The 229,691-nt window shown below is 59.1% G+C and carries 237 protein-coding genes, 1 pseudogene and 2 riboswitches (2 of these 240 running past the window's edge); of the genes and pseudogenes, 121 read left to right on the top strand and 117 right to left on the bottom strand.

Annotated features, from left to right (window positions below; translation table 11 throughout):
* The 7 genes from PP263_RS17550 to PP263_RS17520 form a co-directional block, all read right to left on the bottom strand.
* Positions 1-184, bottom strand: partial view of an MAPEG family protein gene (locus tag PP263_RS17550; protein ID WP_308365116.1) — the beginning only. It extends 203 nt beyond the left edge of the window; only the first 184 of its 387 coding nucleotides appear in the window; its start codon is at positions 182-184; its stop codon lies off the left edge, out of view.
* A 144-nt stretch (positions 185-328) separates the two neighbouring features.
* The gene (locus PP263_RS17545) at positions 329-514 is read right to left on the bottom strand and encodes a VOC family protein (RefSeq protein WP_308365115.1); all 186 of its coding nucleotides are present in this window, start codon (positions 512-514) and stop codon (positions 329-331) included.
* A gap of 51 nt (positions 515-565) precedes the next feature.
* Entirely contained in the window at positions 566-733 is a 168-nt protein-coding gene (locus PP263_RS17540; RefSeq protein ID WP_308365113.1) for a hypothetical protein, read from the bottom strand.
* 71 nt (positions 734-804) lie between these two features.
* On the bottom strand, positions 805-1,341 hold the full coding sequence (locus PP263_RS17535; protein ID WP_308365111.1) for an AAA family ATPase: 537 nt from the start codon (positions 1,339-1,341) through the stop codon (positions 805-807).
* Between the two features lie 211 nt (positions 1,342-1,552).
* The gene (locus PP263_RS17530; RefSeq protein WP_308365110.1) at positions 1,553-2,089 is read right to left on the bottom strand and encodes a hypothetical protein; all 537 of its coding nucleotides are present in this window, start codon (positions 2,087-2,089) and stop codon (positions 1,553-1,555) included.
* Positions 2,073-2,369 carry a hypothetical protein gene (locus PP263_RS17525; RefSeq protein WP_308365109.1) on the bottom strand — a complete coding sequence of 99 codons (297 nt, stop codon included), beginning with the start codon at positions 2,367-2,369 and terminating at the stop codon, positions 2,073-2,075. The genes PP263_RS17530 and PP263_RS17525 overlap by 17 nt, the downstream gene beginning before the upstream one ends.
* A 128-nt stretch (positions 2,370-2,497) precedes the next feature.
* The gene (locus tag PP263_RS17520) at positions 2,498-2,743 is read right to left on the bottom strand and encodes a hypothetical protein (RefSeq protein ID WP_308368557.1); all 246 of its coding nucleotides are present in this window, start codon (positions 2,741-2,743) and stop codon (positions 2,498-2,500) included.
* Here PP263_RS17520 and PP263_RS17515 point away from each other — a divergent pair.
* Entirely contained in the window at positions 2,642-2,968 is a 327-nt protein-coding gene (locus tag PP263_RS17515; protein ID WP_308368669.1) for a hypothetical protein, read from the top strand. The genes PP263_RS17520 and PP263_RS17515 overlap by 102 nt on opposite strands.
* Before the next feature lie 138 nt (positions 2,969-3,106).
* On the opposite strand, the gene ltrA (PP263_RS17510) is transcribed toward PP263_RS17515, so the two are convergent.
* The 10 genes from ltrA (PP263_RS17510) to PP263_RS17465 all read right to left on the bottom strand — a co-directional run bounded on the left by ltrA (PP263_RS17510) (position 3,107) and on the right by PP263_RS17465 (position 13,289).
* Complete coding sequence (ltrA, locus tag PP263_RS17510) at positions 3,107-4,312, bottom strand: group II intron reverse transcriptase/maturase (protein WP_308364412.1); 1,206 nt, start codon at positions 4,310-4,312, stop codon at positions 3,107-3,109.
* A 35-nt stretch (positions 4,313-4,347) separates the two neighbouring features.
* Positions 4,348-5,655, bottom strand: coding sequence for a reverse transcriptase domain-containing protein (locus PP263_RS17505; protein WP_308364414.1), 1,308 nt, complete (start codon positions 5,653-5,655; stop codon positions 4,348-4,350).
* A 1,079-nt stretch (positions 5,656-6,734) separates the two neighbouring features.
* Positions 6,735-7,226 carry a hypothetical protein gene (locus tag PP263_RS17500; RefSeq protein WP_308365108.1) on the bottom strand — a complete coding sequence of 164 codons (492 nt, stop codon included), beginning with the start codon at positions 7,224-7,226 and terminating at the stop codon, positions 6,735-6,737.
* Positions 7,227-7,318: 92 nt separating this feature from the next.
* The gene (locus tag PP263_RS17495; RefSeq protein ID WP_308365100.1) at positions 7,319-7,594 is read right to left on the bottom strand and encodes an NTF2 fold immunity protein; all 276 of its coding nucleotides are present in this window, start codon (positions 7,592-7,594) and stop codon (positions 7,319-7,321) included.
* Between the two features lie 142 nt (positions 7,595-7,736).
* Positions 7,737-8,483, bottom strand: a complete 747-nt coding sequence (locus tag PP263_RS17490) for a group II intron maturase-specific domain-containing protein (RefSeq protein WP_308364420.1) — start codon at positions 8,481-8,483, stop codon at positions 7,737-7,739.
* Positions 8,484-8,493: 10 nt separating this feature from the next.
* The gene (gene ltrA / locus PP263_RS17485) at positions 8,494-9,699 is read right to left on the bottom strand and encodes a group II intron reverse transcriptase/maturase (RefSeq protein WP_308364412.1); all 1,206 of its coding nucleotides are present in this window, start codon (positions 9,697-9,699) and stop codon (positions 8,494-8,496) included.
* Between the two features lie 35 nt (positions 9,700-9,734).
* On the bottom strand, positions 9,735-11,102 hold the full coding sequence (locus PP263_RS17480) for a reverse transcriptase domain-containing protein (protein ID WP_308365107.1): 1,368 nt from the start codon (positions 11,100-11,102) through the stop codon (positions 9,735-9,737).
* Positions 11,103-11,834: 732 nt separating this feature from the next.
* Complete coding sequence (locus tag PP263_RS17475; RefSeq protein ID WP_308365106.1) at positions 11,835-12,260, bottom strand: hypothetical protein; 426 nt, start codon at positions 12,258-12,260, stop codon at positions 11,835-11,837.
* Between the two features lie 131 nt (positions 12,261-12,391).
* Entirely contained in the window at positions 12,392-12,772 is a 381-nt protein-coding gene (locus PP263_RS17470) for a hypothetical protein (RefSeq protein ID WP_308365105.1), read from the bottom strand.
* 148 nt (positions 12,773-12,920) lie between these two features.
* A complete protein-coding gene (locus tag PP263_RS17465; RefSeq protein ID WP_308365104.1) occupies positions 12,921-13,289 on the bottom strand; it encodes a hypothetical protein in 369 nt (122 codons plus the stop codon).
* 91 nt (positions 13,290-13,380) lie between these two features.
* On the opposite strand from PP263_RS17465, the gene PP263_RS17460 reads away from it, so the two are divergent.
* Positions 13,381-14,331, top strand: a complete 951-nt coding sequence (locus tag PP263_RS17460; protein WP_308365102.1) for an IS5 family transposase — start codon at positions 13,381-13,383, stop codon at positions 14,329-14,331.
* A gap of 237 nt (positions 14,332-14,568) precedes the next feature.
* Here PP263_RS17460 and PP263_RS17455 read toward each other — a convergent pair whose 3' ends face one another.
* Positions 14,569-14,844 (bottom strand): NTF2 fold immunity protein, encoded by a 276-nt coding sequence (locus tag PP263_RS17455; protein ID WP_308365100.1) that lies wholly within the window; start codon positions 14,842-14,844, stop codon positions 14,569-14,571.
* Between the two features lie 1,701 nt (positions 14,845-16,545).
* Here PP263_RS17455 and PP263_RS17450 point away from each other — a divergent pair.
* The gene (locus PP263_RS17450; protein ID WP_308365099.1) at positions 16,546-17,166 is read left to right on the top strand and encodes an outer membrane beta-barrel protein; all 621 of its coding nucleotides are present in this window, start codon (positions 16,546-16,548) and stop codon (positions 17,164-17,166) included.
* 7 nt (positions 17,167-17,173) lie between these two features.
* Here PP263_RS17450 and PP263_RS17445 read toward each other — a convergent pair whose 3' ends face one another.
* The gene (locus PP263_RS17445) at positions 17,174-17,605 is read right to left on the bottom strand and encodes a hypothetical protein (protein ID WP_308365097.1); all 432 of its coding nucleotides are present in this window, start codon (positions 17,603-17,605) and stop codon (positions 17,174-17,176) included.
* 182 nt (positions 17,606-17,787) lie between these two features.
* Between PP263_RS17445 and PP263_RS17440 the strand changes: the two genes are divergently transcribed.
* Complete coding sequence (locus PP263_RS17440) at positions 17,788-18,063, top strand: helix-turn-helix transcriptional regulator (RefSeq protein ID WP_308365096.1); 276 nt, start codon at positions 17,788-17,790, stop codon at positions 18,061-18,063.
* A 407-nt stretch (positions 18,064-18,470) separates the two neighbouring features.
* On the opposite strand, the gene PP263_RS17435 is transcribed toward PP263_RS17440, so the two are convergent.
* The 11 genes from PP263_RS17435 to PP263_RS17385 all read right to left on the bottom strand — a co-directional run bounded on the left by PP263_RS17435 (position 18,471) and on the right by PP263_RS17385 (position 30,455).
* Positions 18,471-18,956 (bottom strand): VOC family protein, encoded by a 486-nt coding sequence (locus tag PP263_RS17435; protein WP_308365095.1) that lies wholly within the window; start codon positions 18,954-18,956, stop codon positions 18,471-18,473.
* A 49-nt stretch (positions 18,957-19,005) separates the two neighbouring features.
* On the bottom strand, positions 19,006-19,470 hold the full coding sequence (locus PP263_RS17430; RefSeq protein ID WP_308365094.1) for a DUF3224 domain-containing protein: 465 nt from the start codon (positions 19,468-19,470) through the stop codon (positions 19,006-19,008).
* A gap of 160 nt (positions 19,471-19,630) precedes the next feature.
* Positions 19,631-20,203 (bottom strand): hypothetical protein, encoded by a 573-nt coding sequence (locus PP263_RS17425; RefSeq protein WP_308365093.1) that lies wholly within the window; start codon positions 20,201-20,203, stop codon positions 19,631-19,633.
* A 114-nt stretch (positions 20,204-20,317) separates the two neighbouring features.
* Positions 20,318-20,689, bottom strand: a complete 372-nt coding sequence (locus tag PP263_RS17420) for a VOC family protein (protein WP_308365091.1) — start codon at positions 20,687-20,689, stop codon at positions 20,318-20,320.
* Positions 20,690-21,606: 917 nt separating this feature from the next.
* Positions 21,607-22,008 (bottom strand): hypothetical protein, encoded by a 402-nt coding sequence (locus tag PP263_RS17415; RefSeq protein WP_308365090.1) that lies wholly within the window; start codon positions 22,006-22,008, stop codon positions 21,607-21,609.
* Positions 22,009-22,591: 583 nt separating this feature from the next.
* Positions 22,592-24,148, bottom strand: coding sequence for an IS1182 family transposase (locus PP263_RS17410; RefSeq protein WP_308365088.1), 1,557 nt, complete (start codon positions 24,146-24,148; stop codon positions 22,592-22,594).
* Between the two features lie 143 nt (positions 24,149-24,291).
* On the bottom strand, positions 24,292-24,543 hold the full coding sequence (locus tag PP263_RS17405; RefSeq protein WP_308365087.1) for a hypothetical protein: 252 nt from the start codon (positions 24,541-24,543) through the stop codon (positions 24,292-24,294).
* Positions 24,544-25,553: 1,010 nt separating this feature from the next.
* Complete coding sequence (locus PP263_RS17400; RefSeq protein ID WP_308365086.1) at positions 25,554-26,384, bottom strand: iron-containing redox enzyme family protein; 831 nt, start codon at positions 26,382-26,384, stop codon at positions 25,554-25,556.
* A gap of 17 nt (positions 26,385-26,401) precedes the next feature.
* Positions 26,402-27,787 (bottom strand): cytochrome P450, encoded by a 1,386-nt coding sequence (locus tag PP263_RS17395; RefSeq protein WP_308365084.1) that lies wholly within the window; start codon positions 27,785-27,787, stop codon positions 26,402-26,404.
* A gap of 5 nt (positions 27,788-27,792) precedes the next feature.
* On the bottom strand, positions 27,793-28,857 hold the full coding sequence (locus tag PP263_RS17390; protein ID WP_308365083.1) for an alpha-hydroxy acid oxidase: 1,065 nt from the start codon (positions 28,855-28,857) through the stop codon (positions 27,793-27,795).
* Between the two features lie 14 nt (positions 28,858-28,871).
* A complete protein-coding gene (locus tag PP263_RS17385; RefSeq protein ID WP_308365082.1) occupies positions 28,872-30,455 on the bottom strand; it encodes an NAD(P)-binding domain-containing protein in 1,584 nt (527 codons plus the stop codon).
* Between the two features lie 654 nt (positions 30,456-31,109).
* On the opposite strand from PP263_RS17385, the gene PP263_RS17380 reads away from it, so the two are divergent.
* Positions 31,110-31,880: a DUF4336 domain-containing protein gene (locus PP263_RS17380; protein WP_308365081.1), complete on the top strand. Its 771-nt coding sequence runs from the start codon at positions 31,110-31,112 to the stop codon at positions 31,878-31,880.
* Between the two features lie 237 nt (positions 31,881-32,117).
* Here the strand turns inward: PP263_RS17380 and PP263_RS17375 are convergent, their stop codons facing one another.
* From PP263_RS17375 to PP263_RS17345, 7 genes are all read right to left on the bottom strand, one after another.
* The gene (locus PP263_RS17375; RefSeq protein WP_308365080.1) at positions 32,118-32,678 is read right to left on the bottom strand and encodes a DJ-1 family glyoxalase III; all 561 of its coding nucleotides are present in this window, start codon (positions 32,676-32,678) and stop codon (positions 32,118-32,120) included.
* A 214-nt stretch (positions 32,679-32,892) separates the two neighbouring features.
* The gene (locus PP263_RS17370) at positions 32,893-34,011 is read right to left on the bottom strand and encodes a DUF3570 domain-containing protein (protein WP_308365079.1); all 1,119 of its coding nucleotides are present in this window, start codon (positions 34,009-34,011) and stop codon (positions 32,893-32,895) included.
* A 187-nt stretch (positions 34,012-34,198) separates the two neighbouring features.
* A complete protein-coding gene (locus PP263_RS17365) occupies positions 34,199-34,426 on the bottom strand; it encodes a DUF4266 domain-containing protein (RefSeq protein WP_308365077.1) in 228 nt (75 codons plus the stop codon).
* Between the two features lie 4 nt (positions 34,427-34,430).
* Positions 34,431-34,907 (bottom strand): TlpA disulfide reductase family protein, encoded by a 477-nt coding sequence (locus tag PP263_RS17360; protein WP_308365075.1) that lies wholly within the window; start codon positions 34,905-34,907, stop codon positions 34,431-34,433.
* Between the two features lie 18 nt (positions 34,908-34,925).
* Entirely contained in the window at positions 34,926-35,573 is a 648-nt protein-coding gene (locus PP263_RS17355) for an outer membrane beta-barrel domain-containing protein (RefSeq protein ID WP_308365073.1), read from the bottom strand.
* Entirely contained in the window at positions 35,543-36,295 is a 753-nt protein-coding gene (locus PP263_RS17350) for an SH3 domain-containing protein (protein WP_308365072.1), read from the bottom strand. The genes PP263_RS17355 and PP263_RS17350 overlap by 31 nt, the downstream gene beginning before the upstream one ends.
* 168 nt (positions 36,296-36,463) lie before the next feature.
* Complete coding sequence (locus tag PP263_RS17345; protein ID WP_308365071.1) at positions 36,464-39,136, bottom strand: hypothetical protein; 2,673 nt, start codon at positions 39,134-39,136, stop codon at positions 36,464-36,466.
* Between the two features lie 194 nt (positions 39,137-39,330).
* Here PP263_RS17345 and PP263_RS17340 point away from each other — a divergent pair, with 194 nt between their 5' ends.
* From PP263_RS17340 to PP263_RS17280, 13 genes are all read left to right on the top strand, one after another.
* Entirely contained in the window at positions 39,331-40,551 is a 1,221-nt protein-coding gene (locus PP263_RS17340; protein WP_308365070.1) for a hypothetical protein, read from the top strand.
* A gap of 5 nt (positions 40,552-40,556) precedes the next feature.
* The gene (locus PP263_RS17335; RefSeq protein WP_308365068.1) at positions 40,557-43,199 is read left to right on the top strand and encodes a LamG domain-containing protein; all 2,643 of its coding nucleotides are present in this window, start codon (positions 40,557-40,559) and stop codon (positions 43,197-43,199) included.
* 192 nt (positions 43,200-43,391) lie between these two features.
* The gene (locus tag PP263_RS17330; RefSeq protein ID WP_308365065.1) at positions 43,392-44,966 is read left to right on the top strand and encodes a hypothetical protein; all 1,575 of its coding nucleotides are present in this window, start codon (positions 43,392-43,394) and stop codon (positions 44,964-44,966) included.
* On the top strand, positions 44,966-46,087 hold the full coding sequence (locus tag PP263_RS17325; RefSeq protein ID WP_374693674.1) for an FAD:protein FMN transferase: 1,122 nt from the start codon (positions 44,966-44,968) through the stop codon (positions 46,085-46,087). Before PP263_RS17330 ends, PP263_RS17325 begins: the two co-directional genes overlap by 1 nt.
* Positions 46,088-46,252: 165 nt before the next feature.
* On the top strand, positions 46,253-46,762 hold the full coding sequence (locus tag PP263_RS17320; RefSeq protein WP_308365064.1) for an AraC family transcriptional regulator: 510 nt from the start codon (positions 46,253-46,255) through the stop codon (positions 46,760-46,762).
* A 6-nt stretch (positions 46,763-46,768) separates the two neighbouring features.
* Entirely contained in the window at positions 46,769-48,661 is a 1,893-nt protein-coding gene (locus PP263_RS17315; protein ID WP_308365062.1) for a hypothetical protein, read from the top strand.
* Positions 48,654-51,467: a tetratricopeptide repeat protein gene (locus tag PP263_RS17310; protein ID WP_308365061.1), complete on the top strand. Its 2,814-nt coding sequence runs from the start codon at positions 48,654-48,656 to the stop codon at positions 51,465-51,467. Before PP263_RS17315 ends, PP263_RS17310 begins: the two co-directional genes overlap by 8 nt.
* Entirely contained in the window at positions 51,454-52,209 is a 756-nt protein-coding gene (locus tag PP263_RS17305; protein WP_308365059.1) for a tetratricopeptide repeat protein, read from the top strand. The genes PP263_RS17310 and PP263_RS17305 overlap by 14 nt, the downstream gene beginning before the upstream one ends.
* Positions 52,210-52,488: a hypothetical protein gene (locus tag PP263_RS17300; protein ID WP_308365058.1), complete on the top strand. Its 279-nt coding sequence runs from the start codon at positions 52,210-52,212 to the stop codon at positions 52,486-52,488. It begins immediately after the preceding gene.
* 201 nt (positions 52,489-52,689) lie between these two features.
* Positions 52,690-53,355 carry a MotA/TolQ/ExbB proton channel family protein gene (locus PP263_RS17295; protein ID WP_308365057.1) on the top strand — a complete coding sequence of 222 codons (666 nt, stop codon included), beginning with the start codon at positions 52,690-52,692 and terminating at the stop codon, positions 53,353-53,355.
* A gap of 12 nt (positions 53,356-53,367) precedes the next feature.
* Entirely contained in the window at positions 53,368-53,904 is a 537-nt protein-coding gene (locus PP263_RS17290) for a biopolymer transporter ExbD (RefSeq protein ID WP_308365055.1), read from the top strand.
* A 1-nt stretch (position 53,905) separates the two neighbouring features.
* Entirely contained in the window at positions 53,906-54,430 is a 525-nt protein-coding gene (locus PP263_RS17285) for a biopolymer transporter ExbD (RefSeq protein ID WP_308365053.1), read from the top strand.
* A 1-nt stretch (position 54,431) separates the two neighbouring features.
* Positions 54,432-55,406 (top strand): AgmX/PglI C-terminal domain-containing protein, encoded by a 975-nt coding sequence (locus PP263_RS17280; RefSeq protein ID WP_308365051.1) that lies wholly within the window; start codon positions 54,432-54,434, stop codon positions 55,404-55,406.
* Between the two features lie 176 nt (positions 55,407-55,582).
* Here PP263_RS17280 and PP263_RS17275 read toward each other — a convergent pair whose 3' ends face one another.
* Both PP263_RS17275 and PP263_RS17270 read right to left on the bottom strand, forming a co-directional pair.
* Positions 55,583-55,960, bottom strand: coding sequence for a DUF2237 domain-containing protein (locus PP263_RS17275; protein ID WP_308365049.1), 378 nt, complete (start codon positions 55,958-55,960; stop codon positions 55,583-55,585).
* Between the two features lies 1 nt (position 55,961).
* Positions 55,962-56,546, bottom strand: coding sequence for a DUF2939 domain-containing protein (locus PP263_RS17270; RefSeq protein ID WP_308365047.1), 585 nt, complete (start codon positions 56,544-56,546; stop codon positions 55,962-55,964).
* Between the two features lie 159 nt (positions 56,547-56,705).
* Here PP263_RS17270 and PP263_RS17265 point away from each other — a divergent pair, with 159 nt between their 5' ends.
* The 9 genes from PP263_RS17265 (at position 56,706) to PP263_RS17225 (ending at position 66,040) form a co-directional block, all read left to right on the top strand.
* On the top strand, positions 56,706-57,455 hold the full coding sequence (locus PP263_RS17265) for a hypothetical protein (RefSeq protein WP_308365046.1): 750 nt from the start codon (positions 56,706-56,708) through the stop codon (positions 57,453-57,455).
* Between the two features lie 18 nt (positions 57,456-57,473).
* Positions 57,474-58,154 (top strand): RDD family protein, encoded by a 681-nt coding sequence (locus tag PP263_RS17260; protein ID WP_308365044.1) that lies wholly within the window; start codon positions 57,474-57,476, stop codon positions 58,152-58,154.
* A complete protein-coding gene (locus PP263_RS17255) occupies positions 58,155-59,114 on the top strand; it encodes a stage II sporulation protein M (protein ID WP_308365043.1) in 960 nt (319 codons plus the stop codon).
* On the top strand, positions 59,104-60,657 hold the full coding sequence (locus tag PP263_RS17250; protein ID WP_308365041.1) for a DUF4129 domain-containing protein: 1,554 nt from the start codon (positions 59,104-59,106) through the stop codon (positions 60,655-60,657). Before PP263_RS17255 ends, PP263_RS17250 begins: the two co-directional genes overlap by 11 nt.
* Positions 60,650-61,939 (top strand): DUF4350 domain-containing protein, encoded by a 1,290-nt coding sequence (locus tag PP263_RS17245; RefSeq protein ID WP_308365039.1) that lies wholly within the window; start codon positions 60,650-60,652, stop codon positions 61,937-61,939. The genes PP263_RS17250 and PP263_RS17245 overlap by 8 nt, the downstream gene beginning before the upstream one ends.
* Positions 61,936-62,934 carry a MoxR family ATPase gene (locus tag PP263_RS17240; protein ID WP_308365037.1) on the top strand — a complete coding sequence of 333 codons (999 nt, stop codon included), beginning with the start codon at positions 61,936-61,938 and terminating at the stop codon, positions 62,932-62,934. The genes PP263_RS17245 and PP263_RS17240 overlap by 4 nt, the downstream gene beginning before the upstream one ends.
* Entirely contained in the window at positions 62,931-64,265 is a 1,335-nt protein-coding gene (locus tag PP263_RS17235; RefSeq protein ID WP_308365035.1) for a DUF58 domain-containing protein, read from the top strand. Before PP263_RS17240 ends, PP263_RS17235 begins: the two co-directional genes overlap by 4 nt.
* Before the next feature lie 124 nt (positions 64,266-64,389).
* A complete protein-coding gene (locus tag PP263_RS17230) occupies positions 64,390-64,815 on the top strand; it encodes a hypothetical protein (protein ID WP_308365034.1) in 426 nt (141 codons plus the stop codon).
* Between the two features lie 184 nt (positions 64,816-64,999).
* On the top strand, positions 65,000-66,040 hold the full coding sequence (locus PP263_RS17225; protein ID WP_308365032.1) for a hypothetical protein: 1,041 nt from the start codon (positions 65,000-65,002) through the stop codon (positions 66,038-66,040).
* Between the two features lie 69 nt (positions 66,041-66,109).
* Here PP263_RS17225 and PP263_RS17220 read toward each other — a convergent pair whose 3' ends face one another.
* The 5 genes from PP263_RS17220 to cysK form a co-directional block, all read right to left on the bottom strand.
* Entirely contained in the window at positions 66,110-66,670 is a 561-nt protein-coding gene (locus PP263_RS17220; protein ID WP_308365030.1) for an outer membrane beta-barrel protein, read from the bottom strand.
* Between the two features lie 39 nt (positions 66,671-66,709).
* Complete coding sequence (locus PP263_RS17215) at positions 66,710-66,991, bottom strand: type II toxin-antitoxin system HicB family antitoxin (protein ID WP_183458067.1); 282 nt, start codon at positions 66,989-66,991, stop codon at positions 66,710-66,712.
* Positions 66,992-67,139: 148 nt separating this feature from the next.
* On the bottom strand, positions 67,140-67,346 hold the full coding sequence (locus tag PP263_RS17210; RefSeq protein WP_183458065.1) for a hypothetical protein: 207 nt from the start codon (positions 67,344-67,346) through the stop codon (positions 67,140-67,142).
* 83 nt (positions 67,347-67,429) lie between these two features.
* Positions 67,430-68,269: a 3'(2'),5'-bisphosphate nucleotidase CysQ gene (cysQ, locus tag PP263_RS17205; RefSeq protein ID WP_308365029.1), complete on the bottom strand. Its 840-nt coding sequence runs from the start codon at positions 68,267-68,269 to the stop codon at positions 67,430-67,432.
* Positions 68,270-68,417: 148 nt separating this feature from the next.
* Positions 68,418-69,335, bottom strand: coding sequence for a cysteine synthase A (gene cysK, locus PP263_RS17200; protein ID WP_308365028.1), 918 nt, complete (start codon positions 69,333-69,335; stop codon positions 68,418-68,420).
* An 83-nt stretch (positions 69,336-69,418) separates the two neighbouring features.
* On the opposite strand from cysK, the gene PP263_RS17195 reads away from it, so the two are divergent.
* The 27 genes from PP263_RS17195 to PP263_RS17065 all read left to right on the top strand — a co-directional run bounded on the left by PP263_RS17195 (position 69,419) and on the right by PP263_RS17065 (position 96,964).
* A complete protein-coding gene (locus PP263_RS17195) occupies positions 69,419-70,093 on the top strand; it encodes a lysoplasmalogenase (RefSeq protein ID WP_308365025.1) in 675 nt (224 codons plus the stop codon).
* Positions 70,094-70,170: 77 nt separating this feature from the next.
* Positions 70,171-70,824 carry a GMP/IMP nucleotidase gene (gene yrfG / locus PP263_RS17190; protein ID WP_308365023.1) on the top strand — a complete coding sequence of 218 codons (654 nt, stop codon included), beginning with the start codon at positions 70,171-70,173 and terminating at the stop codon, positions 70,822-70,824.
* 152 nt (positions 70,825-70,976) lie between these two features.
* On the top strand, positions 70,977-71,354 hold the full coding sequence (locus PP263_RS17185; RefSeq protein ID WP_183458055.1) for an RNA-binding S4 domain-containing protein: 378 nt from the start codon (positions 70,977-70,979) through the stop codon (positions 71,352-71,354).
* 84 nt (positions 71,355-71,438) lie between these two features.
* On the top strand, positions 71,439-72,944 hold the full coding sequence (locus PP263_RS17180) for a serine protease (RefSeq protein WP_308365022.1): 1,506 nt from the start codon (positions 71,439-71,441) through the stop codon (positions 72,942-72,944).
* 31 nt (positions 72,945-72,975) lie between these two features.
* Positions 72,976-73,407, top strand: coding sequence for a DUF4124 domain-containing protein (locus tag PP263_RS17175; protein ID WP_308365019.1), 432 nt, complete (start codon positions 72,976-72,978; stop codon positions 73,405-73,407).
* Positions 73,408-73,456: 49 nt separating this feature from the next.
* Complete coding sequence (gene hslO, locus PP263_RS17170; protein WP_308365018.1) at positions 73,457-74,335, top strand: Hsp33 family molecular chaperone HslO; 879 nt, start codon at positions 73,457-73,459, stop codon at positions 74,333-74,335.
* A 235-nt stretch (positions 74,336-74,570) separates the two neighbouring features.
* On the top strand, positions 74,571-76,133 hold the full coding sequence (locus tag PP263_RS17165) for a phosphoenolpyruvate carboxykinase (RefSeq protein WP_308365017.1): 1,563 nt from the start codon (positions 74,571-74,573) through the stop codon (positions 76,131-76,133).
* 172 nt (positions 76,134-76,305) lie between these two features.
* Positions 76,306-77,013: an alpha/beta hydrolase gene (locus tag PP263_RS17160; protein WP_308365014.1), complete on the top strand. Its 708-nt coding sequence runs from the start codon at positions 76,306-76,308 to the stop codon at positions 77,011-77,013.
* A 152-nt stretch (positions 77,014-77,165) separates the two neighbouring features.
* On the top strand, positions 77,166-77,849 hold the full coding sequence (locus tag PP263_RS17155; RefSeq protein WP_308365013.1) for a D-Ala-D-Ala carboxypeptidase family metallohydrolase: 684 nt from the start codon (positions 77,166-77,168) through the stop codon (positions 77,847-77,849).
* A 16-nt stretch (positions 77,850-77,865) separates the two neighbouring features.
* Positions 77,866-78,567 carry a D-Ala-D-Ala carboxypeptidase family metallohydrolase gene (locus tag PP263_RS17150; RefSeq protein WP_308365012.1) on the top strand — a complete coding sequence of 234 codons (702 nt, stop codon included), beginning with the start codon at positions 77,866-77,868 and terminating at the stop codon, positions 78,565-78,567.
* Between the two features lie 104 nt (positions 78,568-78,671).
* A complete protein-coding gene (locus PP263_RS17145; RefSeq protein WP_308365009.1) occupies positions 78,672-79,769 on the top strand; it encodes an AI-2E family transporter in 1,098 nt (365 codons plus the stop codon).
* Positions 79,770-79,952: 183 nt separating this feature from the next.
* Positions 79,953-81,170, top strand: coding sequence for an alpha/beta fold hydrolase (locus PP263_RS17140; RefSeq protein ID WP_308365007.1), 1,218 nt, complete (start codon positions 79,953-79,955; stop codon positions 81,168-81,170).
* 149 nt (positions 81,171-81,319) lie between these two features.
* A riboswitch (cobalamin riboswitch) is annotated at positions 81,320-81,466 on the top strand.
* Positions 81,467-81,574: 108 nt separating this feature from the next.
* Entirely contained in the window at positions 81,575-83,428 is a 1,854-nt protein-coding gene (locus PP263_RS17135) for a TonB-dependent receptor domain-containing protein (RefSeq protein WP_308365005.1), read from the top strand.
* A 21-nt stretch (positions 83,429-83,449) separates the two neighbouring features.
* Positions 83,450-84,088 carry a cob(I)yrinic acid a,c-diamide adenosyltransferase gene (gene cobO, locus PP263_RS17130; protein ID WP_308365003.1) on the top strand — a complete coding sequence of 213 codons (639 nt, stop codon included), beginning with the start codon at positions 83,450-83,452 and terminating at the stop codon, positions 84,086-84,088.
* Between the two features lie 15 nt (positions 84,089-84,103).
* Positions 84,104-85,576: a cobyric acid synthase gene (locus PP263_RS17125; protein WP_308365002.1), complete on the top strand. Its 1,473-nt coding sequence runs from the start codon at positions 84,104-84,106 to the stop codon at positions 85,574-85,576.
* Positions 85,573-86,586: an iron ABC transporter permease gene (locus PP263_RS17120; RefSeq protein WP_308365001.1), complete on the top strand. Its 1,014-nt coding sequence runs from the start codon at positions 85,573-85,575 to the stop codon at positions 86,584-86,586. Before PP263_RS17125 ends, PP263_RS17120 begins: the two co-directional genes overlap by 4 nt.
* Complete coding sequence (locus PP263_RS17115; RefSeq protein ID WP_308365000.1) at positions 86,583-87,383, top strand: heme ABC transporter ATP-binding protein; 801 nt, start codon at positions 86,583-86,585, stop codon at positions 87,381-87,383. The genes PP263_RS17120 and PP263_RS17115 overlap by 4 nt, the downstream gene beginning before the upstream one ends.
* Position 87,384: 1 nt before the next feature.
* Positions 87,385-87,918 (top strand): bifunctional adenosylcobinamide kinase/adenosylcobinamide-phosphate guanylyltransferase, encoded by a 534-nt coding sequence (cobU, locus tag PP263_RS17110; RefSeq protein ID WP_308364998.1) that lies wholly within the window; start codon positions 87,385-87,387, stop codon positions 87,916-87,918.
* Between the two features lie 201 nt (positions 87,919-88,119).
* Positions 88,120-89,157, top strand: a complete 1,038-nt coding sequence (cobT, locus tag PP263_RS17105; protein WP_308364997.1) for a nicotinate-nucleotide--dimethylbenzimidazole phosphoribosyltransferase — start codon at positions 88,120-88,122, stop codon at positions 89,155-89,157.
* Complete coding sequence (locus PP263_RS17100) at positions 89,147-89,746, top strand: histidine phosphatase family protein (RefSeq protein ID WP_308364996.1); 600 nt, start codon at positions 89,147-89,149, stop codon at positions 89,744-89,746. Before cobT ends, PP263_RS17100 begins: the two co-directional genes overlap by 11 nt.
* Positions 89,730-90,554 (top strand): adenosylcobinamide-GDP ribazoletransferase, encoded by an 825-nt coding sequence (gene cobS, locus PP263_RS17095; RefSeq protein ID WP_308364995.1) that lies wholly within the window; start codon positions 89,730-89,732, stop codon positions 90,552-90,554. Before PP263_RS17100 ends, cobS begins: the two co-directional genes overlap by 17 nt.
* The gene (gene cbiB, locus PP263_RS17090) at positions 90,548-91,483 is read left to right on the top strand and encodes an adenosylcobinamide-phosphate synthase CbiB (RefSeq protein WP_308364994.1); all 936 of its coding nucleotides are present in this window, start codon (positions 90,548-90,550) and stop codon (positions 91,481-91,483) included. The genes cobS and cbiB overlap by 7 nt, the downstream gene beginning before the upstream one ends.
* Positions 91,476-92,507 carry a pyridoxal phosphate-dependent class II aminotransferase gene (locus tag PP263_RS17085; RefSeq protein WP_308364993.1) on the top strand — a complete coding sequence of 344 codons (1,032 nt, stop codon included), beginning with the start codon at positions 91,476-91,478 and terminating at the stop codon, positions 92,505-92,507. Before cbiB ends, PP263_RS17085 begins: the two co-directional genes overlap by 8 nt.
* A gap of 75 nt (positions 92,508-92,582) precedes the next feature.
* Positions 92,583-93,389: a cobalamin-binding protein gene (locus PP263_RS17080; protein ID WP_308364992.1), complete on the top strand. Its 807-nt coding sequence runs from the start codon at positions 92,583-92,585 to the stop codon at positions 93,387-93,389.
* 701 nt (positions 93,390-94,090) lie between these two features.
* Positions 94,091-94,525, top strand: a complete 435-nt coding sequence (locus PP263_RS17075; RefSeq protein ID WP_308364991.1) for a GFA family protein — start codon at positions 94,091-94,093, stop codon at positions 94,523-94,525.
* A gap of 2 nt (positions 94,526-94,527) precedes the next feature.
* Positions 94,528-94,830, top strand: a complete 303-nt coding sequence (locus tag PP263_RS17070) for a GNAT family protein (RefSeq protein WP_308368628.1) — start codon at positions 94,528-94,530, stop codon at positions 94,828-94,830.
* 91 nt (positions 94,831-94,921) lie between these two features.
* Positions 94,922-96,964 (top strand): hypothetical protein, encoded by a 2,043-nt coding sequence (locus PP263_RS17065; protein ID WP_308364989.1) that lies wholly within the window; start codon positions 94,922-94,924, stop codon positions 96,962-96,964.
* Positions 96,965-97,541: 577 nt separating this feature from the next.
* Here the strand turns inward: PP263_RS17065 and PP263_RS17060 are convergent.
* The 6 genes from PP263_RS17060 to PP263_RS17035 form a co-directional block, all read right to left on the bottom strand.
* Positions 97,542-99,107 (bottom strand): S8 family serine peptidase, encoded by a 1,566-nt coding sequence (locus tag PP263_RS17060; RefSeq protein WP_308364987.1) that lies wholly within the window; start codon positions 99,105-99,107, stop codon positions 97,542-97,544.
* Between the two features lie 71 nt (positions 99,108-99,178).
* Positions 99,179-99,775, bottom strand: coding sequence for a hypothetical protein (locus PP263_RS17055; RefSeq protein WP_308364986.1), 597 nt, complete (start codon positions 99,773-99,775; stop codon positions 99,179-99,181).
* Entirely contained in the window at positions 99,772-100,335 is a 564-nt protein-coding gene (locus PP263_RS17050; RefSeq protein ID WP_308364985.1) for a sigma-70 family RNA polymerase sigma factor, read from the bottom strand. The genes PP263_RS17055 and PP263_RS17050 overlap by 4 nt, the downstream gene beginning before the upstream one ends.
* Before the next feature lie 13 nt (positions 100,336-100,348).
* Complete coding sequence (locus PP263_RS17045) at positions 100,349-101,566, bottom strand: hypothetical protein (protein ID WP_308364983.1); 1,218 nt, start codon at positions 101,564-101,566, stop codon at positions 100,349-100,351.
* On the bottom strand, positions 101,563-103,623 hold the full coding sequence (locus PP263_RS17040; RefSeq protein ID WP_308364981.1) for a hypothetical protein: 2,061 nt from the start codon (positions 103,621-103,623) through the stop codon (positions 101,563-101,565). Before PP263_RS17040 ends, PP263_RS17045 begins: the two co-directional genes overlap by 4 nt.
* A 250-nt stretch (positions 103,624-103,873) precedes the next feature.
* Positions 103,874-104,080, bottom strand: coding sequence for a hypothetical protein (locus PP263_RS17035; protein ID WP_308364978.1), 207 nt, complete (start codon positions 104,078-104,080; stop codon positions 103,874-103,876).
* A 258-nt stretch (positions 104,081-104,338) separates the two neighbouring features.
* Between PP263_RS17035 and PP263_RS17030 the strand changes: the two genes are divergently transcribed.
* Positions 104,339-105,496: an ATP-binding protein gene (locus tag PP263_RS17030; RefSeq protein ID WP_308364977.1), complete on the top strand. Its 1,158-nt coding sequence runs from the start codon at positions 104,339-104,341 to the stop codon at positions 105,494-105,496.
* A 21-nt stretch (positions 105,497-105,517) separates the two neighbouring features.
* Here the strand turns inward: PP263_RS17030 and PP263_RS17025 are convergent.
* The 7 genes and pseudogenes from PP263_RS17025 to glnA form a co-directional block, all read right to left on the bottom strand.
* A pseudogene (locus PP263_RS17025) lies at positions 105,518-105,694 on the bottom strand (helix-turn-helix domain-containing protein); the annotation flags it as partial.
* Positions 105,695-105,706: 12 nt separating this feature from the next.
* Positions 105,707-105,949, bottom strand: a complete 243-nt coding sequence (locus PP263_RS22750) for a spore coat protein U domain-containing protein (RefSeq protein ID WP_374693673.1) — start codon at positions 105,947-105,949, stop codon at positions 105,707-105,709.
* A gap of 200 nt (positions 105,950-106,149) precedes the next feature.
* Positions 106,150-106,626, bottom strand: a complete 477-nt coding sequence (locus PP263_RS17020; RefSeq protein ID WP_308364976.1) for a spore coat U domain-containing protein — start codon at positions 106,624-106,626, stop codon at positions 106,150-106,152.
* Positions 106,627-106,798: 172 nt separating this feature from the next.
* Positions 106,799-108,223, bottom strand: coding sequence for a nitrogen regulation protein NR(I) (gene glnG / locus PP263_RS17015; RefSeq protein ID WP_308364974.1), 1,425 nt, complete (start codon positions 108,221-108,223; stop codon positions 106,799-106,801).
* A 30-nt stretch (positions 108,224-108,253) separates the two neighbouring features.
* Positions 108,254-109,318 (bottom strand): nitrogen regulation protein NR(II), encoded by a 1,065-nt coding sequence (gene glnL, locus PP263_RS17010; protein ID WP_308364972.1) that lies wholly within the window; start codon positions 109,316-109,318, stop codon positions 108,254-108,256.
* A 292-nt stretch (positions 109,319-109,610) separates the two neighbouring features.
* Positions 109,611-110,261: a DUF4124 domain-containing protein gene (locus tag PP263_RS17005; protein WP_308364971.1), complete on the bottom strand. Its 651-nt coding sequence runs from the start codon at positions 110,259-110,261 to the stop codon at positions 109,611-109,613.
* A 120-nt stretch (positions 110,262-110,381) separates the two neighbouring features.
* Positions 110,382-111,788, bottom strand: coding sequence for a glutamate--ammonia ligase (gene glnA, locus PP263_RS17000; protein ID WP_308364970.1), 1,407 nt, complete (start codon positions 111,786-111,788; stop codon positions 110,382-110,384).
* 300 nt (positions 111,789-112,088) lie between these two features.
* Between glnA and thiI the strand changes: the two genes are divergently transcribed.
* The 4 genes from thiI (at position 112,089) to PP263_RS16980 (ending at position 117,798) form a co-directional block, all read left to right on the top strand.
* The gene (thiI, locus tag PP263_RS16995; protein ID WP_308368627.1) at positions 112,089-113,561 is read left to right on the top strand and encodes a tRNA uracil 4-sulfurtransferase ThiI; all 1,473 of its coding nucleotides are present in this window, start codon (positions 112,089-112,091) and stop codon (positions 113,559-113,561) included.
* Positions 113,562-113,652: 91 nt separating this feature from the next.
* A complete protein-coding gene (locus PP263_RS16990; RefSeq protein WP_308364969.1) occupies positions 113,653-116,088 on the top strand; it encodes an Hsp70 family protein in 2,436 nt (811 codons plus the stop codon).
* Positions 116,069-116,407, top strand: a complete 339-nt coding sequence (locus PP263_RS16985) for a hypothetical protein (RefSeq protein ID WP_308364968.1) — start codon at positions 116,069-116,071, stop codon at positions 116,405-116,407. Before PP263_RS16990 ends, PP263_RS16985 begins: the two co-directional genes overlap by 20 nt.
* Positions 116,407-117,798: a hypothetical protein gene (locus PP263_RS16980; RefSeq protein ID WP_308364965.1), complete on the top strand. Its 1,392-nt coding sequence runs from the start codon at positions 116,407-116,409 to the stop codon at positions 117,796-117,798. Before PP263_RS16985 ends, PP263_RS16980 begins: the two co-directional genes overlap by 1 nt.
* Before the next feature lie 75 nt (positions 117,799-117,873).
* Here PP263_RS16980 and PP263_RS16975 read toward each other — a convergent pair whose 3' ends face one another.
* Both PP263_RS16975 and PP263_RS16970 read right to left on the bottom strand, forming a co-directional pair.
* Positions 117,874-118,572 (bottom strand): RES family NAD+ phosphorylase, encoded by a 699-nt coding sequence (locus PP263_RS16975; protein ID WP_308364964.1) that lies wholly within the window; start codon positions 118,570-118,572, stop codon positions 117,874-117,876.
* Positions 118,573-118,575: 3 nt separating this feature from the next.
* Positions 118,576-118,962: an MbcA/ParS/Xre antitoxin family protein gene (locus tag PP263_RS16970; RefSeq protein ID WP_308364962.1), complete on the bottom strand. Its 387-nt coding sequence runs from the start codon at positions 118,960-118,962 to the stop codon at positions 118,576-118,578.
* A 223-nt stretch (positions 118,963-119,185) separates the two neighbouring features.
* Here PP263_RS16970 and typA point away from each other — a divergent pair, with 223 nt between their 5' ends.
* Positions 119,186-120,994, top strand: a complete 1,809-nt coding sequence (gene typA / locus PP263_RS16965; RefSeq protein WP_308364961.1) for a translational GTPase TypA — start codon at positions 119,186-119,188, stop codon at positions 120,992-120,994.
* 108 nt (positions 120,995-121,102) lie between these two features.
* On the opposite strand, the gene PP263_RS16960 is transcribed toward typA, so the two are convergent.
* Complete coding sequence (locus tag PP263_RS16960) at positions 121,103-121,948, bottom strand: DUF72 domain-containing protein (protein ID WP_308364960.1); 846 nt, start codon at positions 121,946-121,948, stop codon at positions 121,103-121,105.
* A gap of 80 nt (positions 121,949-122,028) precedes the next feature.
* Positions 122,029-122,499, bottom strand: coding sequence for a hypothetical protein (locus PP263_RS16955; protein WP_308364959.1), 471 nt, complete (start codon positions 122,497-122,499; stop codon positions 122,029-122,031).
* A 204-nt stretch (positions 122,500-122,703) separates the two neighbouring features.
* On the opposite strand from PP263_RS16955, the gene PP263_RS16950 reads away from it, so the two are divergent.
* Together PP263_RS16950 and PP263_RS16945 are read left to right on the top strand one after the other, a co-directional pair.
* Entirely contained in the window at positions 122,704-123,498 is a 795-nt protein-coding gene (locus tag PP263_RS16950) for a hypothetical protein (RefSeq protein ID WP_308364958.1), read from the top strand.
* Between the two features lie 92 nt (positions 123,499-123,590).
* The gene (locus PP263_RS16945) at positions 123,591-124,502 is read left to right on the top strand and encodes a hypothetical protein (RefSeq protein WP_308364956.1); all 912 of its coding nucleotides are present in this window, start codon (positions 123,591-123,593) and stop codon (positions 124,500-124,502) included.
* Between the two features lie 210 nt (positions 124,503-124,712).
* On the opposite strand, the gene PP263_RS16940 is transcribed toward PP263_RS16945, so the two are convergent.
* Positions 124,713-126,200, bottom strand: coding sequence for a S8 family serine peptidase (locus PP263_RS16940; RefSeq protein WP_308364955.1), 1,488 nt, complete (start codon positions 126,198-126,200; stop codon positions 124,713-124,715).
* A gap of 140 nt (positions 126,201-126,340) precedes the next feature.
* Between PP263_RS16940 and PP263_RS16935 the strand changes: the two genes are divergently transcribed.
* From PP263_RS16935 to PP263_RS16915, 5 genes are all read left to right on the top strand, one after another.
* A complete protein-coding gene (locus tag PP263_RS16935; protein WP_308364954.1) occupies positions 126,341-126,829 on the top strand; it encodes an RNA polymerase sigma factor in 489 nt (162 codons plus the stop codon).
* Positions 126,826-127,590 carry a hypothetical protein gene (locus tag PP263_RS16930; protein WP_308364952.1) on the top strand — a complete coding sequence of 255 codons (765 nt, stop codon included), beginning with the start codon at positions 126,826-126,828 and terminating at the stop codon, positions 127,588-127,590. Before PP263_RS16935 ends, PP263_RS16930 begins: the two co-directional genes overlap by 4 nt.
* Before the next feature lie 37 nt (positions 127,591-127,627).
* Positions 127,628-128,140, top strand: coding sequence for a hypothetical protein (locus PP263_RS16925; RefSeq protein ID WP_308364950.1), 513 nt, complete (start codon positions 127,628-127,630; stop codon positions 128,138-128,140).
* Between the two features lie 210 nt (positions 128,141-128,350).
* Positions 128,351-128,731: a DUF1428 domain-containing protein gene (locus PP263_RS16920; protein ID WP_308364949.1), complete on the top strand. Its 381-nt coding sequence runs from the start codon at positions 128,351-128,353 to the stop codon at positions 128,729-128,731.
* Positions 128,732-128,740: 9 nt separating this feature from the next.
* Positions 128,741-129,514: a VOC family protein gene (locus tag PP263_RS16915; RefSeq protein WP_308364948.1), complete on the top strand. Its 774-nt coding sequence runs from the start codon at positions 128,741-128,743 to the stop codon at positions 129,512-129,514.
* Between the two features lie 9 nt (positions 129,515-129,523).
* On the opposite strand, the gene PP263_RS16910 is transcribed toward PP263_RS16915, so the two are convergent.
* Entirely contained in the window at positions 129,524-129,943 is a 420-nt protein-coding gene (locus PP263_RS16910) for a DUF2784 domain-containing protein (RefSeq protein WP_308364946.1), read from the bottom strand.
* Positions 129,944-130,083: 140 nt separating this feature from the next.
* On the opposite strand from PP263_RS16910, the gene PP263_RS16905 reads away from it, so the two are divergent.
* The 13 genes from PP263_RS16905 (at position 130,084) to PP263_RS16845 (ending at position 144,535) form a co-directional block, all read left to right on the top strand.
* Positions 130,084-130,728 (top strand): cytochrome c3 family protein, encoded by a 645-nt coding sequence (locus PP263_RS16905; protein ID WP_308364945.1) that lies wholly within the window; start codon positions 130,084-130,086, stop codon positions 130,726-130,728.
* Positions 130,716-133,646 carry a 4Fe-4S dicluster domain-containing protein gene (locus tag PP263_RS16900; protein ID WP_308364944.1) on the top strand — a complete coding sequence of 977 codons (2,931 nt, stop codon included), beginning with the start codon at positions 130,716-130,718 and terminating at the stop codon, positions 133,644-133,646. The genes PP263_RS16905 and PP263_RS16900 overlap by 13 nt, the downstream gene beginning before the upstream one ends.
* 131 nt (positions 133,647-133,777) lie before the next feature.
* On the top strand, positions 133,778-135,142 hold the full coding sequence (nrfD, locus tag PP263_RS16895; RefSeq protein ID WP_308364943.1) for an NrfD/PsrC family molybdoenzyme membrane anchor subunit: 1,365 nt from the start codon (positions 133,778-133,780) through the stop codon (positions 135,140-135,142).
* On the top strand, positions 135,135-135,674 hold the full coding sequence (locus PP263_RS16890; RefSeq protein ID WP_308364941.1) for a DUF3341 domain-containing protein: 540 nt from the start codon (positions 135,135-135,137) through the stop codon (positions 135,672-135,674). The genes nrfD and PP263_RS16890 overlap by 8 nt, the downstream gene beginning before the upstream one ends.
* Before the next feature lie 227 nt (positions 135,675-135,901).
* Positions 135,902-136,441: a cytochrome c gene (locus PP263_RS16885; protein WP_308364940.1), complete on the top strand. Its 540-nt coding sequence runs from the start codon at positions 135,902-135,904 to the stop codon at positions 136,439-136,441.
* Positions 136,438-137,475: a hypothetical protein gene (locus PP263_RS16880; RefSeq protein WP_308364938.1), complete on the top strand. Its 1,038-nt coding sequence runs from the start codon at positions 136,438-136,440 to the stop codon at positions 137,473-137,475. The genes PP263_RS16885 and PP263_RS16880 overlap by 4 nt, the downstream gene beginning before the upstream one ends.
* Positions 137,468-137,815, top strand: a complete 348-nt coding sequence (locus PP263_RS16875) for a hypothetical protein (RefSeq protein WP_308364936.1) — start codon at positions 137,468-137,470, stop codon at positions 137,813-137,815. The genes PP263_RS16880 and PP263_RS16875 overlap by 8 nt, the downstream gene beginning before the upstream one ends.
* Positions 137,812-138,597, top strand: a complete 786-nt coding sequence (locus tag PP263_RS16870; RefSeq protein WP_308364934.1) for an SCO family protein — start codon at positions 137,812-137,814, stop codon at positions 138,595-138,597. Before PP263_RS16875 ends, PP263_RS16870 begins: the two co-directional genes overlap by 4 nt.
* A complete protein-coding gene (coxB, locus tag PP263_RS16865) occupies positions 138,594-139,568 on the top strand; it encodes a cytochrome c oxidase subunit II (protein WP_308364933.1) in 975 nt (324 codons plus the stop codon). The genes PP263_RS16870 and coxB overlap by 4 nt, the downstream gene beginning before the upstream one ends.
* The gene (locus tag PP263_RS16860; RefSeq protein WP_308364932.1) at positions 139,561-141,177 is read left to right on the top strand and encodes a cbb3-type cytochrome c oxidase subunit I; all 1,617 of its coding nucleotides are present in this window, start codon (positions 139,561-139,563) and stop codon (positions 141,175-141,177) included. Before coxB ends, PP263_RS16860 begins: the two co-directional genes overlap by 8 nt.
* Entirely contained in the window at positions 141,164-141,841 is a 678-nt protein-coding gene (locus tag PP263_RS16855) for a cytochrome c oxidase subunit 3 (RefSeq protein ID WP_308364930.1), read from the top strand. Before PP263_RS16860 ends, PP263_RS16855 begins: the two co-directional genes overlap by 14 nt.
* A gap of 1 nt (position 141,842) precedes the next feature.
* Positions 141,843-142,103, top strand: a complete 261-nt coding sequence (locus PP263_RS16850; protein WP_308364929.1) for a hypothetical protein — start codon at positions 141,843-141,845, stop codon at positions 142,101-142,103.
* Between the two features lie 248 nt (positions 142,104-142,351).
* Entirely contained in the window at positions 142,352-144,535 is a 2,184-nt protein-coding gene (locus tag PP263_RS16845; protein ID WP_308364928.1) for a LamG-like jellyroll fold domain-containing protein, read from the top strand.
* A gap of 227 nt (positions 144,536-144,762) precedes the next feature.
* On the opposite strand, the gene PP263_RS16840 is transcribed toward PP263_RS16845, so the two are convergent.
* A complete protein-coding gene (locus PP263_RS16840; protein WP_308364927.1) occupies positions 144,763-145,143 on the bottom strand; it encodes a VOC family protein in 381 nt (126 codons plus the stop codon).
* Between the two features lie 337 nt (positions 145,144-145,480).
* On the bottom strand, positions 145,481-146,008 hold the full coding sequence (locus PP263_RS16835; RefSeq protein ID WP_308364925.1) for a macro domain-containing protein: 528 nt from the start codon (positions 146,006-146,008) through the stop codon (positions 145,481-145,483).
* A gap of 254 nt (positions 146,009-146,262) precedes the next feature.
* Between PP263_RS16835 and PP263_RS16830 the strand changes: the two genes are divergently transcribed.
* The 4 genes from PP263_RS16830 to PP263_RS16815 all read left to right on the top strand — a co-directional run bounded on the left by PP263_RS16830 (position 146,263) and on the right by PP263_RS16815 (position 150,782).
* Positions 146,263-147,336 (top strand): GGDEF domain-containing protein, encoded by a 1,074-nt coding sequence (locus PP263_RS16830; RefSeq protein ID WP_308364924.1) that lies wholly within the window; start codon positions 146,263-146,265, stop codon positions 147,334-147,336.
* 137 nt (positions 147,337-147,473) lie between these two features.
* Positions 147,474-149,405 (top strand): NPCBM/NEW2 domain-containing protein, encoded by a 1,932-nt coding sequence (locus PP263_RS16825; RefSeq protein WP_308364922.1) that lies wholly within the window; start codon positions 147,474-147,476, stop codon positions 149,403-149,405.
* A complete protein-coding gene (locus PP263_RS16820; protein ID WP_308364920.1) occupies positions 149,398-149,766 on the top strand; it encodes a GtrA family protein in 369 nt (122 codons plus the stop codon). Before PP263_RS16825 ends, PP263_RS16820 begins: the two co-directional genes overlap by 8 nt.
* The gene (locus PP263_RS16815) at positions 149,766-150,782 is read left to right on the top strand and encodes a glycosyltransferase family 2 protein (protein ID WP_308364918.1); all 1,017 of its coding nucleotides are present in this window, start codon (positions 149,766-149,768) and stop codon (positions 150,780-150,782) included. The genes PP263_RS16820 and PP263_RS16815 overlap by 1 nt, the downstream gene beginning before the upstream one ends.
* A 98-nt stretch (positions 150,783-150,880) precedes the next feature.
* Here PP263_RS16815 and PP263_RS16810 read toward each other — a convergent pair whose 3' ends face one another.
* The 16 genes from PP263_RS16810 to PP263_RS16735 form a co-directional block, all read right to left on the bottom strand.
* Positions 150,881-151,534 carry a phytanoyl-CoA dioxygenase family protein gene (locus tag PP263_RS16810; RefSeq protein ID WP_308364917.1) on the bottom strand — a complete coding sequence of 218 codons (654 nt, stop codon included), beginning with the start codon at positions 151,532-151,534 and terminating at the stop codon, positions 150,881-150,883.
* A 624-nt stretch (positions 151,535-152,158) separates the two neighbouring features.
* Positions 152,159-152,911, bottom strand: coding sequence for an NUDIX domain-containing protein (locus tag PP263_RS16805; protein ID WP_308364916.1), 753 nt, complete (start codon positions 152,909-152,911; stop codon positions 152,159-152,161).
* Between the two features lie 10 nt (positions 152,912-152,921).
* On the bottom strand, positions 152,922-153,692 hold the full coding sequence (locus PP263_RS16800) for a hypothetical protein (RefSeq protein WP_308364915.1): 771 nt from the start codon (positions 153,690-153,692) through the stop codon (positions 152,922-152,924).
* Positions 153,693-153,764: 72 nt separating this feature from the next.
* A complete protein-coding gene (locus PP263_RS16795; RefSeq protein ID WP_308364914.1) occupies positions 153,765-154,568 on the bottom strand; it encodes a phytanoyl-CoA dioxygenase family protein in 804 nt (267 codons plus the stop codon).
* A gap of 151 nt (positions 154,569-154,719) precedes the next feature.
* Entirely contained in the window at positions 154,720-155,541 is an 822-nt protein-coding gene (locus PP263_RS16790; RefSeq protein WP_308364913.1) for a dienelactone hydrolase family protein, read from the bottom strand.
* Between the two features lie 4 nt (positions 155,542-155,545).
* The gene (locus PP263_RS16785) at positions 155,546-156,268 is read right to left on the bottom strand and encodes a GNAT family N-acetyltransferase (protein ID WP_308364912.1); all 723 of its coding nucleotides are present in this window, start codon (positions 156,266-156,268) and stop codon (positions 155,546-155,548) included.
* 4 nt (positions 156,269-156,272) lie between these two features.
* Complete coding sequence (locus tag PP263_RS16780; RefSeq protein ID WP_308364911.1) at positions 156,273-156,713, bottom strand: DMT family transporter; 441 nt, start codon at positions 156,711-156,713, stop codon at positions 156,273-156,275.
* Positions 156,713-157,339, bottom strand: coding sequence for an NAD(P)H-dependent oxidoreductase (locus tag PP263_RS16775; protein ID WP_308364910.1), 627 nt, complete (start codon positions 157,337-157,339; stop codon positions 156,713-156,715). Before PP263_RS16775 ends, PP263_RS16780 begins: the two co-directional genes overlap by 1 nt.
* Positions 157,340-157,429: 90 nt before the next feature.
* Positions 157,430-158,020, bottom strand: a complete 591-nt coding sequence (locus PP263_RS16770; protein ID WP_308364908.1) for a Crp/Fnr family transcriptional regulator — start codon at positions 158,018-158,020, stop codon at positions 157,430-157,432.
* Positions 158,021-158,070: 50 nt separating this feature from the next.
* Positions 158,071-158,577: an arsinothricin resistance N-acetyltransferase ArsN1 family B gene (locus PP263_RS16765; RefSeq protein WP_308364907.1), complete on the bottom strand. Its 507-nt coding sequence runs from the start codon at positions 158,575-158,577 to the stop codon at positions 158,071-158,073.
* Positions 158,578-158,640: 63 nt separating this feature from the next.
* Positions 158,641-159,201, bottom strand: a complete 561-nt coding sequence (locus PP263_RS16760; protein ID WP_308364906.1) for a zf-TFIIB domain-containing protein — start codon at positions 159,199-159,201, stop codon at positions 158,641-158,643.
* 371 nt (positions 159,202-159,572) lie between these two features.
* Complete coding sequence (locus PP263_RS16755) at positions 159,573-161,465, bottom strand: DUF885 domain-containing protein (RefSeq protein WP_308364905.1); 1,893 nt, start codon at positions 161,463-161,465, stop codon at positions 159,573-159,575.
* A 126-nt stretch (positions 161,466-161,591) separates the two neighbouring features.
* Positions 161,592-162,413 (bottom strand): mechanosensitive ion channel family protein, encoded by an 822-nt coding sequence (locus tag PP263_RS16750; protein ID WP_308364904.1) that lies wholly within the window; start codon positions 162,411-162,413, stop codon positions 161,592-161,594.
* Positions 162,414-162,441: 28 nt separating this feature from the next.
* Entirely contained in the window at positions 162,442-163,035 is a 594-nt protein-coding gene (locus PP263_RS16745) for a DNA-3-methyladenine glycosylase I (protein ID WP_308364902.1), read from the bottom strand.
* A 182-nt stretch (positions 163,036-163,217) separates the two neighbouring features.
* Positions 163,218-164,306 (bottom strand): SDR family oxidoreductase, encoded by a 1,089-nt coding sequence (locus tag PP263_RS16740; protein WP_308364900.1) that lies wholly within the window; start codon positions 164,304-164,306, stop codon positions 163,218-163,220.
* A gap of 88 nt (positions 164,307-164,394) precedes the next feature.
* A complete protein-coding gene (locus tag PP263_RS16735) occupies positions 164,395-166,500 on the bottom strand; it encodes a prolyl oligopeptidase family serine peptidase (protein WP_308364899.1) in 2,106 nt (701 codons plus the stop codon).
* Between the two features lie 87 nt (positions 166,501-166,587).
* Here PP263_RS16735 and dtd point away from each other — a divergent pair, with 87 nt between their 5' ends.
* Positions 166,588-167,025: a D-aminoacyl-tRNA deacylase gene (gene dtd / locus PP263_RS16730; RefSeq protein ID WP_183457871.1), complete on the top strand. Its 438-nt coding sequence runs from the start codon at positions 166,588-166,590 to the stop codon at positions 167,023-167,025.
* On the opposite strand, the gene PP263_RS16725 is transcribed toward dtd, so the two are convergent.
* Complete coding sequence (locus tag PP263_RS16725) at positions 166,932-168,098, bottom strand: aminopeptidase (RefSeq protein ID WP_308364898.1); 1,167 nt, start codon at positions 168,096-168,098, stop codon at positions 166,932-166,934. The two genes, dtd and PP263_RS16725, sit on opposite strands and share 94 nt — an antisense overlap.
* A 40-nt stretch (positions 168,099-168,138) precedes the next feature.
* Here PP263_RS16725 and PP263_RS16720 point away from each other — a divergent pair, with 40 nt between their 5' ends.
* A complete protein-coding gene (locus tag PP263_RS16720) occupies positions 168,139-168,369 on the top strand; it encodes a hypothetical protein (protein ID WP_308364897.1) in 231 nt (76 codons plus the stop codon).
* Positions 168,370-168,638: 269 nt separating this feature from the next.
* The gene (locus PP263_RS16715) at positions 168,639-168,896 is read left to right on the top strand and encodes a DUF3149 domain-containing protein (protein ID WP_308364896.1); all 258 of its coding nucleotides are present in this window, start codon (positions 168,639-168,641) and stop codon (positions 168,894-168,896) included.
* Here PP263_RS16715 and PP263_RS16710 read toward each other — a convergent pair.
* The 12 genes from PP263_RS16710 to PP263_RS16655 all read right to left on the bottom strand — a co-directional run bounded on the left by PP263_RS16710 (position 168,815) and on the right by PP263_RS16655 (position 177,632).
* Positions 168,815-169,753 (bottom strand): tetratricopeptide repeat protein, encoded by a 939-nt coding sequence (locus tag PP263_RS16710; protein WP_308364895.1) that lies wholly within the window; start codon positions 169,751-169,753, stop codon positions 168,815-168,817. The two genes, PP263_RS16715 and PP263_RS16710, sit on opposite strands and share 82 nt — an antisense overlap.
* Positions 169,741-170,211: a hypothetical protein gene (locus PP263_RS16705; protein ID WP_308364894.1), complete on the bottom strand. Its 471-nt coding sequence runs from the start codon at positions 170,209-170,211 to the stop codon at positions 169,741-169,743. Before PP263_RS16705 ends, PP263_RS16710 begins: the two co-directional genes overlap by 13 nt.
* A 2-nt stretch (positions 170,212-170,213) precedes the next feature.
* Positions 170,214-171,545: an AAA family ATPase gene (locus PP263_RS16700; RefSeq protein WP_308364892.1), complete on the bottom strand. Its 1,332-nt coding sequence runs from the start codon at positions 171,543-171,545 to the stop codon at positions 170,214-170,216.
* A 162-nt stretch (positions 171,546-171,707) separates the two neighbouring features.
* Entirely contained in the window at positions 171,708-172,442 is a 735-nt protein-coding gene (gene tatC, locus PP263_RS16695; protein ID WP_308364891.1) for a twin-arginine translocase subunit TatC, read from the bottom strand.
* Complete coding sequence (gene tatB, locus PP263_RS16690; RefSeq protein ID WP_183457855.1) at positions 172,439-172,903, bottom strand: Sec-independent protein translocase protein TatB; 465 nt, start codon at positions 172,901-172,903, stop codon at positions 172,439-172,441. The genes tatC and tatB overlap by 4 nt, the downstream gene beginning before the upstream one ends.
* A 15-nt stretch (positions 172,904-172,918) precedes the next feature.
* Positions 172,919-173,179, bottom strand: coding sequence for a Sec-independent protein translocase subunit TatA (gene tatA / locus PP263_RS16685; RefSeq protein WP_183458276.1), 261 nt, complete (start codon positions 173,177-173,179; stop codon positions 172,919-172,921).
* A gap of 46 nt (positions 173,180-173,225) precedes the next feature.
* Positions 173,226-173,561 (bottom strand): phosphoribosyl-ATP diphosphatase, encoded by a 336-nt coding sequence (locus tag PP263_RS16680; protein WP_308364888.1) that lies wholly within the window; start codon positions 173,559-173,561, stop codon positions 173,226-173,228.
* On the bottom strand, positions 173,554-173,943 hold the full coding sequence (gene hisI, locus PP263_RS16675; protein WP_308364887.1) for a phosphoribosyl-AMP cyclohydrolase: 390 nt from the start codon (positions 173,941-173,943) through the stop codon (positions 173,554-173,556). The genes PP263_RS16680 and hisI overlap by 8 nt, the downstream gene beginning before the upstream one ends.
* Before the next feature lie 150 nt (positions 173,944-174,093).
* Positions 174,094-175,704: a ubiquinone biosynthesis regulatory protein kinase UbiB gene (gene ubiB, locus PP263_RS16670; protein WP_308364886.1), complete on the bottom strand. Its 1,611-nt coding sequence runs from the start codon at positions 175,702-175,704 to the stop codon at positions 174,094-174,096.
* 2 nt (positions 175,705-175,706) lie between these two features.
* Entirely contained in the window at positions 175,707-176,333 is a 627-nt protein-coding gene (locus PP263_RS16665; RefSeq protein WP_308364885.1) for an SCP2 sterol-binding domain-containing protein, read from the bottom strand.
* Positions 176,333-177,082, bottom strand: a complete 750-nt coding sequence (gene ubiE, locus PP263_RS16660; RefSeq protein ID WP_308364884.1) for a bifunctional demethylmenaquinone methyltransferase/2-methoxy-6-polyprenyl-1,4-benzoquinol methylase UbiE — start codon at positions 177,080-177,082, stop codon at positions 176,333-176,335. Before ubiE ends, PP263_RS16665 begins: the two co-directional genes overlap by 1 nt.
* A 130-nt stretch (positions 177,083-177,212) precedes the next feature.
* Positions 177,213-177,632, bottom strand: a complete 420-nt coding sequence (locus tag PP263_RS16655; RefSeq protein WP_308364883.1) for a hypothetical protein — start codon at positions 177,630-177,632, stop codon at positions 177,213-177,215.
* A gap of 495 nt (positions 177,633-178,127) precedes the next feature.
* Between PP263_RS16655 and PP263_RS16650 the strand changes: the two genes are divergently transcribed.
* The 11 genes from PP263_RS16650 (at position 178,128) to PP263_RS16600 (ending at position 187,925) form a co-directional block, all read left to right on the top strand.
* Positions 178,128-178,625, top strand: a complete 498-nt coding sequence (locus tag PP263_RS16650; protein ID WP_308364882.1) for an NfeD family protein — start codon at positions 178,128-178,130, stop codon at positions 178,623-178,625.
* A 242-nt stretch (positions 178,626-178,867) separates the two neighbouring features.
* Positions 178,868-179,713 carry an SPFH domain-containing protein gene (locus tag PP263_RS16645; protein ID WP_308364881.1) on the top strand — a complete coding sequence of 282 codons (846 nt, stop codon included), beginning with the start codon at positions 178,868-178,870 and terminating at the stop codon, positions 179,711-179,713.
* A gap of 377 nt (positions 179,714-180,090) precedes the next feature.
* Positions 180,091-180,561, top strand: coding sequence for a hypothetical protein (locus PP263_RS16640; protein ID WP_308364879.1), 471 nt, complete (start codon positions 180,091-180,093; stop codon positions 180,559-180,561).
* Positions 180,562-180,664: 103 nt separating this feature from the next.
* A complete protein-coding gene (locus tag PP263_RS16635) occupies positions 180,665-180,958 on the top strand; it encodes a hypothetical protein (protein WP_308364878.1) in 294 nt (97 codons plus the stop codon).
* A 90-nt stretch (positions 180,959-181,048) separates the two neighbouring features.
* Entirely contained in the window at positions 181,049-181,996 is a 948-nt protein-coding gene (locus PP263_RS16630) for a DUF2167 domain-containing protein (protein WP_308364876.1), read from the top strand.
* 93 nt (positions 181,997-182,089) lie between these two features.
* Positions 182,090-182,506: a GFA family protein gene (locus tag PP263_RS16625; protein WP_183464081.1), complete on the top strand. Its 417-nt coding sequence runs from the start codon at positions 182,090-182,092 to the stop codon at positions 182,504-182,506.
* A 513-nt stretch (positions 182,507-183,019) separates the two neighbouring features.
* Positions 183,020-183,622: a class I SAM-dependent methyltransferase gene (locus tag PP263_RS16620; protein WP_308364874.1), complete on the top strand. Its 603-nt coding sequence runs from the start codon at positions 183,020-183,022 to the stop codon at positions 183,620-183,622.
* A gap of 129 nt (positions 183,623-183,751) precedes the next feature.
* Positions 183,752-185,308 (top strand): IS1182 family transposase, encoded by a 1,557-nt coding sequence (locus PP263_RS16615; protein ID WP_308364873.1) that lies wholly within the window; start codon positions 183,752-183,754, stop codon positions 185,306-185,308.
* 162 nt (positions 185,309-185,470) lie between these two features.
* Entirely contained in the window at positions 185,471-185,809 is a 339-nt protein-coding gene (locus PP263_RS16610) for a hypothetical protein (RefSeq protein WP_308364871.1), read from the top strand.
* A 15-nt stretch (positions 185,810-185,824) separates the two neighbouring features.
* A complete protein-coding gene (locus PP263_RS16605; RefSeq protein ID WP_308364868.1) occupies positions 185,825-186,349 on the top strand; it encodes a hypothetical protein in 525 nt (174 codons plus the stop codon).
* A 370-nt stretch (positions 186,350-186,719) separates the two neighbouring features.
* Complete coding sequence (locus PP263_RS16600; RefSeq protein ID WP_308364866.1) at positions 186,720-187,925, top strand: IS256 family transposase; 1,206 nt, start codon at positions 186,720-186,722, stop codon at positions 187,923-187,925.
* A 153-nt stretch (positions 187,926-188,078) separates the two neighbouring features.
* Here the strand turns inward: PP263_RS16600 and PP263_RS16595 are convergent, their stop codons facing one another.
* From PP263_RS16595 to PP263_RS16575, 5 genes are all read right to left on the bottom strand, one after another.
* Positions 188,079-188,258, bottom strand: coding sequence for a hypothetical protein (locus PP263_RS16595; RefSeq protein ID WP_308364865.1), 180 nt, complete (start codon positions 188,256-188,258; stop codon positions 188,079-188,081).
* Positions 188,259-188,260: 2 nt separating this feature from the next.
* On the bottom strand, positions 188,261-188,413 hold the full coding sequence (locus PP263_RS16590) for a hypothetical protein (RefSeq protein WP_308364863.1): 153 nt from the start codon (positions 188,411-188,413) through the stop codon (positions 188,261-188,263).
* A 10-nt stretch (positions 188,414-188,423) separates the two neighbouring features.
* The gene (locus PP263_RS16585) at positions 188,424-188,963 is read right to left on the bottom strand and encodes a hypothetical protein (RefSeq protein WP_308364861.1); all 540 of its coding nucleotides are present in this window, start codon (positions 188,961-188,963) and stop codon (positions 188,424-188,426) included.
* A gap of 211 nt (positions 188,964-189,174) precedes the next feature.
* Positions 189,175-189,456 (bottom strand): hypothetical protein, encoded by a 282-nt coding sequence (locus PP263_RS16580; protein WP_308364859.1) that lies wholly within the window; start codon positions 189,454-189,456, stop codon positions 189,175-189,177.
* 107 nt (positions 189,457-189,563) lie between these two features.
* Positions 189,564-189,860, bottom strand: a complete 297-nt coding sequence (locus PP263_RS16575) for a hypothetical protein (RefSeq protein WP_308364857.1) — start codon at positions 189,858-189,860, stop codon at positions 189,564-189,566.
* A 489-nt stretch (positions 189,861-190,349) separates the two neighbouring features.
* Here PP263_RS16575 and PP263_RS16570 point away from each other — a divergent pair, with 489 nt between their 5' ends.
* The 3 genes from PP263_RS16570 (at position 190,350) to PP263_RS16565 (ending at position 192,801) form a co-directional block, all read left to right on the top strand.
* The gene (locus tag PP263_RS16570) at positions 190,350-190,589 is read left to right on the top strand and encodes a helix-turn-helix domain-containing protein (protein ID WP_374693672.1); all 240 of its coding nucleotides are present in this window, start codon (positions 190,350-190,352) and stop codon (positions 190,587-190,589) included.
* 431 nt (positions 190,590-191,020) lie between these two features.
* Positions 191,021-191,356 (top strand): helix-turn-helix domain-containing protein, encoded by a 336-nt coding sequence (locus PP263_RS22745; RefSeq protein WP_374693671.1) that lies wholly within the window; start codon positions 191,021-191,023, stop codon positions 191,354-191,356.
* Positions 191,357-191,388: 32 nt separating this feature from the next.
* Positions 191,389-192,801: a TonB family protein gene (locus PP263_RS16565; protein ID WP_308364855.1), complete on the top strand. Its 1,413-nt coding sequence runs from the start codon at positions 191,389-191,391 to the stop codon at positions 192,799-192,801.
* Positions 192,802-192,926: 125 nt separating this feature from the next.
* Here PP263_RS16565 and PP263_RS16560 read toward each other — a convergent pair whose 3' ends face one another.
* Entirely contained in the window at positions 192,927-193,097 is a 171-nt protein-coding gene (locus PP263_RS16560; RefSeq protein WP_308364853.1) for a hypothetical protein, read from the bottom strand.
* 214 nt (positions 193,098-193,311) lie between these two features.
* Here PP263_RS16560 and PP263_RS16555 point away from each other — a divergent pair, with 214 nt between their 5' ends.
* Positions 193,312-193,557: a helix-turn-helix transcriptional regulator gene (locus tag PP263_RS16555; RefSeq protein ID WP_308364852.1), complete on the top strand. Its 246-nt coding sequence runs from the start codon at positions 193,312-193,314 to the stop codon at positions 193,555-193,557.
* 25 nt (positions 193,558-193,582) lie between these two features.
* Complete coding sequence (locus PP263_RS22740) at positions 193,583-193,789, top strand: helix-turn-helix domain-containing protein (protein ID WP_374693670.1); 207 nt, start codon at positions 193,583-193,585, stop codon at positions 193,787-193,789.
* Between the two features lie 263 nt (positions 193,790-194,052).
* Here PP263_RS22740 and PP263_RS16550 read toward each other — a convergent pair whose 3' ends face one another.
* Entirely contained in the window at positions 194,053-194,436 is a 384-nt protein-coding gene (locus tag PP263_RS16550) for a RidA family protein (RefSeq protein ID WP_308364851.1), read from the bottom strand.
* A 128-nt stretch (positions 194,437-194,564) separates the two neighbouring features.
* Here PP263_RS16550 and dbpA point away from each other — a divergent pair, with 128 nt between their 5' ends.
* The 3 genes from dbpA to PP263_RS16535 all read left to right on the top strand — a co-directional run bounded on the left by dbpA (position 194,565) and on the right by PP263_RS16535 (position 199,629).
* Positions 194,565-195,968: an ATP-dependent RNA helicase DbpA gene (gene dbpA / locus PP263_RS16545; protein WP_308364848.1), complete on the top strand. Its 1,404-nt coding sequence runs from the start codon at positions 194,565-194,567 to the stop codon at positions 195,966-195,968.
* Between the two features lie 283 nt (positions 195,969-196,251).
* Complete coding sequence (locus PP263_RS16540) at positions 196,252-196,968, top strand: C80 family cysteine peptidase (RefSeq protein ID WP_308364847.1); 717 nt, start codon at positions 196,252-196,254, stop codon at positions 196,966-196,968.
* 732 nt (positions 196,969-197,700) lie between these two features.
* On the top strand, positions 197,701-199,629 hold the full coding sequence (locus PP263_RS16535) for a family 43 glycosylhydrolase (protein ID WP_308364846.1): 1,929 nt from the start codon (positions 197,701-197,703) through the stop codon (positions 199,627-199,629).
* A gap of 121 nt (positions 199,630-199,750) precedes the next feature.
* On the opposite strand, the gene PP263_RS16530 is transcribed toward PP263_RS16535, so the two are convergent.
* Both PP263_RS16530 and PP263_RS16525 read right to left on the bottom strand, forming a co-directional pair.
* Positions 199,751-200,137: a phosphotransferase gene (locus tag PP263_RS16530; RefSeq protein ID WP_308364844.1), complete on the bottom strand. Its 387-nt coding sequence runs from the start codon at positions 200,135-200,137 to the stop codon at positions 199,751-199,753.
* A gap of 87 nt (positions 200,138-200,224) precedes the next feature.
* Positions 200,225-200,650 carry a reverse transcriptase domain-containing protein gene (locus PP263_RS16525; protein ID WP_308364843.1) on the bottom strand — a complete coding sequence of 142 codons (426 nt, stop codon included), beginning with the start codon at positions 200,648-200,650 and terminating at the stop codon, positions 200,225-200,227.
* An 865-nt stretch (positions 200,651-201,515) separates the two neighbouring features.
* Here PP263_RS16525 and PP263_RS16520 point away from each other — a divergent pair.
* Entirely contained in the window at positions 201,516-202,406 is an 891-nt protein-coding gene (locus PP263_RS16520; RefSeq protein ID WP_308364840.1) for a M15 family metallopeptidase, read from the top strand.
* Positions 202,407-202,433: 27 nt separating this feature from the next.
* Positions 202,434-202,994 carry a hypothetical protein gene (locus PP263_RS16515; protein ID WP_308364838.1) on the top strand — a complete coding sequence of 187 codons (561 nt, stop codon included), beginning with the start codon at positions 202,434-202,436 and terminating at the stop codon, positions 202,992-202,994.
* On the opposite strand, the gene PP263_RS16510 is transcribed toward PP263_RS16515, so the two are convergent.
* From PP263_RS16510 to PP263_RS16495, 4 genes are all read right to left on the bottom strand, one after another.
* Positions 202,972-203,871 carry a choline kinase family protein gene (locus tag PP263_RS16510; protein ID WP_308364836.1) on the bottom strand — a complete coding sequence of 300 codons (900 nt, stop codon included), beginning with the start codon at positions 203,869-203,871 and terminating at the stop codon, positions 202,972-202,974. The two genes, PP263_RS16515 and PP263_RS16510, sit on opposite strands and share 23 nt — an antisense overlap.
* A gap of 10 nt (positions 203,872-203,881) precedes the next feature.
* Positions 203,882-204,544 (bottom strand): nicotinamide riboside transporter PnuC, encoded by a 663-nt coding sequence (pnuC, locus tag PP263_RS16505; protein ID WP_308364835.1) that lies wholly within the window; start codon positions 204,542-204,544, stop codon positions 203,882-203,884.
* A complete protein-coding gene (locus tag PP263_RS16500) occupies positions 204,537-204,800 on the bottom strand; it encodes a YkoF family thiamine/hydroxymethylpyrimidine-binding protein (RefSeq protein WP_308364833.1) in 264 nt (87 codons plus the stop codon). Before PP263_RS16500 ends, pnuC begins: the two co-directional genes overlap by 8 nt.
* Before the next feature lie 183 nt (positions 204,801-204,983).
* On the bottom strand, positions 204,984-207,128 hold the full coding sequence (locus tag PP263_RS16495) for a TonB-dependent receptor domain-containing protein (RefSeq protein WP_308364832.1): 2,145 nt from the start codon (positions 207,126-207,128) through the stop codon (positions 204,984-204,986).
* A gap of 59 nt (positions 207,129-207,187) precedes the next feature.
* A riboswitch (TPP riboswitch) is annotated at positions 207,188-207,285 on the bottom strand.
* 967 nt (positions 207,286-208,252) lie between these two features.
* Between PP263_RS16495 and PP263_RS16490 the strand changes: the two genes are divergently transcribed.
* The 5 genes from PP263_RS16490 to PP263_RS16475 all read left to right on the top strand — a co-directional run bounded on the left by PP263_RS16490 (position 208,253) and on the right by PP263_RS16475 (position 213,318).
* The gene (locus PP263_RS16490) at positions 208,253-209,113 is read left to right on the top strand and encodes a MipA/OmpV family protein (protein ID WP_308364831.1); all 861 of its coding nucleotides are present in this window, start codon (positions 208,253-208,255) and stop codon (positions 209,111-209,113) included.
* A gap of 12 nt (positions 209,114-209,125) precedes the next feature.
* Positions 209,126-209,563: a DUF3019 domain-containing protein gene (locus PP263_RS22735; RefSeq protein ID WP_374693669.1), complete on the top strand. Its 438-nt coding sequence runs from the start codon at positions 209,126-209,128 to the stop codon at positions 209,561-209,563.
* Complete coding sequence (locus PP263_RS16485; RefSeq protein WP_308364830.1) at positions 209,564-210,259, top strand: response regulator transcription factor; 696 nt, start codon at positions 209,564-209,566, stop codon at positions 210,257-210,259.
* Positions 210,260-210,266: 7 nt separating this feature from the next.
* Positions 210,267-211,550: an ATP-binding protein gene (locus tag PP263_RS16480; protein ID WP_308364829.1), complete on the top strand. Its 1,284-nt coding sequence runs from the start codon at positions 210,267-210,269 to the stop codon at positions 211,548-211,550.
* 316 nt (positions 211,551-211,866) lie between these two features.
* Positions 211,867-213,318, top strand: a complete 1,452-nt coding sequence (locus tag PP263_RS16475) for a S41 family peptidase (protein ID WP_308364826.1) — start codon at positions 211,867-211,869, stop codon at positions 213,316-213,318.
* Between the two features lie 294 nt (positions 213,319-213,612).
* On the opposite strand, the gene PP263_RS16470 is transcribed toward PP263_RS16475, so the two are convergent.
* The 5 genes from PP263_RS16470 to hslV form a co-directional block, all read right to left on the bottom strand.
* Positions 213,613-215,223 carry an alkaline phosphatase gene (locus tag PP263_RS16470; protein WP_308364825.1) on the bottom strand — a complete coding sequence of 537 codons (1,611 nt, stop codon included), beginning with the start codon at positions 215,221-215,223 and terminating at the stop codon, positions 213,613-213,615.
* A gap of 16 nt (positions 215,224-215,239) precedes the next feature.
* Positions 215,240-216,772, bottom strand: coding sequence for an alkaline phosphatase (locus PP263_RS16465; RefSeq protein WP_308364823.1), 1,533 nt, complete (start codon positions 216,770-216,772; stop codon positions 215,240-215,242).
* Between the two features lie 74 nt (positions 216,773-216,846).
* Complete coding sequence (locus PP263_RS16460) at positions 216,847-217,224, bottom strand: DUF971 domain-containing protein (protein WP_308364822.1); 378 nt, start codon at positions 217,222-217,224, stop codon at positions 216,847-216,849.
* Positions 217,225-217,300: 76 nt separating this feature from the next.
* Positions 217,301-218,617, bottom strand: a complete 1,317-nt coding sequence (gene hslU, locus PP263_RS16455) for an ATP-dependent protease ATPase subunit HslU (RefSeq protein WP_308364820.1) — start codon at positions 218,615-218,617, stop codon at positions 217,301-217,303.
* A 159-nt stretch (positions 218,618-218,776) separates the two neighbouring features.
* Entirely contained in the window at positions 218,777-219,316 is a 540-nt protein-coding gene (gene hslV, locus PP263_RS16450; RefSeq protein WP_183460294.1) for an ATP-dependent protease subunit HslV, read from the bottom strand.
* Positions 219,317-219,532: 216 nt separating this feature from the next.
* Here hslV and PP263_RS16445 point away from each other — a divergent pair, with 216 nt between their 5' ends.
* Positions 219,533-219,772, top strand: coding sequence for a DUF2798 domain-containing protein (locus PP263_RS16445; protein WP_308364818.1), 240 nt, complete (start codon positions 219,533-219,535; stop codon positions 219,770-219,772).
* Here PP263_RS16445 and PP263_RS16440 read toward each other — a convergent pair.
* From PP263_RS16440 to PP263_RS16425, 4 genes are all read right to left on the bottom strand, one after another.
* Complete coding sequence (locus tag PP263_RS16440; RefSeq protein WP_308364816.1) at positions 219,753-220,334, bottom strand: SPOR domain-containing protein; 582 nt, start codon at positions 220,332-220,334, stop codon at positions 219,753-219,755. The genes PP263_RS16445 and PP263_RS16440 overlap by 20 nt on opposite strands.
* Before the next feature lie 26 nt (positions 220,335-220,360).
* Positions 220,361-220,618: a type II toxin-antitoxin system RelE/ParE family toxin gene (locus PP263_RS16435; RefSeq protein WP_308364815.1), complete on the bottom strand. Its 258-nt coding sequence runs from the start codon at positions 220,616-220,618 to the stop codon at positions 220,361-220,363.
* Positions 220,605-220,838 carry a CopG family transcriptional regulator gene (locus tag PP263_RS16430; RefSeq protein WP_308364813.1) on the bottom strand — a complete coding sequence of 78 codons (234 nt, stop codon included), beginning with the start codon at positions 220,836-220,838 and terminating at the stop codon, positions 220,605-220,607. Before PP263_RS16430 ends, PP263_RS16435 begins: the two co-directional genes overlap by 14 nt.
* Positions 220,839-220,908: 70 nt before the next feature.
* The gene (locus PP263_RS16425) at positions 220,909-223,149 is read right to left on the bottom strand and encodes a primosomal protein N' (RefSeq protein WP_308364812.1); all 2,241 of its coding nucleotides are present in this window, start codon (positions 223,147-223,149) and stop codon (positions 220,909-220,911) included.
* A gap of 331 nt (positions 223,150-223,480) precedes the next feature.
* On the opposite strand from PP263_RS16425, the gene rpmE reads away from it, so the two are divergent.
* From rpmE to PP263_RS16390, 7 genes are all read left to right on the top strand, one after another.
* Positions 223,481-223,693 carry a 50S ribosomal protein L31 gene (gene rpmE / locus PP263_RS16420; protein ID WP_308364810.1) on the top strand — a complete coding sequence of 71 codons (213 nt, stop codon included), beginning with the start codon at positions 223,481-223,483 and terminating at the stop codon, positions 223,691-223,693.
* An 11-nt stretch (positions 223,694-223,704) separates the two neighbouring features.
* On the top strand, positions 223,705-224,544 hold the full coding sequence (locus PP263_RS16415; protein ID WP_308364809.1) for a thermonuclease family protein: 840 nt from the start codon (positions 223,705-223,707) through the stop codon (positions 224,542-224,544).
* Between the two features lie 119 nt (positions 224,545-224,663).
* Positions 224,664-225,917, top strand: a complete 1,254-nt coding sequence (locus PP263_RS16410; protein WP_308364808.1) for a malic enzyme-like NAD(P)-binding protein — start codon at positions 224,664-224,666, stop codon at positions 225,915-225,917.
* Positions 225,918-226,169: 252 nt separating this feature from the next.
* Positions 226,170-226,604 (top strand): hypothetical protein, encoded by a 435-nt coding sequence (locus PP263_RS16405; protein WP_308364806.1) that lies wholly within the window; start codon positions 226,170-226,172, stop codon positions 226,602-226,604.
* A 221-nt stretch (positions 226,605-226,825) separates the two neighbouring features.
* Positions 226,826-228,409 carry a glutamate--cysteine ligase gene (gene gshA, locus PP263_RS16400; protein WP_308364805.1) on the top strand — a complete coding sequence of 528 codons (1,584 nt, stop codon included), beginning with the start codon at positions 226,826-226,828 and terminating at the stop codon, positions 228,407-228,409.
* 15 nt (positions 228,410-228,424) lie between these two features.
* Positions 228,425-229,039 carry an ACP phosphodiesterase gene (locus PP263_RS16395; RefSeq protein ID WP_308364804.1) on the top strand — a complete coding sequence of 205 codons (615 nt, stop codon included), beginning with the start codon at positions 228,425-228,427 and terminating at the stop codon, positions 229,037-229,039.
* Positions 229,036-229,527, top strand: coding sequence for a disulfide bond formation protein B (locus tag PP263_RS16390; protein ID WP_308364803.1), 492 nt, complete (start codon positions 229,036-229,038; stop codon positions 229,525-229,527). The genes PP263_RS16395 and PP263_RS16390 overlap by 4 nt, the downstream gene beginning before the upstream one ends.
* Positions 229,528-229,605: 78 nt before the next feature.
* On the opposite strand, the gene PP263_RS16385 is transcribed toward PP263_RS16390, so the two are convergent.
* Positions 229,606-229,691: the 3' portion of an FMN-binding negative transcriptional regulator gene (locus PP263_RS16385; protein WP_308364802.1), read on the bottom strand. It continues 553 nt past the right edge of the window; only the last 86 of its 639 coding nucleotides appear in the window; its start codon lies off the right edge, out of view; the stop codon is at positions 229,606-229,608.

Here is a 229,691-nt window from a genome sequence, read left to right as displayed (position 1 = left end):
CGGGAAGAAAACCGATTAGTTGCTCTAGCGTATTCATTTGTACGCGAAAAGCACGCTCAAAGTGGACGTTGCCGGAAGTGTCAGGAGCCTTAATTCCATACGCTGCCCTGGCGCGTCCAACCAGAATACCGAACAGAAAGAACTGAAGGACTGCTAGCACTGCAACGATGTGTACGTAGTTCATTGAAACTCCTTTGTGGGTAACTTGGAGACATAATGCCTGAGCGGCTGCCTACACTGCCTATGCGCGAAGCGCATAGCGTAGGGTCCGGCGCAGGCGTCAGTTGGGCATACTAGAGCGATTTTTTAGGCAGCGTGGGCAAGGACTTCAGGCACCTTTGTTCTTGTCGTCCCAGAGCATCGGTTCCCAAAGCTCAATCTTGTTTCCATCCGGGTCCATGACCCATGCGAACTTGCCGTTCTCGTGTGACTCTGGGCCACCAATGACTGCCACACCGGCCGCATCCAGTTGTGCAAGCATTTCATCGAGGTTGTCGACGCGGTAGTTGATCATGAAGGAAGAGTCGCTCGGACTGAACCATTGGCTGTCTTTATCCGCGAGATGTCACACAGTGAGGCCTCGGTCTTCAGCCTTGTCGTCCGGCCATTTGAGTATGGCGCCGCCAAAGTCTTCCAGTTGCATGCCCAAGTGCGTCTGATACCACGCTGCCAGCGTGGCGCTATCGTCCTTGGATTTTAAGAAGACTCCACCGATTCCAGTAATCTTTGCCATCGTAGCCTCCTATTCGTTGCGCCGCCTAATGTCTAAGTTAAGCCGGGCCGCGAAGCGAGTTGAATGAATTATTAGGCGACCGCTTCTACTTGAGCAAGAACGAATGCTACTCGCTCTTGTACAGATACCTTGGGGATAACGCAAGTCCTATACCCCGCATCGACATAAGCTGACACCGTTGGTTCATAAGATCGGGCTGCTCGTTCGAAGCTCGCGTGACGCTCGCGATCGCAGACGTAAATTTCTTGCCAAGGTTCCGCCAAAAGCACGGTATCGGCATAGCGACAATGAGCTGCCGCCATATGGCGGGGCGTTGCGTCCTGGCCCAATAACCGTAACCATTCCGGAATGCCGCGGTCAAAGAATACGGGCGGTTTCAAGAATTGAGCCGCTTCAAAGTCCTGGACGCTGCGAGCTAGGACTTCTTTCATGAACTTTGTTCGATCAACCGAAGGAAGGATGCTGCCGTTGCATTCCAATTGCTCCCGCATGACTGCGCGGGCTACTTCCGGGACGGTTGAATATCCAATCTCACTCAGAGCCGCTAAGAGAGTTGACTTGCCAGCTCCCGAAGCACCAGTGATGACATAGAAGTGGTGGCTTCTCAAGATGTATCCTTCCTCCGGCGCCTAATGTTCGCAATCAGACTGGGCTTACATTGTGCGCATTGCATTATAAGATCGCGGCTTCGCGCGATCTATCCTTGTCCGTTAGAGCTCTTGGGCTCTACGGTCTTTAGTCATTTCTCTCGATTTCTCGATGCGATATCTTATATTGGCCTGGGGTTCTGACTTAACCTGCGATTATCATGAGCAGTCTTCATTCCTGTGCCAAACTCTTAACTGACTGTATCGAAAGCGATTTCTTACATCCGGGCGAAAACCCGCTAGAACAGCAATACTGCAAAGTAACCGCCATGTCATAACCCAAGGTGGGCATGTGAAATAATATGCTGGGTTTAGAACTCCCTACTTGGTAATCCATAGATGAGGCTGAGATTTCATTTCCGCCACTTATCAGTGCAGTTTGAACGCGACCCGCTGAACATTCTTCAAGCTGGTCTGAAAATTCAAGTCGATATAGATAGGTATCCGAGCTTCCAGAATCCATCTTTGTCAGTTTGATAGAGAGCATCTCAGCATTTTCAGGAGTCACTTCAGTGTTCTTTGGAAGCCCAACTGCTAGAGCGCAGCTGCCAGACCCTAATAACGCAAAGCTTAGAAGGCACTTAATCATGATGCTTGTTAGCTCATAATGCCGTTCATAACCGGTACCAGTGGTGAAGCCACGTCCCTGGCTGTCCGGCGCCGCAGACACGTAGTTGATACTTCGGTTATATCTATAGATTGATTTCAAAGTACGGGCTTCCTTCAGAATCAACGATGCAGGCATAGAACTCTGTTGTAAATCGCTTCAGCTCTACTTCATCATCTTGATTGCTGAGAAAGTTACGCCATTTACTGATTTCCATACATCCTTTAATCTGAGACTTAACAGCAGCAGCACATTCTTGATCGTCTTCACACAATTTTACAAGGTCACACTCCAGAGTTTTCCTGAAGGTGAATTCCCCCACTTGCCCTTCGCTACAGGCTAAAAGGGAAAGTGAAAATAATAGAAAAACTAGGCTTCTCATAAGGTTCCTATACAGATAGTCGTGGTAGAACGCCCCGTCACCGGGACGCCCCCACACAGATCCGGACGTGCGGAATTACCGCATCCGGCTCCTCAATAGAATCATTGCCCGTGTAAAGCACAGGCCCCTCAGTACCAATCCGCCGGGACAGCGCGCTTACGCACTGTTAACGGCTGGATTCGGTAATATCTCAACATTTCCTTCAGGCCTACCCAGTTGAAACTCCGCTTTTGACTGCGTCGATTCAACCACTTATACAGGCTATGCAAAACATGCCCGTAGATACGGGATACGCTCAGACTGTTGTCCGGCAGGGCGAAGTAATTCCCGATTCCGTCAAGCTTCCTCTTCAGCATGGGCATCAGGCGATTCAGCCGTTTGTGGCGATTCTCCTTGATCCATGTGTAGAGCGCTTGCAGCAGAGATTTGTGTTTCTTCGGGGCGGTCTTCCGCCGCAGACGAGGTCCGCCACCGAAGTCAACATCCCAATAGAACCTGAAACCCAGAAATTCAAAGCTCCGCTCCTGGCCCGGATGAAAGCGGCTGAAGCGTTTGAGCGATGTTTTACCGGCCGCGACATCAAGGTTAAATTGCTTTAATCTCGATGGCAACGCTCGGTAGAAGGCGTTGGCCTCGTCGCGGTACTGAAACGCTACAACAAGTCGAGTCGCCCCGGGGACCCTCCCCCGAGGCGCTCACAGAACCGGACGTGAACGTCTCCGCTCATCCGGCTCCTCCTACCCAGCCTGTCCATGTAATAAACGCCAATGGGCAAACAACCCCGGCTGTCTGCGCGCAATACGCTCCAACCAGTGGGTTGCTCGCCTCCTGTGGCCCCGCAGTCTTTTGAACTTGCGAGTTGCCCAAATTACGAGCCTACGGTCAATCCGCCGGAGGGTTGTATACAGCGCTGACTTGTAAAATGCGCTGTAGTAATTGATCCAGCCGCGGATCACCGCGTTGAACATCCTTGCCAAGTCTTCCAGTGACTTGTCGCTGCGCAGATGCAGTTTCCAGCTGCGTACTTCCTGCCGGATTGCTTTCGCCGCTTTGTTGCTGATCGCCGGACTGAAGTTGATGAAGAACTTTCCCTTCCGATTTTTCGATCTTCTCGGGCGAAAGGTGTAACCCAGAAAATCGAAACTGGTGGCGGGATAGTCCAGACGTCGATCGTCGTCTTTGCAGTAGACAATCTTGGTCTTCTCCGGATGAAGTTCCAGTCCACAATCTGCAAAGCGCTGTTCCAGCGCATTTTTCAGATGTTCGGCCTGCTTCCGTGTGCGGCAGTGACAAACACTATCATCGGCGTACCGCTCGAAGGGAATGCTCGGATAGTGCCTTTGCATCCACGCATCGAAGGTATGGTGCAAGAACAGGTTCGCCAGCAGAGGACTGACCACACCCCCTTGCGGGGTGCCCTTGGTCCTCTCCTGTAATGCCCCACCATTCAGTTGCACCGGGGCTGTCAGCCATCGCTCGATGTAGAGCAGCACCCATTTGTCTTGGGTGTGGTGGCGCACCGCTCGCATCAAGAGTTCATGATCGATGTTATCGAAGAAACCCCTGATATCCAGATCAACGACCCAGTCGTTGCGCCAGCAGCGCTTGCGCGCCTGTCCAATCGCCTGACGGGCTGACTTGCCCGGCCGATAGCCGTAGGAGTCCGGATGAAAATGACGTTCCAGGTCCGGCTCCAGGGCTTGTTTGACTACCATTTGGGCAACCCGGTCCGCAACCGTTGGAATTCCCAGTGGACGAACACCACCGTCCGCCTTGGGAATCTCCACGCGTTTGACCGGTGGGGGTATGTAGCTACCAGACGCCAGTCGATTCCAGAGTTTATAGAGATTGCCTTCCAGCTTCTCTTCAAACATCTCCAGGGTCTGACCGTCTACGCCTTCCCCGCCCTTATTGGCCTTGACTCGTTTGTAGGCTTCCCACACCTGACGTTTAGTGATAGGAAATGACTTCGCCTGATTCAAGAGTGTCCTCCCATTGCTGGTTGCACTCTTGTCTCAGGCTGGATAGGGCAACCCCTTCGCTCCAGCTCCATTACAGAGCCTTCCTCACTACTACAGGTTGCTCCGCCCCTGTACCCCGCATTGGTACTCAGATACTCGTGGGGCTTCCACTTGCATCGCTCCCTTAGCATCGGGGTGACAGGTTCCCACGTTCCACACAAGAGCCTGAGCCGTGTTCTCGCCGCCTTTATGCCGGACGCCGCCTGGGCAGTAGACAGGTTTCTCCCAGACTTATCCCGGGTTAACGACTTCCCCCCGGTTTTGACGTCGTCCCTACGCTTTCGACACGTCATCAGCGGTTCACTTGCGTTCGACTTCACGGCCCTTACCTGACCGGTTCTTGACCGGCCTTTTCCATACTCGCTCACTACCACACCTTTTAAGTGCAGCAGCAGTAGGTGGTTTGAAGCCTCCGCCTGCACGGCGGCTCCGAGGGGCCCGCCCTCATCTCTTGTGCAGCACGGCTGCACGGAGGATTCACATCCTCCAGTGCGCCTTCGTGGCGCACAGTCGTCCGCGTAACGGATGAGCATGGCGCGCCCCCTGAGTCCGGGCTTGACCCTTTTCTCGAACCACAGGTCGAGCACGTAGTGCAAGTAGATATTGGCCAGCACCGGGCTGATCACGCCCCCTTGCGGGGTTCCGCTAAGCGGCTTGTGATAACGGCCGTCCGGCTCGATGATGCGCGCCTTCAACCATTGATTGATCAGGTTGAGTAGACGTTTGTCGTCGATGCGCTGTTCCAGCATCCGCAGCAGCCACCCGTGGTCCATGTTATCGAAGAAGCCTTTAATATCCGCTTCGACGATGTACCCGTAGCCCTTGAACTGAAGATTGAGCTGTAAGCTGTGTACGGCTTGATGCGCGCTTTTGTGCGGGCGGTAGCCGTAGCTATTGCGCAAAAAGTCTTGCTCCCAGATGCTCTGGAGTAACTCCGCAACACTTTGCTGCACCAGCTTGTCTTCTATCGTGGGCAGTCCGAGGGGACGCTCTGCGCCGTTTGCCTTGGGGATGTATACCCGCTTTACATCATTTACCCGAAAGCGGTTTGCCTTGAGATTCTGATGGATGCGGTGGATATTTTCCGGCAATCGCGCCCCGAAGTCTTCGGCTTCTACGCCGTCCACACCGGGAGCAGATCGCTTGTTGAGGTTAGCCCAGCCCCGCGTCAGCAAACCGGGATTCAGTTCTCCATATAAATTCTGAAACCGGTGCCGGGGATGGGTACGTGCTTTAAATGCTATGGCGTTTAAGGCGGTTGTCATAGTGGTTTCCAGCCCTACCCTGTCCGGACTATGTTTCTGTTAAACGCCACGATTCCATTGTCGGCCCCTTCGCCATGCAAGCGGCTTTCCCGCTTTCGGACTACTATGAACCGATCCGACTTCCAAGGGGCCTTCGTTCGCCTCGCGTTTTACTCGGCAGCCCTACCCACTTCCTGCGGGAACCTCCTTGGATCTCACAAGTTCCTGTCGCATCTCTTTACACATGCCACGGTTTGATAACTCCGCTGGCTCGCCACAACCTCGCCCTTGGCGGCTGTTTTGCATGGACTTCGACGGCGTTACAAGCCTCGTCAACCAGGATTCGCTATTTTCGGAGCGATACCAACACTTCAGGCGCACGGCACGCCCTATGGCCTATGTAATTCTCTGTCTACGCTTCACGCTGCTTGTTCGCCTTGTGCTTCCTGCCACACAAATATTCCTAATTTCCGGGTTCCGCACAGCGCGCAAGACTCGATACGGGTGGCTGGCTAGGCCTTACCCGACAGGGACTTTCACCCTGCAAGATGCGACAAGCTTTGCTTGTCGCACTAACGCCCTTGTTCAGCGGCGGCCTTGGAAGCGCGAAGCGCTGTAAAGGCTGTCCGATGGAGGCACCGAAGGTGCCGGAATGTACTGGAACAGTTTGTTAAGCATTAGCCTGGCCATGTATTTAGAACACGTTTTGCGCAAAATACTTCATGCTCATGTTGGCTGCTTTTTACTTTGTCCAAAAGGAATTCCATCGATTCTATTCCCTGCTCGTGGAGCTTCAACGCTAGCTCGTAAAATTCACGCTCGAAAGCCTGGCTATTCTGTGGGTCATAAAAATCAATTGACGACGGCCGGAAGTCAGGATGTTCTGAGCAGATCAGAAGCATACGTTCATATGCGGATTCGATCTCAACCGAATTTGCGGATACTGAGAATGCATAAGCTAAAAGTAGAAGTATTACTCGCTTCATAGTGTTCCCGCTTAACGCCCTGGTAACTCGACGGAACGGAGTAGCTTGTTTTGTGCTACTAAAGCACAAAACAAGCTGCGCAGTGGAGGTCGAGTTGACCAGTTTGTTAGCACTTTACTGTCTAGCCTCTTGCTCAAAAAATACAGTTAAATCGGATAATTTGGAATTTAGTACTCCAATTTTACCCTCAAAATACAATTTAAATGCCTGTTCTACCCATTCGGCTTGTTCAAAGACGTAGGCGCTCACCCAAAGTACTTCCTTTTCTTTTCCGAAGCCTAATAAGGTTTTTACCTTTTTAGGCTGAACTATGCCAACTAAATAGGCGTATTCATCCGAACTTCCAATGACTGAGACCCATAGATCTATGTTCGATTGTTGATTCTTTACTGAAATAGTTGGTTCGGAGCCACCATTGCTTTTCCCAACTTGGTCTTTCCATGGAAATTCACGGAATTCTTTTACAAAAATTTCGTAATTGGCATTTCCTTTTAAATCATATTGATCAAAATCGTAACCTGCATATTGGATATCATAGGTAAAGGGACTCGCCATAATTGAACTACATAAAGTTACGAGAATTAATAAAAGTGGTAGATTTTTCATATGATTGCTAACGTTGCCATCTGTGGTGGCCGGAACGTATTTAGCGCGAAGCGCGTTGTGTAGGCCGTCCGCAGCATGGCCTGGTTATTTGCTTACTTGGCAAGGGACACTCGGACTACCCTGCAAGATTTTTTCTCAATGACGGCCTCCGGTGCACCACCGCCACGTGAATATTTCCCCACTACCGCCGGGACTACAAACCAGAACTGCTTGTCTGCAGCTACCGCAAAAGGCTTGTGCTCTTTATGCTCATTCGGAAACTTACTCTTAATGGCTTTTATGCCCACCTCTTTAGCTAATTCTCGGTTACACTCGGAAGCAAACGATGGCGCCGAAACTAACAGAAGAAGTGCAATTGTTGTCGTCATGGCTCTTCGCAAACCTGGTAGCTAAGGGCCTTGCGGCCCTTCGCCCCATAAGAACTGTACGTGATAGTTTCCCATCATACAGCTCAAGCCCTTTGAAGGCCGCACAAGCGACCCACCTATTCATATCCAATATGGCCTCCATTTAGGCGGCCAGTTTCTCATACGACGAGCTGTTCAGGAACCTTCGATCCCGTCGTGCATTCACCCGCTGCTTCTTGGCTCTCGCTTCAAAGTAATCGCTGTCCTCCAGATCATATGGATTGGCATCACTGCGTATCTTGCTGTGATACCGAATCGGCAGGTCACTGGCCTTGAACAACCGTATGAGTTTTGGACCCGACGTTGTCGGATAGTAGCACCCGTACTCAATACGACCTTTGAAGCGCTCACGGTAGCGTTTTCTGATCCATGCCCACGTCTTAGATCGGTGTTCCCTTTGAAGCCACTTTTTCACCAGTGGATAGATCTTGTCGTCGACGTAACTCAGGCGTTCTTTTGCTACCACGTGTCGATACGCATAGGCCCAGCCTCTGATCACAGCGTTGAGTTTTGCCAGTAGGGCGTGAAACGGAATGCCGCGATATTGCTTCAGCACGCCTCGCACCTTCATAAGCAACTCTCGGGTTTTACCGTCTTGAGGCTGGATCAGCAAGGTTTTTCGGTACTTTTTAAAATGAAAGCCCAGAAAGTTGAAGCCTTGCTCAATATGACTGATGCGCGTTTTCTCTTCTGAGAGCTGTAATCCGCGCTCTGCCAGGAAACGTTCAACCTTTGGCCGAACCTCTTCCTCCAGAGCAGCTGGACTCTTCCCTGTAATAATGAGTCGAGTCGCCCCGGGGACCCTCCCCCCGAGGCGCTCACAGAACCGGACGTGAACGTCTCCGCTCATCCGGCTCCTCCTACCCAGCCTGTCCATGTAATAAACGCCAATGGGCAAACAACCCCGGCTGTCTGCGCGCAATACGCTCCAACCAGTGGGTTGCTCGCCTCCTGTGGCCCCGCAGTCTTTTGAACTTGCGAGTTGCCCAAATTACGAGCCTACGGTCAATCCGCCGGAGGGTTGTATACAGCGCTGACTTGTAAAATGCGCTGTAGTAATTGATCCAGCCGCGGATCACCGCGTTGAACATCCTTGCCAAGTCTTCCAGTGACTTGTCGCTGCGCAGATGCAGTTTCCAGCTGCGTACTTCCTGCCGGATTGCTTTCGCCGCTTTGTTGCTGATCGCCGGACTGAAGTTGATGAAGAACTTTCCCTTCCGATTTTTCGATCTTCTCGGGCGAAAGGTGTAACCCAGAAAATCGAAACTGGTGGCGGGATAGTCCAGACGTCGATCGTCGTCTTTGCAGTAGACAATCTTGGTCTTCTCCGGATGAAGTTCCAGTCCACAATCTGCAAAGCGCTGTTCCAGCGCATTTTTCAGATGTTCGGCCTGCTTCCGTGTGCGGCAGTGACAAACACTATCATCGGCGTACCGCTCGAAGGGAATGCTCGGATAGTGCCTTTGCATCCACGCATCGAAGGTATGGTGCAAGAACAGGTTCGCCAGCAGAGGACTGACCACACCCCCTTGCGGGGTGCCCTTGGTCCTCTCCTGTAATGCCCCACCATTCAGTTGCACCGGGGCTGTCAGCCATCGCTCGATGTAGAGCAGCACCCATTTGTCTTGGGTGTGGTGGCGCACCGCTCGCATCAAGAGTTCATGATCGATGTTATCGAAGAAACCCCTGATATCCAGATCAACGACCCAGTCGTTGCGCCAGCAGCGCTTGCGCGCCTGTCCAATCGCCTGACGGGCTGACTTGCCCGGCCGATAGCCGTAGGAGTCCGGATGAAAATGACGTTCCAGGTCCGGCTCCAGGGCTTGTTTGACTACCATTTGGGCAACCCGGTCCGCAACCGTTGGAATTCCCAGTGGACGAACACCACCGTCCGCCTTGGGAATCTCCACGCGTTTGACCGGTGGGGGTATGTAGCTACCAGACGCCAGTCGATTCCAGAGTTTATAGAGATTGCCTTCCAGCTTCTCTTCAAACATCTCCAGGGTCTGACCGTCTACGCCTTCCCCGCCCTTATTGGCCTTGACTCGTTTGTAGGCTTCCCACACCTGACGTTTAGTGATAGGAAATGACTTCGCCTGATTCAAGAGTGTCCTCCCATTGCTGGTTGCACTCTTGTCTCAGGCTGGATAGGGCAACCCCTTCGCTCCAGCTCCATTACAGAGCCTTCCTCACTACTACAGGTTGCTCCGCCCCTGTACCCCGCATTGGTACTCAGATACTCGTGGGGCTTCCACTTGCATCGCTCCCTTAGCATCGGGGTGACAGGTTCCCACGTTCCACACAAGAGCCTGAGCCGTGTTCTCGCCGCCTTTATGCCGGACGCCGCCTGGGCAGTAGACAGGTTTCTCCCAGACTTATCCCGGGTTAACGACTTCCCCCCGGTTTTGACGTCGTCCCTACGCTTTCGACACGTCATCAGCGGTTCACTTGCGTTCGACTTCACGGCCCTTACCTGACCGGTTCTTGACCGGCCTTTTCCATACTCGCTCACTACCACACCTTTTAAGTGCAGCAGCAGTAGGTGGTTTGAAGCCTCCGCCTGCACGGCGGCTCCGAGGGGCCCGCCCTCATCTCTTGTGCAGCACGGCTGCACGGAGGATTCACATCCTCCAGTGCGCCTTCGTGGCGCACAGTCGTCTGCATATCGAATGACGTGCAGTTTACTGCGCCCGCGACTGCGCGAGGCAGGAACGACCAACTCTTCCAAACCGTCTAGTGCCATATTGCACAGGATCGGCGATATAATGCCACCTTGCGGGGTGCCGTCTTCCGTTTCGTAGCGTGCTTCCTTGTCCATATACCCCGCTTTAAGCCATTGCCTTAACACCCGCTTGGGCAGCGGGATATGCGTCAACAACCATTCATGACTGATGCGATCAAAGCAGGCTTTGATATCAGCTTCCAGAACCCATTGTGCTGCGGTCCTTTGGGCCAGAACAATAAAACCTTGCTTGCAGGCATCGTGCAGGCTGCGCTTCTCTCGAAATCCGTAGGAATGTTTATCTCCCGTGGTTTCCGCAATCGGCTTAAGCCCCAGCGCATAGAGCGCTTGCATTGCCCGGTCGTGAAGGGTAGGTATTCCTAAAGGGCGGCGTTTGCCGTTCTTTTTCGGAATATAGATCCTGCGCAGCGGTTGCGCTCGATAACCGGCTGTCCTTAGTTTTTGCGCCGCACGCCAGTATTGACCCGGTGACGTCCAGAGCACCCCGTCAACACCCGCTGTGCGGCTTCCTTTATTGGATATGACCCGTTTAACAGCCAATACTTTCGCTGCAAACGAGCGCGATAACAGGTGTTGCAGAGCGCGAGCTCTACCCCACCGCTGTTCGCGTATAGATTTTGCGATACGCACTTGCAGTCGATAAACGTGCTTTTCCACTTCCGGCCAGTCAATCGCCAGCCATCGTTGGGCATCGCTTGAAGGTGCACCAGCTTTTTCAGCCATCATTTGCCTTCCTTCATAAAATCCATTCTGCAAATTCTCTCGCAACAAAGCACCGAGGGGACGTCTGCTCACTTTCGTGCCGGACAAATCTTGAATCCGTATATTCTCCATTACAGAAAATCATTCGCTTTTTCCCCCATCTCATGGACGCAGAGTCTCCGGCTCCATCACTGGCTACCTTCTTCCTCCGTGAAGGCTCTACGACATTGCCATGTTCTGCATAAATACCTTAACGAGCGAGTTAGATGGAATCTGTATCCCGGCAATGCGGTGTCTACGCGCAACCCACGTTATCAAGGTTACGACCGAGATTGCTTACCGTTTTGGTGACTGCCTATCAGTGTCTTTGGCAGATCTGGCGTCTCACGGGACGTCAACGATTCTTCACATATGTTCATCATGTCACTCCATCCTAGCCCCCGACCGCCTGACACTGGCAGTTCCGATTCCCCTCACGGTTCCTCTTAACAGGGTTCATTGTCCCCAGCGCTTCATACCAAATCCGTTTCGCATGGTGGGTAGGATACTGGTGGTAGAACACCAGGTTGCGCTTTCGAAAACTTTTCTGTTGAATTCGCCAGTAGTGCACGAACTCGTCAACTGCGAAAAACCTCGAATTACAACATATATTTATGCAACTTCATGTCGCAAATAACGCCGCCAGCATGCGCGGCTTTGTAGTGGAGGCGAAGCCGCAACGAAAAAGGCGTCGCCGTGCCTGGCCTTGTTAAAGGATCAACTGCCGGGCCTGTTGGCGTTGTGCTCTGTTGGAATGTTCGAAAGAAGGTAGCTCTCCAGTGCATAAGAGAGATACCCAAAACCTTGCTCAAAACCCAACGTGATCACGTAATCCGCATTCTCAAGCTTCCAGTCGTTTGGGCGGTATTCGCCGGGGCCTGATACTCGAACATACTGGCCGAGCCTTGCACCAAGGCCATGCCCCTCATATCCTTTTTTACCTTTGCTGGCGCCTGTACCAATATAAGTAACATGGTCTCCCCGAACAAAAGCGTAGACGCCCTGTCGGTTATGGTTGGGAGCTGCGCCTTTCAAGTGCCAAGGTTCTGACCAGTTTGGAGTGGAACCAAGTTCTTCTGAATTCCAATGACGCTTAAAAAAGTCGGTCGTGAGTTTTTTGAGCCTATCTACTGAGACTGCCATTTGCTAATCCTTTAACGTTGCGCTCTGGGGCAGCCTGCTATATGCGGCTTTTTGTGTGAAAATGCGAGCGCAGCGAGCCACACAAAAAGGTGCATATAGTAGGCTGTCCCTAGCAGCGCCTGGTTATGCACCTACCCTAGTAGCCGCTGAATGGATCTAACACAAGTTCCGGATTCATAGTGTGCCACCACTTCAAAGTTTTTGACTGCTTCCCGATATGCTGGAAACTGAAAAATTGCTTTATCTTCGACCTTTTTAAAGGACACTGGTATCCAAAAACTGGCTACCTCCCCCTCAGTTAGCAGCATTGATACTAAAGGTACTCCTGATACGGAAATAGGTACCTCTACTTTGACTAGGTCCATTGCATCATGATCGCCAGCGGAGTTTGACTTCTCTTTCTCAAAGAGAATTTTCATCTCAATTTCAGCTTCTTCTTGCTCAACTGAACAACTTGCAAAAGCTAAATTGCTCAACATTAAGGCAAAAAACGTGGAGATGATCTTATTCATATGAAATTTCTTATGTGGGTGACTCGGGAGCATAACGTTGCGCTCAGACGCGGCCAGGTTTGTGCATGTTTTGTGCGATAATGGGAGCGTAGCGACCGCGCAAAACATGCATAAAGTTGGCCGTCGGCTGCAGCGCCTAGTTAGATTTTTAAACCAGGACTCTACCCAGTAAGGGTATTGAGGCCGCCGCTGCACCTAAGGCGAATACTATAATAAGCATGCTAAAAGTAAATTTTTTCCATCCTGGTAAACCTTCCCATTTAGTTGAAAGCAATGTGATTTTGTCGGATACCAAAATTTCAATAAAACCAACAATGACATATGCACTCAGCAGAAGAGCCAGTCCTCTGGTGAGACCAGAAAATAAACCTATACTCGATAGTATGTAGCAGATTACCGCACCGGGAATACCAACAAACAGCTTCTTCTTTCCCGAAGATTGAGATAGTGGCTTTCTTTCAACTTCAACAGATTCATCGGGTTGAACCGTAGGCGCTTCATATGGATTTTTACTCATATATTTCTCATTTCCAAATCTAGGGAACCTCTGAATAAGTCCCAGCCAGATGGGGTAAAATAGCATTGAGCCAACGAAAATAGCACAAGCCATGCACCAAGTCAGCTTTGCCGAAGCCGAATACCGCAACAAGCGCCGCAAGACCCGCCGCGAGAAGTTCCTAGAGCAGATGGAATCTCTGGTTCCCTGGGAGCGCCTGGAAGCGAAGATCGAGCCCTTTTATCCGAAGGCCGGGCGCGGTCGCCAACCGTACCCGCTACAGGTCATGCTGAGAATCCATTGTATGCAGCTGTCCTACAACCTCAGTGATCCCGCGATGGAGGACTCACTTTACGAGATTGAGTCCATGCGCCATTTTAGCGGATTGACACTGACAGACCGAATTCCGGATGAAACCACTATCCTTAACTTCCGCCATCTACTTGAACAGCATCAACTTGGTCGCCAGCTATTTGAGGAGATCAATAGCCATCTCAAGAGTCATGGCATGCTGTTGAGAGAAGGCAGTATCGTGGATGCCACTATTATCGCTGCGCCGAGCTCAACCAAGAACCGGGAGAAGGCTCGAGATCCAGAGATGCACCAGACCAAGAAAGGCAACCAGTGGCATTTTGGTATGAAGATGCATATTGGCGTCGATGACGTGTTGGGAATCATTCATAGCGTGGACACAACCGCCGCAAATACGCATGACATTACCGCGACTGAGCAGGTTCTCCACGGAGAAGAAAAAAGAGTTTGGGGTGATTCTGGCTACACCGGCGCAGAGAACCGGGAAGAGCTCAAATATCGGGAAGTCGAATGGCATATAGCGATTAAACCGAGCAAGCAGAAAACCCTTCCCGGACAAGACGCCGTTCGGAAAATGGAAAAGATCAAAGCTCAAATTCGGGCGAAGGTGGAGCACCCCTTCCGTTATATCAAGCGCGTGTTTGGCTACGATAAGGTACGCTATCGTGGGCTGGAGAAGAATACCGAACGCCTGTGTCTGTTGGCAGGCTTCACCAACCTGTTAATCGGGAGAAAATACCTGCCCGCCTAGGGGCAGTGCGCCTGAAATCCGCGGATAGCGGGCTTCAGGCAAGGAAAACTGGGAGAATTACGTGAAAACATCGGAAATTTGACTATAAAGCGATCGACTTTTTGACCCTCCCGGTTAATTCCCGAGGGAATGGCGAGTTGATCAGAGGTTCCCTAACGTTGCCATCTGTGGTGGCCGGAACGTATTTAGCGCGAAGCGCGTTGTGTAGGCCGTCCGCAGCATGGCCTGGTTATTTGCTTACTTGGCAAGGGACACTCGGACTACCCTGCAAGATTTTTTCTCAATGACGGCCTCCGGTGCACCACCGCCACGTGAATATTTCCCCACTACCGCCGGGACTACAAACCAGAACTGCTTGTCTGCAGCTACCGCAAAAGGCTTGTGCTCTTTATGCTCATTCGGAAACTTACTCTTAATGGCTTTTATGCCCACCTCTTTAGCTAATTCTCGGTTACACTCGGAAGCAAACGATGGCGCCGAAACTAACAGAAGAAGTGCAATTGTTGTCGTCATGGCTCTTCGCAAATAACGCCGCCAGCAGGGGCGACTTACTTTGTGCGCTTTTTGCGCAAAAATGGGAGCGAAGCGACCGCGCAAAAAGTGCACAAAGTAAGGCGTCCCGCGGAGGGCCGAAGGCCCGGAGCTTTACTGCCTGGCCTGGTTATGGCTGACGCGCTCTGAACCTCCTAAGCCACGGCTTGGCTGGCCACTGCCCGAAAACTACGAGGAAAGAATACCGCACTTTCCCCAACCGATTTTTATCTTACTGGCACTCCACGATATTACTGCGGAGTTGCTTTATTCTACCGAACCAGAGCGAACACTCTAGGAACGAAACTGCTTGAATGTGCCGTGACAAAAAGCCAAATTCTGGATGCCAAAACTGTGCGCAAGACTTGCAGCGAAAAAAATATTAATTTTTACTGACCGGCACCATAACGTTGCCAGCTGGGGTGGCCTTCGCTGCTTATGCGCGCAGCGCATAGCGTAGGCCGTCCCGCGGAGGCGCGTAGCGCCGGAGCGTACAGCCTGGCCTTGTTAGGTGAAACTACTGGCACGACGTTTCGGACTTGCTCGGGTGACTGTGCATTTTCAGAGCACCTCTTGGGTAAGTGAAGAAGGAGGCGCGTTTTTTTGTATGCAAAATAAAGTAACCCTGCTTGTCCGTATTGGCCGCTCCTAAATTTTCTGGTAAATAGAATGGGAGATAAATGTTTTTCCACGCCCCAACCTCCATGTTCTTTACGGGATTCCCTGCACAATCAAAGACATGCCCTTCATACCTCTGCGGAGAGCTACAGGCAGAGATAATAAAACTCATTAAAACTAAAGATACATTCTTAACTCTGGTGCTCATATTCACCTAACGCCTGAGCTAAGCGGCGGCCCACGCTGTTTTTGCGCGAAGCGCATAGCGTGGGCCGTCCGGCCCAGGCGCCAGCCTGGGCGTACTTAAGCGACTGGTTAGTGGCGGCGCCGCACTGAACCTGCTGCGGGCACTTTGCCCGGAGCGCAGCGGAGGGCCACCGCCGGTTTTTACGGGGAAGAATATCATGCTTGCCCCACCGATAATTTTTCTTACTGGCAACCCGCAATAATGGATTGCCATTTCCGTTACCTGCAAGCCTGAACGACGGCACCAGGAACGAAACTACTGTACTGAAATTTTGGCGCAGGCTTTGATGCTGGATTGCCTGCTACTTGCACAAAACTTTGGGTTACCAACTTTCTTTGTTTCTTGATGAACAAGCCGCACTAACATTTATATAGTGGCCTCCAAGGCCACTTTGCCCCAGGCCGATATCTCTTGGTGAAATTTCGCACAGAATGCCCGCAAAGCTCCATCAGGTCAAGGTTGTAGAACATTCTTATATGGCTCCCAACTTTGGCAAAGTGATCACCGTGCCTCCTATCCCATTTCCAGGCGAAAGCTGTAACCGTTTGTTTCTATTGTGATTTCTGGTGATTTTGGATTTTGCGCCGAGATATCGGCCTCGGTGATCATTTTTCCGTTGGCACTCGCGTTGCTAATGCTGCATATATAGACAGTATGCCCGTCATGCCCGCCGTTCTTCTCTGTCGTTCGCCGTGTAACGGCGCCTGATCGACACCGGTTGACGGAGAGGGTATTCTTCGTCGCGCCGCCTCTGGAACATTGGCAGTACTCCTCCCGCGGCGAGATATCCGATCGATCAAATAGTGCAGGAGAGCATAATGAAAAAATCGATCTTGGCTGCAGCTACCGTACTGGCTGCCAGCTCCAATGCCTTTGCAATTGAGGATACCTGGTATGCCAGGGCCAGTTACGGCGTGACGGACCTGGATACCGACCGGGCGGAAAGGGAATTGTGCAGCATCGATCTCTGTTACGAGTTCGACGACGGTAAGGGCTTCAGCCTGAATATCGGCTATCGGCTGAACCGCTATGTTGCTTTCGAGACGGGCTATACCGACCTTGGGGATACCAGCGATTCGGACAGCGTGGACCTGATCTTCGTAAGTCCGATTGACGCCCCTAGTTTCAGCCGAGTGGACGTAAAGGCCAAACTTTCCTCCAATACCAAAACTATGGCAGCACTGTTCAGCACTGACGCCGGCAAGAGCCTGTCCGCTGGGGCCAGACTGGGCTATCACTTCTGGGAATCGGAAGTCAAGACTACCGGTACCTCTGGAGCCTTCAGCTCCAGCGTCGATGAAGACGGCACCGATATTTTCTACGGCGTCTTCGCCAACTGGCGTACCGGGCGGTGGACCCTGGGCCTCGAGCACACCCTGTTCGAGAGCGAAGGGAACGACCCGACGCTGAGTGCGCTATCCCTGAGCCTGGATTTCTGATACCACTTCACGGCCGCCGACATCGGCGGCCATACGTTTTCACTAAACCGTCATAGGCTCCGCTACTTCCCGCGAGCTTTCCCTTGTAATACACAAGGTATTTTTCCAAAATCATATTGATCGAGAGCGTCAATGCTCTGGCTTCCAATCTTTGCCAGTCTGTTAGTATGCCCAGCTCCTGAGGGGCAAATTTTTGTTTCGCCTTTGCCCATGTTTCAGCTCGTCTTCGTTCAATCAGCAGCTCCGCCGCCTGTTCACTGATATACGGCTGACCGCAACTGCTCGGAAGCGGGTTCATCACCACTTCCAGCCAGTCACTCACAACTTCGCCTAAGGGAAGCGATTCTGCCCTGATAAAATTGGTCAACTCCGTAGAAATGGCTCCCGCCAGCTGGATCAGGGAGCGCATACTTTTCAACAGTTTCTCTACTTCTTCCATGGAAGGCCTCACACAGATGCCGATTTTCCTAGGGCAACGCTTAAAGACGGAAGTTGCGCCAAAGCAAGATCTGCGCAAATGTCCTTATGTTATCGCCCATCACATATATTTATTACTAAGTAATACTTAGTAAACGAACAAGCAAAATCTAAGACTATTTTAGCCTTCACTTTGGAGGCTAAATGTCTGTTATCGGAAAAAGACTAAAGGAGGCCAGGTTGCGTGCTGGGCTTGCTCAAGAACGCCTCGGCATTCTGGCCGGTATAGACGAGATGTCGGCTAGTGCGCGGATAAGCCAGTATGAGCGTGGTGTCCATACCCCAGGATATCCGCTGGCAGAGCGATTCGCCGATGTGCTGGATGTGCCGGTAGAGTACCTATATGCTAAGAATGACAGCATTGCAGAACTGCTACTACAGCTCCACAGGTTGCCGACAGAAGTAAAGCGTGAGCTATAGAAATAACGAACAATATGGGCCTTGAAAGATAAACGCTTTTGGTTACCTGAAAAGGAACCTCATGTGACTACTCCGCTGCATGTGCCAGTTAGTCGTCGCACGGGCCTTCCACAGTTGCGGTTAATCCTCTATGAATACCCGAGAAACGCCCGGGTAAATACAGAACTCAGCACCTCTGCCCGGTCAAGTGGGTTGTCCCACCAGATATCCTCACTGTTCGCCAAGAGGATAAAGCTGAGGTTCAGGGCTGGAATCTTGAGATACAGCACGGAGTAAGCGTCCTCTCACCACTCAGAGTCCCCGCGAGTATGACCTTCGTATTCCTGCGCGTACCAGCCCAAACTCGTAAGGAAGTGCCTCCCCGAGCCCTCTTGAACTTCCGAAACGCGCGCATCGAAGGTGCAATATCAACCGCGGTACGCCACCTCGATTGCAGCGATGTCGATCTTCTTCATTTGCATCATTGCATCGAAAGCGCGCTTGGCAGCAACGCGATCGGGATCGGTGACCGCCTTCGTCAGGGCGATCGGCGTAATCTGCCAGGACAATCCCCATTTGTCCTTGCACCAGCCGCACGCACTCTCTTCGCCGCCGTTGTCGATGATCGCATTCCAGTAACGATCCGTTTCGGCCTGGTCGACGGTTGCGACCTGAAATGAGAACGCCTCGCTGTGCTTGAACGCAGGTCCGCCGTTCAGCCCGAGGCAGGGAATGCCCAATACGGTAAACTCGACCGTCAACACATCCCCTTGTTTCCCGGACAGAAAATCTCCCGGTGCGCGGTGTACCGCTTGAACGGATGAATCGGGGAAGGTCTTGGCGTAAAAACGCGCCGCCTCCTCGGCGTCGCCATTGTACCAAAGGCAAATCGTGTTCTTTGCTGGCTTAGCCATACGTCACTCCTCCATGCGTAGCGCGAATATAGTTTGATTGCTACTTGCTTTACAGCTCATAGGTAAGCACATATTTATGTTTACCCTCATCTTGAATTATTTGGAATGAGCCAGATATATCTTCCAGTTCTCCCTTACCCGATCCTTCAAGAATTTTTACTTCTAGCGACTGTACCCCTGTAGACATATATCCATTGTGGACAAGAGTGAAAGAGCCAGTTTTTCCGGCTAAGGAGCCTTTGAATTCCTCGATCGCTGAGTACGCGGAAGCCCCATTCTCCGTCCGTTTACTTAACATCTGACCAATGCCAATTCCTTCAAGATCACCACTATACTTCTTATGTATGATCATTCTCCCCGCAGGAGCATCTTCATCTCTCTGTGGCTCAAGGTTTATTTCGAAGGTTCCTGACGCGGATACAATTTTACCCAATTTATTTGTTTCTACAGCTATTGAAAAACCGCTTATTGCAATCATTAAGGCCAAAAATATTTTTGAGATGACTAATTTCATGGCTATTCTCCTAAATCATGTAATACCCACAGGGGCGATCAAAACTATGCATATTTTTGCTAAATTGGGAGTACAGCGCCCAGCGCGAAATGTGTATGGCGTTGGGTGTCCCGCAGAGCCCAGAAGGGCTGAGCAAACGGCTTGCTCTTGCAATATTTCTCTACCTGCGAGAAAGCGCAGATGCTTGATCATTAATTTCAATGCTCCCCGAAGCATCAACGGAATACTGGTACGGACCAGCTACGTCGCCGCCTTCTGCAACTACCATCGCACGAATTTTCTGTTTCCTCCCCTCGGCTACACAATAGTTAAACGCCAATAGCCCCTCAGCGTTCTCGTACATAATGGGTTGAGACCTAACCGGCGGACTATTAAGAATCATTCTATGTAATTGAAGCTGTACCGGAGTTTTAGACCTTAAAAACTCACGAACGCACAACATTCCAGGAGGACAGGTATGACCTGGATCAGACCGAGACAACTCATATCGCTCAAATTCGACTGCAAGCTGTGAAGCTTGTCGCTGTGGGCCGAACTTTAGAACTCCAGAAAAGTAGCCAACGCCAACTAATGCAATCTCGACGATTATAATGGTGAAGAGCTTTTTCTGCTGGTCCGAGTTTGCGAGTTTTACCCAGCCTGCTAGTGAAAGACACGTAATTACCACCGTAAAAACAAAAGCACCAACACAAGTGTAGCCAATGATTATCTGGATAAGCTCTTGATGACCCATGGATAAGCTCTTGATGACCCATGGGTAACCTCTAAAAAAAGACGCCCGCAGCACGCGCGGCTTTGTAATGAAGGCGCAGCCGCAATGGAAAAGCCGTCGCTGTGCCTGCGTTTGTTATGCATTTTTGTCGGCGATGTGCCAAAGCGGCCCATTAGGATCGGAGATGTAAAGAACGCGAAGACCCCAAGGTTGCATCGTAGGTGGTTTAAGCATGATCCCCGGATACTTTTCTTTGAGCTTGATGCGTTCAAAATGCGCCCACCACGGATCAGCATCCTCGACCATTAGATGCATCATAAAATTCTCAGCATGCTCTTTTACATAAAAGCGCTGAACGATAAAACGAAAAGAGCCAACTTCAAATTCCGCGATTTCATCATTAGCCCAATTGAGTGTGAATCCGATATCTGAATAGAAGCGCTTGCTGAGTTCCAAATTTTTGGAAGGTACAAACGCTTTGAGGTCAAGAACTGGACTCGAGTCCATCGATTTCTCCTTATGCATAACGAAGCTGTAGAAAAACTCCGCCTTTCGTTCTGGTTATATTCCACCCAAAAAATCGCGCTCCTACGTGAATTCCGGACCTGTTTTGTATGGCGAAAAGTATTTCAGAGCACTCTCCGCACGAAAAATTTGCCACTTCAAGAAGTGCTTGAGTTTTTCTACAGCCTGAACGTTGAGTTCAGGGGGTGGCTACTATACATGCCTTTTTTGTGCAAACATGGGAGCGCAGCGACCGCACAAAAAGGCGCGTATAGTAGGCTGTCCCCTGGAACGACTCGTTAGGTTTGGGGCTCGCAGTAGGCCGGAACATGGCGCACACCCGCCACAGTTTCTATTTCTACATGCCGCTTGCCATCTATAGTCACAAATTTTGTTTCGCTGCCATCTTTGAGCCAAAGTTCATGTGATACTGTTTTTTCCAGGTTATTTCCAACGTTGAAAAATGAACCATTTTTTATAATTACACAATTCTCTGTGTATATTTTGACTGCAGATAATTGGCTCGATACCAGTATTCTACATACACAAAGACTTTACCGTCATCTGAAAGCAGCCCTTCAGAGTAACCGTTGCTTTCATATTCTCGCGACCAAGCCGGCTTTTTATCTGGTCTTGGAAAGGGATAATGAACACCTCGGTAGATCGCAACGCTCCACTCATCATCCCATGGATTCTCAGTCTTGTATTCTCGGCTGATGTGAGCGGTCCATTCTCTATTCTTTGAATAAATAGTATACGGCTGTCAGTCTGGAGGCTGATCACAATGGGCAACCAATGAGAATAGTAGTCCAAATATTAGAATCGTATATTTCATGGGTAACTTGGAAACCTAACGCCGTTCATAACCGGCGACTCCGAAGGAGGCGTCCGGCGCCGTAGGCGCGAAGTTGATGACTTGGTTATGCCACACCTTGCTGATGAATTGCAGCACTTACGCTTACCATAGGATAAGTACCCTGCATGTTTTTCCGGATTAGAGCCAGCTCCAGCGAAACTTGTTCAGCGGGGACATGTTGGTAATCGAGCTTATCACAAAGCTCAAGTAGAGATATTCGATACGAATAGTGCCATGCAGATCGTGGGCCATAGCCAAAAGCTTTATCAACAAGCAGCACCGTCCCTGGGATAGCGGCGATAATCGCTGTCATCACGACTGGAGATTTTGCGGTGGCAGCAAGAACTGAGGCGAAGCTGGCTCCAATTGCAATCCAAGCAAATATCTGTGTCATTAGAAAATACCGTTTTGCTCTGACATGATGATGCTGAATATCCTTCTCAATTACATTTCGAAGTTCAGTCATAATATGTACCCTTGAGTTGAAGAGGTGGCATAACGTCGCAATCAGCTGCGGCGAAGTTTGTGCGCTTTTTGCGCGATCATGGGAGCGCAGCGACCGCGTAAAAAATGCACAAACTTAGCTGTCGGATGCATTGCCTGGTTAAAGGGATGCCTCGCAGTGACGACAAACCTTTGGTTCTGTAAATACACCAAAACCTATTTGCTGAATAGGGGATAGTATCCGCTCATGACAGTACGGACACGTAGTTTTTTGAATTTTACGATTCGTCATAATTAGCGCGGCCACCAAGATTATTGCAACTGGCATTGTGATTAAACCTATCCCACCAGGCGGCAAGACAATAGTTGCTCCTACAACCCACAAAATAAATGCAGAGAAAATTAATCTGATACGTCTTTTGAGCTTATAAAAATCATTCTGCATCGATCGCTCCCTTTAACGAGGCTGTAGAAAAACTATTTCGGAGAATCAGCTCTTCCAGCCATATTTTGATTGATCATTGAGCCCGATTTAAACACAGTCCTTCCATATAGTCATCCAATCTGCGCAGTCAATCGAGAGGCTTCGTCAAGAGCCTTCTGGCTCAGTGAATCGCTCCATAATTCATCAGCTTTTCAATGTTATGCACCAAGCAGAACATCCTCCATTGCCCCTGGACCTTGTCCAGGCCGCGTAACGTGAATCGATTTAGGCCCTTGTTGGTGCCTGTATTGCCAAATACCGGCTCCACCACGGACATTCGGTGCCCGTAGATCACCTTTCCTTCCTGGCTGTCGACGCGTCGCTTCATCCAGTCTGTCGCAGTGTGGCCATTGGTCACTGTAATCGATACCTGGCGACCGTGCCCCTCCCTTGTGTCGGCGGCACTTGGATTGCGCATACACTGGTCTTTCAGTTGGCAGCTGCGACAGTCGGTCAGGTTACCTTCAAAGACCAGTTTTCTTTTACCTTTGACAGGTCGAGATTCACCAACGAACCAAAGAGACTTTCCGGCCGGACAGATACAGATCTTGTTCTTGGCATCGATTTGAAATTCGCTGGCCGGGATGATCTTCTTCTGGCCTTTGGCATTGTACTGATTCCGCTTACCATACTTCTTTTTCTGCTTAGAGAAAGCTTTGTCTCTGGATCGGAACTTATTGTCAGGGATGTAGGCGTTGATGTTCTCTTTGCGGAGATAATCATTATTCTCCTCACTGGAGAACCCGGTATCTGCGGTTATGATTACCTGACTTTTGAGGATATCGTCATGGATTCCGGTATCACGATACCGCTTTCTGATACCGTCCAGAATCGACTTCAACGTATGCTGTTCCTGGCCGGAGCCAAAGGCCTGGGCTTCGACAATGATCTGGTGTTCCTTATCGACGGCGGCGATACCGTTGTAGCCCTGTATTGTGCCTTTGCTGGTGGTCATTTTGGCGGATTCGTTATCGGTGATGTTGCTCTTTACTTCTTTCTGGTTCTTTCCTTGCCCCTTCCTTGGGGTTGCCGTCTTTAGGAACTGATCAATCTTGTCGAAGTGCTTTTGGAGGGTTTCAGTGGCCTGGGCGAGCTGCTTCTTTCGGTCTCGCTCTTTGGGCTTTCGCCCGTCGAGCCGTTTGTGCTCTTCGATGCAATGCCGGATCTTCTTCTGGATTTTGTCTCGCTTCTGTTCCAGTTCTTTGAAAGTGCCGGAATGCTCTTTGGAGGCGTCTGAGGGCATCTTGCAGCCGCCAATGGCAAAGAGTTCATTGCCCAGTAGGCCCTGCTGGTCGCAGACAAGCAGTACCTGCTCGAAGACAGACTCAATGGCGTCGGGGTAGCCGCTGACAAAGCTCGCGATACTGGTGAAGTGGGGGACGGCGTCGCAGGAGAGGGCTTTGAAGATGATGTTGTTTTCACATTGCCACTGGATCTCGCGGCTGGAGGTGATGCCTTTGGCGTAGGCAAACAGGATGATCTTGAGCAGAATCGCTGGATCGTAAGCGGCTCTGCCGCCCTGATCATTGCTGTATTTGTCGTAGAAGGGGGAGAGGTCGATACGCCCGTCGATCAAACGGTGGAGAGTGAACTCGAAAGTGCCAGGCTGGAGTTGGTCTTCGAAGTTAATGACGACCATGGCGTCCTGGCTGTAGCTGTATTTTCTGAAATTTGGCATATCCCCTCCCTTTGAGGGTCAAATTTTACCAAAAAACGCTGGGTTTTAAGAGTTTTTCTACAGCCTGAACGTTGCCAACTGCGGCAGCCCGAGCGTATTTTGCGCGAAGCGCTTTGCGTTGGCTGTCCGTCAGCTTGGCCTGGTTAAGAACCATCGCCACCACCGCTGGTGCTCCGCATTTCTGGTGTGTCCTTGCAGATTGCGCAATGTTGACCACGACGCGCCTGAAAGAACCGGGAAAAAATGAAGACGATGGCAGAAAGCGGCCCCCAAATTGCTGCTTGTACTAGTGAGTAGCTCAAGTCATAACCTTTGAGCATTTGTACGCCGAAAATAATAACAAATGCTCCGGCGAGAACAGTGAAAAAGCGCCTCACCCAGAATGCAGTACCCACAAATTTCTCCCTGTGTTCTTAACAGTTAATTCAAAAGACGCTGCTTTACATCTATGTGCTCACTATCTAATTAAGTACCATAGTCCCAAATACAGGCATTCGCTTTAAAAATCAATTAGTTAGAAGATTCTCCAGGCCTACCACCCCAGAAATAGATAATAGCTGCTCTATATCTCCCCAACGACTACAGCTATTGATCATATCGGTATCCCCATACAAACACTTGCGTAACCCTTCAGGTAGATAGAAGCAAGCGCTGCTGATCTCGGTAGAATTAGACGCCAGCAAAACAAACCCTGCGTTGAGACGGGTAGTCAGTAGCCACAAGGTAAAAATTGTAATGCAGCACGGCTCCGCGGGTTACAGTAGGGGTGGCGCGCTGAATGCTTATATCTGGTGGCCGTCCAACTTCTATCTTGCTACTTTGGCTGGTGATTGAACGTTATTGGCTTCGGGAGCGGTTCTTGGCTGGGACCGGCTTCGCTCATTCGCCTGCAAGCAGGCTCCTTACATCCAGGAGCCAAGCGATACCGGCTAGATGCCGATCGCGGCCAGCGGCCGCTCCTACAGGGAGGGAGTAGTTATCTCAAGGTTTAATAATGATAGCGGCAACAGGCTGGCTCCATGCATTGCGAACCAAACAATATCTACCCTCCAAATGTGTGGATCATCGACGGGCGGTGATCCGCTTCGGCATGCCTTGGCCGGAGATGCCGTTTTCTGACGCGTATGGCGATCGTCAGCCTCACGGGTGGCTTTTTTCTCCAATCACCGGCACCGCTGCCCGCGGAGCTGAAGGCAGCAGAAGCCGGACACCCACGAAATAAAAGGTATTCAGCGCTATCCTATTGCAACCCACAGAAGCGCCCAGACCGCAGATCCCAGTGATGGTTGTACGGCGCCGCCGGATGGCCGCCATTGCCTCACGCTGTTCCAACAGCCGGCGGGCTCGCTTTTAATGCTGGATGGATTCAGACTTCAGTCGATACCGTTAGTACTTGGGGAATCCACTATCCGGCAATCCTTAGCTGAGCGCGTTCATGCACATAGTCCAGATAGAGCGCCGATGTATCCAAACATTCGGCTATACCGGCTGCAATCCTATTCAATAACTCTGGCCGGGCTTCGATGCTTGGAACAATCACTCTCTGCAGCCAATCGTCTGCGTGGTGTTCATCGCACTCGGAGTGGACCGTGGTAAATTCGAGCTCGTCAGCGCTGAGCCCCATACGTTCCAGGCCCTTTTTCATGCAGATAACCCGATGCGTGCCCATTTGCTCCGTGGCAAACAGGGAGCCGACCAAGTGCCAGGGTTCAAGATAGTAGCCATAATAGAAAATAAGTGTACGGTCGTTCAGTGCGGGGTAGTCGTCGAGCCTGATTGGGTCAGCGGCCCTTTTTTTAACAGCCATCATCATTTTGCGCATCAGGTTGGCGTGTGGTTCTGGTTCAAATTCATCGTCTATATTCTCCTGAACGGCGCTTGCTGCATCGTCAGTGAACTGAACATCCAGAATTTTTTCCAGAAGCGCGATAAACTCCGGATAATACTTGTTCTCCAGCAGAAAACTGGCCATGTTGTCGATGTCGATAGTGCTGCTGATAAAATCATACCAGGGATGGGAGTGCGCCCGGTGAGCCGCAATACATTTATCCCAATGGATCGGTTTCGTAGCAAGCAATTCCTTTAGAAAAGGAGAGGGAGCCGTGAACGTTTGTTGGTGCCAATGTGACAGCATTCCTTCAAATTCTGACGGCAGTGAAGATCCCAATTGCTCGGCACAGGTTTTTAGAAGTTCAGTGGATTGCGTTATATCAATGGGAAGGTTAATGGTTTTCATTTTTGGCCTCAGGAATACTATGAACTTGGTTGAATTGAGCTGAACGCCCGTTTTTCCAACTTCTCAAAATAGCGATCACACAACCTCAGCTTTTTAGCATGGAGAATCATTGCGGTTCCAAAAAACAACTGCATGATGCTGCGGAACAGGTCTTCCCACCGATCCCTGATTTTCATCAACGGGCATACAATACATTCAACCAAGCGCCGATTTTCGGTATTTTGATTGCTGAAGACCAGACAGGGGCCGCGATTAGGGAGGGATCGGGTATGGACGATCGGACTGGAAAAACGATAATTTCGGAATAGGTGTTTAGTCAATTGCCGCATTGAAACCATCGCCAGGCCCTGCGCCGGGCAGGAGCGATTGGCCGTGACGCCAAAGGGAATAAAATTCGACTCCTTGATGGGGCATTTTCCCCACCTTTCCGGATCAAAGCGGGTCGGCTGGTCATAACCCAGCTTGTGATATTCAGGGTAGTTAAAGCAAACAACCGTATGTTTGGGTATGGTTTTACCTTTAAATTCGACGGTTTCGGTCGCAATTCGGTGAGCGATACCAAACAAGGGGTGCAGTCTCAGGCTTTCGTTGATCACGTCATCGAGATAATGATTATCCGGATTATCGCACAAACGCTCCTGACAATCCGGGTGTTGGGCGACCACAAGTGTCAGGTGGGCCATCGCCTCGGACATTTGCACAATTGCGGTATTAAAAAAAGTCCCTTGCAGATAGTGGGCTTGTTCAAGATGCGTCAGGCCATCTGGGAAAGTGTGGGGGAATTCACCCAGTGACAGCTTTTCCAGTAGAAAATTCGTCAACTGTTTGCGTCTGGACATGTTTCGTAGTTTTACGCATTTGAGCGCATTGACGACGTCCCTGGCGTGATTGACGATAAGCTTTCTTGTCTTATCATCACACTTTTCTTTAAATACGACCTGGTAAAAGAAGTCCGCCCAGAGAGACATAAATGCATCTCTCAAACGTATATGTGTCCACTTGTTTTTAGGGCCAAGACCTAGCTTTAGTGGGTCATTCCGGTACTGGTCGATCAGACTTTCAATGTCTTTCCGCGATATGGCCATGATCTTATGGCTGAAGCCCGCAAGCTGTCGGTAGCGTTCGCTCTGCTCAAGATGTTCTGGGTGCATTTCCGGTCCGGGGGACAACCAGTACCAGAAAAGATCGGACAATGCCGCACCTTTACTTCTTCCCTTCATGGCGGGATGTGCATAAAGGGCTTTGAAGTCTTCGGCGTCGAAGCCGTTACCCGGTAACTGGATGGCTTCTTCACCATTGATCCGGGTGAAAATATTCATCCTAAGTCGTATCACTAATGGCGGCAGCCAATAAGGTAGTGATAATAAGACTGCGAAGACTGCAATCAATAAGAAACTATCCATACTGTTTAGCCTCTTGGTTGTTGGGGGGTAAAGATCAGACCTGAATTGATGTCGTCACGATTTCTACAGCCACATAATCTGATGGAGGACAGCAGCTGTTTGTGTAAATGCTGAAAGACAGTCTGTACGCCTTGTTCTCCATCTACCGCCAGACCCCAGATCACAGGGCGGCCAATGGCAACGGCATTCGCGCCCAGTGCCAGTGCTTTTAGCACGTCCGAACCGGAGCGAATGCCGCCATCGACAAGTAATGGAATGCGACCATCCGCTGCCTGTGCCAGGAGGGGCAGGACGTGAATGGTGGCTGGTACGCCATCGAGTTGGCGGCCTCCATGGTTGGAAATCATGACAGACTGTAGATTGTGCTGAATCGCTAGCCTGATATCTTCAGGATGCAAAATGCCTTTCAGGATGATGGGGAGCTGCGTGTTGTCCCGGAGCCAGACAATGTCATCCCAGTTCAGCCCGGAATCGAAAGCGATGTCACGAAAGATGCCGTCTTGGTCCTTCATATTCGCACAGTACAAGCCCTCGGGAAGCTCGCTAAAGTTGTTGCGAATATCGCGCTCTCGGACGCCAAAAACTGGAGAATCCACGGTAACAACCAAACCTTTACAGTCGGATTTTTCCGCTCTACGTATCAGTCTACGGGTAAAGTCCCTGTCGGGTTGTATATAGATCTGCAACCAGATTCCGGCCCTTGGGTTAATCTCGTAAGCGGCTTCGGTGATCGTTTCAATGGCAGTATTGGAAGCCATGCTGACGATCATGAGGCTATTGCATCGTGCGATAGCTCTTGCCGTTGCCAATTCACCTTCGGGGTGTGCCAGTTTATGGAAAGCGGTAGGGGCGGCCAGTATCGGGTAATCGAGCTGGCTCCCTAGCAGGTCAATATTCAGATCTCCTTCAAAGTTGCCCCGCAACACGCGAGGCCAGAGTTGAAGGCCGTCGAACGATTGCAGGTTTGCGTTGGCGGTCACCTCCCTTTCGGAGCCACCGATGAAGTAATCGGCATGGGCTTTAGGAAGAAGCGCAAGAGCCTGTTTTTCCAGATCACTCAGGGAAATCATCGTGATACTCCCATTCAGGCTTCCGCTACTGCGGCCTGCATCGCTTCGTTGACTGCCAGGAACGTCAGGCACTGAGCCAGGTAATCCCGCAATGGAACGATATGCGATTCATAACGGTTCCATTCATTTTCCAGGTTTTCGGCCATGTGGTGGGTCGAGACATGTTCCCCACCCTGGAAGAAACGAATAACGGGATGCAGATATTGCGCATTTAATGCATTTTCGTGGTCGTCCTGGGCAACCCGGGCGATATCGATATTGAATGGATCAAATTTGTCGTGATCAGGGCCATACTCCAGCGTGATATTAAAGTAGGTGGGCATTTGCCGGGATAAAGTGTCGTGGGTATAGGCAACGGGCAGTTCTTCTATGTAGTAGCCCTGTTCCTGGTCAACGACTAACGTGTCACACAGAAAGTCAAACTGTTGCCATAGTGCCGATGTTCGGTTGACCCGATAGGCAATGTAATTGGCCAGCGCATCGGCATCCAGTGGTAGCTTATGTGTCGGTAAAGGGATGTGCTTGTTGCTAGCGCGCAGGATATGGAATAAGGATCGAACCGCATAGCGGAAACCATGCACAAAGCCGCAGGTGGATTTTTTAAAGTCGCGCTGCTGCATGATCGTACCGGCAAAATACAAGTTGGGCACATTAACCGACTCCCAACTACTGGTCATTTTCGGGAAGCGGTCATTGATGGCCAGCGCAGGGCGGCAGGATGCGTCAAATATAGTGGCGTCGAAGCGGAATCCGGTACATAGGATAACCCGGTCATAGCAGAGAAGTTTTTTGACTTCATTGGAACGGGAGAAACTAAAGGTAACCTTGTATTCATTGTCGACTTTTTCAATGTTGACCACATCTCCATCGAGCACCGCGTTTTGGGACTTAAGCTGGTAGGTATCCAGGAGGTTGTTATTCACTGCCCGCAAGTGACCCACGTAATGGGTTTGCCAGGCCAGGCGAATAGAGCTGCGGCCAGCGACGTGAATATACGCGGTTGTCTCTACCAGGTTATCGGCCGTCTCAAATGCCGAGTTGCCTTTCCCCAAAATCAGTACCCTTTGGTTAACAAAATCCATCGGGTCAATATTGGTGGTGGAATAGGGATCGCATAGCTCTATACCCGGAACGTCCGGCACGTTTTCCTTAGAAACCCCGGTAGCCACAATCAAGTGGCGACAGTGAAAGATTTCGCCGCCAATGGTGTGAATGGTAAATGTATCGTTCTTCTCGATTTTACTGACTTTTGTGTTAAAGCGAACGTTGATTTGATGTTCTTGATAATAATCTTCCAGGTAGTTAACAAAAGTGTCGGCGCTGGGGAAAAATTTATCCGAGTATTTAGTAAACAGGAGATCATCGTTACCAGACAAAAGGGAGTTCCAGTCCATTCTGAGATTGCGCTCTGAATCCGTGTCTCCCGTGTATTTTTTGTTAATGGAAATCAACTGGCGGTGGCGAGGGTATTGCTTGAAAAAGCTTCCGACACCTGATCCACCTTCAAGTATCAGATAATCTTCTTTATGTTCCTGCATGAGATGGCCTAACTGCAGCCCGGCAGGGCCGGCGCCAATGATGATATAGTCTTTAATCATTTCATACTCCAGAATCTATGATTGTACTTTCTTCCTCATGGGAGGTTGTGAAGGCCAATACCGATGCGAGCAATCCCCGGCACGGATTGGCATTGGTCATGGTGCAACGTCCCTTTCGCCACCACAGAGTGTTGGGCCGGGTGCTAAGGTGAGGTTGTGGTTGTCGATAACGCTTTTATTCTTATTGGTATTCCATTGAGAAGCCCTCCCTTTTGATGGTTACTTACCAATGGGGATACGTGACAGGCTTTTAGAAAGTTGCACCTTTCGAGAAAAAATTTATCTTTCATCATAAATACCTATTCGCTATAAAATTCGCAATTGATATTAAGTTTTGTACTAATAGCAAGTTTATCTCTAAGATCATAAAGACATTTTTTTTCAGTCTTTGATCTGATACTTCATCAGCGTCGCCGATGAGAAACTGGATAACGAGAAGCTGGACACCTTGATAATGAGAAGTTGAACACCCATCCAATAAATGACATTCAGCGCTATCCCTATTGCAGCCCGCGCAGTCGTCCTGCGTTACAATTTTTTAATTTGTGACATTGGCTGGTGATTGAACTGGGCCCGGCTTCGCTTCGTAGTGGGGGCTGATCGCGGCCATGGGCCGCTCCTACAGGGAGGGAGTAGTTATCTCAGAGTTTAATAATGGCAGCGGCCCCCGAGCAGGCTGGCTCTATGCATAGCGAATCGAGTAATACTTATCCTCCGCTCCACACGCTAAAGCGAGTCGCGGAGGATGTTTGGATTATCGACGGACCGGCGATCCGCTTTGGTATGCCGTGGCCGAAGATGCCGTTTTCGACGCGCATGACGGTGGTCAGGCTTGCGGACGGCCTTTTTCTCCATTCGCCGACACCGCTGACCGCCGAGCTGAAGGCTGAGATCGCAGCGATCGGGCCGCCCCGTTGGATTGTCGGGCCAAATCGCATCCATTATTGGTGGATTCCGGATTGGCACGCCGCTTTTCCCGAGGCTGAGGTTTACCTGGCTCCGCGCATCAGGGAACAGGCGGCCGGGCGCATCGATTTCGATGGCCGGCCGCTCGATACTAACGGCGGCTATCCGTGGGATGGGGAGATGGCGACGCTGGCGATCGCCGGGCGCTATATGACCGAGGTGGTCTTTTTCCATCGCCCGAGCCGCACACTTATCCTCACCGACCTTATCGAGAATTTCGAGCCGCACAAACTTGGGGGCCGCTTTGTGCGCTGGCTTACCCGGTGGGCTGGGGCCCTCGATCCCGACGGAGGCATGCCGCGCGATATGCGAATGACCTATTCGAAGGAGACGCTCCGGTCTGCGGTGGAGACGATGATCGGTTGGAATCCGGAGCGTATCATCCTGGCGCACGGTCGCTGGTATGAGAGGAATGGGGCTACGGAGCTCAGGCGGGCTTTTCGCTGGATGTTGCGGTAGGTCTGCCAAGGCCATTCGGCTTTGATGTGTATCGAATGCCGATCGCGCGACCAGGGGCCGCTCCTACATGGGAATCCGGAAATGATTTTACGGAGTTGGGGCCGCCGTCGGGCGGGGGGGTGTGGGGTGCGCCGTGCGCACCATCCAGGGCTGGTATGGGTCCGGTAGCCTTTGAGGTTTTTTTCGGGTGCCGATCGCGGCCAACGGCCGCTCCTACAAGGAAGGGGAATCCGGCGGTTAGAGACTGACTGCCATCGGCTCTGCCACTTCCCGCGCTTTTTCCTCTCCAAAGAGACTCGATACCAGTTGCAACGCAAACCCCATCGCTGTTCCGGGGGCCTGGCTGGTAATCAGGTTGCGGTCGCAGACCACTGGTTCGTCGCTCACGAATTTGGCCTGCTTCTGCAATTCCTCGCGGAAGCCGCTGTGGCAGGTGGCCCGGTAGTTCTTCAGCAAGCCGTGGCGGCCCAGGGCTATGGCGGGGGACGCGCAGATGGCGCCCAACAAACGGCTGCTGTTCAGTTGTTCCGCCACCAGTAGTATCAGCGCTTCACAGTCGTGGAAATGCTCCGCGCCCGGTGCGCCGCCGGGCAGGGCGATCAGGTCCCAGTCGGCTTCCGGGAGGTCGCGGAACAGGCGGTCCGCCTCGATGTGCACGCCGCGGGAAGCGCGGATGCGTTTTTCCGGCATCACCGAGGCCACGGTGACCTCGGCGCCGGCGCGGCGCAGCACGTCGATGATGGTGACGGCTTCGATTTCCTCGGAGCCCTCGGCGATGGGAACCAGTACTTTGGCCATGGTAAATTTCTCCAGATCATCAGGATTTCTTTGAAGATCGCGATTCTTTTGTAGGAGCGGGCCATGCCCGCGACAAATTTGTCGGGAACAAATTTGGACGCCGAAGGCGCCCGGAGGGTGAGCGCCAGGGATGGCGCGAATCAGCGGCCCGGCTTCGTAGAAAAGCAGATCGCGGGCATGGCCCGCTCCTACAGGGGATCGGCGTTGCCGATCATCAGATCCAGATAGACCAGAATAGCCGAATTACATTGGCGCCGAAGCTGTAAGTGGGTTCCTCTCCCGGTGTTATGTCACTGTCGCCGCCGTGTACCGTCACATCGCGGAAATTGTCGTAGTCGAACAGCATATAGTCCCAATAGAGGTTGACGGTGTTCTTGCGCTCCAGCAGCGACCAGCGGTCCGGCAGTACATAGGAGACGCCGATACCCACGGAGGTATTGCTAAAGTCGCTCAGTTCCTTGTCGCGGGCGCGGAAACTGGTGGCGTTGATATAGGGAAAGAGGTCGCTGTAAAAATCCGCTCCGGACTGTTTGTAGAAGCGCAGCTTGCCCTCCAGTATCCATTGGTCCTTTTCTTCCAGCGGATGGGTGTAGCGGAATTCAATATTGTCGGCGCGGATGCCCCAGCTGTCGACGTAGTAGCGGTACTCGCCCTTGATCGCCGCGCGGTAGGGCAGGCGGTATTTGCCGCGCAGGGCAACCGCGTCGCTGTTGCGGGTGGTGGGATAGAGTTCCGGCTGGTAGCTGAAGCCGGTGCCGGATTCCGGGTCCTGGTAGCGCACGCTGCGGTAGGGATTGTTGAGGAAGCCCTCGTCGGAGACGGTTTCCACACTCAGTTCGGCAATCAGCTTTTGGGTGAGTATCTGGTTCCAGTTCAGGGAGTAGCGCCGGTGTTCCGCCTGTGCGGCGAAATTGTCGTCGCCGTTGCGGAAGACGTCGTCGCTGCCATAGCTGACCCGCAGGCCCAGGGTACTGAGGTCACCGAAGAAACCCTGGCTGATGCCGAAGGATACCGTCTCCGCCTGGTAGTCGTTTTCCGAGCTGTTGGTGTAACCCAGGCTCAGGGTGGTTTTGTCCACCAGGTAATCTGCGCCCAGGGAGTATTCGTCCCGCTGTTCGGAGTAGCGGCTGGCGGTGGCCTCCACGTCGATGGAGGCACCGGAAATCATATCCACATAGTAATTGGCGGAGAGGGAGAGGGAATTGCCGACGTTCTTGCGCACCAGCACTGAAGGGCCGTCGATGGTTACCCCGCCGCCGCTGTAGGAGTGGTACATGGTGTCGGCGCGCTCTTCCGGCAGTACTGCGGCGCCGGCGGCGAGGGGGAAGAACACCCAGGCCCACAGTAACCATGTAGGAGCGGGCCATGCCCGCGACAAATTTGTCGGGAACAAATTTGGACGCCGAAGGCGCCCGAAGGGTGAGCGCCAGGGATGGCGCGAATCAGCGGCCCGGCTTCGTAGAAAAGCTGATCGCGGGCATGGCCCGCTCCTACAAGGGAGGAAGTTCCATCGAAATTGATCAGTTACAGCCACAACCGCCTCCACTGCCACCCTCGGCGCCGCGGGCCGCCTCGCGGGCCTCGTACACATGGTTCATATAGCCGGCGGCCACCGGGTCCCGCTCGAAGCCCATGATCGGGTCGGCCAGGTAGTGCCGTTCGTAGGGTTGCACCCAGGGCGTCACGGTGCAGCCCTGCAGGAACAGCAGGCCGGCGGCGACGGATAGCAGCAGTAGTGGACGGGACATGGCTCTACTCCCGGATCAGTTCCTTGATAACTTTCTTGTAGGCGGCCTCGTCGCCGTCGCGGAATCCGCGGTGCACATGGCGGATCTTGCCGTCGCGGTCGATAAATACCGAGCTGGGCATGGCGTCCACGCCGAACAGCTTACTCACCTCACCTTTGCTATCGAACAGAACCGGAAAGTCCACCGGAATCTTGCCCAGCATCTGCTCTGCGTCTGCGCGCTTGGAATCCACGTTCACGCCCCAGACCTGGAAACCGGCGGCTTCGTAGCGCGCGTTCAGTTCGTCCAGCAGCGGCATTTCCTGGCGGCAGGGGCCGCACCAGGAGGCCCAGAAATTCAGCATGATCACTTTTCCGCGCTGTTCCGCCAGGCGCAGGTTATCGCCCTTGTTGGAGGCCAGGGTGAAATCCGGGGAGGGCTCGGCGGCTGCGGCCAGTTGTGTGGAAAGCGCCAGAAAAATGGTGGTCAATAAACGGATCATGGAAAAAAATCCCTCTCATTAAAAGTAAATGGAAATGCCGAGTTGGGCGGACAGATTGTTGGTGCTCTGCGCCTCGCCGAAAATCTCGTGCTCGAAAATATGGTCGCGGACATCCAGGCGCAACGCCAGCCAGTCTTTGGTCAACACCCGCACGCCGGCACCGATGTTGTAAGTAAAGTGCTCTTCGTCGGCAAAGGAAGTGCTGCCGATACCGCCGATCAGGTACAGGCTGCTGTTCAGCGCCCAGCGGTCGAACAGGAAGTATTCACCGGGAAACAGATTCCAGGCCAGCGACAGGTCGTAATAACTGAGTTCCCGCTGCTCGTCGGTGAGCAGCGGCGCCGAGCCGCTGAGGCGCTCGAAACTGGATTCCCCCAGCTCCGTCTGCCCGTAAGCGGCCTCCATAAAAACGTCCTCGTTGATATGGTAGGCAAGGGCGGCGCCGTACAGCGGGTTGGAGCCGAAATCCTCCACATTCATGACACCGCCGGCATAGACGGTGATCTCGAAATTCTCGCTGTCGATCTGCGCCTCGCGGATTTCCCGCCGCTCCAGATCCGGGGAGATAATTTCGCCGAGGATATCGTCATCCTCCTGCGCCCAGGCGGCGGAAGCCAGCAGGGACGCGGCAATGATTACAGATAAACGTCGAAACCCAGTTTCCACTCCACTATCTCCTGATTATTTTCCCGCGAAGTGAGCAGGTAGTGATTGGCCAGCTCGGCGCGCAGTGCAAAGCGCCGGGAAAGATGCGTTTTTATTCCCACCCCGGTGAGCATCGCCGTGTCCCGCCGGTCCTCGGTGGCCACGATGGTGGCGTTAGGGGAGGTGATATTGATCCCGGTGCCCAGCATAAAGTAGGGCGACAGCCGCCAATCGGGGAACGGCTGGTGCACCACCGCCACTTGGTAGGTCTGGCTATCGGAAAACTCGCCCACCGCCTGGGTCGCGCGCAGTTCCGCGGAGATATTCGCGGTAAAGCGGTAGCCGAGAGTCATCCCCAGGGAACTGGCGCCGTCGAAGTCGCCGTAGCTGAATCCCAGGTGGAAATCCTGGGTGCGGTAGTCGCGGTAATCCGGTACCGGCAGCACCACCTGCTCGTCGTCCGCGCCGTAGATTTCCCCCAGGTCCGCGATGCGCACCCAACCGGTGATTCCCCTGCGGGTCGACACCTTGACCCAGTCAGTGCGCCGCTTGAGCAACCAGAGGGTTTCGCCGTATTCCAGTGCGTGAAAAATCGGGTAGCCGCGACCGGGGCCGGTGTACATATTCACGTAGGGTGAGCCCACGGTGACTTTCTCGGCGTCGTCCGGCGGGGATTGTGCCGCGGCGGCACCGCACAAGAGCAGCGCCATGCAGAAAAAATAAAAATGGATGCGGGCACTCAACTGCTTACTCCACCGGACTCTATTCAGGCACAAAACAGTTCCCTCTCCCCCTGGGGAGAGGGTTAGGGAGAGGGGGCGACAGCCGAAGCCCTCTCCCCCAGCCCCTCTCCCGCAAGCGGGAGAGGGGAGTAGTTCGGGGCCGCGACCGGATTGAGCAGTTATCACGGATCAGTTTACCGGTGCAGCAAAAGGGTTGTTGTAATACTGTGCACCGATATCCAGCCATTCGGAAATCAGTCTCAGTTCCGCCGGCTCCAGGTAATCGCCGTGGCCGGCACCCGGCTCGAACATCTCGAAAAAGCGGCTGCCGTTGGCGGAATCGCCCATCACACCTTCGATATCGACGGTCACCATAACAGGAATCGGATTGCCGTCGCCATCCAGTATCAGTTCACCGTCCTCATCCGTCTCGAACAGCGGATTGCCGTTGTCGTCGGTGTCCTGCACCAGAATATTTTGCAGCGCGCCGTCCACCAGTTGCTGGGTGGGGTTGTCGAACAGCAGCTCTACATAAGAGGTGGCCCAGTCCGCGTTGGCGGGGGAGGGATCGGCCACCAGGTTGAGTTGCGCCGCCGGCACGCGCACCATGCCGTCGGCATCCCGCGCGGAGTGGCAGGCGGTACAGGTGTGATCCTCGAGGACAGTGCCGGCGCCGTCGGTAATTTCCCGCGTGCGCTCCCACAGCGGCTGGATATGTTCCGGGTAGTGAATAACGATGCGGCAGCTGCTGTCCCAGTTGTCCTGGCAGGCCAGCGACATCGGCTGTGGCGTGGCCAGTTCGCCGTAGGGAATAACGCTGCTGGGGTCCTTGGCGCGCACCGCCGGATCGGTCCACAGGTCCGCGTAGGCGATATCCCCTTCCAGCTCTGCCTCGCCGGCGATGCGCGCGAGCAACTGGGCCATGGTCTCGCCCATTTCCGCCACCAGCGCCGGCTCGGTATTGGGGAAGGGAATGCCGGAGGTAGCGGCGCCGCTCCAGGCGGGCTCGGGCTGTTTGTCGGCACGGCCGTGGGCGACTTCGCTGTCCGCGGTGTGGCAGCCGTTGCACTGGCGCACTTCGCCAGCGCGCAGTTGCAACCAACTGCGGTGACGGCCGACGATGCGCCGCCCGTCGGCGTCCACTACGGAAATCGCCAGCGGGGTATCCGCCGGCAGCACAACCCTCACCGAGCCGTCCGGCTGGATCGGCGTGTAGCCGAGGATTTCCCGCATACCGTGGGCACCGTTACGGCCAAATGCCGAGCGATCGAAATCCAGCACGTCGTCGTCGGGAATGCCCACTCCTTTGACGATGCGCAGGTAGCGCGCCGGGCGGACTTCCGCGCTGGTGATCTCCGGGTCAGCCAGCTCGGCGATGCCGGCCCCGTCTTCTCCCGCAAGAATGTCCACCCCATCGAAATCGTACACACTGCGGATATCCAGAATGCCCGCGCCCGCCTGCACCAGTTCCCGGTCCAGGTCAACGCCGGGCACCGGCTCCGGCAGAAATTCGGGCTCGATGCGCGGCTCCAGGGTGACGCCTTCGGAAATCATTTCCCCCTCTTCCGCCACCACGATCGGCCGCTGGGTGCCCTCACGATAGTCGTAGATCCACAGGCCGTAGATGGGGTCCGCCGGCACCGGTTCTTCTGTGTCCAGCCACTCGTCGGTACAGGGGCGCGGCAGCAGGGTTTCCTCATCCTCATCACCATCATCCTCCACCAGCACTCGGCACTCGCTCCAGGACACCAGCAGGCGGCTGGTGCCGTCGTGGAAAGGCCAGGCGGAGGCGAAGAGTCCGTGGGGGGAGAGGCTGCCGTCGGTGATCACCTGTTCCACGGCGATGGACGCCTGGCCCTGCAGTTCCCCCTCGCCCTCGGGCTGGCTGTAGGCCTCGGTGTAGTTGGCGCTGTCGATGGCCACCAGGTCGCCGCCGTAATTCAGCCCTTCCGGCGCGCGCAGGGTTACCAGCAGGCGGCCGTCGGGCATTTCCCGCGGCCTGACGAAGGCGGCGTCGGTCTGGTTGGTGCCGGTCTGCTGGCTGTGGTAGCCGTAGTGGAAGGAGAGGTCGGTGCCGTCCGGGCGCAGGGTGTAGAGACTGAGATTGTCCACCCCGCCCATATTGTCCCAGCGGTTGAACAGGATGCGGCCGTCGTTCAGCACCGTGGGGTGCAGGTCGTGGCTCTGGTTGTAGGAGATCTGACGGATATCGGTGCCGTCCGGTTCCATCACGTGGAGCACGAAGGCCTCGTTCTGCAGTTCCTCGGTCAGGGAGGAGAACTGCGGCTTGTCGTCATCCAGCAGCAGCGCGCGGGAGCGGCGCTGGCGGGTGGAGGTGAAGACGATGCGGCCGTCGGGGAGGAAGGCCGGGGAAATGTCCTGGCCTTCCTCGGCGATCAGGTCGGACTGGATCACCCGCCGTAAATCATTCTCTTCCAGGTCGTAGAGCCAGATATTCCAGGTGGGCTGTTCATCGTCGTCCGCGTCCTCGATTTCCGGGGCGCGCATGGCGAATACCAGGCGGTTGCCGTCGGCGGAGGTGTTCAGGTCCTTTACGTCATAGCCGCCCACGAAAGAGTCGTCTTCGAACAGGCCTTCGGTGAGCACCCGCTCCGGCGCGCTGGGTGTGGCACGGTCTTTCAGCACCAGTTGGGCACCGGGGTTGAAGGCGGCCGGGGAGTAGACGTCGTCCGGGCTCAGGCCACCGTCATCCTCGAGCGACAGGCTGCGGCGCACGAAGGCGAGCGGGTAGTCCACCACCACCGGGTCTTCCGCCTGGTCCCCGCCGCCGGAACCACCGCTCCCGCCGCCGCTGCAGGCAGCCAGCAGAAACAGCGCAGACAGCGCTCCAAAATGTTTCATTTTTGTTTTCACTATTTCCGCCGGCTCCGCGAAATCAAAGATTGTCGCAGGTCAAATTTTCACTGTTGATTCGTCGACACTTAAGATAAACCACTCTGAAACTGCCGACTGGGACACACTTCCCAGATTCCACACTGGTCAAATCACTTTTACGCCTTAGTATCGGGGGCTTACAGTTACCGCTACCACCTCCGATGAAAAATCAATCGCCCCGACAGTCTGTTGTTCAGCACCTGGCCCTGGTGGGCACCTGCCTGTGGGCCGGGTGCGTCTCCGCCGGTCCCGAGGAGCAGGCACTGCAGATTCACAGCCGCCTCACCGGAGTAAAACCCGCAGAGAGCGTATTGGTGGATATGGCCGAGGATATCGCCAACGGCGACGCCACCGCCGCCGCCTACACGGCGATGGAAAACGACGCTTTCTACAATGTCACCCTGAAAAACATCGCCACCCCCTGGACCAATCGCGACAGCAACGTATTTGCGCCGCTGAACGATTACACCGCGAGTGTAATCGGCACTGTGCGCGATGATATGGATTTCCGGGAAATTCTCTACGGCAACTTTCTCTACCTGGGGGACAGCGGCCTCGGCCTGCCCGCTTACCGCAACAGCGACAACGATCACTACGAGGCGCTGGAAGCCGGCGGTTACTCACTGAAGGACAACCTGGTGCGCAGCAGCCAGTCGTCCCTGACCGGCCTGCCGGCGGATGCCACCGCCGGGGTGATGACCAGCCGCGCCGGTGCGCGGGCTTTCCTGATCGCCGGCACCAACCGCGCGATGTTCCGCTTCACTCTGCTCAACCACCTGTGCCGGGATATGGAGCAGGTACACGATACCAGCCGCCCGCCGGACCGCATCCGCCAGGACGTGAGCCGCAGCCCCGGCGGCGACAGCCGGGTGTTCCAGAATAACTGCGTCGGCTGTCACAGCGGCATGGACCCCATGGCCCAGGCGTTCGCCTATTACGATTTCGTCTACGACGCGGACAACGACCCGGAGGGGGAGAACGGCAGCCTGGACTACAACAGCGCCGGAGACACCGATCCGCAAACCGGCACCCGGGTAAAGGCGAAAAATCATATTAACAGCGCCAACTTCCCCTACGGCTTTGTGGTACCGGACGACCGCTGGGATAACTACTGGCGGCAGGGCCCGAACATGTACCTGGGATGGAGTGAGTCCCTGCCCGGCAGCGGCAACGGCGCCAAGTCACTGGGCCGGGAACTGGCCAACAGCCGCGCCTTCGCCCAGTGCCAGGTCACCAAGGTGTTCGAGCAGGTCTGCCTGCGCGCACCGGAGGACGCCGCGGACCGCACGCGGATAGACACCATTGCCGACAGCTTTTCTGCCGGCGGTTACCGCCTCAAGCAGGTGTACGCCGACACCGCTGTTTATTGCGCGGGGGATTGATTGACATGAAAATTAAAAATACCCCGGCTGTAAAAAACCGTGAACTCAATGCTAAGGCCCTGATGCCGGAAGTTGTTTGCGAGACTGTTGGCGAGAGGGACCTCGCCAACAAGCCTACAGGGAGGTATTCACGGCGTGTCTCGCAAACAACTTCCGGCAGCAGGGCCGCCACTACGGTCCATTCAACGCCATTTGCCTGGGGCCTTTTTCTGGCTGCGACAATCCTGACGGGCTGCAGCGGCGGCAGCGGCCAGGACACAGAAGAACAACCCGATACCAATCCCGGCGGTGGCGGCACCAGCTATTCCGGCCCACCTCCGGAAACCGACGACGTACAACAGTACAAGCGCTATATCTGGGACAACCTGGCGGCGCAGAACCGCTGCGGCAGCTGCCATGTCGAGGGCAACCAGAGCCCGCATTTCGTGCGCGGCGACGATATCAACGCGGCCTACGGCGACGGGCGCGGCCTGGTGGACCTGTCCCGTCCGGCGGAATCCCGCCTGGTGACCAAGGTCGGCGGTGGCCATAACTGCTGGCTGTCCAGCGCCGATGCCTGTGCGGAAATCATCACCAACTATATCGAGGACTGGGCCAGGGAGAGCGGCAGCTTGGTGAACAGCATCACCCTCACCCCACCGGTTGAGCGCACCGTGGGTGCCAGCAAAAGCTTCCCCGCCTCCAGTTCCGGCTTTTCCAATACCGTCTACCCGCTGCTGCGCACCTACTGCGCGGGCTGTCACAGCGAGGACGCCGGCACCGCGCAGCAGCCGTATTTTGCCAGCGCCGACGTGGACAAGGCCTACGAGGCCGCGAAAAGCAAAATGAACCTGGACAACCCGGCGGACTCGCGCTTCTCCGTGCGCCTGGGTAGCGAGTTCCACAACTGCTGGGACGACTGCGCGGACAACGAAGCGGAGATGACCGCGGCCATCCAGGCCTTCGCCGACGGCATCTCCCTCGCCGAGGTGAACCCCGACTGGGTGATCAGCAAGGCGCTGCTGCTCACCGACGGCATCGTGGCCAGCAGCGGCGGGCGAGTGGAGAGCAACGCGATCGCGCTCTACGAGTTCAAAACCGGTTCCGGCACCACCGCTTTCGATACCTCCGGGGTCAACCCGGCCATCGACCTGAACCTGTCCGGCGATGTGGAGTGGCTCGGCTCCTGGGGCATCCAGCTGAAGGGCGGCAAGGCCCAGGGGGCCACCGCCACCAGCCGCAAGCTGTACGACACTTTGATAGCAACCGGCGAATACACCATCGAGGCCTGGGTGGCCCCGGCCAATGTCACCCAGGAGGGGCCGGCGCGCATCGTTACCTACTCCGGCGGCAACGATATCCGCAACTTCACCCTCGGCCAGGCCATGTACAACTACGTGTTCCAGAACCGCAGCGAGAGCACCGACGCCGACGGTATGCCGGCGCTGGTGACCGACGACATGGCCGAGCGCGTCCAGGCCACACTGCAGCATGTGGTAGCCACCTACGATTCGGTCGAGGGGCGCAAGCTGTACGTCAACGGCGAATTTACCGGCGACGTCGATCCGGCCGAGGTGGACACCCTCAGTACCTGGGACGACACCTTCGCCCTGGCCCTGGGAAGCGAAGTGTCCAACGACAACGTCTGGCAGGGCGCGGTGCGCTTGCTGGCGATTCACTCCCGCGCGCTGTCCGCGGAGGATATCGCCACCAACTACGAAGTGGGCGTGGGGCAGAAATTCCTGCTGCTGTTCAAGATAGAAGAACACACCGGCATTCCCGACAGCTACGTGATGTTCGAGGTGCAGCAGTTCGACAACTACGGCTATCTGTTCAACCGGCCGACATTTATCAGCCTGGATGACAGCGCCGACCCGGACGGCATCGCCCTCGAAGGTATGCGCATCGGCATCAACGGCCGCGAGGCGGAAACCGGCCAGGCCTGGGCCAACCTCTCCCTCACCCTGAACTCGGGCAGCTATACCCCGGCAGAGGGCCAGTTGCTCTCGCCGCTGGGCACGATTATCTCGCTGGAGAAAGGGCCGGAGTTCGACGAATTCTTCCTCACCTTCGAGCGTCTGGGCAGCGAGACCTTTGCGCGCGTAGAGCCCACCCCCGCGCCCCCGGCGGCGCCCGCGGATCTGCCGCCGCAACCGAGAATCGGCCTGCGCCGCTTCGAGCAGATACACGCGGCCCTCTCCGCCGCCACCGGCATTCCCCGCACCCATCCGGATGTGGTGGAGACCTGGGAAAAAGTGAAACAGCAGCTTCCGGTGGGCAGCGATATCCGCGGCTTCCTCGCCGCGCAGCAGATGGGGATTACCCAGTTGGCGGTGAAGTACTGCAATACCCTGGTGGAATCGTCGACCCGGAGCAGTTATTTCCCCGGTTTCAATTTCAGTGCACCGGCAAATACCGCCTTCAACGACAAGTCGCTGGTGATAGACCCGCTGATCGAACACCTGCTGGGGCACGACATAACCTGGCACGACAACACCGTTTCGCAGCTGGCCACCGCCCCGGTGCGGGCGGAAGTGGAAGGTGAGCTCTCGGACCTGATCGACAAGATGACTGCCTGCGGCACCGGCTGCGAAGCGGACCGCACCGAGACCACGGTGAAGGCGGCCTGCGCGGCGGCCATGGGCAGTGCGATGATTTTGATTCATTAAGAACCCGAAGCGGCGCACGATGCGCAATGCGAAGGGCCTGATGCCGGGGGCTTTTTGCGGGACTGTCTGCGAGAGGGACCTCGCGGACAAGCCTACAGGGACGTATTCACGGCGTGTCCCGCAAAAAGCCCCGGTAGCAGGCCCGCCACAGACCCGACCAAAACCCGCGGAATACCGAAATCGGACAAAACGATGCGCAAGAAGAAAAGTTTCCAACTGGATGAACCCCTGCGCCACCCGGACCACCACCGCCCGGTGAGCCGCCGGGATTTTCTCGGCCAGGGATTCCGCACCGGGCTGGCCACGGTGCTGGGTGGCTCCTTGTTCAGCCTGTTCGCCGATCCCCGCCGCGCCCACGCCGCGCTGTCGTCGGACCTGGAAGCCCTGCGGGGGCCCTGCGGGGTCAGCGCCGCAGGCGGCGCCGGCAAGATTCCGTTTATCTGTTTCGACCTGGCCGGTGGAGCCAATATCGCCGGCTCCAACGTGCTGGTCGGCCAGCGCGGCGGCCAGCTGGATTTCCTCAGCACCGCCGGCTACGGCAAGCAGGGGCTGCCCGGGGATATGGTGCCGTCCATCACCGATGCCGCCGGCAGCCCCTTTATCAACACCGACCTGGGCCTCGCCTTCCACAGCGACAGCGGTATGCTGCGCGGCATCCTCGACAAGATCGCCGCCGGCACCGCCTCCGCCACCAACGGCGCGGTGATTCCCGCGCGCTCGGAAAACGACACCGGCAACAACCCCCACAATCCCATGTACGGCATCAACCGCGCCGGCGCCAACGGCGAACTGCTGGCGCTGATCGGCTCCAACCCCAGCGAGTCCGGCGGCAACTCCCTGGCGCCCATGGCGATGATCGATCCGGAGGCGCGCCCCACCAAAGTGGACAGACCCAGCGACGTCACCGGGCTGGTGGACTCGGGGGATCTGGTGGGCCTGCTCAGCCAGCAGGACACAGTGGCGGTGATGGAATCCATATTCCGCATCTCCAACGCCAAACTGGGCAGGGTGGATACGAAAGTCACCGCGGACGCGGTAATCAAGGACCTGGTGAAGTGCGGCTATATGAAAAGCGCCGATCTCGCCGACCGCTTTGGCGATCCCTCTCAGCTTGACCCGATCGCCGACCCGGATATCGTCGGTCCCTCCGGCATCTTCACCAGTGCCGAGTTCAACAACGATCGCGAATTCCAGAAAACCGCCTCCACAATGAAGCTGGTAGTCAACGGCTACGCTGGCGCCGGCACCATCACCATGGGCGGCTACGACTACCACACCGGCGACCGCGCCACCGGCGAGATCCGCGACCTGCGCGCCGGGCGCTGCATCGGCGCCTGCCTGGAGTACGCCGCGCGGGTGGGCCAACCGCTGATGATCTACGTGTTCAGCGACGGCTCGGTATTCAGCAACGGTATGATCGACGACTCCGTGGACGGCCGCGGCAAAGGCGTGTGGACCGGCGACAACCAGCAGACCGCCGCCTCCTTCTTCCTGGTATACAATCCCGCCGGGCGGCCGCAACTGCTCGGCGGCAGCGCCGACCAACAGGCTCTGCACCAGCAGCTCGGCTATATGCGCGCCTCCGGCGACGTGGAGACCACCTCCAGTCCGGCGGCCAACAACGTCAACCTACTGGTGGAAACCGTGGTGCTCAACTATATGGCGCTGCACGGCGAACAGGGCAATTTTGCCAACCTGTTTCCCAACCACGGGCTGGGCAACAGCGCACTGATGGACAGCATGACCGCATTTGCACCGATTGTTTAATGATAACTGCCGATTTCCGTAGGGTGCGCCGCGCGCACCGTTTTTCGTCCGCCAATATTTTCGGTGCGCGCGGCGCACCCTACCTGTTTGTGTGGCTGTTGTTACTCGCCTCCACTGCCAGCGCCGAATGGCACTACGAAAAACAGGCCATTATGGGCACCGAAGTCTCAGTGCAGCTGTGGCACGAGGATGAAAAAAGGGCGCAGGAGCTAATCGGACAGGTGATGGCGGAATTCCACCGCCTGGACGGAGAACTGTCGCCCTTCAAGGAAGACAGCGAGCTCTCCAGGGTCAACCGCAGCGCCGGCAAACAGACCGTGGAGATTTCCAGCGAACTCTCCGCGCTGATCGACAAATCCCTCTGGTACAGCGAACAGACCGGCGGCGCCTTCGATATCACCTTCGCCAGCCTGGGCAAACACTACGATTTCCGCAAACACCAGCGGGCGGACAACCAACTTACCAAAAAACTGCTCCCGGCCATCGATTACCACCACCTGCAGTTCAACAAAGCGAAAAACACCCTGCACTTCGCCCACCCGGACACCAGCATCGATCTGGGCGGCATCGCCAAGGGCTATTCTGTAGACCGCGCGATCCATATCCTGCACAAAGCCGGCGTCTGCTGCGCCAGCGTCAGCGCCGGCGGCGACGCGCGCATGCTCGGCGACAAGCGCGGCCAGCCCTGGCTGGTGGGCATCCGCCACCCCCGCGACAGAGGCAAAAACGCCGTGGTGATTCCGCTGGAAAACACCGCCATCTCCACCTCCGGCGACTACGAACGCTACTTTATCGGCGAGGGCGAAGCCCGCGTACACCATATCTTCAACCCGACTACCGGCATGCCCACGGATACCAACGCCACCGATAGCGACAAACTGATCAGCGTAAGTATTATCGGCCCCCGGGGTTTTGACACCGATCCGCTGTCCACCAGCGTGTTCGTTCTGGGCAAGGAGAAGGGACTGGCCCTGATCGACCGCCTGCCCGGCTTCGAGGCGGTGGTGATCGACAGCCAGAAACGGCTGTTTTTCAGCCGCGGATTGGATATGCCCCGCCATTCGTCGACTGAACAACCATCGGCGACACAAACTGCCAACCAGATCACGCCGGAAACATGATCCCTTGAGATAATTCGTCGTTCCGACCCGTAGGCAAAGCCCGCGCAGCGGGTGTGCCCATCAGGAGTGCGACATGATGGGCATGTCGCTTCGCTCCTTTGCCCATCCTACGGCGAGTTCCGCAAAATCGAAAAACAAGAAGGCACCTCCCAGATGCAACGCTGTATGCAGCTCCTGATCCTCTCCCTCGCCGCTTTCGCGGGGCTGGCGACAGCCGGCGACGGGGACTTTCCCGCGGAAAAACTCGAGTCGCTCAAGAGCGAAGTGCTGAAGCTCAACCGCGACCTGCTAATCCTGGAAGAGGACCTGCTCTACCCGGCGCAGAGCCAAATCGCCGTCTATGTGTCCATGGACGTGGGCGAATATTTCCAGCTGGACGCGGTAAAACTGCATATCGACAACAATCTCGCCGCCAGTCACCTGTACACGGACCATCAGCGGCACGCGCTGATCCGCGGCGGCATCCAGCCGCTGTTCAAGGGCAACCTTAAATCCGGCAATTACAGCATTTCCGCCTTTTTCACCGGCATTGGCCCCCAGGGCCGCGAATACAAGCGCGCGGCCAACCTGGAGCTGGAAAAAACCGATGAACCGGCAGTGATCGAACTGCGCATCGCGGATTCGGAAGGCAAGCAGCAGCCGGAATTCCAGCTGGTGCAGTGGCCAGCGCCCTAGATCGCTATGCGGTACAAACCCCTCTCCCATTTTTTCCTGTCTGCGACGTTGATCTGCGCCGCCGCACCCGCGCTCGCCTCGGAAAAATATCAACAGGCCCAGGATATGCGCTACGGCGCCGGCCTGTACGAGTATTTCCAGGGCAACTATTTCGACGCACTCAGCACCCTGATGGTGGCGGAGCACCGCGGCGGCATCCGCGCGCACGCGGACAATGCGGCGCTGATTGAGGGCGGTATCAGCCTGGGTTTCGGCCTGCAGCAGCGGGCGGCAGAACTCTTCGAGCAGCAGCTGGAAAAAAACGGCGGTGAAACCCCGGCCAGGTACCGGCGTCTGGCCTGGTTGAAACTGGCGGAACTGAACTACCTGAAAGAAGACTGGCCCCAGAGCGCGCAACAACTGGAGAAATCCGGCGCGAGCGAAACCGACCTGGCCTTAAACCTGGCACTGCGCACCGGCGATCTGCAGCGCGCGCAGCAGCTGCTCGCCGGCGATACCCTGCCGCTCAAATACCGCGTGCTCGGCCATACCAACCTCGGCGCCGCGCTGGCCCGCGAACAGCGCTACGCCGAGGCCATCGATCACTACCACCGCGCCAGCGCCCTGGTGCTGGATGTCGATGAACCCCCGCGGGAACTGAGCATTCTCAAGGACAAGGCGCATATTGCCGCCGGCTACGCCTACGGCCTGCAGCAGCGCCACACGCAGGCCGCGGAGGAATTCCGCCAAGTGCGCCTGCGCACCCCCTGGGCTGACCGGGCGCTGCTTGGGCTGGGATGGTCCTCGATCAACAGCGGCCAGTACCAATCCGCCATCGACGCCCTCCAATTCCTGGCCGCGCGCGAGCCGCTGTCCACCGAGGTGCAGGAAGCCCTGGCCGCATTGCCCTACAGCTACGAAAAACTCGAGCGGCCCCGCGCCGCCCTGACCGCCTATCAACAGGCCGAGCGGCAGTACCACTCGGCATTGGTCGAATTGCACCAGCTGCAACAATCGGTGAAATCCCTGGAATTTTCCCCCACCCCCATTATGGATAGCGGCACCGCACAGCGCTATGGCTGGCTGGAGGCGGCGGAGGCCCCACAGCTGATGCGGGAAAACCTGCGCTACCTGCGCCCCATTCTGCAGCGCGACGATTTTCAGCTGCGCCTGTCGGAACTGCGCGACTTGCGACAACTGGCAGGAGTGATCGACAACTGGCAACAGCGCCTGCCGCTGTTCGACCAGTTGATCGTCGAACGTGAGCGTCGGCGCGTCGCCATCGTGGACAGCTATACCAGTGCCCAGTTCGACCAGCAGGTGGATATCGCCCGGCAGCAGTATCGCCAACTGGAGGCCTCGCTGGCGCGCATCGAAAGAGACAGCGACGCGCTCGCATTGGTGGATAAGGAAAATGGAGAGCGTGGAGAATTTCTCGCACTGACAGAGGAAGCGAAAGACCGCTACCGCAAACTGGCCGCCCTCGGCAAGGCGCGCCCGCAGCAGGCGCAGACCCTGCAGCGCGCCCGCGGCCTGCTGCTGTGGCAGGCGGGCCAGGAGTATCACCACAACCTCTGGCAAAAGCGCAGGGAGCTGCAAAAACTGGGCGAACAACTGGAAAATGCCGACCGCCGGCGGCGAAGCGCAGACCGGATCGCCCAGCGGGCGCCGCAACTCAACCAGCTGCAGGAAAAAGTCGACGCGGCCCGCCCGCAGCTGCGCGCGCAGCGACGGGAGATCGACGCCGCCAGCCGCAGCATCGAGGCATCCATACGTCGCGACGTGATTACCGAGCTGGCGCGGCAGCGGCAGCAGATACAGCAGTATCTCGCCCATACCCGCCTGGCCATCGCGCGCCTGCAGGACGCGGCTGTTCAATCCGGAGAGCAACCAGGTACCGGAGGCGGTGCCGGTGAATAAGAAAATTCTCGCCCTCGCCATCGGCTGCACCCTGCTCTCCGCCTGCGGCAACCAGCCGTCGGAAACCCTTGCGGACCTGCCCTCGGCAACCATACCGCAGGAACCGGCGATCGAGATTCCCCAGCCGGATATCGCCACACTGCAGCGCAGTTACGAACAGGCCCTGGCCAGCAACACCGATTCCCACACCCGGCGGCAGATCCGCCTGCGCCTGGCAGACCTGGAAATGGAGCGCCTGGAACAGCGGCAGGCGGACAATCCCGAGACCGCCGTCTCCTACCGCAGCGCGGTACAGCAATACGAGGCGCTGGCCGCGGAGACCCCGGGGGACGACTATATCCTCTACCGCTTGGCCCGGGCGCGGGCGCTGGATGGCGAAATGGGGGAATCCCTGCAGGCGCTGGAAAAAATCGCCGCGGCGACCCCGGAATCCCCGTTTATCGCCGAGGTGCTCTTCCGCCGCGGCGAGGCCGCCTTCAACCGGCGGGACTATCCCGCCGCGGCGCGGGACTTCCGCGCGCTGCTGCAGCAGGGAGAAACCCCTTTCGCCGACAACCCCTTCACCGACAATGCCCGCTACATGCTCGGCTGGTCCGAATTCAAGTCCTCCGAATACCGTCGCTCCGCGGAAACCTTTTTGCAGCTGCTGGACCAGCTCCACGGGCGCGCTCCCTTCGACGAACTGCCCGCGGGCCAGCGCCGCCTGGCGGAGGACAGCCTGCGCGGCCTGGCCCTGGGATTCAGCTACCAGGGCGGCGCCGAGGCGATCGAATCCTTCAGCCCCGCCGGGGAAAACCGGCCCTACCAGCACCACCTGTACCGCGCGCTGGGGGAATGGTACGGGGAAAAGGAGCGTTACCGCGAGAGCGCCAATACCTACCTGGCCTTTGTGGAAAACCATCCGCAGAGCCCGGAAGCCCCGGCGCTGCACCTGCGCGCCATCGAGACACTGCAGAACGCCCGACTGCCCGGAGAAGTACTGCCGGCAAAGCGGGAGTTCGTACAGCGCTACGGCATCCGCAGCGACTACTGGCAGCAGTCGGACAATGCCCAACGGGAAAAACTGGCCGACTGGCTGCGCCCCTGGCTGGCGGAACTGGCAAAGTACGACCACGCCCGGGCCCAAGCGTTAGCGACACAAAAGACGCTAGCGACACAAAACGGCAAGTCTGTACAAAGTGCGGCAAAAATTGCCCGCGAATCGCACGCCGCCTACCTGGCCGCGGCGAACCTCTATCAGCAGTACGCGGAAACCTTTCCCGAAGACAGCGACACCCCGGAAATGGTCTTCCTGATGGCGGAATGCCTGGAACACGCCGGCGACGACCCGGGTGCCTGGAGCGCTTACAGCACCGTGGCCTGGGAATACCGCGACCCGCAGCGGGGCGCCGAGGCGGGTTACGGGGCCATTCTCGCCGCGAGCAGGATGCAGCAGCGCACTGAAGGCGAACAGCAAACCCTGTGGCTGGACCGCAAGACCGAAGCCAGCCTGAAATTCGCCGACGCCTGGCCCGGAGACAGACGCGCGCTGCCAGTTCTCCTGGACGCCGCCGACAATCTGTTCCGTCAGGCCCGCTATCCCGAGGCCATCGCCGCGGCGCAACGCGCCAGTGAATGGCAGCCGCCACCGGACCGCCGCCAGAGACAGAACCTCTATTTAGTGCTCGGGCACAGCTATTTCGAACTGCAGGACTATCCCCAGGCGGAGCTGGCCTACACCTCGGTGCTACAGGGGGCGGCGCCGGAGGAGAGCGCGTACAAAACCGCGCAACAGCGTTTGCAGGCGGCCATCTACCGCCAGGCGGAGCTGGCGATGGCAGAGGGGCCCAACGAAGAAGGGCTGCGCCATCTGCTGCGTATCCGCGACAGCGGGCGCACGGATATCGCCGCCACCGCCCAGTACGACGCGATCAATTATTTAATCGACATGCAGGACTGGCAGCGGGCCAGCGCGGAGCTGGCGGATTTCCGCCAGTACTACCCCGCCCACCGACTGGCGCCGACCCTGGCCGCCAAGGCGGTAGTGATTTTCCAGGCGCTGGGACTGCCGGGCGCCGCCGCAGGCGAACTGCTGCGGCTGGCGCAGACCGATCCGGACGCGGAAGTGCGCCGCCAATCGCTGTTTATGGCCGCGGAACAATTCCAGCAGGCGGGGGAAACGGACAAGGCCATCGCCGCCTACCGACAGTACAGCGAACAGTGGCAGCAACCCGCGGAACAGCGGCTGGAGGCCCAGTACCAGTTGATCCAGCTCCACGACAAATCCCAGCGGCAACAGCGCAACCCTTGGCTGCAAAGCCTGGCATACAACAAAGTCGAATCCCCGCGGGGCCGCTACCTGGCCGCTTACGCCCAGAGCGAACTGGCGGAGCAGAGCTTCCAGTCCTTCGCACGCCTGCCCCTGCGGCTGCCGCTGAAAGCCAGCCTGGCGGACAAGAAGCGCGCCCTGGACACCACCGTGGCCGACTACCGCAAGGTGCTGAAATTCAATATCGCCGAATTCACCACCCAGGCGAACTTCCGCCTGGCGGAAGTCTACCGCCAGCTGAGCCGCGACCTGATGGAATCCCAGCGGCCCAACGGCCTCGATGCGCTGGAGCTGGAGCAGTACGAAATCCTGCTGGAGGAACAGGCCTATCCCTTCGAGGAAAAAGCCATTGAACTGCACGAAGCCAATATTCAGCGCACCACCGACGGCCTCTACGACGACTGGGTAAAACGCAGCTTCGACTCCCTCGGCAAACTGCTGCCGGCCCGCTACCAGAAACCGGAAAAAACCCTGGGGTGGAGCAATGCACTGCACTGAACGTCAAATCACTTACCGGCTACGCACGGCTGTGGCGATTTTTGTAGGATGGGCAAAGCGAAGCGCGCCCATCAACGCCGCGGAAGATGGGCACGCTTCGCTTTGCCCATCCTACAAGCACTCCGCAACGTTTATCTGCCGGCTGTTCGCTGCACTCTCCTTGGCAGCGCTGGTCGCCTGCACACCCGCCCTCGGACCACAGGAAAGTACCGGAGAAACCGGCGGCGAAAGCCAGCGAACCCCAAATCCCTACCTGGCCCAGGCGGATCGCGCCCCGCAAGCTGCGCGGGACGGAATGGAAATTGCACGGCAGGCCTTTGAGCGCGGCGACCTGGCCGCGGCGGAAGCCGAATTAACAAAACTGACAGAAAGCTGGCCCAAACTCTCCGGCCCCTGGCTCAACCTGGGCTTAGTGCAGAGAAAACTGGACAAACCCGAGGCCGCGGAACAGAGCCTGCGCCAGGCTATCGCCGCCAACGGCAACAACGTATTCGCCTGGAACGAACTGGCGGCCCTGCTGCGCGACGCCGGCCGCTTCGAAGAAGCGGAACAGAACTACCGGGAGGCGCTGAAACGCTGGCCGGACTACGCGGACGCCCACATAAACCTGGGCATACTGTTCGACCTCTACCTGCACAAACCGGAAGAGGCGCTGCAACACTACCGCGCCGCCCAGGCGCTGCAGGAAGAAGAGGACCGCCAGCTGGCCGGCTGGATAGTGGATCTGGAGCGGAGGCTGTAAATGAAAAAGCTGCTGCAATATGGCGCCCTGCTCGCGGCACTGTCGGGCGGCGCGGGCGGCGCGGCCGCCGAGGACGTGATCGAACTGGAATCCACCGTGATCGGCAACCAGGAGCAACCGAAGGTGCTGTATATCATCCCCTGGAAACAGGCCGACAGCCTCGCGCGCCTGGATGGCGGCCTGCCGCAGACCATCGGCGATGTATTTGCGCACCGGGATTACTCGGAGTTCCAGCGGGAGATCAAATTGCTGCAGTCCAATGAAAAAGAGGCTGATTAAAGGAGCATTTCCTGTAGGAGCCTGCTTGCAGGCGAACGGCTACGGAGCTCCGTTCTTGTTCGCCTGCAAGCAGGCTCCTACAGGGGGAAATAGTCCGTAGGGCGGATAAAAATCAAGCATATCCGCCTACGATTTTTCCGAGTTCAGAGCCCCGGCAAGTGGGCAGTTACATAATTTTTTATTTTAGCGGAGATTTTGACCATGGAATTCACCCAGGCGCTGCTGCGCTTCTTTCAAAACGGTGGCCCTTTCATGTACCCCATTGCACTGGTACTGGTAATCGGCCTGGTGATGGTGGTGGAGCGCTGGATATTCCTCTCCCTCGCCAAGACTTCCAACCGCCGCGCCTACCAGCAGGTGTTGCCGATGCTGCAAAAACGCAACTACAACGGCGTGCTGCAGCTGGCGCGGGAAAACAAGGCGGCCATCGGGCGTATCGCCGCCGCCGGCATCGGCACCATGCAGTACGCCAAGCGGGATGAAAATATCGCCCTGGCAATCGAAGAGGGCATCCTGGAAGCGGTGCCACGCCTGGAAAAGCGCACCAGCTACCTGGCCACCCTGGCCAATATCGCCACCCTGCTCGGCCTGCTGGGCACCATTATGGGCTTGATCGCCGCCTTTACCGCGGTGGCCAACGCCGACCCGTCGGAAAAGGCCTCCATGCTCTCCTCCAGTATTTCCGTGGCCATGAACACCACCGCCTTCGGCCTGATCTCCGCCATCCCGCTGCTGCTCTTCTACTCCATGCTGCAGAATAAGACCAACGAGATCATCGACAGCCTGCAGATGGCCGGGGTCAAGTACCTGAACCTGCTCACCATGGGCCGCGCACAGATGGCAGAGCAGCGGGCCGCGAAGGGCTGACGGAAAGCGATCATGCTCAAACTCAATATACGCCGCCGCACCACACAGGAGGGGGAACTGGACATCACCTCCTTTATGAGCCTGATGACCATCCTGGTACCGGTGCTGCTGCTCAATATGGTGTTCTCGCACATCTCAGTGCTCAAGCTGAACCTGCCCGGCCTGAGTGACGGCAGCGCCAGCGGCGAGGAAAACCGGCAGCTGGAAGTGGTGCTGCGCCAATCCCATATCGATATCAACTATCCGGCCGGCATGCGGGTCAAGCGCATACCGCACCGGGACGGCGAGCCGGATTTTGACACTGTGTCGGATGTGCTGCAGGAAGTGAAACGGCAGCTGCGCGAAAAATCCATCGACAAGAAAGACTTGGTGATTCTCTCCGAAGTGAACACCCCCTACAAAACCCTGGTGGCCGCCATGGACACCGCGCGCAGCTATCGCGCGGTGGTGGCCGCGTCGGTGGTGGACGCGGAACTCTTCCCGCAGGTATCCCTGGGCGATGCGCCCCGGGCTCAAGCGCAATCCCTGGAAACCGCAGCGGGGCAATAAGATGAATTTGAATGTGGCCGCCAAGCTGCAAGAGCGCAAACAGCGGCAGAAAAAACAGCAGTCGAAACTCAACCTGGTTTCGCTGATGGATATCTTCACCATCCTGGTGTTTTTCCTGCTGGTGAACTCCTCGGATGTGGAAGTGCTGCAGACCGACAAGACGATCAAACTGCCGGACTCCACCTCTAACCAGAAACCCGAATTGACCACCCTGGTGCGCGTCAACGGCGAACAGCTGTTCGTGGGCGAGCGCCTGGTCGCGCGCGTCGGCGAGATCGACGGCAGTGCCGAACAGATAGCTCCGCTGCTGGCGGAACTGAAATACCACGCCGAACGCGCGGGGCCCCTGCCGGAGGAAAAGAAGGAAGCAGGCCGTGCGGTGACCATCATGGGGGACGAAAAAGTGCCCTACCAACTGCTGAAACAGATTATGCAAACCTGCGCGGCGGCGGATTTCCGCGATATGTCTTTCGCCGTCAACCAGACAACGCCAGAAGACCCACCGGAGACGGGGGTCGGCAGCTGATATGGCAAGTGCAATCAATCCCCAATACGCCCCCTGGCTGTTCCAGGGAACGGTACTGCCCTGGTCCGCCAGCGAGGAAGAGGACAAACGATTCGTCCGCTTTCTCAAGCACGGCCTGATCGCGTTTCTCCTGTTGGGCATCGTCGTGGCGCTGATCCCGGTGCCGGAACTCACCCGCGAACAGGCCGAGCGGATTCCGCCGCAACTGGCCAAGGTGATCCTGGAAAAGAAAACCCTGCCCAAGCCGGAACCGAAACCCAAGCCAAAGCCGGTGGAGAAAAAGCAGCCGGAGAAAAAAGCACCGGAACCGAAAAAGCCCGAACCGAAGCCAGAACCCAAAATCCAGGAAAAGCCCCCCGCGGCGAAAGTGGAGCTCGCACGCAAGAAAGCCGCCAACAGCGGACTGCTGCAGATGCAGGATGACCTGCTGGCGATGCGCGAGAGCGTCGATATCGCGGAAGTCAGCAGCGGTCAGTTGGCAGCGGGCGCCGCCACCAGCGCGAAAACCGTAGACCGCTCACTGATCTCCGACCGCTCCAAGACCGCCAGCGGCGGCGTCAACACCGGCAAATTGAGCCGCGACACCGGCGGCAGAGCCCTGGCCGCGCGGGAGACCACCGTGGTCGAAAACGCCCAGGCCAGCGGCGCCGCCCGGGAAGCGGGCCAGAAAGCGCGCCGCGAAAAATCCGCCCGCGCCGAGGAATCCATCCGCAGCGTAATGGAAGCCAACAAGAGCGCCATCTACGCCATCTACAACCGCGCCCTGCGCCGCGACCCCACACTACAAGGCAAGGTCACTGTGCAGCTGATCATCGAGCCCAATGGCAGTGTTTCGGGAATAAAACTGGTCAGCAGCGAATTGAACAGCCCGGACCTGGAGCGGAAACTCCTGGCCAGAATCCGCCTGATCAACTTTGGAGCGGCCAACGTGGATCGGGCCACGCTGAATTACTCGATTGACTTCCTGCCGTCCTGATCTAGGTGATTTTATGTAGGATGGGCAAAGCGGAGCGTGCCCATCTTCGACGACCCTGATGGGCACGCTCCGCTTTGCCCATCCTACGAAAAACAATTACCTAACCGCTGTCGTTTAAGCTCTAGTATTCGCCTGCACGCGGGCTCCTACAAAAGCCAGCGCCATTCGGCGAGCCGTTAGTTGAGATCCACCGCATACCGCCGCAACACCGTCAGCGGCACTATTTCCAAAGCCTTCACATGCGTGCGCTGCAAATAGACCCGCGGTGCCATGTCATGCTTTTGGGCCTCTAGCCAGCGGGCGGCGCAGAGGCACCAGCGGTCGCCGGGCTCCAGGCCGGGGAAGCCGAATTCTTCCATGGGGGTGCTGAGGTCGTTGCCCCGGGCGCGGGAGAAATTCAGGAATTCCTCGGAGACTTCCACGCACACCGTGTGCGAGCCGACGTCCTGCTCGTTGGTGTTGCAGCAGCCGTCGCGAAAAAAGCCGGTGAGCGGGTTCGTGCTGCAGGGCAGCAGGGGATCACCGAATACGTTGAGGGAGTCTTCCATTTTCATATCAAATTCCGGTCCACTTTAATTCTTCTTTCCGGTCCAGCAGGGCGATATCCACCAGCCGCCAGTGCAGTCCCTGGCGCTGCAGTATCAGGCGCAGCTGCGCGCCGTTGTCGTCGCCGCAGTCGGCGGCGACGCGGTTGATGTCCAGGAAACGCCAGCTCAGCAGCCGCCAGTCGCCCTCGCGATCTATTGGGTCGGGCTCCGGAGAATCCCCGTTCGGCAGCGAATCCCGGTACAGCTCCCGCTCGAACTCGCGCAGGTTTTTGCCGCCGCGCAGCAGGTCACCGATGCCCTCCGGGGTTACCAGCTGGTTCAGGAGGGGCATGATAAACAGGTTGGCACCAGCGGTGAGCAGCTCGCTCAGCTCCTCCGGCACCGACTCGCCCATGGATTCGCGCAGCCGCCGCTGCAAGCGCTGTTTGAGGTTTTCGCGCAGGGTGGGAAAGTCTATGTAGCCCCGCAGCCGCTCGATGTCCTCCGCCTCCGCGGCCCGCACTATCTGCTCCGCAGTGTACCAGGGCAGGGCGGCATAGCCGCCGGCGAACAGTGCCAGCAGCAGTGCTGAAATCAGCAGTCCTTTCTTCATGATTCGCGCTCTCTCTTTTCCCGCCGCCGATCTTATCGCCTGCCGCACCGATCGCCTAATCCTACTGTGGGATTGTCGCAGGGGGTGCGGCTGTGAGATATTGGTCGGATGGGCTCTGTGACTCTGGACAAAAAAGAATCGAGACAGGATATCAAAACAATGAGTGACATCTATAAAGCCCCGGAATCGGAGCTGACCGCGGGGGAAGAGAGCGGGGACTACGGCTCTCTGGAAAAAGGACTGGCAGGGGACTACGCGATTTCCGTTGGCGAAATCATCAGCGAGGCCTGGGGCCGCATCAAGGGCCACAAGGGCACTGTGTGGCTGGGCATTCTGCTCTACGTGATCGCCGCGGGGGTTATTACCTTTATCTCCGGCCTGATCACCGGCTACCCCGCTTTCGATCCAGAGGAGGCCGCGAACGCCTCCGTCACTTCCTCGCTGCTGCACCAGCTGATCGTCACCGCCGCCGCGGCGCCGATAGTCGCCGGGATGCTGATGATCGGCATCAAGATCGCCCGCGATGAAAAGGTATCCGGCACCGAGGTCTTCTCCCACTTCGACAAGATAGTGCCTCTGGTTGTGTGCAATATTCTGATGTCGATTTTGATCGTTATCGGCTTCGCGCTGCTGATTATTCCCGGTATCTACCTGGCGGTGGCCTATATCCTGGCAATCCCGTTGATCGTGGACAAGGGCCTGGGTCCCTGGCAGGCGCTGGAGACATCACGCAAGGCGATCACCAAGCACTGGTTTCCCATGTTCGGCTTCCTGCTGCTGTGCCTACTGATCTACGTGGTGGGCGGCCTGGCGCTGCTGATCGGCCTGATCTGGGCGATCCCCACCGTGGCCGTGGCCTATGGCGTTGTGTACCGCAAAGTCTTCGGTGCCGGTCCGGAAAACGCTTAATTTGCGGGGGATGGTGGTTTGTTGGACACCGCCTACAGTATCGAGACCCCCGAGGGCATCGACCTGAAAGCACAGGCCGCCGGGCCTGTGCCGCGCATCCTCGCCTATGCGGTGGATGTCTTCTACCGTTCGCTGATCCTCGCCGCGCTCGGCATTGCGCTGGCGTTCGCCGATCGCGCGGGTATGGGGATATGGCTGCTGTGCTCCTTCCTGCTGGAGTGGTTCTATCCGGTATTTTTTGAAGTGGTGCGCAACGGCCAGACCCCGGGCAAGAAAGCCTTCGGCCTGATCGTGGTCAACGACAATCTCACCCCCGTGTCCTGGGGCGCTTCCCTGCTGCGCAACCTGTTGCGCTTCGCCGACTTCCTGCCGTTCGGCTACGCCGCCGGCACTTTGTCCATGGTCCTGAACAAAAACTTCCAGCGCCTGGGGGACATGGCCGCGGGCACCCTGGTGGTCTACCGGCAGACCGGCGGGCAGCGACCGGAGCTGCCCAAGGTCGCGCCGCTGGCGCCGCCCCGCGACCTGCAACTGCAGGACCAGTTGGCGGTAATCAGCCTGGCGGAGCGCCACGGCGAACTCAGCGAGGCGCGACAACGGGAGCTGGCCGGGCTGCTGGAGCCGGTGACCGGCAAATCCGGTGAAACCGGTTTGCAGTACCTGCGCGCCGTGGGCTGCTGGCTGCTCGGTTCCAGATAAATGAAACAGAACGATTTCGAGAACAAGTACGGCGAGAGCTGGCAGCAGTTGGAGCAATGGCTCAAGCGCGGCGGCGATGCCGGCCTGGACCTGCCGGCGGCCTATCGCAGCCTGTGCCAGCAGCTGGCGGTGGCAGTGGAGCGCCAGTACACCAACCGCCTGATCGACCGCCTCAACCAGTTGGTGATGGCCGCGCACCACCGGGTCTACCAGCAGCAAACCCTGCGCAAAAACACCTGGCTGTGGTATCTCTCCGCCGGCTTTCCCCGGGCAATCCGCGAGCAGGCCCGCTACGTCTGGCTGGCCACCGCGCTCTTCGTGCTGCCGGCGCTGGTGCTGGGGCTCGGCAGCTACTGGAACGATGCGCTGATCTACGCGGTGATGACCCCGGAGCAGGTGATGCAGTTCGAATCCATGTACGACCCTGCCAACCGGGTGCTGGGCCGCGAGCGCGGCTCCGATTCCGACCTGATGATGTTCGGTTTCTATATCAAGAACAATATCGGCATCGCCTTCCGCACCTTTGCGGGGGGCATCCTCTTCGGCCTGGGGTCGATTTTTTTCCTGGTGTTCAACGGCGTCTACCTGGGCGCGGTGTTCGGGCATATCAGCCGGGTGGGCTTCGTATCCACCTTTTATCCTTTCGTGATCGGCCACGGCGCCTTCGAACTGACCGCCATCGTCTTCGCCGGCGCCGCCGGCCTGCGCCTGGGCCAGTCGCTGATCGATCCCGGCCGCCACCGTCGCCTGGTGGCACTGCGCCTGGCCAGTGTCGAGGCGATGAAAATCATGTACGGCACCTTCGCGATGCTGGTGATCGCCGCCTTCCTGGAGGCCTTCTGGTCCTCCAGCACCCAACTGGGGATTGGAATAAAACTGGGCGTGGGCGCGGCGCTTTGGTTGCTGGTGATCGCTTACTTCGCCCTCGCCGGGCGCGGGGAGGCGAACCGTGGACCTTAACCGGCTGGCGGTGCGCGCGCGGCTGCGCTCGCCCTGGGAATCCATCGACCTGGGCGTGGCATTGGCGCGGCGACTGTGGTGGCCGCTGTTTGTCGTGTGGCTGCTGCCGGCGGCGCTGGTGTTCGGGATCGTAGCGCTGCTGCTGCGCGACTCCCCGGGGTGGGCGTTCTTCCTGGTCTGGTGGCTGAAGCCGGTGTACGACCGCCTGCCGCTGCTGATCGCCAGCCGCGCGCTGTTCGGTGAGAGGATGTCCGCCGGCGCCGCGCTAAAGCAGTTCTTTTCCGTCAACCGCCGCGACTGGCTGGCGTGGCTCAGCTGGCGGCGCCTCAGCCCCACACGCTCCTTCGATATGCCAGTGACCCTGCTGGAGCAGAGCAGCGGCGCGGCGCGGGGGGCGCGCATCGGCGTGCTGCACCGCAAGCACGCCAGCGCCGCCACCTGGTTGACGCTCACCGGGTACCACCTGGAAATAATCCTTTTCCTGGCATTGGCAGCACTGATCTACCTGCTGATACCGGAGCAGGTGGAGATCGACTGGATGCCCTTTCTGATCAGCGGGCAAACCTGGCTGGTGTGGGCACTGAACTGCCTCTACCTGCTGGTGATGGCCGCGGTCGCGCCCTTTTATATCGTCTGCGGTTTCTCCCTGTATATCGGCCGGCGCATCGAACTGGAGGCCTGGGATATCGAGATACAGTTCCGCAACCTGGTGGAACGCCAGCGGCGCAGCGAAAAGACCGCCCCCCTCGCGGCGCAGCTGATGCTGCTGTGCGCCCTGGGCATTTTTGCCGCGGCGCCGGCACTGCAGGCCCGCGCCGATGCCGGGGGCACTCCGGAGCAGGCGCGGGAACAGATCGACGAAATCCTTGCGGGCGAGGACTTCCACCGGATGGAGACCGTCAAGAGCTGGCGCCTGAAAGAAATCGACTGGCAGAGCGAGGCCTTCCCCGAATGGGTGATCGCCCTTCTCGAGTGGCTGGAGAGCCTGTCCGCGGATGAGCCTCCGGACAGCGGAACCAGTTGGGGCCCGCTTGTTGCCGGATTGCTGGAAGTACTGCTGTGGATCGGTGCCATCGGCCTGACGGCCTACCTGCTCTGGCACTACCGCGAACAGCTCGGCCGGGCACTTAAATTCCACAGAAAGCCCCCGCGAGAAAAAAAGGCCGTGCCGGAGACCCTGTTCGGCCTGGACGTGCGCCAGTCCAGCCTGCCGGCGGATGTCTGTGCCGAGGTGCTGCGCCTGTGGCAACAGGGCGAGCAGCGGGCCGGACTGGGGCTGCTGTATCGCGCCACCCTGTCACACCTGATCGAGGACTACCTCTTTGAGTTCGGCGATCACCTCACAGAGCGCGAGTGCGCGCGGCTGGTAGAGCACCGCCGGGGAGGGAATCAAGAACAGCCGCCGGTGAGTTCGGCGCTGAGCGGCTTCGTACAGCAGCTGACTGCGGTCTGGCAACAGCTCGCCTACGCCCACCGCGCGCCGGAAATGGCGCGGGTGCAGACCCTGTGCGGACAGTGGCAAGAGGTGTTTGCCCGTGACTAGGTTTCTTCTCGCCGTATCACTGCTGCTCACCGCCGCCACCACCGCGGCCTTCCTGTATTTCTTCGAGCGCTACAGCGAGGAACTGGACCTCGGCTGGGGGCCGGAGGCCCGGCGCAACCCCTACCTGGCCGCGGAGCAGTTCCTCGCCGCCGACGGCCTGCAAACCCGGCGCGCAGACAATATCTCCGTACTGAATACTCTCGCCCCCGACGACACCCTCTATCTGGCCAGCTCCAGCCAGGCGTATAACCTCAAGCGCGCGGACGAACTGCTCGGCTGGGTGGAGAGCGGCGGCCACGCCATTGTGGTAGCCCATATCGCGGGCGAGGGCGAGCGGGACTGGCTGCTGGACCGGTTGGAGGTCTCCCTGGAGGAGCGGGACGGAATCGACTTCGAGCACCCCTTCCGCGAACTCCTCGGCGAAGAGGCGGAGGAATTCGAGGGCAAGAGCGCCAGCGAAATACTCCGCGAACACAACCGCCGCCTGCGCGAGGGCGAACCGGAGGAGAAGGAGGAGTCCGCCGAAGAGGAAAAACCGCCGCGCAATCCGGATGTGGACCCGGAGGACCTGGTCACCCTGGCCACCGAAGATGGCGGCGAGTACCGGTTGCATTTCACCGGCCGCCACCAGCTTCAACACCCGGCACTGGAGGAAGAAGAGGCCAGCGACGGGCCCGTATTCTGGGCCAAAATTCACCGCGACGACACCGGCGTGCCCTTTATGCAGTTCGAGCGCGGCGACGGGCTGATCACCATTGTCGCGGACGGCGGCCTCTGGCGATCGGACCGCATCGGCCATTTCGACCACGCCTACCTGCTGCGCCTGCTCGCCTCCGACGGCAACTTCGTCTTTCTCACCCGCCCGCGTTTCGACTCGCTGGGAGAGCTGGCGCGGCGCTACGCCGGGGAGTTCTTCCTCGCCGGCGCCCTGGCCCTGCTCGCCTGGCTGCTGTACCGCTCGCGCCGCTTCGGCCCCCGCGCGCCGGAACCGGAGACCGCGCGGCGCTCGCTGCTGGAACATATCTCCGCCTGCGGCCACTACTACTGGCGCGCCGGGCACTGCGAAAACCTGGTGCGCCAGCAGCGGGACGCGCTGCTGCGACGGCTGGGCGGGGAGCGCGCCAGCCCGCCGATCCGGCGCAAACTCTGCACACAACTGGCCGCACAGACCGGGCTGGACGAATCCTCCATCGCCGCGACCCTCTGGGGCGACCCGCCCCGGAGCGAAGAGACCTTTACCGAACAGATGCGCAAACTGCAGCAAATCGAGGCCGCACTATGAGCGAAACCCTGAATACCCCCACAGAACAATCCGCGGAAACTGAACAATGGCAGGCCGCCGGCGCCCAGCTGACACTGCTGCGCAATACCATCAACCGGCTGCTGATCGGCCAGGAGGAAGTGGTGGAGCAGGTGCTGATCGCGCTGCTCGCCTCCGGCCACGTACTGCTCGAGGGGGTGCCTGGCCTGGGCAAGACCCTGCTGGTGCGCTCCCTGGCCAACTGTTTCGGCGGCCGCTTCCGGCGCATCCAGTTCACCCCGGACCTGATGCCTGCGGACGTCACCGGCCACGCCATCTACCACATGGGCGAGAGCCGCTTCGAGGTGCGCCGCGGACCGGTGTTCACCAACCTGTTGCTGGCGGACGAAATCAACCGCGCTCCTGCGAAAACCCAGGCGGCGCTGCTGGAAGTGATGCAGGAGAAGCAGGTCACCATCGACGGCGAAGCCCTGCCCACCCCGAGCCCGTTTATGGTGCTGGCCACCCAGAACCCCATCGAGCAGGAGGGCACCTATCCGCTGCCGGAGGCGGAGCTGGACCGCTTTCTGCTCAAGGTGCTGATCGATTTCCCCAGCCTGGAGGCGGAATTGAAACTGGCCGCGGCGGCGAGCAGCGGGCGCATCGAACAGCAGCTGCAACAGCCGGTCGGCCTGCTCACCGTCGAACAGCTGCAACAGTTGCAGGCCCTGGTGCCCAAAGTCGCGGTAGATCAGCAGGTGCTGCACTACGCAGTGCGCCTGGTGCGCGCCACCCGCGAAAGCGCGCAGCTGCGCCGCAGCGCCGGCCCCCGCGCCAGTATCGGCCTGTTGCAGGCGGCCCGCGCCCAGGCGCTGCTCCAGGGCCGCGAGTTCGTACTGCCGGATGACGTCAAGGCCATGGCTATCCCGGTAATGCGCCACCGCGTGGGCCTGTCGCCGGATATGGAGATCGACGGCGAGACCGCGGACTCGGTACTGGCACAGATCATCGAAACAGTGGAAGCGCCCCGGCTGTGAGACCGAGCCGCCGCCTGGTAAAACTGCTCGGCTACTGGTGCCTGGCGGCGCTGGTGGTCAGCGCCGCGCGCATCTGGCTGCCCCGCGCCGCCGACGGGCTCGCCACCGCCTGGTGGTGCACCGGCGCCCTGCTGCTGGGGGCGGCACTGCTGGACTGGCTGGTGGGGCGCAAAGTGCGGGGAGCGGAGGGCGAACGGCAACTCCCCGGGAACCTGGCCCTTGGAGTTGAGAACCGGGTGCGGCTCACCCTGCGCAATTTCGGACCGCGCCCGCTGGCGCTGCTGGTGAGCGACCAGCTTCCCGACCAATTGCGCAGCCGCGCACTGCCGCGCCGCGCGCAGCTGGATTGCAACCAGGAAGTGGAGATCGACTACCCCGTGGTACCACACCATCGCGGCCGCGCCGACTTCGGCCGCATCGAAGTGCTGGCGGACGCCCCCTGGGGACTTTGGCAGAAAAAAGTGCTGCTGGGCGAGCCGCAGACGGTGAAGGTCTACCCCAATTTCCTCGGCATCTCCTCGCTGCAGGCGCTCAGCACCGAGCAGAGCCTGCGCTACCTGGGCCTGCACCAGCAGCAGCGCCGCGGCGAAGGCATGGACTTCCGCCAGTTGCGCGAATACCGTCGCGGCGACAGCCAGCGGCAGGTGGACTGGCGGGCCAGCGCGCGCATGCGCAAACTGATCAGCCGCGAGTACCAGGACGAGCGCGACCAGGAAATCGTCTACATGCTGGATTGCGGCCGCCGCATGCGCACCAAGGACGGCGAACTCAGCCACTTCGACCACGCCCTCAACGCGCTGCTGCTGTCCGCCTACGTGGCGATCAAGCAGGGGGACGCGGTGGGTCTGCACGCCTTCGCCACCGGCGGCGGCGACAGCGAGCTGCCGCCGGTAAAGGGGGAGGGGAGTATCAACCTGCTGCTCAACCACGTCTACGACCTGCACTCCGGCACGGCCCACAGCGACTTCAGCGGCGCCGCGCAGCAGCTGCTGGCCCGGCACCAGCGCCGCGCCCTGGTCATTCTGGTGACCAACCTGCGCGACGAGGACAGCGACGAACTGCTGGCCGCGGTGCAGCTGCTGAGCCGCCGGCACCTGGTGATGGTGGCCAGCCTGCGGGAGACCGCGCTGGATAACCTGGTGCACGAACCGGTGCGCGACTTCGACAGCGCCATCGACTGGACCGCCGCGCGGGATTTCCTGCACCGCCGCGCACGCCTGCTGCAACAACTGCGCGCGCGCAACGTACTGGTGGTGGACTCGGAGCCGGCGCAGCTGCATATGGCGCTGGTGGAGAGTTACTGGCGCCTTAAGCGCAGCGGTAGAATCTGAGCCCGTGGTTATCCTGAAACTTTGATCGCGGCCAACGGCCGCTCCTACAGTGAAAAGAATCTTTGTTAGGAGCGGCCGCTGGCCGCGATCGATCCCGCTGCCGAAGCCGGACCCGACAAAAACGATGGCACAGCGCAGACCCTTCAATTTACACCGCTGGCAGGCCGTACTGCTGCTGGCGGTATTCCTCGCGGTGCGCGGCCTGGTGCCCGCGGGCTTTATGCCCGCGCCGCTGGCCGGCGGCGCTCCCTACGGATACTGCCACGGCGACAGCCGCAGCGCGCTGCTACTCGAACTGCTCGCCCCGCGCCACAACGGCCATCACCATCCGGCCGGCCACCAGCACGACGCGCCCACGGCGCAGAGTTTTGCCGACAATCACTGCAGCTTTTCCACCGTCGCCACCGCGGCGGTCACCGGCACTGCGGAAGTTTTCGCGGGTATCGCGGGGATTTCCCCCTCCTTTGCCAATCCCACAAAAAATAGCGCTCAAAGGCACCGCTATTTTCTGCCGCCCGAGCGCGCCCCTCCCAATTTCCTGTATCTCTAGAAAGAAAAAACGTAACTACTCCCCCTGTAGGAGCGGCGGGGCGGCCATCCGACATGCCCGCGAACAGAGGCCGATCGCGGGCACCCAACGCACATTCCCTGCGAGTGAGCAGTTACGAAAAAACTTTTTAATTTGCGCACTGCAAAGCGTTTGCGGTGCGCGGAAATATTGCAGGAGAAAATCCGTGAAACAAATTAATTCCGTTCTGCTGGCCGCCACGGCCGGCCTCATCACGCAAACCGCTTTCGCCCACGGGGACAGGGCGCCGATCTTTCTACCCGAGGGCCACGCTCCCGCCGGGGTGATGGCCGATCACCTGCACGCGAAAGGTGAGTGGATGTTCGGCTACCGCGCCGTGCGCGACGAATATTCCGGGGTCTATCGCGGTTCGGACGAGGTGGACGCGGCGGACCTGGCCGCAGCCGGCTATTCGATGATGCCCGCCGGTATGACCATGGAAATGCATATGCTGGACATCATGTATGCGGTGTCCGACGACCTGACCCTGATGCTGATGCCCCAGACAATGTCCATGGAAATGGATATGGCGATGACCGGCGGCGGCCACGGCGATACGCACGGCGGCCACGAGATGGGCAGCCACAGGGGCCGGGTTTCCGGCACCGGCGACACGGTGGTAGGCGGACTCTTCCGCCTGGCGGACGCCGGCGCCCAGCGGCTGCACGCAACCCTGGCGGTGAGCGCGCCCACCGGTTCGGTGGACGAGAAAAATGCCGACGGCACCTTCGTCCACTACGGTATGCAGCTGGGCACCGGCACCTGGGACCTGCTGCCCTCCGTCACCTACACGGGCGCACGGGACAGACTGAGCTGGGGAGCCCAGCTCTCCGCGCGCCTGCCGATGGAGAGCGAAAACGATTCCGGCTTCGCCTTTGGCGAGCGCTACGGCGCCACTGCCTGGAGTGCCTACCGCGTGGCCGACTGGTTGAGCCTGTCGGCGCGATTGCAGTACTCAAAAGAGGGGGATATCGACGGTCACTACAAGGGTTCGCACAATCACTCGAGCCCGGCGGATCTGCAGGGCAATTACGGCGGTGAATTGCTGGACCTGGGGCTGGGCCTCAACCTGGTGGCGCAGGACGGCGCGCTGGACGGCGTACGCCTTGGGCTGGAGTGGGTGGGGGATATTTCCGCGCACTACAACGGCTACCAGTTGGCGCGGGAGAGTGGGGTGAATATGAGTCTTTCCTACGCTTTTAAATAACCTGGAAACCTGATCGCGGCCAGCGGCCGCTCCTACAAGGAGGAATTACTCTTGTAGGAGCGGTTGCACCTAGAAACGATAACTTAAATTGAGCGTCCACGTACGCAGGTGCCCCAGGTCAACTCCCGCCACCCGATCGATATCGTTGTAGTTGTACTCCAACGACGTATCCAGGTCGTCCGTCCAGTTGTAGCGGTAGCCGACCCCGGCGTTCCAGTAGCTCTGCTCGTCGTGGTCGTCCACCAGGAATACAAAGCCGTGCTGCTCCACAGTGTCCACGTCGAACTCGCCGTAGTTCCAGCCCGCCATCCAGTAGAGGCACTGCACGTCGCAGGCGAGACTGAAATCCACCTTGAAGTTGATGCCGTACTGGTCGACGGTAACACCGCTACCGTCGAAATGGGAGTAGCGCAGCTCCACCTGCCAAACTCCCACCGTGGGCGTGATGCCGATACTGGCGAGGCCGAAAAAATCCTGGTCGTTCTCGATCTGCAGATCGCCCTGCCCCGAACCAAGAGTGGTAATCACCCGGTATTCGCCGGCGCAGATACCTTCGATGGGGTTGTTCCACCCTATCGCGCCGGCTGTAGATGAGGTGAGAAAAGCGAGGACAAACAGGATTTTTTTCATCACAACCTTCCTTGGTGCAAACGATTTACCGATAGATATTCAGGGTTCGGCGCTGGGAGACGAGTGGGAATGTGCCACGTCGATAATGGCCCAGATGCCGCCGGCAAAAGCCGGGTTGTTGCGCAGGGTTTCTATATTGCCCGGCGTGGGCGGCGCCTTTCCAACGGCACGCACTTCTTCCAGGCGCTGCAAAATGGTTTCCGCCATTTTCTGCAGCGTGGCATCGAGGGTGTCGGCGTGGCAATGGCAATGGGGCAGGTCCGGCGCTATGGCGCCGAAGCCGGCGTATTCAATATTGTGAACCACAACCGGATAACGCATCGGACGTTACTCTTATTACATTAACGTACCAAGCGTAGACGGCTTTCAGTTTTCCGTGGCAAATTTGCGCGCGAAAAAACTCCGGGCCTGGGAGTTTTCCCAAAATAAAATTGCGCGCCTTTCCAAGGCCTTTGAAAAAATTTCCGCCTCAGCGGGGAATGCGGCCGAGCAGCGCGCGACGGGAGAAGATCATCTCCCGGTAGGTCTGCAGCAGGGAGATATCCAGGTCGGTCTCCGCACCCTGCAGCTCCTCCAGTTGCCGGTTCAGCCAGGTGATTTCCACTTCCAGCTGCTGGCGCAGCTTGCGGGTCTCGCTCTCGCTGATGTTGACGTGAGCGCTGCGGGGGCGGGTCATGGCTCTACCTCTACCAATACAGACAGCCGGGCGAACCTGGTCGCCCGAAAACTTGGCTTACAGTAAAGCTTAGTTGAAATTGGTTACTTTGTGAGCAATTCTCGCCAGGGAAACCCGGAGTCGCCGATGACATAGAAGTGGGGATTGAGCAGGGAATCCTTGGTGTTGTAGCGCAACAGCCGGAACTTGTCGTCCACCACCACGCCTCCCGCGGCCTCCACTACCGCCTGGGCCGCGGCGGTATCCCACTCGCAGGTGGGCGCCAGGCGCGGGTAGAGGTCCGCAGCGCCCTCGGCCACCAGGCACAGCTTGAGCGAACTGCCCATATTCTTGCAGGCCACACTGCCCAGATCGGATTCGATGCGTTCCACCAGACGGTCCACGGCGCCGGCGCCGTGGCTGCGGCTGGCCACCAGTTCCACCGGCTCGCCGGCCTCAAGGCGCGGCGCCAGGCTGCGCACGCGAATCGACTGTTCGGTCCCGGCGCTGCGTTTGAAGGCGCCGTTGTTTTTGCAGCCGGCGTAGGTGATATCCAGCACCGGTACGTGCACCACCCCCAGCACCGGCTCGCCGTCCTCGATCAGCGCCACGTTCACGGTGAACTCGCCGGTGCGGCGGATAAATTCCTTGGTGCCGTCCAGCGGGTCGACGATCCAGTAGCGCTTCCACTGTCGGCGCTCACTATAGGGCAGGGTTTCCTGTTCCTCGGAGAGCACCGGCACACCTTCGATCAGCGCCGCCAGCGCCGGCTCCAGCAACCGGTGGGCGGCCAGGTCTGCGGCGGTGACCGGGGAATCGTCCGCCTTGGTATCCACTTCCAGCTCGGCGCTGCTGTTGTACACCTCGAGGATCGCCTCGCCCGCGCGGGCGCAGATGTCGATCACCTGCTCCACCAATACCTTCATATCCAGCGCCTTGTCCATAATCACTCCTGCTTGTATGAGCGGGGCATTATACGCATCGGCTCCGGCGATCTCACCGGTAGCCGACAGTAGGGTGCGCCGTGCGCACCGGGGCTCGGCTCTGCAGTGGTGCGCGCGGCGCACCCTACGGCTCAACTTGAACAATTTTTCAGGCGGGAAAGAGGCCCTCGATAGACAGGTACCGCTCGCCGGTGTCGTAGCTGAATATCAGCACCCGGCTGCCGGCAGGGAGCTGGTCCTGGCGCTGTTTTACCGCCGCCAGGGTGGCGCCGGAGGAGATGCCGACGAAGATCCCCTCCCTCAGGGCACACTGTTGGGCCATCTCGAAGCTGTCCTCCTCGCTGACCAGGATAACGTCGTCGAGGACGTCGGTATTGAGGATCTTCGGTATAAAGCCCGCGCCGATTCCCTGCAGCCGGTGCAGGCCCTTCTCGCCGCCGGTGATCACCGGTGATTTCTCCGGCTCCACCGCGAAGGTCTTCAGTTTGGGGAAATGCTCTTTCAGCACTTCGCTGCAACCGGTGATATGGCCGCCGGTGCCGACGCCGGTGATCAGGTAGTCCAGCCCCTCGGGAAAATCCGCGAGGATTTCCTGTGCGGTCTTCTCCCGGTGCGCCTTGACGTTGGCGGGGTTGTTGAACTGCTGCGGCATCCAGCTGTTGGCGTTCTCCTCCAGCAGTTCCTGGGCCCGCTCGATGGCGCCGCCCATGCCGCGCTCCCTGGGGGTCAGCACGATTTCCGCACCCATCGCCTTCATGATCTTGCGCCGCTCCACCGACATGGATTCCGGCATGGTGAGAATCAGCCGGTAGCCGCGCACCGCGGCCACCATCGCCAGGCCGACGCCGGTGTTGCCGGAAGTGGGCTCGACAATCACTCCGCCGGGTTTGAGTTCGCCGCTGGCCTCCGCCTGCTCCACCATCGACAGTGCGATGCGGTCCTTGATACTGCTGCCGGGATTGAAGCGCTCCACCTTCATCCACACCTCGATATCCGGGCGAAACAGGTGATTGATGCGGACGTGGGGTGTGTTGCCGATGGTTTCGAGAATATTGGCTGCCTTCATGCGCGACGCTCTCCTGATTTGCCTGTCGAATATTCTTGCCAAATACTGCCCCACACAAATACAAGAAAAACGCGAGAAAAGCCATGACTGAGTCCCCCGCAACCGTCGCGAGTCCGCTGTCACGGTCCCTGTCGCGCCCGCTCCTGGCCTTCACGGCGTGTGCGGCGATTTATATGGTGCTCGATGCCTACGGCCTGCGCGGCCCCTGGATGGCGTCGATGAAAATTGTGCCCATCGCCATACTCGCGCTGCTCGCCCTGCGCAGCCTGGGAGGCTTCACCCGCACCCTGACCCTCTGCGCACTGACTTTCTCCGCGCTGGGAGACCTGTTGCTGGCCCTGGAGTTCTCCAATGGCTTTGTCTATGGCCTTGGCGCCTTCCTGCTCGCGCAGCTGATCTACGCCGGCAACTTCCTGCGCGCGGCGGACTTCCGCAGCCGGCGCACCGCGCTGCGCGGCGTACCGGTGCTGATCACCGCCCTGCTGCTGGCGCGAGTGCTGCTGCCGGCGGCGGAGGAACTGGCACCAGCAGTGCTGGTCTACCTGCTGGCGATCGTGATCATGGCCCTCTGCGCCGCCGCCCACCGGGGCGACTCTGCGCTGCTGTTCGCCGGCGCTGTCACCTTTATGGTTTCCGATACCCTGATCGCGCTGAATAAATTCGTGATCCCGCTGCCAATGGCCGGCACCGCGATCATGGTCACCTACTACGGGGCGCAGCTGGCGCTGCTGTACGGGCTGGCTCGCGCGCGGGCATAATGGGAATTCATAAGGGCGACAAGAACATGGCCTATGCTCTGCTCCATCGCCCTTAAACGAGAGGTAAACTGAATCCCATGCTCGACTGGCAAAACGTCGACACGGTGCTGTTGGATATGGACGGCACCCTGCTCGACCTGCACTACGATAACCACTTCTGGCTCACCCACCTGCCCAGGCGCTACGCGGAGATCCACGATATCCCGCTGGCACAGGCGGAAGAGCAGTTGGGCGCGCAGATCGATGCCCGCCGCGGCACCCTGGAGTGGTACTGCCTGAACTTCTGGTCCCGGGAACTGAAACTGGATATCGCCGCCATCCTGCGCGAGATTGAGGACCGCATTGCCCTGCGCCCGCAGACAGAATCCTTTCTCGAGGGGTTGCGCCGGTTGGACAAGCAGGTACAACTGGTCACCAACGCCCATCCGGCCGGCCTCGCCCACAAGCTGGAAATCACCGGCATAGACCGCTGGCTGGACGGCATCGTCTCCTCCCACGACCTGGGCCACGCCAAGGAGAGCGAACACTTCTGGCCGGCGCTGCGGGAACATATCGACTTCGAGCCCTCCCGCACCCTGTTCGTGGACGACAACGAGAGCGTACTAGCCGCCGCCCGCGCCTACGGCATCGGCCGGTTGCTGTGCATCCGCCAGCCGGACAGCCGCGGCCCCATGCGGGAGATCGCGGATTTCCCGGCGATTCACCAGTTCGATGAGATAATGACTATTTGAAACGAGCCGCGGCTAGTTCTCGCTGTAGGAGCGGCGGGGCGGCCATCCGCCATGCCCGCGACCGGCGGTGGTTGAATCCCGGATCGATCGCGGGCATGGCCCGCTCCTACAGGCGCAAACCCTTTCAATTGAGTAATCAAATTCACACCTCAATGGACAAAGTACGCATCGACAAGTGGCTCTGGGCCGCGCGCTTCTACAAGACCCGCAGCATCGCCAAGCAGGCCATCGAGGGCGGCAAGGTGCACGCCGACGGCCAGCGGATCAAAGCCAGCAAGGAGATCACCACCGGCATCACCCTGGGCATCCGCCAGGGATGGGATCTGGTGGAAGTGGAGGTGCTGGCCCTGTCCGACCAGCGCCGCGGCGCCGACGTCGCCCGCACCCTGTACCGGGAAACCGAAGCCAGTATCGCCAGGCGCGAGCAGGCTAGCGCCGAGCGACGGGCCGGCAACGCTGGCGTCCACAGCGAGCGCCCCAACAAGAAACAGCGCCGGCAGATTCACCGCTTCCTGCGCGAACAGGACTAGGGAATTTTCGCCCGCAGACAGACTCCTACAGGAGTACTGCACCAACTGCTACACTCGCCACACTAAGCAATAATTTCGCCGCCCATGATGAAACGACTAGCCCCCCTCGCCCTCCTGCTGCTGATATTCACCCAGCCCGCCGCCGCCGACAGCCGCGAACGGGAGCAGCTCAAGCGCTCCATTATCAAGATCTACACTACCGCCGCAGCGCCGGACTACTTCAATCCCTGGGCGCTGCTCAACGCCCAGCAACTGTCCGGCTCCGGCGCGGTGATCGATGGCAAGCGCATACTCACCAACGCGCATGTAATAGCCAACGGCAGCTTTATCCAGGTACAGCGCCACGGTGACGCGGAGAAATTCCGCGCCCGGGTGCAGTTCGTATCCCACGATGCGGACCTGGCCCTGCTCACCGTGGAGGACGACAGCTTCTTCGAGGGCACCCGCCCCCTGGCCATGGGCGAATTGCCGGACCTGCAGGAGGAAGTCACGGTGTATGGCTACCCCATCGGCGGCAAGTCCCTGTCCATCACCCGCGGCGTGCTCTCGCGGGTTGAGCACCAGTACTACGCCCACGCCGAGAGCTACCTGATGGCCGGGCAGATAGATGCCGCCATCAACCCCGGCAATAGCGGCGGACCGGTGATTTCCAACGGCCGTATCGTCGGCGTGGCCATGCAGACCAACCAGAGCCAGGGCGCCGAGAACCTGGGCTATTTCGTCCCCCCCAGCGTGATCCAGCATGTGCTCGAGGATGCCGAAGACGGCGTGCACCAGGGCTTCCCCGAACTGGGCGCGGTCACCCAGAGCATGGAGAGCCCGGCCATGAAGCAGGCTGCCGACCTCGACGACGGTCAGGAGGGCGCGCTGATCGTGAAGGTCTTCGAGGATTCGCCCGCAGCCCAGGTACTGCGCCCGGGCGACGTGCTGCTGGAGGTGGACGGCTACGCGGTGGCCGCGGACCGCACCGTGGAGTGGAGCGAAAACCAGCGCACCAACTACCACTACGCAGTGGATCAGTACCATGTGGGCGACAAACTGCCGGTGCGCTTCTCCCGCAACGGCGAGGTGCACAGCGCGAAGATCGAACTGGCGGCGGCGCCGCTGTCACGCTCGCTGGTATTGAGCGAACAGTACGACCAGCGTCCCCGCTATTACATCTACGGCGGCGTGGTGTTCGTGCCGCTGAACATGAACCTGATCAAGCGCTGGGGGAACAATTGGCACTCCAAGGCGCCTATCGATTATCTCCATGCGCGCAACCAGTGGGGGGACGCCCAACGCCGCGAACTGGTGGTGGCGCTGAAGGTGCTGCCGGCGGCGGTGAACCTGGGCTACCACGACTGGAAAAACTGGATTATCGATTCGGTCAACGGCTCGCCGGTGGCGGACTTCGAGGAATTCGCCCAGTTGATGGAAAGCAACGAACAGCCCTTCGTCGAGTTGCGCGACCAGGGCGGTTATCGCATGGTGCTGGACGCCGCCGCCGCGCGCGAGCAACAACCCTTCATACTGCAGACCTACCACATCCCCAACCGCCACTCACAGGGGCTGTTCAGCACCCTGGCGCAGGAGGAAGGTGGCGAGTGATCGGCGGCCGGTGATCAGAGGAGAAGAAGTCGTGATAAGAGCAGGGATTGGAATTATCGCATTGTCGCTGTCGGCCGCCGCAGCCACCGCCGAAGAGGTCTATCGCTGGGTCGATGAAGAGGGCAAGGTCCACTTCGGCGACCGCCCGCCGGTGCAAGCCGCGGCGAAGAATATCGAAGGCGAACTGCGCCCCATCAATAGCGCCGATGGCGGCACCGCGGGAAATGCCTCCCGACAGCAGGCCAAGCTGCAACAGGAGTACGAAAGCCGCCGACAGCGGGACGCGCAGCAGCGCCAGCAACAGATGGCCCGAGCCTGCCACAACGCACGCAGGCAACTGCGCATTCTCCAGGGTCGTGTAACCTTCGTGGGCGGGGACGGCAAAGAAGTGAAAATGACCGAGCGCGAGCGGCAGCGACAGGCGGAGCAGCTGAACCGGGAGATCAGCCGCGTTTGCGGGTGAAGCGGCACCCCCCTAAAATCCCGCGTTTTTTTGCCGAGGCAATCCGTTCATGTCAGATCAGCTGGAACGCTTTATCTTTTCCCGCCACGATATCCGCGGCCAGGTGGTAACTCTCACCAAAGCCTACCGCGCCGTACTGGAGAACAACCGGTTGCCGCAACCGGTCGCCCAACTGCTGGGGGAATTCCTCGCCGCCGCCTGCCTGCTCTCCACCACCCTCAAGTTCGAGGGCCTGCTGATATTGCAGGCCCGCGGCGAGGGCGACGTACCGCTGATCCTCGCCGAGTGCACCCACCACAGCGACCTGCGCGGTATCGCCCGCGTGGCCGAGGGCGCGGAGGTCGCCGGGGGCAGCACCCTGCGCGAGTTGATCGGCCGCCGGGGCGTGTTGTCGATCACCCTGGACCCCCGGAAAGGCGAGCGCTATCAGGGCATAGTGCCTCTGGAAAAGGACACCCTGGCGGAGTGCCTGGAGGACTACTTCACCCAGTCGGAGCAGCTGGCCACCCGCTTCTGGATCGAATCCAGCCCCGAAACCGTGGGCGGCATCATGCTGCAGGTGCTGCCGGGCAACAACGCCGCCGACGAGTCGGAAAATCACGACGCCTGGGAGACCGCCCAGCACCTTGCGGAAACTGTCACCGCGGAGGAAATGCACAGCCTGCCGCACGACCAGCTGCTGCACCGCCTGTTCCACCAGTTGGCGCCGGTGCATCTCGGCACCGCCAATATCCGCTTCAAATGCAGCTGCTCCCGCGAGCGCAGCGCCCGCGCACTGGTTGCCCTGGGGCCGGAGGAGGTCTACAAGCTGCTGGAAGAGCAGGGTGGAGAGATCGCCGCCGACTGCCAGTTCTGCAACAGGCAGTACCGCTTCGACCGGGAGGAGATAGAGGCCCTGTTCAACGCCCCGCCGCATACAGTGCACTGACGCCGACGAGCGGACAAACATTCATTAAATCTATACCATTAAAAATAGGAATAAATTTAACGGATAAAACAGCGCAAAATTTTCTCTGATAGCGCTAACAATGCTCATAAAATGACCAGACTTGCTATCCGGGTAATTTGAAGTTTGCCATAATGCGCCCCCGAATTTGCCCGGTCGCCGCTTTCTGCGCCGGCCCGACTATTTTCTTTAGATACAACTGACGGGTAATCGACGAATGGCACAGATCGACGACACGGCGCAGGTTTTCAGGAACCTGGCGCCAGCGCAATTGGTGGAACAGGCGCTGGCGCGCGGCGAGGGCAGACTCTCCGAAACCGGCGCGCTGGTGACGGAAACCGGCGCCCGCACCGGCCGCTCCCCGGCGGACCGCTTTATCGTGGAAGAGCCCTCCACTGCCGACAGCATCGACTGGGGCAGCGTCAACCGCCCCTTCCCGCAGGACAGGTTCGACGCCCTGTGGAAGCGGGTGGAAGAGTTCGTCGCCGGCGGCGACAGCTTCGTGCAATTGCTGCACGTGGGCCAGGACGAGGACCACTACCTGCCCGTCGTCGTGACCGCGCAGACCGCCTGGCACAGCCTGTTCGCGCACAACATGTTCATCCGCACCGACAAGTACAACCCCAAGGGCAAGGAGGAGTGGCGCATATTGCACGCGGCCAATTTCGTCTGCGAGCCGGAGCGCGACGGCACCAACTCCGACGGCTGCGTGATTATCAACTTCGCCGCGCGCAAGGTGCTGCTGGCGGGCATGCGCTACGCCGGAGAGATGAAAAAGGCCATGTTCTCCGTGCAGAATTTCCTGCTGCCGGAAAAAGACGTGATGTCGATGCACTGCGCCGCCAACGTGGGCAGAGACGGCGATACCTGCCTGTTCTTCGGCCTCTCCGGCACCGGCAAGACCACCCTGTCCGCCGACCCGGAGCGCTACCTGATCGGCGACGACGAGCACGGCTGGGCCAAGGGCGCGGTGTTCAATATCGAGGGCGGCTGCTACGCCAAGACCATCAACCTGAGCCGCGAGAACGAGCCGGTGATCTGGGATGCCATCCGCTTCGGCGCCATCGTCGAGAACGTGGTCACCGACGAGAGCGGCGTGCCGGACTACGACGACACCAGCCTGTCCGAAAACGGCCGCTGCTCCTATCCGCTGGAGCACGTGGAGATGCGCCAGCCGGAAAACCGCGCGGGCGAACCGAAGAACGTGATCTTCCTGACCTGCGACGTGTCCGGCGTACTGCCGCCGGTGTCCATCCTGTCCAAGGAGGCCGCCGCCTACCACTTCCTGTCCGGCTACACCGCCCGCGTGGGCTCCACCGAACTGGGCGCGGAGGCGGGCATCCACCCCACTTTCTCCACCTGCTTCGGGGCACCCTTTATGCCGCGTCCGCCGCGGGAGTACGCCGACCTGCTGATGAAACGCATCGAGGACTTCGGCTCCAGGGTCTACCTGGTCAACACCGGCTGGACCGGCGGCGCCGGTGGCTCTTCTCAAAACCAGGGCAAGCGCTTCCCGATCCCGGTGACCCGCGCGGTGGTCGCCGCCATCCAGAGCGGCGCGCTGGAAGATGCCGAGACCGAGCACCTGGATATCCTCAACCTGGATATCCCGCTGGAGGTGCCGGGCGTGGACAAGAACTTCCTGAACCCGCGCAGCGCCTGGGCCGACACCGCCGCCTACGACCAGCAGGCGCGCAAACTGGCCGGACTCTTCGCCGAGAACATCGAAAAGTTCCAGGTAAGTGACGGGGTCAGGGCCGCGGGTCCACAAGCTTACTAATAAGGCGGAAGGGAGAGGAGTATCCTTTCCTTCCGACCCGGTAGTAAGTCCTGGAACCCGGGAATCCCCAAACGGGACCCGGGTTCGCCCAACCGAACTCCCTCGGTGTTCCTGTCCGCCTTGACTTTCATATAACAGGTTGGCCGGCGACAGGCGCCGGCCCGGTTCGACCATGATCGACTCATCGCCCCTCTACGCCATTCCCGGCACCATGTGCGACCAGCAGCTGTGGCAGTTTCTGGGTCCGCAGTTGGAGCAGCCGCTCGTTCACATCCCGATTCCCAATGCGGACTCGGTGCCCGGCCTGGTGCGGGCGCTGTTGGCACAATTGCCCGACACGCCGGTGGATCTGCTGGGTTTTTCCCTGGGCGGTTATCTTGCCGCGGCCCTGGTAGTGGCGGCGCCGGACCGCTTCGCGCGGGTCATGGTCTGCGCCAACAGTTCCTGCGCCCTGCCCGCCGATGAAGTGAAGCAACGGCGCCAACTTTTGGCCTGGGTTCAACGTCAGGGGTACGGCGGCCTGAGCGACCGCAAGATCGCCCAGATGGTGGCGCCGGCCAATCTGGCCAATCACACCATCACCGGCTGCATGAAGGCCATGGACCAGCGTATGGGACAGGCCGTCCTGGTGTCCCAGTTGTCGGCCACCAGCGATCGGCGGGACCTGTACATGCCGCTGGCGGCGCTGGGCGCAAAGGTGACTTACTGCTACGGCGAGCTGGACCGGCTGGTGAACCGCGACTGGATGGCCGCCATCGGCCGCCACGCCCCCGTATGCGAGCTGCCCGGAGCGGGCCATATGTTGCCGCTGGAGGCCCCGGCGCTGCTGGCACGGGAAATCAATCACTGGCGGACCGCGTCCATCGCCCCCCAGACCTGAGCCCAGACCAGCCTCTAATTAACCCGGCAACCTATTTGGTTGCCGGGTTAATAGTAAAGCCGCCGCAGAGCAATCTGCGGCGGCTTTTTGTTGTTGGTAGCTATAGTGAGTGAAGAAATATCGCGATACACCGGGCTCATGCCACTACACCCATGCCACTACCAATCAACCCTATAACGCCGCTGCTCTCCCGCTTCCGCCGGCTGTCCCGGGGGGAGAAGACCAACTGGGGAGTACTGTTTGCGCTTATGGCGCTGCTGCTGTTTGTGCTCGTGGCCCTGTGGCTGTACGTCCACCTGAAATCCCTGGAAAGACCCTATTACGAACTCAAAGGCTACCGCGTGGCCGACCAGCGCAGCCTCAGGGCCTTCCTGCGCCGGGAGGAAAACCGCACGCAGCTGGCCCAGCTCGCGGACTTCCTCAAGCGCGCTGGAGTGGGCGACGTGACCCCGGCGGCAAACCTGCTGCGCCAGGGCCCCGACTGGCTGGATATCGAGGAACCGCCGTTTGCCCTTCCACCCCAGGACCAGTGGCGCAATATGGTTGCCACCCTGGCCATGGTACGCGACCGGGTGCAGCCGGCTGTGGGCCCGGTGGAGATCGTCTCCGCCTATCGCAGCGACAGCTACAACCACAAGGCCGGCGGTGCCAACGGGCGGGCACACCGAAGCTTTTGCGCCCTGGACCTGGTGCCCCAATCCAATATCAGCCGCAAGGAACTGGTAGAGGAGCTGCGCAGCCTGCACGCGCGCCTGGACCCCGAAAGTAATTTCGGCCTGGGAGTCTACAGCGATGTGCGCTTCCACGTGGACACCTGCGGCTACCGGAGCTGGTGAGTGATGGGTTCTCCTTATGGACATACATGAGAGGAAAGACGAAGAGTACGTCGACATCCATATCGAGCGCCGCCGGTTTATCTGGATCAGTGTACTGGTGCTTATCGGTCTGCTCACACTGGTGGTGCTCACCGTGAACAAAATTCGGGATCTGGCCGAACGCGTCGTCACCCCGGAGGAGTACAGACACATCCCGGATGTCTACGACATCCAGGGCTATCCCGCCGCCTCGGAAAAACTCTTCGAAGAATTCCTGGGCCGCGGCGACAACCGCTTGCGCTTCGCCTTGCTGGAAAAGTTTCTGCAGTTCCACAGGGTGGACAAGGTGGTGCCCCCCTACGAATTGCTGCGCCAGGGCAGCGACTGGCTGCTGGTAGGCGAGCCCCCCTTCGCCATTCCGCCCATGGAACAATGGGGGACCATGGTGGACACCCTGCGCGTGATACAGCGGGAAATCATTCCCCGCATCGGCCCGGTCGTGGTGCTCTCCGGCTGGCGCACCCCCCACTACAACGGCAAGGCCGGCGGCGCCAATGCCAGCAAGCACCTGCATTTCTGCGGCGTGGACCTGGTGCCCCAGCACAGATTCACCCGCAAACAGCTGCTGCCCATACTGCGCGATATCCATAAGAAATCCGGCAAGCAGTGGAACATGGGGCTGGGCATCTACAGCGGCATCCGCTTTCATGTGGACACCTGCGGCTACCGACGCTGGTAAAAACTGCGCCGATCTGCTTTCATTGGCCCGCAATTAAGCCCGCAGAACGCATTCAGCGCTTTGAAATAGCGTCGACACATAAAAACCACCGAGGGGAAACTCAAGTGCAGGAAAAGCTGGAACGGCGCTCGTTTTTATTTGCCTTGCTGCTGGTCACCCTGGCCTTCGCGCTGCTGCTCAAGCCATTCTTCACTCCGATATTCTGGGCCTGCGCCATCACCCTGATTTTTTATCCAGTCTACCGCCGACTGCTGAGGCGTTATCCAAACTGGCGCAATGCGATGGCGCTGCTCACCCTGTTGCTGTGCGTCGTAGCGGTGGTGATCCCGGTGCTGGCGGTGGCCAGCTCCTTTATCAACGAAGGGGTCAATCTGTACCAGAAAATTCAGAGTGGGGAGATAGACCTGTCCCAGCAACTGGAGAAGATGCACAGCGCCTTTCCCGGCATCAACCTCCTGCTGGAGCGGATCGGCATAGACCTGGACCAGTTGAAAGAGCGCCTGCTGAGCGGGGTGATGAGCGCCGGCGGGTTCCTGGCCAAAAACGCCCTCGCCCTGGGGCAGAACACCCTCAACTTTTTCATAATGCTGGGGCTGATGCTCTACCTCACTTTTTTCCTGCTCCGCGACGGCGACAAGCTGGTGGCCCTGCTGATCCGCGCCCTGCCCCTGGGGGATGAACGCGAACATCTGCTGCTGGCCAAGTTCGCCGAGGTCACCCGCGCCACCATCAAAGGCAACCTGGTGGTCGCAGTCACCCAGGGCACCCTGGGCGGACTGATCTTCTGGATCCTGGGGCTGCCGGCACCGCTGTTGTGGGGCGTAGTCATGACCCTGCTGTCGCTGCTGCCGGCAGTGGGCGCGGCGCTGATCTGGTTTCCCGCCGCCCTCTACCTCTATGCCACCGGCGAGCCGGTCAAGGCCACGGTGCTGATCGTCTACGGCATCACGGTGGTCGGGCTGGTGGACAATGTGCTGCGCCCCATCCTGGTCGGCCGCGACACCAAACTGCCGGACTATATCGTGCTCTTCTCCACCGTGGGCGGGCTGATGATGTTCGGCATCAGCGGCTTCGCCATAGGGCCGCTGCTGGCAGCGCTGTTTATGGCATTCTGGGAAATCTTTATCCGCGAATTCGTCAGCCCCTCCGACAGCACCCCATCGAGCACCGGTCCAGAACAAAGCGACGTTCCGGACCAGTAGCCCACCGGCACCAAAATCCAGCGAAACCGCCCGCAGCGAATCCAGGCTCCGGGCGGGAACCCCGTCGTGACTTGCAGGCAAAGAGCGCCCCGCCTCCACCCGCCATCCTCCTCCCCAGCTTTCTATCCGGTCCCCCGGTCTAAACTTAGGGACAGCAAAACACCTTGAGGGGAAGCTGTGCCAATGAGTGCAACCCAGCGAAAGCAGTACTTCATGCAGCACGAGCAAATGGACTTCGAAACCCAGGCCCTCCTCGGCGGCTGTTACTATGGCGCGGCGGACGCGGGAGAGATCCTCTCGACAATAGAACGCATTCCGTCCGGCGATTTTGAGCAATGGTATCGGGAGTGGCGTGCGCTCGCGGAGCGGATACAGAAAATTGCGGAAGACTGCGCCGCGACCGGCAACCCGGTGAGTGCGCGGCGGGCCTTTCTCCGTGCCGCCGGCTATTTCTCCGCTTCCGCCATTTTTATCGACGGCACCGCAGATCCGTCCCGAGGCGTACCCGCCTGGAAACGGCACCTGGACTGCTGGGAGCAGTTCTGCGCCGGACTGAGCCCGCCGGCGGAAAAAGTGTACATTCTCTACGAAGGGGCCTCGTTGCCCGGCTATTTCTTCCGCCCCGACAGCAGCGGCGGTCGCAGGGCTACGATTATTTTCAACAACGGCAGCGACGGCGCCACCAGTGCCATGTGGCAATTCGGAGTGGCGGCGGCGCTGGAGCGGGGCTACGCCGCGCTGGTGTTCGACGGCCCCGGCCAGAATGCGATGCTGTGGCTGCACGGCATACCCTTCCGCCACGACTGGGAAAAAGTCATCACGCCGGTGGTGGATTTCCTGGAAGAACGGCCGGACGTGGACCCGAGGCGGATCGCCCTCTCCGGTTTGAGCCAGGGAGGCTATTGGATACTGCGCGCGTTGGCATTCGAACACCGGATCGCCGCAGGTATTGCCGATCCGGGTGTGATGGATGTGTTCACGCCCTTTTTCCGCTATACACCGTCGGAAATGATCAAACTTCTCGACACGGAAAGGGAAAAAGATTTCAACGAGGCCATGGACACCGGACTCGAAGAGGAAGGCGCGGATTTGCGTCAAAACCTCCTCTGGCGAATGAAGCCCTACGGCGTGCAGAATTACTATCAACTGTACAGGGCGGTGCGCCAGTACAGCGTCCGCGACGTGATCGAGCGGATTCAGTGCCCGATGTTTGTCGCCGATCCGGAGGACGAACAGTTCTGGCCCGGGCAGCCTGAGGACGTCTACAACGCACTCACCTGCCCGAAAACCATCGCCAAATTCACCGCCGCGGAAGGCGCCAACTGGCACTGCGAGCCCAAGGCCCGCGGCCTCTACGACCAGCGCATGTTCGACTGGCTCTCGGGGGTGATGCCGGCGTGAGGGAAGTGACTGCGGTGAATGTGACTGTGCTGTTGCTGGCGGTCTGCTTCGTGTGGATGGGCGTTGCCCGGGAAAGCGGCCTGGCGACTTGAACTCCCGCCCGTCAAATTGACAATTTGTCCGGCGCCCCGTAGATTGCGCGCACGATATCAGGTGCCTGCTGCATGGCCCGTCTTTAATGGCGGTGTTATAGCTGAGTAGGTTAAACGGGAAGTCCGGAAATCCGGCGCTGCCCCCGCAACGGTGATCAGCCCTCCCACAAGGTGCTGTCAGCCCGATACCGGCCCGATATCAAACCGTGATGGAGCGGAGGGCTACCATCTGGCAATACGAATCACCGCGCCCGGCGTCCGCATTGCTATTCCTCCCTCGATCCCAAGCTCTCCTAACTTAGGGATTGAACCTTGAAAAAATCCATTCTCACTGCGGCAGTGGCTGCCGTTTCCAGTGCGCCTGTTGCGGCGCAGACGATCGATAATGCCCAGCTCGTGCAAAGCCTGGAAACCCCAAACCTGGAAACCGTCGTGGTGGTCAGCTCCCGCCGGGAGATGCCGTTGCGCCAGGTGGCCACCTCTGTGGCGGCGATGGATGAAGCGCAGATCGAGGCGCGCGGCTTTACCGCCCTGGCGGATGTGCTGCGGGCCATGCCCTCCGTCTCCGTGAGCAACTCCGGTGGCATGGGCAAGGCCAGCTCCCTGCGAGTGCGGGGCGAGGCCGGCTTCCGCACCCTGGTGCGAATTGACGGTGTGGACGTCTCCGATCCCACGGGCCTCCAGGCCAGCGCGCCCATCCAGCATATTCTGAGCAGCAATGTGTCGCGGGTGGAGCTGTTGCGCGGCCCGCAGGGCATGATGTACGGCGCCGATGCCGGAGGTGTGCTCAATATCAGCACCCGCAGCACCGGGGAGGATACGGAAGTCAAGATTGCCACCGAGGGCGGCAGTTTCGGCTCGCAGCGTTACAGCGCCAGCCTTGGCGGTGGCCATGAAACCGTTGATTATTTTGTTTCCGCCACCCGCGCCGACACCGATGGCTTTAATACCAGCCTGGGCGATAAAGAACTGCGTGATGACGACGGTTACAAAAATACCACCCTGCATGCGCGCGGCGGCTGGAACATCAGCGACTCGCTGCGCCTGGAAGCAGTGGCGCGGGATACCGAGGCCTCCAACGAGTTCGATCGCTGCGGCTTCCCCGTGAAGGTGGATGACTGCACCGGCGATTTCGACCAGACCAACGCCCGCGTAAGCATGACCCACAAAACCGGGATACTGGAAAACCAACTGGCCTACTCGCGCACGGAAATTGCCCGCAAAAACTTCGCCGGGGGCGCCGTCTCCTACGATACCGAAGGCGAGATTGAAAAGCTCAACCTCACCGGCCGCGCCGACCTGAGTGATGTGCATGCCCTGGTGTATGGCCTGGAGCAGCGCGAGGACTCGGTAGGAGAACTGGAGCGGGACCAGTGGGCCCTTTACGCCGAATACCAGGGCAACTACGCCGATACTTTTTATCTCACCGCCGGCGTACGCCGGGATGATAACGACGATTTCGGTCATCACGACAGCCTGCGCCTCAGCGGCGCCTACCTGATCGACGCCGTTGCCGCCGGTTCACTCAAATTGAAAACCAGCTATGGCACGGGTTTCCGCGCGCCGAGCCTGTTTGAAATAGACTACAACCGCCAACAGCGGAATCCGGACCTGGCCGCCCTCTCGCCGGAAGAAAGCGAAGGCATCGATGTGGGCGTGGAATATTTTGGTAACAGCGGCCTGCACCTGGAGGCCGTGTTGTTCGATCAGAGAGTTGACCATGAGATCGGTTTTGACCTGGTGAACTGGACCTATATCCAGAGTGAGGGCGAAAGCCGCTCGCGCGGGGTAGAACTGATTGCCGATACGCCCCTGACCGACACCCTGGTACTGAACACCAACTACACCTACACCGATGCCGAGGATGCCGCCGACTCGCCGCGCGCGCGCATGCCCGAGCACATGGCCAACATCGGCTTCACCTATGTACCGGTAGATGCGCTCAGTGCCTCCCTGAACCTGCGCGCTGCGCGGGGTGCCGTGGATACCAGCGGCGAGGCACAGGACAACTACCAGGTACTGGATGCCAGCCTGCGATATACACTGAACCCCTCGGTAACGGTATACCTGCGCGGTGAAAACCTCACTGACAAGTCCTATGTGGAAGTGTCGGGCTTCCGCACCGCCGGTGCTTCCGGTTACGCGGGCGTCGAGGTCACTTTTTAAACTACAGAAAGAGCGCTCGCGATGCGGGCGCCCATCGAGGCGACTATGAGCGAGCAGGACAAAAAAAAGAACGAGCGCCACAAGGCGGCGATGGAAAAGCAGAAAGCCAAGGTGGATGCCGGCATCGCCGCCGCGAATATCGAACGGGGCGTGGCCGTTTTGCTCACCGGTAACGGCAAGGGAAAATCCAGCTCTGCTTTCGGTATGGTGATGCGCGCCCTGGGCTACGGCCAGAAGGTGGGCGTGGTGCAGTTTATCAAGGGCGCGCAGCTCTCCGGTGAGGAGCTTTACCTTAAGAACCACTGCCCGCAAGTGTATCTCTATCAAATGGGCACCGGCTTTACCTGGAATACCCAGGACCGCAGCGGCGATATCCGCGAGGCGGAAAAAACCTGGGCCGAGGCGGAAAGACTGCTCGCCGACGACAGCGTCGACCTGGTAGTGCTGGATGAATTGACTTATATGATCGCCTACAAGTATCTGGATGAAACCCGGGTACTGCAAGCCATTGCCGGCCGCCCCGGCGAGCAGAGCGTGGTGATCACCGGCCGCGGTGGCGGCAGCGCGCTGCAGGAACTGGTCGATACCGTCTCGGAGATCAAGGATATAAAGCACGCCTATAAAGCCGGCGTCAAAGCCAGAAAGGGCGTAGATTATTAACAGGGCCCGCACAGCATGAACTGCCTGATGGTACAGGGCACAACCTCGGATGCCGGTAAAAGTACACTGGTGGCTGGGTTGGCGCGGCTGCTGAAAAAACGCGGTGTCAAGGTCGCCCCCTTCAAACCCCAGAACATGGCACTCAACAGTGCCGTGACCGTCGATGGCGGCGAGATAGGCCGCTCCCAGGCCCTGCAGGCACAGGCCTGCGGCCTCGATTCGCATACCGATATGAACCCGGTACTGCTAAAGCCCGCTTCCGATACCGGCGCCCAGGTGATTATTCACGGCAGAGCCATGGGCAATATGCAGGCGCTGGATTATCACGCCTACAAGGCCACAGCGAAAAACGCAGTGCTGGCATCCTTCGATCGCCTTCGCCAGCAGTACGATTGCATACTGGTGGAAGGCGCGGGCAGCCCCGCCGAAATCAACCTGCGCGAAAACGATATCGCCAATATGGGTTTTGCCGAGGCGGTGGACTGCCCGGTCATACTAGTAGCCGATATCGACCGGGGCGGCGTCTTCGCCCACCTGGTAGGCACACTGGAACTGCTGTCACCCAGCGAACGGGCGCGGGTGAAAGGCTTCGTCATCAACCGCTTTCGCGGAGATCTCTCACTCCTGCAGCCGGGATTGGACTGGCTGGAACAAAAAACCGGCAAACCGGTACTGGGCGTGCTGCCCTACCTCACCGATTTCTTCCTGGACGCGGAAGATGCCATTCACAACGCCCAGCGGCAGGGCGGGGCACAGCGGCTAAAGGTTATCGTGCCGGTATTGCCGCGCATCAGCAACCACACGGATTTCGACCCGTTGAGGCTGCACCCGCAAGTGGATTTCCAGTATCTGTCCGCGGCGGATGAACTGCCGCCCTGTGATCTGGTGATACTGCCCGGCAGCAAGAACGTGCGCGCGGATTTACAGCACCTGCTCGCCAACGGCTGGCGGCACAAGCTCGACCGACACCTGCGCTACGGCGGCAAAATCCTGGGTATCTGTGGCGGCCTGCAGATGCTGGGTGAGTTTATTGACGATCCCAATGGCATGGAAGGTACTCCCGGGCACATCACCGGTCTGGGCTATCTGAATTATTCCACCGAACTCCTGGAAGAAAAAAAACTCCACAATCGGCACGGGCGACTCACCCTAAATAATCTCAGCGTGCCCTTCACCGGTTACGAAATTCATTGCGGCGTAACCAATGGCCCCGCCATGGCCTCGGGTGTTTTCAAAGTGCATGGAGAAGAGGGGGAAACCACTGATGGTTCCCTGAGCGAAGACGGCAATATTCTCGCCACCTATATGCACGGTCTCTTCGATCACCCCGAGGCACTGGAACAGTTGTTGCTCTGGGCCGGCTTTGCATCCCAATCCCCGGCACAGTTCGACCTGAACGCCCACCGCGAGGCGCAGCTGGAACGCCTGGCGGAAGTGTTCGAACAGCATTTGGATGAAAGCTGGCTCGCCAGCCTGGCCGCCCAATGAACCTTGCCGCCAACCGCATACAGCGCCGCCTGTGGACGTCCATCGTGCTGATGACATTGCTGGCCACAAGCCTGGTGGTCGCCATAGCCCTGGGCTCGGTGGCTCTGCCCTTTGCCGACGTATTGCGAGCCCTGGCCGGCGGTGAACTGCAGGGATTTGGCGGCGATATCGTGCGAGCCATTCGCCTGCCGCGGGCGTTGTTGGCGGCTTCCGTGGGCGCCGTGCTGGCGGTGTGTGGCGCTTACCTGCAGGGTATGTTTCGCAATCCACTGGCGGACCCCTCGCTGATCGGTGTAACCGCCGGTGCCTCCGTGGGTGCCAGTGCGGCGATAATGTTCGGCGGCGCTATGCTGGGTGCAGTATCCCTGGGTGCCTTTGCCGGCGGCCTGGTTGCCGTGTGGCTGGTGTACCGGGTTGCCACGGGCGTACAGGGCACCTCGGTGGCCACCATGCTGCTGATGGGCATCGCCGTTACGGCGATGGCCGCCAGCCTGACCGGATTGATGGATTACTTCGCCGATAGCGCCAACCTGCGGCGCATGAGCCTGTGGCGCATGGGTGGGCTGGATGGTGCCACCGGTGCGCGGGCTCTGCTGGTGCTGGCGACACTGGCTGTGCTTTTGCTCAGTATGAAATCCACGGTGCGCGGGCTGAATACCCTGCTGCTGGGCGAATCCCAGGCGCGGCACCTGGGGGTGGATGTGGAGCGGTTGAAATCCCACTTGATCGTGCTGGTGGCACTGGGGGTGGGCGTATCCGTCGCGGTAGCGGGGAGTATTGCCTTCGTCGGGCTGGTGGTGCCCCATATGATTCGCCTGTGCGTGGGGCCGGATCACCGCATGCTGGTGCCGCTGTCGGCGCTGGGTGGCGCCAGCCTGTTGTTGCTGGCCGATACCCTTGCCCGCACGGTGGTAGCGCCCACCGAACTGCCGGTGGGGCTGGTGACAGCCCTGATTGGCGCGCCCTTTTTTGTCTTTCTGCTGGTTCGCCACCGGGAGCTGATCCGGTGAGTTCGCTGAAGTTACTGAAAGTTTCGGGGGTTTCCGTGGATGTGGCGGGCAAGCGCCTGGTGCATGCCGCCGAACTGTCCGTGAGTGCCGGTGAGGTGGTATCGGTTATCGGCCCCAATGGCGCGGGTAAAACCACCTTGCTGCGCGCCATTGCCAATGACCTGCAGCCGGCCAGCGGTGTGATAGAACTCGGCGGCCGGGCCATCGCCGGCATAGACGCGCGCGAGCGCGCGCGACAGGTGGCGGTGCTCACCCAGCACAATTCGCTGGAGTTTGCCTTTACCGGCCTGGAGGTGGTGTCACTGGCGCGGGGCCCGCACAGCACCGGCGCGGCCCTGGATCTGCGCATCTGTCGCGAAGCCATGGAGGCGATGGATGTGGGGCACCTGGCCGGGCGGCTGTATCCAACGCTTTCCGGCGGCGAGCAGCAGCGCCTGCAACTGGCGCGGGTACTGGCGCAAATCTGGCGGGCGGAGGATGCCGGGAGCCTCGGCCAGTACCGCCTGCTGTTGCTGGACGAGCCGGCGACCAGCCTGGATATAGGCCACCAGCACCAGCTGATGCGCGCGGTGCGGGAATTTGCCGCAACCGGGGTGGGAGTCCTGATGACCGTGCACGATATCACCCTCGCCGCCAGCTACAGCGACCGGCTGGCGCTGATAAAAAATGGCCACTGCGTCGCCCAGGGTGAACCGGAAACCGTATTGACGGATACCCTGGTGAGCGATGTGTTCGATACACAGGTACTGATTATCCCGCACCCGGAATCGGGCAAGCCGGTTGTTGTTGGAGTGTGAGATGCAATTGATTTTGGGCGGTGCCAGAAGTGGCAAAAGCCGCTACGCACAGGAGCGCGTTGAAGCTCTGGGGGCAGAGGGCGATAAAAAACTGATTTTTCTCGCCACTGCGGAAGCCCGTGATGGCGAGATGCAGAAGCGTATAGTCAAACACCGCGGCGACCGCGGTCAGCGCTGGCAAACCTGCGAAGAGCCCCTCCATCTCGCGCGGACATTGGCGCGGATCAGCGCGCCGGATACTTGGGTGCTGGTGGATTGCCTGACCCTGTGGATCAGCAATTGCCTGCACGCCGACTGCTGGGAAAGGGAGCGCGGGCAATTGCTGGCGGAAGTGGACCGGCGCCTGGCAACCGGCACTGCTCCTAACTGGCTGTTCGTGAGCAACGAGGTCGGCTCGGGCGTCGTGCCGCTGGGGCAGCTGTCCCGGGAATTCGTGGATGCCAGCGGCTGGCTGCACCAGGCGCTGGCCGAACGCTGTGATCAGGTGACACTGGTGGTAGCTGGCCTGCCACTGCAACTGAAAGGTAAGTGCTAGGCTGGTGGCGGGCCTGCTACCGGGGGTGCTTTGCGAGACACGCCGTGAACCCATCCATGGGGGCTTGTCGGCCGGGCTACCCGGCCGCTTCAACGCGGCGCCTTCGGCCCCTCCGGCCGACAGTCTCGCAAAGCACCCCCGGTATCAGGCCCTTCGCATCGGCCTTATCGCTCTACTCAGCATAACTGTTAAAGGTTAATTATGGATCTGGACTGGTTGACGGTACCCGCCCGGGTACCGGACGAAACATTTATCCAGGCGGCACTCGCGCGCCAGCAAAATCTGACCAAACCGCCGGGCTCCCTGGGGCAGCTCGAAAGCCTGGCGGTGCGTTTTGCCGGGTTGCAACAAACCGCCGAGCCGCAGCTCGAGCGCATTGTCATTCGCGTTTTTGCCGCCGATCACGGTGTGGCCGCACAGGGTGTGTCGGCATTTCCCCAGTCGGTAACCGCGCAAATGGTGGCGAATTTCTGTCGCGGCGGTGCGGCGATTTGTGTGCTGGCAAGGAAACTGGAGGCGGATTTCAAGGTGGTCAACCTCGGTTGTACGGGCGAGACACCCGAGCATCCCGACCTGATCGACGCGCGCATCGCGCCTGCATCCGGCGATTTTACCCGGGGGCCTGCCATGAGCAGAGAGCAGCTGGCAATGGCACTCAATACCGGCCGCGATCAGGTCTCCGGGGCGGATGTGTTCCTCGGTGGTGAAATGGGAATCGGCAACACCACCGCGGCCGCCGCAATATTGGCCGCGCTGTATCAGCTGCCTGTGGCAGCCATCACCGGCCGCGGCACCGGCATTGATGACCGGGCCCTGGAACACAAAATAGCGGTGATCGAAAAAGCGCTGGTCCTGCACAATCCCAAACGCCAGAGCCCGTTGCACCTGCTGCAGACCCTGGGCGGTTTTGAGATTGCCGCCCTGGTGGGCGCCTATATCAGCTGCGCCCAGCGAGGCGTGCCTGTACTGGTGGACGGGTTTATCACCACCGCCGCTGCCGCCGTTGCCCTGGCAATCAATCCTGGCATAGAGCCCTGGTTGGTGTACTCCCATTTATCCAATGAATCCGGGCACAAGCTGGCGCTGGACAAATTGCGGGCAGAACCGCTGTTATCCCTCGATATGCGCCTGGGCGAGGGCAGCGGTGCGGCCATGGCGGCGGGTGTGATTCGCCAGGCCCTGGCGCTGCACAACCAAATGGCCACTTTTGCCGAGGCCGGAGTGGCCAGTGCAGATTGATCTGTTGCGGCACGGAGCCTGCGAGGGTGGGCATATCTTTCGCGGGGATACCGATGTGCCTTTGACGGAAGAGGGGTGGCGGCAGATGCGCGAAGGCCTGGCACAGCTCGCCGGACCCTGGGCGCACATTGTCAGCTCGCCGCTGCAGCGGTGCCGCACCTTCGCCGAGCAGCAGGCGAAAAAGTTGAATCTGCCCCTGAGTATAGAACCGGGTGTCAGGGAATTCGGTTTCGGTCTGTGGGAAGGCCAGAGCATCGAGAAAATCTGGCGGGAGCACAAAAACCACTGCCTGGCCTGGTCGCGCGCACCGGACAAAGTGGGCCCACCCGGCGGTGAGCCCTATGGGGATTTTCGCCAGCGGGTATTGGCGGCGGTGGAGAAGATAGCGTGCGCAGGGGCTGGTGACAGGACACTGCTGGTTACCCATGGCGGTGTGATCAGGCTGCTGCTCTCGGTGGCGCGCGGGATGCCACCGTCGGACATGATGCAGTTGACGGTCGGGTACGGTTTTGCCGCTTCGCTGAATTTCGATAGCCGCAATCTGAATATTCTCTACCCGCAGGAATCCGCCTATGTATATCAAGGATAAACTGCATATCGGGGACAAACCTTACGTGAGGGATCAACTGCGCCGGGGTACCGAGGCATTTTTCTATGCACTGATGTTTCTCACCCGCCTGCCGGTGGAGAGGTTTGTGCGGAGTGCAGATACCGAAGTCGCCGCCAGGGCCGTGTATTTCTATCCATTGGTGGGAGCGCTGATGGGAAGCCTGCTGTTGCTCTCCGCCATTATCCTTGCACCCCTGGGCACCTGGCTGGCGGCGGCGCTGATGGTGACCCTGTGGGTTCTCCTCACTGGCGCCCTGCATCTCGATGGCCTGGCGGATTGCATGGACGGCTACTACGCCGGCCACAAGATGGCCGACAAATCGGCAAGGCGCGAACGCATTCTGCAGGTGATGCATGATCCCGCCTGCGGCGCCGCAGCGCTGGTGGCGCTGTTGTTGGTGCTGCTGCTCAAGGTGGTGGCTGTGGCCAGCCTGTGGGAGCAGGGCGTATCGCTGCCGGCGGTATTGCTGGCTCCGCTGCTCGCGCGCACGGTGATACTGCCTTTTATGGCCCTGGCCGACTACGCCCGCAGCGAGGGTGTGGTGGCACCTGCGCAAACGGCTGGTGTGCAGACACTCTGGCTGGTGGCGCTGGTCACCTGTGCCCTGGTCAGTTTACTGCTCGGCCCCCTGGTCGCCGGCGTGTTATTTTCGGCGCTGGCGCTGCTGGTACTCTATTGGTGGCGCTTCTGGCACGAACAGATCGGCGGTTACACCGGGGATTGCCTGGGTGCGCTGGTGGAGCTGAGTGAGTTGCTGGTCCTGATTCTCCTGGTGGCGCTGTGGTAATCGCTGCCGCGTTGCTGCTCGGGATGCTGCTCGACAGGTTGCTGGGTGAGCCCCGGCACCTTCACCCGCTGGTGGGGTTCGGGCGGCTGGCCAGCGGGCTCGAGCGCAAGCTCAATCGCACCGATGCCAAATACCCAAAGGTGTACGGCATACTGGCCGTGGCACTGCTGCTGGTGCCGGTGTGGTTGGCCGGCAGCCTGCTCTGGGACCGGGCGCTGCAGGTGCAGGGGCCCTGGGCACTGATTCTCGGAGCGGGTTCCGTCTATTTTGCGGTTGGCTGGAAGGCTTTGAATGACCACATAGCACCCATTGCCCGGGCATTGGAGCGGGGAGATCTGGCCGGTGCGCGCACTGTGGTGGGGCGCATTGTCAGCCGCGACTGCGATAACCTGGACGAAGCGCAAACGGCGCGTGCGGCTATAGAATCCCTACTGGAAAATACCTCCGATGCGGTAGTAGCCCCACTCTTCTGGTTTGCCATTGCCGGCCTGCCCGGAGTGCTGATTTACCGTTTGAGCAATACCCTGGATGCCATGTGGGGTTATCGCAACCGTCGCTATCGCGCCTTCGGCTGGGCCGCCGCGCGCCTCGACGATCTGCTCAATTTTATTCCCGCACGTATCACCGCCACCGCCTTCACCTTGTTTGGAAACAGACCGGAAGCGCTCCAGCAGTGGCGCAGCTGTGCGGGCCACTGGGCCAGCCCCAATGCCGGCCCGGTTATTGCCGCCGGCGCCGGGGCACTCGAACTTCGCCTCGGCGGCGGTGCCAGTTATCACGGCCAGTGGCAGGAAAAGCCGGCTACTGCCGGCCGAGTGGCAACGGCGGCGGATATTCCCCGCGCGCAGGCTCTGGCCGCCCGTGCAGTTGCCGCAACACTGGTGTTGCTGATGCTTCTTGGTTTCTCTTTGGGAGTCGCAATTGAGTAAGACATTTCACGGCGGGAACCTCGCCCATGCCACGGAATTGTTCGGCGAACCGGATGGCGGCTGGCAGGACCTGTCCACGGGCGTCAGCCCCTGGAGCTACCCGCTGGGAGAGGTTCCCGAATACGTCTGGCGCTCGCTGCCCGCCGATCAGTCTCCGCTGATGGATACAGCCAGTGAATACTACGGCGCGGGCCGGGAACACCTGTTGCCTGTGCCCGGCAGCCAATATGCGATATCGCGATTCCCGGGCCTGGTAGATGGCGCAGCGGTGGCAGTGCCTGCGCCAGGGTATGCGGAGCACGCCCGCTGCTGGAAAAACGCGGGGCACCAGCTTGTGCACTACCGCTCCCGTGAGGAGTTGTCCGAGCTGATTCTCTCCGGGCGCGTGCGGCACGCGGTGGTTATCAATCCGAACAATCCCACCGGTGAACGCATCGCTCCGCAAACGCTGCTCGACCTTTATCGGGAACTCCCGGGCATCATGCTGGTTGATGAAGCCTTTGCCGATGTGAATCCCGAGCTCTCGCTGGCGGGAAGGGTGGCGGAAAACCCCCGACTCTACGTCCTGCGCTCGCTGGGCAAGTTTTTTGGCCTGGCGGGAGTGCGTTTGGGTTTTCTGCTGGGCTCAGGTTCCTGTGTCCAGCAACTGCGGGATGCCATGGACCCCTGGGCAGTGAGCGCCCCCGCGCTCTGGGCTGCTACCCGCGCGCTTGCGGATTCCGCCTGGCACGGGATGCAGCGACGACGCATCGCGGATACCAGTCAGCGCCTTATGGAATTGCTCGAAGGGTGTCTGCCTGAGGCTGCCGTTGCCACGAATGCCGGATTGTTTATTTCGCTTCATGGCGAACCGCGAGGATTGTATAGCTTGTACCAGCGCCTTGGCCGAGCCGGTGTTTATTCACGCTGGGGTTATAAAGTGCCCGGGGATGAACAACAGGCCTGGTTGCGCCTGGGGCTGGCGGATGATGGTGGTCAACGTCTGGGTTTGGCTCTGGGCAATGCTTGCGAAGTAAAAGGCTAGGTGACGATGAGGGTTTTGTTTCTCACACTCTTATGTACTCTGCTCCCGGCAGCGGCCGGAGCGGCGCCTATTGAAGTGTCCGACGCGCGAGGCGAGATAATTCGCCTGCAGGAGCCGGCCAGCCGGATTGTGGCTCTGGCACCGCATATTGTGGAAAACGTCTACTCCGCCGGCGCTGGCGATAAACTGGTAGCGGCGGTCAGCTACAGCGACTACCCACCTGAGGCTGCGGAGCTGCCCCAGGTGGGCAGCTACAAGCTGGTCAACTACGAAACCGTGCTCGCGCTCAAGCCCGATCTGGTACTCGCCTGGTCTTCGGGCAACGGCCCGGAAGTGGCGCGCCAGCTTGAGCGGCTGGGGCTCACGGTGTATGTGGACGAGCTGCGCAGCCTCGAAGATATTGTTGGTGAAGTGCGTACCCTCGGGTTACTCGCCGGCACCAGCGAGGTGGCCAACCGGCGAGGGGATCAGTGGCTCGCGCGCCTACGTGAACTAAAGCAGCAGTATCGGGGCGCCGCTCCGGTGAGCGTTTTCTACCAGGTATGGAACGACCCCTTGCAAACCCTGAACGGTGAGCATCTGGTGAGTGATGTGATTCGCCTGTGCGGAGGTCGCAACGCCTTCGCCGATGCCGTATCCCTGGCGCCCAAGGTTAATATCGAATCCGTCCTCGCCCGCAACCCGGACGCCATTGTTGCCAGCGGCATGGGCGAGCAGCGCCCCGAGTGGCTGGGTGATTGGCTGGAATATCCAGCGCTTACCGCGGTAAGGGAGAAGAACCTGTTTTTTGTACCTCCGGATATTATTCAGCGGCACACCATGCGCATACTCGATGGTGCCGAAATGCTTTGCGAGCAGTTGCAGCGAGTGCGCCGCCGGTAGATGCCTGGCGCATTGTTACGAATCCTCGCCATGAATCCTCGTTGCAATCTATGGGGTCATACTCTAATACCGCTACCTTAAGCCGAAAATCGGCATATTTGTAGGATGGGCAAAGCGTAGCGTGCCCATCAAGGCCCCGGAAGATGGGCACGTCGCTACGCTCCTTTGCCCATCCTACGGCCGAAACAACGCTTAAGGTAGCGGTATTAGGGTCATACTCGAATGGCACTAAGTTAAGCTCCGAGCTGCCCCTGCCCCTGCCCCTGCCCCTGCCCCTGCCCCTGCCCCTGAGGATTGCGCTGTAGGAGCCTGCTTGCAGGCGAATATTCCCGGTGCTTTGCCACGACCTCAATTCGCCTGCGAGCAGGCTCCTACAGGGGGATTCCGCTTAACTTACTACCATTCGAATCTGACCTGCGGACCAAGAGGAGTTCCTCGTTCACTACAATCCTGTGGGTCATGCAGAGTCAATCGTGAAGCCGGGCTTTTCGGTAGTTTATCCACTGGGATACTGATGGGCGCGGGTATTGTCGTCGCCGCTTTGTACGGAATGCTGATGTGGCTGGGCCTTGCTGAATTTGACCCGCGTTGGATCAGTTGACTTGATTCAGCCCTGAAATCGGTGGACTATGCCCTTTTATTTTGGATGCCGATAATCAAATACTACTGAAGGATAATCTGGCATAGAAAAGGAGCTGTCCGTGCAAAAGTTAACGGGGAAATGCCTCTGCGAGGCCATCGAATACGAAATCACCGGTGAGCTGGGACCCATATTCAATTGCCACTGTTCCAAGTGCCGTCGTTGGCACGGCGCCGCCTTCCGCACCCGAGCGACTATCAAAAGCAGCCAGTTCAAATGGCTGAAGGGTGAGGAACACCTGTCCCGTTACCATTCTTCGGAAAACACCGTAAAAAACTTCTGCTCCATCTGCGGTTCCAGCCTGATCAGCACCTACGACGAGAGCCCGGACAAGATAGGAATCCCCCTCGGCGGGCTGGAACAGAGCCCGAATAACAAAGTAGAGGGGCACTTTTTCGTCACCTCAAAGTCCCCTTGGCACGAAATCAACGACGACCTGCCGCAGTACGATGAGTTTCCCGGTTCGCACGAAAAAGTGCGGGAAACGGCGGACTAAAACTGCTCAAGACCAGAGGAAACAATCTCGGCTTCGCCCTGGGGCGTGAGTACTGGGGTAGGGGACTGATGCTGCAGGCGCTACCGGCGGTGATCGAGTTCGCCTTCAACAGACTGAAGCTGCACCGCATCGGCGCCGATGCCGACCCGCGCAACGTCGCATCCATCCGCGTACTGGAAAAACTCGGCTTCCGGAGCGAGGGACTGCTGCGCGAATGCTATTTTCATATGGGCGAGGTCCAGGATGCGCTGGTGTTCGGCCTGTTGCGGAGAGACTGGGCGGAAGCCCCTATCCGGATTTCCTGAAAAGCAGAACTTTTTTTGAACCTCACTGCCCGCCGCTGCGACTACCTCAACGGAAACGCTGTTTACCCAAGCAACCGAAGAGGCAATCACCATGGGCCAACTACTGTTCGCCAAACCCAAAACCTACCTGAAGACGTTATCTTTCGCGCTGTTGACCACCACCCTGTTCGCCTGTGGTGGCAACGGCGGCAGCTCCTTACCGGATAGCGACAACGACGATATTGATCCGCCACCGGCCAGCGTCGATCTCAGCTTTGTGGTGCAAACCCACGACGGCGCCCGGTTATCCGGTGTGTCGGTCACCCTCGATGAATCGACCATCCAGAGCGATGAAACCGGTTGGGCTCATTTCAGCCTGCCGGACCAGGAGTCCTATGTCGTACGCGCCGAAGCGGAGGGCTTTGTCCCCCAGGCACTGAAAGTCGACGGCGAGGATGAGAGCATCACCCCCATCCGGCTGACACCGGTAAAGCAGACCCTCAGCCTGGACGATATCGAATCCGCCCGGACCCTGAGCGCGGCGGACCTGGGGGCGCGGATTACCTTTCCCGCCAGTGCTTTTGTCACCCCCGATGGCGAACCGGCCACCGGCGCTGCCAGGGTTCAGATTACCCCCTGGGATATTACCAATGGCGAGCTCAATGCCATGCCCGGAAACGGCCAGGCACTGGACGCCACAGGTTCGCCAACGGAGCTGATCAGCGCCGGAATGCTTACGCTCTCCGTGCACAATGAAGCCGGTGACTACCTGCAGCTGGCTCCCGGCACCACCGCGGAAATTCAGATGGATTTGCCGCAGGGCAGTATCAACAATGCGACGCTAACTGTCGGCAGCACCGTGCCCATGTGGCACTTCGATGAAACCCAGGGCGTGTGGGTAGAGGACGATTCCACCATCGGTACCGTGGTTGCCTCGGCCACTTCCCCGGTCGGCCTGGCGGTGCACGCGGAAGTCAGCCACTTCTCCACCTGGAACTGGGATTTCAAATTCGAAAACGGGGGCAGCATCAATGTGGAGTGCCGGCTGTTCGATAACAGCCCAGTACCCTGCGGTATCAGTGCCGAGGTCACGCTGGATGACGGTTCCGTCTTTACCCGCAACGGGCAATTGCCGGAAGGCGGTTCCACCATTATCAACATGCCCACCAGCGCAACCATCGACTGGCATGCCACTTCCTTTGGCGGTTTTATGGGCGACTTGACCAGCGATATGTCCGCAGACGTGGTTATTGCACTGAACGCGCCCAGCAGTGAGAACTTTGTACGCTGCGAGCTGCCCGATGGCACTCCGGTAAGTTGCTCGGTCACCCTGACGGATGGCACCCACGATCTGACTCAAACCGTTCCGGCACAGGGCGCCACCATCTTCACCGGCTGGCCGGCCCTGGATGAGTTCACCCAGTTCAGCTGGGTGGCCGTAACCCCAAACCCGGTGGATTTCAATGGACAGCAGGTGTTGGGAGAGGGCAGCGTCAACTCCGGCATTGCCGAAGACGTGCTGCTCACACTCACCACAACACCTATTGAAGCCGTGGATGTTCAATGCCTGTCATCCATCGGGACCACCATTCCGTGCGTCGTGGAACTGGTGGCCTCGCTGCCCGACGGCGAGCAATTTACACAGCCCGAGGTGTCGATCACTGACAGCCTCAGCATCAACGTTCCCTCGGAGGCCACCCTGATTCAATGGTCCGCCACCTCCAACGGCGCCTACAGCCAGAACGGCCAGTTTGTCGAACTGTCCGGCACCCAGGAAACCGGCCTGGTCAGCAGCGTGGCAATAATCCTGGATGAGGAATCCGTGCAGGGCCCCGCGGCGCAGAGCATTCAACTCTACTGCAGCAATAGTCAGGACACCGCGGCCACTACCTGCGATATCGAGATCAACCGGGAAGGCAATGGGGCCGGCTATGGGCCAGTGGACAGCTTTGACAACGTGCCCGTGGGCGATGCGGTCACCCTGGAGTTTCCGGATGGTATGGCCGCTCAAAACGACTGGGTGCAGGTCATGGCCACCGGGGACGATGGTTCTGTCGCCTACAGCTTCTCTGCCTACGGGTCATTGAACGATGGTGAAAGTGTTGAGCTGGAACTGCAGTGTTCGGATGCGAACGGCGGCAGTGCCTGCCCCTAGTCACATCAGTGATTGACTGCCAGAGCCGGCTCCCAGTAGCCGGCTTTTTTAATGCATTGGGTTAAGGGAATCACCCTGTAGGAGCGGCGGGGCGGCCATCCGACATGCCCGCGATCGGCCTCTGTTCGCGGGCATGTCGGATGGCCGCCCCGCCGCTCCTACAGGGGTGCGCAGTTACAATAATTAGCAGGAGCAAAAATCTGTCAGGCGATTGGGGTACGGCGACACCCGCTTCGTAGGGTGCGCCGTGCGCACCGATACTGCCAGGAGCCCGCACCAGGGCTGGCTCCCGGAGACTGGGAAAAACTCCGAAGCTTGCTGCGAAGGCCCTGATGCCGGGGGCTGTTTGCGGGACCTTCTGCGGCCATGGATGGCCGTGGAGAGCGTACAGGGATGTATTCACGGGGGGGCGCCTAGCCCGTGTCCCGCAAACAGCCACCGGTAGCAGGGCCGCCACCGGCTCCGATTCAATGCTGTTGGGGTCAGTAGTTACTTCTCAAGTTGCGGAGTTCAAGGCTCCAGGAATTAAACCTTGAACTCGCGTAGATGCAACTGGAGAGAATCGGGGAGGGCCGACTTATCGACACCCTCCCGCCACTTGCACCAATCCCCAACCAAAACGATCGTCACGCCCTTCGGGGCCCAGATCTTTCACCGTCCCGGTCAGGTCCACACCCCGGTGATCCGCCAACAGCAACGCGGCGGTCACAAAAGGCGCGGCGAAGGATGTCCCGGTGTGGTAGCGGCCCGGAGCCTCGCCGTCGGCCGCCCAGATATCCACACCCGGCGCCGCCAGGTCGATGTAGTCGCCCCGATTGGCGTCCGGGTACAGTCGCTCCACGGCGTCCACCGCGGTGACCGCGATTACTCCCGGCTGCGCCGCGGGAAACACCGGTGGTGCATCCGGCCCGCGATTGCCGGCCGCCGCCACCAGCCGGATGTCGCGCTCGAGCAGTCGCTCCAGTGCCAGTTCAAACACCCGGTTGTGCTCCCCGCCCAGACTCAGGTTAATGGCCTGCACGTCCCGGCCGGCCAGCCAGTCCAGGGCGGCCAGCAGGGTATCCGTGGTGGTGTCGGTGGCCTCACCCCGCTGGCGGAAGACTTCCGCCGCGAACAGCTGACTGCCCGGCAGCAGGCCCGGTGCCGGCGAGCCCGGCTCTCCGATCAACAGACTGGCCACCGCGGTCCCGTGTACCGGAGAAGCCGCTTCGCCGCGCACAAAGTTGCGTCGCACCAGCGCCGCATTGACCAGCGCGGGATGCCTGTCCGCCACCGGGGTATCCAACATGCCGATGCGGAAGTCGCGATGGCAGGAGCCGATGGGGTCGGGCCAGGCAATCAACCGATAGGCGTATCGCCGCCGGGCACTGAGCGCCTGATAGCGCTGGTTGGTATCCAGGTTCAGGTCCGGTAGTTCCGTGCGCAGGCGGGCCATCAGGGCGGGCGCACTGTCCGCCGGGGGCAGGCGGAAGACACTGAGTACCAAACCCAGATTGCCAAGACGCTGCCGGGACTTCACTCGCAGCTGATAAGCCTGAAGCTGGCGGGCCGCCGATTGCGCTTCGGCCATATCGGCACTCACCAGTAATATTTCACCCGGTTCGTAATTCTGTGCATCCCGGTCGGGCGCCGGGTCGGCGGCCGCGGTTTGCCGCGGTGGCGGTACCGGCGGAGGCGGCGGGGCCGAGCGCCCCAGCAGGCTGCCGCCGCGCTGAATCGGCGGGCGGGTCGGCGCGGGGGCAGCGGATACCGGTTCGACCTCTTCCGGCGTTTTCGTTTCAGCGGCGTCCGCTGCGCTCGGCTCGGGTTTGGGTTCGGGCTCGGGTTTGGGTTCGGGCTCGTGTTGGGGTTCGCGTTCGGGCTCAGGCTCGGGCTTGGGTTCGGGTTCGGGTTCGCGCTGGGGCTCGGGCTTCTGATCGACAACCGCTGCAGGTCGCGATTCCGCCTCGCCCGGTTGAGCCGGAGGGGAGTCCCGCTCCTCTTCTCGCTCGCGCGTCGGCCGGCGCGGCTGTTCGGTTCCGGCATCCGCTGGTTCGGTCCCGGTTTCCCGCGAGCTGACCGCCGACTCCGCCCTTTCACGCTCCGCGAGGTCCACATCCCGGCGCGCTTCAGTGGCCGGATCTTCCTCCGTCGTTTGCGCCATCGGGAGACCCGACCAAATCGACCACAGCGAGATCGACAGGAGTAAAATCCACCGCCCGCCAGCCCTCGGCATCACGGTGCGATAACCTCATCCACAAACTCAAACGCCTGCAGGGTCTCCACCGCCGCCTCGGTGGAAACTTCTTCCGGTAGCCCCAACCGAAAGACGCCCAGGGCGCTGGGTCCGGCGACGATGCTGCCGTTCACACTCAGCACGGCCGCCTGAATATCCGCCGCGGTCGCCTCGGGAGCGAAGACGATTTGCAGCCGCGGTCCCGCCGCTACGCTCTCTCCTGACGCCGGGCCCACATCGACCGCTGTACCTCCCTCCCAGGGCGTCGGTCCCAGCAGCAGTGCCGCCTGGACCGCCACCATCAGGCAGGCCGCAATCGCCACGGGTTTCCAGAAATTTTTACGGGGCGGCACCTCGAAGGTTTTTTTCCGTTCCTCTTCCCGCTCCTCGCGCATCGCTTTCTGTAAACGGGCCAGGCCGAGTTCTCCCGGCGGCGTCACCGGTTCATTCTGAACTGTCTGCCGAAGCGCCTTTAAAAATTCAGCTTCCCGGGCCAGGGCCGGGTCCTCGGCCATTTTTTTCTCGAGCGCCTGGCGCTCCGCTTCCGGCAATCTGCCGTTGGCCCACAGATTCAATTGCTCATCAATTTTGTTCATGACGACCTCATGGCTCTGGCCAGTTGTTTCTTCAACAGGTTTTTGGCGTGATACACCCGGGATTTCACCGTGCCTTCGGGAATTTGCAGAATACTGGCAATTTCCGCGTAATCCAGCTCTTCGAAAAACACCAGGTGCAGGATTTCGCGGTGGGGTGGCGACAGGGTTTGCATACAGGCGCGCAATACCTGGCCGTCTTTCACCGCGGCCAGTGTCTGTTCCAGATCCGCGGCCGGCGTATCGTCGGTCAGGTTGTCGTCCAGGTCCGTAAACTCGCGCGCGCCCTGCTTGCGCCAGTGGGTCATCACTTTATTGTGCGCAATTCCGAGCATCCAGGTGGTGACTTTGGCGCGCCCGGCAAACCGGGCTGCCGAACGCCAGACCTCGAGCATCACTTCATTCAATAGGTCGGCGGCGGTGAATGAATCGTTCAACCTGGACAACAGATAACGATAAACACGCGCTTCGTGCCGGCGATAAAACGCGGTCATCGCCTCCGTATCGCCGACCGCCATGGTGCGCAACAACTGTTCGTCGCTATCCTGTACTGAATATTCCATAGATTGGCCCGGCTTACTCCTCGGTGCGAATCGACTGAATCGGACTGGCGGCCACAATGGCTCCCTCGGCATTCACCGCGCTCACTCGCCAGTAATAAATTCGCCCGGGCAGCAACCGGTGTAACACGGTGGGAGATAACCGGGTGCGGTCCGTATTGCCCTGCAGCAGAATACCCGTAGTGGGTGCCGCGGTCATTTCCGCCGGGACGGTGCCGGGTTCGGACGAGGTGACCGACTCCGCTGCCGACGGGGGCTGGTCGTACAGTTCCAATTGATAGGCCCGTGTACCGGCCACCGGCCGCCAGCGAAATTCCGTCGCGGCGTCGAGAGCCGTTCCCGCCCGCGGACTGTTCACGGGCAACACCGGCACGAACGCCGGCGCCGCCGGCTTGCCGCTTACCTGATAGCGCAATTCGATACTGTCACTCTCAAGTGAAGGCTGGAGCAGGCGCAACCGCAGCAAATACAGCCCCGCTTCATCGGTCGGTAACACCGGGCTTTGCAGGGAAGCCTCCTGGCCGCCCCCCAGATACTGGCGCACGGTGTCCAGCCGGCGGAATACCGGTTGGCCGCGGGTGGTCGCCGGCGTCGCCACCTCCCACACCGCCTCCAGCAAACCGGCGCGGTCGTAACGGATGGCGGCCAACGCCCGCAGCCGCGTGCTGCGCCCCACCGACGCCACGGCGGCACCGTCGTCAAACCGCAGTGCCACCCGCCGGACGATCAGGCCACTGGCGGTCACCGCCTGCCCTTCGCGCAGGGAGCGCGCCGCATTGGGCAATGAAGCGGACAGCCGAATGGTTTGCACACCGGTGACCGACATGCCGTTGATACTGAACTGGCGAACGTATAACAGCTGGCGGGCGCCCAGAGCGGCTGCGCGTTGGCCCACCTCCGCGGGAACCGTCAGGGTTTCGTTGAGGGTGAAACTCACTAACTGGCCATCTGCCGACCCGGCCAGCCGGCCCATCAGGGGGCGACGCACAACGCCCAGTCGCTCTCCCGAAGCCGTCTCGTCGAGGGTAAAAAAGCCCACATCAGAGGCAATGTCACCGGCGATATAAGTCCTGCCCCTCCAGACAATGGGCAGGGTGGTTTCCACCCCCACCGTGACCGGGCGGGGCGCCGGGCAGGGCTGCATGGAGGAGCAGAGTTCCAGCTCCTGGGCGGATGCGGGAAGGGCGAACCCGAGCGCAAGAATGATAACAATGGCAAGACGACAGAAGCTCATGGCCGCACCCCCGGATACGCTACCGGCAGACTGGAGCGCAGTTCAATAAATGCCTGATAACCATCGTCCGGCGAACCGACCGACGAATCGACCGCAAACAATCGATCCCGGTAGTCGTTGCGGGTGATGGATACAATCAGCTCCAGACCCGAACTCAGGGGGGCTGGCTCCCGGATCCGCCAGTTCAGCTGGGCACTGATATAGGTGGTTTCATCCCATTGGGCGAAGAAAGGGTCGTCTCTCGCACTGGTCTGATTCAGGCCCATATTGAGACCGCCCGTTAACCGTTCGGGGATAAATTCCGCCTTCGCATCCACAGAGTAAATATGCCGATCGGTACTGACGCCCTGATCGGGATAGGTGGTGTGCTGCAGTTCCCAGCCGACAAAGAGGCTGTACCGGCCACTCGGATACCAGCCCGCATCCAGCCGGGTTGCCTGGGTGCGGGTTTCCGGTTGCCAGCCGGTGGCATCCTCCAGGCTGTCGTAGTGGTAACCCGCCGACCACTGCAGCCGCTCCCGGGTAAAGGCCGCGGTCAGCGCGTAGCGCCTGGTCTCCAGATCGTTCGCCAGGTATCCCTGCGGTGTGTATCGGTCCCGCAACCTGGCGCCCTCCACCGACAGGGTGTAACTCGGCTGCCCCAAAGCCACAAGCAGCGACCACGCGGGGAGATCGTAATCCATATAGCGGGTATTGATATGCCATTGCCGGGTTCTGGATATGGCGTAGTCGGCGTGCTCGGAGAGGTTGTTGTCCTCTACGGCGTAGCCGCCGTCCCAGGTCCATTTATCCCTGGTGATATCGAAGAAAACCCGCTCCATTTGCTTGTCGGCGGGCGCGTACCGGTTCGCCAGACTCCGATACCAGGTGCCCAGTTTTTTTGATTCCAGGCCGAGGCGCCAGTCGAGTTCACCCCCCGGCGTGGGGTTCAATACCAGCAGCGCGGACCAGGCGTTATCCCGCTCGGATTCAAAGCCGATATCGACACCGTCAAAGTCATACTCACTCCCGGCTTTCTCCAACCGCACACGCAGTTGCCGCTGAAAAAATTGGCCATCCATTACCAGGTTCCAGGCATCACCTTCGTGCACCACCGGGTCGGTGTCCGGGCCGTCCTGCGGGTAGGGAGTGGGGTAGAGAGTGGCGTAGTCCGGCTCGCCGACGCGACCGGACAGGCGCCCTCCCGCCACCATAAGTTGCGCGCCGTCCCCGCGCAGGGGCCAGAACTCCAGGCGACCGCCACTCAGGCGATTGTCGGCATCATCAGTGCCCAGCCCTGCATCCACGCCCACCTGCTGCTGGCTGCCGGCCCGATACAGCGACAGAGTGCCGTCCCAAAGGGGCAGCCGGGCACCGGTCGACACGCCGCGCCGTTCGAAGCCATCCTGGATCAGGCTCGCGGAGGCCAACTGCTGGTCACCGAGGGCCAGCCGATAGCGGCCGTACTCACCGCGCAGGTTGAAACGTGCCAGGTCCACTTCCCGCCCGGCAATGGCCAGATCCTTATTGTTCACCGCGATCAAGTCCAGGCTGCTATCCAACCGCCAGTTGTCGCCACTCAGGCCGGACTCCAGATTGCCGCCCCCTTGAAGGTTGCTTCCCCCGCTCCGGTCGCGCTCGGTGACACGCTGACTGAAAGCCAGATTCAACTGGCCATTGGCCTGAAGCTCCCGCAGTGTCGCCGAGTGACGAACCTCAAAGGTCCAGTAGCCCAGTTCCTGAACGCGGCCGCGCTCGCCGTAAAACATCACCCTCAATTCATGGGCGCCGGGTGTAAGCGGCCGCACCGGCACGTAAACCAGCTCCGCGCCGCGCCACTGAACCAGTGCCGAAACATCCATGCCATCCAGTTCCAGGCTTAGTTGCCCGGGGCCATCGGCTCCCATATCGCCGGGCAGGGAAAGGCGCAGTCTTTCTCGCGGCCGATAAAAATCGTCGACCTCCGGAGCGCTCAGCTGCGCTTCCGGCTGCGCGAGTACCACAGGCACAGACAGTGCCGGCCAACTGCTGATCAGCAGCGGCAACGCCAGTGTTTTCGGTAGTCGAAATGGGGACACAGCCATCCAGCGGTCACTCTGCAAGAACCTCTGTCACCGATGAGTCGCAACCGATTCGGTGTGGGTTCAATGTTTTTATCAAATTTTCTGCAAAGGGGGGGATGCGCAGTGCAGCTCGCTCCGCTGCTTGTTATCTGTAATTTCCGGTTCTATGACAGCTTTCCATCTGCCGGTAGCCACCCAAACGGCGTCATTCTACAATATTTCGAGCTGCAATAAGATAGGGATATAAACAACTATAAAACCTGCGTCAAACCGCTCGTTGACAAGAATTTTTGCCCCGGAATTCAAGTGTCAACCTAAGCATATCTCTGTGCTGAATCCCATTTTCAACAATTGGTTCTGGATAGTTCTTCAAGAAGAAATTCTTGTCAATGCGTTCAACCCTAAAGCCCTGCCGCTGGTAGATGGTCAACTGGTAACCGAAAGTGCCAGTACCAACTTCCAGGCGCTGCATACCGGATTCCTTCGTTTTTTCGATAACTACGCGGTCACCCGGCTTCGGGCTTCGGGCTTCCCAACGCGCGCAGGTGCTCGCCCAGCCTGACAGAGCAGTGCTCTTCCGACGCCAACTCCTGCCAGGGCAATTTCGATCAGCGTGCGTTCGACTGAGTGCACCCGTACGACGGAATATCCCTCGACATGCCGTTGAGCTCCCCCCAAATTTCATGTAAAAATGCAGTTGAACTTTGTTTTTACATGTATAGAGGGGCTAATGATTGCCAGACAAATCGGTGTGGAACTGCGCAGATTACTGGCGGAATACCCAGTGGTCACACTACTAGGCCCCCGACAGGCGGGCAAGACCACCCTCGCCAGAGGGCTGCTGGACGACTATGAATACAGCAACCTGGAAAACCCTGAAACCCGCCAACTGGCCGAGGACGACCCCAAGGCATTTCTGACCAGATTCAAAGGAAAGGTCATTCTTGACGAGATACAGAGGGTGCCGGAGCTGCTCAGCTATATCCAGGTCATTGTCGACGAGAAGCCGGGCAATGGGCAGTTCCTGCTTACCGGTTCGCATCAACTGGAATTAAGGCAGGCCATTACCCAGTCCCTGGCCGGTCGCACCAGTATTCTGAATCTGTATCCGTTTTCAATCGAAGAGCTCGCAAAGGCGAAGATTACCTTCGACAAACCTGAAGAGTACATTTTCAACGGCTTTCTGCCGAGAATTTACGATCAGGGGCAAAGACCAACTCCGGCCTACTCCAACTATTACCAGACCTATGTAGAGCGGGATGTCAGGCAGCTTATCCACCTGAAAGATGTTTCTCATTTCGAAAAATTCATAAAACTGCTGGCCGGCAGAACCGGCCAGTTGATGGACTACAGTTCGCTCGCCAATGACGTAGGGGTCAGCGCAAACACCGTCAAGCACTGGCTTTCCATATTGGAAGCCTCTTTTATCGTTTACAAACTGCCACCCTATTTTGAGAATTTCGGCAAACGCGTAGTAAAGTCTCCAAAGTACTATTTCATGGATACCGGTCTGCTCGCCTTCCTGTTGGGTATCGAAAGACCCGAGCAGGTTACACGAGATCCACTGGTCGGCCAGATGTTTGAAAACCTGGTGGTTATGGAGTGCCTGAAATACAGAACCAACCAGGGCAAGATCCCGAACTTGTACTTCTTTCGGGACAGCACCGGCAATGAAGTAGATCTTATTTGCCAACAGGGCAGAGAGCTTGTGGCGATCGAAATAAAGTCCAGCACCACCTATCGCGCCGAACTACTCAAAGGCTTGAAACGCATCAATGCTATTGCGCCCAGGGTTTCAGCCTCCCACCTCATTTATGCAGGGGAAAGATTCGAATTCAGCAACGGCATTAATGCGCTGAATTATCGGGAAATAAGCACAATATTTTAATGCTCTTCCTCTCCGTTCATTCCCAACTCTTTTAATTTCCCTGGTCAGGGTATTTCGGCCCCAGCCCAGTAGCTCCGCCGCATCCCTTTTCCGCTCCGCGGTATGCTTGAGGGCAATTTCGATCAGCGCCTTTTCGAATGCCGGCACCGCCTCGCTGAGAATTTCCCGGCGGCTGGTGGCCAGGGCGCGGTCGGCCCAGAGGCATAACGGTTAGAGAAACCCGCGATGGTAGCCCGACTTCACTAAAAAGTCACCGTCGCAGTAATCGTATCCTGGTAGCTGCCCTCCGGCTTGGGTCCCTAGGCCGGCACACGGCCGAATACCGGGATGGACTGGGCCGCACCGCTCGGTACCGGTGCCGCCAGCCGTGGTGCCCGCAGTGTCGCCCCAGACCTGGGTCCGCGCGGCATCGCTGTAGAGCTGGTAGTCGATGGTGTCGGTTCCCAACTGCATTTTGCTCCTGGCTCCAGGCAAAAACGCGCACCTGCGCCGACAGGGGGCTGTCGCCGGTATTGGACAGGCGCAGCCGCGAGGCGCTGTCTCCCGGCCCTATCTGCAGCAGTATCGGCCCCGCCTGCAGCTGGCCCTTGGCGCAGAGCGAAGCGCTGAACAGCGCTAGGGCAAACAAAAGCACGCAATATATTAGCTTCATGTCAGAAAGTGATTGTTGCGGTAATCGTGGAACTGTAGGTACCGATCGGCTTGGGATTCTGCCCGGGATCGGTCTGGCCGAAGACCATAAACTGATCGTTGCCGCCGGTACTGGTGAAATCGATGGTAAAGGTACCGCCGCTGCCATCGCCGAGGATCTCGGTGTGGGCGGAATCGCGGTAGATGTTGTAGTTGATGGTATTGGCGCCGTTGGCCATCTGTCGGGTAGCGAAGGTGCTGCTGCCCCCGGTACCGGCATTGAAGGAAATACTCACCGGCACTATTGCGGAGCAGGTCACGAAGCCGTTGGTGGCACCCGCTATGGATTGGTCCAGATCATCGACCGCACCGAAATTGAGATTGTTGGCGGTGATGAGACAGTCGCTCTCCACAGTGATCGAGACTGTAAAAGTGGTACTGGAGGTTTGCGCCAGCAGCGGCGTGGGGAAGAGCAAAAAGAGAGATACGGCCTGTGCCAATCCTTTGCACACTCACCTCGACTTGTTATGGAATCAGTCGCCGGTAAATTACCCGACTTTGCGTAAATCTAGTCCAATTTCACAGCCACTTGAGGAAGACCCATGGAAATGGCGCTATAAATCACTCCCCTTTGCCAGCACTGTCAATATCGGACGCGAGACTGCGTAATGATTAACCACTCTCCTCCTCCCCGTTCATCCCCAACTCCTTCAGCTTCCGCGTCAGGGTGTTTCGGCCCCAGCCCAACAGTTCCGCCGCATCCCTTTTCCGCCCCGCGGTGTGCTTGAGGGCAATTTCGATCAGCGCCTTTTCGAATGCCGGCACCGCCTCGCTGAGAATTTCCCGGCGGCCGGTGGCCAGGGCGCGGTCGGCCCAGAGGCGCAGCGCTTTTTGCCAGTCCTGCGATGTCTCGCCGGCGGCTGTCTGCTGGTGCAGTTCCTGGGGCAGGTCCTCCACGTGCACTTCGCGGCCGGAGGCCATCACGGTGATCCAGCGGCAGGTGTTTTCCAGCTGGCGCACGTTGCCGGGCCAGTCCAGGCCGGCGAGGTATTCCTCGGTCTCGCGGGTGAGAATTTTCGGCTCCACCCCCAAGTCCTTGGCGGCGCTGTTGAAGAAGAAGCGGACCAGGCGCGGGATATCCTCGCGGCGGTCGGCCAGGCGCGGGATATGGATGCGGATGACGTTGAGGCGGTGGAACAGGTCCTCGCGGAATTTGTGCTCTTCCACCAGTCTTTCCAGGTCCTGGTGCGTCGCGGCGATAATGCGCACGTCCACTTTCACCGGGGTGTGGCCGCCGACGCGATAGAATTCGCCGTCCGCCAGTACCCGCAGCAGGCGGGTCTGGGTCTCCGCGGGCATATCGCCGATCTCGTCCAGGAACAGGGTGCCGCCGTCCGCCTGTTCGAAGCGCCCGGTGCGCTGGGCGCTGGCGCCGGTGAAAGCACCCTTTTCGTGGCCGAACAATTCGGATTCCATCAGGTCCCGGGGAATCGCGGCCATATTCAGGGCGATAAACGGGCGGCTTTTGCGCGGGCTGTGGTTGTGCAGCGCCTGGGCCACCAGTTCCTTGCCGGTGCCGGATTCGCCGTTGATCAGCACGGTGATATTGGAGTGGGACAGGCGGCCGATCGCGCGGAACACCTCCTGCATGGCCGGCGCCTCGCCGATAATTTCCTTGCTGCCGTTGCCGCTCTCCAGGGCAACCTGTCCGGCACTCTGTTGCTCGCTGGCGTGGGCCAGGGCGCGGCGGGTGACAGCCACCGCTTCGTCCACGTCGAAGGGTTTGGGCAGATACTCGAAGGCGCCGCCCTGGTAGGCGGCCACGGCGCTGTCCAGGTCCGAGTGGGCGGTCATGATGATAATCGGCAGCGCGGGCCGCTCCGCCTGGAAGCGCTGCAATAGTTTGAAACCATCGGCGCCGGGCATGCGGATATCGCTGATCACCACATCCGGCGAGTCGCTGTAGAAATCGTCCAGGGCGCGGTCGCCGTTCTCAAAGCACTTGGTCTCGATACCGGCCCGGGTCAGGGCGCGCTCCAGTACCCAGCGGATCGATCGGTCGTCATCAATAATCCAAACGCGATTGCTCATACTCACATTTCCGGTAATCGATTATTCGTTGGCTCTCTATTCGCCAGCTAAGGGCAGGTAGATCTGGAAGACGCTCTGCCCGGGGCGGCTGTCGCATTTGATCAGCCCCCGATGCTGGTTGATGATGTTCTGCGAGATGGACAGCCCCAGCCCGGAGCCCTCGGCGCGCCCGGAAATCATCGGGTAGAAAATCCGCTCGCGGATTTCCTCGGCGATGCCCGGGCCGTTGTCCTCGATCTCGATGCGGCACACCAGCGGGCAGTGGCGCCGGCCGATGGTGAACTGGCGCTGGATGCGGGTGCGCAGCACGATTTCCCCGGCCGCGAGGCCGATGCTCTCGTCGATGGCCTGCATGGCGTTGCGGGCGATATTCAGCAGTGCCTGGATCAGCTGTCCACTGTCCGCGGGAATGTCCGGGATCGAGGGGTCGTAGTCGCGGCGGATGTCCAGTGTGCCGTCGCACTCGGCGTCGATCAGTTGGGCCACCCGCTCGAGAATTTCGTGCACGTTGACCGGCTTCAGCTGCGCCGGCCTGCGCGGGCCCAGCAGCCGGTCGACCAGATCCCGCAGACGATCCGCCTCGTCGATGATGATCTGCGTGTACTCGGCCAGGTCCCGGTCCGGCAGTTCGCGCTGCAACAACTGCGCGGCGCCGCGGATACCCCCGAGGGGATTTTTCACCTCGTGGGCCAGGCCGCGCACCAGGTTGCGGGTGGTCTCCTGGGCCGAGATCAGCGCGTCCTCCCGGGCGATGCGCAACAGGCGGTCCATGGACTGCACTTCCATCAGCAGCAGGCCCAACTCGGGCACCGGGCTCACCGAATAGTCCACCGTGCGCTGTTCCAGGTTGTGCAGCCGCCAGTTGGCGCGGCGCACCGTGTATTTCTGGCCGCTGGCCAGGGCCTCGCGCATGGCCCGCTGGGAGGCGGCGGATTCGCGCACTATTTCTTCCAGCGGCAGCCCGCTGACCCGCGCGCTGGAAGCGGCGAGCAGGTCCTCGGCGGCGGAGTTGAGATAGCAGAGCAACAGGCTGCCATCCAGCACCACCACCGCGGAAGTCAGGTTGTCCAACAGCTGGCGCAACTGGCGATCGTTGAGCATGTAAAAAACTTTCCCGTCTCCACTGTCTACGACAGTGCAAAAAGCAAACCAAAATGGCGCAGGGGGGCAAAGGCTGGGGCCAGAGCGAATCTGCACGCAGGCGAATGCACCATTATTGTGCATTGATTAAAAAATAGCCAGAACTGGTGCTACAGAAGAGGGCGGAGGGGAAGAGGCGGAGTCCTTTTGCGTCCCTGTAGGAGCGGCCCATGGCCGCGATCGATACAGCTACAAAGCAAGATCGATCGCGGCCATGGGCGGATGGCCGCCCCGCCGCTCCTACAGGCAGAGGTCAGGGGGTGGGGGCGGGCTGGGCCCTGGGGGCCCGGGGTGCCTGGGGCGCGGGGTTGTCGGGCACGTCCAGGCTGGCGCGTTTGACGTAGAGGGTTATGGTCTGCGACTGGGCCAGGGGATTGCCGCTGAGGTCGGTGAGCACCGCCTGGATATGGTGGGTACCCCGCTCCAGGGCGGAAAGGTCCAGACTGGTGCCGGAGGAGCTGCCCACCCAGGGCTGGCCGTCCACCACCGCGAAGAACCGGTAGCCGTCCCGTGGCACCGGGTTCACCGCCACTTCCAGCACGATAAAGCGCTGCCCGGGGGTGATGGTGGTGCCGTTCTGTGGGCTGACGATGGCGAAATTGATCGGCCCCTGGTCGTCCTGCCGGTCGCGGTCCCTGGGCGACAGTTTGCGGGTCGGCAGCGGGCGGGGCGCGACGATGGGCTGCACGTTGGTGGGGCCCACCTCCACCCTTTCCGCCTTGCTGCCCGCCGGCGGGGTGTCGCTGAAGATTACCTGGCCGTCGGGGCCGACAGTTTTGTAGATGGTGTTGCCGGGGGTGGGGTCGTCGGTGCCGTCGTCGCCGGCGAGCGCCAGTAGCGGGGTGACCAGAAGTAGTGCCAGGAACAGGGAAAATTTTTTCATAGCGATATCGATCGCGGCCATGGGCCGCTCCTACAAGGGTTGCCCCGGGAGTCCCGATATAAAGAAGGCTAGTTTACCCCATAAAAAAAAGCCCGCGCCGGAACGGCGCGGGCTTTTTTCGGCAGTGTGATGCCTTCGAGCTTATACGGAGTAGTACAGCTCGAACTCGACCGGGTGAGTGGTCATCTGCAGGCGCTCCACCTCTTCACGCTTCAACGCGATGTAGGCGTCGATGGCGTCGTCGGAGAAGACTCCACCCTCGGTGAGGTAGGCGCGGTCCTGGTCCAGGGCATCCAGGGCCATTTCCAGGCTGGAGGCCACGGTGGGGAACTCGGCCACTTCGTGCGGCGGCAGGTCGTACAGATCCTTGTCCGCCGGGTCGCCGGGGTGGATCTTGTTCTTGATGCCGTCGAGACCCGCCATCAGCATGGCCGCGAAGGCCAGGTAGGGGTTGGCGGTCGGGTCAGGGAAGCGCGCTTCGATGCGCTTGCCTTTCGGGCTGGGCACATACGGAATGCGGATGGACGCGGAGCGGTTGCGCGCGGAGTAAGCCAGGATTACCGGCGCCTCGAAGCCCGGTACCAGACGCTTGTAGGAGTTGGTGGAAGCGTTGGTGAAGGCGTTCAGCGAACGGGCGTGCTTGATGATACCGCCGATGTAGTACAGGGCAGTCTCGGACAGGCCCGCGTAGGCGTCGCCGGCGAACTGGTTGACGCCGTCCTTGCTGAAGGACTGGTGTACGTGCATGCCGGAACCGTTGTCGCCCACCAGCGGCTTGGGCATGAAAGTGGCGGTCTTGCCGTAGGCGTGGGCCACGTTGTGCACCGCGTACTTGAGGATCTGCACCTCGTCCGCTTTCTTGGTCAGGGTGTTGGCGGCCACGCCGATCTCACACTGGCCGGCGGTGCCCACTTCGTGGTGGTGCACTTCCACTCTCAGGCCCATCTGCTCCATGGCGGAGCACATGGCGGCGCGCACGTCGTGCAGGGAGTCCACCGGCGGAACCGGGAAGTAACCGCCCTTCACGCCCGGGCGGTGGCCGATGTTGCCTTCCGGGTAGGACTGGCCGGAAGACCAGGCGGCCTCCTCGGAGTTGATCTTGTAGAAGGCGCCGCCCATTTCCGCGCCCCAGGTGATGTCGTCGAACACGAAGAACTCGGGCTCCGGTCCGAACAGCACGGTGTCGCCCAGGCCGGTGGACTTGAGGTATTCCTCGGCGCGCAGCGCGATGGAGCGCGGATCGCGCTCGTAGCCCTGGCCGGTGGACGGCTCGACGATGTTGCAACGGATGATTACGGTGCTCTCGTCGGTGAAGGGGTCGAGGAAAGCGGTCTCGTCGTCCGGCATCAGGATCATGTCGGATTCGTTGATGCCCTTCCAGCCGGCGATGGAGGAACCATCGAACATCTTGCCTTCTTCGAAGAACTCGCCGTCAATTTCCGACGTCGGAATGGATACGTGTTGTTCTTTCCCCTTGGAATCGGTGAAGCGCAGGTCTACCCATTTGGCCTCACTCTCTTGAATCAAACCGAGCGTTTTCGCTGACATTACAGTCCTCCAGGTCTTGAAAAGTTATTTGTCGCTATAGCCCTTCTTGTGGCATCAAGGGAAGCAAGGAGTGTGCCAAATTGGGGCAATGGCGTCGCAGCTGACGCCGCCACGGCCGCGGCCGTGCGCGCGGGACCAACCTGAGCAGAATAGATGCAAAGCGTTCGGGCGGCCACCGAGCGACGCACCAAACTGGCGCATAACTGCCGCATTCTGCACATTTATGGTGCGCACCATCAGGAGCCCACCTGGTCTATAATGCCCGGCTTTCATCCAACTGCGGTACCCGGCCGGATCTCCATGCACTTCGTCGTCAAGTTCTTTCCCGAAATCACCATCAAGAGCAACCCGGTGCGCAAGCGCATGTCGCGCCAGCTCAGGGACAACCTGCAGCGCCAGCTGAAACCGCTGGACGACCGCATCCGCGTGCGCCAGGACTGGGAGAAGATCGATGTGATCGCCCCGGACGCGGTGGCCCACCTGGCCGGCCGCATCCATGAAGTGCTGGCCCATACCCCCGGGATCGCCAACTTCTCCAGCGTGCGCCAGTTCCCCCTGGGCGACCTGCACGACATCTATGAAAAGACCCTGTCGGTGTGGGGCAACAAGCTGTCCGGCAAGACCTTCTGCGTGCGCGCCAAGCGCACCGGCAACCACGACTTCAAGTCCCTGGACGTGGAGCAGTATGTGGGCGGCGGCCTGAACCAGCACACCGGCGCCGCCGGGGTAAAGCTGAAGGACCCGGATATCACCGTGAAGCTGGAGATCCGCCACGACAAACTCAATGTGGTGGAAGCGCAGACCCCGGGGCTCGGCGGCTTTCCCCTGGGGACCCAGGACCCGGTGCTGTCCCTGGTGTCCGGCGGCTTCGACTCCACCGTGGCCAGCTACCTGACCATCAAGCGCGGTATCCGCACCCACTTTCTGTTCTTCAACCTGGGCGGGCGCCAGCACGAGCTGGGCGTGAAGGAGGTGGCCTTCTATCTATGGAACAAGTACGGCTCCTCCCACCGGGTGCGCTTTATCACCGTGCCCTTCGACGAGGTGGTGGCGGAGATCCTGGAGAGGGTGGACGACTCCTATATGGGGGTGATCCTCAAGCGCATGATGCTGCGCGCCGCCAGCACCGTCGCCGAAGAACTGGAAGTGGACGCGCTGGTTACCGGCGAGGCCATCGCCCAGGTCTCCAGCCAAACCCTGAGGAACCTCTCGGTGATCGACAGCGTCACCGACACCCTGGTGCTGCGCCCGCTGATCGCCAGCGACAAGAACGACATCATCCGCACCGCGCGGGAGATCGGCACCGAGGAATTCGCGGCGAATATGCCCGAGTACTGCGGGGTCATCTCGGTAAAACCCACCACCCGTGCAAAAAGGGACAAGGTGGAAAAAGAAGAGGCCCGATTCGACTTCTCCATCCTCGACCGCGCCGTCGCCAGCCGCACGATACAGAACATCGACCGGGTGATGGAGGACCTGCAGGGTGAAACCCCGCCGGTGGAGATTGCCACTGAGCCCGGCGACGCGGTGGTGATCGATATCCGCCACCCCACCGAGGAGGAGATGGACCCGCTGGAAGTGCCCGGCACCCAGGTGGACACCATTCCCTTCTACCGCCTGAGCAGCGCCTTCGGGAACCTGGACCGGGACCGCCACTACCTCCTCTACTGCGCCCGCGGGGTAATGAGCCAGCTGCACGCCGCGCACCTGATGGACGAGGGCTATCGCAATGTGGGTGTTTTCCGGCCGGAAAGACCCGCGGCAGACAAGTAGCCCTCCAGCAGTTCCAGGCCGGTTCTGGTACCAAAGCCAGACATTCCGATAGAATCACCGGCCAATAAGAATATTTTTCACAGGGGAAAGGATGACCAAGCTGTATCTGGGGATCGATCTCGGCACCACCAATTCTGCCGCCGCGGTTTTTGATGGCGAACAAACTGAAGTCATACCAAACAAGCGCGGCCAGGCAAATACTCCCTCCGTGGTGCGCATCGCTGGCGACAAAGTGACGGTCGGCGACCGCGCCCGCAAGTTCCTCGAAAGCGATGCGGCCAATACCCATCGCGAATTCAAGCGCCTGATGGGTACCGGCAAACTGACGGCGCCGGACAGCGCCGGCAAGCAGTGGTCACCGGAGCAGCTGTCCGCCGAAGTGCTCAAGACATTGCTGGATGATACCGAAGCCGCTACCGGCACACGCCCTTCCCAAGCGGTCATTACCGTACCCGCACTGTTTGAACTCCCGCAAAGCAAAGCCACATCTGAAGCCGCACATCTGGCCGGCCTTGAGAAAATCGAACTGCTGCCGGAACCGGTAGCATCCGCATTTTCCGCCGGCTGGTCGGAAGATTCGGTGGGGCAGTCCTGGCTTGTATTCGATCTCGGCGGCGGCACCTTCGATGCCTCACTGGTGGAAGCGCGGGACGGCCTTTTACGCGTGATAGGCCACGACGGCGACAACTTCCTGGGCGGCCGCGATATCGATCGACTGCTGGTGGACTGGGTGGTGCGGCAACTGGAAACCAACCATCAGGTTCAGATCCCCATTGACGACCCGACTCACAAGTCGCTGGCCGCCAAACTGTACAGCGAAGCCGAGCAGGCCAAGATCCGCCTTTCCACGCAAACCACGACAATGTTGGAAATCGATCTCGAGCTGGACGGCGAGGACATCGTCGATGAACTGCCAATCAACCGCGAGGAACTGGAGCTACTGTGCGAGCCGGTAATCAGCCGCGCCCTGGAAATTTGCCGCCGCCTGCTGGCCGAACACGGTCTGAACGAAGGGGGCCTGGATCGCACCGTGCTGGTTGGCGGGCCGGCCCATATGCCGGTTATCCGCAACCGTATAACCGCGGAGCTCGCACCACTTGTCGCCGAAGACAGGAACCCAATGACCCTGGTTGCCGAAGGCGCGGCCCTGTATGCCGTGTCGATCGGGCTTGTCAGCGAAAACGAGAAAGCCGCCCAGCCCGCATCCAGCGGCTGCAAATTCTGGCTGCAATACCCGAACGTTTGCTCCGAACTGGACCCCACCGTGATGGGACGCTTGGTCAGCGCAGAGGGCAGCTCCCCCGCCGCCATTCAATTTGTTCGCGATGGCTGGGAAGGCGAGAAAGTCTCCCTGAACCAGGAAAACGCTTTCCTGACCTCGGTCAGCATACAGCCCTCCAAAGCCACCCGCTTTGCAATGCGCTGCTTCGACGCCAATGACAAGCAGATACCCGCGCACCCGGAAACCGTTTCCATCATGCATGGGCTCACCTTGTCTGATCCACCGCTGTCCCGCTCCATCGGCGTGGCCCTGGCCAATGGTTACGTCAAGACCTTCCTGGAGCGGGGCACTCCATTACCGGCGCGGCGGACTTTTTCCCAATCCACCATCGACACACTCATGCCAGGCACAGAGGGGGAATTGAACATTCCCATTGTGCAGGGGGAACGCGCCAAAGCCCGTTACTGCCGCCGGGTGGGCAACCTGGTCATCCGCGCCCGCGATTTGAAAAAGCCGCTGTATGCCGGTTCCAAAGTGGAAATCTCGCTGGAAGTGGACCGCGGTGGCAATATGGAGTCGCAAGCCACGCTGCCCGACCAGAACCTGCTTATCAAGGGGGTGGCCGAGCTGGTGATCCCCAGCGCCGATCCGCAGGCCATGCGCGCCATGTGGCAATCGCTCCAACAACGCGGCTCAATCCTGCAACAGGATGCCTTCAGGGAGCGCAATGAAAGCATGGTGCGCCAGCTGGAACGTCAGCAGCAGCATCTTGGCGAAATCGGCGTACAACTGGCCGGCGCCATGGAAGACGAAGACACTCGCCAGCGGCTGTACCGCAACCTGCTTGAACTTGAGGCAGAAGTGGAAGAACTGGAACAGCGGGGGCAAATCGACGAACTGCGTGACCAGTGTGAGACCGAATATCTGAACGCGCAATATAGCGTCATGCAATGGGGAAGCGATACGGACAAGCGCCTGTTCGCCGACCTGGAAAAGAAAATGGCAACGGCACTGGAAAGAGGGCGGGTTACCGAACTGGAAAGAATCATTGAACAAATGGAGCGAATCAACCACGCCGCTTACCGCAAGAGCCCGGAGTACTGGGCCGACCAGTTCCACCATGCGGCATCGCGCCTGCATGAAGCGCGCGACATGAAACGGGCCAAACGCCTGGTCGAGCAGGGGCACAGCCTGCTGGAACAGGACAAGCCAGATGAGCTGCGCGGTATCACCCAGTCCCTGTGGGCGCTGCTGCCCGACCGTATTCGCGCTGCAGAGGATACCCATGACTCCGGCGTTTTCTGACAACCCCGTCCTGTCCGCCTGGCCATTCTGGGTACTGGAACTGACTCCGTCAGCCAGCCTGAACGAGGTAAACAAGTCCGCCCGCGACCTCGCCGGCAAACTGGCACTGAAAATGGCCGGGGCCACCGAATACCCCACGCCGGCCGGTGTCATGCAACGCGATGAGTTTCTCGTTCGGGAAGCGCGGGCCGTCCTGATCGACCCGGATCGCCGCCTGTTGGCTGAATTCTGGTATGTCCCGCCGGCGATCACCGGGCAGGAAGAAAACAATAAAACCATTACCGCCGAGCGGTGGCGCGAGTATTTTGGGGTAGCCTGATGGCCGGCGCGGTAGTAATAATCATCTGGATCATCTTCTTCGCCCTCAGGGGAAGCAACAGCGACCAGAGCACTGCAAAAAAAACCACTACCTGGCCGCGGGTTCTCGGCCTCGTTGTCTGGCTTATTGCAATCGTCGCATTAATTATTTCCTCTCCCTATGACACTCCCGCCAGTGCGGCCATACTCATCGCTGTCCTGCTGGCGATGTTCCCGTCGGTCTGGATACGCCTGCCCATCAAGATCGGTTGGATTGCCCCGAGCTATTACCTGAGCTTTCTCATCCTCAGGGTCAACGGCCATGCGCTCCGTGCCGGCGCGGCCTTCAATGCTTACCGGGCGCTACTCAACAAACGCAACGCCTCCGAAGAGTTCCGCCGGAAAACCATCCGCTGGCTACACAGTCAAGTCATGCGAAACAAAGGCAAAATCAGCAGTGGAGATATGCTGCTTTGCGTTTTGCTGGACGCAGAGAAGAACGACACCGACACCATACGCCAGCTGGAAATCCTGTACTTTCTCAGAAAGAAAAGCGTGCCCCTCCCCATGATTCGTTTTGCGTTTGCCCGGCTGACGGCAGGCTTGCTGGCCAACGAAGACTGGAAAAGAATTGCAATCACCAGCAACAAATGGCGCAGCAAATGGAGCTTGCCGCTGGCTTCATTGATTGAATACTGTTACCACCGGCGCATGAAAACGCGATACGTAGACCCCGCAAGTTATTTTTTCCTTTGGCTGCGCTGCGGCTGCCCCCGATGGTTGTCACAACTGCCCCTCGACAAGGCAGCAGAGCAAAGTGCAGACCTGGATGACTGTGATCCCGCGCAGCTGAAACAGCGGCTTGTCCAATGTGCGTTATCCAGCAAGCCGATTGATCGAGACAAGCTTTCACATGAGCACTTATTGCCTGCCGGACAACTCGCTGTTTGGAAAGAACGTGCGCAGGCATTGCATTGCCGGGAGCCGGAAGCTGCCGTCGCAGGCATCGAGCGCTCACTGGCAACAATATCGGGCAATGCTGCCACCGACCAACCCATGACAAACGCATCCGGGCAGGATACTGAGGAAGCTCTGACCCGGCTGCGCTTTCACGCGGAATCCATCCACCGCCGCCAGACAGGCGGCCACTTGCAGGCCGGCTCGGTAGAGTTCCAGGAGTGGCTTAACTTTATTGCCGTCTACGAGCAACTCGCCAACGACAGCAATGACCGTTACGAGGCGTATTCACTGGTAGAGGTTATCGTGTGGAACTGGATGGCGGATTTATGGAACATCAAAAAGGAGCGCCATCTGGCCTTTATGATGTGCGGCTATATGAATCCCCATGCACGGGAGTTCGGCTCCGAGGCCAGCAGGGTTTATGAACAGGTATTGGCAGGCAAGGTGGGATAACACCAGCCTTCCCCCAGAATAGACACCTTAATCGCGCGGCCCCGACCATCGACTTCGCGCAGCTCACCGACTTCTTCAGATGGCCATCAGCGCGGTTTCGGGATCCCGCCACACCTTCACCGCACCGCCCTCGATCCGGTAGGTGAGATAGCAATGGGGGCGCGGGTTGCTCAGTACGCGCGGCGTGAAGACCGCCGCGTTGGTGCCGTCGCAGCGGGCGGAAGGCGCCCAGAGGCCGGGGTGGCCCTCGCGGTGGACCCGCTCGCCCAGCGACTGGCAGGGGGCGTAATCGTCGGCCCGCAGTTCGGGCCATTCGGCGGCCTTCGGGAGCAGGTTGATCAGGGCACTGCGGCAGTGCACCAGATGAACTCTGCGCTCGATTGAAACCCCCTCGCGGTTCTCCAGGCCGGCGTCCGCCAGCAAGCCGTTGCGCCAGTGGTAGGCCGTCTCGAAGATAGTGGTTTCCAGTTCGGGGCTGCCGTACCAGACGCCGAACTGGCCGCGGCTGAAGCGGCTCTGCGACCAGTTGTCGAACGGAAAGCGCACCGCGGAGATAAACTCCGCATCCTCGAACGGGCGATCGATCACCGGCTGGCGGGACTCGTACTGGAGAGGCTTACAGGCCGCCTCCAGCTCAATGGCCGCCTGCCAATCCGCGGGATCATCGCTCAGGTCGTCGAAGAGGTCCTGGGATACCCGCAGTGACACGATGTTGCGGTAGAGGTCCCCGTCCACCTCCAGCAGGGCCAGCCCGCCCAGCGATCCTATCGTCATATCTCAGCGGCCCCTCTGGCTGTCGAGGTAGGCGCGCACCATGTAGATGCCGATCATGCCCTGCCGATCGATCAACTGGGTCGGGGTCAGGCCGTTGAACGCGCGGTTGGGTCGCTTCATCCAGCCGTAGGCGAGTTCGCGGTCGTGGGGGAAAAGCAGCCGCAGTGACTTGTGAATGCCGAGCAGGCTGCCGGCCCGCTCCAGCTTGTCGCGGTCGTTGGCGAGAGGCTGGCCTTTCCGGTACTTGCTCAGGGCGGCCCGGTTGTCTTTGGACAGCCCCAACAGGCTCAACTGTTCGCTGGTACTGAGCTGCCAGTGGTCGAACAGGGTCATCAGCATCTTGCCAATGCGCTTCCTGTCCTGTTCTGCCGGTGCGGCGGCAGTGTTCACAGCGCACCTCCGTAATAATTACAACAATAATAGTTGTAAATATAACACTCCCATCAGAAAGTACCAGCAGTATCGGTTACGGATGGTCCATTTTTTATCCAGTTTCGGCTCCCAATTGTCGCGCTGCGGCCCTATAATCGCCGCCTTTGGCCGGACAGCCGCTGTAAAAACCCCGCAGGCCCCCCGCTCAAACCGTTTCACGCTTAAACCCCAGAGGCCCCTAGTGATACAGAAGTTGCGCAATATCGCGATCATCGCCCACGTAGACCACGGCAAGACCACCCTGGTGGACAAGCTGCTGTCCCAGTCCGGCACCCTGGACCGCCGCGACCAGAACGCCGAGCGGGTGATGGATTCCAACGACCAGGAGCGCGAGCGCGGCATCACCATCCTGGCCAAGAACACCGCCATCCGCTGGAACGAATACCGCATCAATATCGTCGATACCCCCGGGCACGCGGACTTCGGCGGCGAGGTGGAGCGGGTACTGTCCATGGTGGACTCGGTGCTGCTGCTGGTAGACGCGGTGGACGGCCCCATGCCGCAGACCCGCTTCGTGACCCAAAAGGCCTTCGAGCAGGGCCTGAACCCGATCGTGGTGATCAACAAGATCGACCGCCCCGGCGCGCGCCCGGACTGGGTGATGGACCAGGTGTTCGACCTGTTCGACAGCCTCGGCGCCAGCGACGAGCAGTTGGATTTCCCGGTGATCTACGCCTCGGCCCTGAACGGCATCGCCGGCCTCGACGACACCGAACTGGCCGACGACATGACCCCGCTGTTCCAGATGATCGTGGACAAGGTGGCGCCGCCGCAGGTGGACCTGAACGGCCCCTTCCAGATGCAGATCTCCGCGCTGGACTACTCCAGCTACGTGGGCGTGATCGGCGTCGGCCGCATCACCCGTGGCACCCTGAAGCCCAACCAGCAGGTGGTGGTACTGGACCGTGAGGGCAAATCCCGCAAGGCCAAGGTACTCCAGGTAATGGGCTACCTGGGCCTGGAGCGGATGGAAGTGGAGCAGGCCAGTGCCGGCGATATCGTGTGCATCACCGGCATGGGCGAACTGAATATCTCCGACACCCTGTGTGATCCGGAAAAACCGGAAGCGCTGCCGGCGCTCACCGTGGACGAGCCCACCGTGAGCATGACCTTCCAGGTGAACGACTCCCCCTTCGCCGGTCAGGACGGCAAGTTCGTCACCTCGCGCAATATCAAGGAACGCCTGGAGCAGGAGCTGATCCACAATGTGGCGCTGCGGGTTGAGCAGGGGGATTCTCCGGACAAATTCAAGGTTTCCGGGCGCGGCGAGCTGCATCTCTCCGTATTGATCGAAAACATGCGCCGGGAAGGTTTCGAACTCGGTGTATCCCGTCCAGAGGTGGTGCAGAAGGAAGTCGATGGCGAAATCCACGAGCCCTACGAGCAGGTGGTCATCGACGTCGAGGAACAGCACCAGGGCGCGATCATGGAAGAGTTGGGCCTGCGCAAGGCGGACCTGACCAATATGGAACCGGACGGCAAGGGCCGCGTGCGGCTGACGTTTGTGGTGCCCTCCCGCGGCATGATCGGTTTCCGCTCCCAATTCCTGACCATGACCAGTGGCTCCGGCATCATGACCAGCATCTTCGACCACTACGGCCCGGTAAAAATGGGCGACGTGGGCAAGCGCATCAACGGCGTGCTGGTATCCATGGTCAAGGGCAAGACCCTGGCCTACGCCCTCTACGCGCTACAGGACCGCGGCCGCCTGTTCCTGGGCCACGGCGAGGATATCTACGAGGGCCAGATAGTGGGCATTCACTCCCGCGGCAACGACCTGGTGGTAAACCCCACCAAGGCCAAGCAGCTCACCAACATCCGCGCCGCCGGCACCGACGAGGCCCTCACCCTGACCCCGCCGATCCGCCATACCCTGGAGCAGGCGCTGGAGTTTATCGAGGACGATGAGCTGGTGGAGGTAACCCCGAACCATATCCGCCTGCGCAAGAAGATCCTGCAGGAGAATATGCGCAAGCGGACGAAGAAATAGACCGCTTTTCCTTTACGCAAAACGGGCCCGATTGGGCCCGTTTTTTTTACATCTTTGACACTCCACGGCCGACTGTAGAGATTCAGATTTGATCTGGCCTGACAGACTCTAAAACAGCCCCATCTGGGGCTGTTTTTCGTTTAGGCACAGGGCTGCCGCCTGCGGCACACGCTCGCTCAGCAACTCGCTCCAGAGCACAGCCAGGGAGAGGGCATCGCCTTTATCCGGCATATGCATGAAGACAAAGGGGCGTCGCCCCTCCTCGATCCAGGTGCCGACCCGCTCAACCCAGGGCGCCAGAAAGGGGCGGTTGGCCTCCAGGTCGGGATGGCCGATATAGCGGATCACCGGGGATGCGTCGACGGGGAGCAGATGTACCGGAACCCTGGGCTTTTTGCGCTGGGCGTCACGGGTTGCCTCGCTGTCCGGCGCTGCGGTGAAGAGGGCGCGGCTGTCAAAGCACACGCGGGCGATATTCCGCTGCCGCAGGCCCCGATTCAGGGCCCTCTCCGCTTCGCCTTTGCTGAAAAAGGCACTGTGACGCATCTCGACAGTGCAGGACAGGGCCGCGGGCAACGCATCGATAAATCGCCACAGGTTATCCAGATGTTGGGGCCCAAATGCCGCGGGAAGTTGCAGGAGAAAAGGGCCGAACACATCCTCGAGCGGGGCGAGAATCTCCAGAAAGGCCTGCACCTCGGAACCGGCCCCGGCCAGTAACCGATCGTGGGTGACCTGGCGCGGAAACTTGAACAGGAAGCGGAAATCGTCGGGCACCTGTGAACGCCACTGCCGGCACTGCTCGCGGCTGGGAGTGGCATAAAAGGTGGTGTTGCCCTCGACGCAGTTAAACACCTTGCTGTATCGCTCAAGTGGGCTCCGGCCAGACGGAAGCCTTGCATTCCAGGCGGGGTGTTGCCACTGCGGGCAGCCGAGGAAATAGGTTCGGGTCATTGTTTGAACATTGCGATGAGTAAGAGCCAGGGCGCCATTCTACCGAGTTGTCAGCATCGATCGACCTTGGTGACGGCGACTCAGTTGCCGTAGAAGCCGCAGCTATCCAGGGCAGAGCGGATATGGTCCACCAGCGTATTGCTGAGCTGCCGATAGTCCGGATAGGGGGTCAGCAACAGGCGTTTGTCGGGGTCGATGGAAACATCGGGGCTGCCGGCCAGCGGCTGAGCACGGTGGTGAAGGCCGTCAAAGCGCTGCAGGTTGTCCCTGCCACCGATCCAGTGCCAGGTGGAAATGCCGCTCAGCCTGGGCGCAAAGCAAAGCGCCGTCTGCCGGAACAGATCTTCATCCCGGAAGCGGCGCCAGTCATCGGCGACCGGGCTCGCGATCTTGGCCAGCAGGGTCACTATCTTGCGCCAGTGGTTGGAGTTGACGGCAATCAACGCCCGGGCGGTGGGAGCGCCCAGGAGCTGCGCCAGGCCCTCCGGGCGATGGGGGAGATACAGTATCAGTCGCGGACGGGAGGCGCCCAGGTAATCGGGACGGAGCATGGTATCGGGTACTCGCTGAGAAGGAATCAGAGAACCGGGGCCGATTTATTGTCCAGAAGTTTTGCTCCCGGGCAACCTTCCATTCAGCAAACTACCAGTGCTCTTTCAAGTTGTCTGAGCCCTTGTTGGCAACAATCGAGCCGGCGATGGAATAAATCGCCCACTCGCCCGTCGTCTCAGTGAAACCAACAAGAGGACTCAGCTATGCAACTCTATCGATCATTTCTAGAAGCAAGCCTTATCACCGCCGCCAGCCTTGTCCTGGTTGCGAACGCTTATGCACAAAGCGGAACGAGTGTCAGTGCGGAGGTCAGTGCCGACGCGCAAATGCAGTCGGAGATGTCCACGGGTACCGGGGAAGAGTCGCAGGTTCAAATGAATCAAAACTCTCAGGCCCGCGCACAGATGTCCACCGAAGCAAATGCAAATGGGCAAAGTTCGGGCGGCAACGCATCGCTGTCCAACGGCAGCTCCCTCCGCGGAAGCGGCGACTCGGCTTTCCAAATCGGCACGGGAGCCAGGAAGTCAGCCGATAACGCGGCCGGGCAGTCGGAGGAAGCGGGCAGCAAGGCACAAAGCGGTCTTCGCGCCGGAGCCAACCACGCCCATTCCACAGCGGTAGCTGTCGGCACTAAGGCGCGCGCCGGAGCGGACAGGACAAGGAACGCAGCGGGCGAGACAAAGGAAAAAGCCAACAGCAATGTCAATCTCGCCCGGGCCCGAACCGAAGGAGCAGCCGCTGCCGCGATGGACGCCTCGGCCGAGGCTGTCGGGAATCTGGCGAGCCAAATAAATACGGATATCGCCGCGGACGTTAGTGCGGCGGTTACCAGCAGCATCGACGAAACCGTGGAAGCCACTACTGCGGCGGCAGTGGACGTCGAGGTGGCCGAACAAGTGGAATCCGCGGTGGATGGGGAAATCACCGCTACCGTGCAGGAAACCGTGAATGGCAGCATCGAGGAAAGTCTGGATGCCGGTCTGCTGGGCGACCTGTAATCACCAACCCGGACGTGGGGCCGCAGTGTGGCCCCACTCCAAAGTGACCTTTTCAAGACGGCCCCAACCATTAGATAGAAGGAGCCAGAATCATGAATATTCGACTTTCAAACCCGTTGTTGGCTCTGTGCTGCTGCGCTCTCGCCACAACCGCCGCGGCCGACGATAAGGCGGACATCAATTTCGAAGCCAGCGCCGGCCTGGAATACGACAACAATCTCACGGTTCAGGAGCTGGACCGCGTGGCGAACGTCGCCGATACGGCCACCCTCCTGAACGCTCGCGTGGAAGGTCGCTTCAATCCCACGAAAAAACTTACCCTGAAAGGCGGCTATCGACACACCCGCAAAGCCTACCGGGAGTTTGACAAATTCGACCAGACAGTGGGCAACCTGTCCTTCGAGGCGAGTTACGATTTCAGCCTGTTGACCCTGGGCAGCAGTTATCACCGCGCCAACGCGGATCTGGCCGGCGAGCCTTTTCTGGAGTTGGAACAGCGCAGCCTGTATGCGGGAAAATTGCTGAACGACCGATTTTATCTGCGCGCCGCACTCAATCAGCGCGATAAAACGTTTTCCGACAACCCGGCACGCGATGCCGCCGCCGATGGCGTGGATACGGACTTGTTCGTGTTTTTTAACGAAGCCGCGAGCTTTTTCTCCCTGGGCCTGAGCTTCGAAGACGAGGACGCCGACTCAAATCTGTTCGACTACCGGGGCTTCGGTTTTCGCGGCCGTTACTCCAACCGGTTTTCCCTGTGGGGCAGGGATAACACGTTTCAACTGGCCTGGCGTCGTACGGAGCGGGATTATTCCGCGTTCAACCCGGCCATTGACGGCCCTCGCAACGACGTGCGCAGCACTCTGGAAACCCGTTGGGAGATAGAACTCAGCCCGGCAATCTCCGCGGTTGGAAAGGTGGAATATGGCAACCACGATTCCGACCTGGAAAGTGCCGACTACAGCGAAACCCTCGCCTCCCTGGTGCTGAAGGCCAGTTTTTAACCGGGGGACCCTTGGTCCGGCTGTAGGAGCGGCCCATGGCCGCGATCGATGTGTGGGGTAGCCCGAAGTCTGATCGCGGCCATGGGCCGCTCCTACAGGGGTGATTGCCGTAGGGTGCGCCGTGCGCACCGGGCAGGGCTGGCGTGAGTTTCAAACCTTTTGGTGCCCAGCGCGCAGTACTAGAGATGCCTTCTATTTAGTTACTGGAATTCACTGCAACAATCCATACCCGAACACCGGGTCCCGTCCCGGCTCGCCCAGGTCCAGCGCCCTGTTGGCCAGGCGATCGATCACCTCGTCCGCACCGCCGGGATTGTCGGCCAGTTCACAGGCCACGAATGCGGAAACCACGGGCGCGGCCATGGAAGTTCCGCTTTCACGGCCGAATTCACTGCCACTGCGCGCGGTAACCACAGACACACCGAACGCGGCAAAATCCACGTGTTCGCCACGGTTGGCCCAGCGGTAGATGCGCTGCTCACTGTCCACGGCGGTGGCGGAAATCACACCGGGGTAAGCCGCGGGATACAGCGGCGGTGCAGCCGGTCCGGCATTGCCGGCCGCGGCCACAATGGCTTTGCCGCGCCCGATCACCTGATCGACGGCTGCCGCGAGGATCCGGTTGTCCGGTCCCGACAGGCTCATATTGATCACCTCGACGTCTTTGCTCATCAACCAGTTCAGTGCCTCGACCAGGTGCATCATGGTCGCGCCCTGGGCATATTGATTGCGCGAGTAAAACACCGAGGCGTTGTACAGCGTCGCACCGGGCAGGCGCGGCGGCATTTGCTCGATGGCGCCCACGAATAAACCGGCTACCGCGGTACCGTGGGCATCGGGTTGGTCGATATCCTGTTCGAGAAAGCTTTTCTCCCGGATGCGGCTGTGACCAAAAGCGGGGTGATCCAGTTGAATGGCGGTGTCCACCATGCCGATATTCAGCGACTGCCCGCAAATCGACGACGACGCCCCCTCTGAGGCCTCCTGGGAAACCGTCTTGCCGTCGGCTTTTTGGGGGTTGTAAATTTGGGGGTTGTAAATATGGTTGCGATCGAAGCGGTCCACCAGCGCGGCCGGCAGTAGCCGCCGCAGTGCGTCGCGGGAGTCTATCTCCTTAGGCACGCGGAAGCGCAATAAACTGAGGCCCAGTCCACCGAAATCGGTTTGCTCGAGGATTTCGATATCCAGTTGGCGCAAGACAGCCAGTTCACCGGGTTCGAGCATCACCAGCCATTGGCGCTCCACCGCGCGCCAGCCGTTTTCCACCTCGACGTCGACAAAAACCGTGGCCCCGCCGGCATTGACGATTGGCAACCGCTCCGGGAGACCGGTCAATGGATCCAAAGTGGATTCGACTGCGTTTATCAATTCGCCGGCGTTCACTGCGTCTGTCAATTCGTCGACATCCAGCGCATCTGTCAATTCGTCGACGTTCACTGTGTCTATCAATTCGCCGGCGTTCACCGCGTCTGTCAATTCTCCAGTGTTCACCGCCTCTTGTGTTTCCCGCACGGCATCCGCGGCGTTGGATTCGAGGTCCTGGGTCACCCGCTCCGCTTCACCGGTCACGCTCTCCACCTGGTTCAGAATGGATCCGGAGTCCAGCACCTGGGCCCGGGCCGCAGGCGACAGACACAGGAGCAGGCCCAGACCACCCACAATCAGAGGATTTCTCTTTTTTTGCCTGTGGTATTTCATATCACCGATTCCGCTAACTATGACTCAATACTCTAATCACGTTTCTGGCTCAATAAAATTCCCCGATTTGACATAAAATCCGGGGAATAGATTCGGGGGCCCGGCCGTCTTCCGGGTGAAGATATTGTGAGACCTCAAATATGAAACAAGAGCTGACGTCTCTGGTACCCATGATACGGCGCTTTGCCTACTCGTTGACAGGCTCCATGGCGGACGCCGACGACTTGTTGCAGAGCACCGTCGAACGGGTGTTGAGCAAAAAAATTCCAAAGGACGTGGATTTGAACAAATGGGTGTTTCGCGTGTGCCGCAATCTGTGGATCGATGAGTACCGCTCGCGCAAAGTCCGCCAGGAGGCGGCCCAGCAACCGGAGTTGAGCGAAGGTCAGATAGTCGACGGAGAGCGGGCCATTGCCGGCGAGATGGAGCTGGAACGGGTAAACCGGGCCATGGATCGGCTGCCGAACGACCAGCGGTCCATTCTCGCCCTGGTCGCCCTCCAGGGCATGTCCTACAAGGAAGTGGCGGCGACTCTGGAGATTCCCATGGGCACAGTGATGAGCCGTCTGGCCCGCGCCCGCGCGGCGCTGTGTGAGATCCTGAACGCATCCCCGGCGAGGACAACATGAACAGCAGCAACGAAAACAAGCTGACCGACGAGACCCTGTCCGCCTTTCTCGACGCGGAGCTACCGGAAGCGGAGATGGAGCACGTTCGCCAGCGACTGTGCGAAGACGAGACGCTCAGCGACCGCCTCGCGGAACTGGCCAGCGTCGACCAGCTGCTGGCCGTCACCTACTCGTCCATCGACGAGCGCCCCCTGCCGGAGGCGGTGACCACCATGCTCGCCGAGGAGAGCCCGCCCCGATCGGCGCAGGTGATCCAATTCCCGCTCTGGCGGCGGGCGCACGAACAGTTGCAGCGCCACGCCGGTATCGCCGCCGCGGTTACCCTGGCCATCGGTCTGGGCGCGGGCTGGTTGCTGCCGGGCCAGCCGCAGGGCGATGACAACGGCTGGCGGCCCATCGCCGCGACCCTGGAGCACGCCCCCAGCGGCAAGACCCAGGAATTGGCCGACGGCCGCCAACTGACACCGCGGCTCACCTTCATCAGTCGACAGGGCGACTACTGTCGGCAGTATCAGGTGGTAAGCGGCGCGCAAGGGTCCGAAAACATTGCCTGTCGAAGCGGGGACGGCGAGTGGCAGCTGACCGCGTCGGTTCAACAGGATGCCGTACAGGAACCCGGCACCTACCAGACCGCCAGCGGCGGCTCGCTGCTGGACAGCACCCTGGACGCCATGGTCGCAACGGACATCGACCCGGGAGCCGAGGCAAAAATTATCGCCGAAGATTGGAATAAAACGCCGGCCCGTCCGTCAGCTCAATAAAGACGCCATTACACAAACAAACTGTTGGGGGTGACCCATGAAAATCCATGCTTTGATCGCATTTGCCATTCTCCTCGCCACCGGCTGCGCTTCCCAGTCGGCCTACAAGCCGGCCAACGGCTCCGGGTACGGCTATAAAGAGAGCCGGATTTCGGACAATCGCTACCGGGTGACCTTCAAAGCCCGGGGCGACGACCGGGACCGGGCCATGGACTACGCGCTGCTGCGCGCCGCGGAGCTGACCCTGCTCAAGGGCTATGACTGGTTCGTGGTCGTGAACCGCGAAAGTATGGTGGACCGCAAGGAAACCGAAATGCAAAGCGGGTTCAGCAGCGGCGACCGGGTGATTACCCGGGACTGCGGCCTGCTCGGCTGCACCACCAGATCCTACTCGACCCCACCCACTTATTCCGCGGGTGTCAGTGCCGGGGGGGGCAGCCGCGCGGAATCGGTTCTGGAAATCCGCATGGGCAAGGGAGTAAGGCCTTCCAGTGGGGACAGCTACGATGCGCTGAGCGTGCGCGACAGCTTGCAAAAGAAAGCCGGTTAAACCCTACAACAGACCAGCAGAAAGACGGCGCAACGGAGTGCGCCGTCTGCCCCTTCAGCCCTCACCTTCCCGGTGTTTCCGAGCCCAGGGCTCCGCGAGCGATATGGCTGCGACACACAACACCGCTCGCCATCACTCCAGTTGTCGAAATCTCCCGCGCCCGTTCGACCAGGATTGGACAATCAACCAGGCAAGTGGAGGAATCACCCCATGTCCTATATCGACGGCTTCGTACTGGCGGTACCCACCGACAACAAACAGCGCTTTATCGAGCACGCCAAAACCGCGAACAGTGCGTTTGTTGAGCAGGGCGCGCTGCGCGTGATGGAGTGCTGGGGGAACGACGTGCCCAAAGGCAAGACCAACGACTTCTACGGCGCCGTCCAGGCCAAAGACGGGGAGACAGTGGTGTTTTCCTGGATCGAATGGCCGGACAAGGCGACCCGCGATGCGGGCATGGGCAAGATGGAAGAGTTGATGAAGACGGACCCGCGCATGAATCCGGAGAAGAATCCCATGCCTTTCGACGGCATGCGCCTGATTTACGGCGGCTTTGAGCCGGTAGTGGATCTGGGCGAGAGAAAGCAGTAGGGGGCTGACATGGCAAACAGACACGGCGATTTTATCTGGTACGAGCTGATGAGCGCAGACGCCGACACGGCCCAGGCCTTTTACGGCGAACTGACGGGCTGGCGGTTTTCCGACAGCGGCCAGCCCGGCCGCGACTACCGCATCGTGAATGCGGGGGAGGAACCGGTGGGCGGGCTGCTGCAGCTCACCCGGGAACAGCGGGAGCACGGCGCGCAGCCCAACTGGATGGGCTATATCTGCGTGGACGATGTGGAGAAAAGCCTGGCGGCCATCGGCGCCGATGGGGGCACTGTGATGATGCCGGCCATGGCGATTCCCGGTGCGGGCACCCTGGCGATGGTCTGCGACCCCCAGGGCGTTCCTTTCTACATAATGCACCCCACCGGCGGGGAAGAAAGCCGGGCCTTCAGCACGGATACCTCGGCCATCGGCCACTGCGCCTGGAACCAGCTTATGACCACTGACCAGAGGGCCGCGCCGGCCTTCTATGGCAATCAATTCGGCTGGCGCAAGAGTGGCGAAATGGACATGGGGGAAATGGGCAGCTACGAATTCCTCAATCACAGGGCCGACATCGGCGCCGTCATGACCTGTCCCCCGGACGTCCGGCCGAACTGGCTCTATTTTTTCCGGGTGACGGACATAGACACAGCGGCCACAACCATCACGCGCCTGGGCGGCACCCTGACCATGCCACCCGGACAGATTCCCGAAAGCGATGAATATTACCTCATCGCCGTTGATCCTGAAGGGGCGGCTTTTGGACTGATCGGCAGTAAATAAGGGCAGGATTCACGCCGGAGGAGCGGGTTTTCTGAGCGGGCGCGGGCGCACCCAATACCAGCTTCCGAGAACAAGCAGCCCAAATGCGGTATACACAACTCTGAACACCCACTCCGGCGCCTGGTAGTACAAGAGCGTATCCAGCCAATGGGATATAAACGAACCCGTATACACCGCTTCACCGGTTTTCGTACGCAGTGCCATTTCCCAAATGGTGAACGGGCAGATAACTCCCGCCCAGGATTCCAGGACCACTATGGCGATTGCCAGCAGATGCGCCAACCTGTACCAGGGATTGCGCACCCAGGACCAGCGCAAAAATTTGCCCATAAAGATCAACGGCAAACTGAACACGACAAACGCCACAAATAGCGTGTGAAAAAGCAGGACGGCGTCCGCGGCAAGAAGATAAAGGGATCTGGATTCCATAGCTGAAGTTTAGAGCGAATCTCCGCCAACGTCCGTCTGTGATGGACCTCTGTGGCCGCCCCTCCCCGCGACCAAATGGGCTAGGCTGCTAGAAACCCTAACAGGCAGTCCAGCAAGGCATTCCCCCATGGAAGGTGCCCATGCCGCAGATCTTTCACCCCAGGATCAATGGGCTGACACGCATTCTGCTCGTCGGCGGCGCGCTGGCGCTGCTGGCCGTCGCCTGTGTCGCCTATTTCGTGGACCGCTCCCCCTATCTCACCGGCCAGGGCGCGGTACCGGAACAGCCGGTGCCTTTCAGCCATGAACATCACGTGGGCGGCCTGGGCATCGACTGCCGCTACTGCCATACCTCTGTGGACCGCTCGACCTTTGCCGGGCTGCCGGATACCTACACCTGCATGAGCTGCCACTCCCAGCTGTGGACCAATGCGCAGATGCTCGCGCCGGTGCGCGAAAGCCTGAAGCAGGACCGGCCGCTGGTGTGGGTCCGCGTGCACAAGCTGCCGGATTTTGTCTACTTTAACCATCAGGCCCATGTAACCCGCGGCATCGGCTGCGAGTCCTGCCATGGACGGGTGGACCGGATGCCGCTGATGCGACAGGCGAAGCCGATGACCATGCAGTGGTGCCTGGACTGCCACCGCCACCCCGCAATCGCACTGCGCCCGAAGGACCGGATCACCGCCATGGGCTATGCGCCCGCCGGCAACGGCGACGCCCTGCTGCACCAATACCGGATTCACACGGATCGAATGACCGAGTGCGTGATATGCCACCGCTAAAGCCTGGCGACAAAAAAGGACCCGGCGCCCCGGAAGCGTTGCGCGAGCAGCTCGCCGGCAAGCGCGGCGCCGGCTACTGGCGCAGCCTGGCGGAGCTGGCGCAGGCGGACCGGCCCCTGAGCCGCCGCGGCCTGTTGAAACTGATGGGTGCCAGCCTGGCCCTGGCCGGGCTTCCGGGCTGCAGCCGCGAGCCGCGGGAACACCTGGTGCCCTATGTGCGCATGCCGGAACACCTGGTGCCGGGGCGCCCCAACTACTACGCCAGCGCGGCGATCGTCGCCGGCTACGCCCAGGGGGTGCTGGTAGAAAGCGACTTGGGCCGGCCGATCAAACTGGAGGGCAATCCTGAGCACCCCGCGACCCTCGGCGCCTGCGACGCCATCGCCCAGGCCTCGGTGCTGTCCCTCTACGACCCGGAACGCTCCGCCTCGGTGCGCCACCGCGGCGCCATCGCCAGCTACACCGAATGCCTGCGCGCACTGCAGAAACGGCAGGCGCAGTGGAATGCGAACAGAGGGCAGGGTCTGTGCTTCGTCAGCGGCAGAATCACCTCGCCGAGCGTTCAGGCCCGCATCGACGCGCTGCGCGGGCGCTGGCCCGAAGCGCGCTGGTTCGTCCACGATCCGGTGGACCGCGACGGTGTCTACGCCGGCAGCCGCCTGCTGTTGGGCCAGGCCCTGGAGCCGCGCTACCGCTTCGACCGGGCGCAGGTGGCGCTGGCGCTGGACGCGGACTTTATGCAGTCCCAGCCCGGCTTCCTGCGCTATGCGCGGGATTTCACCGCGCGCCGCCGCCCGCGGGACGGCAATGAAAACCTCGCCCGGCTCTACGCCGTCGAATCCACCCCCAGCGTCACCGGCGCCAACGCCGACCAGCGCTACGGCCTGGCCTACCCGCAGATAGAGGACGCGGCGCGCCAGCTCGCAATCGCCCTGGGAATCCCGGTGGCGCCGCCGCGGCAAAATCCGCTCCCCGAACCCTGGATCGACGTGCTGGCGAAGGATCTGCAACGCCACCCCGGCGCGGCGCTGGTCGTCCCCGGCGACCAGCAGCCGGCCGCGGTGCACGCGCTGGCCCACGCCATCAACCACAAACTCAGCGCTTTCGGAAAAACACTGGAGTGGATACCGCCGGTGGCCTTCGACACCGGTGCGGAATCGCTTGTAGAGCTGACCGCGGCAATAAACACCGGCGCGGTGCGGGACCTGGTGGTGCTGGACAGCAACCCGGTGTACAGCGCGCCCGCCGATCTCGCCTTTGCCGAGGCCTTCCGGAAAGTGCCCTGGCGGCTGCACTGGGGCGAGTATTTTGACGAGACCGCGCGCCTCTCCCAATGGCATATCCCGGCGGCGCACCCGCTGGAAACCTGGGCCGATGCCCGCGCCTACGACGGCAGCGTCACCCTGTTGCAGCCGCTGATCCAGCCCCTGCACGGCGGCAAATCGGCCCTGCAGCTGTTCGCCGCGCTGGAGCGGGGCGTGGACGAGGAAGCGCTGAAGCCGTTACGGGAGTATTGGCAAAGCCGCCACCGGGGCGACGACTTCGAGGTTTTCTGGCGCCGCAGCCTGCACGACGGGCTGGTGCCGGAAACCGCGGCCGGAGCTGTAGCCGCCGAGCCCACCGCCGGCTGGACTGCTCGGCTCCCCGCGCCCCGGCCCGCGGCCACAGGGCTGACCTTGCAACTGCGCCCGGACCCGGCGCTGTGGGACGGCCGCTACGCCAACAACGGCTGGCTGCAGGAAATGCCCCGCCCCCTCACCACCCTGACCTGGGACAACGCGCTGCTGATCAGCCCGAAACTGGCCGCGGAGCGGGATCTGCACGACGGCGACCTGGTCGAGCTGGAGAGCGGCGGCAGAAAACTACCGGTGCCGGTGCTGGCGCTACCGGGGCAACCGGTAAACGCGGTCACCCTGTATCTCGGCTACGGGCGCACCGCCGCCGGTCGGGTCGGCGACGGCGTGGGAGTGAGCGCCTACCAGCTGCGCAGCAGCGCCAGCCCCTGGGCAATGCCGGCGACCCTGGCGCCCACCGGCAGGCGGCAAAAACTGGCGCTGATACAAATCCACGACAGGATCGAGGGGCGGGATCTGATCCGCGCAACGGACCTGGACAGCTATCGCCGCAACCCCGCCTTCGCCCGGCACCTTCCTCCGGAGCTGTCGCTCTACCCGGAGGACTGGCCAATAAAGGGAGAAGAGAGCGAGCACGCCTGGGGCATGGCCATCGACCTTTCCGCCTGCATCGGCTGCAACGCCTGCGTCACCGCCTGCCAGGCGGAGAACAATATCCCGGTGGTGGGCGCCGAGGAAGTGATCCGCGGCCACCATATGCACTGGCTGCGGGTGGACCGCTATTTTCCCGACACGGAACCGCAGCCGCGCACCACCTTCCAGCCGGTGCCCTGCATGCACTGCGAAAACGCCCCCTGCGAATACGTGTGCCCGGTGGAGGCCACACTGCACTCCGCGGACGGGCTCAACCAGATGATCTACCAGCGCTGTATCGGCACCCGCTACTGCTCCCAGAACTGCCCCTACAAAGTGCGCCGTTTCAACTGGTTCAACTACACGGACAGCAATGCCGCCTACCCGGCACAGCCGGCGCTGCAAAACCCGGATGTGACGGTGCGCGCGCGGGGAGTGATGGAGAAGTGCACCTACTGCGTACAGCGCATCGCCGCCGCGCGCTGGGACCCGGACACACCACTGCAGACCGCCTGTCAGCAGGCCTGCCCCACACAGGCGATCGTGTTCGGCGACCAGGCCCAAGCCGGCGGTGAACTCAACCGGCTGAAGGCACTTCCGCTGAACTATGCCATGCTGGAAGAGCTGAACACCCGGCCCCGCACCACCTACCTGGCGGCGGTGCACAACCCCAATCCCGAGCTGAAGGAAGACGACAATTCCGGAGATTGAATGACGCGTAGGATGGGCAAAGCGCAGCGTGCCCATCAGCATCGTCGAAGATGGGCACGCTGCGCTTTGCCCATCCTACAAAATTGCCATCTTTCACCTGGAGTCGACGCGATCATTTCAGGGACCAGGAAATGCCGCAGACAACACCGGAAACCCTGCTGCCCGAGGGCCTGACCCACACAACGATGACCGAGCGCATCGCCGGCCTGGTGCTGGAGCCGCGCGCGCGGGGCCGGTGGCGGCTGGCATTTGCGGTGTCCGCGGCGCTGGCGCTGATGTTTGTGGTGTGCCTGGGCGTGGTGTTCACCGTCGGCGTCGGGCTGTTCGGGGTCAATATCCCGGTGGCCTGGGGTTTCCCCATCGTGAACACCATCTGGTGGATCGGTATCGCCCACGCCGGCACGCTGATTTCCGCGGTGCTGCTGCTCACGCGCCAGCCGTGGCGCGCGCCGGTGGCGCGACTGGCGGAGGCGATGGCCCTGTTCGCGATCATCTGCGCCGGCATCTACGCCATCGTCCACCTGGGGCGGCCGCAGTTTATGCAGTTCCTGATCCCTTATCCCAATACCATGGACCTGTGGCCCCAGTGGCGCAGCCCACTGGTGTGGGATTTCTTCGCCATCTCCACCTATTTCGTGTTCACCCTGGGCTTTCTGTACTTCAGCCTGCTGCCGGATTTCGCCACCCTGCGCGACCGCGCGCACTCCCGCGGGCTGCAGATTTTTTACGGGGTTATGGCGCTGGGCTGGCGCGGCTCGGCGCTGCACTGGGCGCGCTACGAGCAGGTCAACCGGGTGCTGGCGGCGGTGGCGGCGCCGATCGTGGTGTCGGTGACCGGCATTATCTCCCTGGACCTGGCGGTGTCGCTGGTGCCGGGGTTCCACTTCACCATCTTCCCGCCGTATTTCGTCGCCGGAGCGCTTTTTTCCGGCTTTGCCACCGTGTCTTTCCTGGCGGTGGTCACCCGCGCGATGTTCGGCCTCAAGGACCTGATCACCCGCCGCCACCTGGATTACCTGGGGCGCATGATGCTGCTGTTCGCGCTGGTGGTGAACTACGCCTATATCCAGGAAGTTTTTACCGCCTGGTACTCCGGCGACCCGTACCAGCGCGCGGTGTACATCAACCGCTGGACCGGCCCCTACGCGCCCGCCTGGTGGGCCATGTTTGTGTGCAACTCGCTGCTGGTGCAGCTGCTGTGGTTCAGGCAGGTGCGCCGCTCGCCGGCGATGCTGCTTGCATTGGCGATCACCAGCAATATCGGCATGTGGCTTGAGCGACTCCAGATAGTGTTCACCAGCACCTATGCGAGCTATATGCCCTCCACCTGGGGCCTCTCCGGGCCCACCCTGTGGGACTTGTTGGTGGCATTGGGTTCGCTGGGACTGTTCGCATTCCTGCTGCTGGCGTTCGTGCGCCTGGCTCCGGTGGTGTCGATGCACGACATGCGGGTGTCGATCTACCGCGCGGTTCACAAGGAGAAAAGCGGTGACTGAGCAAAACCACTCCGAGCAAAACCACTATGGCCTGATCGCCCGCTTCGCCGGCCCGGAGGCGCTTGTAGCCGCCACCCTAAGCGCGCGCGAGGCCGGCTATCGGCGGCTGGAGGCCCACGCGCCTTTTCCCGTGCCGGGGCTGGCCGAGGCGCTCACCTTTCGCGAAAAGGGTATTCCGCTGATCGCGCTGTCACTGGGCGTAACCGCCGCGGCTGCGGCTTTTTTTCTGCAGTGGTACACCGCGGTGATCGACTATCCGTTTGTGGTGGGCGGCAAGCCACTCAACAGCTGGCCCGCGTTTCTGCCGGTCACCTTTCAAGTGGGCATCTTCTCCACGGTGATGGCCGCGACCATCACCATGCTGGCCAAAGACCGCCTGCCCCATTACTACCACCCGATATTCAACTGCGACGACTTTGCCCGCGCCTCCGCGGACGGATTTTTCCTGAGTGTTCGCGGCGGCGATCCCGCAGAGGTGGAGGATTTCCTGCGCGCGCAGGGGGCCGAATATGTGCGGGAGCTGACGTTGTGATGCGGCCCGGCACAGAATCCAGGGTGGTGGCGACCCAACCCGGGAACGCGGAGCTCCAGCTCCGCTTGCGGGCCGCAGGCCCGCCTCGGGAACTCGAAATAATCCTGCGTTGCGGGAACCCGCGATCAGCGCCCGCGGCCGGCGGAAAGTCCGATCGCGGCCATGGGCCGCTCCCGGCCGGACCGCTCCTACAGGAGCTTCGGAACCCGGTCCCGCACCAGGGACCTGTGCTGATCTTCGCCGCAATATTCCTGCTCTGCGCCTGCGGCCAGGATATGCGCAACCAGCCCCGCTACGATCCCTACCAGGCCGCGCCCGGCTGGCCGAACGACCAGTCCGCCCGAATGCCGGTGGAGGGCACGGTATCCCGCAACCAGGCAGTGGAGACGCGCCCGAACACCCTGCCCGAACCCCTGAGCCGCGAGCTGCTGGAACTGGGCCGCGAGCGTTTCGATATTTTTTGCAGCCCCTGCCACGGCGGTACCGGCAACGGCGACGGCGCCATCGTGCAGCGCGGTTTTCCCGCACCGCCGTCACTGCACAACGCGCGGCTGCGCAATGCGCCGCTCGGCCATTTCTACGATGTGATCAGCGACGGCTTCGGTGTGATGTATTCCTACGCCGCGCGGGTGCCGCCGGAGGAGCGCTGGGCCATTGCCGCCTATATTCGCGCGCTGCAACTCTCCCAGCACGGTTCGCTGGAGGACCTCACCCCGCAGCAGCGCCGGGAACTGGAGCGGCAAAACCAGGGGGGAAAAGCGCCGTGACTCCGCGCGCGATACTGCCCGGTGGAATTGCGCTGCTGACACTGGGCGCACTCGGCGCCGCACTCGGCGGAGTGGCATTTGCCTCCAGCTGGCTGGCGGCGGCGCTGATCTGGGGCTCGCTGCCGCTGGGCGCGCTGGCGATGTTGATGACCCACGGCCTCACCGGCGGGCGCTGGGGCGAACAGAGCCGCGCGCTGTGGCTGGCGCTGGCGGCGACCCTGCCGCTGTTCGCCGCGGCCATGCTGCCGCTGCTGTTCGGCCTGCACACGCTGTTTTCCTGGACCCTGCCCGCACAGGACCTGCCGGAAGTAGTGCGCAACAAGCTCGCCTACCTGAACCGGCCTTTTTTTGTCGTTCGCAGCCTGGTCTATTTCGCGATCTGGCTGGGGCTCGCCTGGGCGCTGGGCGTGTGGCGGCGGCGCACCGCGCCGGTACAGGCGCCGGGACTGATCCTGTGGCTGCTGGCGCTGACGTTTTTTGCCTTCGACTGGTTTATGTCCCTGGAGCCGGAGTTCTATTCGGATATCTACGGGCTGATGCTGGGTACCGGCATGGTGGCCGCAGCCATCGCCTGCGCGCTGCTGCTGGGCGCGCAGCACATGGACCCGGGCGCGCGCCGGGATATGGCCAACCTGTGGCTGGCGATACTGCTGGGCTGGGCGTTCACCGCCTTTTCCCAGTACATCGTGATCTGGTCGGCAAACCTGCCGGAGGAAATCGGCTGGTATATCCACCGCGGCCGGGGCGCCTGGGGGCCGATCAGTGTGATCTCCTTTGCGCTTTTCTTTCTGCTGCCGTTCCTGGTTCTGCTGTCCAGCGCCGCCAAGGGGCGCGCAGACTGGCTGATGTTTGCGGCGGCGTCCTGCCTGGCTGGCCACGTCCTGCAGATCTGCTGGCTGATACTGCCGGCGTTCGGCGGCTGGAGTGCGCTGCAGGTCTGGCTGGTGCCGGCGCTGGTATTGGTTGTCGGCGCCATCTACGCGGCCGGTTACAACGCCGGCCAGCGGATAAACCGCGGGGCTGAAGATGGTTAAACACGAGGCAGACCTGTCCCGGGTACGCCCGATCGTCTACGTCATGCTGTTCACCCTGGCTCTGGTGGTGCTGGGCGGCCTGGCCATGTGGCCGCTCTATCGCTACTGGCTGCCGCGTCCCCCCGCGCCGGTGTTCGAACCGCTGCCGGTGCCGCCGGGGCAGGTGCGCCTGCAGCGCAACCCTCTCGCGGATCTGGCCGGCTACCAAGAGCGAGAGCAACAGCGGCTGCACAGCGTGGGCTGGGTGGACCGGGAGGCCGGGGTGGTGCATATGCCGATCGAGCGCGCAATGGACCTGCTGCTCGAGCGCGGCCTGCCGGATGCGGAGGCGTCTCAGTGAACTGGCTCACCCGCATCTGTTCGCTGCTTCTACTGCCCGTGCTGGCGGCTGAAGCGCAGCCGACAGCGGAGAAAACCCTGGATGCGGTGGCATTCAATCAGCGCATCGGCGCGCCGCTGCCGACGACGGCGTTTCGCAATGCAAATGGTGAGGCCATGACACTCACCGCGTTGGCCGAACAGGGCCCGCTGATCCTGGTGTTGTCCTGGTTCGAGTGCCCGCACCTCTGCCCCATGGTGCTGGACCAGCTCGCCGGGGCCGCGGCCGATCTGCCGTTTGCCGCGGGGGATTACCGGGTGGCAGTGGTGAGTATCGATCCGCGGGAGACGCCGGCGCAGGCCGCGCAACTGGCGCGGCGCCTGCGCGAGCGGCACGGGCAAATCGTCTCCAGCTGGCAGCTGCTGACCGGCGGCGCCGCAGCCGTCGATACCCTGGCCGATGCGGTGGGTTTCCAATACGCCTACGACGCAGAGCGCGACAGCTACGCGCACCCGGCGGGGCTGGTGGTGGTGGCCACCGGCGGCCTGGTCAGCCGCTACCTGCTGCGCATCGAGCGCGGACAGCCGGACCTGCGCCTGGCGCTGGTGGACGCCGGCCGCGGCAAACTCGGCAGCCCGGTGGACCAGTTGCTGCTGCGCTGCTATCACTTCGATCCGGATACGGGCCGCTACAGTGTCGCGGTGATGCGCCTGCTGCAATTCGGTGGCGGACTGTCCCTGTTCGCACTGGGCGGTCTGGTCATCGGTCTGCGGAGGAGCGAGAGGTGGAGGGAGCGGCCGTGAGCGAGCAGGCGATCGAAGATCCGCAGGTCGGGCTGCAACTGATTCCCCAGCAGGGCTCCGAATACGCGGTCCAGGTGGACCACCTGTACTACGCTCTGCTGGGCATTTCCGGGCTGCTGATGGCGATCCTCGCCGGCCTGGTGGTGGTGTTCGCGGCGCGCTACCGGCGCACCCTGGGCCGCGGGCGGGGCAAACTGCTGTCCGACCGCAGCGGCCGCCGCGTGGAAATCGGCTTTGCGCTGTCGCTGTGCGCGGCCTTTATCGGGCTCTTCTTCTGGGCCAGCCAGCTGTACCTGAAACTCTACGGCGAACCGGCGACGGATATCGTCATCGACGTGGTGGCCAAACAGTGGATGTGGAAATTCCAGCACCCGGACGGCACCCGCGAGATCAATACCCTGCACCTGCCGGTGGGGGAGACGGTGCAACTGCGCATCACCTCCCAGGACGTGGTCCACAGCCTGTCGTTTCCGGCGTTCCGGCTCAAGCGCGACGCAGTGCCGGGCATGTACACCACCGCCCAGTTCACCCCGATCCGCACCGGCGAATCCCACCTGTTCTGCGCCGAGTACTGCGGCACCGACCACTCGCGCATGCGCGGCAAAGTGGTGGTGATGAACCAGACCGACTACCAGCGATGGCTGGCGGGGCAGGGCGACGCGCCCAGCCCGGCGGACGCCGGCGAGCAGTTGTTCCAGAGCTACGGCTGCAGCGGCTGCCACAAGCCCGGCGACGCCACACTGGCGCCGGAGCTGGCGGGCATTTTCGGCAAGCCAGTGCCGCTCGCCAGCGGCGAGACCGTGGTCGCGGACGAGGCCTACATCCGCGACTCCATTTTGCAGCCGCAGAAACAACTGGTGGCCGGCTACCAGCCGATCATGCCCAGCTATTCCGGGCAAATTTCCGAAGAGGAAATCCTGCAGATCATCTCCTATATCCAGTCACTCACACCCGGCGATCAAAATGACTAGCGTTGTTTACAGTGAAAGCGAAGACCGCCACGCGACGCCTCGGGACTACCTGAGCGGCGGCTGGAGCATTCGCTCCTGGCTGCTCACCGTCGATCACAAACGCATCGCCTGGCTATACGCGGTATCCATCACCGGCTTTTTCTTTTTCGGCAGCGCCGCGGCGCTACTGATCCGCCTGGAATTGATCAGCCCGGCCGGCGACCTGCTCAGCGCGGAGAGCTACAACAAGCTTTTTTCCCTGCACGGTATCGTGATGGTGTGGTTTTTCCTGATCCCCTCGATACCCGCCACCCTGGGCAATTTCCTGCTGCCGATGATGATCGGCGCGCGGGACATGGCATTTCCCAAACTGAATTTACTGTCCTGGTATATCTATACCCTCGGCGGGATCTTCACCCTCGCCGCGGTGATTGCCGGCGGCGTGGATACCGGCTGGACCTTTTACACCCCGTATTCCACCCTGTTTTCCAACTCCGCGGTGCTGGCCGCGGCCACCGGGGTTTTTATCGTCGGCTTTTCCTCGATTCTCACCGGGATCAATTTTATCGTCACCACCCACACCATGCGCGCCCCGGGGCTCAGCTGGTTGCGCCTGCCGCTGTTTGTGTGGGCCAACTATGCCACCGGCCTGGTTATGGTGCTGGCTACGCCGGTGCTGGCGATCACTCTGGTGTTGATCGCGCTGGAGCGCGCCCTGGGCATCGGTATTTTCGATCCGGCGCTGGGCGGCGATCCGCTGCTGTTCCAGCATCTGTTCTGGTTCTACTCACACCCGGCGGTTTACATCATGATCCTGCCGGCGATGGGGGTGGTGTCGGAAATCATCCCCTGCTTCTCGCGCAACCCGATCTTCGGCTATATGGGCATGGTGCTGTCGATAATGGCGATCGCACTGTTCGGCTTTGTGGTCTGGGGCCACCATATGTTCGTGTCCGGGCAGAGCATGTACGCGGGGATTTTGTTTTCTTTTTTTTCTTTCCTGGTGGCGATACCTTCGGCGATCAAAACCCTGAACTGGACCGCGACCCTGTTTCGCGGACAGATCAGTTTTTCTGTGTCGATGATCTATGCACTGTCTTTTCTCGAACTGTTTACCGTCGGCGGACTGACCGGGGTTTTCCTCGCCGCGCTGGCGCTGGATGTTCACCTGCACGATACCTATTTCATCACCGCGCACTTTCACTACATCATGGTGGGCGGCGCGGTGACCGGCTATATGGGCGGGCTGCATTTCTGGTGGCCCAAACTCACCGGGCGCATGTACTCCAGGCCCTGGGCCACAGTGGCCGCGCTGGCGTTGCTGATCGGGCTCAATCTCACTTTCTATCCGCAGTTTCTGCTCGGCTACGCGGGCATGCCGCGGCGCTACCACTCCTACCCGGAGGAGTTCGAAATACTGCACGTGCTGTCCAGCCTGGGAGCCGGGGTGCTGGCGCTGGGCTATCTGCTGCCGTTGATCTATCTGTCCTGGTCCCTGCGCCACGGCGAAAAATCCGGACCCAATCCGTGGGACGCAACAGGGCTGGAGTGGCAGACGGCATCACCGCCGCCGGTGCACAATTTTGCGGAAACGCCGGTGGTTACCGAGAAACCCTATGCCTACAAGTAGCGGACAGGCCGGCGCGCGGCCGGAGGACGAAACACCGCCGGAAACCCAGTTCGACAATATGGACCAGCAGCGCCACGCCGGGCTGCTGGGCATGTGGGTGTTCCTGCTCACCGAACTGCTGCTGTTCGGCGGGCTCTTTGCCGCCTTCGCGATTCTGCGTCTGCAATACGCGAACGTCTTTGCGGAGGCGGCGCAACACCTCGATTTGAAACTGGCCGCCATCAATACCGCGCTGCTGTTGAGCAGCGGCCTCACCATGATGCTGGCCGAGCTGGCGGCGGGCGCGCGGCTGCGAAAAGTCGCGGTGTACTGGCTGCTGGCCACCATCCTCCTCGGCCTGGCGTTCCTGGCGATCAAAGGCTTCGAGTGGTACAGCGAATTCCGCCACCAACTGATGCCGGTGCTGGGCCTGCCGTTCCGCTATCCCGGCGAGCAGCCTGCGATTGCCGAGCTGTTTTTCAACTTATATTTCATCGCTACCGGCCTGCACGCAGTGCATATGTTGGTGGGCATCGCGATACTGGTGGTGATGCTGGCGCTGGTCCGGCGCTGGCGCAGGCCGGACCGCCTGGACCGCCAGCTGCATATCGCCGGCCTCTACTGGGCCTTTATCGATGTGGTGTGGATTTTTATTTTTACCCTGTTTTATTTGCTGAGAGGCTGAATTGAACTATCGCCCCGCCGTATTCACCTGGCTGGCACTGCTCATCCTGCTCGGGATCAGCCTGCTGGCGACCGCAATGGCTTCCACAGCCTTGCGTTACACCGTGCACTTTCTTTGTGCGATCGCCATGTCCGCGCTGGTGATGGTGGTATTTATGCAACTGCGGGCCGCCAGCGGACTGCTGCGACTGTTCGCATTGGGCGGATTGCTGTGGATTGCTTTGCTGTTAATGCTGACCCTGGCGGATGTGCTGACGCGCTGAAGGCAAAACGTACGCGATGCCACTGGAAACAAGAATCACCAGCTCCCGTCAGATCTGCTAACTGGTTCGCATAACCGGATTAAATGTCTGTTGTGCAAACAGCTCGATAAAACATTCTCTGATAGAGTGTCCCCCTTCTTTTTAACCCGGTATTTGTTGGTGGACTGGTCGGCTCCATAGGCTCGCGAAGCCGGGTTCTCCGCCAAACCCAATGCGTTCAAATGCCGTTATCTTCAGGGGGGGGATTTATGCACAGGATTTTGGTGGGCAGTTTGTTGGTAATGCTATTGACGGCTTGCGGCGGAGGGGGCAGTGGGACAACCTCATCCGACAATAATAATGAGGCAACCTCGACCAACAATAATAACGGGACAGACTCATCCGGCAATAATGACAACAACAATGATACCGCCGATACGAGCGGGGATGTATCCCAGCCGGTAGAGTCACCCTTCATTCATCCCGGCCTCTTGCACACCGAGGCGGATTTCGAGCGTATGCGCACCAAGATCGCCGCAGACGAGAACCCCTGGGCCGAGACCTGGAATACTCTGATCAACTATGAAGATACCAAGTTGGATCAGAAACCCCAGGCGTTCACCCGTCTTATCAGGGGCGGGTCGGACGAAAATTACCTGACCCTGATCGAAGATCTGCGCGCTATGTATGGCCTCGCCCTGGCCTGGAATATCACCAAAGAGGATGCCTATGGCGATCTGGCCGTCACCTTCCTGAACGATTGGTCGTCCACCCTGGAAGAAGTGACCGGCAATACCGACAAATACCTTGCCGCCGGCCTTTACGGTTACCAACTTGCCAACATCGGGGAGATCATGCGCAGCTATGAGGGGTGGGCAGAGGCCGATATCGAACGCTTTCAAACCATGCTACTGCAGCTGTTCTACCCCTTAAACAGCGATTGGCTGGCCAGGCACGATGGTTCCTGCCTGTCCCACTTTTGGGCCAACTGGGACTTGGCCAACATCACCGGCATGATGGCCATCGGCATTTTTGCCGACCGCGAGGATATTTACCGGGAAGCGCTGGATTATCTCTACCACGGCCAGGGCACCGGTGCCCTGGATAATCTGGTGTACTACCTGCACGATGGCAACATGGGGCAATATCAGGAAAGCGGACGCGACCAAGGTCATTCCAACCTCGGCGTCACCCTTATGGGTGTGATTGCCAAACAGGCCTGGAATCAGGGCGACGACCTTTTTGCCTGGGAGAATTATCGTTTGCTGTCGGCGATGGAGTACATCGCCCGCTATAACGTCAATGAAGAAGTGCCTTTCACACCCTACGGACCCAACTGTGTTGACAGGTACAATGAATCTATTTCCAGCCACTCGCGCGGACACAAACGCCGCTCCTGGATGTTGCCATTGAACCATTACCGGAACCGGCTCGGTATTGCGACTCCGTGGATAGAGGCCAAACACGCGGATGTTGGCCGTGAAGTCTGGCGCTGGAGCAACGACGAATTGGGCTGGGGCTCCCTGACCGAAGCGCTGGATGAACCTGAAATTGGCGGTGCTCCGCGCGGCCTGACAGCGCGTATCGAAGGCGATGCCGTTGTCCTTTCGTGGTGGGGTGCATACGGCGCGGAGAGTTATCAATTGCAGCGCGCCGACGACGTCGACGCTGAGTTTGCCACCATTGCCACGATTTACCCCGGTGAGTACCTGACCCATACCGATACCGACGTCCAGACCGGACAGGATTACCATTACCGGGTAACCGCCCTGTCCGCCGAGGGCCTAAGCGAGCCATCCAACACCGCTCTGGCGGAAGTGGGCACACGCCTGAAAGTACATCTCACTTTTGATGAGAGCGAATCCGACACACTGAAGAACAGCGTGAATGACAGCGACATCGGCACCCTGATGAACGGCGCCGAACTGGTACCGGGAGTCACTGGCCAGGCTGTATCGCTGGATGGCGTGGATGACTTTGTCCAGCTCGATGAAGGGTTAGTTGAGGACCTGTCTGACTTCACTGTGGCTGCCTGGCTCCACCTGGACGAAGCCAAAACCAATGCGCGCCTGTTTGATTTCGGTGTCAGCGACCAGCGCTATATGACCCTGCTTCCAGTCACTGCTGAGGGCGTTGCCCGATTCGCAATCACCAAAGTCAGTTACCATGCGGATGAAGACATCACCGCAAATGATCCCCTGGAAACCGGAAACTGGGTGCACCTGGCGGTAACGCTTAAAAACGGCGTTGGGATTTTGTATGTGAACGGTGCGGAAGCCGCCCGCCATGAAACAATGGCACTGGCGCCCTTCCGATTGAACAGCACCAACCAAAACTGGTTGGGCCGCTCGCAATATTCTGCCGATGCCTTCCTGGCCGGTAAGATTGACGACTTCAGAATCTATTGCGGTGCCTTGTCCGCCAGTGAGGTTGGCGCTTTGGCGACGCCTTGACTGTTGCTGTTCGCCAACCCGCTTCGGTTGGCGAACAGCCCCGTCAACTTGTAATGGCGGCGTTTGATGAAAAAGCCCCGGCAGATCACTCTGCCGGGGCTTTGTTGGTTTTCACGTGATGCGAATTTAAAGACCCTACTTCGTTGTCAATCCCGAACACAAAGTAATCGCTGAGAGCGCTCGAAAAATATGGCTTTAACGGTGCGCCTTCAGCGATCGTTTAATCGTCAGCCCATCCGGTGGAGAGCACAAATCTTGTTGCCGGACGGGTCGCGCAGGTAAGCCAGGTAAAGCTTGCCCATAACGGCTTCGCGCACACCGGGGGGATCTTCGCACTCGGTACCGCCATTGGCCAGCCCCGCTGCGTGCCAGGCATCGGCCATCTCGGGACTCCCTGCCGCGAAGCCAATGGTGCTGCCGTTGCCGTGGCATGCCGGTTCGTTATTGATGGGTTTGGTGATTGCAAAGACGCCTTTTTTGGTGAAGTAGAAACAGCGGCCCTTCTCATCGATAACGCCCGGCTCGTGGCCTAGGGCTCCCAGGATGGCGTCATAGAATCTTTTGGATTCCTCGACGTCATTGGCGCCGATCATTATATGGCTGAACATTTTTTATCTCCTCATTTAAAGAGCTGGCAATAAATAGGGTTAGCGTGAAATTTTGACACTTGCGCGGTTCCGGGGTCAGTATACTTAATTCTCAAATTCCAGCTGCGCATTACTGATTTTTCTGCCCGCTTCAGACGCTGGTTTTTGTCGGCGCATTACGCGGCCAAATTGTCGCTCGGCTTTGGCTATGAAACGGTTCGACCCCAGCGACGACCTGTGTGTATGCCGGCGAATCTCCTCAACCCGATCACCGCCCTCCCACAACGCTCGGGCGCTGGACCATGGCCAATCCAGAGATCTACAACTCATCACAGGTCTGGCGTTTTTTAATCTAAGACTATTCCCGCTCTTCCCCAAAAAACCGCCGCTGAACCCGCCGCCATTCCCCCAGCGCCGCCGGCGTGTGCAGACACACCGCCACCCGCGCAAAATCCCTCGTTTCGACCGTTAATACCTCCAGCGCCTGGTGCGCGGCAATGGAGTGGGGAAAGCGGTTGGTGCCCGCCCCCAGGGCGGGAAAGAGCAGGCTGCCGAGACCTTTCTGCCGCGCCAGGGCGAGCACGCTCTGGTAACAGCGGCGCAGCTGCACCAGGGCCTGCACGCCCCACTGGTCGCCGCTGCTCCATTGGGGTGTCACTGTATGCAAAAGATACTTTGCCGGCAGGCCGTAGGCGCGGGTCAGGCGCGCCTCGCCCACGGCGCATTCCGGCTGCTGCGCGCAGGCCGCCACCAGTGCCTCGCCGCCGCGATCGTAGATCTGCGCCGAGAGGCCGCGCCCGGGGATCAGGTGCTTGTGCGCCGGGCACACCAGTGCGTCCGCGCTCATGGTCAGGATATCGCCACAAGTCAGCTGCAAGTTCGCCACAATCTGCCACACCGTCCTTATTTATCCTGCTGATACTATAGTCCCGCTCTTTGGCGCGAAGGCGAATCGCCATATACTAGGCGCCCCCGATCGCGGGGCCGCCTTGTTATGTGTCTTGGGGATGGCGGCGAGAAGCTGTTTTGCCATCGGCGGCCGGGAAACATCGAAGGGTTAGCGAAAGCACTCAAAGTGCCGTAGCAGTGCCGGGCTGGTGGTAGCCGGATGGGAACAGGCCCGCACAACAATAGGAACCCATGAACACCGCACATAACAATAACTACCGGGACCCGGTTCGCGAAGCGCTCCAGTTGGAGCTGCGCCGGCGCGTGCAGGCCTCCGGCTATATGCTGATTTTCTCCCTGGCGATCACCGGTGCCATGAGCGTGATCGCCCTCACCAATGGCGATCTCCTCCAGGCCTCCACCCTGTTCGGCGTGGCAACGCTGATCCTCGGGGCCTATATCACGGTCAACCTGGTAGGCCCGAGCAGCAAGACGCCGCTGCTGGTGGGCACCCTGCTGTTGGTACTGTATTTCTACCTGCTGCTCTCCGGCGGTGTGAACAACACCGGACTGATGTGGGCGGTGATGCTGGTACCCGGCTTTATCAATTTGTACGGCTACAAGGTGGGCACCGCGACCCTGGTGGCCATCGGCGGTATCACCGCGCTGGTGCTGTTCTACCCGGACTTTCCCGGCATGACCGCGGAATACGACACCGCCTACCGGGCGCGCTTTATCGCCGTGTTCGGCGCGCTCACCGCACTCACCGCGATTCTCGACAGCAGCCGCCACCAGACCCAGCAGATGCTACACACCCTGACCCAGGAACTGGAGAACCGCGCCAGCACCGACGCCCTCACCGGGCTGGCCAACCGGCACGAGGCCTATCGCGCCATGCACGAGTTGGAGCGCCGCAACCGCCACCTGTCGGGCCGCTACACAGTGCTGATCGGCGACCTGGACAACTTCAAGACCCTCAACGACAACTATGGCCACGCCTTCGGCGACCGGGTGCTGCAGGACGTGGCGGAAGTGCTGCGGGAGAACACCCGCACCGACGACATAGTGGCCCGCTGGGGTGGCGAGGAATTCCTGATTCTGCTGCCCAATACCGATCTCGACGGTGGCGGCATACTGGCGGAAAAACTGCGCGACCGGGTGGAGGCGCTCAGTCAGAAATACGATCCGCCGGTCAAGATCTCCATCAGTTTCGGCGTCGCCGAGGGCGACCCGTCCAGCGCCACTCACGGCCAGCTGCTGGCGGAGGCGGACGCGCGCATGTACCGCGCCAAAGACAGCGGGCGCAACCGGGTGGTGGCGGTTTGATTCGGGACTCGGGGAGCCCCCGATAAGCCCGAGGCAACCAGCACTGTCACAGTACTTACGGTTGCGCTCAATTCTGTACCACCACTAAGTTCATATGGTTAAATAAACGCCAATATGAAGAACTACGGGCCGCGTCCATGCACAGCCACCCGGCGGAGACCGCCGCCACACCAGACCGCTGGACTGGCTTCCTCGCGGGCCGCCAACTGCACTTCCAACTGCAGCTGACCCGCCGCAACTGCCTCTACGCGTTTCTCTATGCACTGATCTTTCTCGGCGCCTGGCTACGGGTGGACTATATCCTGCAGTTCAACCCCCTGGACCATATCTGGAGCGACCCCCAGCGCCACTGGGAGCAGGGCATCGAGGCCCTGCGCGACGACCCCATGTCGATGACCGACCCGGTGCTCTACCAGCTGTATATCGGCGCCCTGGGGAAACTCACCCTGAGCGAGCCGCTGCTGGTGGCCTTCTACACCGCGCTGCTGTCCCTGCTCACCCCCTGGTTCTGGTACCGCTTCCTGCGCGAACTGCAGCCGAGCAGGGCCATCGCGCTCGGCGGCTGGGCGGCACTGTCGCTGCTGCCGTCGTGGATCGCCATCTACGGCTATTTCATGCAGGAGACGCTGCTGCTGCCCCTGCTCGGCGCCGCGCTCTGGAGCAGTTGGCGCAGCAAGCGCAAACAGGACCTGCGAAGTTTCCTGCTGATGGCGCTGGTGTGGGCGCTGGCGGGGCTGACCCGCGGCATTGCGATACCCCTGGCCGCGGTGACCTGCACCTGGCTGTGGCTGTTGCAGGACGACAAGCTGCGCAAGGCGGTCTACTCGCTGCTGCTGCTCGCCCTGGTCCTCGGCCCGCTGGCCTACCGCGGCTACCAGAAGATGCATATTTTCGCCCCCCACGGCGTCGGCCAGCTGGTGGCGATCTACACCCGCTCCGGCAATAAGCAAATCAATATGCACTATCGCCGCGGGGGCGCCCGCTGGAACTACTGGTTCGCCTCCCCCTCCACCGGCGAAAAGCCCCTGGAGCCGCTCTCCGACTGGCAGACCGCGCGCAGCGGCACCGCCGACGTCACCATCGATATCGATAAAGGCTCTGAGGACTGGCAACGGGCACTGGCGAAATACCCGCTGACGTTTTCCAACGCCCTGTGGATCGCGAAAGAAAACCTGCTGTTCCTGTTTTTCGGCCGCTCCTGGCCGGACCAGAACCGCGACCGCCAGCTGGATCAGCTGAATATTCACGCCCGCTGGCTGTGGGCGCCGCTGACCCTGCTGTTGCTGGCGGGCACCGCCTTTTACTGGCGCCGGCTGAAGGGCGAGCGCCTGCTGCCGTCGCTGCTGTTGACCTGGATAGTGGTGCAGGGCCTGCTACCTATCGCGGTCAACGAGGGGCGCTATCGCAAACCCGGCGAGGGGTTGCTGTTCGCCCAGGCGGCCCTGCTGCTGGCCGCGCGGCGCAGAAGGGAGGAGGAAAGCGGTGGGGAGAAAAGCGAAAGGAACTCCGCGCATACACCCACCGTGGCCGCGCTGACCGCCTCCGGCCTGCTGCTGTGCTTCGGCGCCGCCTCCGCCTGGCGGCACTACACCCTGGCGGAACAGATGGCGCAGCAGGGGGAGCTTTACCTGAGCCAGTTGAGCGCGGACTACCATCGGCAGGAGTGGGGCCACATGGGCCGCGACCGCAGTGTGGAACAGCGGCCGATCCGCATCGGCGGACACCACTACGCGAAGGGGCTGGGCGTGCACGCGCGCAGCGAGACCCGCTACCGGATTCCGCCCGGGGCGAAATATTTTCACAGCTATTTCGGCCTGGACGCCGCCGGTCACCGCGGCCTGGTGGAATTCAAGGTGTTGCTCGACGGAGAGGAGGTTTTCAGCAGCGGCCCCTATAACAACCGGCGGGAGACGGGGGAAATCCTGCTGCCGCTGGAGGGCGCCTCCCGGATAACCCTGGTGGTGGACCCGCTGGGCAGCAACCGCCACGACCACGCCGACTGGGCCATGGCCCGCTTCCTGGCCAAACCTCCCGAAACCGCGCTGGCAGAGCTGCCGAAAAATGATTGATCGCCTGTTGCGCTTCGCCCTGGTGGGCGGCACCGCCACCCTGTTGCAGTTTCTGCTGCTGGCGCTGTTCGTCGAACTGCTGCATACCGCCGAAGTGGCCGCGTCCGCAGCCTCCTTTGCATTGTCGGCGGGGTTCAACTACTGGCTGAATTACCACTTCACCTTTTCCAGCCGAAAGAGTCACGCGCAGACGTTGCCCAGGTTTGTCCTGGTGGCCCTGCTCGGGCTGGGCGTCAACACCGCCAGCTTCGCCGCACTGCTGACTGCGCTGCACTACCTGGCGGCGCAGGTGGTCGCCACCGGCATCACCCTGCTGTGCAATTTCACCCTGCATCAGTACTGGATCTACCGGAGAGAATAATGCCTACAGACTCCACAAGACCCGCCCCCACCCTCGCCATCGTCGTGCCCTGCTACAACGAGGAAGAGATACTCGCGGAGAGCTGCGCGGAACTGCTGCAGCAACTGAATCGCCTGGAGCACTCCGGCAAGGTGGCGCGCGGATCGAAAATTTACCTGGTGGACGACGGCAGCAGGGACGACACCTGGCCGCTGATGCAGAAGATCGCCCGGCGGGAAAGCCAGGTGGTGTCGGTCAGGCTGTCGCGTAACAAGGGTCACCAGAATGCGCTGCACGCGGGCCTGAGCCAGACGGTGGAAGAAGCGGTGGTGAGCATCGACGCCGACCTGCAGGACGGTGCGGAAAATATCGAACCCATGGTGGACCACTACCTGCAGGGCAGCGAAGTGGTCTATGGGGTGCGCAGCGAGCGCCACACGGATACCTTTTTCAAGCGCTTTACCGCCGAGGGCTACTACCGGGTGATGCACAAGCTGGGCGTCGACCTGGTGTTCAACCACGCCGACTTCCGCCTGCTCTCCCGCCGCGCGCTGGACGCGCTGTTGGAATACCCGGAGGCCAACCTGTTCCTGCGCGGCATGGTGCGCGAACTGGGCTTCGAATCCTCCCAAGTGGAATACCGGCGGCGGGAGCGCACCGCCGGGGAGAGCAAATACCCACTGCGGCGCATGCTGTCCCTGGCCTGGCGGGGAATCACCGCCTTTTCCACCGCGCCGCTGCGGGCGATTACGGTGCTGGGGCTGGTCTCCAGCGCGCTGTCGTTTGCCGTGATCGCCTGGGTGCTGACCACGCGCCTGTTCACCGATAACGCCGTGCCCGGCTGGGCGTCCATCCTGCTGCCGCTGCTGTTTATCGGCAGTGTGCAGCTGCTGTGTCTGGGAGTGATCGGCGAGTATATCGCCAAGCTGTTCGAGGAAGTGAAGCAGCGGCCCAAGTACCATATCGACAAAGTCGTCGGTGCGGAGACTGCAGACATCGAAAAGAGAGAAAGAGAAGCGGCCGTTATCGCAGATTAAGTAGGAGCGGCCGTTGGCCGCGATCAGGCTAGCCGGGCGAAGTAGATGACCCACTATTGATCGCGGCCATGGGCCGCTCCTACAAAAACCACTGTGCCTCAGGCGGCCGACAGGTTCGCCGGGCTGTAATCCCGGCTGCTGAGAAAACTCGGGCGCGGCTTGAGACCGCCGAAGGGTGCCGCCGGTTTGTTTTCCACGCTGTTGTACACGCACATCAACACCTTGCGCGGGTCGTTGGAAATATTGTCCGGCGAACCGTGCAGCAGGTTGCACTCGTGGATCACCAGGGTGCCCGGCATACCGGTAATCGCGTGTATCTCCCGGTCCCGCAGGATCTCGCGCATGGTCTCCGGCCTGGGCACGCCCAGCACCTGCCGGCGCAGGGAGGATTTGTAATTGTCCTCGGCGGTTCTGCCGCGGCAGGAAACATAGAGCTTGTAGGAGCCGGGGATCACATACAGCGGGCCGTTGTGCTGGTGGTTCTCGCTGAGCATGATCCAGGCGGTAAGGGCGCGCATCCTGGGCATACCGTCCTCCACGTGCCAGGTCTCGAAGTCGGAGTGCCAAGCGAAGGAGCGGCCGGTGAAGGCGGGTTTGTTGTTGACCCGGGATTGCATCAGGTACACATCCGATCCCAGCAGCTGGCGCACCAGTGGCAGGATTTTCGGGTGGCGGAAAAAGCGGTCGATGTGCCCGCTGAAACCACAGGGATTGAAGATGGTGCGCAGTTCGTCGCTCTCCGGCTCACACACCAGCTCCTCGCATCCGCGCAATTTTCCGCGCAGCTGTTTTCCGTCAGTAGCGGCTCCACCATTTCCGGCATATAGCCGGGCAGAACCAGGTAGCCGTTTTTTTCGTAGTGGTCCAACTGCGCCCGTTCCAGCGACGCGCCGCTTTCCGGCGGCTCGCCGCCGTAGACCACCGGGTCCTGTCTGGGGATGATTTGTTCCCTGCCGCCCAACCGGGAAGGGTACAGATCATCTTGTGTAGGCATGATTCCTCCTCTAATTGTTGAAAATTTGTAACTACTCACCCCGACAGGTTAGGGAGAGGGGGAGCCGGTCAGCGCCCCCTCCCCCGGCCCCTCCCCCGCAAGCGGGAGAGGGGAGAGTAGTTACGGAAATTTTTAATTACTAAAACGGCAGCACAGAGCCCTACCGCCAGCTTCGCGAACGCCAGGGGCGCGAGTACTGTGTTTACCGCTGTTTGAAAGGCCGCAACCCCGACGGTCGAGGCCAATTTTTTGAACGGTGAGCGAGTCACCGGAGACAATTTGCGGCGGATGCCGCAATGAAAGATGTAAATCGCGTCAGTCAATTTACAGGCGTATTATTCCAACGCTTTCGACCCGCCGAGTCAAGCGGATCCGGGAAGAGTCACGCAGGAGAATAGATCTCGTAGTCGTCCGCATCGCCGCGGTAGCCGGGAATTTTTTGCCGTTGCAGAAAGCTGCCGGGCAACGCACTGCGGACGATGTGCTTGTTGTAGCTGCCCACGCCCTCCGCAGCCAAATATTCCTCCACCGGTATCCAGCGGGCGAGGCCGATTTCCTCTTCGTCTATTTTGATTTCCCGGGTCAGCGGCTTCAGCTTGCACACCGCGTAAATGTTCGAGGTGCCGAACTGGCCGCCGTGGTGGTGGCGGAAGCTGACCAGCCCCTCGAACTCCGTCTCTACGCCGGTCTCCTCGAATACCTCGCGGATCACCCCGTCCTCGATATGCTCCCCGGGCTCCAGCATGCCGCCGGGAAATTTGAAATGGCCGGGGCGGGTCTCCAGGTCGTGGCGTTCCACCACGGTCAGTATCTTTCCCTCTGCGGAGATCACCAGCCCGCCCGCGCCGATGGTGTGAGTGGCGAACAGGGGCAGCGGGGTGTTTTCCACCAGGCGCAGGATCATCATCACTTCATCGGCTTTGCAATGGTGAAATTCAAAATCCAACTCCAGGGCCACGGGAATCAATTGCGAATGCCGCGCCGGCAGCCGCAACCACACCGCCTTGGCGCGCTCGCCGCGCCAGTGCTCCAGGGACGCGGCCAGGCGCAGTCTGAACTCTCCGGCGTCTTCCGGCAGGGCTTCCGGGTGGATGTAGAGACCGTCGTACTGATTTCTGCTCGCGGTGAGTATCATGGCAACAACTTTATTGGACGATAAAACTGGTCTGGTCGACGCCGGTATTTCCGGTTCTGGGATCGTAGGCATAGACCAGTAACTGGTAGACACCCGGTGATTTCGCCTCCAGCGGTGCGCCGAAGGTGCTGGTGTCCTGTATCTTCAGCGGCACCGTTTTGTAAAGCTCACCGTCCTTGCGCACTATCGCCGCCACCTCCATTTTGCTGCCGTCCCAGAGGCCGTCCGGGGTCAGCGCACAGCCGCACATCATCACCACATTGGCCTTGATTTCAAACGGGCTGTCCGAAGCCGGTACCGCTTGGTGGGTCTGCGGGCTGAGCAGATCCACCACCATACCGGGGACCTCGACGATCAGGCCGTCGCCGTCGATCGGCTTGCCCGGCACCAGCCAGGTCTGGGTTTGCGAGAGTACCCGCGCCTGCCGCTTGATCGCCGGCGCCACCACCTCCACGGTGAGAAACACCGGCTCGTCGATCTCCAGCGTGGCCTTGAAGGCGGCCGCGCCCTCGGCGATGGAACCGTAGCGGCTGTGGGGCTGGCGCATGATTTTATCGGTATTGCCGGTACTGCCCTCGGTCAAGCCCTCGGCGAGCAGGGCGCCGCTGTCCGCGTCGCGGATACGCACCAGCGCGCCGCCGATGGAGGAGCCGATAAACTTGGCGTCCCTGGCTTTGGCGCGCACCACAATATCGGTGGCAACCGGCTCGGCCATAGCGACCGCCGTGGAAAATTGGAAGAGTGCGATGACAATGACGATCAGCCACTTCGAACGGTTCACAGGCGGGCTCCTTGAATTTTGCAGATCGGGGGGCAGTTTACCGGTGCGGAACCGCCCTGGGCAAAAACCGGCTCACTGCCTGGAGCGACTATAGGCCTCCTGCGCATCCGCCAGCCGGTAGACACCCAGTTCTTCCAAGCGCTGCACGACCCTGCGTCCCGAGCGGCGCCAATCCGGGCCGTAGCTGGGGTAGCGGTCCACGTCGTAGCCGCCGTTCCAGTCCGCGGGATAGATGTCTGCGAAATAGGCGCGGGTGCGACGCTCCGCCTCGGCAGTGACGGGATCCAGGAGGAAATCAAGCCGCCACTGCCGGCGCAGGCCGCCGCCGCAGCTGCCGTGGAAGAGGTGTTCGTCGAACAGGATCAGGTCGCCGGGTTCCGTCTCCAGAATATGTCCCGGCAGGGACTCCGCCGCCACCCCGCTCATCGGCGCGAGGGCGCGGGCAAATTCCGGCCGGTGGGAACCGGGCAGTACCCGCAGCGCGCCGGTGTTCGCTTTAACGGGTTCCAGGTAGGCCGCAATACCGACACTCGCCAGCGGCACATCGGAATCCCCATGCCAGGGCGTGTCGCCGCTGTAGAGCACGCCCTTGGCCCGCGTGGGCAGCACCGCTCCGCCGAGTAGCTCCGTCGCCAGCGGCTCCAGGCGGTCGAGCAGCGACAGGCTCACCGGCGTCTCCGCGGTCATCATCGGCGCGTAGCGAAATCTCTCCCCACCGGAAATATCCAGCGGCGGCACCAGCCCGTCGCCCATCACCCGGTCGAGCTCCTCCGCCAGCGGGCGCGGGTCGAATGCGCTGCGGATTACCAGGAAGCCGAAGATACGGTAGTGGTCACTATCTTCGGGAGCTGGAATCAGACTGTCCGATCTGGCCATAGGAAAAAAACTCTATAACGGGGTTCCTACAAAAGCTCCATAGAGGCCAAATCCGACAAGTGCCCAAAACGCCAAACCGATGGCTATCCACAGTGGGGGAAGGCAGACACTGGACTTTTTCTGCGCACAGTGACCCTCAACTGGCCCCCTGTCAGACGAGGTTGTGTTCAAACAGTGCCAGCATCCGGCGCCAGGCGCGCTCCGCCTGGGCTTGGTTATAGACTGCGGAGTCCGGCGGGCACCAGCCGTGGTGTGCGCCTTCATAGACCTCGGTCTCGGCCGGTACGCCGGCGCTGTCAAAGGCCTTGCGCAACTCGACTTTGGCCTGGGGATCGCGTTCGTCATCGTTCTCCGCAATTGCCACCAGAAATCCGGCCTTTGTTTCCGGCACGAGGAGATGGGGGCTATCAGCCTTATCGGTCACCAGACCGCCGCCGTGGAAGGAGGCACCCGCACCGATACGCTCCGACATATCCGCCGCCAGTCTGAAGCTATAGGAGCCGGTCATGCAGTAGCCCATAATGCCGATTTTTCTCCCGGTGTCCACCGACGGCTGCTGGTCGAGAAACTCGACGAAAGCGCGGCCATCTGTCACACAGGTACCCGGCGACAGGGTCGCAGCCTGCTCCCTCGCTTTGGGGAAAATCTTCTGGCGCAGCTGTGGATCGATAACCATTGTGTCGTCGGGGATCAGCTGATCATTCATGGTTCGGTAATAGGGATCGACCACCAGAACCGAGTAGCCGGACCCGGCGAGGCGCTTGCCCATCTGGCGGAATGCCGTACGCATGCCGAAAATATCCGGCCACAGGATAACTGCAGCGTGCCGTCCTTTTGCCGGGTGTACGAAATAGCAATCGGCCTCGCCATCGGGCGTCTCCACCGCCACATTCGCTTCCACCACCTCGATACCGCCGCTGACTTTCAGTGTTTCGCCACTGCCGTGCTGCAGTAGCGGATCATAGTAATCCACGACCTTACCTCCGGTAGCTATCGATTCTGAACCGCAACTCAAAACCCAGTTTCCGGTACAGACCCTCGCCGGCGGCGGAGGCCTGCAGGGTAACAAACCGGCCCTGCCACTCCCGACAGGTGGTGAGGATATTTCGCATCAGGGTGCCGGCGATACCTTTGCCCCGATATTCCGGCGGAACCCCAACCTGATGGACGCCGATTACCGTACCTGTTTTGTAGAGCAGGGCGGTGGCCACCACTTTCTTTTCGATGCGGGCCTGCAGCAAACGCACGGCGGGGTCCTTGGCAATCCGCTGAATCACCGCAACCTCTATTGGGTAGCCAAAGGCGCGGCTGCAGACGTCGGTCCAGGATTCCACCTGCGGCAATGAAGCCACCCTGGATAGTCGCAGCTCCCCGGGGGAGGCACCGGCCCAACTGTGCAGATTTAAATGCATGGCCCTCTGCTCCAGGCAGACGGCAAATCCGTTGCTTACCAAAGCCCGCTCCAGCGGGCTGTTTCTCTCGTCCGCTGCCCAGAGCGGCACCGTGGCCTGAGGGGGCAACTGTGCCAGTAAATCGTCTTCTGGCGCAGTCGGTTCCTCGCCCCAGTCGAACCAGCAGCGATTGGGCCAGCCGGCGGAGGCATGCATCCCCGCAATGCCGGAATCAGCGCGGGTGCCCATGGCCCGCCACAGCGCGGTCAGGTTGTCGATATTCGCCTTGTCCAATGCTTTATTGTCCACGCGATCACTCCCAATTAATCAGTACTATGCCCACCACCAGCGCCGAAACGCCGAGGGCCCTGGCCGGGCTTACAGGTTTGGTGGGGAGGTCGAACCAACCGAAGTGGCTGGCGGCAACGGCAACCAGGATCTGCCCGGTGAGCGCATAGGACATCATGGACCCCACGCCCATTCTCGGAATCAGGAAATAGAACATGCCCACGCCGAAGGCACTCAGGACCCCGCCGAACCAGAGATAGAAAGGCACGGCCTGGATGGATTCCATCTGCGGGTACTGCCGGGTGGATACCACCACCGCGAGCAGTGAGAGCAGGAAGCTGGTGGCGAAGGCCACGGAGGTGCCCAGCAGCGAATTCCTGAGCAGTACACCCAGCTGCGCGTTCATGCTGGCCTGCACTGCAATGGCCGCCCCCGCCGTCAGCGCCAGTAGCGATAGATAGCCCACTAGATCACTTCGACCACATCGCGATGCTCGAAACGCACCTTTTGAAGGCCGGCGCTGACATCTTCCGGATCGCGACGACCAATGGCGCTGATCACCGAGGTGGTCAGGCCCTGTTCGGCCAGCCCCAACACCCGATCGTAGCCCTCGGCTTCAAAACCCTCCATGGGGCAGCTGTCTATCCCCATCAGCGCAGCGCAGGTCAGGAAATTTCCCAGCGCGAGATAGGTCTGCCGGTGCGCCCATTGCAGGTTCTGCTCCGGCGTCCTGGCCGCCAGCGCGCTCTTGAAGTGATCAGACATTTTCCGCAGTTCGTTCAACGGGACACCGCGCACCTGGGCAAACCGCTCCATATAGCGGTCCACCATCCGCTCGCCGAGGTCCGTCCGGGCGGCAAAGACAACCAGGTGCGAGCAGCGCACCACCTTCTCCTGCCCCATCGAATGAGATAGGAGGCGCCGGCGCATTTCCTCAGACTCCACCACGATCAGCCGATAGGGCTGCAGGCCGTAGGACGACGCGCTCATACGGGTGGCGGTCAGCAGTTGTTGCAGCTGCGCCTCGTCGATCCGTTCATCCGAAAACTGCCGGACCGCGTAACGCCAGTTCAACGCTTCCAGTACATCCATCCCCTTTCTCCTTACCTGTTCCGGTTATTGACGCTGTGATGAACAGGATAGGGAGAAGGACGGGAAGCTTCATTTACATAGGTTGAGAAACTACAGGTTTTTTCTTACGCGACTGAGCTGGGTGGGCGTGATGCCCAAGTGGGAGGCAATATGATACTGGGGCAGCCGGCCGGCCAAGGTGGGAAACTCGCGCAGGAAGCGCCGGTAGCGCTGTGCGGCGTCCTCCTGGACTATTTCCACTTCGCGGGCATCTTTGGCCAGCAACCAGTTCCTCTCCAGGTAGTGGATCTGGAACATCTTGAGGTCGTCCCGTTCCAGCAGCAATTGCCGAAACCTTTGGAAGTGGATTTCTATAATGGCTGAATCTTCCAGCGCCTCGATGGTGAATTCCGAGGGCTCCGACTTCAGCAGCGCGGTCATGGCGCCGGGAAACTTTCCCTCATCGAAAAAATTCTTGTTGTATTCGTTGCCTTTGTTATCCACGGTAAAGACGCGGAACAGTCCCGAGTAGACGAACGAGAATGTCGCGGGCACCTCGCCCGCCAGGTAGAGGATCTCGCTTTTTTGCGGCTCCCGGTATTTGCAGATCGCTTTGAAGGCCGACCAGGTTTCTTCGGACAGGGGATAGTAGGAAGACAGGGCGTTCCGCAGGGCACTGAAGGCGAGGTCCGTTTTATTCATCGGACATTCTCTAACTCTGTTTTGTAAATATCAGCCCTTTGCAAAAAAAGTCAGGCACGGTCCAGGGTTTTCTGCCAATAGCCCACATCAATCCACTGGTCGAACTTGAATCCGACCTCCCTGAAGTGGGCGACTTTTTCCATGCCGAGCTTTTCATGCAGGGCCACACTCGCCGGGTTTGGCAGAGCGACCCCACCGATAACAGAATGTAATCCCTTTTCTGCCAGTGCATCGAGCAGCGCTTGATACAGCAGGCTTCCGATGCCTTTTCCCCCAGCTCCCTGGGCAAGATAAACCGTACTCTCCACCGAGAAGCGGTAGGCACACCGCCCTTTCCACTTTGAGGCGTAGGCGTAACCTAGAACCTCCCCGGAATGTTCTGCCACCAGCCAGGGAAGGCCGGAATGCTCAATCTCAGAAATACGCTCTTCCATTTCCGGGACGGAGACTTCCGATTCTTCGAAGGTAACGATCGAGTTCAGCACATAGTGATTGTAGATTGAGCAGATTGTCGGCACATCGGATTTGACAACCTGCCTGATATTAATCTCGCTCATAACAGCACCAGGATTTATGGCATCTCTAGGAATCGTGCGTGAAAGACTTTCCCCGAAACCAGGCTATTTTTCGGCGGAGTAGGGGTCTTCCGCCAGCAGATAAGCGCGCAGGTCGGCCTTTTGCGGCTGTGCCTGTAGCCAGGTACGCAAGTCCCTGATTTCTTCGTAGACCTCTTCTCCGAACTTCTGCCGGTAGATTTCCGAGAAGGTCTCGCGGGCGCTCTCCTGCCGCACCTTATGCTGCCACTGGTGCGTGACTACGGCATTGAGGGAGCCGGCCAGGCCTTCGCTTTTCAGCAGTTCCCACTCACCCTTGTCCAGCCACAGGCCTCCGACGGCGGGACTGTAGTCCACACGGCGATCACTGCGGGAGGAGATGCGAAATTTCTGCATGATTGCACCGGAAACCGGACAAAGCAGCGCCTTCCTGGAGTCCGCCGCATCCACCTGCGCGAAATCCAGGCCACTGGGAAAGGTGTGCTGCGGGTTGTGTTCCTTCCAGGCCACATAATCCTCAATCAGAATCCAGTTGCCGCCGCAGGCGGAGCAGGTATGGGCACGGAACAGCTCATCCAGGAAATGAGGCTTCAGCACGCCATTGTTACAGCTTGTACATTTGCGCATTTTCGAATTCCTTCACTCAACATAACCGGTACTTACCGCCGGGAATTTCTGCGGCTCTCAGCGGAGCCGACCGACACGATACCAACGACTGCACTGAACAGCTGGTTGAGAATTTGCATCGTCACCTGGCGAGAGTGAGTACGATATCACACAGGAACAGAAACTCTATCGGCAGGCGATATGCGCGAAGTAAGCGCTGTTTATTGTGGCAGCGGATAATAGTGGAAGGGAGTGAGCCACAGCGGAAACCGTGGGCGGTATGGGTGTGGGTAAAAGTTTTCTTCAGGCGCATGGCCCTTGGCTGGTTTCCCTCTCCCCCTTGCCTCCCCTCTCCCGCTTGCGGGAGAGGGGAGGCAAGGGGGAGTTCTGGGTTAAGCGCTCTTAACCTCGTCCACCCAACGGGCCACCCGGCTTTCCAGCACCGGCAGGGGCAGGGCGCCGCCGCCGAGGACGGTGTCGTGGAAGCCGCGGATATCGAACTTATCGCCCAACTGCTCCTCGGCCTGCTTGCGCAGTTCCATGATTTTCAGCATGCCGATCTTGTAGGCGGTGGCCTGGCTGGGCCATACCAGGTAGCGGCGCACTTCGGAGCGCACGGCGGTTTCCGGGATGGCGGAGTTTTCCAGGAAGTACTGCACCGCCTGTTCCTCGGTCCAGCCCTTGGCGTGCAGGCCGGTGTCCACCACCAGGCGGATGGCCCGCCACATTTCCGCGGTCAGGTGGCCGAAGAGGTTGTAGGGATCTTCAAACGCGCCCATTTCCTTAGAGAGTTTTTCCGCGTAGAGCGCCCAGCCTTCCTGGTAGACGGTGAAGTGGGCCTGGGTGCGAAATTGCGGGATGCCCTCCAGTTCCTGGGCGATTGAGATCTGCATATGGTGGCCGGGGTTGCCCTCGTGGTAGGCGACGGTCTCCATATCGGTGGTGGAGTAGGCGCTCATATCGGCCAGGTGCGCGTAGTAAATACCGGGGCGCGATCCATCCGGGGTACCGGGGTAGTAGTGCTGGGCACCGCCGGGCTGCTCGCGGAAGGCTTCCACGCGCTTGACGATCAGGTCCGCCTTGGGCAGCAGGCCGAAGTAGTCCGGCAGCTTCTTGCCGATGTTGTTGAGGAAGGCCTCGGAGTCCTTCAGGTAGCCCTGGCGGCCCTCTTCGGTATTCGGGTAGTAGAACCGGTCGTCTTCACGGATGAAGGCAAAGAAGTCCTGCAGGCTGCCCTCGAACTCCACCTGCTTTTTAATGGTTTCCATCTCGCCGCGAATGCGCGCCACTTCCTGAAGACCGATCTGGTGGATCTCATCGGCGGTCAGTTCGGTGGTGGTGGTCTTGGCCAGCATCTGGTTGTAGTAGGCCTCGCCGTCGGGCAGGCTGCTGGCGCCCTGGGGCTCCTCGGAAGCCTTCTGCATATCCGCCTCCAGCCAGCCGATCAGTTCCTGATAGGCGGGCAGGAATTGGGTTTCCAGGGCCTTGCGTGCTTCTGCGGTCAAGGCGTCGGCCTGCTTCTGGTCAATCTCGCCGGCTTCCAGCAGCGCGGCGATCTGCTCCTTGGCGCCGGCCCACAGGGGCGCGTCTTCGCCGTCATTGAAGGGCGCGCCGGCGATCAGTTTGGTGGACTGGTCGATGGCGCCCTCGTAGGCGAAACGCGGCGGGCGGATACCCTCTTTGGCGCTCAACTTGGCGCGCTCCAGCAGCTGGCCGACGGCGCGGGAGATGCCGCCGATACGGGCGATATAGGCCTCCATATCGGAGGCGTTGTCCACCTTGTGGAAGTTGAGCAGGAAGTTGGGCAGCTGCGACTGGGCGCCGCCCATCTGCTCGAAGATATAGCCGTGGCGCTTGAACGGCTCGGCGGCCTTGGCCTGTTCGTACTGGTAGACCCAGATATCGTAAGAGGTTTTGCCCTCCGGGCTCAGCTTCCCGTAGTCGAAGTTCTTCTTCAGCTCTTCGACGGTCTTCGCCTGCCAGGCCAGCTTGCGCGCCTCGGCGGCCTCGCTCAAATCGTCGATCTGGTCGTACAGCTCCTTGCGGCCCAGGTAGCTGAGCTGGGTGGGGCTGAACTGCAGCTGTTCCTCATAGCGCTCGTCGAGCCACTCGGTCAGGCGCGCCGTCTCCGCAGCGGGGTCGATGGCGGCGGTGGTTTCCGTAGCGGCGTCCTGCGCCGACTGGGCACTGATATCGGCCTGGGTGCTCTCCTCGCGCTGGCATCCGCCGAGGATGGCGAGGGCCAACAGTGTGGGGATCAGGGGGCTGGTTTGCGTGATTCGCATCGTCTTGCCTCGGTTATTTTTTGCACACAGTGAAAACCGCGGTACTTTGACACGAAACGGCAGGAGAGTCGATTGCGCGGGGCCCGGCGCCCGGCGCGGTTGCGCCGAGCCGACGGAAATGGACGGCTATTGGAGTTGCCCAGAGCGGCCGATGATATGCAGTTCGCGCTGGGGGAAGGGAATACTCAGGCCCTCGGCCTCCAGCGCCGGCTTGAGCTTCTCCATCAGAGACCAGTAGACGTCCCAGTAGTCGCCGGTGTAGGTCCAGGCGCGCAGCTGCAGATTGACCGCGCTGTCCGCCAGCGCCTTCACCGCGTAGGTGGGCTCCGGGTCATCGAGAATGCGCGGCTCCTGCTCCACCAACCGGCGCAGCACACCCATACCGGTTTCGACACTGTCGCCGTAGGCGATGCTCGCCACGATTTCCATGCGGCGGGTGGTGTTGCGGCTGAAGTTGGTGAGAGTCTGGCCCCAGATAACGCTGTTGGGAGCCGAGACATACAGGCCGTCCACCGTGTCCAGCTCGGTGGTGAACAGGCCCACCTCGCGAACCGTGCCCAGGGTATCCCCGAACTGGATGGTGTCGCCCACGCGGAAGGGGCGCAGGCCCAGGATGATAAAACCGGCGGCGATATTCTGCAGGGTGTCCTTGAGGGCCAGGCCCACCGCCAGGCCAGCGGCGCCGAGCAGGGCGATCAGGCTGGTGGTGTTGGCCCCGAAGATATCCAATACCACCAGCAGGCCGACGATGTACACCGCCCACACGGCGATATTGCTGAGCACCGGGATCAGGGTGGCGTCCAGGCGGCGGGAAAGCCGCCGCACCCCTCGGCGCGCCAGTCCGGCGGCCAGTACGGTGGCCACCAGGGCGAGCAGAGCCCAAATGATTTTCAACGCTATGATACTGACCAGCGGCCAGTATTCCTCCAGCAGTGCGTTCCAATCCATTCCGGTTCCCCCTGTCGATTTCGCAGGTTTATAACAGATTTTTTGCCGCGGCCTCGTCTACACAGAGCTGATGTGCCGGGCAACTCACCAGGTGATCGTTGACCATGCCGGTGGCCTGCATATGTGCGTACATGATAGTGGAGCCGACGAAACTGAAGCCGGCCTTTTTCAGCGCCTTGCTCATGGCGTCGGACTCTGAAGTGGTGGCGGGTACCTGTTTGATGCTGCGGCGACGGTTCACCTTTACCCGGCCGTCGGTAAATTGCCACATAAATTCCGACAGGCTGCTGCCCGCATCGCGCAGGGCCAGGGTGGCGCGGGCATTTTTTACCGCCGCTTCCACCTTGAGGCGGTTGCGGATAATGCCGGGGTTCTGCAGCAGCCGCTCGATTTTCTTCGGCGTGTAGCGGGCGATTTTCTCCGGGTCGAAATTATCGAAAGCCTTGCGGTAATTTTCCCGCTTGTTGAGCACGGTGATCCAGGCGAGTCCGGCCTGGGCGCCCTCGAGGAGCAGGAATTCGAACAGGGTTTCGTCGTCGGTGACCGGGCGGCCCCATTCCTCGTCGTGGTATTGCTGGTAGAGCGGGGTGGAGAGGCACCAGCTGCAGCGTTTGTCCGTCATAAATTTTATTCACTCCCTGTAGGAGCGGCCCATGGCCGCGATAGGTATACGCTACGAAGCAAGTCTGATCGCGGCCATGGGCCGCTCCTACAAAGGCTACTGCGGGCCGGAGAGGAAGTAGTGCTGGATCAATTGCAGTACCAGCAGCACCGTCACCAGGATAAAAACGATATTTCCGCGATTCATGCCGACGCCTTCAACAGTTTTTGTTCCACCAGCCAGTCGTAACACTCCCGCAGCATGGTATCCAGGTCGGTGTCGCTTTGGTAGCCCAGTTCGCGTACCGCCTTATCACTGCTGGCTACAACGCGTTTGGTTACCATCGCGGCCTTTTCCGGGGTGATCAGCGGTTCGCGCCCGCTGGCGATCGACCAGAGGTCGGAGAGCCACCCCAGGGTATGAATTACGAACGCCGGCATGGCCCGCTTCGGTGCCGGCTTGCCCAGCAGCGCGGCGATCCTGCCGAAGAATTCCAGAAAGCTGGCGTCCCGGCCGGCGAGGATATAGTTTTCCCCGCAGCGGCCCTTGCGGAAGGCGTCGATATGCGCCCGTGCGACCGAGCCCGCATAACAGAAAGAGCCCTTACCCGGGGGCACGCCGGGCAGCTGGTCTTTTTCCATCAGGAAAAAGGTCTGCGCCCAACTGGTGGTGTCGTACTTGCCGACGATGGCGCAGGGGTTCAGGAATACCGCGTCCAGCCCCCGTTCGATTTCCGCGCGCACCGCTTCTTCGGCGCGTTTCTTGGTGTACAGGTAACCGTGGCGCGGATCGTCCGCCAACTTGGGGCTCCGCTCGTCGATGCGCCCGCTCTGGTAGCCGTAGACGGCGATGGAGCTGGTGGCGATCAGCCGGCCGGCATTTTTCTCCCGCGCCACGCGGGCGATATTGGCCGAGCCCTCCACGTTGTCCCGCCACTGCTGCACATTGCCGCCGCGCCATAAATTGGTGTTGGCGGCCAGGTGGAATACCGCATCGAGGTTTTCCGGCATCGCGTTGCGCAGGGAGTCGATATCCGCGAACGAGGCCTCCGCCAGTTCCACACCCTGTTGTTGCAGCCGCTTCGTGTCGGAACCGTGGCGGTGCATGGCAATTACCTGCCAGCCGTCGGCGAGCAGCTGTTCGATCAGGTTGGCACCGAGGAAGCCGGTACCGCCGGTGACGAATGCGCGCATGGTTCTTTCCCAATTATTGTTATTGAAATCGGAGTTTTTGTAGGAGCGGCCCATGGCCGCGATCGGTGGTGGGTATTTTCCAAACCCGATCGCGGCCATGGGCCGCTCCTACAAGGAGGCGGGCCTGCGGCCCGCTTGCGGAGCTGGAGCCTTCAGCGCTCAATAGACAACTCCGCGGTCCCGGGGGTTACTCCAGCTTCATGCCCAGGTGGTAGGCCAGGAAGCTCCACTGGTTGGTGATGTCTTCCACCTGCATCCATACCGGCTTGCCGGCGCCGTGGCCCGCGCGGGTTTCGACTGCGAGCCAGATGGGGTTGTCGCAGCCCTGGTCGCGCTGCAGCACGGCGGCGAATTTGTAGCTGTGCCAGGGGACCACGCGGTCGTCCCGGTCCGCGGTGGTGATCAGGGTGGGCGGGTAGCACTTGCCCTTTTCCGTGTTGTGCACCGGCGAGTAGGCGTAGAGAGCCTCGAACTCCTCCTTGTTTTCACTCAGGCCGTAATCGCTGGACCACTGGCGCGCGTTGGCGGAGGCGGTGTGGTAGCGCAGCATATCCAGTACGCCTACCGCGGGCAGTGCGGCGGCGAAGAGGTCCGATCGCTGGGTAATGGTGGCGCCCACCAGCAGGCCGCCGTTGGAACGGCCGCTGATCGCGAGTTTTTCCGACGAGGTGATTTTCTCCGCGATCAGCCACTCGGCGGCACTGATGAAATCGTCGAACACATTCTGCTTTTGGCCCTTGGTGCCCGCCTGGTGCCAGGCCTCACCGTACTCGCTGCCGCCGCGCAGGTTGGCCACCGCCAGGGTGCCGCCCATATCCAGCCAGCCGGCAAAGCGGGTGTAGAAGGCGGGCACTATGGCCGCGTTGAAGCCGCCGTAGCCGTACAGCAGGGTGGGATTTTTGCCGTCTTTTTTCAGGCCTTTTTTGTGCACCAGGAACAGCGGAATCCTGGTGCCGTCTTTGCTTTTGTAAAAGTGCTGGCTGACGGTGAGGTCGGCAAAATCCGCCGGGTATTCCGGGGCCTTGAACAGCTCGCTCTTCCCGGTCTGCACATTCAACCGGTAGATGCTCGGCGGGGTGATAAAGCTGCTGAAAGAGTAGAAGGTCTCCGCCTCGTCCGGCTCGCCGTAGAAGCCGGATACCGAACCCATACCCGGCAATTTCAGTTCGTACTGCTGTTTGCCGTCGGTATCGGTGACCACCACTTTCGACTTGGCGTCCTGCAGGTAGTGCAGCACAAAGCGTCCGCCGATCAACGATGCCTCCTGCAGGGCATTTTCCCGCTCCGGCACCAGGTCGCGCCAGTGTTTGCGCTGGGGCTTGCCCAGGTCGATAGCGATCACCCGGCCCAGGGGCGCGCCGGCGGTGGTCTGGAAATAGAAAGTCTCGCCGCTGTTGCCGAGATAGGTGTAGAGGCCGTCCCAGTCGTCCAGCAGCCTGACCACCTCGCCGCCTTTCTTGCGCAGATCTTTGTAGTAGATGCCGTTGGAGTCATAGCCGTCGAAGATGCTGAACACCAGGTAGTTGCCGTCGTGGCTCAGCTCCGCTTCCGGGTTACGGGTGGGGTGGTCGGTGATTTTATAGATCAGCCGGTCGCGGCTCTGGGGCTGGCCCAGTTTATGAAAATAGACCGAGACCTGCTTGCTGTCGTCGGCGCTGCCGTCTTCGTTGAACGGATAGCGGCTGTAGTAGAAGCCGGACTCGTCCTCGGCCCAACTGATGCCGCTGAACTTGATGCCGGTGAGGGTGTCTTTCAGATCCCGGCCGGTCTTCAGGTCGCGCACCTGGTAGTCGGTCCAGTCGGTGCCGCCGTCGGAGGTGCCGTAGGCCAGGTAGCGGCCCTTGGGGCTGACCCGGTAGCGCTTGGCGGCGACGGTGCCGTCCTCGCTCAGCTTGCGCGGGTCCAGCATTACCGTGCCGTCTTTTTTCAGGCTGTCGGTGCGGTAGAAGACGTTTTGATCCCAGCTGCCGTCGTTGTACTCGTAGTAGTATTTGCCGGCCTTTTTGAACGGTACTTTGTAGCGCTCGTACTGCCAGAGTTCCCCCAGGCGCTCGTTCAGCTTGTTCCAGCCGGGAAGTTTCTTCAGCCGCGGCAGCGAAATATCATTCTGCGCGGCCACCCACGCTTTCACTGCACTGGAGGTCCCCTCCTCCAGCCAGCGATAGGGATCCTCCACCTGGGTACCGAAGTAGTTGTCCCGCATTTCCAACTTGGGGGTAGCGGGATAGTCCGCGGCCAGGGTTGCGGCGGTGGCCAGTGCGCTGGCGGCCAGGATCAGAAGCTGTTTCTTCATAGTGTGTTTCGAGTTTCTCGTCATCGAACAGTCCGCTAATCTAGGCGATTTCCCAATCGGGTTCCAGAAACAGGAGGGACGTTTGCGGTGAGGGGATTGATTCAGCGCGTGAGCCACGCGCGGGTGGACGTGAACGGCGAGTCGGTCGGCTCCATCGACCGCGGCCTGTTATTGCTGCTGGGCGTGGAGGCGCGGGACGACCGCGAGAGCGCGGACAAGCTGCTGCACAAGGTGCTTCACTACCGGGTGTTCGGCGACGAGCAGGGGCGCATGAACCTGAATGTGCAGCAGGCCGGCGGCGGCCTGCTGATCGTCAGCCAGTTCACCCTGGTGGCCGACACCGCCCGGGGCCTGCGCCCCAGCTTCAGCCGCGGCGCCTCGCCGGCGCAGGCGGAGGAACTGTACGATTACTTCGTCGGGCGCGCCCGCGCTCAGTTCTCGCCGGTGGAGACCGGGATATTCGCCGCGGACATGCAGGTCTCGCTGTCGAATGACGGGCCGGTTACCTTTTTACTTGAGACGTGATCGCTGGATTCCTGATGGCGCGCCGCCAGCGCTTTCAGGCGCCGGTCGCGGGTTTTCTTGTCCTCTTTCCCTAAGCGTTCCACCGCCTGGTAGAACGCCGGCCAGGTCTCCCCGGACTCCCGGTACAGTTGCGCGAACGCCGGCACCAGGGACTGGTACTCGGACGCCAGCGCCAGGGTCGCGTTGTTGGTTTTCTCGATATAGGCGCGGTAGCGCTCGGCATTGGGCCAGTCCGCCGACATCCGGTCATAGCAGTAACGCAGCCGCTCCAGTACTTCCGCCTTGCGGGCACGCTTTTCCTCGTCGGCAAGGGGGGATTTGTAGATCGGCTCCAGCTGCTTGCGCGCGGCCATCATCAGTCGCCGGATCGCCATCGACTGGGCGCGGCGGTCCGCCGTCCTGCCGTTCAACCCCTGGCGGCGGCGCCAGTCCGGCAGGGCCAGTTCCGACACGGCGGTGGCGAAGCTCTCGTTGAAAGTGGTGTCGCCGGAGATATACACCCGGCGGTGCGCCAGCTCGTGGAACAGCAGCCCGGCGAGCCGGTCCGGCGGCCAGTTGACGAAACTGGAGAGCACCGGATCGTCGAACCAGCCCAGGGTGCTGTAGGCGGGCACCGGGCCCAGATAGATGTCATAACCCTCCGCCAACAGTGCCTTCGCCTTGGCCTCGGCATCGGCCTTGCGGAAATAGCCGCGGTAACTGGCGCAACCGATAAAGGGATAGCACCAGCGCTTGGGGGAGAGGGAAAACTCCGGCGCCGCCAGCACATTCCACACCGGGAAGTCCTCCGCCAGCTTCACATAGGAGCCGTAGGCCTTTCCCACCGGCAGTTGCAGCTCGGCGCCGGCATAGGCGCGAATATCCTGCACCAGGCGCAGCCGCTCCCGCAGTTCTTCGCCGGTGCCGGGCGCAGCGGCCACCGTCTCGATCGGTTTGCGCGCGGCCAGGAGGCGCCACTGCCCGGTCACCGCCTGGGTGTAATATCCCGCCGTTTCACAGCCGCTTAACAGAACGGCTATCAGGAGTAAGCAAATGGTTCGTCCCCGGGGCAGTCTCCGATAGCTGCTATACACTCTATTACCTGTTCCATCGATTATTGTTGAGGGTTCCGGCATGGCGCCCATGGCCGCCATACTCACCATGTTTGCGCTGACTTTCGCCGCAATCAGCTGGCTGAGCCTGCTGCACGCCTGCTTCCGCCAGGGAACGGTTACCGGTCTGCTGGCATTTTTCCTGCCGCCACTGGGGCTGCTGGTCCTGCTGCCTCGCTGGCAGGAGGAAGCCGAACCTTTTGCGACCGCTGCCGCGGCTCTGGTTTTTATCAGCATAGCCGGAATTTTTTGAGATTCCCCCTTCGTCACCTTGTGTCGTTCCCGAGGGAAATAGTACAGAGGAGGTAACTGCTCAGCCTTGTAGGAGCGGCGGGGCGGCCATCCGCCATGCCCGCGAACAGAGCCCGATCGCGGGCATGGCGGATGGCCGCCCCGCCGCTCCTACAGGGATGAGCAGTTACCAGAGGAGAAATAAGAGCCGGACTTGATTCAGATCAAAGCTCCGGCCGGGCGGGCTCCTACACTATTTGTACATAATCGGCGACAAAAAGGGAGCCAGAAATGGACGCGTTGATCGATCTGTTTACCAGTTTTTCCGGCCTGCTCAGCCTTGCGGTTATCGCTTTCGTATGCCTGATGGCGGGCTTTTTTATCCGCCTGACGCTGCGCAAGATGGAGGAAGAACGGCTGTCCGCGTGCCTGGTGGAATGCCGGGAGCAAACCCCCCGGCGGCGGAATCAGAAGCCCGGTTTCAAACGCACCGACTTCAATTCCTCCTCCAGCTTCGAGCGAAACCAGGCCGGGCCCACCCAAGAGTAGATCACCACCCCCAGCCAGGTGTAGCGCAGCAGGGTCGCCGCTTCAGAAAGGCCGCGGTCCTGCAGCAATTGGGAAGCCAGCTGAAACAGCACGTAGGCGCCGATCAGCAACAGAATGGTGCGCATGTTGCCGCCGGCAGTGAGCCAGGCGTTCATGCGGAACCACAGGCCGAAAACCGGGTTCCTGCGGATTTTGATCGAGGCGAGCAACTGGAGGGCGCCGTAGTTGTCGGCGTCCTGTTGCAATACCCAGATGGCGTGGTCGTAGGCCTCGTCGGTTTTACCGCGATACAGCAGCAGCCTGCCCTTACCGGTCAGCGCCGCCCGGTGTTGGGGTTCCAGGTTCAGGGCCTCGTCAAAAAATCGCGCAGCTTCCTCTTTTTCATTCCTGCCCAGGTGCCACTCGCCCAATTGGGCCAGGGTATCGGCACTCTCCGGGTCCAGTTGCAGGGCCTTGTCCAGATAGGCTTTCGCGGCCTTGTCACGGCCCATCAGCGCGAGGGTTTCGGCGACCGCGCGGTGATAGTCCGCGTCGGTGGGGGAGAGGGCCAGGGCCTGCTCCTGGTGTTTCAACGCCTGCTTGAACTTCAACTGCGCCTGCAGCACTTCGCCCAGGGCGAAGTGGGCAAAATGTGCCTCCGGCTCCAGTTGCACACCGATGCGCGCTTCGTGTTCCGCCGCGACCAGTCTTTTCATGTTGAGCAGGCCGACGGCGAGAAAGCTGTGCGGAAAATACTGCTGCGGATCTATGCTCAGGGCTTCGCGCAGGGATTCCATACCACCGCGAAAATCCCCGTAGCGGTACTGCTGGCCGGCGCGCTCGATCAGCCGCTGTATCTGCCCATCTAGGATATCCATTGCTGCAGCCCCGTCAGAACCTGTGTCATTACCATCTGCTCGAGTTTCGAGCCGACAAAATAGGCGAGTATCACTCCCGGAATACCGTTCATCAGCACACCGTCAAAGTACTGATAGATCTCGCAGGCCGCACTCTGCTTCAGGTAAATGTAGTAACAGGCAAACAGGCTTACCACCACCAGCGCCAGGCGAATATAAACCGGCCCCAGCTCCCGCAGCGTTTCGCTGGTCATCATTGCCGTCAGCACGGCGAAATAGCCGAGCAGGCCCAGGGAGACAGCGATGATTTCCCGGTTCCGGCTGGGGCTGCCCAGTGCAAAACTGTTGAACAGCGACCAGGCCCAGCTGATAAAGGGCCCGCCGAACATAAACGCGAACAGCGGCCACATGGGATCGACAGTAAAGCGGGACAGGCGGCCGGGCTTCGGTTCGTCGATAATCTGGTAAGCGGATGCCATGGTTATTTTCCGTGTTTTTTCAGGAAATCCAGCACCTCGGTGTACTGGCCGGAATCGTTGGCGTACTTGGCATAATTCCGTGCGGTGGACAGCCACTCCAGGGTGGTGGGGCGGACCGTTTTCACCGATTCGAACAGGTGCTCGCTGCGAATGGGCATCTCCTTCCCGGATTCGATGGATTCATCGATCGCCTCGTCCACCGCGGTCTCGACCAGGTTCACCAGGTCGGCACCGGAGTATCCGCTGGTTATTTTCGCCAGGCCGGCCACGTCCACGGATTCACCGCCGGGGCGCTCGCTGACCAGTCCGGTGAGGATATCCTGCCGCGCCTCGCGGTCCGGCGGGGGAACGAAAATGATGCGATCGAAACGCCCCGGGCGGCGGAAGGCCGGGTCCAGCGCCCAGGGCACATTGGTGGCCGCCAGCACCAGCACGCCGCCGTTGTTCTGGGAGAAGCCGTCCAGTTCGGCGAGAAACTGGCTGACCAGCTTCGATGAAGTGGCCTCGCGAGTGTGCTGCCGTTTCGCCGCCAGTGCTTCCACCTCGTCGAAGAAAATCACCGCGGGGCTCTGCGCCCGCGCCTGTTCGAAAACCGCGTGCAGCTTGCTCTCGGATTCGCCGATATACATATCGAGGATGTCCGAGATGGCCACATTGAAGAACTGGGCGTTGCACTCGCCGGCGGTGGCCCTGGCCAACAGGGTCTTGCCGCAGCCGGGCGGGCCGTACAGCAGGATGCCGCCGCCGACTTTTTTCTTGAAGCGGCTGAACAGGGACGGTTTCTGGTAGGGGAGAATGATTTTCTTGTGGATCTGCTTTTTGACGTAGGCGAGGCCGCCGACGTCCTTGAACTTCACCACTTCACTTTCCGGGTGCAGGATGCGTGTGACCTCCTCCCTGTCGGTGTTGTCGTTGGCGATCACTCGGAGTTTCGGTTTGCCTTCCTGCCCGACGGTCCTTGCCGCCAGCCGGGCCTTTAGCGCCTGGTCCTCCAGCGCCGGATTTTCCTCCACGGCGGATTCGTACAGGCGAATTGCCTCGTCGCTCTCCCCCTGATCCGCGAGGATTTTCGCCTTCAACAGACGGGCCCGGGGGTTGTCCATATCCAGGAAGGAGATACCCCGCTCGTGCCGTTCGCTTTTGTAGCAGATATCGGCAAGCAGCATCCTGTCCTCATCCTCGATATCGCCGGGCGCCAGTCCGTCGATAAACTGTTCCGCTTCCCGGTAGTCCTGCGCATTGGCGAGGGCCTTGATCAGCGCCAAGCGCAATGCGGTGTTTTCCGGGGAGGCGTCGAGCGCCGCTTTGAGGGATTGGATAATTCCGTTGTCCATTGGGCGTCGACCCTGTTTATTTTTAGAAATTAGCTGTAAGCCGAATGACACTAAGTTAAGCGGCCCCCCTGGTAGGAGCGGGCCATGCCCGCGATCGGTTTCCACTACGTAGCTGATAACGATCGCGGGCATGGCCCGCTCCTACAGTCAGCGCTATTTTTGTCAGGTGCTTTCTTTTTTGCTGTCCGATGTTATCCAGCGCCCGAAGAGGATGCCCACCTCGAACAGCAGCCACATGGGCACTGCCAGCAGGGATTGGGAGATCACATCCGGGGGAGTGAGCAGCATGCCGAACACGAAACAACCCACGATCACATAGGGGCGCTTGCTGGCCAGGACCCGGGCATCCACGGCGCCGCTCCAGATCAGCAGCACGGTGGCGATGGGGATTTCGAAGGCGAATCCGAAGGCGAAGAAAAGCTTCAGCACCAGGTCCAGGTAGCTGCGGATATCGGGCATCACCGTGATATCGGAGTGCGCCGAACCGACAAAAAAGTCGAAGATGATCGGGAAGACCACGTAGTAGGCGAACGCCATCCCCGCGTAGAAGAGCACGATGCTGCTCACCAGGATAGGGACGGCCACGCGCTTTTCGCTTTTGTACAGGCCCGGGGCGATAAAGGCCCAGGCCTGGTAGAGCACGTAGGGAACGGCGATGAAAAAAGCCAGTACGAAGGAAGTCTTGAATGGGGTCAGGAAGGGAGAGGTGACCTCGGTGGCGATCATGCCGGTGCCATCGGCGAGGCGGGCCTGCAGCGGCTCGGCAACGAAATCGTAAATTTCCGCAGCGAAGGGCACCATGGCCGCAAAGATGGCCACCACGACCACCAGTACCCGCAGCAGTCGGTCGCGCAGTTCGATCAGGTGGTCGATAAAGGGCTGGGGCTGCTCGCTCATGAACGCTCGTCTTTATCCTTCGGGGACTGTTCTTTTTTCTGGTGGTCGGGGTGATCCGGGTTCAGCTCCGGGTCGCCGTGGTCGTGCAGGTGTTCGGGATATTCCGGGTCTTCCAGGTTTTCTTCGTTTTCCTCGTCCTGTTCCGGCAGGTAGTCCTCCTCTTTGTCCCGCCGCCAGCGGGGTTTCCGCTCGTCTTTCTCGTCCTCTCCGCTGAGGGCCTGCTCCATTTCCCGGCGGCTCTCTTCCAGCTCCCGCATCACGCGCTCGTTGTGCAGTTCGCGACGGATATCGTCGGCGCCCACTTCCCGCTCCAGCTCCTCGCGGGCGTTGTGCAGAGTGCGCTTGAGGCCGGACCACCAGCGCGCGGTGGTGCGCACCGCGTCGGGCAGGCGCTCGGGGCCAATCACCAGCAGGGCAACAACCGCTATCAGTAGCAGTTCGAAGAAACCGATATCAAACACGGAGAGGCGCTCGCGTTATTTGTCCTGGGACTGTTTGTCTTTTTCCGCCTGCTCTTTGTGCTGCGGCTTTTCCGATTCCTTGCCCTCCAGGCGCCCAGGCTCTTTTTTTTCTTCCTCCTCTTCTTCCTTGTCCTCGTCTTTCATTGCCTTGCGGAAGCCCTTGAGGGCGCCGCCCAGGTCGCCGCCCAGGTTGCGCAGGCGCTTGGTGCCGAACAGCAGCAGTACGATTACCAGAATGATCAGCAGCTGCCAGATGCTTATTCCACCGAATCCCATGGTTTTCTCCAGGTTTTGTTTCGCCTGCAAGCAGGCTCCTACAGGGTTAATCTTTCGTGCGCGAGGCTTTTTCTTCCAGTCCCGAGAGGCCGAAGCGGCGCGCGAGTTCGTTCAGCACATCCTGCGAGTCTGCCCCCAGGTGCGAGAGCATCACCAGGGAATGGAACCAGAGGTCGGCGGTTTCAGCGATCATCGCCTTTTTATCGCCGCCGCGCTCGGCATCCTTGGCGGCGAGGATGACCTCGGTGGCTTCCTCGCCGACTTTTTCCAGGATCTTGTTCAGGCCCTTGCGGTGCAGGCTGGCCACATAGGAGTTCTCCGCATCGCTCTTGCGCTTGCGGCTTTCCAGCACTGCGTCCAGCTGTTTCAGCAGATCACTCATAGATGCTTTCCGGGCTCTTGATCACTGGCTGGCTCACTCGCCATTCGCCGCCCTGCAGTACCCGGTAGAAGCAGCTGGCGCGCCCGGTATGACAGGCAATGCCGCCTTTCTGTTCCACCAGCAATAATACGGCATCGGCATCGCAATCCAGACGGATTTCATGCACCTGCTGTTCGTGGCCGGAGGTTTCGCCCTTGCGCCACAGTTTGCCGCGGGAGCGCGACCAGTAGACGGCGCGCCCTTCACTGGCGGTGAGGCGCAGTGCCTCGCGGTTCATCCAGGCCATCATCAGTATGCGGCCGGTCTTGAAGTCCTGCGCTATGGCGGGGACCAGGCCGTCGCTGTTCCAGGCGACCTGTTGGGTGAAGTCGGCTTCGTTCAAGGGGCTCTCTTTACTCAATGTCCTGTAGACCTTCATATATTGTAGGTTGGGCGGGCCGGGGGCCCGCTGCCGAGCTGGAGCTCGGCGCTCCCAGCTTCCAGGCGGGCCTGCGGCCCGCGATGCGGAGCTGGAGCTCCGCGGTCCCGGGGGTTATGGCCAGAGCAGTAGCGCCAGGGCCGCGGCACCCAGGAGCCAGCTGGCTGTGGGCAGCTGGGCCAGCAGGCCCGGGGCGGCCAGCAGCAGGGCGCCCGCCGCCAATATAACCCCCGCCACCCGCCGGGCGTAGCGCTGGCGGCCGCGGCGGCGGCTCTGTTCCAGTTGCTCGCCCACCCCGCGTATCTGCGGCGCCAGCTCGCGGGCATGTTCCAGGGCGGAGAAGGCGAGATGCGGCAGCTGCGGCAACTTCTCCAGCCACTCGGGGCCGTAGCGCCGGATCTCGCCGACGATAGTCCTGGGGTGGAGGCGATCCCGCATCCAGCGCTCCAGGAATGGATGGGCAGTCTTCCACAGATCCAGTTGCGGATAAAGCTGCCGCCCCAGGCCCTCGATATTGAGCAGGGTCTTCTGCAGCAGGACCAGCTGCGGCTGCACCTCCATATCGAAGCGGCGCGCGGTCTGGAACAGGCTGATCAGCACCCGGGCGAAGGAGATCTCCCCCAGCGGCTTCTCGAAGATGGGCTCACACACCGCGCGGATGGACGCCTCGAAGTCGTTGACCGGCGTGTTCCGCCGCACCCAGCCGCTCTGCACGTGCAGTTCGGCCACCATGCGGTAGTCGCGGCGGAACATGGCCAGCAGGTTGCGCGCCAGGTAGTACTGGTCCTCCCGCGTCAGGCTGCCGACGATGGCGGTATCCACAGCGATATATTGTGGCCTCTGCGGATGCTCGCGGGACACGAAGATATTGCCCGGATGCATGTCCGCGTGGAAGAAGTTGTGCTCGAACACCTGCTTGAAGAATATCTCCACACCGCGCTCGGCGAGCAGGTGCATATCGGTGTTCTGTGCGTGCAGCTGCGCCACGTCGGTGACCGGGATGCCGTCGATGCGCTCCAGCACCAGCACGTTCACCCGGGTGTAGTCCCAATAGACTTCGGGGATATAGAGGAGGGGGGATTTGGCGAAGTTGCGCCGGAGCTGGGTGGCGTTGGCCCCCTCGCGCACCAGGTCCAGCTCCCCCTGGATGGTGAACCGGTAGTCGTCCACCACCTCCACCGGGCGCAGGCGCCGGCCCTCGGGCAGGAAACGCGCCATGCCGCGGGCGAGCAGGCCGAGCAGGCGCAGGTCCTGCTGGATGATTTTGTCGATGCCCGGACGCAGTACCTTCACCACCACGGACTCGCCACTTGGCAGCACAGCGGCGTGCACCTGGGCCACCGAGGCGGAGGCCATGGGTTTGCGCTCGAAGCTGGCGAACAGCTCGCCCACCGGGGCGCCCAGGGCCTTTTCGATCAGGGCGACGCACTGGTCCTCGGGAAAGGGGGGCACGTTGTCCTGCAGCTGGTCCAGCTCCTCGACGATATCCGGCGGCAACAGATCCGGGCGGGTGGAGAGCAGCTGGCCGAACTTCACGAAAATCGGCCCCAGTTCCTCCAGCGCCCGGCGCAGGCGCTCGCCGCGGGCCATTTTCGACCGTGGCATTATCTTCAGCGGCGCCCACAGGACCCGCAGCCACAGGGGGCGGCGGGACGCCGGCAACAGCTCGTCGAGGCGGTAGCGCAGGAAGACCCGCGCGATGGTGAGACTGCGTGCAACCGGCACCGCTATTCCGCCCCCCGATGCGCGAACTTTTCCCGCAGCAGCTGTACCCGGGCCTCCAACCGCTCGGTGGCCATCGCCAGTTCCGACAGGTCCTCGGCGAAGGCGTCGAACTGCGCCTTGGGGGGGGTGAGGCGCCACTCCTCGCTCACCGCCTCGGCGGCGGCCCCGGGCGCGACTTGCAACTGACCGCGCAGCCAGTGGCCGGCGGAGCGCAGGGCCTCGCCCAGGGTGTGCGCCGGCACGTCACCGATCAGCTGCGCCAGGGGTTCCTCCCAGTCGATGTCCAGGTCGTGCAGTATCTCCTGCAGTTCGGCGAGAAAGGTGCTGGAACCGATAACCGTCACTCCCAGGCTGGCGGGGGTGACATCGGTATCGCGCAGCAGCCGCAGGAAGGCGGTAGCGGAACCGCGGAGCTCGGTGGTGACCTCCCCCTCCCACTGGTGGCGCACGGCGACCCACTCATCCTCGATACACAGGAAGAGATTCAGGCGCGGCGCGGACAGCTCCAGGGCCAGCACCTCGCCGCTCAGTTCTGCCAGCCGGACACGGGTGCCGGGATCGTATTTCAGCGCGGTGTTGACGGCGGTTTCCAGCGCGGCTTCGAAGCCCGCGCGCAGGGTCGGGTCCATCAGGGCTTGAGACCTTTGTGCAGTGCGACTATGCCGCCGGTCATATTGTGATACTCGCAGTCCACGAAACCGGCCTCGCGCATCATGCCCAGCAAGGCCTCCTGGTCCGGGTGCATGCGGATGCTCTCCGCCAGGTAGCGGTAGCTCTCCGCATCACCGGCAATCAGGCGGCCCATGGTGGGCAGCAGGCGGAAGGAGTACTGGTCGTAGACCTTCTCCAGCAGTTTGGACTGCGGCTTGGAAAATTCCAGCACCAGCAGGCGGCCGCCGGGCTTGAGCACCCGCAGCATGGAGCGCAGCGCCAGGTCCTTATCGGTGACATTGCGCAGGCCGAAGGCGATGGTGATGCAATCGAAGGTGTTGTCGGGGAAGGGCAGGTACTGGGCGTCCGCCTGCACCGGCACCACATTGCCGGCGATGCCGCGGTCCAGCAGCCGGTCGCGGCCCACCTTGAGCATGGACTCGTTGATATCCGCCAGCACCACCTGGCCCTCGGCGCCGACGATACGCGAGAAGCGCGCGGTGAGGTCGCCGGTGCCGCCGGCAATATCCAGGATCGTCTGACCCGGGCGGGCGCCGGAAAGCTCGATGGTGAAGCGCTTCCACAGCCGGTGGACGCCGCCGGACATCAGGTCGTTCATCAGGTCGTAGCGCGACGCGACCGAGTGGAAAACCTCCGCCACGCGGCCGGCCTTCTCTTCCACCGGGACTTCCCGATAGCCGAAGTGGGTGGTTTTGCGATCCTTCATGGTGAGCCTGCTGAACCAGAAATCTGGGCCGGTATTGTACATGGGCGGCGGGAAGGGGGCACTGTTGTGGTTGCGGCTGGGGTGATAGGCCTTTTGTGTGCTGCCGACACCTCGAAGCGCTTGGGCTGGGTCATTCCGTTATGTGGGTGTACATGGTCCTGAGCCGCGGAGACCCTTCACCTTCTGACTCTATCAACTTGAAGCCGTAGTCCTGGTACAGCGCTATGAGGCGGTCATCGTCCTCGCACTCCAGGAAGATGATCCTGCCACCTATCAACGCTCTCGCCTGCGATATGACCGAATAAATCTCCTCCAGAATGTCAGCGAGGCGAATACGGTTGTTTGGGATGCCGGCATTTTTGCCGAGTTGGCCAATCAGATAGGCTCGAATGCGCTCAGCATCCCTCCTGATACCGTCCATCCTGCGAACCTCAGCTTTGGCCAGCTTCGCACCGTCCAGGATCAACTCCTTAAACGTGATCGAGAAGTAGGCGAGGATCGCACCGTCGGTATTGTCCAGAATCAGGTAAGTGCGGGCATTACCCGTCAATTCAAACCGTATGGACTTGGTGGATTGGGTGAGGAAGTTTTCTACATCGGGGTTGCGAGGGCAGGAGAAGCTGCCGAGGAGCTCGACGACTTGCGGTTCGTCGAGCTCCGTCAGCAGGTCTTTGAGTTGGACAATCGTTGTTTTAATAGTTGGATACCCCGTGCGCTCTCGGCCTTGTAGTCGCGCTTGATGATCCTGACTTGACGGGGGTGTGTCAGATCCTGGTGAATCCGGTCTATGGACTCCCTATCCGTGACCACAAAGCTCTTCTCAAAAGATGCCGTAGCCATAAGGCAGCTCCTATATCGTCGTTGCCAGGCCGAAGTATATCAGCTTCATCGAGAGGCAACAGGCGATAGAGATGACCGAATGGGCGACTGACGCCCTATTCATCAAGCTGACCTCTCAGGTGTGCAATTTGGCAGGGCCCGCCGGAGCCGCCAGCCGCAGAAGCCGAAATTTTCCGCGCCAGATGCCAAAGTTTTGGCATAATCAATGCCAAATAGTGCTCAAAAGGGAGACGTGGCCAACATGCTGGACTGGCTCAACGCACATATCGCCTACTGGCACTGGCTGGTTCTCGGCCTGCTGCTGGTCACCGCGGAAATCTTCGTTTCCGGGTTCATTCTCTTCTGGTTCGGCCTCGCCGCGCTGCTGATGGGCGCACTGCTGATCGTCGTGGATATGCCGATCACCCTGCAACTGTTGCTGTGGGCCGGCGCCTCCATCGCGCTGCTGATCGGCTGGTTAAAATTCATTCGCCCACAGTGGAAGGACCGCACCACCTCCGGCATGGCCGCGGAAGCCCTGGCCGGGCAGGTGGGGCTGGCGATCGAATCCAACACGGGCCGCAGCCGCGGCCGGCTCAAGTTCCCCGCACCGATTCTCGGCGAGGACGAGTGGCAGTTTATCTGCACAGACGAGGTGGCCATCGGCGACCGGGTGCGGGTGACCGATATCTCCGGCAATACGCTGATCGTGGCCCGTATTTGAGGAACTGCCGAGGATCGTCATTCCGGCGCAGGCCGGACTGCGGAGGCATGGATGCCGTAGCGAGCATTCGCGAAGCGAATGGCCCGAAGGGCGTGGCGCAGGAGCGCCACCTAATCCAGAAGGCCGCGAACCCCTGGACTCCGGCCTGCGCCGGAGTGACGAGATAACGTTATTCATAGATTCACAAAGCAAGAACCAACTCAATTTTTTATAGATTTTCGACCCGGGAGGGGAAAATAGCAGTGGAAGGTTTATCGGTCATTCTGGCGCTCGTAGTACTGATCATCGTCACCATCGCCATGGGCGTGCGCATAGTGCCGCAGGGCTCCAAACATATCGTCCAGCGCCTGGGCAAATTCCACAAGACACTGGCGCCGGGCATGAACGTGATCATTCCCTACGTGGACCAGGTGCCCTACAAAGTGACCACCAAGGACATCGTGCTGGACATCCCCTCCCAGGAAGTGATCACCCAGGACAACGCCACCATCATTGCCAACGCCGTGGCCTATATCAATATCGTCTCACCGGAGAAGGCCGTGTACGGTGTCGAGGACTACACGGTGGCGATCCAGAACCTGGTGCAGACCGCACTGCGCTCCATCGTCGGCGAGATGTCCCTCGACGCGGCGCTATCGTCCCGCGACCTGATCAAGGCGAAACTGAAAGAGGGCATCTCCGACGATATCGCCGACTGGGGCATCAACCTGAAGACCGTAGAGATCCAGGACATCAACCCCTCCGCCACCATGCAGAAAGCCATGGAAGAGCAGGCCGCCGCAGAACGCCAGCGCCGCGCCACCGTAACCCGCGCCGAGGGCGAGAAACAGGCCGCGATCCTCGAAGCGGACGGCCGCCTGGAAGCGTCCAAGCGCGATGCCAAAGCGCAGGTGGTACTGGCCGATGCCAGCCGCGAGGCCATCGAGCGAGTGTCCTCCGCTATCGGCGATAAGGAAATGCCGGTGATGTATCTGCTGGGCGAGCGCTATATCAGCGCGCTGTCGGAGCTGGCTCGGTCTGACAATGCCAAGAATGTGATTTTGCCGGCGGATTTGCCGCAGGCGGTTAAGGGGTTGTTGAATCGATAGGAAAATTAAGTCCGGGTTACCACGGCCGGCCCCCTGTGTCAGGATAATTGCGGTCTCTACTGGATCGAAAAAAGTAAAACAGGGGGGCGAACGTCAATATAAGCCCTCTCAAGTACTGAATTAAAGAGCCATAGGCTCCTATTTACGGACGGTATTACGTAACTTATTGATTTTCCGAAAGGTTACTTGTATTCAATTGCCGACGGTATAATCAGGCGACTTGAGTCCGAGGCTTTATAATTCCGGCCAAAATTTGATCGGCACTGGGTAAGCCCTTGAATTCTAAGAAAATTTAAATTCCTGATTTTGAAAGGGTCGGCAAATAGTAGCCAAGGAGATATAAAGCCCCAGGCTTTTGAATAAACTGTTAACTGAATATGATAGATCGAGAAAAAATCAAAGAAGTATTGCCAGTCTTTCTTGAAATGAAGGAAAGCGATGACATTGAGATCAGTGAAGCACTGAAGGATCAGGGGCTAAAACTTGAGGATGCGGAAAGAGTTTCGGCATTCATCCCTAGTGCATTTTGCCGAATTGCTCTTAGTCACAAGTTTAATCTCGGCTTTCCGGATACATATTGTATCGAAGGAAAAGAAGATGAGTTTTCATACAAGGAAGAACCAATCTATAAGCTTGGTATTGAGATGGCATCGGAAATTTACCACAATGAGCCGGAGTTAGCTGAGGTATTCAATTGCATTGTAACTCGCAGTAGTGAGTTCAATTCGGTAAACAATGCATTAAACGCTGGTGCTGATATTGAGGGAGCAAATTATTCTCCCACAAATTACTCTGGCTACAAAACACTAGGGAAAAAACGCGGCTTATTCTCTAAAGTATTCAGTTAACAAGTGCCAGCAACGGACCGCCAAAAGTGTCACTTAAATTGCTGTCGCAATTACGCGCCACATTTGTCGGCCGCTGTGGCAGGCGTTCTGTGTCAATACGAATATGAAGATATACGAGAAGGCCGACATAGATCGGGCATTTGAAAGCGTAATGAGGCTGATTGATAAGGGCGCAGATCTTCAAAGCCTCAGAACCTTTGGGGGAAGCCTATCGATTACCGTTGCGTCACGCTTGGCGCAACTTAAGAGCGGTAGTGCTAAAAGCAGGAATAGAGAGCTGGAAATAGCTAAGCTGGAAGAGGTAGTTTCTTGCCTGAATTTCAAACTGAATAGCAGTGATTTTGCAGCCATTGCTCATGATGTTTCGGAGGCGTATAAAATCTATGCAATGCAGTAGTAAGGCTTGTGTACTTCTTTCGGGGCCACAGAACAAGGCCATTAAATTCGCTCCCTACGGTCGCCGGACGCTCGCGAGCTCGCGCCGTTTATGGCGACGTTAGCAGTAAAAAAAAAGGAGAACAAAGTCATGCCAAATAACCGGGGCCACCTCTCAAGTTACCTGCAATGGATTTTCGCAACTCTGCTTGCCGTAGTTGCAACTCAAGCAGCAGCGTTGGATGAAAATGCCATGATTCAGAAAATACAGGCTCTCGACTGGCAGGTGGAACCTGGTAAATATCAATTGACTGGCTCCAATGCCTCAGTCACTACAACTTCCGAGGAGTATTTGCTCAAAGGTACAGAGGCGCATAAATACATGCGAATTTCTGAGGGGCACGATGGGTTCAAGCCTGATGCATTGATCGTTCGCGTTGATGGCCCTAGCCAAGATACACAGGTTCTTTTCACTTACCATGATATCGGCTATGTAAAAATGGATGATTGGGAGGAACATATAGACAAAGACGAATTGCTGAAAGAAATACAAAAAAGCACAGAAGCGGCAAATAAAATAAAAGAAAAAGGCTACCCGAAATTGTATGTTGATGGCTGGGCTCAAGAACCGTATCTCGATAAAGCGAACGCAATTGTATATTGGGCAATAGCTGCCCATACAAGCGAAGGCAGCTCGATTGTAAATGCAAAGGCAATGAAATTAGGCCGCAAGGGTTTTGCCGAAATAGTTTGGATGGGCAATCCCAATCAATTCGCCAATGCACAACAATCACTGTCCCCGTCTTTAGCCGCCTATCAATATGATGAAGGTTCGAAATATGCTGATTATGTGCCAGGCACAGATACAGTAGCCGCAGTTGGAGCCGGTGCTTTGGCTTACAAACTTATAACGGGTAAGGCTGCCGCAAAAACTAGTGCTGGGTTGCTGGCTCTGCTCGCTATATTTGCCAAAAAACTGTGGTTCCTCATTTTTGTACCTTTTATTTTCGTCTGGAAGTGGATCAAGGGCTTATTTACGGGGACAAAAGATAGTGCATAAACTGCTAACAAGGCGCTGCACTCGGACGGCAATTCCGCTGCGCTCCATTGCCGCCGGTGAGCTTGGTCGTTATTTGATTTCAAGGATTGAGCTATGAATGAAAATATAAAGGAAGTTGATGGGGTTAAAATTCAACCAAAACACTTAGCTACCTGTCATTGTGGCCTGGTTGAAATTGAAGTGGACTTGCCGAAAGGTTTAGTAGATGTTAGGCGCTGTGATTGTTCTTTGTGCCGCAGAAGAGGGGCAATTGCAGCATCAGCATCTTTGGATGGAATCAAGATTATAAAAGGTGAAAAATACCTTAAGTTGTACCAGTTCAATACAAATACCGCAAAACATTATTTTTGTAGCAATTGTGGGATATATACACACCACCAAAGAAGGTCAAATCCAAATCAGTTTGGTTTTAATGTGGCATGTTTGAAAGATATAAATCCACTAAAAATAGAGGGCGTTCCCACAGAAGATGGTGTCAATCATCCAGCGGATCGGAGCTCCCTCAAATAACCAGTCGACCCAAGGGACAGCCTACTATAAGCACCTTTTGCGCGGTCGCTGCGCTCCCATTTTTGCATAAAAGGCGCTTATAGTAGGCTGCCCTTGATCTCAGCGTTATGCAAATGAAGAGCATCCTCAACAATGAAGTCTAGAACGTATGGTGTAGTTGGATATGTATGTTATTTGCTCAGCTACTTGGGCCTTGTACTCATGTCTGCAAAAACTCATGGATTTAGTTTTAGTGTCGAAATAGTAATAGATATCGTGACCCTCATGCTTCTTCCTGTGGTTGTATGTGCCGCTGTTGGTAGCGTAATTTGGTATTTCAAACGAAAAAGCATCTGGGGGTACACTTTAGCATCCATAATTTTCGTTGCCCCATTGGGCGTGGCAATTAATCTATTCGCTACTTACCTGCTTTGGTGGTCCTCCAACAATGCATAACCAGGCCATTAAATACGCTCCCTTCGGTCGCCGGACGCTCGTACCTCGCGCCGTTTATGGCGGGCGTTAGGCATAAAGATGAATCCCATAGATCAAGCAAACAACTACGACAAAATCGCCGATCATTGGAACGGTTCGGAGTTCAACCGGGAAAATGGTATAGAACAACACAGGCGAGCATTGCAGCTTTCGAAAGAAACGGGAAAAGCTATAGATATAGGTTGTGGAAGTAGTGGCCGCATTATTGATCTAATGCTTGAGCATGGTTTTGAAGCTGAAGGTCTCGACTTTTCTATAGAGATGCTAAAGCATGCCAAGAAGAGACACCCAGAAGTGGTGTTCCATCATGCTGATATTTGTGAGTGGGATTTTTCTGAAAAATACGATTTCATTTCGGCGTGGTATAGCATTTGGCATGTTCCGCTGGAATATCAAGAAATAGTACTCCGTAAGCTATGTGACGCATTGACAGAGGATGGGGTTATTATCTTCACTAGCGGTGCAGTTGACGAGCCCGGGGATGGAAGTAACCCATTTCTTGGCCAAGAGCTTTATCATGCAGCGCTCGGCATTCCGGCTCTTTTGAATGTATTGAGCGACTGCGGTTGCATTTGTCGGCACCTTGAAAACGACGATTGGCCAAATCTGCACTTATATGTAATCGCGCAAAAAAATGCCTAACAAATGTAGGCTGTCGGACAAATTACTCGCTGCGCTCGCAATTTGCCGCAGCTACAGGCGTTCAGGCTGTAGAAAAACTCTTAAAACTCAGCGTTTTTTGGTAAAATTTGACCCTCAAAGGGAGGGGATATGCCAAATTTCAGAAAATACAGCTACAGCCAGGACGCCATGGTCGTCATTAACTTCGAAGACCAACTCCAGCCTGCCACTTTCGAGTTCACTCTCCACCGTTTGATCGACGGGCATATCGACCTCTCCCCCTTCTACGACAAATACAGCAATGATCAGGGCGGCAGAGCCGCTTACGATCCAGCGATTCTGCTCAAGATCATCCTGTTTGCCTACGCCAAAGGCATCACCTCCAGCCGCGAGATCCAGTGGCAATGTGAAAACAACATCATCTTCAAAGCCCTCTCCTGCGACGCCGTCCCCCACTTCACCAGTATCGCGAGCTTTGTCAGCGGCTACCCCGACGCCATTGAGTCTGTCTTCGAGCAGGTACTGCTTGTCTGCGACCAGCAGGGCCTACTGGGCAATGAACTCTTTGCCATTGACGGCTGCAAGATGCCCTCAGACGCCTCCAAAGAGCATTCCGGCACTTTCAAAGAACTGGAACAGAAGCGAGACAAAATCCAGAAGAAGATCCGGCATTGCATCGAAGAGCACAAACGGCTCGACGGGCGAAAGCCCAAAGAGCGAGACCGAAAGAAGCAGCTCGCCCAGGCCACTGAAACCCTCCAAAAGCACTTCGACAAGATTGATCAGTTCCTAAAGACGGCAACCCCAAGGAAGGGGCAAGGAAAGAACCAGAAAGAAGTAAAGAGCAACATCACCGATAACGAATCCGCCAAAATGACCACCAGCAAAGGCACAATACAGGGCTACAACGGTATCGCCGCCGTCGATAAGGAACACCAGATCATTGTCGAAGCCCAGGCCTTTGGCTCCGGCCAGGAACAGCATACGTTGAAGTCGATTCTGGACGGTATCAGAAAGCGGTATCGTGATACCGGAATCCATGACGATATCCTCAAAAGTCAGGTAATCATAACCGCAGATACCGGGTTCTCCAGTGAGGAGAATAATGATTATCTCCGCAAAGAGAACATCAACGCCTACATCCCTGACAATAAGTTCCGATCCAGAGACAAAGCTTTCTCTAAGCAGAAAAAGAAGTATGGCAAGCGAAATCAGTACAATGCCAAAGGCCAGAAGAAGATCATCCCGGCCAGCGAATTTCAAATCGATGTCAAGAACAAGATCTGTATCTGTCCGGCCGGAAAGTCTCTTTGGTTCGTTGGTGAATCTCGACCTGTCAAAGGTAAAAGAAAACTGATCTTTGAAGGTAACCTGACCGACTGTCGCAGCTGCCAACTGAAAGACCAGTGTATGCGCAATCCAAGTGCCGCCGACACAAGGGAGGGGCACGGTCGCCAGGTATCGATTACAGTGACCAATGGCCACACCGCGACAGATTGGATGAAGCGACGCATCGACAGCCAGGAAGGAAAGTTGATCTACGGGCACCGAATGTCCGTGGTGGAGCCGGTATTTGGCAATACAGGCACCAACAAGGGCCTAAATCGATTCACGTTACGCGGCCTGGACAAGGTCCAGGGGCAATGGCGGATGTTCTGTTTGGTGCATAACATTGAAAAGCTGATGAATTATGGAGCGATTCACTGAGCCAGAAGGCTCTTGACGAAGCCTCTCTATTGACTGCGCAGATTGGATGACTATGTGAAAGGACTGTGTTTTAATCGGGTTCAATGATCAATCAAAATATGGCTGGAAGAGCTGATTCTCCGAAATAGTTTTTCTACAGCCTCGTTATGTTTGAGTGAGGGCATGCAATATTCTAAAGAAGAGATAGAAGCCGCAAGAATACGCGTAAGCACTCATGCTAAAGCGGTAGTTAATGCTCTCATGGATAGATTTTCTCTTTCTCATGCAGATGCTGCTGGGCTCCTAAATACTGTCTTGAAAAGTATCGCATGGAAGAAGCGTGATCCTATAAAAGGTGATATAGAATCATTTGTCCGCTGCCAGGAAAAACCTCACGAAATAAATGAGGTGCAACTAGCAGCCTACTTGGAGGAGATGGCCATATGTCCTGCGTGGGTAGCAAACAACCTTAGAGCGGCACTAAACGACAAATTCATGAAAAACATAACTAGGCCAAGCTGACGGACAGTCTACACAATGCGCTTCGCGCAAAAAGCGTTCCGGCTGCCGCAGTTGGCAACGTTATGCCTTCCGCAAATGAATATATTAGTTACTATTTTTAGAGTTTTCTGTCTACTGGCCCTCGGCGCTCTCTCTGTAAAAATGATGTTCGGAGATCCCGTAGGCAAATCTACGGAGACCATTTTTTCTGAGGTTATCGTTTATGCCGAATGCCCAACTGGGAAATACGCCAGACCATTTATTAAAGTAAAAGGCAATGAGACTAGATTCCACGTCATAAAAGAATTTGCTTATCGTACAGGGTGCTTTGATGAACAGGAAAGCTTGTTAATTGGTGAATTAGCGTCCTTTGTTTATTTCAAAGATGCCCCTTCATCAGGCAAGGTAATTGAAATAACTGTTAGCGGTAAGAAGATTTACGAGCGAAGTGAGTTTGTGGGTAAGTCCACATCAGCAGGAGCCTTGCTATTTATGTTGGCTGTTGGCTTAGCTGCCTGGTTCTCTTTTTCAGTCAAAAGGCTTAGCAAGTCGCTCAATTAGACGCCGCGAAGCGGCGCGAATTAGCTCAGCGCTAAATCTTATACATAAATAAAAATCATATCCCATTAAAAATCAATGAGTTACAATTTTCTTTGCTCATAAAAACGAAAGGATGCAGGGAAATGCAGGATTGGATTGAAATCGGACGCTGACGGGGTCAGGCCTTACATTTGACATGGCTTATGTAAATTGTAAGACCTAACCCTCAGGGCCTGTATCGGCTTCAGTGTAAATGTTTCCATATTTGCGATCGCGCTCAGTCCTGAATTTTCGCGCTGAGGCACCGACGGGGTCAAGGCACCGACGGGGTCAGGGGTAGTGTTCAGAATTCTGTGTCATTTCTTTACCATACGCAAAAAAGAGATGACTCATGACCAAACCTACATTCGACATGGATGCCGCTGTCAAGGCGCTGCGTGAGGGCAAAGACCTCAGCGGCAAAGACGGCATCCTGACCCCACTGATCAAACAACTCACCGAAGCTGCCATGAAGGCGGAGCTGGAGGAGCACCTCGCCAGCGAGGACAAGCCCAACCGCAAGAATGGCACCACGTCCAAAACTATGAAAAGTCCCGCTGGCAGCTTCGAGCTGCAGGCGCCGCGGGATCGGGCTGGCACCTTCGAGCCGCAGATCGTCAAGAAGCACCAGACCCAGCTTACCGACGAACTAGAGCGCAAGATTATCGCCCTATTTGCTCTGGGTAACAGCTACCAGGACATCCGTACACACATTGCCGAAATCTACGGAATGGAACTCTCCAACGGCACCATCAACGCAATCACAGACAAGCTGCTGCCCGAGCTTCAGGCATGGCGTGAGCGCGATCTGGAGGCCGTCTATCCCATCGTCTGGCTGGACGCCATCCATTACAAAATCAGGGAAAATGGCCGCTATGTCAGCAAGGCCATCTACACCATTCTTGGCCTGAACATCGAAGGCAAGAAAGAGCTGCTGGGGCTCTATCTGTCCGACCAGGAGGGCGCCCATCACTGGCTGAGCGTACTTACCGACCTCCACAACCGCGGGGTCAAGGACATCCTGATTGCCTGTGTAGACGGCCTGAAGGGCTTCCCTGAAGCCATCGAGAGCATCTATCCCAACACCGAGATCCAGCACTGCATCATCCATCAGATCCGCAACTCGATGAAATACGTCGCCTCAAAAAATCAGAAGGTCTTCATGGCCGACCTCAAGTGCATTTACAAAGCGGCAACGCTCACTGCCGCCGAGAGCGCCCTGGACGAGCTGGAGGCCAAGTGGGGCGATAAGTACCCAATGGTGATCAAGTCCTGGCGCAGCAAGTGGCCGACCCTGTCGGCCTACTTCAAATACCCGGATTACGTGCGTACGGCGATTTACACCACCAACGCCGTCGAGGCTGTCCACCGCCAGTTCCGCAAGCTGACTAAGACCAAAGGCGGCTTTGCCAATGAGAACAGCTTACTCAAGCTGCTCTATGCCGGTATACTGAAAGCCTCCGAGCGATGGACGCATCCGATTCAGAACTGGAACCTGACGCTATCACAGCTGACGATCCACTTCCCGGACCGCCTGGAGAAATACATCAGCCTGTGAGACTATTTGGCTGACACAGAGTTTTGAACACCCTCGGGTCAGGCCTTACATTTGACACGACTTATGTAAATTGTAAGGCCTACCTAACCCCATAATTATTCATTGGGTTGATTTACTCAATGCCCAGAGATCGTATAACTGCTTATCGAACACTTATTTTTCATCTTCGTCGTTAGATAAATCTAAGCTATCTGGACCACCAGACATCCTTCCACTTGGCTCTTCTTCATCTACAGGAGGCACGATATTTTTTTGCTTAATTTCTTTTGCCTTCTGCTTAAGCCTTTCTAGCGCTTCAACTTGCGATGGCTCCTTCTCAGACTCATCACACATAATCACTCTCCGCCTGAATCTTGGGGATTTTTATTTATTTTCCCTTCAGGCTCATATGCGCCAACTACAGGCTTGAGCAATGCGACCCTTCTGGAATATTCTTTTATTTTTTTTACCTGAGGATCTTTTTCTACAATTTCATTTTTCTGGCTCATAAAAACAACCTCATAAAACTTTAGCTAAATAGCGCGGTTCATTCTTACTGGCACCTTGGAATAGCTCATAACCCAACTTCTTATAACTATTTACAGCACCATCAACTGGATCAATAATTCGAGCTTCCTTCGCCCCCAACGCGTACCCGTACATTTCGACTGCAGATAGCGCTATATATGCCACTCGACCCTTCAGCGGGTGCGCTGTGTCGGTTGACCCTTCGAGAACTTCCAGTCTCACATGTACGTTTTTGGCAGACATTTTCCCCAAAAGAAGTCCGCATAGAATAGAGCCGAACCATATGGCCGCCTCGAATCTTTTCGGATGTTTTCCTCTGTAATGCGCCACCCATGAATCCCAGTCCCAGCCACCATTTGGAGGAGTTCTTGAATTATTGGGCCACAACTTATACTTCTCCAAGGCTATCATATTTATAGGCGTCAATTTAACCCCGGGCATATTTATCGCCTTTGGAACTTCCGAGTAAACCACTGAGCGTAACGCACTATATTTATCTCGGTGCTCCTGAAATGATAACGCCTTATCCATATCCTCCGGCTCCCTTTCATAGCTGAAACCGGAAATATCGACCAAATCGAAAACTTACTCAAGCCTTGAGCCAACGCCAACCTCAAAGTTGTCGCAGTTTTCAACGGGAGATTGTATTCATCAGCCTGCCACTGGTTTCGGCATTGGTACCAAAGGAGGGCATAATCAACTGTCTGTGGATAAGTCACTTCACCATTAACTTAATTTATGCTCACTTACCGTGAGCCTCCTTCCATTTTTCTTCAAACTGTTGCGGCGTGATGATATGTATATCGAATTCAGGCTGCTTTGCTATTTCCGCCAGTGGTGGAACAGCGACAATTCCCAGCCTGGTAGTTTTAGATGATGCTTTTTCAGACGAAAACCCCAATGATCCATCTTTAAAAACTTCTACCTTTCTAGTTTCAAAACGGTCATTGTTGAGTTCACTGTAAAACTCAACTGGACTGTCTGCTGGGCTATTGTGCCACTTCGAATAAATGTAGGAAGGCATAGCGGCGTTTCGCTCCGAAATTAATGTCGTTTAAATATTGAACACCACAAAACGGCATTTAGGGTTGTCCGGCTCGGCGAAAGGCAATCAGGCCCAAAAGACAGTCGTTACTCATGTCGATTCGGCTGGTTCTTTTCCCACGCGGAATAGAATAATTCCTTTAAGTCATCGACCATTTCGCTCATAGCCCAGCCGTAGCGCTGGAGCTGCCAGCCGTCGGCAGACGTAAACTCTGCCTTGGACATTACCCCTACTACAGCGGACAGCATTTCCAGTCGATGACAGATGGCTTCCTGCAATACATCGACTGGTACCCCTGGCTGAAGCTGAAACACAGATCGGGTATGATCTTTCCGATCATCTAAAACCCTTGAACCGATGGCTGTCCCCTTATACTTATCCATAGCGCCTAATCTCCTCGATCAGAATATGCATTCTTATCTCTTTTCTTGGCCAATTCTCAGCCAATATTTTTAAGGCGACTGAGGTGTGCTTCTCCGGAATTGAATAAATCTTATCTGAAAATTCCTGTACTACCTCCGACACACCCTTATCCAAGCGCCCCACTTTCAACTTTAGTAGAAGCTCAGTTTTTATCCCCGCCGCCTTGGTGATTGCATTTAGGTCCTTTCCGACAGTCGGATTTATGTTCGTTGTAAAATTTGAGCCGACCTGAAGGAACTTCAGATGTCTTTGAACATCGCCCCGGATTTCCCTCGTCCCAGCTGCACCCCGATCGCATTGAAAGACCTGAATAACTCACGTAGCAGTCCATCAGACCGCTAATTGGTTGGTCAACCGAGTATAACAGCTTCATTGCCAAGTTTGTAGACTATAGTCCGTCGACCATAGTCTTCCGTCTCCGCAGACTCAGGCATCGAAGGAGAGATACCATGAAGCCTGAAGAAGCATTCGGTTATGTACTGAAGACGATCAGATCAGACCAGGGACTCACTCAAGAGCAACTGGCCTTTAAATCTAACCTGGACAGAACTTTCATATCCATGCTGGAACGAGGCCTGAGACAACCCTCTTTGACTTCCATCCTCTCTATCTCCACATCTCTCGGGATCCCCGCAGATAAACTCATAAGGAAAACAGTGGAGATTATGGATGAAGATCACCAAGCGTAATGCGTTCGGCGCTCGCCTGGTTCAAGTGGCGAATCGACGACCCCATTAGCGCGTGTTGGCTGCTGAGAAACACAGCCGCGCAATCACAAATGCCGGGCTATCTTCAGCGTGCTGTGCCACACAGGGCCCGGTATATCTTTAACGCACTTACCATCACTGAGGACTACGACGCATTGGTAACACTGCAACTTCTTTCGACGAGTTCGGAGAGGTGCGGAGCGGTTTCTTCCAGGAGAAGCTCCCAGTTGGCACCATGGTGCTTATGAGGCCGTCTTTATAATGGGATCTTCTGTACCGGCCAGTTCAAGCAGGCCAAGGACCGGTCTTGTCGGAGTCTACTTCCAGCCGGACCTATCGAACATCTTCGGCGAGGGCTCAGCGTCGTCATACTAATGGAAGGTGGACTTCTTTAGAGCTGCTCGACTTCAGCGATGGAGGGACAGTTAATCAGATCCAATATAACCATGAACTTATCAGAGAAATTGGCCAGAAACCTGAGAGCCCGCCGGAGCCAGCAAACGCAAGACGTATTCGCCCGCAAATTGGGTATTAGCAGGGCCACCCTGACCGGCCTGGAGAGCCTCTCCCAGAATATCACTCTGAAGACATTGGATCAGATCACGAAGAGTCTACGTTGTGACGTGGGGATTTGTTCAAATAAGCAGAATAGAGCCGGCCAGGTGACCCCTGTGTCCGGGCTCCTTTCCAGAGACCACGGAGGGCGAGCAGTAACAAAGTTACAGGACTATCCCACGTTTGCCTGCTAAAATCGGCGAAAAATAAACAACGGGAGATCATTGTGAAACGGATTTTTCTGGGGGTTCTTTTGCTTCTCATCGGCGCTGCGCTGCCCGTGCAGGCCAGTTTTGACAAGGCCATGGAGGCCTACAGTGCGGGAAACTACGCGGAGGCGTACCGCAGCTTTGATGCCTTGGCCGCAATTGGCGATTATAGCGCGGCGTTCAATATCGGAGTGATGTACTACCGGGGCGAGTATGTCGATCGCGACCCCGTCGAAGCCTGGGCATGGATGCAACTGGTGGCATCCCAGTCCGGAGCGGAAGACATATCGCTCACCGCCAGTAAAATCTTTTCGAAGCTCGCACCAGAGGAGCAGGACGATGCCCGGGCGCGCCTGGAGACACTGCTCCATAGCCACGGCAAGCAGAAGATTTACGAGGACCTGAGCCCGACACTCTTGTCAGACGACGAGTGCAACGTGGAACGAATTCCGGTCCATAAGGAGTCGCCTCGATATCCCCGCGTAGAGCTGGAGCGGGGCAGGTTCGGCCGGGTAGTTTTGGAATACTCGGTAATGCCTGGCGGTCATGTCAGGGACGTAACCGTTTCGCAGTCCAGCGCTCCCACCTTTTCGCGGGCGGCCGCCAGATCGGCGCTGTCCTATCGTTACGAACCGGCGGCGGTAACCGAGCCGACAAGCGGCTACAAGACCGCGGTCACATTTAACATCGCCGGCCCCGTCGACAACAAACGGAAACTGGTGGCCGAGCTGAACGAATGGAAAGACAAGGCCGAGTCTGGTGACCCCGTTGCCCAGTATGTATATGCCTTCAGGCTCGGCGTATTCCGCTCCTTCAGAAACTACATGAAGGGAGTAGACCTGGAATACCAGACCGCAAACAAATGGTACCTGGAGGCGGCGAAGAGGGGGGTACCCCAGGCCCAGTTCGAAATCGGTCGCAATATGGTTGTGGGACGGGGGTGCGAAGCGGATGCGCAAAACGGCATGAAGTGGATAAGTGCCGCGGCTGTAGCCGGCCTGCCGGAGGCGCAGAGCTATCTCGCAACCAACGCTGGCACCATTCCATATGAGGAGCGCCGGGAGCACGCCATTCGGTGGCTGAAAAACGCCTCCATGAACGGCCATTATTTTTCCGGACTTTTACTTGCCTGGGAGCTGGTGACAGGCCCCGGTCAGCCATCGGCGGAAGATCTGTTATTGGCGAAGGATCTGGCGGCTGAGGAACCAGTGGAATATTTTGATAACGTTCGCATCCTGGAGACAAAAGCAGCGGTGGCTGCGGCACAGGCTGACTTCAAGACGGCGCAGCGCCTGCAAAAGAAGGCCATTAAGTTGGCCAGACGCTTGGAGTGGGACCTCCGGGACGCCAATCACCGCTACGAAACGTACAAGCGGCGCGAAAAGTGGGTCGGTCCCTACTATTACGATATTTTGCTCGACCCTACATAAACCAGAGGGTCGTACATAAACCAGAGGGTCGGGTCTTTGATTTTTGGTTAGCAGAAAGAAATCACAGGTCAAAGAGCTGGCCCACCTTTAGTGCCTGGTGGCTCCGCCATCGCTGCCGGGCAGGTTCAGCAATTACCTTTCTTGGCCTGCCCCGGCGGGCAGTGCTTCTGCTGTCCGCCAACCACGACGCCGGGGATTCTGACCTTGGCGGGCTCCAGTTTCACACTGGGACCAACAAGTTCGCATCCGTTGAGAAAGGCTGTTGTGCAAAGAATCAGCGCGATTTTTAATTTCATTGAAATACTGCGGTAAATGGGTTTGGCGTTTAGTGTAATGTCTTGCGTGGCTGGCGGTCCATTCATCCCTCATACTTTTTGTCGAATTTGAGGGTCATTTCTCACTGCAAGTTCTCCGAAGGCGGAACAGTTCAAAGAGAGGTCTGCAGCTGTAATAGCGGGGTCCGGTGATCAACGGGTCAGACTCGGCCGATTTCTAATCTCAACCTTGTACGTGGTCGCGCAAGTCGAGAAAGAGTTTGACCGCTTCGGCCGGCACGTGGCCGCGCTCCGCAAGCAGATGAACCCACCACTGAGCCAGGAAGACTTGAGCGGACTTTGCGAGCTGGATCGTACCTATATCTCTGGCATTGAGAACGGTAAGCGCAACGTGAGCCTGACCAACATTTTTCGGCTGGCCCGGGCTTTGGGTGTAGAACCCAAGGATCTGTTGGACTACCCGAACGCTGGAGAGCCTTAGGTACTGCAGATATAGCCATGTTCACATGTGGACCATGAACTTATCAGCGAAATTGGCCAGAAACCTGAGAGTCCGCCGGGGCCAGCAAACGCAGGAGGTATTCGCCCGCAAGCTGGGTATTAGCAGGGCCACCCTGACCCGCCTGGAGAGCGCTTCCCAAAATACCACCCTGAAGACGTTGGACCAGATCACGAAAAGTCTGCACTGTGACGTGGCCGATTTGTTTAAATAAGCTGAATAGTGCCGGCCAACTTTTCGAAGGATGGGTAAAGCGAAGCGTGCTCATAAATGCCGCGGAAGATGGGCACGTCGCTGCGCTCCGCTGACTCGCGCCATCCATGGGGCTCGCCCGCTTCGCGGGCGCCTGCGGCGTCCAAATCGGCAATCCTGCCGATTTGTGCCCATCCTACAAGGAGAAGCGGCTTATGCCATTCGGGTCAGAGTCATTGGCTTTCTGCCGCGCCCCCGTTGGTGCGCGGCCGGGCGAAAAAGTGCTTAACGGGGTAACCGCGCGGTCACCTGGACTTCGAGCTTCATCGCGTCGTTCAGCAGCCGTGCTTCAAACACGGTTGCCGCCGGGCGGACTTCTCCCAGCCATTTCTGGAACACCGGCCAGCAGGGTTCGAAGTCATCCCTGTTGGGCAGGATGTAGGTTACCCGCACGACGTCGGCCACGGAAGCGCCCGCCTCATTCAGCGCCTGCTGGATATTCACGAAGCACTGCTCCGCCTGTTCGACAACATTGTCGCTGATGCTGTTGGCGGCGTAGTTGAAGCCGGTGGTGCCGGAAACGAACACATAATCACCATCTACCACCGCGCGTGAATAGCCGATCTTGCGTTCAAATTCCGAACCGCTGGAAATCAGTCTTCTGCTCACAAAATTCTCCTTGGAAATATACGGGACCGGGGGAAGCGGATGATGCCATAAAGAGAGATTTACGCCAGTAGGAATTCGGCCTGCCCTTGCCTACAATGGCCCGCTATCCCGCCAATTGAGCTCCTGTTGTGACAACACCCGATACTGACCATCCCCGCGATTTCCAGTCACTGCCGCTGCAGCAGTCCCTACTGAAAAACCTGCAGGACCTCGGCTTTGCGCGCCTGACGGAAATCCAGGCCGCCGCGCTGCCGGCGATTGTGGCGGGGAAGGATGTCATCGGGCAGGCCAAGACCGGCTCGGGCAAGACCGTGGCGTTTGGTCTGGGTGTGCTGCACAAGCTGCAGGTGGACCGGTTCCGGGTGCAAGCTCTGGTTTTGTGCCCTACCCGGGAGCTGGCGGACCAGGTAGCGCGGGAGCTGCGTAAACTGGCGCGGACAATTCACAACATCAAGATCCTGACGCTGTGCGGCGGTATGCCATTTGGACCGCAAATCGGCTCCCTCAAGCATGGCGCACATATCGTGGTGGGGACGCCCGGCCGCATTGAAGATCACCTGCGCAAGGGCAATCTGGACCTGAGCGAGGTACAGACACTGGTACTGGACGAAGCGGACCGGATGCTGGATATGGGCTTCCAGGCGGTACTGGACCGGATTCTGGCGGAGCTGCCACAGCAGCGGCAGACATTGCTGTTTTCCGCCACTTATCCCAAAACCATTAACGCACTGGCGGCCCGGGTTCTGCGCGACCCGGTCAAAGTGGAAGTGGCCTCGGCTCACACCCAGAGCACGATTGAGCAGAATTACTACCAGGTGGAAAACAATGAGCAGCGGCCCGCCGCGCTGTACCAGTTGCTGGCCAGTTATAACGTTTCATCCGCAGTGGTTTTCTGTAACACCAAGAAGGAAACCGATGAAGCGGCGCAGGCGCTGAAGAGCGCCGGCTTTGCCGCGCTCGCGCTCCACGGAGATATGGAGCAGAAGGATCGCGATCGCACGCTGGCACTATTTGCCAACGGCAGCGCGACCATTCTGGTTGCAACGGACGTGGCTGCGCGCGGGCTGGATATTGAAGAGCTGCCAATGGTGGTGAACTACCATCTCTCCCGAGACCCGGAAGTCCATGTACACCGGATTGGCCGCACCGGACGGGCGGGACAGAAGGGCGTGGCGCTGACACTGGTCAGCAAAAAAGAGATCTACAAGCTGGAGCGGCTGGAAGAGCTGATGCAGCAACCGTTAACACTACAGGAGATCCCGCCCCTGCCCAGGGGATTTGCGCCTTCCCGACCGGTGATGTCTACCTTACAGATCGATGGTGGAAAAAAACAGAAAGTGCGAGCCGGCGATATTGTCGGCGCATTGACCGGCGATGGTGGTATCGAAGGCACGCAGATTGGCAAGATTCAAATTTTCGACTTCTCCACCTTTGTCGCGGTAGAGCGGGTGGCTGCCAAAAAAGCCCTGGGCAAGCTGATCAACGGAAAAATAAAAGGCCGCAAGTTCCGCGCGCGTATAGTGGGAGTCTGAGTTTTTCCGGTAACAGTGAAATTGCCTGCATTCTGGGAAAGCAATTATTGGGCCAGAGTAGAATTTTGTCGTCCGATATTACCGATGTATAAGGTGTCAGAATTTTACTCCGATCCCAATTCTTTTTTCCCGCCATAGCTGTCAAACCCGGTTACTCGCCTATAAGATTGATGGCCCTTCTGACTCCAGCACCTTTTCACAAAATTTGTACCAATTACAGCGTGAGGCGGGAGATTCATTCAGAAGGTTTGTTTCATAGAGCAAAGGAGGCGAAGGGAACGTAATGAAAACCAGATATACAATTGTTATCGGACTTCAGGGTGGCGATGAGTCCGAAGTAATTGACTCAATAGTAGGTTTGTTTTTAGGGAAAATTCACGATGAAGGCGGTCCGATATACGTGTCGGTGGCGGGATTCCCGTCAAGCAGCAACTGGAGAAATTACATCGCCACAGAGCATTCTCTTGATAGACGGGATATTCAATCCATAGTAGGTGGAGATATTGGGGTTTACATCGTCTCGCATGGATCGGGAAACAATGTGGGGGGATTGAGCGCCGCGCACTTGGCAGCCCTTATCCAGGAGCTTGGATTTACAGAAATTCGTAAACTCTGCCTGGTCGCCTGTAACACAGGCAATAGCCTGAAGAACGCAACAGAGGAAGGCGTTCAGACGGAAATCAATCAAAGTTATATCGGCACTCTCTGCCGGGCGATGTATCCAATGACGCCGATGGTCGCGGGCTACGCAGGGTTTGTTACCGTTGCCCACCCTAAGTATTCTGGAAGGATCGGTGTTCAAACATCTTCCGGAGGTTGGCAGTGGAAAAGAGATCATGGCTCTGCGGCCGCGGGCAAGAAACTAACCAAAAAAGCACACAAACAAGGGCGCATCACTGTGATGACTCCCGAGGCTAGAAACAGTATCAAGGTCATTGCACAATCACTGGACGGGCACACTGTTAACCTCGTGGGTCTCGATCAGTGGCATGATAGTTGATGGAAGTTTTAATAACCCGGAAGACTAGTAGGGTTCCGGGTGTCGGATAAAAACAATGCGTTCACCCATTAGCCGGCCCCATCTATTGGTCGCCGGCTTTATCCAGGGAGCTGGACGTCTGAATGTTACTCTGACCCAGGATACTGTTGATCATCACTGGCGAGAATTGTATAGGCAATAGACCCGCATAATTTACACCTCCGCACTGAAAAGCAAACTGCCTGCGCCGGCATCCTTCAGCTGCATCGCCAACGGTTTGGACTGCCTCACCACCAGATCGAAGACACCATTGCCAAGGCTCAGCCTACTGACTCCCAATTTCTGTAGTTTTGCCAAATCGTCTGTTTCAGGCGAGGCTAATACTCATTTATCACCGGTCGGTGATCCAGCCGCTCCCAATTAAAGGCAGCTAGGGTCAAAATAACTTTTGACACTTAATTCATTTATCCGCAGTGGAAGGACCGCACTCCGGCATGACTGCGGAGGCGCCGACCCGGCAACTGGGGCTGTCGACCGAATCCAATGTGGCGCTGACACGGCCGTCCCAAACCAGAAATATACCTGTCACTTAAATAGGGCTTATGGCGCCGTAAAGCTCCCAAGGTATTAAATACTACAAAATAACGTGATTTCTCTCTCGGAATAAATGGCCGCAGCCACTGTAGCATCCCGCCTGCTTTCGGACGGCCCAATAGGGCACCAGATCTTATGATAACTAATGGATGGTTTCACATGTTTAAAAAATTCTTACAGCAGGTTATACCTGTTTTTCTAATTAGTATTGCCGCTATTGTTTCCAACGCGGCATCAGCGATTGAACTGTTCGGCCAAACCGCCACGCACGATCCTTCCACCATCGTTGAAGATAACGGCACTTACTGGACCTTTGGCACCGGTGATGGCAATGTCGGTATGGTAAGCCGCTATTCAACTGACCTGCTCACCTGGCAGACGGGACCAACGGTATTTCAGCCGGGAACTTGGCCCAGCTGGATCAATCAACGGGTGCCGAATTTCGATGGTAACTTTTGGGCCCCGGATTTAATTGAAATGAATGGCCGTTTCTATATTTATTACTCGGCATTTTCCACCAGTAATCCCCCCACTTCCGCCATCGGCGTTGCGGTGACAGACTCGCTCAACAACCCCAATTGGCGCGATCTCGGTATGGTGGTATCTACGCAGACCGAACCTAGAACCAACGGCCAGCCGGTTAACGCCATCGACCCGGGCGTTTACCGCGATACCAACGGCGATGTGTGGATGATTTATGGTTCCCATTATTCCGGCTTGTATATTGTGCAGATCGATCCCAATACCGGCCTGCGCCTGGGGTCGGCGCGTTTTGCCGCCATTGGCAATAACGGTAATTGGAACGAGTTCGAGGGCGCACAGGTTCAGTACATCGATGGCTACTATTATGCCTTTGTTAATCGGGGCGATTGCTGTGCGGGTAGAGACAGCAATTACTACATCCTGGTGGGCCGGTCCACCAGTCCGACCGGACCATTTCTTGACATCAATGGTGTGAACCTGTGGAGCTACGGCAGCACCAACGGCAATCCAAACGCGGCCAGCACCGTCCTGGCAACCGACGGAATCTATATTGGCCCGGGGCACTTTGGTTACCTGAATAATAATGGGCAGCATCTGGCGAGTATTCACTACTACGATGGCAGGACGTCCAATGGCTGGCCTTCACGCCTGGACCTTTTGGAAATAAATATGGTTAACGGCTGGCCCACATTTACCCGCGACTTCAGCTTGGCCACGGGCAATGGTAGCTCGTCATCATCTTCTTCCAGTTCAAGTTCCAGTAGTTCCTCCTCATCCGGAAGCGCCAACATCATTGAAGACGGGCGTTACAGGATCATAGCCCGCCATAGTGGCAAGGCGATGGAGGTGGCGGGTGCCAGCAGTGCCGACGGCGCGAACCTTCAACAGTGGACCAGCAACGGCGGAACGCAACAACAGTTCGATGTGGCACGCCAGGACAGCGGCATTTACACCATTCGCCCGGCACACAGTGGCAAATCACTGGATGTGTACGACTGGAGTACTGCACCCGGTGGCAACATCGTCCAATGGGATTACTGGGGCGGTGAACCCCAGCAGTTCAACATTGTCGGGGCGGATGATGGTTATCACATGATTATTTCAGCGCTGAGCGAATTGGCTCTGGACGTGGACAGCTTCAGTGAAGCCGATGGCGCCAACATCATGCAATGGAATGTTACCGGAGACGTTAATCAGCAATGGTCTTTCCAACCGGTGGACAACAGCGGCACTTCAAGCACTTCGTCATCCAGCAGTTCGTCGTCAACTACCTCTTCGTCAAACAGCAGCTCCTCAACCTCCAGCAGCGGCGGCTCGGGGCTAAATTGTACGGTAAGCGCGGACTCCTGGGGCAGCGGATTTACCGCTAATGTCACCGTAAGCAATAGCGGCGCTACCGTGAGTGGCTGGAGTGTAAGCCTGACGTTTAACCAGAGCGTGGGTATCAGTAATGCGTGGAGTGCAAATGTCTCCACCTCCGGTAATACCGTTACCGCCACCAATGTGTCTTACAATGGTAATTTGTCGTCCGGGCAAAGTACCGGTTTCGGATTCCAAGGTACAGTTGACGGCAACTTCCAAACGCCTACCTGTACCGTAAACTAAGCGCTACTTTTATCCCTAGCGTTGTAGTGATCAACCCAGCCTGGCCAGGGCTTCAAACCTGACTGGACTGGGTTGATTGTGCAGCAGGGAGTTTTGAGAATGATGCAGGCGCTAGTCAGAGTTACTCACAAATAGTGGAACTTAGTGCGGATAAATTACTGGCCCGATCACGAATTTCATCATTGATGTGAGGCTGACTCATGGCCCCACTACACCACTGAACCGCATACCAAAGCACAGATAGATACCCGTAGATCACCCGCCAGTGATCCAGCCTCTGCCAATCGACCTGCGTTGCTGGGCGATGCAGGTATTCAGCGAGCAACCATTGCTGTTGCCGCTTTTCCAGCCGGTACTCTTCGACAATAACTGCCAGTTCGTAGAAGGGATCGCCCATCGCGGCGTACTCCCAGTCTATCGCATACAGGTTTCCGTTATCGACGGCAATCAGGTTTGCCATCAATAAATCGTTGTGACAAAGACAAATCCGGTGTTCAAGAAATCGCAATCAGGTGGTCATGGTGCACATGATCAAAGAAGCCTTTGATGTCTGCCTCCACTACCCACTCTGTCTGCTCGTTCGTAATGATTTCTGCTACCCGGGCGAGCGCCTGATGGCACTGCGACCGGGGCGGAAACCATATGAACAGTCGCGAAATTCCGGTTCCCAGATGGCTTGCAGTATCTGGCTGAGCCGGTCCTGCACCAACTGGTCCTCAAAACTGGGGATGCCCAGCGGGCGGTAGCGGCCGTCCCCTTTGGGGATATAGGCCCGTCGCGCAGGTTTGGGCCGGTAGCCCAACCGTCGTAGACGGGCCGACAGCACCGCTATCCGTCCCGTTACACCTTCGGCATAGCCCTCTTTTCTTATCCCGTCCACTCCAGGCGCCTTTCTTCCATCCTGGCGCGTGAAGCTGGCACGCAGCCCCTGCTCTTCCGACAGCAGCCCCATCAGAGCCGTAAATCGAAGCCTGGGCTCCGCGTGCGCCTTTTGTGTGAAACGTTCCAGTCGTGTTTGCACGGGTGGCTCCTCTCTGCGTAGGTCCGTGTTGCCCTTTCACGTTATCTCAAGCCGCCACCCCTTGGCTCCCCCCGCATTACCAGGGTTCTTAGCTACTATAGGTGGCTCCGACTTCCAACCATCACCGTCCGAGTCCTCACTTTCTATCGCTTGTTCGCGGGTGCGCACTTGCCTGTGCGCCGATGATTGGATCTCCCTGGTTACCGCACATTCGCAGTATCAGGCTCGACGCGGCCTCGGGCCCCGGGGAGTAGCCGCACCGCTCGCCTCATCGCGATGCCGCTTGTTGCCTGCCGGAGAGTCAAACCCGTCGGCACTCTCCAAGAAATAATTTTTCGGGGCTCTACACCTTCAGGGTCGGCTTCACCCGTTACCTTTGCACCTCGCCTGCTTTCGTGCCTACGCATCAATCAGCCCGTTACCGTGCTGACTGCAAGGCTCGATACCGGGCCCGTGGCTAGCGGCTACCCGGGCGGGATCTCCACCCGCTAGAATGTGCGGTCTTGCCAGGCCGCTGCTGACCCCAATTATTTGAACTCAATTACTTCTGGATCAGAACGCAGTTGTTGAAAATGGCGCCATAATAGAAGGCTGAATTCCGATCAGCCGAAATTATATTGCCAGCCCGATAGCTGGCAATATAGACTCTCCTTCAAATAGGGGTTCCATTCAGTGGTGTACCGGAATCCAGCTTAGAGATAATATTTATTCAAATTTTCAGCACTATTGCTGTTAGCTCGTTGGCTGGAAACCCGGATGGCATCTAAGTCATTGCTTGTGCAGGTGATAAGTGATTGTTTAAGATGCAGCCTCCCAATTGATATATGTTTAACCGTATGGAATATACCTACAGGCAGGGATTGAAATGATTAGCAGTAGCGTAGGACTAGGTGGTGCGAATCAAAAGGAAGTTGTGCTTTATATACAGAAATTGCTTAACAGGTATATCGAATCCCGAGCAATTTATGTTTTGCAGTTTCTTGAGGTAGATGGAAAGTGTGGCCCGCGCACTATTGGCTGTATTAAAGAGTTTCAGAGCCATATTGTCGGTTTGGCACACCCCGATGGGCGTATTGATTCTAACGGCGGAACAATAAAAGCATTGGAGAATTACGCATCTCCACAAAAACAGCGAGTATATGAATTTAGTCTTGGAATACACCCGTTTCTTTCGTTTACTGACCGGGCAAGTGTCTCCTCACCTAAAAAAGCTTCTGCAAACACAAATACCGCGGCCGTTGTCACTGATGATCCCAGGAAATTAATGACACGTGCAGCGGTTGCTACGGCCTATGGTTCTATTTCTGCTGAAAAAGTTTGGGCAAATAAAAGCACTTATCTGAAAATGTTTAAAATCCCAGAGTCAATCACAAAAGACAAAAATTATGCCTGGGTAAATGTATATGACCCCAAGAAACGAAACGTGAGTAGAATCTGGTGCCATAAAGCGATGCATCCCTTCCTTGACACCGCGCTTAAAAATTTGCAAAAACAGGGGTTGCTGGGAGACTTAAATGAGTTTGGTGGCTCCCACAATATTCGGGCGACAAGAGGAACCACGACTTGGTCTGCGCACTCGTGGGCTTTGGCCATTGATATAAATATGACAGGGAATGGCCTAGGCCAGACACCAACAATGTCGCAAGAATTTGTGAAATGTTTTACTGATGCTGGCTTTTTTTGGGGTGGAAACTACTCAAGAAAGGATGGGATGCACTTTACAATCGCAGGCTTTGATAAACCATCGTCTTCTTGACTGTAATTTGAGATTTCTGGAATAAATATGAAAATACTCCTAAAGACTTTGCTTGTGTTGGTAAGTTTTACTTCTGCCGCCTGCAATAGCGAAGCCGATAACAGAACCCCAAAGGATACTCTGCAAACATCTTATACTCGCATTGATTCATGTAAGGAAACTGTGCAAAACGACAACGCAGCTTTTTCCATTTTGGACTGCGGAAAGGTGGGTGAGCATGATTTGCATATTACTGTGCAGTCGCCCACTATCTTTACGGTGCGCCTCAAGAAGGATAGCGCTGAAGCAATGTCCGAGTTTGAAGAGTTAAGCGGTGATTTGCCATTGGAGACCGGGCCGGTGCTTGAATGGTATAGCGATAATCACCAACCGCGTTTTATGGTATTTCGTGTTAGCTGGGGGACCGATGATGAGCCATTCCAAATGGATGAGCGGTTGGTCATCAGCTATATTACAAAAGACCGTATATGTCCGCTTGCAACGGTGCAAGTAAAATCCAATAAAAACGCCAACGAGAAAACACGTGAATTAATCTACGATAAATTTTTATCGACGACTGAGTGCCCTAAAACAGTTTTGTCTTTTTAAGCTGGAGAATAGCAGAACTTAGTGCGAATAAATTACTGGCCCGATCACGAATTTCATCATTGATGTGAGGCTGACGCATGGCTCCACTACACCACTGAACCGCATACCAAAGCACAGATAGATACCCGTAGATCACCCGCCAGTGATCCAGCCTCTGCCAATCGATCTGCGTTGCTGGGCGGTTCAGGTATTCTGCGAGCAACCATTGCTGTTGCCGCTTTTCCAGCCGGTACTCTTCGACAATAACTGCCAGTTCGTAGAAGGGATCGCCCATCGCGGCGTACTCCCAGTCTATCGCATACAGGTTTCCGTTATCGACGGCAATCAGGTTTGCCATCAATAAATCGTTGTGACAAAGACAAACGCCGTCATTCAGTGATTTGGCGATCGCAATATGGCGCTGGAGCTTTGGGTTCAGCGCTCGCAATGCGGTATAGAAATCCGCTCCATCGTCGATGGATCGCCAATAGCTCGCCACCTTATCGTCTATTTCCAGCTGTGTATCGATGGCCGGCAATGCGTGGATGCTGCGCACCAGCTGTGCGAGTTGCTTCAGTGCGTCCGCTCCGCCCGCGCACCACGGCTCTCCCTCGATATAGCGGGTTACCAGATATTGATGGCCGGGATCGCAGTAAATCACCGGGGCACACAAGCCGGCTTTATAGGCGTGCCGAAGGGCGGCGGCCTCGGCGCTGCGGTTTAAATCCAGCGCTTCGCTGATCGCGGAGTTCTTGCGCAATACCAGCCGGTCGTTGCCGGCAATTATCAGAAAGCTTTGGTTGGTCAAGCCGCCGGTGAGCGGCTTGACGACAGAGGGTTTGGCAGTACTCCAGCGCGGCCAGTCGGGTGGGATAATGTCATTCGCAGCGGCGATCATATTGAGACTGTCACTGTGCCAGAGTCACAGGTTCGATATTTGACTGCGATGGTCCGTCGGCCAGCTTTTCCCGTTTGTAGACGGCCCGCCATTGAAAGAAGCCCACGATAACAATCACCACATAGAGCAGGAACAGCAGTGCGGTGAGGTAGAGCTCCCTGTCGAGGTAAAGATAGATGGAGACGCCGTCCACCACTATCCAGTAGAGCCAGTTTTCCAGCACCTTGCGCGTCACCATATAGGTGGTGACCACGGCGCCCCAGGTGGTGAAGGAATCCAGGTAGGGCAGGGCGGCGCTGGTGTTGGTATCCAGCAGATAGCCGAACACCAGCGTCAGCAGGCCGACGCCCGCAAAAACAAACAGGTGCGTGCGCAGCGGCCAGCGGTGGATGTGCAGATCCCGCTGTTTGTCGCGGTGGTGGCGCCACTGCCACCAGCCGTAGACGGCCATCAGCAGGTAGAACACCTGCAGGGCGGATTCCATCAGCAGGCTGACGTCCCAGAACAGGAAGAGGTAGATCAGGGTGCTGGCAAAGGCGGCGTACCAGCAGCTGATCTTTTCCTTCATGGCCAGCAGCAGGTAGGCCAGGGCAAGGATGACGGCGGCCACCTCCCACAGGGACATGGCGGCGAGGGAGGTGGCTATGGTGTTGCCGATTTCGCTGTCAAACATTGCTTGTTTCCGGGGCCAGGTCGCCGTCGATAAATTTGCATACGAAGATGGCACGGCCGTGCTTTTCGTAGGCCGTGCGTATTTCCTGTTTGAGGACGTCCATCAGCAGGTCGTAGTCGCCGAATACCTGGGTGCTCATAGTGTTGGTGATCACCTGAAGGTTGGGGTGGTTGTTCAGGCGGTCGATGAAGTCCTGGATGGTGGGGATGTACTCGTCTTTCAGGGGGTACATGCTGATTTCTACGGAGAGTTTCATAAGTTTTGCTCCTTTGGAGCGTTATTTGGGCAGCCTCTGAATATCGTCATTCCGGGATCTTTAGCTAACGGCGGAGTGCCCGGATGTTCCGGGGTTTTCTGGGTTCCGGCCTTCGCCGGAATGACGATTTGGGTTTATTCAGAGTTCCTCGACAGAGGCGGGCGGCTCTGGGCCGCCCTGATTCTAAAAAGTGTAAGTACCGGAAATTCCCGCTACCCGCGGTTCGCCTTGCTGGTAGTAGGCTTCCGGGGCGTAGTCGTTGGCGGGGTTGTTGCCGAACTGGTTGCTGAAGTAGAAACCCCGGGTGTAGTAGTCCTTGTCCGTGAGGTTTCTGCCCCAGAGTGCCAGCTCCCAGTTATTGCCGTGATAGGTCAGGCGGGCGTTCAGCAATTCATAGGCGGTGGATTTTTCGTTGTGGCTGTTGGAAAAGTAGAAGTCGTCTTTGCCTTCCACTTCCAGTCGCAATACCAGGTTGGGCGTCACTGACCATTCCGTGCCGGTGAAGAACTGGTAGTTGGGTGCGTGGGCCACATCGCGGCCGTCGAGGTTCACTGGTGCCAGGGCTATACCGTTGAAGTCATCCCTGGCATCCACGTGGGACGAGCTCAGGAAGTCCTCGAATTCCGCATTCAGCCAGCCTGCGGACGCAAAGAGGCGCAGGGATTCGCTGGCGAGATAGTTCAGTTCGATTTCGAGGCCGGTTGTCTTGCCACCGGCGGCGTTGGTGAGATAGTCATCGAAGGAAAAATCGCTGGGATCGAACTCGGACTGCTTGGCCTGGACGTCGCTGCGATCCTGATAGAAGGTCGCCAGTTGCGCCTGCAGGCGGTTTTCCAGCCAGGCGCCCTTGATCCCGAGTTCATAATTGATCAACTGCTCGGTGTCGAATTCGAACTGGTCACTACCGATATTCGGGTTGCTGGCGGAGGCCGAGATGATCCGGCCGTTGACGCCGCCCGCTTTATAGCCGCGGGATACAGTGCCGTAGATCAGGGTGTTTTCGCTGTGGCTGTATTCCAGGGTGACGTTGCCGCCCCACAGGTTTTCCTTTTTATTGGAATCCACGGCGAGGGAGTCGGCGTAGTCGGCATCGCGCTTTTCAAACCTGAGTCCGGTTACCAGGTCGAAAGCCTCACTGAGCTGAGTTCGAAGCTGGCCGTAGAGTGCGGTGTTTTGTGTATCGAACTGGCTGGTGAAGCTTTCGTTGCGCTCGAGGCTCTCGCTTTCATCGCGGAAATAGACACCGGCAACCCAGCTGCTGCGGCCGTTGAACAAACTGGAGGCTTCCGTGGATAGCAGGCGGAGGTCGGCACTCAGGTTTTCTTTCTCGCGCTGGTAGTTGTCGGTGGAGCTGTAGCCCCAGGGGTGAAAACCGGCGTAGGTCCAGTCTTCATCGTAACCGTACTCGGTATCCGAGTTGGCCATGCTCAGGGTGGTTTCCAGGGTGAAATTCTCGCTGCCGGTCCAGTGGCCGATCACCGAGCCCGCCAGGGTTTTCTGGCGGTCCCAGCCGGGCTGGTCCGACAGGGTTTCGCGGGTGTTTTCCAACGAAAAGGCATCGTAACCGTTGTCGGCGTCGATAGTGAGTGCGGTGAAGTCCAGCTGCAAATCTTCGCTGGCCTGGTAGCGCAATTTGCCGCGCACAATCGACTCGTCGATATTGTTGGTGTCGCTGCGGCCCAGGTATTTATTTTCAATGTAACCATCGGATTGCTGAGTGCGGGCGGCGAGCCGATAGGTCAGCTTGTCCGTCAGGGCGCCACTACCGACCGCGGACAGAGTGCGGCCATTGTATTCCGCCACTTCGGCGGACACTTTTGCCATGGGCTCGGCGGTCGGGGCCTGGCTGGTCATGCTGATCAGGCCGGCCAGGGCGTTGGCCCCGTATACGGTTCCCTGGGGCCCACGCAGGATTTCCACCTGGTCGATATCCAGGGTGCTGGCGGCCAGGCCCAGGCCGGTGAAGTCGACACCGTCGATAATCAGGCCCACCGAGGGATTGACCGGGTCGATAAACTGGCTCCGTTCGCCGATGCCGCGAATCTGGATAAAACGGCCTCGCGATGCGCCGGCGGCGAAGTTGACGTTGGGGGCCAGGTTGAGCAGTTGTTCCAGGTTGCTGGCGCCGCGGGCACTGATCGCGGCTTTGTCCAGTACGCTGACGCTGGTGGGGAGGTCGAGCTGGCTTGTGACGCGGAGCTGGCTGGTGACGATGACCTCTTCCAGGCCGGTGCTGTTTACTTCAGCGGCGGTGGCCGTTCCGGCCGACAGGCAGCCGGCGAGGCTGATCGGCCAGGCAAGCGGGCTTTTTCTCGATGGGTAGTTCATGGTTCTCTCTCGGGGAAAGCTGGAGTGAAAGAGACCCGGGGGTGCGACGTGGGGAGGGTTGTTGAATACCTACCTATTCCTACGCCGGTATTAACCGGATCAGGTTCAAGGGTTTGCTCGTGGAGCATCTCAGGCGTAGCCACCCCTTAGGTTTTGCGGGCGGGATGATAGCAGATGTTGTCGTGGCTAGTAATTGGGCGGGTACTTTATAGGTTCGTGTAGGAGCTGCCCATGGCCGCGATCGAGGTTCCGGGTTTTCCGGTAGTCCGTTCGCGGCCATGGGCCGCTCCTACAGGGTGGGGAAACCGCCTGAGACGGGGTCGAGCATGCCGCCGGCGAGGCCATTACGAGGAACAGGCAGCTCTATTCGTTGGGGCCGCTGAGCAGGTACGCGCGAGGGCCACTGGCCAGATGCCCACGTTTTCGCCGCTGTGGGTATCTCCTGGCGAGGGCCTCCTGGCGGTAGCTGGGTATGCGGTTTCCACTTCGTCAGCCCGGTGCGAGTGGCGCCCGTCGTCGCGCCTGCCTTGCTGGTATCGGGTTGCGCACACCGACGAACAAGACCGCCGCGGAACTGGTCCGGCAGGTCGCCTGGCCATGCCTTAAGCTGCAATTTTTCGCGTCAGATACGAAAATTTTGGCATAATCGGTGTCGAGTACTGCGCAAAAAGGGAGCACGGCCAATATGCTGGACTGGCTCAACGCGGTACTGGCTGGTTCTTGGCCCGCGGCTGATAACCGGAAAATCTTTCCGGATTTGTTCTCTTCTGGCTAGGCTTCGCAGCGCTGCTGATGGACTGGTTAAAATTCATTCACCCAAAGTCCTCCGGCACGGCTGCGAAGGCACTGGCAGGTGGGACTGGCGATCGAATCCAACGTGGGCCGTAGCCGAGGCCGACTCAAATTCCCCGCGCCAATTCTCGGCGCGGATATGTGCTCCGGCCATTGCTATAAGTTTACAGATTGCGTTTTTTCAAATTTAAACAGCTTCCGTTAACAACAATATTGACGACTGCGTCGATTAAGAGACCGCATTTCCTGAAACATCTTGATACAGACAGCTGAAGCCTTGTTTCGGTTTAATGGCGCCATAACCGCTACACGTACACAAAGGAAAGAATGCAATGATAAGAAGTTGTCTGATTCTAGGGCTAATGGGGCTTTCCAAAGTCGCATTGGCGGCTGATATTGGCGATGATATACGAAAAGGCAGCCAAAGTGTCACCCATGACGATGGTGGCTATTTCGAAGCTTCTGTTCATGCTGGTTGCATTTATTCGGCCAGAATTACTGATCTTACCGATAACGACAACACGGATTGCGACTATGGCTTAGGTATAGGTGGTGAGTATCGTTACAAGGGCTTGTTTTTTGAGGGCTCCAGCAATACCAGTGACGGGTTGAATCTCGGTTACACTCTATGGAGTAATACTAATTGGAGTGTGGATTTGTTGGCTGCCAGTGTCTCAGGCCATCTCGACTTAAGCGATAAGCAAACCGATCCTGAGGATTTAGACCTCACTGAGTCTGAGCGTAACGAATCCAATATAGACCGTGATACTTTTTATGCGGGCGCGGGTACGCGCATCACCTATTTTTTTGGAGAAAATATCTTTCAGTTTCGTTTGGTTACAGATATTCATGATGGAAATGGAATTCAAGCCACAGCTCGACTCGGCCGGGCATGGCAGGTTAGAAACTGGAATTTACATGGTATAGCCAGCTTGACCTACTCGTCAGCTGATCTCAATCAGTATCAAATCGGAATAAATGATCGGGAAAAAACTCAGTGGTTTCCTGCGTATCGGCCAGGCTCATCGATCGAAGCATCCTTTGAGGCCGGCGCCACCTATCCTATCAATGAACACTGGGTCTCTCGTACGACCCTTCGCTACTTTCCACACTCATCAACGGTACGAAATAGCCCCCTTTTTGATGGCAATTGGTCAGGATCAATTAGTACCACCTTGTCATACGTATTTTAAGGGGTTAGAAGGATGAGCATTAAAATGCGCCGGCACCACTTATTCGCGAAGCGGATATGGTCGGCACTGGCCTGGAGGTCCAGTGCTATGGCTCTTACTTTCGTATGCGCCCCTTTGTTAGCTGAGCAGAACCAGGTACAACTACAGGTAAAACCGCAGCGTTGTGTCTCTCTGCACCAGGGACAAACCTGCTACCAAACACTCGTATTTTATTGGAAAACACCTACTGACGGTGAATATTGCCTATACTATGCGCATAGTCAAACGCCATTGACCTGCTGGCAGGGAGCAACTCAGACACAATACGAATATGAGTTTGAGTCCAGCGAATCAGCCGAGTATGAAATAAGACGTAACGGCCAGGTTGAGATACTGGGAAGCACCAAGGTTCAGGTTGCGTCGGTGTATAAATCTCCTAAAAAATCAACATCCAGATGGAGGTTGTTCTAAATGAGTTCTAGTGGGGCACATATTCTGGTTGTAGAAGACGATATCGCTCTCGCTGATTGGATCTGCGATTACCTGCAAATGCACAATTTCTCTACGACGATGGTGCATAGTGGCGACATTGCAGTTGATGCTATTCGCACCCAACGACCTGAGCTCGTATTGCTGGATATTATGCTGCCCCACAAGAACGGCTTTGAGATTTGCAAGGATGTTCGCACCTTTTGCCGCTGCCCAATCCTAATGATGACGGCATGTGCTGAAGAGGCCGATGAATTATTGAGCCTGGAACTTGGCGCGGATGATTATATAAACAAACCGGTACGACCAAAAGTACTGTTGGCTCGGATTAAAGCATTAATGCGCCGTTCTAACCATGAGTCCGGCAAATCAGAGTTAACCTTTGGTGCATTAACAATAAAAAAGCAGACCAAAACCTTGGTATTCCGAGGCGAGCCTTTGCCAATTTCAAGCAACGAGTTTGATGTACTGTGGCTGCTGGCTTCGCGTGCCGGACAAGTAATTCCCCGAGCTGAGTTGGTCAGCCAACTTCGAGGTATCGATTACGACGGCTTTGACCGTTCAATTGATATTCGTATTTCGCGTTTACGGAAAAAACTTGCGGACGATTCGGAACAACCAATTCAGATAAAAACCATCTGGGGCAAGGGGTATGTTTTTATGTGCGAAGCCAGGTGATCTGACAGTGAGAAACTTGACGTTTTCATTAATATTGACTGTCGTGACGGCCACATTTGGACTGGGCTGGCTGTTCAGTCAAGTATATTCATATATCGGTGAATCAACGGAAATGCCGCCAAAGCTTTTGGCCTGGCAAGAGCTAGCCGCTGATCTGGCCTTTACGTTAGACCACATAGAAGATAGGGAAAGTTTTCTAAACTCCTGGCAGCAGTACTCTCAGCTCCCGCTATCAGTATATAAGAAATCCGAATTTCCTGTTCCGCCAACTTTGTCTAAATCATTTTACAATGGTGATCCACTATTTCTGAAAACCGATGGAACCGTTTCGGTTCATTTTTATATGCCTCGATCGAGCGATATTTTGAGTCTTGATGTACACCACGACAAACCCTTGCCGTCGAATACACCGATCAACTTGATCCTTACTCTTGGATTTTATATTGGCATGGCAATAGCGATAATTATCTGGCTATATCCGCTACTCAGCCATCTCAATAAATTACGCGCTGCCGCCAATCAGTTTGGGGAAGGAGATCTGTCTGCTCGTGTAGAAATAAAACCCCGCTCCTATATCCTGGATATTGAACGGGAATTCAATGCAATGGCGGAACGTATCCAATGCCTTGTCAGTGACAATAAATTATTAAGCCGCGCTGTTTCTCACGATCTTAAAACGCCATTGGCCAGGCTACGTTTTGGCTTGGATACTCTGGCGGAGGAACAATCTGATAAGTTACGGCAAAAATACGTCAATCGCCTGAACAATGACCTGGATGAAATGGAATCTCTGGTCTCAACGTTATTGGATTATGCGCGTCTGGATGAAGCCAATATTAAACTTCAAATGGAAGACATTGATCTGAATGACTTTTTACCACAACTCATCTCATTGCACGCCAACTCTCTTATCGATATACAACTCAAAACCGCTACAGCACAAGCGATTGTATACGCTGACAGGCGATATTTGGCAATGCAGATTAACAATCTTATTGACAATTCCCTGCAATATTCAAAGCGAACTGTGAAAATATCAGTGTCTGTAGGCAATCAATACATAACTTTATCTATTGAGGATGATGGACCGGGAATTCCGGAAGATCAATGGGATAGAATACTGCAACCGTTCCAGAAAGGCGGGCAGAAAATTAACCCCAATAATCACGGAATGGGGTTAGCCATTACTAGTAAAATTTCACAGTGGTTCAGGTGCAAATTGGTTTTGGGTTCATCAGTTACACTGAGCGGCGCAAAAATCGAGTTAACTTACTCCAAAACAAACCCATAGACTCCTGTGTCACTTACCACACACTTCACAGTTTATCCATCCCACTCCCTGACAATTTAAGACTTTCCCTCTATTCCCAAACTTTTCTCTGCGAGTATCAAGTTGAAACATCTTGATACAGACCGTTACAGCGCTGTTACGGTTTAATGCCGTCATGCCTGATTCAGTTTTCACAGGCGGTACGGGAGAATTCGAAAATGGGTATAAGACGAATTGTCGCAGAATTCTGCAAGAAAAAATTCGACAATCATTTTTAATGAGCATCGAATGACAGCTGCCAAAATCAACCAGAGTCAACTACTAGAGGAGTAGTATAATGGGTAAGTTCATGTTGGCCAGTCTTGTGTTAGTCAGTCTATTTATAACGGCTTGTAACGACGGGACTAACAAACCAAGTGACCAGCTCTCGCCTTTCGAAGGACGATGGCAAGCAACCGCTTATGGACAGGTGATTGATTATCACGATGAAATAGCAAGTTTTTATGAATTCACGTCGAGTTACTGCATACTCACTCGGAAAGTTGAAATATCAGACGAGGAGTTAAGAGAAGAGGGCTGGGAATTGTCGGATGATAATTCTGAGCTACGAGAGAAAGCCGCTTTTAGCGACACTGATATCAGAGGGTCCGTTTTTGACCGGGTGGACGATCTTCCTGATTCTTGCCGAACAAACCTAGTTGCTCGTTTTGGCGATGATAACTATCAAGATAACCCCGAACTAAACTTTGAAATTTTCTGGCAGACCTTTCATGAGTACTATTTGTCTTTTGACGTGAAAGAGGTCGATTGGCAAGCACAGTACGAAATATTCCGTCCTGAAGTTACGGCGGGAACCACCGGTGAAGAATTATTTGAGGTCCTTTCCGCCATGGTTGAGCCGCTGATGGACAATCATGTGGAAATCGCTTCAGAGTATGGTGACGTTGACTTTAGCAATCATATGACAACCATTGATTTGCTGACTGAGGAATTTGTCAATGCCAATGGTGAAGTTGACACTGAAGAGAAGCATCAGCAGTACGTGAAGTATGTTGTTTCACAGATTGAACTGATGGATGAAGTTCGACTGAGCTATGCGGTTGATGAAGGCGGCGTAGAATTCGCAGCCAATGATGAGGTAATTTGGTATCTGGCTCCCGACAATATCGGCGTACTGATTATCGACAGTATGATTGGATTCAGTACAGACAACGAGGACGACATCGAAGCAGAAGCCGAGCTGATGGTGTTGGATGAAGCCATCACCCAGGCGCTTACCACTTTACAGGATACAGATGGTTTGATTATCGATGTGCGGAATAATTCAGGCGGGTTTGATGCAGCGAGTCAGCTTATAGTAAAGCACTTCCTGGATACTGAACGCCGTCTTTATTGTAAGCAGGCCAGACTGGGTAGCGGTCGAACAGAGCTGGAAGCCTATCATTTGTCGCCAGCCGAAAATGCTCGGTATCTTAAAGATATTGTTCTGTTGACCAGTCGCAACACTACCAGCGCTGCTGAGGTGTTCACTCTTATGATGCGTAATTTACCCAATGTGACAACCATTGGGGAGCCGACACAAGGTTCTCTCTCAGATTCTCTGGAGAAAACGCTGCCGAACGGGTTTTCCTTTGCCCTTTCCAACGAGTTTTATTTGTCTCCGGAGGGGGAATGGTTCGAGCATGTTGGATTACCGGTAGATGAGCAGATACCTTACGGAACGCTGGATCAGCGTAAGAATGAAGAAGATCTAGCGCTTGAAGCGGCTTATTTTATGCTTACGAATTGATATAGGCAGAACAATTTCTTTCTCGCTGTCCATTTCTTAACTTCAGCCCAACCATCCGCTCCCTTGTGGATCAGAGGGGAAGTGGCTTCCGTCGGCCGGTGGCCGCGATCGGACTATCGAAGAAATCCCGAAGCTCGATCGCGGCCACCGGCCGCTCCTACAGGGTGGGGTGGGGTTCCATACCGGTGCAGGTCGGAATCCAGGTGTCACCGATCTGGATACCGGCCTGCGCCGGTATGACGAATCAAATAATATTTGATTCGCGGCAGTATATTCACAGTTGCAGATAGCAAATCAGTCGAGCAGACCACCCGCACGGGTCATTACGTGGAACAGGTAGTTCTGTTCATTGGTGCCGCTGACCAGGTGCGCGCCGGGGCCGCGGGCCCAGACGCCCACGTCCTCTCCGGCGTGTGACTCGGATGCCAGCGGCACCAGCGCCTCCTGGTGATAGCCGGGCGCGGTGGTGTCTACGTGGGTCAGGTCCTTGCGGCCGGCATCGACTTCGTGACCGTAGCGCTCGTCCGCATCCGTCTCCTCGCCCATGTCTGCGTAGCCGGCGCCATTGCCGTAGCTGAGGGTGGTGTAGGGCAGGCCGTCGTCGGCGAGGCTCGGGGTCTCCTGCGGCTGGCCGCTGCCGTCGTTGGTGATTACCTTGCCGAGGATGGGGTTGCCGCGGGTCGGATAGCCGGCGATGGTCATCACGTGGCTGTGGTCGGCGGTGACGATAATCAGGGTGTCTTCGGCGCTGGTGTTGTCCATCGCCACCTGTACCGACTTGGCGAATTCCACCGCGTCGGTGAGCGCGCTGTAGGCGCTGCCGGCGTGGTGGCCGTGGTCGATGCGGCCGGATTCCACCATCAGGAAATAGCCGTCGTTGTTTTTCTGCAGCAGTTCCAGACCCTTGGCGGTCATCTCGCTCAGTGACGGCTCGCCGGCCACGTCGTTGCCGCGGTCCGCCTCGTAGTGCATGTGGGAGGCGTTGAACAGGCCCAGCAGCTTGTCGGTGCCGGCGATATCCAGCGCGTCAAAGCCGGACTGGTTTTCGATATAGGCGGCATTGGTGACGCCATCACCGTAGCGTTTCCGCCACTCGTCCACCAGGTTGCGGCCGTCCTCGCGCTTGCCGGCTTTGCCCTCCAGGTCGGTTACGGTGTTGGGCAGAAAGCTGCGGCGGCCGCCGCCCAGAATCAGGTCAACGCCGTCGCCGGCCGCCAGTTTCACCAGCTGTGCGGCGATATCCACACAGCCGCCCTCGGCTTTGTACTCCCAGCCCCGCTCCGGCGACTTGGCGTAGGTGGCCGCCGGGGTGGCGTGGGTGATGCGCGCGGTGCTGATAATGCCGGTGCTCTTGCCCTTGGCCTCCGCCAGTTCCAGCGCGGTGGTCAGGGGCCGCTCGAGGCTCGCCGCGCAATCGCCGCGGGCCACGGTTTCGTCGACGTTGATCACGCCGGCCTTGGTCTTTACGCCGGTCATCAGGGCGGTGGCGGTGCCGGCGGAGTCCGGGGTCTGCTGGTTGGTGTTGTAGGTTTTCACCAGGCCGGCGAAAGGCATTTTCTCAAAGCTGAGCTGGTACTCCTCGCCGTCGAGGCCCTGCTGCTGGCCCGCGAGGATACGCGCGGCGGTGACGGTGGAGATGCCCATGCCGTCGCCCACGAACAGGATGATATTTTTTGCCGCGCCGGGCGTGTTGTTGACGGTCTGCTGGCGCGCTGCATCCACCGCCGCTTCGCCGGCGGTAAACCAGCTGCTTTCGCGCTGGGACTGCGGCAGGCTCAGAGCCTGTTCTTCCGGGTCCGGTTCGGGCAAGTCGGGTTCCCGGCCGCGATCGGAATCGCTGTCGCTGCAGGCGCTGGCCAGCAGGGCGAGAGAAAAGGCCGTCGCCAGTTTGTTGTATCGCTTCATTGTTTTACCCCCAAAATTATTCCGCCGTTACCGGAATGCCGGTTGCGCCGACCATTACATGAAAAATCGCGTTCTGTTCCAGGGTACCCTGCACCAGCTCGCTGCCTGCGCCGATGGCGTGCAAACTGATATCTTCGCCGGCATGGCTCTCGGAGCCCAGGGGCACCAGGGCCTCCTGATAGAAGCCCGGGGCTTCGGTATCCACCGCGCTCAGGTCCTTGCGGCCGCTATTCACCGCTGTGGTATAGCGTTCGTCCGCATCCGTCTCGCTGCCCAGATCGGCGTGGCCCGGGCCATTGGCGTAGCTCAGCGTGGTGTAGGGCAGGCCATCGCCGGCGGCGGCGGCCTCCGCCTGCGGCGCGCCGGTGCCGTCGTTGGTGACCATCTTGCCGAGGATGGGATTGCCGCGGGTGGGATAGCCGGCGATGGTTAACACATGGCTGTGATCCGCGGTCACCAGGATCAGGGTTTCTTCCAGGTCCACTTTTTCCACCGCCGTTTTTACCGCCTCGGCGAAAGCGATGGTGTCGTGCAGCGCATTGTAAGCGTTGCCCGCGTGATGGGCATGGTCGATGCGACCGGACTCCACCATCAGGAAGTAGCCGTCGTCGTTTTTCTGCAGCAGCTCGATGGCGGCATCGGTCATTTCCGCGATGCCCGGCTCGTCGGCGCCACTCACCTTGCGGTCCGCTTCGTAGCGCATATGGGAACTGGTAAAGAGGCCGAGCAGTTTGTCGGTCCCCGCAATGTCCACTGCGCTCAGTGCTGAGCCCGTCTCCAGGTATTGCGCCTGCTGTTCGCCTTCGTAACGGGCCAGCCACTCGGCGATGAGATCGCGGCCGTCCGCCCGCTCGCCGTCGGCCCCGGTGGGAATAAAGTTGCGGCGGCCGCCGCCGAGGATTACGTCCACTCCGTCACCGGCTTCCATTTCCACCAACTGCGTGGCGATATCTTTGCAGTCGCCCTCGGCTCTGTGCTCCCAATTGCGCTCCGGTGTGCGCGCGTAGGTGGCCGCCGGTGTGGCGTGGGTAATGCGCGCAGTGGAGACGACGCCGGTGGATCTGCCGCGGCTCTCCATCAGTTCCAGGAAGGTGTTCAGCTCCCTGCCTTTGCTGGAGGCGCAGTCCGCGCGCAGGGCGTCGCCATCGATATTGATTACGCCGGCCCGGGTTTTCACCCCGGTCATGATCGCGGTCATGGTGCCGGCGGAGTCCGGTGTCTGCTGGTTGGTGTTGTAGGTTTTTACCAGTGCGCTGTAGGGAAACTCCTCGAAGGACAGGTTATTTTCTTCGCCGCTCTCGCCGCGCAGCTGACCCTCGAGAATCCGCGCGGCGGTGAGGGTGGAAATGCCCATGCCGTCGCCGATGAAAAGGATCACGTTCTTCGCGGTTTTATTCCCGCGCTCGTCTTCCGCTTTGGCGGCCAGGTGATTTTCACCATCGGTAAACCAGGCGCTGTTGCGCTGGTAATCCGGCAGTTCGGCGGCGGGAAGGGGCAGGGTGGGAAACAGGCAACACGCGGCCAGCGCGCGGGCGATGCGCTTCGCCATGGAAAACCTCCGGTATTCGGTTATTTGGCGCGCATTAAAGACCGGAAGTGTGACAGGGGGATTAAACAGGATCTTTAGTTAATAAACTTGACCGGGCTCTCATCCGGATCGCGACCCTTGCCCGCCTGCTGCAGGCGCTGCAGGTAGGCGCCCCAATTGGCCGTGTGGTTTTCGCCCAGTTCGCGCAGATATTCCCAGGTGTAAATGCCGCTGTCGTGGCCGTCGTCGAAGACGATTTTCAGCGCGTAGCGGCCGGCGGTCTCGACGCTTTCAATACCCACATGCATTTTCCCGCTGACCAGCAACGGCTCGCCGGCGCCGTGGCCGCGGACCTCGGCGCTGGGGGAGTGGACGCGCAGGTATTCCGCCGGCAGGGTGTATTCGGCATCGTCGAATAGTAGCTGCAGGTTTTTTTCTGTGCGGTTTAGGCGGATTTTTTTTGGTGGTTTCATATTTATCGGTTTGCGGGGGCCGCTTCTCGTGCCCCCTCCCCCAACCCCTCCCCCGCAAGCGGGAGAGGGGAGCTATTCACAGAATGAAGCGGGACAGGTCTTCGTTCCGGCTCAGTTCGCCCAGGTGGCTGTCCACGTAGGCGGCGTCGATGGTGATGGTTTTGTCGCCGTCGCCGGCGTCGAAGGAGATTTCCTCCAGCAACCGTTCCAGCACCGTGTGCAGGCGGCGCGCGCCGATGTTTTCCGTGCTCTCGTTGACCTGGTAGGCCACTTCGGCGATGCGGCGGATGCCGTCCTCGGAGAATTCCAGCTGCAAGCCCTCGGTGGCCAGCAGTGCCTTCTGCTGCTCGGTGAGCGAGGCGGAGGGCTCGGTGAGGATGCGCTGGAAATCCTCGGAAGTGAGCGAGCTCAGTTCCACGCGGATCGGCAACCGGCCCTGCAGCTCCGGGATCAGGTCCGAGGGCTTGGACAGGTGGAAGGCGCCGGAGGCGATAAACAGAATATGGTCGGTCTTGATCATGCCGTACTTGGTGCTCACGGTGCTGCCCTCGATCAGCGGCAGCAGGTCGCGCTGTACGCCCTCGCGGGATACGTCGGCGCCGCCCGTTTCCTGGCGCTTGGCCACCTTGTCGATCTCGTCGAGAAACACGATGCCGTTCTGTTCCGCGGCCTCGATCGCGCGGCTCTTCACCTCCTCGTCGTTGACCAGCTTGGCCGCCTCCTCGTCGGTGAGCTGCTTGAGCGCCTGCTTGACGGTGAGCTTGCGCTTGCGCGTGCGGCCCTGGGACATATTGGAGAACATGCCCTGCAGCTGGTTGGTCATTTCCTCCATGCCCGGGGGCGCCATGATTTCCACACCCACAGGGGCCACCGAGATCTCTATTTCAATTTCCTTTTCGTCCAGCTCGCCCTCGCGCAGTTTCTTGCGGAACAGCTGGCGGGTGCTGGAGCCGCGGTCGCCCGGCTCGGTGGAGCGCGCCGGTGGCAGCAGGGCGTCGAGCACCCGCTCCTCGGCGGCGTCCATCGCGCGCTGCTCCACCCCGGCCATGGCTTGTTCGCGCTCCAGTTTGACCGCCATCTCCACCAGGTCGCGCACGATGGATTCCACATCGCGGCCCACGTAGCCCACTTCGGTGAACTTGGTGGCCTCCACCTTGATAAAGGGCGCGTTGGCGAGCTTTGCCAGGCGGCGGGCGATCTCGGTCTTGCCCACGCCGGTGGGTCCGATCATCAGGATATTTTTCGGGGTGATTTCCGCGCGCAGCTCTTCGTTTACCTGCATGCGCCGCCAGCGGTTGCGCAGGGCGATGGCCACGGCGCGCTTGGCGTCCTGCTGGCCGACGATATGGCGATCGAGTTCGTGGACTATTTCGCGGGGGGTCATCTGGGACATAGAAATTCTCGTGTGCAAAACCGGAGCTAGTGCTGGTAGATACTCTGCTGCAAATCAAAATTGATAGGCCCGTCATACCGGCGTAGGCCGGTATCCAGTTCAGTGCCACCTGGATTCCGGCCTGCGCCGGAATGACAAAAGTACTTTTTAGCCCGCTCCTCAGTAACTCAGTTCTTCAATGGTGTGGTTCTGGTTGGTGTAGACGCAGATATCGCCGGCAATCTTCAAGCCCTGCTCGACGATGGTGCGCGCGTCCAGTTCGGTGTTGTCCAGCAGCGCGCGGGCGGCCGATTGGGCGAAGGGGCCGCCGGAGCCGATGGCGATCAGGTCGTCCTCCGGCTGGATTACGTCGCCGTTGCCGGTGACGATCAGGCTGGCGCTTTCGTCCGCCACCGCCAGCAGCGCCTCCAACCGACGCAGGGCGCGGTCGGTGCGCCAGTCCTTGGCCAGCTCCACTGCGGCGCGGGTGAGCTGGCCGCCGTGGGCCTCCAGCTTGGCCTCGAAGCGCTCGAACAGGGTGAAGGCGTCGGCGGTGCCGCCGGCGAATCCGGCGATCACCTTGTCTTTGTACAGGCGGCGCACCTTGCGCGCATTGCCCTTCATGATGGTGTTGCCCATTGAGACCTGGCCGTCGCCGCCGATAACGACTTTGCCGCCGCGCCGGCAGGAGAGAATGGTGGTACCGCGATACTGTTCCAAGGGAGGCCTCTCGGTTTGTTTTTCGGTGCCTTGTAGGAGCGGGCCATGCCCGCGATCGGCATCAACTACGTAGTGGAGGCTGATCGCGGGCATGGCCCGCTCCTACAAGGGAGAATCTGTTCAGGTCTAGGGTAAGTGTGGTCGCGGGGGGGGAATTTCAACAAGAAAGGGCCGAAAGCCTATAATGCGCGCCCGATGTATCTCAGAGGACCCGCCGTGCCAGTCCTTCCCTCACGTTTGTACGCCCTGGTATTCGCGCTGATCATGTCCGGCCTGATGTCGCTGCTGATGTCCGCGGTGATCACTTTTATCAACACCGGTTTCGACGGCGGTTTTATGTGGCGTTGGGCAAGCGCGTGGGTGGTGGCCTGGGTGGTGGCGTTTCCGCTGGTGTCGGTGATCGCGCCGCTGTCTCACCGGCTGACGCGCAAGTTCGTCAGCGCGCCGGGCGCTTGAGCACCAGCGGCATCAGTTTGTGGTCGGCGAGCGTCTCCCGCGCCGCGGCCACCTTGGAGCGGCTGCGGTAGGGGCCGATAAGTACCCGGTGCCAGGTGCCGCGGCTGTCGGTGGCGGTCTCCACCTTTACTTCGAGGTTGGCCAGGGTGAGCTGCGCGCGCAGTTTTTCCGCCTCCGCGGCGTCGCGGAAGGAGGCCGCCTGGAGGATATACACCAGTTGCGGATCGTCTCTCTCGGGCGTCTCCTCGCGGGGGGACTCGCTGCGCGCGCCGCCGTCCGGGGGGCCGGTGACGCGGCGGGAGGGCTTGGCCACCTTGGGTTCGGGCACCTCCACTTCGTTTTCCTGCAGCAGGGTATAGAAATCGAAGCGCGGCTTTGACGACTGCTCTTCGGCCTTCCGGGCGGGGGGCGCCGGGCGCTTGTCGCCGTCGGAATCCTGCTTGAGCCCGGTGAGAAAAATCATAAACACCACGAAACCGCCGACAAAATTGCCCAGCACAAACCAGACCCAGGCGGGTTTGCTCGCGGGACTGCTGCGGCGGCTGGCGTTGCGACGGCTCATGAAGATCCCTTCTCAATCAATTGCGTTTAGTTGTAAACCACAGACCGGTGCGCGACTTTGACAACACAGACTACCAGCCTGGTGTCGACGATTTCATAGACAATCCGGTAATTCCCCTGCCGAACGCGATAGAGTTCGCGCCCGGTCAGCTTTATGCAGCCCGCGCAGCGGGGATTTTCTGCGAGGGTGTCTATGCGCTTCAGGATACGCTTTACATCCCGATTGGGGATAGCGCGCAGGTCTCCGGCTACAGATTTCTTAAAAGTGATTTTATATTTTGCCATGCTTCTTCAGGTCTTGAAGCAGGGCCTCATAGGACACTTCCGGCTCGCTGACCCTGTCCGCATAGGCTTGCAGATCCTCCTGGTCTTCGCGCATCAGCAGGCGCACCGCCTCGTCCACCAGTTCGGACACCGATTGATGGCTGGTGGCCGCTCTCAGCTTCAGCGCCTGGTGGATGGCCGGATCAAAGTAAATCGTGGACCTTTTGGACAAGTTGCTCATTATCACACCCTTTTGCCGAAGGGCACTATAGCGTTGCAACGCTATAGCATCAAGGTGACGTCATCGCGGGTCAGGATAACTCCTGCGCATCCATATCCACTGCCCAGCGCAAGCGCCGGTTGCGGTTGCCCTCGGCCCATTGGCACAGGCGCGCGAGCAGCGCCTGCAATGCGCCGCGCTTTTCCGCGGTGATCTGCACATAGAAACGGAAGCGGCCGGACTTGCGCTCTAAAAGCGCGGGCACCGGCCCCAGGTACTGCAACTGCGGGGACGGCGGTGCCAGGGCTTCCAACTGCCGGCGGGCCTCGCCGAGAAATTCCTCCGCCCACTTCGCCTCCTCGCACTCGGCGCGCACCAGCGCCATGGCGCGCAGCGGCGGCAGCTGGGCCACGGCCCTGTCGCGCAGCAGCTGGCGGGCGAAGGCACCGTAGCCTTTCTCCAGCAGAAGCTGCAGCAGCGGGTGCTCCGGGTAGCGGCTCTGCACCAGTACCCGGCCCGCCAGTTCGCCGCGACCGGCGCGGCCGGCCACCTGCTCCAGTAACTGGCCGGTGCGCTCCGGGGCGCGGAAGTCGGCGCTGAACAGGCCGCCGTCGGCATCCTGGATCACCACCAGGGTGACCCGGGGCAGGTGGTGGCCCTTGGCCAGCATCTGGGTGCCCAGCAGCAGGCAGGGCTCGCCGGCGCGCGCCGGGGCCAGCAGCTTGTCCAGGGCCTGTTTGCTGGCGGTGGTGTCGCGGTCCACGCGGATCACCGGGTAGTCGGCAAAGCGGTGGGCCAGCAGCGCCTCGCTGCGCTCGGTGCCGGCTCCCAGGGCGCTGAGCGAGCGGCTGTGGCACTGGGGGCAGCTGTCTACCATAGGCCGGCGATAGTCGCAGTGGTGACAGCGCAGCTGGCGCTGGCGGCGGTGCAGGGTCAGCTTGCTGGAACAGTGGGGGCAGTCCGCCAGCCAGCCGCAGTCGTCACAGGCCAGGGTCGGGGCGAAGCCGCGGCGGTTGATAAACACCAGCGCCTGCTCGCCGCGGGCCAGGGTCTCGCCGACATGGCGCAATACCTGGGGGGCGAAACCTTCCTCCAGCTGCTGACCGAGGGTGGGGACTATATGGATCTGCGGCGGCCGCGCGTCGCCGGCGCGATGGCGCAGGCGCAGGTGCTGATAGCGCCCGTTCAGGGCGTTGTGCAGGCTCTCCAGGGAGGGGGTGGCGGAGCCCAGCAGCACCGGCACCCCGGCGTTGCGCCCGAGCACCACCGCCAGGTCGCGAGCGGAGTAGCGTACGCCGTCCTGCTGTTTGAAGGAGCCGTCGTGCTCCTCGTCCACGATCACCGCGCCCAGCTTGTGCAGCGGGGTGAATATCGCCGAGCGGGTGCCGATCACGATATCCGCCTGGTCCGCGGCGGCGGACAGCCAGGCCCGGGCCCGCTCGCCCTCGGCCAGGCCGGAGTGCAGGGCGGCGATGCTGCGGCCGGGAAAGCGCGCGGCGATGCGGCGCAGGGTCTGCGGTGTCAGGCCGATCTCAGGCACCAGTAACAGGGCCTGCCTGCCGTTGGTGAGCACCCGCTCCATCAGCCGCAGGTAGACTTCGGTCTTGCCGCTGCCGGTGGTGCCCTCAAGCAGTGAGACGCTAAAGCGATCCGCTGGAATGGCGTCCAGCACCTGCCGCTGCTCTTCGTTGAGCCGCGGCGCTTCATTGAGCCGCGCCGGGGCCGCCCCGGCGCCCTTGGCGGTTGAGAGCGGCGGCGGGGCGGTGGGGCCGGCAGCCCACTGCGCCAGGCCGCGATCCAGCAGCGCCCGTACTGCGGTGGCGGAATGACCCAGGGTTTTGAGATGGGGGCGGCTCTGCCTGCCGTCCCGCAACAGCAGCTGCAGCAGCGCCTGCTGTTTTGGCGCCCGCGCCAGGGCGCTCTCGGGCAGGCCCTTGCCCTCGATGGTGAGTTCCAGCCACTGTTCGGCCCAGTGATCGGCGGGTTTGCCTTTGCGCAGCGCGGCGGGCAGGGCGGCGGCGTAGAGTTCGCCGGCGGGCGCCTGGTAGTAGTCGGCGGCCCAGTGCAGGAAGGCGCGGCTTTGGCGGTCGAACAGGGGGGTCGCATCTATCTGTTCCAGGGCCGCCTTCAGCTCGGCAAGTGGGGACTCACTGACGATATCCACCAGCACCGCCACCAGTTTGCGCCCGCCGAAGGGTACCCAGAAACGCTGGCCCGGTAACAGTTGCGCGGGGTCGGTGCCCTGCGGGGGCAGGTAGTCGAACAGGCGCCGCAGGGGTACCGGCACCGCCAGGCGCAGAATTGCCGGTTTTCCTCCACCGTCGGTTGCCAATTTGCGCCTCCCCTTTGTACTGCCCGCGCGAGCCGCACATGATAGCGCAATTGCAACGCGGGTCTGCTGCTCCGCGGATTTGTCCTCGGCACTGCCTCTGTAGGAACAGGGCGAAGAGAAGGGCTTCGTAGCCATTCGCTTGCACGCAAGCTCCCACAGCGGGCCTGCGGCCCGCAGGCCGAGCTGGGGCTCGGCGCTCCCGGCGGGCAATTGTGCTTGAACCGCCGCGCTAATCTGATTAGTATGCGCGCACTTTTTACCCAGCCCCTAAACCAACGACGACTCCGTGCCCGGCAACAGATCAGGTGGCGGTTTCGAATTGAGGCAAACCATGAAGACCGATATCCATCCGAATTACAGCGAAGTCACCGCCACCTGCTCCTGCGGCAACGTGATCAAGACCCGCTCGACCCTGGGCAAAGACATCCAGTTGGACGTCTGCTCCCAGTGTCACCCCTTCTATACCGGCAAGCAGCGCGAAGCCAGCACCGGTGGCCGCGTGGACCGCTTCAAGAAGCGCTTCGGCAGCCGCATCGGCAAGTAAAGCGCGACGCGATGGCCGCAGGCAAAACGCCCGCAGCCAGAAAAGCGCCGGCAGCCAAAAGAAAGGCACCCTGGGTTTCCCTCGGTGCCTTTTTTTGTGCCCTGCTGCTGGCCGCCGCCGCCGCCGCGGCGGATTGCGTGCTCGGGGAGGCGGACGAACTGGTGGCGCTGAAACGGGTACAGGACGGCGACACCCTGCTGCTGGAGGACGGCCGCCGTGTGCGCCTGATCGGCGTCAATACGCCGGAACTGGCCCGCGAAGGCCGCCCGGCGGAACCGCTGGCGCGGGAGGCCAAACATTTCACCGAGCGTTTTCTCGCCGACGGCGGCCTGGAACTGGTGTACGACCGCGAGCGGCGGGACTCCTACGGACGCCTCCTCGCCCACGTGTACAACCACCGCGGCGACAACCTGGAATCGGCGCTGCTGGCCGCCGGCCTGGCCTTCCACGTGGCCATGGCCCCCAACCTCTCCCTGGCGGAGTGTCTGTCCGAACGCGAGGCATGGGCGCGCAGCGACCGGCGCGGCCTGTGGGCGCCCGGCGTGTGGCCGGTGAAACGGGCCGCGGATGTCCGCCCCGGCGACGGTGGCTTCGTAGTGCTGCGGGGCCGGGTGCGCAAGGCCGACCACAACCGCTATTTATGGCTGGAACTGGACGGCCCGGTGGCCCTGCGCCTGGACCCACAGGGGGATTTTGGCCAGCTGGGCCGGCGCGATTGGCAAGGGGCACAAATCGAAGTGAAAGGCTGGCTGCTTGATCGGGGATCGAAATACACATCCCAGTTTCCGCAAAATAAACGCTGGTTTATTGCGGTTGACTCCCCGTACACCCTGAAAATTAGTAAGAATTAACGGCTCCCCCTCACGCGCGCTCTTGTGGCGGGCGACCCCTGTCGGTTATTCTCTGCGCCCCCCGCAGTAGCCGGACCGGGCTAAAATTCCGGCCCCAGAATTCACGAGATTGTTTCCAGATGACGGATTCATTGCGCCAGGCCGCGCTCGACTACCACGCGCTGCCGACCCCGGGCAAGCTATCGGTAGAACTGACCACCCCCGCCCAGACCCAGGAAGACCTGTCCCTGGCCTACAGCCCGGGCGTCGCCGAGCCGGTGCGCGAGATCGCCAAGGACCCCGAGGCGGCCTACCTCTACACCGGCAAGGGCAACCTGGTGGCGGTGATCTCCAACGGCAGCGCCATTCTCGGCCTGGGCAACCTGGGCCCGCTGGCCTCCAAGCCGGTGATGGAGGGCAAGTCGCTGCTGTTCAAGCGCTTCGCCGGCATCAACTCGGTGGACATCGAAGTGGATAGCCCCAGTCCGGAGCGCTTCATCCAGACGGTGTCCGATATCGCCAACACCTTCGGCGGCATCAACCTGGAGGACATCAAGGCCCCGGAGTGCTTCCATATTGAGGAGGCGCTGATCGAGCGCTGCTCAGTGCCGGTATTCCACGACGACCAGCACGGCACCGCCATCGTCACCGTGGCCGGCATGCTCAACGCGCTGGAAATCCAGGGCAAGAAAATCGAAGACGTGCGCATGGTGTGCCTGGGGGCCGGCGCCGCCGCCACCGCCTGCTGCAAACTCATGCTGGCCGCCGGCGCAAAGAAAGAGCAGATCACCATGCTCGACAGCCGCGGCGTGATTCACTCCGGGCGCACCGATATCAACGCCTACAAGGGCGAGTGGGCCCGCGACACGGAAATGCGCACCCTGGACGACGCCATCGAGGGCGCCGATGTCTTCCTGGGCGTGTCCGGCCCGGACCTGCTGTCCGCCGAGCAGCTGTCCAGGATGGCCCCGCGCCCGGTGGTCTTCGCCTGCTCCAACCCCACTCCGGAAATTTCCCCGGAGCTGGCACACAGCGTGCGCGACGACCTGATCATGGCCACCGGCCGCTCGGACTACCCGAACCAGGTGAACAACGTGCTCTGCTTCCCGTTCATCTTCCGCGGCGCCCTGGACGTGCGCGCGGTGCGCATCAACGAGGAGATGAAGCTGGCCGCCATCGAGGCCATCCGCAAGATCGCCCACCTGCCGGTGCCGGACGCGGTGCGCGAGGGCTACGGCGGCGTCGAGCTGAGCCTGGGCCCGGACTATATCCTGCCCAAGCCCACCGACCCCCGGCTGCTGCCGGAGGTGGCCTCAGCAGTGGCCCGCGCGGCGGTGGACAGCGGCGCGGCGCGCTTGCCCTACCCGGAGCACTATCCGCTCACGCCTCTGTGACGCGAGACTGAGTAGGGTGCGCCGTGCGCACCGCCCGGCAACGGTGCGCACGGCGCACCCTACAGACTGCTCCCTTACGCTGTAGGAGCGGGCCATGCCCGCGATCGGCCGTCGCTACGTAGCTGATGCCGATCGCGGGCATGGCCCGCTCCTACCCAGGGGGATTTTCGCTTCGTCTGTCCTCAGTCTTCTGTCCTCCGCCTTCTGAATGTACACTGCCTTTCTGTCACAGCATTAAAGTTGTTCCGCCGCATGAGTCACGTCTACGTGCTGACCAACCAGCATCAGCAGTTCCTTAGCAAAAGCAACGAATGGATCGACGGCCGCGAGGCCAGCCGGCTGTTCCGCAGCGAACACAAGGACATCGCCATCAACCAGATGTTCGAAGCCAACACCCGCGATGTCAGCCTGCGCATCGAACTGCTGCAGTGCGAGCTGAACAGCAAGGGCCAGCCGCAGGTGCCCGCGGAGGCCCTGGGGGACCCGAGGGAAATCCCGACGGAGACGCCGCCGGAAGTGCCGCCGGAAGAGGCCCCCGAAGTGGAGCCTGAGGAGGCGCCGGAGATCACTCCCGAGGAACCGCCGGAAGTCCCCCCCGAGGAACCGCCGGAAATCTCCCCTGAGGAACCGCCCGAGGTAGAGCCGGGCGAGGACGAGTCGCGGTCCGCGGCGCTTGAAGCGGGCTGAAGTCGCCCCCATATCGCTCCAAATTCGCGGCAGCTCTCTCAGCCCGGCACGGGTTGAAGCGGCACAGGGATGTGCCGCCGCTGGGCGCAGGCCAGCGCGAGCCCTTTAAATACCAGCAACTCCGCGCAGGTGCGCGGGGCGGCCATCGCAGTATTTTAGGGGCGACAATCCAATAGATAAGGACGATCTATTGGATTGCCGGGTTAACCAAGGAGATCCGAGTGCCCCATCGTCACCTGGCCGCACTGGCCCAGCCGCAATCGCTGCAACTGCTGAAGGGCATTCGCCGCGGTATCGAAAAAGAGAGCCTGCGGGTCACCCCGGACGGCGACCTGGCGCAGACGCCCCACCCGGCATCGCTGGGCTCGGCGCTGACCCACGACTGCATCACCACCGATTTTTCCGAAGCGCTGCTGGAATTCATCACTCCGCCGGTGGCCACGCCGGAAGAGGCGCTGCAGATCCTCGACCGGATTCACCGCTACACCTACAGCCAGATCGGCGACGAACGCCTGTGGGTCAATTCCATGCCCGCGCGCATCGGCGCCGACCCGGACATTCCGGTGGCGCGCTACGGCGACTCCCACAGCGGCACCATGAAAACCATCTACCGCCTGGGACTGGGGCTGCGCTATGGCCGCACCATGCAGACCATCGCCGGCATCCACTACAACTTCTCGCTGCCGGACGATTTCTGGAGCTGGCTGCATGAGCGCGAGGGCAGCGACGAGCCCCTGGGCGATTTCAAGACCCGCCGCTACTTCGACCTGATCCGCAACTTCCGCCGCAACTACTGGCTGCTGATCTACCTGTTCGGCGCCGCGCCGGCAGTGTGCGGCAGCTTTGTGGAGGGCCGCGAGCACGGCCTGGAGCCCTTCGACAGCGAGGGGCGCAGCCTCTACGCGCCCTACGCCACCTCGCTGCGCATGGGCGACCTGGGCTACAACAGCGAGGCGCAGCAATCGCTGATCGTCTGTTACAACGACCTGTGCAGCTACCTCTCCACCCTGTGCGCGGCAATCAGCAGACCCTACGCCCCTTACCACGAACTCGGGGTCAAGGACGCGGGCGGGCACTACCAGCAACTCTCCACCGGCCTGCTGCAGATCGAGAACGAATTCTATTCCCCCATCCGGCCCAAAAACCCGGCGAAGATGGGCGAGACGGCGCTGTCCGCCCTGGCCAACCGCGGAGTGGAATACATTGAGGTGCGCTGCCTCGACCTGAATCCCTTCTCACCCCTGGGTATAGACGCGCAGCAGATGCGCTTTCTCGACTGCTTCCTGTTGCACTGTCTGCTGGGGGACAGCCCCAAGACCGACAATGCCGACTACCGCGCGGTGCAGGAAAACCAGAACCGCATCGTCTACCGCGGCCGCGATCCGGAACTCAAACTGATCCATAACGGCGGCGAGCAGAAGCTCAGCGTCTGGGCCGAACGCCTATTGAACGAAATGGCGCCCCTGGCGGATCTGTTCGACAGCGCCTGGGGCGACGACGACTACCGCCGCAGCCTGGAAACCCAGCGCGCCAAGGTAGCCGGCGAAACCGCCACACCGGCCGCGCACATGCTGGCGGAAATGGAAACCCACGGGCAGAGCTTTTTCCAGTGGGCCGCCGACAAGGCGGAGCAGCACCGCCAATACTTCATCGAGCGCCCGCTGGACGAAGCCTCGCAGAACCATTTCACACAGCTGGCGGGAGAGTCGCTGCAAAAACAACGGCAGGTGGAAGCGGGGGACAGGGGAACTTTCGAGGACTTTCTCGGCCAGTACTATGCACAATACATTTTCTGCCAGCGCTGAATCCGCGACACCGCGATGAACTACCTCGCCCACCTGCTGCTCTCCGGCCCCGAGCCGGACTGGCGCCTGGGCGGGCTGCTGGGGGATTTCGTCAAGGGCCCGTTAAAGGGTGAACTGCCGGCGGACATAGAAGCGGGCATCCGCCTGCACAGGCGCATCGACGCACTCACCGACAGCCACCCCGCCTACCGGAAATCCCAGGCGCAATTGGACCCGAGCTGGCGGCGTTACACCGGCATCATTCTGGATATCTGGTTCGACCACCTGCTCAGCCGGCAGTGGAACGAGTGGCACCACCAGCCGCTGGAGGATTTCTGCCGGGACTGCTGGCGGCACTTTCACAGCCGCGACAGGTATATTCCCCCGCGCGCGCAGGCATTTATGGAGCGTGCCGAACGCTTTAAACTTCTGCAGAGTTACGGCGACGAACAGGTGGTCGCCCAGAGCCTCGCTCGGGTAAGCCAGCGGCTCAGCCGCCCGGTGCCACTGCAGGATGCTCTGCCGGAGCTGCTGGCCCGGCGCCCCGCGCTGGAGCGGAATTTCACCGAACTGTTCGGCTATTTGAATCGGGAGGCCGCCGGGTTCCGGCAGTCCTACTCAAAACATCATTCGGAACACAATAAATCATGAAGCTGCCCAACCCGCGCACCACCTTCCTGCTGGCTTTTCTCGCCGTGGTATTCCTGCTCGGTGCCGCCTTTTACCTGGAATATATCCGCGGGCTCGAGCCCTGTCCGCTGTGCATCACCCAGCGGGTGATGCTGCTGGGCGCGGGGCTGGTATCGCTGGCCGCCTTTCTGCACAACCCGGCCACCATCGGCCGGCGAATCTACGGCCTGCTGGTCTCTCTCTGGGCCCTGGGCGGACTCTATTTTTCCGGCCGCCAGCTGTGGTTGCAGAGCCTGCCGGAAGACCAGGTGCCCGCCTGCGGGCCGGGGATCAGCTATATGCTCGAATCCTTTCCGGTATCCGATGTGCTCAAGACCCTGCTCACCGGCGACGGCAACTGCGCCGAAGTGCAGTGGACGCTGCTGGGCATCTCAATACCTGGCTGGGCCGCGCTGGGCTTTATCGGGCTGATCGCCTTCGGCGCCTGGCAGGCCTTCCGCAAATCCTGAAGACCAAGGACAAAGATCGCCGTCCACCGGCTCGCCGGTACGGCGACACGCCCAACCCCTGACAGTCGCCAACGCGGATCAATCGCCGACCGCAGATTCGACCAGCGCCGCCATATCCCCGTCGCCATCGCCGGCCCGCTCCCTCAGTCCACCCGCTACGCCCT

It is taken from the genome of Microbulbifer sp. TB1203 (assembly GCF_030997045.1).
Lineage (GTDB): Bacteria > Pseudomonadota > Gammaproteobacteria > Pseudomonadales > Cellvibrionaceae > Microbulbifer.
The sequence above is the reverse complement of the archived record's forward strand: the minus strand, read 5'-3'. Positions and strand labels throughout refer to the sequence as shown.

Bases quoted from the DNA above. Each gene is read 5' to 3' on its own strand.
- PP263_RS17415 (WP_308365090.1), bottom strand. From the start codon at position 22,008: ATGACTGAACTTCGAAATGTAATTGAGAAGGATATTCAGCATCATCAT.
- PP263_RS16605 (WP_308364868.1), top strand. From the start codon at position 185,825: ATGCGCTTCGCGCAAAAAGCGTTCCGGCTGCCGCAGTTGGCAACGTTA.
- PP263_RS16765 (WP_308364907.1), bottom strand. From the start codon at position 158,577: ATGAGCGAGATTAATATCAGGCAGGTTGTCAAATCCGATGTGCCGACA.
- PP263_RS16575 (WP_308364857.1), bottom strand. From the start codon at position 189,860: ATGGATAAGTATAAGGGGACAGCCATCGGTTCAAGGGTTTTAGATGAT.
- PP263_RS17055 (WP_308364986.1), bottom strand. From the start codon at position 99,775: ATGAACAAAATTGATGAGCAATTGAATCTGTGGGCCAACGGCAGATTG.
- cysQ (WP_308365029.1), bottom strand. From the start codon at position 68,269: ATGGACAAGGCGCTGGATATGAAGGTATTGGTGGAGCAGGTGATCGAC.
- PP263_RS17430 (WP_308365094.1), bottom strand. From the start codon at position 19,470: ATGAAATTAGTCATCTCAAAAATATTTTTGGCCTTAATGATTGCAATA.
- PP263_RS16520 (WP_308364840.1), top strand. From the start codon at position 201,516: ATGATTAGCAGTAGCGTAGGACTAGGTGGTGCGAATCAAAAGGAAGTT.
- PP263_RS16820 (WP_308364920.1), top strand. From the start codon at position 149,398: ATGATTGATCGCCTGTTGCGCTTCGCCCTGGTGGGCGGCACCGCCACC.
- PP263_RS16485 (WP_308364830.1), top strand. From the start codon at position 209,564: ATGAGTTCTAGTGGGGCACATATTCTGGTTGTAGAAGACGATATCGCT.
- PP263_RS17155 (WP_308365013.1), top strand. From the start codon at position 77,166: ATGCCACTACCAATCAACCCTATAACGCCGCTGCTCTCCCGCTTCCGC.
- PP263_RS16935 (WP_308364954.1), top strand. From the start codon at position 126,341: ATGAAACAAGAGCTGACGTCTCTGGTACCCATGATACGGCGCTTTGCC.
- PP263_RS17140 (WP_308365007.1), top strand. From the start codon at position 79,953: ATGAGTGCAACCCAGCGAAAGCAGTACTTCATGCAGCACGAGCAAATG.
- tatC (WP_308364891.1), bottom strand. From the start codon at position 172,442: ATGAGCGAGCAGCCCCAGCCCTTTATCGACCACCTGATCGAACTGCGC.
- PP263_RS17500 (WP_308365108.1), bottom strand. From the start codon at position 7,226: ATGAAAAATCTACCACTTTTATTAATTCTCGTAACTTTATGTAGTTCA.
- PP263_RS17030 (WP_308364977.1), top strand. From the start codon at position 104,339: ATGATTGCCAGACAAATCGGTGTGGAACTGCGCAGATTACTGGCGGAA.
- PP263_RS17375 (WP_308365080.1), bottom strand. From the start codon at position 32,678: ATGGCCAAAGTACTGGTTCCCATCGCCGAGGGCTCCGAGGAAATCGAA.
- PP263_RS16430 (WP_308364813.1), bottom strand. From the start codon at position 220,838: ATGAGCAACTTGTCCAAAAGGTCCACGATTTACTTTGATCCGGCCATC.
- PP263_RS16855 (WP_308364930.1), top strand. From the start codon at position 141,164: ATGCCTACAAGTAGCGGACAGGCCGGCGCGCGGCCGGAGGACGAAACA.
- PP263_RS16705 (WP_308364894.1), bottom strand. From the start codon at position 170,211: ATGGCATCCGCTTACCAGATTATCGACGAACCGAAGCCCGGCCGCCTG.
- PP263_RS17380 (WP_308365081.1), top strand. From the start codon at position 31,110: ATGGCAGCGGCCCCCGAGCAGGCTGGCTCTATGCATAGCGAATCGAGT.
- PP263_RS17045 (WP_308364983.1), bottom strand. From the start codon at position 101,566: ATGAGCTTCTGTCGTCTTGCCATTGTTATCATTCTTGCGCTCGGGTTC.
- PP263_RS17345 (WP_308365071.1), bottom strand. From the start codon at position 39,136: ATGAAACATTTTGGAGCGCTGTCTGCGCTGTTTCTGCTGGCTGCCTGC.
- rpmE (WP_308364810.1), top strand. From the start codon at position 223,481: ATGAAGACCGATATCCATCCGAATTACAGCGAAGTCACCGCCACCTGC.
- PP263_RS16980 (WP_308364965.1), top strand. From the start codon at position 116,407: ATGGCCGGCGCGGTAGTAATAATCATCTGGATCATCTTCTTCGCCCTC.
- PP263_RS17315 (WP_308365062.1), top strand. From the start codon at position 46,769: ATGCGGTACAAACCCCTCTCCCATTTTTTCCTGTCTGCGACGTTGATC.
- PP263_RS16755 (WP_308364905.1), bottom strand. From the start codon at position 161,465: ATGCGAATCACGCAAACCAGCCCCCTGATCCCCACACTGTTGGCCCTC.
- PP263_RS17395 (WP_308365084.1), bottom strand. From the start codon at position 27,787: ATGGATAGTTTCTTATTGATTGCAGTCTTCGCAGTCTTATTATCACTA.
- PP263_RS16500 (WP_308364833.1), bottom strand. From the start codon at position 204,800: ATGAAACTCTCCGTAGAAATCAGCATGTACCCCCTGAAAGACGAGTAC.
- PP263_RS16860 (WP_308364932.1), top strand. From the start codon at position 139,561: ATGACTAGCGTTGTTTACAGTGAAAGCGAAGACCGCCACGCGACGCCT.
- PP263_RS16630 (WP_308364876.1), top strand. From the start codon at position 181,049: ATGGCGACGTTAGCAGTAAAAAAAAAGGAGAACAAAGTCATGCCAAAT.
- PP263_RS17490 (WP_308364420.1), bottom strand. From the start codon at position 8,483: ATGAGCGGAGACGTTCACGTCCGGTTCTGTGAGCGCCTCGGGGGGAGG.
- PP263_RS17330 (WP_308365065.1), top strand. From the start codon at position 43,392: ATGCGCAAGAAGAAAAGTTTCCAACTGGATGAACCCCTGCGCCACCCG.
- PP263_RS17475 (WP_308365106.1), bottom strand. From the start codon at position 12,260: ATGGCAGTCTCAGTAGATAGGCTCAAAAAACTCACGACCGACTTTTTT.
- PP263_RS17340 (WP_308365070.1), top strand. From the start codon at position 39,331: ATGAAAAATCAATCGCCCCGACAGTCTGTTGTTCAGCACCTGGCCCTG.
- PP263_RS16805 (WP_308364916.1), bottom strand. From the start codon at position 152,911: ATGATACTCACCGCGAGCAGAAATCAGTACGACGGTCTCTACATCCAC.
- hslO (WP_308365018.1), top strand. From the start codon at position 73,457: ATGTCAGATCAGCTGGAACGCTTTATCTTTTCCCGCCACGATATCCGC.
- PP263_RS17425 (WP_308365093.1), bottom strand. From the start codon at position 20,203: ATGGGTCATCAAGAGCTTATCCAGATAATCATTGGCTACACTTGTGTT.
- PP263_RS17160 (WP_308365014.1), top strand. From the start codon at position 76,306: ATGATCGACTCATCGCCCCTCTACGCCATTCCCGGCACCATGTGCGAC.
- nrfD (WP_308364943.1), top strand. From the start codon at position 133,778: ATGCCGCAGACAACACCGGAAACCCTGCTGCCCGAGGGCCTGACCCAC.
- PP263_RS17495 (WP_308365100.1), bottom strand. From the start codon at position 7,594: ATGACGACAACAATTGCACTTCTTCTGTTAGTTTCGGCGCCATCGTTT.
- PP263_RS16930 (WP_308364952.1), top strand. From the start codon at position 126,826: ATGAACAGCAGCAACGAAAACAAGCTGACCGACGAGACCCTGTCCGCC.
- glnL (WP_308364972.1), bottom strand. From the start codon at position 109,318: ATGCTCAACGATCGCCAGTTGCGCCAGCTGTTGGACAACCTGACTTCC.
- PP263_RS17035 (WP_308364978.1), bottom strand. From the start codon at position 104,080: ATGCAGCGCCTGGAAGTTGGTACTGGCACTTTCGGTTACCAGTTGACC.
- PP263_RS16830 (WP_308364924.1), top strand. From the start codon at position 146,263: ATGAACACCGCACATAACAATAACTACCGGGACCCGGTTCGCGAAGCG.
- PP263_RS16925 (WP_308364950.1), top strand. From the start codon at position 127,628: ATGAAAATCCATGCTTTGATCGCATTTGCCATTCTCCTCGCCACCGGC.
- PP263_RS17275 (WP_308365049.1), bottom strand. From the start codon at position 55,960: ATGAAAATGGAAGACTCCCTCAACGTATTCGGTGATCCCCTGCTGCCC.
- PP263_RS16875 (WP_308364936.1), top strand. From the start codon at position 137,468: ATGGTTAAACACGAGGCAGACCTGTCCCGGGTACGCCCGATCGTCTAC.
- PP263_RS17455 (WP_308365100.1), bottom strand. From the start codon at position 14,844: ATGACGACAACAATTGCACTTCTTCTGTTAGTTTCGGCGCCATCGTTT.
- PP263_RS16580 (WP_308364859.1), bottom strand. From the start codon at position 189,456: ATGCCTTCCTACATTTATTCGAAGTGGCACAATAGCCCAGCAGACAGT.
- PP263_RS16395 (WP_308364804.1), top strand. From the start codon at position 228,425: ATGAACTACCTCGCCCACCTGCTGCTCTCCGGCCCCGAGCCGGACTGG.
- PP263_RS17165 (WP_308365017.1), top strand. From the start codon at position 74,571: ATGGCACAGATCGACGACACGGCGCAGGTTTTCAGGAACCTGGCGCCA.
- PP263_RS17515 (WP_308368669.1), top strand. From the start codon at position 2,642: ATGCCCGTAGATACGGGATACGCTCAGACTGTTGTCCGGCAGGGCGAA.
- PP263_RS16515 (WP_308364838.1), top strand. From the start codon at position 202,434: ATGAAAATACTCCTAAAGACTTTGCTTGTGTTGGTAAGTTTTACTTCT.
- PP263_RS16920 (WP_308364949.1), top strand. From the start codon at position 128,351: ATGTCCTATATCGACGGCTTCGTACTGGCGGTACCCACCGACAACAAA.
- PP263_RS17365 (WP_308365077.1), bottom strand. From the start codon at position 34,426: ATGTCCCGTCCACTACTGCTGCTATCCGTCGCCGCCGGCCTGCTGTTC.
- PP263_RS16405 (WP_308364806.1), top strand. From the start codon at position 226,170: ATGAGTCACGTCTACGTGCTGACCAACCAGCATCAGCAGTTCCTTAGC.
- PP263_RS17285 (WP_308365053.1), top strand. From the start codon at position 53,906: ATGAATTTGAATGTGGCCGCCAAGCTGCAAGAGCGCAAACAGCGGCAG.
- cobO (WP_308365003.1), top strand. From the start codon at position 83,450: ATGCGGGCGCCCATCGAGGCGACTATGAGCGAGCAGGACAAAAAAAAG.
- PP263_RS17305 (WP_308365059.1), top strand. From the start codon at position 51,454: ATGCACTGCACTGAACGTCAAATCACTTACCGGCTACGCACGGCTGTG.
- tatA (WP_183458276.1), bottom strand. From the start codon at position 173,179: ATGGGATTCGGTGGAATAAGCATCTGGCAGCTGCTGATCATTCTGGTA.
- PP263_RS17065 (WP_308364989.1), top strand. From the start codon at position 94,922: ATGGGCCAACTACTGTTCGCCAAACCCAAAACCTACCTGAAGACGTTA.
- PP263_RS16610 (WP_308364871.1), top strand. From the start codon at position 185,471: ATGCAATATTCTAAAGAAGAGATAGAAGCCGCAAGAATACGCGTAAGC.
- PP263_RS16390 (WP_308364803.1), top strand. From the start codon at position 229,036: ATGAAGCTGCCCAACCCGCGCACCACCTTCCTGCTGGCTTTTCTCGCC.
- PP263_RS16735 (WP_308364899.1), bottom strand. From the start codon at position 166,500: ATGAAGAAACAGCTTCTGATCCTGGCCGCCAGCGCACTGGCCACCGCC.
- PP263_RS17545 (WP_308365115.1), bottom strand. From the start codon at position 514: ATGATCAACTACCGCGTCGACAACCTCGATGAAATGCTTGCACAACTG.
- cysK (WP_308365028.1), bottom strand. From the start codon at position 69,335: ATGAAGGCAGCCAATATTCTCGAAACCATCGGCAACACACCCCACGTC.
- PP263_RS16915 (WP_308364948.1), top strand. From the start codon at position 128,741: ATGGCAAACAGACACGGCGATTTTATCTGGTACGAGCTGATGAGCGCA.
- PP263_RS17400 (WP_308365086.1), bottom strand. From the start codon at position 26,384: ATGAAAACCATTAACCTTCCCATTGATATAACGCAATCCACTGAACTT.
- PP263_RS17505 (WP_308364414.1), bottom strand. From the start codon at position 5,655: ATGACAACCGCCTTAAACGCCATAGCATTTAAAGCACGTACCCATCCC.
- PP263_RS16845 (WP_308364928.1), top strand. From the start codon at position 142,352: ATGCACAGGATTTTGGTGGGCAGTTTGTTGGTAATGCTATTGACGGCT.
- ubiE (WP_308364884.1), bottom strand. From the start codon at position 177,082: ATGAAGGATCGCAAAACCACCCACTTCGGCTATCGGGAAGTCCCGGTG.
- PP263_RS16590 (WP_308364863.1), bottom strand. From the start codon at position 188,413: ATGAGCCAGAAAAATGAAATTGTAGAAAAAGATCCTCAGGTAAAAAAA.
- PP263_RS16775 (WP_308364910.1), bottom strand. From the start codon at position 157,339: ATGGATGTACTGGAAGCGTTGAACTGGCGTTACGCGGTCCGGCAGTTT.
- PP263_RS16990 (WP_308364969.1), top strand. From the start codon at position 113,653: ATGACCAAGCTGTATCTGGGGATCGATCTCGGCACCACCAATTCTGCC.
- PP263_RS17255 (WP_308365043.1), top strand. From the start codon at position 58,155: ATGAAACAGAACGATTTCGAGAACAAGTACGGCGAGAGCTGGCAGCAG.
- cobS (WP_308364995.1), top strand. From the start codon at position 89,730: ATGTATATCAAGGATAAACTGCATATCGGGGACAAACCTTACGTGAGG.
- PP263_RS17265 (WP_308365046.1), top strand. From the start codon at position 56,706: ATGAGTGACATCTATAAAGCCCCGGAATCGGAGCTGACCGCGGGGGAA.
- PP263_RS16950 (WP_308364958.1), top strand. From the start codon at position 122,704: ATGCAACTCTATCGATCATTTCTAGAAGCAAGCCTTATCACCGCCGCC.
- PP263_RS17480 (WP_308365107.1), bottom strand. From the start codon at position 11,102: ATGATGGCTGAAAAAGCTGGTGCACCTTCAAGCGATGCCCAACGATGG.
- hslU (WP_308364820.1), bottom strand. From the start codon at position 218,617: ATGTCCCAGATGACCCCCCGCGAAATAGTCCACGAACTCGATCGCCAT.
- PP263_RS16960 (WP_308364960.1), bottom strand. From the start codon at position 121,948: ATGACCCGAACCTATTTCCTCGGCTGCCCGCAGTGGCAACACCCCGCC.
- PP263_RS16465 (WP_308364823.1), bottom strand. From the start codon at position 216,772: ATGGCGAAGCGCATCGCCCGCGCGCTGGCCGCGTGTTGCCTGTTTCCC.
- PP263_RS16760 (WP_308364906.1), bottom strand. From the start codon at position 159,201: ATGCGCAAATGTACAAGCTGTAACAATGGCGTGCTGAAGCCTCATTTC.
- PP263_RS17390 (WP_308365083.1), bottom strand. From the start codon at position 28,857: ATGATTTCCCTGAGTGATCTGGAAAAACAGGCTCTTGCGCTTCTTCCT.
- PP263_RS17120 (WP_308365001.1), top strand. From the start codon at position 85,573: ATGAACCTTGCCGCCAACCGCATACAGCGCCGCCTGTGGACGTCCATC.
- PP263_RS17195 (WP_308365025.1), top strand. From the start codon at position 69,419: ATGACTGAGTCCCCCGCAACCGTCGCGAGTCCGCTGTCACGGTCCCTG.
- PP263_RS17295 (WP_308365057.1), top strand. From the start codon at position 52,690: ATGGAATTCACCCAGGCGCTGCTGCGCTTCTTTCAAAACGGTGGCCCT.
- PP263_RS16585 (WP_308364861.1), bottom strand. From the start codon at position 188,963: ATGGATAAGGCGTTATCATTTCAGGAGCACCGAGATAAATATAGTGCG.
- PP263_RS17180 (WP_308365022.1), top strand. From the start codon at position 71,439: ATGATGAAACGACTAGCCCCCCTCGCCCTCCTGCTGCTGATATTCACC.
- PP263_RS16560 (WP_308364853.1), bottom strand. From the start codon at position 193,097: ATGAAATTAAAAATCGCGCTGATTCTTTGCACAACAGCCTTTCTCAAC.
- PP263_RS16495 (WP_308364832.1), bottom strand. From the start codon at position 207,128: ATGAACTACCCATCGAGAAAAAGCCCGCTTGCCTGGCCGATCAGCCTC.
- PP263_RS16635 (WP_308364878.1), top strand. From the start codon at position 180,665: ATGAAGATATACGAGAAGGCCGACATAGATCGGGCATTTGAAAGCGTA.
- PP263_RS16680 (WP_308364888.1), bottom strand. From the start codon at position 173,561: ATGAGTGATCTGCTGAAACAGCTGGACGCAGTGCTGGAAAGCCGCAAG.
- PP263_RS16945 (WP_308364956.1), top strand. From the start codon at position 123,591: ATGAATATTCGACTTTCAAACCCGTTGTTGGCTCTGTGCTGCTGCGCT.
- cobU (WP_308364998.1), top strand. From the start codon at position 87,385: ATGCAATTGATTTTGGGCGGTGCCAGAAGTGGCAAAAGCCGCTACGCA.
- PP263_RS17360 (WP_308365075.1), bottom strand. From the start codon at position 34,907: ATGATCCGTTTATTGACCACCATTTTTCTGGCGCTTTCCACACAACTG.
- PP263_RS16665 (WP_308364885.1), bottom strand. From the start codon at position 176,333: ATGGACCCGACCCTGCGCGCGGGCTTCGAAGCCGCGCTGGAAACCGCC.
- cobT (WP_308364997.1), top strand. From the start codon at position 88,120: ATGGATCTGGACTGGTTGACGGTACCCGCCCGGGTACCGGACGAAACA.
- PP263_RS16795 (WP_308364914.1), bottom strand. From the start codon at position 154,568: ATGGCCAGATCGGACAGTCTGATTCCAGCTCCCGAAGATAGTGACCAC.
- PP263_RS17325 (WP_374693674.1), top strand. From the start codon at position 44,966: ATGATAACTGCCGATTTCCGTAGGGTGCGCCGCGCGCACCGTTTTTCG.
- PP263_RS17435 (WP_308365095.1), bottom strand. From the start codon at position 18,956: ATGGCTAAGCCAGCAAAGAACACGATTTGCCTTTGGTACAATGGCGAC.
- PP263_RS17300 (WP_308365058.1), top strand. From the start codon at position 52,210: ATGAAAAAGCTGCTGCAATATGGCGCCCTGCTCGCGGCACTGTCGGGC.
- PP263_RS16740 (WP_308364900.1), bottom strand. From the start codon at position 164,306: ATGGCCGCGATCGGGTTTGGAAAATACCCACCACCGATCGCGGCCATG.
- PP263_RS16825 (WP_308364922.1), top strand. From the start codon at position 147,474: ATGCACAGCCACCCGGCGGAGACCGCCGCCACACCAGACCGCTGGACT.
- PP263_RS16570 (WP_374693672.1), top strand. From the start codon at position 190,350: ATGAAGCCTGAAGAAGCATTCGGTTATGTACTGAAGACGATCAGATCA.
- pnuC (WP_308364835.1), bottom strand. From the start codon at position 204,544: ATGTTTGACAGCGAAATCGGCAACACCATAGCCACCTCCCTCGCCGCC.
- PP263_RS16540 (WP_308364847.1), top strand. From the start codon at position 196,252: ATGAAAACCAGATATACAATTGTTATCGGACTTCAGGGTGGCGATGAG.
- PP263_RS22750 (WP_374693673.1), bottom strand. From the start codon at position 105,949: ATGCAGTTGGGAACCGACACCATCGACTACCAGCTCTACAGCGATGCC.
- PP263_RS16640 (WP_308364879.1), top strand. From the start codon at position 180,091: ATGATAGATCGAGAAAAAATCAAAGAAGTATTGCCAGTCTTTCTTGAA.
- PP263_RS16615 (WP_308364873.1), top strand. From the start codon at position 183,752: ATGCCAAATTTCAGAAAATACAGCTACAGCCAGGACGCCATGGTCGTC.
- PP263_RS17230 (WP_308365034.1), top strand. From the start codon at position 64,390: ATGGCACAGCGCAGACCCTTCAATTTACACCGCTGGCAGGCCGTACTG.
- PP263_RS17410 (WP_308365088.1), bottom strand. From the start codon at position 24,148: ATGCCAAATTTCAGAAAATACAGCTACAGCCAGGACGCCATGGTCGTC.
- PP263_RS16620 (WP_308364874.1), top strand. From the start codon at position 183,020: ATGAATCCCATAGATCAAGCAAACAACTACGACAAAATCGCCGATCAT.
- PP263_RS17440 (WP_308365096.1), top strand. From the start codon at position 17,788: ATGTCTGTTATCGGAAAAAGACTAAAGGAGGCCAGGTTGCGTGCTGGG.
- PP263_RS17220 (WP_308365030.1), bottom strand. From the start codon at position 66,670: ATGAAAAAAATCCTGTTTGTCCTCGCTTTTCTCACCTCATCTACAGCC.
- PP263_RS17470 (WP_308365105.1), bottom strand. From the start codon at position 12,772: ATGAATAAGATCATCTCCACGTTTTTTGCCTTAATGTTGAGCAATTTA.
- PP263_RS16815 (WP_308364918.1), top strand. From the start codon at position 149,766: ATGCCTACAGACTCCACAAGACCCGCCCCCACCCTCGCCATCGTCGTG.
- PP263_RS16470 (WP_308364825.1), bottom strand. From the start codon at position 215,223: ATGAAGCGATACAACAAACTGGCGACGGCCTTTTCTCTCGCCCTGCTG.
- PP263_RS16750 (WP_308364904.1), bottom strand. From the start codon at position 162,413: ATGGATTGGAACGCACTGCTGGAGGAATACTGGCCGCTGGTCAGTATC.
- PP263_RS16440 (WP_308364816.1), bottom strand. From the start codon at position 220,334: ATGAGCCGTCGCAACGCCAGCCGCCGCAGCAGTCCCGCGAGCAAACCC.
- PP263_RS17125 (WP_308365002.1), top strand. From the start codon at position 84,104: ATGAACTGCCTGATGGTACAGGGCACAACCTCGGATGCCGGTAAAAGT.
- PP263_RS17210 (WP_183458065.1), bottom strand. From the start codon at position 67,346: ATGACCCGCCCCCGCAGCGCTCACGTCAACATCAGCGAGAGCGAGACC.
- PP263_RS16700 (WP_308364892.1), bottom strand. From the start codon at position 171,545: ATGGACAACGGAATTATCCAATCCCTCAAAGCGGCGCTCGACGCCTCC.
- PP263_RS17240 (WP_308365037.1), top strand. From the start codon at position 61,936: ATGAGCGAAACCCTGAATACCCCCACAGAACAATCCGCGGAAACTGAA.
- PP263_RS17445 (WP_308365097.1), bottom strand. From the start codon at position 17,605: ATGGAAGAAGTAGAGAAACTGTTGAAAAGTATGCGCTCCCTGATCCAG.
- PP263_RS16715 (WP_308364896.1), top strand. From the start codon at position 168,639: ATGGACGCGTTGATCGATCTGTTTACCAGTTTTTCCGGCCTGCTCAGC.
- PP263_RS17460 (WP_308365102.1), top strand. From the start codon at position 13,381: ATGCACCAAGTCAGCTTTGCCGAAGCCGAATACCGCAACAAGCGCCGC.
- PP263_RS17280 (WP_308365051.1), top strand. From the start codon at position 54,432: ATGGCAAGTGCAATCAATCCCCAATACGCCCCCTGGCTGTTCCAGGGA.
- PP263_RS16510 (WP_308364836.1), bottom strand. From the start codon at position 203,871: ATGATCGCCGCTGCGAATGACATTATCCCACCCGACTGGCCGCGCTGG.
- PP263_RS16535 (WP_308364846.1), top strand. From the start codon at position 197,701: ATGTTTAAAAAATTCTTACAGCAGGTTATACCTGTTTTTCTAATTAGT.
- PP263_RS16940 (WP_308364955.1), bottom strand. From the start codon at position 126,200: ATGAAATACCACAGGCAAAAAAAGAGAAATCCTCTGATTGTGGGTGGT.
- PP263_RS17525 (WP_308365109.1), bottom strand. From the start codon at position 2,369: ATGAGAAGCCTAGTTTTTCTATTATTTTCACTTTCCCTTTTAGCCTGT.
- PP263_RS16475 (WP_308364826.1), top strand. From the start codon at position 211,867: ATGGGTAAGTTCATGTTGGCCAGTCTTGTGTTAGTCAGTCTATTTATA.
- PP263_RS16770 (WP_308364908.1), bottom strand. From the start codon at position 158,020: ATGAATAAAACGGACCTCGCCTTCAGTGCCCTGCGGAACGCCCTGTCT.
- PP263_RS17060 (WP_308364987.1), bottom strand. From the start codon at position 99,107: ATGGCGCAAACGACGGAGGAAGATCCGGCCACTGAAGCGCGCCGGGAT.
- PP263_RS16710 (WP_308364895.1), bottom strand. From the start codon at position 169,753: ATGGATATCCTAGATGGGCAGATACAGCGGCTGATCGAGCGCGCCGGC.
- PP263_RS16720 (WP_308364897.1), top strand. From the start codon at position 168,139: ATGGCGCCCATGGCCGCCATACTCACCATGTTTGCGCTGACTTTCGCC.
- PP263_RS16955 (WP_308364959.1), bottom strand. From the start codon at position 122,499: ATGCTCCGTCCCGATTACCTGGGCGCCTCCCGTCCGCGACTGATACTG.
- PP263_RS16415 (WP_308364809.1), top strand. From the start codon at position 223,705: ATGGCCGCAGGCAAAACGCCCGCAGCCAGAAAAGCGCCGGCAGCCAAA.
- PP263_RS16410 (WP_308364808.1), top strand. From the start codon at position 224,664: ATGACGGATTCATTGCGCCAGGCCGCGCTCGACTACCACGCGCTGCCG.
- glnA (WP_308364970.1), bottom strand. From the start codon at position 111,788: ATGTCAGCGAAAACGCTCGGTTTGATTCAAGAGAGTGAGGCCAAATGG.
- PP263_RS16905 (WP_308364945.1), top strand. From the start codon at position 130,084: ATGCCGCAGATCTTTCACCCCAGGATCAATGGGCTGACACGCATTCTG.
- PP263_RS16650 (WP_308364882.1), top strand. From the start codon at position 178,128: ATGCCAAATAGTGCTCAAAAGGGAGACGTGGCCAACATGCTGGACTGG.
- PP263_RS16975 (WP_308364964.1), bottom strand. From the start codon at position 118,572: ATGACGATAGGATCGCTGGGCGGGCTGGCCCTGCTGGAGGTGGACGGG.
- PP263_RS16625 (WP_183464081.1), top strand. From the start codon at position 182,090: ATGAATGAAAATATAAAGGAAGTTGATGGGGTTAAAATTCAACCAAAA.
- PP263_RS17270 (WP_308365047.1), bottom strand. From the start codon at position 56,546: ATGAAGAAAGGACTGCTGATTTCAGCACTGCTGCTGGCACTGTTCGCC.
- yrfG (WP_308365023.1), top strand. From the start codon at position 70,171: ATGCTCGACTGGCAAAACGTCGACACGGTGCTGTTGGATATGGACGGC.
- PP263_RS16600 (WP_308364866.1), top strand. From the start codon at position 186,720: ATGACCAAACCTACATTCGACATGGATGCCGCTGTCAAGGCGCTGCGT.
- PP263_RS16435 (WP_308364815.1), bottom strand. From the start codon at position 220,618: ATGGCAAAATATAAAATCACTTTTAAGAAATCTGTAGCCGGAGACCTG.
- PP263_RS17050 (WP_308364985.1), bottom strand. From the start codon at position 100,335: ATGGAATATTCAGTACAGGATAGCGACGAACAGTTGTTGCGCACCATG.
- PP263_RS17385 (WP_308365082.1), bottom strand. From the start codon at position 30,455: ATGATTAAAGACTATATCATCATTGGCGCCGGCCCTGCCGGGCTGCAG.
- PP263_RS17005 (WP_308364971.1), bottom strand. From the start codon at position 110,261: ATGGCCGCGATCGATATCGCTATGAAAAAATTTTCCCTGTTCCTGGCA.
- PP263_RS16595 (WP_308364865.1), bottom strand. From the start codon at position 188,258: ATGTGTGATGAGTCTGAGAAGGAGCCATCGCAAGTTGAAGCGCTAGAA.
- PP263_RS17540 (WP_308365113.1), bottom strand. From the start codon at position 733: ATGGCAAAGATTACTGGAATCGGTGGAGTCTTCTTAAAATCCAAGGAC.
- thiI (WP_308368627.1), top strand. From the start codon at position 112,089: ATGCACTTCGTCGTCAAGTTCTTTCCCGAAATCACCATCAAGAGCAAC.
- PP263_RS22735 (WP_374693669.1), top strand. From the start codon at position 209,126: ATGAGCATTAAAATGCGCCGGCACCACTTATTCGCGAAGCGGATATGG.
- PP263_RS17420 (WP_308365091.1), bottom strand. From the start codon at position 20,689: ATGGACTCGAGTCCAGTTCTTGACCTCAAAGCGTTTGTACCTTCCAAA.
- PP263_RS16910 (WP_308364946.1), bottom strand. From the start codon at position 129,943: ATGGAATCCAGATCCCTTTATCTTCTTGCCGCGGACGCCGTCCTGCTT.
- PP263_RS16490 (WP_308364831.1), top strand. From the start codon at position 208,253: ATGATAAGAAGTTGTCTGATTCTAGGGCTAATGGGGCTTTCCAAAGTC.
- PP263_RS17185 (WP_183458055.1), top strand. From the start codon at position 70,977: ATGGACAAAGTACGCATCGACAAGTGGCTCTGGGCCGCGCGCTTCTAC.
- PP263_RS17450 (WP_308365099.1), top strand. From the start codon at position 16,546: ATGAAAAAATCGATCTTGGCTGCAGCTACCGTACTGGCTGCCAGCTCC.
- PP263_RS17290 (WP_308365055.1), top strand. From the start codon at position 53,368: ATGCTCAAACTCAATATACGCCGCCGCACCACACAGGAGGGGGAACTG.
- PP263_RS16985 (WP_308364968.1), top strand. From the start codon at position 116,069: ATGACTCCGGCGTTTTCTGACAACCCCGTCCTGTCCGCCTGGCCATTC.
- PP263_RS22740 (WP_374693670.1), top strand. From the start codon at position 193,583: ATGTGGACCATGAACTTATCAGCGAAATTGGCCAGAAACCTGAGAGTC.
- PP263_RS22745 (WP_374693671.1), top strand. From the start codon at position 191,021: ATGGAGGGACAGTTAATCAGATCCAATATAACCATGAACTTATCAGAG.
- PP263_RS16460 (WP_308364822.1), bottom strand. From the start codon at position 217,224: ATGAAACCACCAAAAAAAATCCGCCTAAACCGCACAGAAAAAAACCTG.
- PP263_RS16840 (WP_308364927.1), bottom strand. From the start codon at position 145,143: ATGTTCAGCCATATAATGATCGGCGCCAATGACGTCGAGGAATCCAAA.
- PP263_RS17465 (WP_308365104.1), bottom strand. From the start codon at position 13,289: ATGAGTAAAAATCCATATGAAGCGCCTACGGTTCAACCCGATGAATCT.
- PP263_RS17335 (WP_308365068.1), top strand. From the start codon at position 40,557: ATGAAAATTAAAAATACCCCGGCTGTAAAAAACCGTGAACTCAATGCT.
- PP263_RS17215 (WP_183458067.1), bottom strand. From the start codon at position 66,991: ATGCGTTATCCGGTTGTGGTTCACAATATTGAATACGCCGGCTTCGGC.
- PP263_RS16745 (WP_308364902.1), bottom strand. From the start codon at position 163,035: ATGACGGACAAACGCTGCAGCTGGTGCCTCTCCACCCCGCTCTACCAG.
- PP263_RS17150 (WP_308365012.1), top strand. From the start codon at position 77,866: ATGGACATACATGAGAGGAAAGACGAAGAGTACGTCGACATCCATATC.
- PP263_RS16900 (WP_308364944.1), top strand. From the start codon at position 130,716: ATGCCACCGCTAAAGCCTGGCGACAAAAAAGGACCCGGCGCCCCGGAA.
- PP263_RS17320 (WP_308365064.1), top strand. From the start codon at position 46,253: ATGCAGCTCCTGATCCTCTCCCTCGCCGCTTTCGCGGGGCTGGCGACA.